The 228,411-nt window shown below is 68.2% G+C and carries 195 protein-coding genes, 11 tRNA genes and 1 other RNA gene (2 of these 207 only partly in view); 74 read left to right on the forward strand and 133 right to left on the reverse strand.

Translation table 11 applies throughout. The features are described 5' to 3' along the window. The 6 genes from O9Y01_RS00235 to O9Y01_RS00260 all read right to left on the reverse strand — a co-directional run. On the reverse strand, positions 1-186 hold the 5' portion of the coding sequence (locus O9Y01_RS00235; RefSeq protein WP_269629491.1) for a hypothetical protein. 81 nt of this gene lie to the left of the window's left edge; 186 of the gene's 267 nt are visible here — the first part of the coding sequence; it begins with the start codon at positions 184-186; its stop codon lies beyond the left edge, outside the window. A 121-nt stretch (positions 187-307) separates the two neighbouring features. Further along, positions 308-1,246 carry a hypothetical protein gene (locus tag O9Y01_RS00240; RefSeq protein WP_269629492.1) on the reverse strand — a complete coding sequence of 313 codons (939 nt, stop codon included), beginning with the start codon at positions 1,244-1,246 and terminating at the stop codon, positions 308-310. A gap of 317 nt (positions 1,247-1,563) precedes the next feature. Continuing rightward, positions 1,564-1,654 (reverse strand) — tRNA-Ser (locus O9Y01_RS00245). A 97-nt stretch (positions 1,655-1,751) separates the two neighbouring features. After that, a complete protein-coding gene (serS, locus tag O9Y01_RS00250) occupies positions 1,752-3,047 on the reverse strand; it encodes a serine--tRNA ligase (protein ID WP_269629494.1) in 1,296 nt (431 codons plus the stop codon). A 102-nt stretch (positions 3,048-3,149) separates the two neighbouring features. Continuing rightward, complete coding sequence (ispH, locus tag O9Y01_RS00255) at positions 3,150-4,133, reverse strand: 4-hydroxy-3-methylbut-2-enyl diphosphate reductase (protein ID WP_269629495.1); 984 nt, start codon at positions 4,131-4,133, stop codon at positions 3,150-3,152. Continuing rightward, positions 4,133-4,576, reverse strand: coding sequence for an FKBP-type peptidyl-prolyl cis-trans isomerase (locus tag O9Y01_RS00260; RefSeq protein ID WP_269629496.1), 444 nt, complete (start codon positions 4,574-4,576; stop codon positions 4,133-4,135). Before O9Y01_RS00260 ends, ispH begins: the two co-directional genes overlap by 1 nt. A 150-nt stretch (positions 4,577-4,726) precedes the next feature. Between O9Y01_RS00260 and radC the strand changes: the two genes are divergently transcribed. The 4 genes from radC (at position 4,727) to O9Y01_RS00280 (ending at position 7,869) form a co-directional block, all read left to right on the forward strand. Then, complete coding sequence (gene radC, locus O9Y01_RS00265; protein WP_269629497.1) at positions 4,727-5,398, forward strand: RadC family protein; 672 nt, start codon at positions 4,727-4,729, stop codon at positions 5,396-5,398. A 1-nt stretch (position 5,399) separates the two neighbouring features. Beyond that, the gene (locus O9Y01_RS00270) at positions 5,400-6,056 is read left to right on the forward strand and encodes a Smr/MutS family protein (protein ID WP_269629498.1); all 657 of its coding nucleotides are present in this window, start codon (positions 5,400-5,402) and stop codon (positions 6,054-6,056) included. Between the two features lie 254 nt (positions 6,057-6,310). Continuing rightward, positions 6,311-6,958, forward strand: a complete 648-nt coding sequence (locus O9Y01_RS00275; RefSeq protein ID WP_269629499.1) for a hypothetical protein — start codon at positions 6,311-6,313, stop codon at positions 6,956-6,958. Positions 6,959-7,233: 275 nt separating this feature from the next. Then, on the forward strand, positions 7,234-7,869 hold the full coding sequence (locus tag O9Y01_RS00280; RefSeq protein ID WP_269629500.1) for a hypothetical protein: 636 nt from the start codon (positions 7,234-7,236) through the stop codon (positions 7,867-7,869). Positions 7,870-8,180: 311 nt separating this feature from the next. Here O9Y01_RS00280 and O9Y01_RS00285 read toward each other — a convergent pair whose 3' ends face one another. The 6 genes from O9Y01_RS00285 to O9Y01_RS00310 all read right to left on the reverse strand — a co-directional run bounded on the left by O9Y01_RS00285 (position 8,181) and on the right by O9Y01_RS00310 (position 12,298). After that, the gene (locus O9Y01_RS00285; protein ID WP_269629501.1) at positions 8,181-8,387 is read right to left on the reverse strand and encodes a hypothetical protein; all 207 of its coding nucleotides are present in this window, start codon (positions 8,385-8,387) and stop codon (positions 8,181-8,183) included. A 99-nt stretch (positions 8,388-8,486) separates the two neighbouring features. After that, positions 8,487-9,902 carry a carbohydrate porin gene (locus O9Y01_RS00290; protein ID WP_269629502.1) on the reverse strand — a complete coding sequence of 472 codons (1,416 nt, stop codon included), beginning with the start codon at positions 9,900-9,902 and terminating at the stop codon, positions 8,487-8,489. A 1-nt stretch (position 9,903) separates the two neighbouring features. Then, positions 9,904-10,098 carry an iron transporter gene (locus O9Y01_RS00295; RefSeq protein WP_269629503.1) on the reverse strand — a complete coding sequence of 65 codons (195 nt, stop codon included), beginning with the start codon at positions 10,096-10,098 and terminating at the stop codon, positions 9,904-9,906. A 235-nt stretch (positions 10,099-10,333) separates the two neighbouring features. Continuing rightward, positions 10,334-10,744 carry a group II truncated hemoglobin gene (locus O9Y01_RS00300; protein ID WP_269629505.1) on the reverse strand — a complete coding sequence of 137 codons (411 nt, stop codon included), beginning with the start codon at positions 10,742-10,744 and terminating at the stop codon, positions 10,334-10,336. Between the two features lie 31 nt (positions 10,745-10,775). Then, positions 10,776-11,579, reverse strand: a complete 804-nt coding sequence (locus O9Y01_RS00305) for a MinD/ParA family protein (protein WP_269629506.1) — start codon at positions 11,577-11,579, stop codon at positions 10,776-10,778. Continuing rightward, complete coding sequence (locus O9Y01_RS00310) at positions 11,576-12,298, reverse strand: GGDEF domain-containing protein (RefSeq protein WP_442952686.1); 723 nt, start codon at positions 12,296-12,298, stop codon at positions 11,576-11,578. Before O9Y01_RS00310 ends, O9Y01_RS00305 begins: the two co-directional genes overlap by 4 nt. 194 nt (positions 12,299-12,492) lie before the next feature. Here O9Y01_RS00310 and O9Y01_RS00315 point away from each other — a divergent pair, with 194 nt between their 5' ends. The 4 genes from O9Y01_RS00315 (at position 12,493) to O9Y01_RS00330 (ending at position 17,112) form a co-directional block, all read left to right on the forward strand. Further along, positions 12,493-13,347 carry a CheR family methyltransferase gene (locus O9Y01_RS00315; protein WP_269629507.1) on the forward strand — a complete coding sequence of 285 codons (855 nt, stop codon included), beginning with the start codon at positions 12,493-12,495 and terminating at the stop codon, positions 13,345-13,347. 55 nt (positions 13,348-13,402) lie between these two features. Further along, complete coding sequence (cheD, locus tag O9Y01_RS00320) at positions 13,403-14,071, forward strand: chemoreceptor glutamine deamidase CheD (protein WP_269629508.1); 669 nt, start codon at positions 13,403-13,405, stop codon at positions 14,069-14,071. Positions 14,072-14,092: 21 nt separating this feature from the next. Further along, positions 14,093-15,187, forward strand: coding sequence for a protein-glutamate methylesterase/protein-glutamine glutaminase (locus tag O9Y01_RS00325; RefSeq protein ID WP_269629509.1), 1,095 nt, complete (start codon positions 14,093-14,095; stop codon positions 15,185-15,187). A gap of 137 nt (positions 15,188-15,324) precedes the next feature. After that, entirely contained in the window at positions 15,325-17,112 is a 1,788-nt protein-coding gene (locus O9Y01_RS00330) for a GGDEF domain-containing protein (RefSeq protein ID WP_269629510.1), read from the forward strand. 11 nt (positions 17,113-17,123) lie between these two features. Here O9Y01_RS00330 and hemW read toward each other — a convergent pair whose 3' ends face one another. The 5 genes from hemW to O9Y01_RS00355 are packed head-to-tail and all read right to left on the reverse strand — an operon-like array spanning position 17,124 to position 21,644. Then, a complete protein-coding gene (gene hemW / locus O9Y01_RS00335) occupies positions 17,124-18,344 on the reverse strand; it encodes a radical SAM family heme chaperone HemW (protein WP_269629511.1) in 1,221 nt (406 codons plus the stop codon). 43 nt (positions 18,345-18,387) lie between these two features. Further along, positions 18,388-19,002: an RdgB/HAM1 family non-canonical purine NTP pyrophosphatase gene (gene rdgB / locus O9Y01_RS00340; RefSeq protein WP_269629512.1), complete on the reverse strand. Its 615-nt coding sequence runs from the start codon at positions 19,000-19,002 to the stop codon at positions 18,388-18,390. A 22-nt stretch (positions 19,003-19,024) separates the two neighbouring features. Beyond that, positions 19,025-19,759: a ribonuclease PH gene (gene rph, locus O9Y01_RS00345; protein ID WP_269629513.1), complete on the reverse strand. Its 735-nt coding sequence runs from the start codon at positions 19,757-19,759 to the stop codon at positions 19,025-19,027. Positions 19,760-19,770: 11 nt separating this feature from the next. Then, complete coding sequence (locus tag O9Y01_RS00350; RefSeq protein WP_183102785.1) at positions 19,771-20,679, reverse strand: PP2C family protein-serine/threonine phosphatase; 909 nt, start codon at positions 20,677-20,679, stop codon at positions 19,771-19,773. Further along, positions 20,676-21,644 (reverse strand): serine/threonine protein kinase, encoded by a 969-nt coding sequence (locus O9Y01_RS00355; RefSeq protein WP_183102784.1) that lies wholly within the window; start codon positions 21,642-21,644, stop codon positions 20,676-20,678. Before O9Y01_RS00355 ends, O9Y01_RS00350 begins: the two co-directional genes overlap by 4 nt. A gap of 31 nt (positions 21,645-21,675) precedes the next feature. Between O9Y01_RS00355 and O9Y01_RS00360 the strand changes: the two genes are divergently transcribed. From O9Y01_RS00360 to O9Y01_RS00425, 14 genes are all read left to right on the forward strand, one after another. After that, on the forward strand, positions 21,676-22,587 hold the full coding sequence (locus O9Y01_RS00360; RefSeq protein WP_269629514.1) for a YicC/YloC family endoribonuclease: 912 nt from the start codon (positions 21,676-21,678) through the stop codon (positions 22,585-22,587). A gap of 279 nt (positions 22,588-22,866) precedes the next feature. Then, positions 22,867-23,130, forward strand: a complete 264-nt coding sequence (locus tag O9Y01_RS00365; protein ID WP_269629515.1) for an acyl carrier protein — start codon at positions 22,867-22,869, stop codon at positions 23,128-23,130. Next, positions 23,123-24,178, forward strand: coding sequence for a 3-oxoacyl-[acyl-carrier-protein] synthase III C-terminal domain-containing protein (locus tag O9Y01_RS00370; RefSeq protein ID WP_269629517.1), 1,056 nt, complete (start codon positions 23,123-23,125; stop codon positions 24,176-24,178). The genes O9Y01_RS00365 and O9Y01_RS00370 overlap by 8 nt, the downstream gene beginning before the upstream one ends. After that, positions 24,165-25,109: a 3-oxoacyl-ACP synthase III family protein gene (locus O9Y01_RS00375; protein ID WP_269629518.1), complete on the forward strand. Its 945-nt coding sequence runs from the start codon at positions 24,165-24,167 to the stop codon at positions 25,107-25,109. Before O9Y01_RS00370 ends, O9Y01_RS00375 begins: the two co-directional genes overlap by 14 nt. 19 nt (positions 25,110-25,128) lie before the next feature. Then, positions 25,129-26,547, forward strand: coding sequence for an MATE family efflux transporter (locus O9Y01_RS00380; RefSeq protein WP_269629519.1), 1,419 nt, complete (start codon positions 25,129-25,131; stop codon positions 26,545-26,547). Next, positions 26,531-28,120, forward strand: a complete 1,590-nt coding sequence (locus O9Y01_RS00385) for an acyl-CoA ligase (AMP-forming), exosortase A system-associated (protein ID WP_269629520.1) — start codon at positions 26,531-26,533, stop codon at positions 28,118-28,120. The genes O9Y01_RS00380 and O9Y01_RS00385 overlap by 17 nt, the downstream gene beginning before the upstream one ends. Beyond that, entirely contained in the window at positions 28,117-29,331 is a 1,215-nt protein-coding gene (locus O9Y01_RS00390; protein WP_269629521.1) for a pyridoxal-dependent decarboxylase, exosortase A system-associated, read from the forward strand. Before O9Y01_RS00385 ends, O9Y01_RS00390 begins: the two co-directional genes overlap by 4 nt. Before the next feature lie 19 nt (positions 29,332-29,350). Next, on the forward strand, positions 29,351-30,490 hold the full coding sequence (locus tag O9Y01_RS00395) for an acyl-CoA dehydrogenase family protein (protein WP_269629522.1): 1,140 nt from the start codon (positions 29,351-29,353) through the stop codon (positions 30,488-30,490). Beyond that, complete coding sequence (locus O9Y01_RS00400) at positions 30,487-31,014, forward strand: GNAT family N-acetyltransferase (protein ID WP_269629523.1); 528 nt, start codon at positions 30,487-30,489, stop codon at positions 31,012-31,014. Before O9Y01_RS00395 ends, O9Y01_RS00400 begins: the two co-directional genes overlap by 4 nt. Positions 31,015-31,057: 43 nt before the next feature. Beyond that, positions 31,058-32,098, forward strand: coding sequence for a hypothetical protein (locus tag O9Y01_RS00405; RefSeq protein ID WP_269629524.1), 1,041 nt, complete (start codon positions 31,058-31,060; stop codon positions 32,096-32,098). Further along, positions 32,095-33,078 carry a hypothetical protein gene (locus tag O9Y01_RS00410; RefSeq protein ID WP_269629525.1) on the forward strand — a complete coding sequence of 328 codons (984 nt, stop codon included), beginning with the start codon at positions 32,095-32,097 and terminating at the stop codon, positions 33,076-33,078. The genes O9Y01_RS00405 and O9Y01_RS00410 overlap by 4 nt, the downstream gene beginning before the upstream one ends. A gap of 185 nt (positions 33,079-33,263) precedes the next feature. Beyond that, positions 33,264-33,992, forward strand: a complete 729-nt coding sequence (locus O9Y01_RS00415; RefSeq protein ID WP_269629526.1) for a LuxR family transcriptional regulator — start codon at positions 33,264-33,266, stop codon at positions 33,990-33,992. A 613-nt stretch (positions 33,993-34,605) separates the two neighbouring features. Beyond that, positions 34,606-35,244, forward strand: a complete 639-nt coding sequence (locus O9Y01_RS00420) for an acyl-homoserine-lactone synthase (RefSeq protein ID WP_269629528.1) — start codon at positions 34,606-34,608, stop codon at positions 35,242-35,244. Between the two features lie 15 nt (positions 35,245-35,259). After that, on the forward strand, positions 35,260-36,462 hold the full coding sequence (locus O9Y01_RS00425; RefSeq protein WP_269629529.1) for an acyl-CoA dehydrogenase family protein: 1,203 nt from the start codon (positions 35,260-35,262) through the stop codon (positions 36,460-36,462). Between the two features lie 370 nt (positions 36,463-36,832). Here O9Y01_RS00425 and O9Y01_RS00430 read toward each other — a convergent pair whose 3' ends face one another. From O9Y01_RS00430 to O9Y01_RS00465, 8 genes are all read right to left on the reverse strand, one after another. Further along, positions 36,833-37,621 (reverse strand): FadR/GntR family transcriptional regulator, encoded by a 789-nt coding sequence (locus tag O9Y01_RS00430; protein ID WP_269629530.1) that lies wholly within the window; start codon positions 37,619-37,621, stop codon positions 36,833-36,835. Positions 37,622-37,746: 125 nt separating this feature from the next. After that, a complete protein-coding gene (locus O9Y01_RS00435) occupies positions 37,747-38,292 on the reverse strand; it encodes an amino acid synthesis family protein (protein WP_269629531.1) in 546 nt (181 codons plus the stop codon). Beyond that, positions 38,289-39,701 (reverse strand): amidase family protein, encoded by a 1,413-nt coding sequence (locus tag O9Y01_RS00440; protein ID WP_269629532.1) that lies wholly within the window; start codon positions 39,699-39,701, stop codon positions 38,289-38,291. Before O9Y01_RS00440 ends, O9Y01_RS00435 begins: the two co-directional genes overlap by 4 nt. Continuing rightward, complete coding sequence (locus tag O9Y01_RS00445) at positions 39,701-40,885, reverse strand: ABC transporter substrate-binding protein (protein ID WP_269629533.1); 1,185 nt, start codon at positions 40,883-40,885, stop codon at positions 39,701-39,703. The genes O9Y01_RS00440 and O9Y01_RS00445 overlap by 1 nt, the downstream gene beginning before the upstream one ends. A 49-nt stretch (positions 40,886-40,934) precedes the next feature. Continuing rightward, on the reverse strand, positions 40,935-41,621 hold the full coding sequence (locus O9Y01_RS00450; protein ID WP_269629534.1) for an ABC transporter ATP-binding protein: 687 nt from the start codon (positions 41,619-41,621) through the stop codon (positions 40,935-40,937). Next, entirely contained in the window at positions 41,614-42,351 is a 738-nt protein-coding gene (locus tag O9Y01_RS00455) for an ATP-binding cassette domain-containing protein (RefSeq protein ID WP_269629535.1), read from the reverse strand. Before O9Y01_RS00455 ends, O9Y01_RS00450 begins: the two co-directional genes overlap by 8 nt. Continuing rightward, positions 42,348-43,478 carry a branched-chain amino acid ABC transporter permease gene (locus tag O9Y01_RS00460; protein ID WP_269629536.1) on the reverse strand — a complete coding sequence of 377 codons (1,131 nt, stop codon included), beginning with the start codon at positions 43,476-43,478 and terminating at the stop codon, positions 42,348-42,350. Before O9Y01_RS00460 ends, O9Y01_RS00455 begins: the two co-directional genes overlap by 4 nt. 26 nt (positions 43,479-43,504) lie before the next feature. Continuing rightward, entirely contained in the window at positions 43,505-44,380 is an 876-nt protein-coding gene (locus O9Y01_RS00465; RefSeq protein WP_269630512.1) for a branched-chain amino acid ABC transporter permease, read from the reverse strand. 370 nt (positions 44,381-44,750) lie between these two features. On the opposite strand from O9Y01_RS00465, the gene O9Y01_RS00470 reads away from it, so the two are divergent. From O9Y01_RS00470 to O9Y01_RS00490, 5 genes are all read left to right on the forward strand, one after another. Continuing rightward, positions 44,751-46,187, forward strand: a complete 1,437-nt coding sequence (locus O9Y01_RS00470; protein WP_269629537.1) for an amidase family protein — start codon at positions 44,751-44,753, stop codon at positions 46,185-46,187. 153 nt (positions 46,188-46,340) lie between these two features. Then, positions 46,341-47,387 carry a porin gene (locus tag O9Y01_RS00475; protein WP_269629538.1) on the forward strand — a complete coding sequence of 349 codons (1,047 nt, stop codon included), beginning with the start codon at positions 46,341-46,343 and terminating at the stop codon, positions 47,385-47,387. 298 nt (positions 47,388-47,685) lie between these two features. Next, complete coding sequence (gene gmk / locus O9Y01_RS00480; protein ID WP_269629540.1) at positions 47,686-48,306, forward strand: guanylate kinase; 621 nt, start codon at positions 47,686-47,688, stop codon at positions 48,304-48,306. A gap of 64 nt (positions 48,307-48,370) precedes the next feature. Then, positions 48,371-48,574, forward strand: a complete 204-nt coding sequence (rpoZ, locus tag O9Y01_RS00485) for a DNA-directed RNA polymerase subunit omega (RefSeq protein ID WP_183102758.1) — start codon at positions 48,371-48,373, stop codon at positions 48,572-48,574. Positions 48,575-48,718: 144 nt separating this feature from the next. After that, complete coding sequence (locus tag O9Y01_RS00490) at positions 48,719-50,986, forward strand: RelA/SpoT family protein (protein WP_269629541.1); 2,268 nt, start codon at positions 48,719-48,721, stop codon at positions 50,984-50,986. A 23-nt stretch (positions 50,987-51,009) separates the two neighbouring features. Here the strand turns inward: O9Y01_RS00490 and greB are convergent, their stop codons facing one another. Then, a complete protein-coding gene (greB, locus tag O9Y01_RS00495; RefSeq protein ID WP_269629542.1) occupies positions 51,010-51,573 on the reverse strand; it encodes a transcription elongation factor GreB in 564 nt (187 codons plus the stop codon). Positions 51,574-51,698: 125 nt separating this feature from the next. Between greB and O9Y01_RS00500 the strand changes: the two genes are divergently transcribed. Continuing rightward, positions 51,699-52,844, forward strand: a complete 1,146-nt coding sequence (locus O9Y01_RS00500; RefSeq protein ID WP_269629543.1) for a CaiB/BaiF CoA transferase family protein — start codon at positions 51,699-51,701, stop codon at positions 52,842-52,844. 245 nt (positions 52,845-53,089) lie between these two features. Here the strand turns inward: O9Y01_RS00500 and O9Y01_RS00505 are convergent. From O9Y01_RS00505 to hemC, 6 genes are all read right to left on the reverse strand, one after another. Further along, a tRNA-Arg gene (locus tag O9Y01_RS00505) sits at positions 53,090-53,166 on the reverse strand. Between the two features lie 229 nt (positions 53,167-53,395). Then, positions 53,396-53,472 (reverse strand) — tRNA-Arg (locus O9Y01_RS00510). Positions 53,473-53,601: 129 nt separating this feature from the next. Further along, complete coding sequence (locus O9Y01_RS00515; protein WP_269629544.1) at positions 53,602-54,849, reverse strand: heme biosynthesis HemY N-terminal domain-containing protein; 1,248 nt, start codon at positions 54,847-54,849, stop codon at positions 53,602-53,604. 13 nt (positions 54,850-54,862) lie between these two features. After that, positions 54,863-56,035: a uroporphyrinogen-III C-methyltransferase gene (locus O9Y01_RS00520; protein WP_269629545.1), complete on the reverse strand. Its 1,173-nt coding sequence runs from the start codon at positions 56,033-56,035 to the stop codon at positions 54,863-54,865. Positions 56,036-56,055: 20 nt separating this feature from the next. Continuing rightward, positions 56,056-56,865 (reverse strand): uroporphyrinogen-III synthase, encoded by an 810-nt coding sequence (locus O9Y01_RS00525; protein ID WP_269629546.1) that lies wholly within the window; start codon positions 56,863-56,865, stop codon positions 56,056-56,058. After that, positions 56,858-57,787, reverse strand: a complete 930-nt coding sequence (gene hemC, locus O9Y01_RS00530; protein ID WP_442952687.1) for a hydroxymethylbilane synthase — start codon at positions 57,785-57,787, stop codon at positions 56,858-56,860. Before hemC ends, O9Y01_RS00525 begins: the two co-directional genes overlap by 8 nt. Before the next feature lie 195 nt (positions 57,788-57,982). Between hemC and ppc the strand changes: the two genes are divergently transcribed. Beyond that, positions 57,983-60,871 (forward strand): phosphoenolpyruvate carboxylase, encoded by a 2,889-nt coding sequence (gene ppc, locus O9Y01_RS00535; RefSeq protein WP_442952688.1) that lies wholly within the window; start codon positions 57,983-57,985, stop codon positions 60,869-60,871. A gap of 30 nt (positions 60,872-60,901) precedes the next feature. On the opposite strand, the gene O9Y01_RS00540 is transcribed toward ppc, so the two are convergent. Both O9Y01_RS00540 and O9Y01_RS00545 read right to left on the reverse strand, forming a co-directional pair. Next, positions 60,902-61,747, reverse strand: coding sequence for a LytR/AlgR family response regulator transcription factor (locus O9Y01_RS00540; RefSeq protein WP_269629547.1), 846 nt, complete (start codon positions 61,745-61,747; stop codon positions 60,902-60,904). Positions 61,748-61,758: 11 nt separating this feature from the next. Beyond that, positions 61,759-62,841: a sensor histidine kinase gene (locus O9Y01_RS00545; RefSeq protein WP_269629550.1), complete on the reverse strand. Its 1,083-nt coding sequence runs from the start codon at positions 62,839-62,841 to the stop codon at positions 61,759-61,761. Between the two features lie 127 nt (positions 62,842-62,968). On the opposite strand from O9Y01_RS00545, the gene argH reads away from it, so the two are divergent. After that, complete coding sequence (gene argH, locus O9Y01_RS00550) at positions 62,969-64,366, forward strand: argininosuccinate lyase (protein WP_269629551.1); 1,398 nt, start codon at positions 62,969-62,971, stop codon at positions 64,364-64,366. Between the two features lie 9 nt (positions 64,367-64,375). On the opposite strand, the gene O9Y01_RS00555 is transcribed toward argH, so the two are convergent. Further along, positions 64,376-65,092 (reverse strand): hypothetical protein, encoded by a 717-nt coding sequence (locus tag O9Y01_RS00555; protein ID WP_269629552.1) that lies wholly within the window; start codon positions 65,090-65,092, stop codon positions 64,376-64,378. 222 nt (positions 65,093-65,314) lie between these two features. Here O9Y01_RS00555 and O9Y01_RS00560 point away from each other — a divergent pair, with 222 nt between their 5' ends. The 3 genes from O9Y01_RS00560 to O9Y01_RS00570 all read left to right on the forward strand — a co-directional run bounded on the left by O9Y01_RS00560 (position 65,315) and on the right by O9Y01_RS00570 (position 69,592). Further along, positions 65,315-65,824: a hemerythrin domain-containing protein gene (locus O9Y01_RS00560; protein WP_269629553.1), complete on the forward strand. Its 510-nt coding sequence runs from the start codon at positions 65,315-65,317 to the stop codon at positions 65,822-65,824. Positions 65,825-65,889: 65 nt separating this feature from the next. After that, positions 65,890-67,128: a DNA polymerase IV gene (gene dinB, locus O9Y01_RS00565; protein WP_269629554.1), complete on the forward strand. Its 1,239-nt coding sequence runs from the start codon at positions 65,890-65,892 to the stop codon at positions 67,126-67,128. A gap of 112 nt (positions 67,129-67,240) precedes the next feature. Further along, positions 67,241-69,592: an ATP-binding protein gene (locus O9Y01_RS00570; protein WP_269629555.1), complete on the forward strand. Its 2,352-nt coding sequence runs from the start codon at positions 67,241-67,243 to the stop codon at positions 69,590-69,592. A 12-nt stretch (positions 69,593-69,604) separates the two neighbouring features. On the opposite strand, the gene O9Y01_RS00575 is transcribed toward O9Y01_RS00570, so the two are convergent. Continuing rightward, a complete protein-coding gene (locus O9Y01_RS00575) occupies positions 69,605-70,021 on the reverse strand; it encodes a YbaN family protein (RefSeq protein ID WP_269629556.1) in 417 nt (138 codons plus the stop codon). On the opposite strand from O9Y01_RS00575, the gene O9Y01_RS00580 reads away from it, so the two are divergent. Then, entirely contained in the window at positions 70,020-70,934 is a 915-nt protein-coding gene (locus O9Y01_RS00580; RefSeq protein WP_269629557.1) for a LysR substrate-binding domain-containing protein, read from the forward strand. The two genes, O9Y01_RS00575 and O9Y01_RS00580, sit on opposite strands and share 2 nt — an antisense overlap. Positions 70,935-71,074: 140 nt before the next feature. Then, positions 71,075-72,211 carry an alpha-hydroxy acid oxidase gene (locus tag O9Y01_RS00585; protein ID WP_269629558.1) on the forward strand — a complete coding sequence of 379 codons (1,137 nt, stop codon included), beginning with the start codon at positions 71,075-71,077 and terminating at the stop codon, positions 72,209-72,211. Positions 72,212-72,538: 327 nt separating this feature from the next. Here the strand turns inward: O9Y01_RS00585 and O9Y01_RS00590 are convergent, their stop codons facing one another. Further along, entirely contained in the window at positions 72,539-74,707 is a 2,169-nt protein-coding gene (locus tag O9Y01_RS00590; protein WP_269629559.1) for a S46 family peptidase, read from the reverse strand. 211 nt (positions 74,708-74,918) lie between these two features. Here O9Y01_RS00590 and O9Y01_RS00595 point away from each other — a divergent pair, with 211 nt between their 5' ends. Next, positions 74,919-75,182, forward strand: a complete 264-nt coding sequence (locus tag O9Y01_RS00595; RefSeq protein WP_269629560.1) for a hypothetical protein — start codon at positions 74,919-74,921, stop codon at positions 75,180-75,182. 63 nt (positions 75,183-75,245) lie between these two features. Here O9Y01_RS00595 and O9Y01_RS00600 read toward each other — a convergent pair whose 3' ends face one another. Further along, complete coding sequence (locus O9Y01_RS00600) at positions 75,246-75,575, reverse strand: hypothetical protein (RefSeq protein WP_269629561.1); 330 nt, start codon at positions 75,573-75,575, stop codon at positions 75,246-75,248. Positions 75,576-75,704: 129 nt separating this feature from the next. Beyond that, complete coding sequence (gene dcd / locus O9Y01_RS00605; protein WP_183102741.1) at positions 75,705-76,271, reverse strand: dCTP deaminase; 567 nt, start codon at positions 76,269-76,271, stop codon at positions 75,705-75,707. Between the two features lie 182 nt (positions 76,272-76,453). On the opposite strand from dcd, the gene O9Y01_RS00610 reads away from it, so the two are divergent. Beyond that, on the forward strand, positions 76,454-77,131 hold the full coding sequence (locus O9Y01_RS00610) for a Crp/Fnr family transcriptional regulator (protein WP_269629562.1): 678 nt from the start codon (positions 76,454-76,456) through the stop codon (positions 77,129-77,131). On the opposite strand, the gene O9Y01_RS00615 is transcribed toward O9Y01_RS00610, so the two are convergent. From O9Y01_RS00615 to O9Y01_RS00630, 4 genes are all read right to left on the reverse strand, one after another. After that, on the reverse strand, positions 77,132-80,191 hold the full coding sequence (locus tag O9Y01_RS00615; RefSeq protein WP_269629563.1) for an efflux RND transporter permease subunit: 3,060 nt from the start codon (positions 80,189-80,191) through the stop codon (positions 77,132-77,134). It abuts the gene before it with no gap. A gap of 22 nt (positions 80,192-80,213) precedes the next feature. Beyond that, the gene (locus O9Y01_RS00620) at positions 80,214-81,401 is read right to left on the reverse strand and encodes an efflux RND transporter periplasmic adaptor subunit (RefSeq protein WP_269629564.1); all 1,188 of its coding nucleotides are present in this window, start codon (positions 81,399-81,401) and stop codon (positions 80,214-80,216) included. Positions 81,402-81,542: 141 nt separating this feature from the next. After that, complete coding sequence (gene rnhA, locus O9Y01_RS00625; RefSeq protein ID WP_269629565.1) at positions 81,543-82,022, reverse strand: ribonuclease HI; 480 nt, start codon at positions 82,020-82,022, stop codon at positions 81,543-81,545. Then, on the reverse strand, positions 82,019-82,870 hold the full coding sequence (locus O9Y01_RS00630; RefSeq protein ID WP_269629566.1) for a class I SAM-dependent methyltransferase: 852 nt from the start codon (positions 82,868-82,870) through the stop codon (positions 82,019-82,021). The genes rnhA and O9Y01_RS00630 overlap by 4 nt, the downstream gene beginning before the upstream one ends. Before the next feature lie 44 nt (positions 82,871-82,914). Between O9Y01_RS00630 and gloB the strand changes: the two genes are divergently transcribed. Further along, the gene (gene gloB / locus O9Y01_RS00635) at positions 82,915-83,721 is read left to right on the forward strand and encodes a hydroxyacylglutathione hydrolase (RefSeq protein ID WP_269629567.1); all 807 of its coding nucleotides are present in this window, start codon (positions 82,915-82,917) and stop codon (positions 83,719-83,721) included. Beyond that, positions 83,721-85,334, forward strand: coding sequence for a transglycosylase SLT domain-containing protein (locus O9Y01_RS00640; RefSeq protein WP_442952711.1), 1,614 nt, complete (start codon positions 83,721-83,723; stop codon positions 85,332-85,334). The genes gloB and O9Y01_RS00640 overlap by 1 nt, the downstream gene beginning before the upstream one ends. A gap of 21 nt (positions 85,335-85,355) precedes the next feature. Here O9Y01_RS00640 and O9Y01_RS00645 read toward each other — a convergent pair whose 3' ends face one another. The 5 genes from O9Y01_RS00645 to dnaX form a co-directional block, all read right to left on the reverse strand. Beyond that, positions 85,356-86,219 (reverse strand): alpha/beta hydrolase, encoded by an 864-nt coding sequence (locus O9Y01_RS00645; RefSeq protein ID WP_269629569.1) that lies wholly within the window; start codon positions 86,217-86,219, stop codon positions 85,356-85,358. Positions 86,220-86,348: 129 nt separating this feature from the next. Then, positions 86,349-86,741 (reverse strand): MAPEG family protein, encoded by a 393-nt coding sequence (locus tag O9Y01_RS00650; RefSeq protein WP_269629570.1) that lies wholly within the window; start codon positions 86,739-86,741, stop codon positions 86,349-86,351. Between the two features lie 96 nt (positions 86,742-86,837). Then, positions 86,838-87,419, reverse strand: coding sequence for a recombination mediator RecR (gene recR, locus O9Y01_RS00655; protein ID WP_269629571.1), 582 nt, complete (start codon positions 87,417-87,419; stop codon positions 86,838-86,840). Positions 87,420-87,667: 248 nt separating this feature from the next. Beyond that, positions 87,668-87,997, reverse strand: a complete 330-nt coding sequence (locus tag O9Y01_RS00660; RefSeq protein ID WP_269630515.1) for a YbaB/EbfC family nucleoid-associated protein — start codon at positions 87,995-87,997, stop codon at positions 87,668-87,670. A gap of 70 nt (positions 87,998-88,067) precedes the next feature. Continuing rightward, positions 88,068-90,236: a DNA polymerase III subunit gamma/tau gene (gene dnaX, locus O9Y01_RS00665; protein ID WP_269629572.1), complete on the reverse strand. Its 2,169-nt coding sequence runs from the start codon at positions 90,234-90,236 to the stop codon at positions 88,068-88,070. Positions 90,237-90,315: 79 nt separating this feature from the next. Here dnaX and O9Y01_RS00670 point away from each other — a divergent pair, with 79 nt between their 5' ends. Continuing rightward, positions 90,316-91,440, forward strand: a complete 1,125-nt coding sequence (locus O9Y01_RS00670) for an AIR synthase-related protein (protein ID WP_269629574.1) — start codon at positions 90,316-90,318, stop codon at positions 91,438-91,440. A 135-nt stretch (positions 91,441-91,575) separates the two neighbouring features. Continuing rightward, entirely contained in the window at positions 91,576-91,956 is a 381-nt protein-coding gene (locus O9Y01_RS00675) for a SirB2 family protein (RefSeq protein ID WP_269629575.1), read from the forward strand. A gap of 18 nt (positions 91,957-91,974) precedes the next feature. Here O9Y01_RS00675 and O9Y01_RS00680 read toward each other — a convergent pair whose 3' ends face one another. After that, positions 91,975-92,412 carry a hypothetical protein gene (locus O9Y01_RS00680; RefSeq protein WP_269629576.1) on the reverse strand — a complete coding sequence of 146 codons (438 nt, stop codon included), beginning with the start codon at positions 92,410-92,412 and terminating at the stop codon, positions 91,975-91,977. 279 nt (positions 92,413-92,691) lie between these two features. On the opposite strand from O9Y01_RS00680, the gene ffs reads away from it, so the two are divergent. After that, an RNA gene (ffs, locus tag O9Y01_RS00685) (signal recognition particle sRNA small type) lies at positions 92,692-92,789 on the forward strand. Positions 92,790-92,880: 91 nt separating this feature from the next. On the opposite strand, the gene O9Y01_RS00690 is transcribed toward ffs, so the two are convergent. The 4 genes from O9Y01_RS00690 to O9Y01_RS00705 all read right to left on the reverse strand — a co-directional run bounded on the left by O9Y01_RS00690 (position 92,881) and on the right by O9Y01_RS00705 (position 102,047). Beyond that, entirely contained in the window at positions 92,881-95,295 is a 2,415-nt protein-coding gene (locus O9Y01_RS00690) for a serine/threonine protein kinase (protein WP_269629577.1), read from the reverse strand. A 39-nt stretch (positions 95,296-95,334) separates the two neighbouring features. Continuing rightward, positions 95,335-97,236 (reverse strand): serine/threonine protein kinase, encoded by a 1,902-nt coding sequence (locus O9Y01_RS00695; RefSeq protein WP_269629578.1) that lies wholly within the window; start codon positions 97,234-97,236, stop codon positions 95,335-95,337. Between the two features lie 183 nt (positions 97,237-97,419). Then, complete coding sequence (hrpA, locus tag O9Y01_RS00700) at positions 97,420-101,424, reverse strand: ATP-dependent RNA helicase HrpA (protein ID WP_269629579.1); 4,005 nt, start codon at positions 101,422-101,424, stop codon at positions 97,420-97,422. A 233-nt stretch (positions 101,425-101,657) separates the two neighbouring features. Continuing rightward, positions 101,658-102,047, reverse strand: coding sequence for a VOC family protein (locus O9Y01_RS00705; RefSeq protein WP_269629580.1), 390 nt, complete (start codon positions 102,045-102,047; stop codon positions 101,658-101,660). 127 nt (positions 102,048-102,174) lie between these two features. Here O9Y01_RS00705 and argA point away from each other — a divergent pair, with 127 nt between their 5' ends. The 14 genes from argA (at position 102,175) to O9Y01_RS00775 (ending at position 122,685) form a co-directional block, all read left to right on the forward strand. Beyond that, positions 102,175-103,512 carry an amino-acid N-acetyltransferase gene (gene argA, locus O9Y01_RS00710; RefSeq protein WP_269629582.1) on the forward strand — a complete coding sequence of 446 codons (1,338 nt, stop codon included), beginning with the start codon at positions 102,175-102,177 and terminating at the stop codon, positions 103,510-103,512. Positions 103,513-103,618: 106 nt separating this feature from the next. Continuing rightward, a complete protein-coding gene (locus tag O9Y01_RS00715; RefSeq protein WP_183102724.1) occupies positions 103,619-103,891 on the forward strand; it encodes an oxidative damage protection protein in 273 nt (90 codons plus the stop codon). A gap of 230 nt (positions 103,892-104,121) precedes the next feature. Next, positions 104,122-104,424 (forward strand): H-NS histone family protein, encoded by a 303-nt coding sequence (locus tag O9Y01_RS00720; protein ID WP_183102723.1) that lies wholly within the window; start codon positions 104,122-104,124, stop codon positions 104,422-104,424. Positions 104,425-104,733: 309 nt separating this feature from the next. Then, on the forward strand, positions 104,734-107,700 hold the full coding sequence (locus O9Y01_RS00725; RefSeq protein WP_269629583.1) for a putative bifunctional diguanylate cyclase/phosphodiesterase: 2,967 nt from the start codon (positions 104,734-104,736) through the stop codon (positions 107,698-107,700). Between the two features lie 40 nt (positions 107,701-107,740). Beyond that, positions 107,741-109,738 carry a DNA primase gene (dnaG, locus tag O9Y01_RS00730; RefSeq protein ID WP_269629585.1) on the forward strand — a complete coding sequence of 666 codons (1,998 nt, stop codon included), beginning with the start codon at positions 107,741-107,743 and terminating at the stop codon, positions 109,736-109,738. A 385-nt stretch (positions 109,739-110,123) separates the two neighbouring features. Next, complete coding sequence (gene rpoD, locus O9Y01_RS00735) at positions 110,124-112,358, forward strand: RNA polymerase sigma factor RpoD (RefSeq protein WP_269629586.1); 2,235 nt, start codon at positions 110,124-110,126, stop codon at positions 112,356-112,358. A 272-nt stretch (positions 112,359-112,630) separates the two neighbouring features. Then, positions 112,631-113,602, forward strand: coding sequence for an adenylate/guanylate cyclase domain-containing protein (locus O9Y01_RS00740; protein WP_269629587.1), 972 nt, complete (start codon positions 112,631-112,633; stop codon positions 113,600-113,602). 27 nt (positions 113,603-113,629) lie between these two features. Continuing rightward, a complete protein-coding gene (gene hemH / locus O9Y01_RS00745) occupies positions 113,630-114,721 on the forward strand; it encodes a ferrochelatase (protein ID WP_269629588.1) in 1,092 nt (363 codons plus the stop codon). Further along, positions 114,718-115,137 (forward strand): RNA-binding S4 domain-containing protein, encoded by a 420-nt coding sequence (locus O9Y01_RS00750; protein ID WP_269629589.1) that lies wholly within the window; start codon positions 114,718-114,720, stop codon positions 115,135-115,137. The genes hemH and O9Y01_RS00750 overlap by 4 nt, the downstream gene beginning before the upstream one ends. 155 nt (positions 115,138-115,292) lie before the next feature. Next, positions 115,293-115,811 carry a nucleotide exchange factor GrpE gene (grpE, locus tag O9Y01_RS00755; protein ID WP_269629590.1) on the forward strand — a complete coding sequence of 173 codons (519 nt, stop codon included), beginning with the start codon at positions 115,293-115,295 and terminating at the stop codon, positions 115,809-115,811. Positions 115,812-115,897: 86 nt separating this feature from the next. Beyond that, positions 115,898-117,841: a molecular chaperone DnaK gene (gene dnaK / locus O9Y01_RS00760; protein WP_269629591.1), complete on the forward strand. Its 1,944-nt coding sequence runs from the start codon at positions 115,898-115,900 to the stop codon at positions 117,839-117,841. Positions 117,842-117,963: 122 nt separating this feature from the next. Beyond that, complete coding sequence (gene dnaJ, locus O9Y01_RS00765; protein ID WP_269629592.1) at positions 117,964-119,103, forward strand: molecular chaperone DnaJ; 1,140 nt, start codon at positions 117,964-117,966, stop codon at positions 119,101-119,103. Between the two features lie 179 nt (positions 119,104-119,282). Beyond that, positions 119,283-120,908 (forward strand): response regulator, encoded by a 1,626-nt coding sequence (locus O9Y01_RS00770; RefSeq protein ID WP_269629593.1) that lies wholly within the window; start codon positions 119,283-119,285, stop codon positions 120,906-120,908. A gap of 109 nt (positions 120,909-121,017) precedes the next feature. Continuing rightward, on the forward strand, positions 121,018-122,685 hold the full coding sequence (locus O9Y01_RS00775; protein ID WP_269629594.1) for a phosphoethanolamine transferase: 1,668 nt from the start codon (positions 121,018-121,020) through the stop codon (positions 122,683-122,685). Between the two features lie 43 nt (positions 122,686-122,728). Here O9Y01_RS00775 and O9Y01_RS00780 read toward each other — a convergent pair whose 3' ends face one another. The 8 genes from O9Y01_RS00780 to ppsA form a co-directional block, all read right to left on the reverse strand. After that, positions 122,729-123,901 (reverse strand): PA0069 family radical SAM protein, encoded by a 1,173-nt coding sequence (locus tag O9Y01_RS00780; protein WP_269629595.1) that lies wholly within the window; start codon positions 123,899-123,901, stop codon positions 122,729-122,731. Between the two features lie 61 nt (positions 123,902-123,962). After that, complete coding sequence (gene dnaB, locus O9Y01_RS00785; RefSeq protein ID WP_183102709.1) at positions 123,963-125,384, reverse strand: replicative DNA helicase; 1,422 nt, start codon at positions 125,382-125,384, stop codon at positions 123,963-123,965. A gap of 196 nt (positions 125,385-125,580) precedes the next feature. Next, entirely contained in the window at positions 125,581-126,033 is a 453-nt protein-coding gene (rplI, locus tag O9Y01_RS00790) for a 50S ribosomal protein L9 (protein ID WP_269629596.1), read from the reverse strand. Positions 126,034-126,047: 14 nt separating this feature from the next. Next, positions 126,048-126,338: a 30S ribosomal protein S18 gene (gene rpsR / locus O9Y01_RS00795; RefSeq protein WP_183102707.1), complete on the reverse strand. Its 291-nt coding sequence runs from the start codon at positions 126,336-126,338 to the stop codon at positions 126,048-126,050. A 36-nt stretch (positions 126,339-126,374) separates the two neighbouring features. Beyond that, positions 126,375-126,671, reverse strand: a complete 297-nt coding sequence (priB, locus tag O9Y01_RS00800; RefSeq protein WP_269629597.1) for a primosomal replication protein N — start codon at positions 126,669-126,671, stop codon at positions 126,375-126,377. A gap of 42 nt (positions 126,672-126,713) precedes the next feature. Next, the gene (rpsF, locus tag O9Y01_RS00805; protein ID WP_269629598.1) at positions 126,714-127,070 is read right to left on the reverse strand and encodes a 30S ribosomal protein S6; all 357 of its coding nucleotides are present in this window, start codon (positions 127,068-127,070) and stop codon (positions 126,714-126,716) included. Between the two features lie 366 nt (positions 127,071-127,436). Next, on the reverse strand, positions 127,437-129,506 hold the full coding sequence (locus O9Y01_RS00810; protein ID WP_269629599.1) for a VC_2705 family sodium/solute symporter: 2,070 nt from the start codon (positions 129,504-129,506) through the stop codon (positions 127,437-127,439). Positions 129,507-129,629: 123 nt separating this feature from the next. Continuing rightward, complete coding sequence (gene ppsA / locus O9Y01_RS00815) at positions 129,630-132,038, reverse strand: phosphoenolpyruvate synthase (RefSeq protein WP_269629600.1); 2,409 nt, start codon at positions 132,036-132,038, stop codon at positions 129,630-129,632. A 274-nt stretch (positions 132,039-132,312) separates the two neighbouring features. On the opposite strand from ppsA, the gene ppsR reads away from it, so the two are divergent. Continuing rightward, positions 132,313-133,134, forward strand: a complete 822-nt coding sequence (ppsR, locus tag O9Y01_RS00820) for a posphoenolpyruvate synthetase regulatory kinase/phosphorylase PpsR (RefSeq protein ID WP_183102702.1) — start codon at positions 132,313-132,315, stop codon at positions 133,132-133,134. Between the two features lie 294 nt (positions 133,135-133,428). Here the strand turns inward: ppsR and O9Y01_RS00825 are convergent, their stop codons facing one another. The 16 genes from O9Y01_RS00825 to rpsB all read right to left on the reverse strand — a co-directional run bounded on the left by O9Y01_RS00825 (position 133,429) and on the right by rpsB (position 148,560). Continuing rightward, positions 133,429-134,211, reverse strand: coding sequence for a TrmH family RNA methyltransferase (locus O9Y01_RS00825; RefSeq protein ID WP_269629601.1), 783 nt, complete (start codon positions 134,209-134,211; stop codon positions 133,429-133,431). Continuing rightward, positions 134,208-134,834 carry a ribonuclease HII gene (gene rnhB / locus O9Y01_RS00830; RefSeq protein WP_269629602.1) on the reverse strand — a complete coding sequence of 209 codons (627 nt, stop codon included), beginning with the start codon at positions 134,832-134,834 and terminating at the stop codon, positions 134,208-134,210. Before rnhB ends, O9Y01_RS00825 begins: the two co-directional genes overlap by 4 nt. Continuing rightward, positions 134,806-135,951 (reverse strand): lipid-A-disaccharide synthase, encoded by a 1,146-nt coding sequence (gene lpxB, locus O9Y01_RS00835; protein WP_269629603.1) that lies wholly within the window; start codon positions 135,949-135,951, stop codon positions 134,806-134,808. Before lpxB ends, rnhB begins: the two co-directional genes overlap by 29 nt. Before the next feature lie 2 nt (positions 135,952-135,953). Further along, positions 135,954-136,742, reverse strand: a complete 789-nt coding sequence (lpxA, locus tag O9Y01_RS00840) for an acyl-ACP--UDP-N-acetylglucosamine O-acyltransferase (protein ID WP_269629604.1) — start codon at positions 136,740-136,742, stop codon at positions 135,954-135,956. A gap of 50 nt (positions 136,743-136,792) precedes the next feature. Further along, positions 136,793-137,257: a 3-hydroxyacyl-ACP dehydratase FabZ gene (gene fabZ / locus O9Y01_RS00845; protein WP_269629605.1), complete on the reverse strand. Its 465-nt coding sequence runs from the start codon at positions 137,255-137,257 to the stop codon at positions 136,793-136,795. Beyond that, positions 137,254-138,291 carry a UDP-3-O-(3-hydroxymyristoyl)glucosamine N-acyltransferase gene (gene lpxD, locus O9Y01_RS00850; RefSeq protein WP_269629606.1) on the reverse strand — a complete coding sequence of 346 codons (1,038 nt, stop codon included), beginning with the start codon at positions 138,289-138,291 and terminating at the stop codon, positions 137,254-137,256. The genes fabZ and lpxD overlap by 4 nt, the downstream gene beginning before the upstream one ends. After that, positions 138,292-138,801 (reverse strand): OmpH family outer membrane protein, encoded by a 510-nt coding sequence (locus O9Y01_RS00855; protein WP_269629607.1) that lies wholly within the window; start codon positions 138,799-138,801, stop codon positions 138,292-138,294. Continuing rightward, the gene (bamA, locus tag O9Y01_RS00860) at positions 138,801-141,116 is read right to left on the reverse strand and encodes an outer membrane protein assembly factor BamA (protein ID WP_269629608.1); all 2,316 of its coding nucleotides are present in this window, start codon (positions 141,114-141,116) and stop codon (positions 138,801-138,803) included. The genes O9Y01_RS00855 and bamA overlap by 1 nt, the downstream gene beginning before the upstream one ends. Before the next feature lie 12 nt (positions 141,117-141,128). Further along, a complete protein-coding gene (rseP, locus tag O9Y01_RS00865) occupies positions 141,129-142,499 on the reverse strand; it encodes an RIP metalloprotease RseP (protein ID WP_269629609.1) in 1,371 nt (456 codons plus the stop codon). After that, a complete protein-coding gene (gene ispC, locus O9Y01_RS00870) occupies positions 142,499-143,695 on the reverse strand; it encodes a 1-deoxy-D-xylulose-5-phosphate reductoisomerase (protein ID WP_269629610.1) in 1,197 nt (398 codons plus the stop codon). Before ispC ends, rseP begins: the two co-directional genes overlap by 1 nt. Next, positions 143,692-144,537: a phosphatidate cytidylyltransferase gene (locus O9Y01_RS00875; RefSeq protein WP_269629611.1), complete on the reverse strand. Its 846-nt coding sequence runs from the start codon at positions 144,535-144,537 to the stop codon at positions 143,692-143,694. Before O9Y01_RS00875 ends, ispC begins: the two co-directional genes overlap by 4 nt. Beyond that, the gene (gene uppS / locus O9Y01_RS00880; protein WP_269629612.1) at positions 144,538-145,263 is read right to left on the reverse strand and encodes a polyprenyl diphosphate synthase; all 726 of its coding nucleotides are present in this window, start codon (positions 145,261-145,263) and stop codon (positions 144,538-144,540) included. Positions 145,264-145,276: 13 nt separating this feature from the next. Continuing rightward, complete coding sequence (gene frr / locus O9Y01_RS00885; RefSeq protein ID WP_269629613.1) at positions 145,277-145,837, reverse strand: ribosome recycling factor; 561 nt, start codon at positions 145,835-145,837, stop codon at positions 145,277-145,279. A gap of 50 nt (positions 145,838-145,887) precedes the next feature. Then, a complete protein-coding gene (pyrH, locus tag O9Y01_RS00890; RefSeq protein WP_183102689.1) occupies positions 145,888-146,598 on the reverse strand; it encodes a UMP kinase in 711 nt (236 codons plus the stop codon). Between the two features lie 198 nt (positions 146,599-146,796). Beyond that, positions 146,797-147,708: a translation elongation factor Ts gene (gene tsf / locus O9Y01_RS00895; RefSeq protein WP_269629614.1), complete on the reverse strand. Its 912-nt coding sequence runs from the start codon at positions 147,706-147,708 to the stop codon at positions 146,797-146,799. Positions 147,709-147,813: 105 nt separating this feature from the next. Then, a complete protein-coding gene (gene rpsB / locus O9Y01_RS00900) occupies positions 147,814-148,560 on the reverse strand; it encodes a 30S ribosomal protein S2 (RefSeq protein WP_183102687.1) in 747 nt (248 codons plus the stop codon). A gap of 434 nt (positions 148,561-148,994) precedes the next feature. Between rpsB and O9Y01_RS00905 the strand changes: the two genes are divergently transcribed. Together O9Y01_RS00905 and O9Y01_RS00910 are read left to right on the forward strand one after the other, a co-directional pair. Then, positions 148,995-150,296 (forward strand): NAD(P)/FAD-dependent oxidoreductase, encoded by a 1,302-nt coding sequence (locus O9Y01_RS00905; protein ID WP_269629615.1) that lies wholly within the window; start codon positions 148,995-148,997, stop codon positions 150,294-150,296. A gap of 14 nt (positions 150,297-150,310) precedes the next feature. Further along, entirely contained in the window at positions 150,311-151,846 is a 1,536-nt protein-coding gene (locus O9Y01_RS00910; protein ID WP_269629616.1) for an NAD(P)H-hydrate dehydratase, read from the forward strand. A gap of 42 nt (positions 151,847-151,888) precedes the next feature. On the opposite strand, the gene rnr is transcribed toward O9Y01_RS00910, so the two are convergent. After that, a complete protein-coding gene (gene rnr, locus O9Y01_RS00915) occupies positions 151,889-154,141 on the reverse strand; it encodes a ribonuclease R (protein WP_269630516.1) in 2,253 nt (750 codons plus the stop codon). Positions 154,142-154,282: 141 nt separating this feature from the next. Here rnr and O9Y01_RS00920 point away from each other — a divergent pair. After that, a tRNA-Leu gene (locus O9Y01_RS00920) sits at positions 154,283-154,367 on the forward strand. 285 nt (positions 154,368-154,652) lie between these two features. Here the strand turns inward: O9Y01_RS00920 and O9Y01_RS00925 are convergent. The 20 genes from O9Y01_RS00925 to O9Y01_RS01020 form a co-directional block, all read right to left on the reverse strand. Next, positions 154,653-155,174 (reverse strand): phosphoribosyltransferase, encoded by a 522-nt coding sequence (locus O9Y01_RS00925; RefSeq protein ID WP_183102684.1) that lies wholly within the window; start codon positions 155,172-155,174, stop codon positions 154,653-154,655. 40 nt (positions 155,175-155,214) lie between these two features. Further along, the gene (locus tag O9Y01_RS00930; RefSeq protein WP_430765617.1) at positions 155,215-156,558 is read right to left on the reverse strand and encodes an adenylosuccinate synthase; all 1,344 of its coding nucleotides are present in this window, start codon (positions 156,556-156,558) and stop codon (positions 155,215-155,217) included. A 32-nt stretch (positions 156,559-156,590) separates the two neighbouring features. Further along, positions 156,591-157,754, reverse strand: coding sequence for an ATP phosphoribosyltransferase regulatory subunit (locus O9Y01_RS00935; RefSeq protein WP_269629618.1), 1,164 nt, complete (start codon positions 157,752-157,754; stop codon positions 156,591-156,593). 132 nt (positions 157,755-157,886) lie between these two features. Beyond that, on the reverse strand, positions 157,887-158,075 hold the full coding sequence (locus O9Y01_RS00940) for a DUF2065 domain-containing protein (RefSeq protein ID WP_269629619.1): 189 nt from the start codon (positions 158,073-158,075) through the stop codon (positions 157,887-157,889). Between the two features lie 37 nt (positions 158,076-158,112). Beyond that, positions 158,113-159,009, reverse strand: a complete 897-nt coding sequence (hflC, locus tag O9Y01_RS00945; RefSeq protein ID WP_269629620.1) for a protease modulator HflC — start codon at positions 159,007-159,009, stop codon at positions 158,113-158,115. Positions 159,010-159,021: 12 nt separating this feature from the next. Further along, on the reverse strand, positions 159,022-160,299 hold the full coding sequence (hflK, locus tag O9Y01_RS00950) for an FtsH protease activity modulator HflK (RefSeq protein WP_442952689.1): 1,278 nt from the start codon (positions 160,297-160,299) through the stop codon (positions 159,022-159,024). Continuing rightward, on the reverse strand, positions 160,296-161,594 hold the full coding sequence (gene hflX, locus O9Y01_RS00955) for a GTPase HflX (protein WP_269629621.1): 1,299 nt from the start codon (positions 161,592-161,594) through the stop codon (positions 160,296-160,298). The genes hflK and hflX overlap by 4 nt, the downstream gene beginning before the upstream one ends. 45 nt (positions 161,595-161,639) lie before the next feature. Next, positions 161,640-161,888: an RNA chaperone Hfq gene (hfq, locus tag O9Y01_RS00960; protein WP_269629622.1), complete on the reverse strand. Its 249-nt coding sequence runs from the start codon at positions 161,886-161,888 to the stop codon at positions 161,640-161,642. A gap of 78 nt (positions 161,889-161,966) precedes the next feature. Beyond that, a complete protein-coding gene (gene der / locus O9Y01_RS00965; RefSeq protein WP_269630518.1) occupies positions 161,967-163,304 on the reverse strand; it encodes a ribosome biogenesis GTPase Der in 1,338 nt (445 codons plus the stop codon). A gap of 50 nt (positions 163,305-163,354) precedes the next feature. Further along, complete coding sequence (gene bamB, locus O9Y01_RS00970) at positions 163,355-164,491, reverse strand: outer membrane protein assembly factor BamB (protein ID WP_269629623.1); 1,137 nt, start codon at positions 164,489-164,491, stop codon at positions 163,355-163,357. Between the two features lie 2 nt (positions 164,492-164,493). Then, positions 164,494-165,189, reverse strand: a complete 696-nt coding sequence (locus O9Y01_RS00975) for a YfgM family protein (protein WP_269629624.1) — start codon at positions 165,187-165,189, stop codon at positions 164,494-164,496. Between the two features lie 39 nt (positions 165,190-165,228). Next, positions 165,229-166,524 carry a histidine--tRNA ligase gene (hisS, locus tag O9Y01_RS00980; protein WP_269629625.1) on the reverse strand — a complete coding sequence of 432 codons (1,296 nt, stop codon included), beginning with the start codon at positions 166,522-166,524 and terminating at the stop codon, positions 165,229-165,231. Between the two features lie 19 nt (positions 166,525-166,543). After that, positions 166,544-167,839 (reverse strand): flavodoxin-dependent (E)-4-hydroxy-3-methylbut-2-enyl-diphosphate synthase, encoded by a 1,296-nt coding sequence (ispG, locus tag O9Y01_RS00985; RefSeq protein WP_269629626.1) that lies wholly within the window; start codon positions 167,837-167,839, stop codon positions 166,544-166,546. 46 nt (positions 167,840-167,885) lie between these two features. Continuing rightward, positions 167,886-168,890, reverse strand: a complete 1,005-nt coding sequence (locus O9Y01_RS00990) for a helix-turn-helix domain-containing protein (protein WP_269629627.1) — start codon at positions 168,888-168,890, stop codon at positions 167,886-167,888. Beyond that, positions 168,883-169,665 (reverse strand): type IV pilus biogenesis/stability protein PilW, encoded by a 783-nt coding sequence (gene pilW, locus O9Y01_RS00995; RefSeq protein ID WP_269629628.1) that lies wholly within the window; start codon positions 169,663-169,665, stop codon positions 168,883-168,885. Before pilW ends, O9Y01_RS00990 begins: the two co-directional genes overlap by 8 nt. Positions 169,666-169,739: 74 nt before the next feature. Beyond that, a complete protein-coding gene (gene rlmN / locus O9Y01_RS01000) occupies positions 169,740-170,918 on the reverse strand; it encodes a 23S rRNA (adenine(2503)-C(2))-methyltransferase RlmN (protein ID WP_269629629.1) in 1,179 nt (392 codons plus the stop codon). Positions 170,919-171,128: 210 nt separating this feature from the next. Further along, positions 171,129-171,554, reverse strand: a complete 426-nt coding sequence (ndk, locus tag O9Y01_RS01005) for a nucleoside-diphosphate kinase (RefSeq protein ID WP_183104816.1) — start codon at positions 171,552-171,554, stop codon at positions 171,129-171,131. A 153-nt stretch (positions 171,555-171,707) separates the two neighbouring features. After that, entirely contained in the window at positions 171,708-173,747 is a 2,040-nt protein-coding gene (rluB, locus tag O9Y01_RS01010; RefSeq protein WP_269629630.1) for a 23S rRNA pseudouridine(2605) synthase RluB, read from the reverse strand. Next, positions 173,744-174,670 (reverse strand): SMC-Scp complex subunit ScpB, encoded by a 927-nt coding sequence (gene scpB, locus O9Y01_RS01015; RefSeq protein ID WP_269629631.1) that lies wholly within the window; start codon positions 174,668-174,670, stop codon positions 173,744-173,746. Before scpB ends, rluB begins: the two co-directional genes overlap by 4 nt. Positions 174,671-175,045: 375 nt before the next feature. Beyond that, positions 175,046-176,086 carry an RluA family pseudouridine synthase gene (locus tag O9Y01_RS01020; RefSeq protein ID WP_269629632.1) on the reverse strand — a complete coding sequence of 347 codons (1,041 nt, stop codon included), beginning with the start codon at positions 176,084-176,086 and terminating at the stop codon, positions 175,046-175,048. Between the two features lie 101 nt (positions 176,087-176,187). Here O9Y01_RS01020 and O9Y01_RS01025 point away from each other — a divergent pair, with 101 nt between their 5' ends. Continuing rightward, on the forward strand, positions 176,188-177,021 hold the full coding sequence (locus tag O9Y01_RS01025) for an outer membrane protein assembly factor BamD (protein WP_442952690.1): 834 nt from the start codon (positions 176,188-176,190) through the stop codon (positions 177,019-177,021). Between the two features lie 133 nt (positions 177,022-177,154). On the opposite strand, the gene O9Y01_RS01030 is transcribed toward O9Y01_RS01025, so the two are convergent. Both O9Y01_RS01030 and O9Y01_RS01035 read right to left on the reverse strand, forming a co-directional pair. Beyond that, positions 177,155-179,137 (reverse strand): ATP-dependent DNA helicase, encoded by a 1,983-nt coding sequence (locus O9Y01_RS01030; protein ID WP_269630520.1) that lies wholly within the window; start codon positions 179,135-179,137, stop codon positions 177,155-177,157. A gap of 184 nt (positions 179,138-179,321) precedes the next feature. After that, positions 179,322-179,525, reverse strand: a complete 204-nt coding sequence (locus tag O9Y01_RS01035) for a YdcH family protein (RefSeq protein WP_269629633.1) — start codon at positions 179,523-179,525, stop codon at positions 179,322-179,324. Between the two features lie 100 nt (positions 179,526-179,625). Here O9Y01_RS01035 and O9Y01_RS01040 point away from each other — a divergent pair, with 100 nt between their 5' ends. Next, a complete protein-coding gene (locus O9Y01_RS01040) occupies positions 179,626-180,390 on the forward strand; it encodes a PP2C family protein-serine/threonine phosphatase (protein WP_269629634.1) in 765 nt (254 codons plus the stop codon). Between the two features lie 6 nt (positions 180,391-180,396). Here the strand turns inward: O9Y01_RS01040 and O9Y01_RS01045 are convergent, their stop codons facing one another. The 5 genes from O9Y01_RS01045 to O9Y01_RS01065 form a co-directional block, all read right to left on the reverse strand. Continuing rightward, positions 180,397-181,020: a hypothetical protein gene (locus O9Y01_RS01045; RefSeq protein ID WP_269629635.1), complete on the reverse strand. Its 624-nt coding sequence runs from the start codon at positions 181,018-181,020 to the stop codon at positions 180,397-180,399. Beyond that, on the reverse strand, positions 181,017-182,117 hold the full coding sequence (gene zapE / locus O9Y01_RS01050; protein ID WP_269629636.1) for a cell division protein ZapE: 1,101 nt from the start codon (positions 182,115-182,117) through the stop codon (positions 181,017-181,019). The genes O9Y01_RS01045 and zapE overlap by 4 nt, the downstream gene beginning before the upstream one ends. Before the next feature lie 81 nt (positions 182,118-182,198). Further along, on the reverse strand, positions 182,199-183,629 hold the full coding sequence (gene lpdA / locus O9Y01_RS01055) for a dihydrolipoyl dehydrogenase (RefSeq protein ID WP_269629637.1): 1,431 nt from the start codon (positions 183,627-183,629) through the stop codon (positions 182,199-182,201). Between the two features lie 119 nt (positions 183,630-183,748). Next, positions 183,749-184,990, reverse strand: coding sequence for a 2-oxoglutarate dehydrogenase complex dihydrolipoyllysine-residue succinyltransferase (odhB, locus tag O9Y01_RS01060; protein ID WP_269629638.1), 1,242 nt, complete (start codon positions 184,988-184,990; stop codon positions 183,749-183,751). Between the two features lie 112 nt (positions 184,991-185,102). After that, positions 185,103-187,958, reverse strand: a complete 2,856-nt coding sequence (locus tag O9Y01_RS01065; protein ID WP_269629639.1) for a 2-oxoglutarate dehydrogenase E1 component — start codon at positions 187,956-187,958, stop codon at positions 185,103-185,105. Between the two features lie 407 nt (positions 187,959-188,365). Here O9Y01_RS01065 and O9Y01_RS01070 point away from each other — a divergent pair, with 407 nt between their 5' ends. Further along, entirely contained in the window at positions 188,366-189,208 is an 843-nt protein-coding gene (locus O9Y01_RS01070; protein WP_269629640.1) for a 2OG-Fe(II) oxygenase family protein, read from the forward strand. Positions 189,209-189,262: 54 nt separating this feature from the next. On the opposite strand, the gene O9Y01_RS01075 is transcribed toward O9Y01_RS01070, so the two are convergent. The 3 genes from O9Y01_RS01075 to O9Y01_RS01085 all read right to left on the reverse strand — a co-directional run bounded on the left by O9Y01_RS01075 (position 189,263) and on the right by O9Y01_RS01085 (position 193,307). Beyond that, a complete protein-coding gene (locus O9Y01_RS01075; protein ID WP_269629641.1) occupies positions 189,263-189,454 on the reverse strand; it encodes a hypothetical protein in 192 nt (63 codons plus the stop codon). 45 nt (positions 189,455-189,499) lie between these two features. Further along, complete coding sequence (locus O9Y01_RS01080) at positions 189,500-190,636, reverse strand: cupin domain-containing protein (protein ID WP_269629642.1); 1,137 nt, start codon at positions 190,634-190,636, stop codon at positions 189,500-189,502. A 70-nt stretch (positions 190,637-190,706) separates the two neighbouring features. Next, positions 190,707-193,307, reverse strand: a complete 2,601-nt coding sequence (locus O9Y01_RS01085) for an insulinase family protein (protein WP_269629643.1) — start codon at positions 193,305-193,307, stop codon at positions 190,707-190,709. A gap of 317 nt (positions 193,308-193,624) precedes the next feature. Between O9Y01_RS01085 and O9Y01_RS01090 the strand changes: the two genes are divergently transcribed. Continuing rightward, on the forward strand, positions 193,625-193,918 hold the full coding sequence (locus O9Y01_RS01090; protein WP_269629644.1) for a hypothetical protein: 294 nt from the start codon (positions 193,625-193,627) through the stop codon (positions 193,916-193,918). Here the strand turns inward: O9Y01_RS01090 and O9Y01_RS01095 are convergent, their stop codons facing one another. From O9Y01_RS01095 to O9Y01_RS01110, 4 genes are all read right to left on the reverse strand, one after another. Continuing rightward, a complete protein-coding gene (locus O9Y01_RS01095; protein WP_269629645.1) occupies positions 193,919-194,872 on the reverse strand; it encodes an NAD(P)H-dependent flavin oxidoreductase in 954 nt (317 codons plus the stop codon). A gap of 104 nt (positions 194,873-194,976) precedes the next feature. Further along, the gene (locus O9Y01_RS01100) at positions 194,977-196,770 is read right to left on the reverse strand and encodes an acyl-CoA dehydrogenase (RefSeq protein ID WP_269629646.1); all 1,794 of its coding nucleotides are present in this window, start codon (positions 196,768-196,770) and stop codon (positions 194,977-194,979) included. A 164-nt stretch (positions 196,771-196,934) separates the two neighbouring features. Then, positions 196,935-197,867 (reverse strand): electron transfer flavoprotein subunit alpha/FixB family protein, encoded by a 933-nt coding sequence (locus O9Y01_RS01105; protein ID WP_269629647.1) that lies wholly within the window; start codon positions 197,865-197,867, stop codon positions 196,935-196,937. A 153-nt stretch (positions 197,868-198,020) separates the two neighbouring features. Then, positions 198,021-198,770: an electron transfer flavoprotein subunit beta/FixA family protein gene (locus O9Y01_RS01110; protein WP_269629648.1), complete on the reverse strand. Its 750-nt coding sequence runs from the start codon at positions 198,768-198,770 to the stop codon at positions 198,021-198,023. A 181-nt stretch (positions 198,771-198,951) separates the two neighbouring features. Between O9Y01_RS01110 and murI the strand changes: the two genes are divergently transcribed. Then, positions 198,952-199,773, forward strand: coding sequence for a glutamate racemase (gene murI, locus O9Y01_RS01115; protein WP_269629649.1), 822 nt, complete (start codon positions 198,952-198,954; stop codon positions 199,771-199,773). Between the two features lie 106 nt (positions 199,774-199,879). On the opposite strand, the gene O9Y01_RS01120 is transcribed toward murI, so the two are convergent. The 13 genes from O9Y01_RS01120 to O9Y01_RS01180 form a co-directional block, all read right to left on the reverse strand. After that, a tRNA-Leu gene (locus tag O9Y01_RS01120) sits at positions 199,880-199,968 on the reverse strand. Positions 199,969-200,093: 125 nt separating this feature from the next. Then, a tRNA-Gly gene (locus O9Y01_RS01125) sits at positions 200,094-200,169 on the reverse strand. A 35-nt stretch (positions 200,170-200,204) separates the two neighbouring features. After that, a tRNA-Gly gene (locus tag O9Y01_RS01130) sits at positions 200,205-200,280 on the reverse strand. A 45-nt stretch (positions 200,281-200,325) separates the two neighbouring features. Then, positions 200,326-200,401, reverse strand: a tRNA-Gly gene (locus O9Y01_RS01135). A gap of 9 nt (positions 200,402-200,410) precedes the next feature. After that, a tRNA-Cys gene (locus tag O9Y01_RS01140) sits at positions 200,411-200,484 on the reverse strand. Positions 200,485-200,569: 85 nt separating this feature from the next. Further along, a tRNA-Gly gene (locus O9Y01_RS01145) sits at positions 200,570-200,645 on the reverse strand. Between the two features lie 152 nt (positions 200,646-200,797). Beyond that, a complete protein-coding gene (gene lon / locus O9Y01_RS01150) occupies positions 200,798-203,221 on the reverse strand; it encodes an endopeptidase La (RefSeq protein WP_269629650.1) in 2,424 nt (807 codons plus the stop codon). Positions 203,222-203,367: 146 nt separating this feature from the next. Continuing rightward, entirely contained in the window at positions 203,368-204,636 is a 1,269-nt protein-coding gene (clpX, locus tag O9Y01_RS01155) for an ATP-dependent Clp protease ATP-binding subunit ClpX (protein ID WP_183104799.1), read from the reverse strand. A 164-nt stretch (positions 204,637-204,800) separates the two neighbouring features. Then, entirely contained in the window at positions 204,801-205,409 is a 609-nt protein-coding gene (gene clpP, locus O9Y01_RS01160; RefSeq protein ID WP_269629651.1) for an ATP-dependent Clp endopeptidase proteolytic subunit ClpP, read from the reverse strand. 248 nt (positions 205,410-205,657) lie between these two features. Next, the gene (tig, locus tag O9Y01_RS01165; protein ID WP_269629652.1) at positions 205,658-206,968 is read right to left on the reverse strand and encodes a trigger factor; all 1,311 of its coding nucleotides are present in this window, start codon (positions 206,966-206,968) and stop codon (positions 205,658-205,660) included. Positions 206,969-206,994: 26 nt separating this feature from the next. Then, a tRNA-Leu gene (locus O9Y01_RS01170) sits at positions 206,995-207,081 on the reverse strand. 221 nt (positions 207,082-207,302) lie between these two features. Next, positions 207,303-210,458, reverse strand: coding sequence for an efflux RND transporter permease subunit (locus O9Y01_RS01175; protein ID WP_269629653.1), 3,156 nt, complete (start codon positions 210,456-210,458; stop codon positions 207,303-207,305). A 17-nt stretch (positions 210,459-210,475) separates the two neighbouring features. After that, positions 210,476-211,579, reverse strand: a complete 1,104-nt coding sequence (locus tag O9Y01_RS01180) for an efflux RND transporter periplasmic adaptor subunit (RefSeq protein WP_269629654.1) — start codon at positions 211,577-211,579, stop codon at positions 210,476-210,478. A gap of 238 nt (positions 211,580-211,817) precedes the next feature. Between O9Y01_RS01180 and hpnC the strand changes: the two genes are divergently transcribed. The 4 genes from hpnC to O9Y01_RS01200 are packed head-to-tail and all read left to right on the forward strand — an operon-like array spanning position 211,818 to position 215,666. After that, positions 211,818-212,675: a squalene synthase HpnC gene (hpnC, locus tag O9Y01_RS01185; RefSeq protein ID WP_269629655.1), complete on the forward strand. Its 858-nt coding sequence runs from the start codon at positions 211,818-211,820 to the stop codon at positions 212,673-212,675. Then, on the forward strand, positions 212,672-213,520 hold the full coding sequence (hpnD, locus tag O9Y01_RS01190) for a presqualene diphosphate synthase HpnD (protein WP_269629656.1): 849 nt from the start codon (positions 212,672-212,674) through the stop codon (positions 213,518-213,520). Before hpnC ends, hpnD begins: the two co-directional genes overlap by 4 nt. Before the next feature lie 4 nt (positions 213,521-213,524). Next, the gene (hpnE, locus tag O9Y01_RS01195; protein ID WP_269629657.1) at positions 213,525-214,841 is read left to right on the forward strand and encodes a hydroxysqualene dehydroxylase HpnE; all 1,317 of its coding nucleotides are present in this window, start codon (positions 213,525-213,527) and stop codon (positions 214,839-214,841) included. Positions 214,842-214,898: 57 nt separating this feature from the next. Next, positions 214,899-215,666, forward strand: coding sequence for an IclR family transcriptional regulator (locus tag O9Y01_RS01200; protein WP_269629658.1), 768 nt, complete (start codon positions 214,899-214,901; stop codon positions 215,664-215,666). Positions 215,667-215,768: 102 nt separating this feature from the next. Here the strand turns inward: O9Y01_RS01200 and pbpG are convergent, their stop codons facing one another. From pbpG to O9Y01_RS01230, 6 genes are all read right to left on the reverse strand, one after another. Next, positions 215,769-216,821, reverse strand: a complete 1,053-nt coding sequence (gene pbpG / locus O9Y01_RS01205) for a D-alanyl-D-alanine endopeptidase (protein WP_269629659.1) — start codon at positions 216,819-216,821, stop codon at positions 215,769-215,771. A gap of 163 nt (positions 216,822-216,984) precedes the next feature. Continuing rightward, on the reverse strand, positions 216,985-218,526 hold the full coding sequence (locus O9Y01_RS01210) for a 2-isopropylmalate synthase (RefSeq protein WP_269629660.1): 1,542 nt from the start codon (positions 218,524-218,526) through the stop codon (positions 216,985-216,987). 236 nt (positions 218,527-218,762) lie between these two features. Then, entirely contained in the window at positions 218,763-219,608 is an 846-nt protein-coding gene (gene pssA / locus O9Y01_RS01215; RefSeq protein ID WP_269629661.1) for a CDP-diacylglycerol--serine O-phosphatidyltransferase, read from the reverse strand. Positions 219,609-219,711: 103 nt separating this feature from the next. Further along, entirely contained in the window at positions 219,712-220,728 is a 1,017-nt protein-coding gene (ilvC, locus tag O9Y01_RS01220) for a ketol-acid reductoisomerase (protein ID WP_269629662.1), read from the reverse strand. Positions 220,729-220,881: 153 nt separating this feature from the next. Further along, positions 220,882-221,373, reverse strand: a complete 492-nt coding sequence (ilvN, locus tag O9Y01_RS01225) for an acetolactate synthase small subunit (RefSeq protein ID WP_183104787.1) — start codon at positions 221,371-221,373, stop codon at positions 220,882-220,884. 169 nt (positions 221,374-221,542) lie between these two features. Beyond that, a complete protein-coding gene (locus O9Y01_RS01230; RefSeq protein WP_269629663.1) occupies positions 221,543-223,333 on the reverse strand; it encodes an acetolactate synthase 3 catalytic subunit in 1,791 nt (596 codons plus the stop codon). Between the two features lie 264 nt (positions 223,334-223,597). Here O9Y01_RS01230 and O9Y01_RS01235 point away from each other — a divergent pair, with 264 nt between their 5' ends. The 5 genes from O9Y01_RS01235 to O9Y01_RS01255 are packed head-to-tail and all read left to right on the forward strand — an operon-like array spanning position 223,598 to position 226,362. After that, the gene (locus O9Y01_RS01235; RefSeq protein WP_269629664.1) at positions 223,598-224,164 is read left to right on the forward strand and encodes an RNA polymerase sigma factor; all 567 of its coding nucleotides are present in this window, start codon (positions 223,598-223,600) and stop codon (positions 224,162-224,164) included. Further along, positions 224,161-224,631, forward strand: coding sequence for a DUF3619 family protein (locus O9Y01_RS01240; protein WP_269629665.1), 471 nt, complete (start codon positions 224,161-224,163; stop codon positions 224,629-224,631). Before O9Y01_RS01235 ends, O9Y01_RS01240 begins: the two co-directional genes overlap by 4 nt. Continuing rightward, entirely contained in the window at positions 224,591-225,469 is an 879-nt protein-coding gene (locus O9Y01_RS01245) for a DUF3106 domain-containing protein (RefSeq protein WP_269629666.1), read from the forward strand. Before O9Y01_RS01240 ends, O9Y01_RS01245 begins: the two co-directional genes overlap by 41 nt. 3 nt (positions 225,470-225,472) lie before the next feature. Continuing rightward, entirely contained in the window at positions 225,473-225,988 is a 516-nt protein-coding gene (locus O9Y01_RS01250; protein WP_269629667.1) for an RDD family protein, read from the forward strand. Then, the gene (locus O9Y01_RS01255) at positions 225,985-226,362 is read left to right on the forward strand and encodes a diacylglycerol kinase (protein ID WP_269629668.1); all 378 of its coding nucleotides are present in this window, start codon (positions 225,985-225,987) and stop codon (positions 226,360-226,362) included. Before O9Y01_RS01250 ends, O9Y01_RS01255 begins: the two co-directional genes overlap by 4 nt. A gap of 75 nt (positions 226,363-226,437) precedes the next feature. On the opposite strand, the gene O9Y01_RS01260 is transcribed toward O9Y01_RS01255, so the two are convergent. Beyond that, entirely contained in the window at positions 226,438-226,776 is a 339-nt protein-coding gene (locus O9Y01_RS01260; RefSeq protein ID WP_183104780.1) for a P-II family nitrogen regulator, read from the reverse strand. Between the two features lie 54 nt (positions 226,777-226,830). Continuing rightward, a protein-coding gene (locus O9Y01_RS01265; protein ID WP_269629669.1) for an NAD(+) synthase crosses the window boundary here: on the reverse strand, positions 226,831-228,411 show its 3' portion. 453 nt of this gene lie beyond the right edge of the window; 1,581 of the gene's 2,034 nt are visible here — the last part of the coding sequence; the start codon falls outside the window, past its right edge; the stop codon is at positions 226,831-226,833.

The raw sequence follows: 228,411 nt of genomic DNA on the forward strand, positions 1-228,411 counted from the left end.
GGCTTCCGCCGGGGAGGGCCAGCCGTAGCCACCCGCCATGTTCTCGTCCCTGAACACTTCGTGCTGCGGCCGCCCCTGCTCCAGGCGCATCACTACCACGGCGGCCACATAGCCGTAGGCTCGCGTGCGCTCGATGGCGCCAGCGAAGATCCGGTAGTTCCCGCAGTCGACTTCCTTGAAATGCATGACCAGCTCCATCGCGACCCAGGCTTCAGGCCGCAGTCCCCACTGTCCTCCCGGGCAGGGTTGAGCAGGGGGACTCTTTAGGGGGCCCCCAAAGGAGGGATAAGCCGGACCTGCCCCTCCCTCAGTCCCGCGGATCCCGCCAGAACAGCGGCCCCATGCGCAGGCGCAACTCCTTGAGGCGCCTTCGGCTGCCCTCGTCCAGCCATTGCTCATAGAGGGCCTGCAGCCGTTCGCGCACGCCGGGCTGCGCCAGCAGGCGATCGATGGCCAGCACGGCGCGCCGCCCGGCCGGGCTGACGGAGCAGGCGATGTAGGACAGCTGGGATTCGTCCAGCTCCTCCAGCGGCCACCAGGCCAGCTGCTTGCCGAGCTCGGGCTGCAGGGCCACGAAGTAGCTGAGCTCGAACTCGTAGACCAGGGTGGCATCCACGGCATGCGCGCGGGCCAGCATGGCCAGCACGGACTGGTTGGAGGTGTTCAGCACGAAGCGCTGCACCTGGGCCGCATGGGCACCCAGCATGAGGTCCACCATCCCGCCATGGGCTCGATAGCCCACGAGACCCAGGCGCACCCCGCGGTCCAGCAGTGCCTGCAGGGACAGTGCCTGCAGGGACAGCGGCTGCGGGTCAAGGCGCGGCGCCGGCGCCAGCGCATGGTCTCTGCGCATGACCACGCCCACGGGCAGGAAGCGGAAGATGGCCGAGGTGAAGGCATAGCGCGTCATGCGCGAGGCCGTGCGGCTGAAGGCCGGGCTGCAGACCGCCTGGTCCGATTCCCGCAGCTCACGGTCCAGGCGTGTAGGCGACACATGCAGGGTCTCGTGGCGGTATTGCGGCAGGCCGGGCTGCAGCACCTCGGCCAGCATGCGATCCACATAGCCGCGCCCGCGCAGCGATCCTTCCCGGATGACCATGGGAGCATAGGGCGCCCCCGCCCAGACCAGCCGCTCCAGCGTTCCGTTCGAGGCCCTGACCGCCACCGGCGCAGCAGGAGGCTCGGCCGCCTGGCACAGCAGCCCAGGCCACGCCAGGGCGATCAGCAGCAACAACTTCAAGGCCATCGGGCGCGCCTGGCAGGGGAATTCAAGCGCGGACGATAGAGGATGACAGTCCCTCGCACTACGGGGCCAGCCCGCGCAAACGCCCGCCGGGACCCAAGTTTTGCACGCCAGACGCGCAGAAGACCGCTGCCATGATTGCCGCAAGCCCAGTGCGCCAGGGCATGCGCTTTCCGCCGCTTCCGCCGTTCTTGCCCTGCCCGCGGCCGCAGGGCAGCGAGGGCCATCATCACTGACGGAACCGGATTTCGGAAATGCGGGCCACAAAGCAAAGAAGCCGGCGCTGGGCCGGCTTCTAGGTCCTTGATTCACAAGGCATCTGGCGGAGAGGGGGGGATTCGAACCCCCGGTACGGGGATACCGTACGCCTGATTTCGAGTCAGGTACATTCAACCACTCTGCCACCTCTCCTGATTCGGTGCTCGCGTGGTTGTTTGCGAGTAAGCCCGCTAGTATAGCGACATTTTTCGACCCACCAAGCAATTTCAGCCAGGCAGGCGAAAAAAGTTCAAGCCTTCAGCAGGGCCAGGCCGCCCAGATAGGGGCGCAGCGCTTCCGGCACCGTGATGCTGCCGTCGGCGTTCTGGTAGTTCTCCAGCACGGCCACCAGGGTGCGGCCGACGGCCAGACCGGAGCCGTTGAGCGTGTGCACCAGCTCGTTCTTGCCCTGGGCATTCTTGAAGCGGGCCTGCATGCGGCGCGCCTGGAAGGCCTCGCAGTTCGAGCAGGAGCTGATCTCGCGGTACACGCCCTGCGCCGGCACCCAGACTTCCAGGTCGAAGGTCTTGGCAGCGCCAAAGCCCATGTCGCCCGTGCACAGGCTCATCACGCGGTAAGGCAGGCCCAGCTTCTGCAGGATGGCCTCGGCATGGCCCACCATCTCGTCCAGGGCCTCGTAGCTCTTCTCGGGATGGACGATCTGCACCATCTCGACCTTGTCGAACTGATGCTGGCGGATCAGGCCGCGGGTGTCGCGCCCTGCACTGCCCGCCTCCGAGCGGAAGCAGGGGCTGTGGGCCGTCAGCTTGATGGGCAGCTGGGCCGCATCCAGCACCTGCTCGCGCACGGTGTTGGTCAGCGAGATCTCCGAGGTGGAGATCAGGTACTGCTCCGCCGCTTCGTCGTCACCGCCGCGCAGCACCCAGAACATGTCTTCCTTGAACTTGGGCAGCTGGCCGGTGCCCTCCAGCACCTCGCGGTTGACGATGTAGGGCGTGTAGCACTCGGTGTAGCCGTGCTCTGCGGTCTGCACGTCCAGCATGAACTGCGCCAGCGCGCGGTGCAGGCGGGCCGCCGGGCCCTTCAGGAAGGTGAAGCGCGAGCCGCTGAGCTTGGCGCCGGTCTCGAAGTCCAGGCCCAGGGGAGCGCCCAGGTCCACGTGGTCCTTCAGCTCGAAGTCGAAGGTCTTGGGCGTGCCCCAGCGGCGCACCTCGACATTGCCCGATTCATCGGCACCCGCGGGCACCGACTCATGCGGCAGGTTGGGCACGCTCATCAGCATGGCGAGCAGCTCCTGCTGGATGGCATCCAGGCGCTCGGCGCCGGCCTTCTGCTCGTCGCCGATGCCGCCCACCTCCGCCATCTCGGCCGAGGCGTCCTCGCCCTTGCCCTTCTTCATGCCGATCTGCTTGGACAGCGCATTGCGGCGTGCCTGCAGCTCTTCGGTGCGGGTCTGCACGGCCTTGCGCTCGGCCTCCAGGGCCTTGAAGCGTTCGACGTCCAGGAAGGTCTGGGGATTCTTGCGGGTCTGCAGACGCGCGATCACGGCGTCCAGGTCCTTGCGCAACAGGGTCAGGTCAAGCATGGGGGTCCTCGTCTCAGGGAGGGAATTCTAGGCAGCGGGCCGGCCGACTCAGGCGCGCCCGGGCGAAAAAGGGGCCGTGTGGCCGTCAGGGAGCGGCCAGCGTCAAGATCGGGACGCGGCGTGCTCGGCCATGGACTTGTCGCCCAGGCCCAGGGGCAGCGGGAAGCGCACATGCTCCTCCACGCCCGGCAGGCTGCGCACGGTGGTGGCACCCAGCGCGCGCAGGCGGGCGATGACGGCCTGCACCAGCACATCTGGGGCCGAGGCGCCCGCCGTGAGGCCCACGCACTGACGGCCTTCGAACCAGGCGGCCTGCAGGTCCTCGGCGCCATCGACCATATAGGCCGGCGTGCCCAGGCGCTCGGCGAGTTCGCGCAGGCGGTTGCTGTTGGAACTGGTGGGGCTGCCCACCACGATCACCACGTCCACCTGCGGCGCCAGCAGCTTGACGGCATCCTGGCGGTTCTGGGTGGCATAGCAGATGTCCTGCTTCTTGGGCTCGCGCACCAGCGGGAAATGCTGCTTCACGGCGGCCAGGATCTCGGCGGCGTCGTCCACGCTGAGCGTGGTCTGGGTGACCACGGCCAGGCGGGCGGGGTCCTTCACGCGCACATGGGGCACGTCCGCCGCTTCTTCCACGAGGTAGATGCCATCGCTGAGCTGGCCCATGGTGCCTTCGACCTCGGGGTGCCCCTTGTGGCCGATCATGATGAACTCATAGCCCTCGCGATGCAGCTTGGCCACTTCCACATGCACCTTGGTGACCAGCGGGCAGGTGGCGTCATAGACCTGGAAGCCGCGCTGGGCCGCCTCCTGGCGCACCGCCTGGCTCACGCCATGGGCGCTGAAGATCAGGGTGGCGCCCGGCGGCACGTCCGCCAGGTCCTCGATGAAGATCGCGCCCTTGGCCTTGAGGTCGTTGACCACGAAGGTGTTGTGCACGATCTCATGGCGCACATAGATAGGAGCGCCAAACTTCTGCAGGGCGCGCTCGACGATCTCGATCGCGCGGTCCACGCCGGCACAGAAGCCGCGGGGCTCGGCCAGCAGGACTTCTCCCAGGGATTGCAGGGCCTGCTCACTCATCACAGCACCCCGATGATCTGGACTTCGAAGCTCACCGGCTGGCCGGCCAGCGGGTGGTTGAAGTCGAACAGCAGCCAGTCCTCGCCGAGCTCGCGCACCAGGCCGGCGTAGCTGCCCTTGCCGTCCGGCGTCGGGAACTCGATCACATCGCCCACCGAATAGGTCTGGTCGGGATCGCCCAGCTCGTCCAGGAGGGCGCGCTTCACGCGCTGCAGCATCTCCGGGTTGCGTTCGCCAAAGGCCTCGCCGGCAGCCAGCTCGAAACGGGTGTGCGTGCCCTCGGCCAGGCCGATCAGCCGGGCCTCGATGGCCGGCGCCAACTGGCCGGCGCCCAGGGACAGGGTGGCAGGCTTGTCGTCAAAGGTATTGACAATGTCGGCACCGTCAGGACCGGCCAGACGGTAGTGCAGGGTTAAAAAGGACCCTTGTTGGATGAGGTTCATGCTGTCCCGGCGCCCAGGCCGGTCTCTTTGTCGCTGTGGCGGATTTTAGGCTGGACGACAATGCGAGCCCGGCCGAACCCACATTCCTTTCAATTCCTTGGTCCAGCGCAAGCTCGCCGCGCCTGGTGCCACGCTGCTTCTTCTGCTCCCATGCTGCATGAACTCCCCGCCGCCGCCCGGCCCCGCGAGAAGCTGCTGGCCCGCGGCGCCTCGGCCCTCGCCGATGCCGAACTGCTGGCCCTGCTGCTGGGCACCGGGCTCAAGGGCAAGCCCGTGCTGAGCCTGTCCCAGGAGCTGCTGGACCGCTTCGGCGGCCTGGCCGGGCTCATGCACGCCGACGCGCAGGCCCTGAAGTCCGTCAAGGGCCTCGGGCCGGCCCGGCGCGCCGAACTGGCCGCCGTCCTCGAGATCGCGGACCGCACCCTTCAATCCCGGCTGCAGCGCAGCTCCAGCTTCGAGGCCCCCCACGCGGTGCGCTCCTATCTGCAGCTGCAGCTGGCCCACCTCGACCACGAAGCCTTTGCCGTGCTGTTCCTTGATGCCCAGCACCGCCTCATCCGCATGGAAGTCCTCTTTCACGGCACCCTCACCCAGGCCAACGTCTACCCCCGCGAGGTCGCCAAGCGTGCCCTGGCCCTGGGCGCGGCGGCGCTGATCCTGGCGCACAACCATCCTTCGGGCGTGGCGGAGCCGTCCAAGTCCGACGCACTGCTGACCCAGCAGCTCATCAAGGCCCTGGCCCTGGTGGACGTGCGGGTGCTGGACCACTTCGTCGTGGCGCCCGGGCAGTCGGTCTCCATGGCCGAACGGGGCCTGATCTGACATGAGCCGCAAGCCCGCCACCCCCGCGCTGCAAAGCCTCCAGGACCTGGGCCAGCTGCACAAGGAGCTGCAGCGCCGTCAGCGCGAGGAAGAAGTCCGCCTGGAGCGCGAGGCCGCACAGCGGCGCCTGATGGAGCGCGAGGCACGGCTGTTCGAGCTGAGCGTCGGCCCCGTCACCCAGCTGCCCGACACCGGCCGCGTGCTCCTGAGTGCCGCCCCACCCCTCCCCGAGCCGCGCCAGCGCGAGCTCGACGAACAGGCCGTGCTGCGCCAGGCCCTGTCGGACGACTTCGACGTCGAGTCCCTGCTGGAAACCGACGAGACCCTGTCCTTCCGCCGCCCCGAAGTCAGCCTGGAGGTGGTGCGCAAACTGCGTCGAGGCCACTGGGCCCTGCAGGCGCAGATTGACCTCCATGGCCTGCGGCGAGACCAGGCGCGCGAGGCCCTGGGCGGCTTCATCCATGACAGCGCGCGCCGCGGCATGCGTTGCGTGCGGGTGGTGCATGGCAAAGGCAATGGATCGCCCGGCCGGGAGCCGGTGCTCAAGACCCGGGTGAGGCGCTGGCTGGTGCAGAAGCAGGAGGTGCTGGCCTTCGTCCAGGCCCGCCCCAGCGACGGCGGCGCGGGTGCCCTGATGGTGCTGCTCAACGGCTGCTGAGGGCCAAACCCGCCCAGCATCCCGGCCCATGCTGAACGCCAGCTTGCAAGGCTGGCCGATTGTCGATGCCGGACCACAGTCGAACGCCAGGAAGTTCATCCACAACACCGCCCATTGACGTCCACTCAGCGCCCTCGTTAGTCTGGCCCTGCGGCATGCACCGACGGGAGGTTTTCCCGGCGGCCCGCCAGGCGAGCGCCCGGGACGGTGCCACCGTGTAGTTCTCATTGACCCCATTCCTGAGAGGACCGCACATGAGCGACTTGCACACCCTGCAACTCCCGAAGAGGAGTGTCAAAGGCATCGGCCTGGTCGTCCTGACCCATGCCTTGATCATCTGGGGGCTGGCCTCCGGCCTGAGCACCCATTTCACGAAGAAGGAACAGCCGCCCGCGGTGTTCATCGACAAGCCTGAGAAGACCGTCAAGCTGGAGCCCCCACCCCTGGAGCCTCCCAAGCCAGTCTTCGATGCCGTCAAGCCTGACCTGATCCCGCTGCGGGACATCCCCATCGAGCAGACCCAGCCCACCATCACGGGCGTCACCGAGACCCCGTCCACGCCCAGCGACATCCGGCCGGGCAGCGGCAGCAGACCCGTGGAGAACGGCCAGCCCCAGCTCGCCACCCCGCCCACGAGCGGTCCGATGCGCGCTGAGGCCGTGTGCGATGTGATGGCCATGCCCGAGTTGCCGGCCGTGAACTGGAGCGGACGCGCCTCGCTGACGGTCCAGGCCCGCCTGGTAGGCGGCCGCGTGGCCGAGGTGCAGTTCCTGAGCCTGGCCGGCGGCATGGACGCGCGCACCCGCCGTGCGCTGCAGAGCGCGGTGCAGGCGGCCCTGAGCGCCTACCAGTGCCGCGGCAACCAGGCCTTCGAGCAGGAGTTCGTCTTCAACATCCAATGAGTTAGAGGCGCTGCCTCGGGACGGCAGGGGCGTGGCTGCGCCCCTGCTTCCCAGTGAGCAGACGTATCCATCTGAACCAAGCTGTCACTCCCTTGGCCGTTTCTCCTGGGGCAAGCCCCTGACGCCGCCATTGAGCCGCATTGACAGGCCCGCCGCCGCCTCACTAGTCTGGACTGGCGTCGTGCACCGAGGGAGTCGTCCCGGCACAGGCTGGCGATTCTCGAGACGGTGTCACCCCGTGGTGCCCAAGCCGCATTCACAGAGGAGGCCTGCCCATGAACAGCACCCCTGCCCTGCAGCTGCCCCGTCGAGGGCTGCGAAGCCTGGTCCTGGTGATCCTGATCCACGTCCTCATCATCTGGGGACTGTCCTCGGGCCTGGCCCGTGACATCGTCAAGAAGGTCGTCCCCCCCGCGGTATGGATCGAGGAGGTGGTGGAGCCCGAGAAGCTCGTGCAGCCCAAGCTCGAGATCGCCAAGCCTGAGTTCACGCCGCCGGAAACACCGGTCATCCCCGCGCCGGAGATCCAGATCGACAAGTCGCTCCCCTCGCCCATCACGGTGGCGGTCGAGGCCGATGCCAGCCCGGCGCTCACGCAGGGAAGCCACCCGACCATGCCTGCTGAGGACGGCGCCCCGACGTCCGAGGCCGCCCGACCTGAGGCACTGTGCAGCGTGATGGCCCCGCCGGCCGTGCCGGCCGTGAACTGGGAAGGCCAGGCCATGTTCCGCATTCACGCCCGGCTGCAGGCCGGCCACGTGGCGGACGTGAAGGTGCTCAGCAGCAGCGGCGGCATGGACGCCCGCACGCGCCGCGCCTTGCTGGACTCGGTGCAGTCCGCGCTGGGCGCCTACCAGTGCCGGGGCAATCAGGGCTTCGAGCAGGAGTTCGTCTTCAAGATCGTCCGTTGACCCGCGGGCAGCCCCTGTCCCGGTGCGCCAGGCTAGCTGGCAGTGGTGCCACCAGAGGCCGTCCATCAGCAGCAGGCAGACCAGCAGCTGGTAGGCCAGCAACGACAGCCCCGCCGGCCAGCGCCCCTCCACGCGGCGAGGCCGAAGGGATGCCGCAGCCGCGTGGCCTTGAGCTGCTCGGCCACCCTGGCCAGGCGAATGGCCAGCACCAGGAGGGCCTCCCGGCTTCCTGCTAGGAGTTGAAGGAGACAGCACGCGGGACACCTCTGCGGATCACGGGCTCAATGGCCTCGGTCCCGGGGCGGAACTCGTCAATGAATCGATAGCGGCCGGGCAGCAGCAGAGCCAGCGTCACGAAGGACTCGCCCCTCGGCGAGCCCGTGCCCGATGCGCAGGTCCAGGTTCTCGAACTCGATGGGGCCGGGCTCCTTGTTCTGCAAGCGACGCTTGTGACGCGGGCCCGTCGGCAGCCCGATCAGGTCAGGGCTGATGCGCCCCTTGTGCAGCACCAGCAACACGGCGCGCAGTTCGGCAGGGCCGTACGGCCGGGCAGACGACCATGGGTGCCATGAGCAGCCCCCCCGGCCGCCGCAGAGTGCGAGGAGGCGGCCGGGGCATCACAGCCCCACCCGAGCCCGCACGCCCCAGACGCGGATGGACGGGCTGCCGGCCTGGGCCAGCGGCTGGCGTATCCATTGCAGGTCCGGTGTGATCTGCACCTTGTCGTTGAGTTGGTAGCGGTAGAACAGCTCACAGACCTGTTCCCGTGCGCCAGAAGCCTGTGCCTGACGCCAGGACTGCGCGGCATGCAGCCAGGCTGTGGCCAGCCCCAGGCCGTCGGCACTGCGCCCCCAGCGCCGGCCGTCGAGTTCCAGGCCCAGGGTCAGTGCCCGGTCCACGCGCGGCGAGCCCTTCAGCTGGTGGCCGTAGCGCAGGAAGCCGGTCCAGTCATCACCCAGGCGCTGGTCCAGCGAGGCGCCCCAGCCCCCATGCGCGGCGGGGCGACCCTCGTGATCCCTGGCCTGGCCGTTGCGCCAGGCGTAGACCCGATAGTTGCCCGGCAGGCCGGCCCACAGGCGCCGGCTGGTGTCCAGCTGGGCCAGCAGCAGCGGCCGGCCCAGGCCCCGGCCGAAGCCCGCCGCCTCGCCCGCGGCGAACACGCCCAGGGAGGCGCTCCAGCCCGTCACCCGGTCGGGCGAGGCGCCATAGGCAAGGCGCAGGCCCGGCGCGAAGCCGTAGGCGTCGCCGCCCATGTCTCCCCCCGCGTCCAGCAGAGGGTTGTGCACGAAGACCTTGTTCTGGAAGCGCGCTGTCTCGTCGTCTGCGATGGCGTTCTGATCGAAGAACTGGAAGGGGTCCATCTTGCCCACGGTGATCTCCAGCTGCTCACGGTCCTGGGCCTGCCCTTGCTCACGCGGCAGGGGCACGGTCAGCTGGTACCAGGCCTGGGCCAGGATGGCAAAGGCGTCCGAGGCGCCGGCCTGCGTCTGGAAGGCGATGGCATTCGTGCCGCCCGCCAGGCTGTCGCGCAGCGTGAGCCCCGCCCCCTGCCCCAGCCGCACATGGAGGAACAGGCGGCCCTGGATGTCGTTGAGCCGGCCGGCCGGCACGCCCACAGAGACATCGCCCCGGTAGTTCAGCCGCGACTGAGCGCCGCTACCGTCCCGGGACCCCGCCGACGCCCGCTGCAGCACGCCCGTCAGCGAGGCCGCCACGCTGACGCCTTCCAGCGCCTCGATCTGCCGTTCCACCGCCTTGAGCCCTGTGACGAGCTCGGGCTGCGGCTCGCTCAGGCATTCGGTGGACGGGGCCTTGTCGGTCTGCTGGCGGGCGTCCTCCAGGGCATGGAGCCGCGGATCCGGCGGCGACAGGGCATCCAGCCGCGCGCGCAGCTGCTGGTTCTCCGTCTCCAGGCGCTCCAGGCGCTGCAGCAGGTGCCGGAGCTCGGGCGGCAAGGGCAAGGCGCCCTGGGCGCTCGCCAGCACCGGGCTCAGCAAGGCCGCGCCCAGCAGCGAACGCAGGGACCGGCGCATCTCAGTACCCGCCCTTCTTGCCGGGGGCGCGGAGCTTGACGCTGTCGCCGTGGTGCGGGCCGTCGCTGACAGGCCCTTCGGGCTCCATGTCCACCGGCTGCAGGTAGACGGCAGCGATGTCCATGTCCGCCGGGTTCTGCGGCACGCCGATGGGCGTTTCCGCGGCCTGGGTCTGCCAGCGGCGATTGAACGTCATGCATGCCTCCGAGAGAAAGTGGGAGGCAATGTAAATGCGAACCACTCGCATTCTGTTGAACGAGATCAAGCTTGCTGCGCAGGCGTGCCGACCGCCCCAGCTGGCACGCCGCGCACGTCGCGCACGGTGACTCACGGCAAGCAGAACTGGCGTGCCGAGGCGCCCGGCAGCGGCTGCGCCGTGCAGACAGGCGTGCAGACAGGCGTCAAGCAGGCGTCAGTGCGCCGGTGCCCGCTCAGCCGCCAATATTGCGCATCCAGTCCGCCGTGCCCATGAAGGCCTCGTCCAGGCGGGACTGCAGGGCCGGGTCCAGGGCCAGCTCGGCCATGGCCTGGCGCATGCAGGCCACCCATTGGTCGCGCTCGCGGATGCCGATGCGAAACGGCAGGTGCCGGGCCCGCAGGCGCGGGTGGCCGAAGCGCTCGACGAAATGGTCCGGCCCGCCCAGCCAGCCGCAGAGGAACCAGAAGAGCTTGTCCCGCGAGCCGGACATGTCGGTGGGATGCACGGCCCGCAACTCGGCATAGGCCGGTTCCAGGTCCATGAGGTCGTAGAAGCGGTCGACCAGGGCACGTACGGCATCTTCGCCGCCCACCCACTCATAGGCGCTGCGGGGCGCCTCCTTGCTCGAAGCGGAATAAGTCATGCCGTCAGCTTAGCAGCGCGGCCCGGTGGCCTCAGCTCAGCAGGCGGGTCGCCAGGGCCTTGATGGACTGCGCGGCATCGCTGCCGGGGAAGTGCTCCAGCAGCAGCTGGCGCTTGAGCACGGCCTGCCGCACGGCCAGGTCCGCCTTGACCTCGCCCAGCAGCTCCAGCTTGAAGCCCTGGCCCGGCAGGGAGCCCACGAAGCGCTGCAGCACCTGCTGCAGCTGCCCGCAGATCAGCTTGCCCTCGCCGGGTCGCGAGGCCTGGTTGAGCACCATCCCCACATGGCGGCGATCCTGCTGCGTGACCAGCACCTTGATGGTGGCATAGGCGTCCGTCAGGGAAGTCGGCTCGGGAGTGGCGACGACCAGTACATCGGTCGCCAGGGACACGGCATAGAGCACGACGTCGGAGATGCCTGCACCGGTGTCCAGCAGCACCCAGTCGAAGCGCGGCTTGACCAGTTCGATGATATGCAGGAGCTTCTCGCGGACCTCGGGCGTCAGGCGCGAGTACTCGACCATGCCCGACCCCGCCAGCAGCACGTGAAAGCCGCCGGGCGCCGGCAGGATGGCCTGTTCCAGCGTGGCCTTCTCCGTGAAGACGTCGTGCAGGGTGATCTTGGGATGCAGGTTCAGCACCACGTCGAGGTTGGCCAGGCCCAGGTCAGCGTCAAGGACCAGCACACGCAGGCCGCGGGCCGCGAGGGCGGCCGCGAGGTTGGCAGTCACGAAGGTCTTGCCGACGCCCCCCTTGCCGCTGGTGACGGCCAGGGTCCGGGCGCCGCCTCGGCTGGGCCGGGTGGGAGATGCAGCAGGCGCTGGGGTGGTACTCATTCGCTTTCCTGTTGCGTTAGTGCAAACAACATGCTTTTTTCGTCAGCGCTGACCAGGGAGTCCGGCTGGGCCTCCAGACAGGCACGGTTGCGGCCTTCGGCCTTGGCGCGGTAGAGCTGGCGGTCGGCGCGTTCCATCCACAGCAGGGCCGAGGAACGCACCCATTGCGGCGCAAAGGCGCCGCCCAGGCTGACGGTGATCTTGAGGGACTGCATCGGCGTGACCTGGATGGGCAGGGCCTCCACGGTCTCGCGGATGCGCTCCGCCACGGTGGCGCCAAAGGTGGCCGGGCAGTTCGGCAGGATGATGGCGAACTCTTCGCCGCCCACGCGGGCCACGGTGTCCATGGGGCGCACGGTCTGCATGAGGGCCTTGGCCACCGCCTGGATCACCAGGTCGCCAGCTGCATGGCCGTAGGTGTCATTGACCGACTTGAAATGGTCGATGTCCAGCACCAGCAGCAGGGCCGGCTCGCCGGAGCGGGCCACCCGGTCCACCTCGCGCGACAGCGCCATCTCGAAGCTGCGGCGGTTGTCCAGATGGGTCAGGGCGTCCTTGCTGGAGAGATCGCACAGGGCATCCAGCACGGCCTGCAGCCAAGCCCTGCTGTGGGGTTCAGTGTCGGGCAGCATGGCGCCGGCCTGCTGCAGCAGCTGCAGCGCGGGCTCCAGGCGGAGGTCCTGGATGTCGATGTGAGGGCGGGTTGGACTGGATGGCAAGAGCGTCCCCTGAGGATGCCAGGGCAGTCTAGCAGCGCCCAAGTGCGCAAACTGGCACGAATTGGCCCGTTCTCCCCTCCCAGTTTTTACATTCTTGCCACGGCAGGCTCACAGACACTGGAAAAGACCCGAGAATCGACTCGACAGGGCCATAGAAGCCCTTGCCGACCAACCAGGAGCAGCGAGCAATATCCATGCGGCCCACCCTGCCAGCGTCCCCCGTTGCCGAGTCCGTGGACCACGAGTTCAGTTTCAGCCGCAGCGACTTCGACCGCGTGCGCCAGCTGATCTACCAGCATGCCGGCATCAGCCTGCATGACGGCAAGCACGCCATGGTCTACAGCCGCCTGTCCCGCCGCCTGCGGGACACCGGCTACAACTCCTTCGCCAGCTACCTGCAGTGGCTGGAATCCTCCACCGGCCCCCAGGGCGAGCAGGAGTGGCAGGAGTTCGTCAATTGCCTGACGACCAACCTGACCTCCTTCTTCCGCGAGGAACACCACTTCCATGCGCTGGCCGACGACCTGAAGCCGTTGGCGGGCAAGCCCGTGCGCATCTGGTGCTGCGCGGCCTCCACCGGCGAGGAGCCCTACTCCATCGCGATGACCTGCTCAGAGGCCCTGGGCAGCAGCGCGCAGGTGCAGATCGTCGCCAGCGACATCGACACCAACGTGCTCAACACGGCCCGGCGCGGCGTCTACAACGCGGACTCCCGCGGCCTGTCGCCGGCCCGCCTCAAGAGCTTCTTCATGCGGGGCACGGGGGCCAACGAAGGGCGCATCCGCGTCAAGCCGGAGTTGCAGCGCTGGATCGACTTCAAGACGCTCAACCTGATGAACAACCAGTGGCAGCTGGGCGAGCCCTTCCACATCGTCTTCTGCCGCAACGTGATGATCTATTTCGACGCCCCGACGCAGCGCAAGGTGCTGGAGCGCATCCACAAGGTGATGCGCCCCAACGGCCTGCTCTTCGTCGGCCACTCCGAGAACTTCACCGAATCCAAGGATCTGTTCCGACTGCGCGGCAAGACCATCTACGAGCGCGTCTGAGCCGGGCCTCGGCCCGCCCCTCCATTTTCCCGAGCCCTCAGGCCGATACACCATCATGAGCACGCCTTCCCCCTCATCAGCCGTCAGCGCCTTGCAGGCCAGCGGCGTCGGCGCCGCGCGTGTGGCCCAGTTGAAGGCACAGCCCCGCAAGCAGGGTGAAGCCTCCTTCTTCTTCTACGACGCCCACTTCAAGAACGCCGCGGTCAAGGTCCTGCCCGGTGAATACTTTGTCGACAGCGAAGACCTGCTGGTCATGACCACCCTGGGTTCCTGCATCGCGGCTTGCCTGTGGGACCGTCATGCGCAGGTCGGCGGCATGAACCACTTCATGCTGCCCGAGGGCGCCGGCGATTCGGGCCGCTACGGCTCCTTCGCCATGGAACTGCTGATCAACGAGATGATGAAGCGCGGCGCCTCCAAGGGCCGCATGGAAGCCAAGATCTTCGGCGGTGGCGCCGTGATCAGCGGCATGAACACCATCAACGTCGGCGAGCGCAACACCAACTTCGTGCTGGACTACCTCAAGCTGGAACGCATCCCCGTGGTCTCCAAGGACGTCATGGACGTCTACCCCAGAAAAGTCTGCTTCCTGCCGCACAGCGGCAAGGCCATGGTGAAGCGACTGGCCACCACCAACACCGACGCCCTGCTGCAACAGGATCGCGCCGCCGCCCAGAAGGCTCAGCCCGTGGTGGCGACCGGCGGCTCCATCGATCTGTTCTGAGGCGCAACGAGGGAAAGAGAAATGGCCAAGACCAAAGTCGTGGTGGTCGATGACTCCGCACTGGTGCGCAGCATCCTGACCGAAATCATCAACCGTCAACCGGACATGGAATGCATCGGCGCGGCCGCCGACCCGCTGGCCGCCCGCGAGATGATCCGCAACCTCAATCCGGACGTGATCACCCTGGACGTCGAGATGCCCAAGATGGACGGGCTGGACTTCCTCTCCCGCCTGATGCGCCTGCGGCCCATGCCCGTGGTGATGGTGTCCACGCTGACCGAGCGCGGCGCCGAGGTGACGCTCAAGGCCCTGGAGCTGGGTGCCATCGACTTCGTGGCCAAGCCCAAGATCGGCGTGGCCGACGGCATCCGCCAGCTGGCCCAGGACATCACCGACAAGATCCGCGTGGCCTCCAAGGCCCACATCCGCCGCCATCACGCACCCGCGCCTGCCGCAGCGCCGGGCGAGGCCCCCGTGGCGCCCAAGCCGGTCACCGTGGCCAATATCGGCCGCCTGTCGACGGAAAAGATCATCTTCATCGGCGCCTCCACCGGCGGCACCGAGGCCACCAAGGACGTGCTGGTCAACCTGCCCCCGGACAGCCCGGCCGTGGTCATCACCCAGCACATGCCGCCTGGCTTCACCAAGAGCTATGCGGCGCGCCTGGACGGCCTGTGCAAGATCCGCGTCAAGGAAGCACAGGACGGCGAGCGCATCCTGCCCGGCCACGGCTACATCGCCCCGGGCGGCATGCACCTCAGCGTCGAGCGTTCCGGTGCCAACTACATCGCCCGCGTGCAGGACGGCGAGCCCGTCAACCGCCACAAGCCCTCCGTCGAGGTGCTGTTCAACTCGGCGGCGCGCGTGGTGGGCCCCAATGCCCTGGGCATCATGCTGACCGGCATGGGAGCAGACGGCGCGCGGGCCATGAAGGTCATGAAGGACGCCGGCGCCTACAACTTCGTGCAGGACGAGGCCACCTGCGTGGTCTTCGGCATGCCGCGCGAGGCCATCAACGCGGGTGCCGCGGACGAGATCCTGCCCCTGGGCCAGATCGCGCCGCGCCTGATCGAACGCCTGCGCAGCACGGCGGGTTTCTCGACCAACCGCGTCTGAGGGTCAGGTCTTGCCTGCCGCCGCCTGCCCGCGGCGGTGGCGTCTCGACTGCGGACTTGTTCACGGTCTGAGGCGATTCGTATCAGCTGGGGATCAGGGTCGTCACGCTGTCATCGAGGGCGTCCACAGTGGCGTCCATGTCCCTGGCCTTCTCCGTTCCCGATACCCTTTGCGCCCCGGTCAGCGTTCGCGCCCTGATCGACACCGAGCAGCTGCGCACCGTCTTCCAGCCCATCGCCGCCCTGGACTGCAGCAGCATCCATGGCCACGAGGCACTGGTCCGCGGACCGGCGGGCAGCCCGCTTGAGTTTCCTGACGCCCTCTTCGAAGCCGGTCGCCGCGAAGGCCTCAGCGTCGAGCTGGAGGTCCGCTGCGCCATGCTGGCCATGCGCGACTGGGCGCAGGCCCGGCTACCCGGCAAGCTCTTCATCAACATCTCTGCCTCGGCCCTGTGCATGGCGCTCAGCGAGCAGAACTGGCAGCGCGGCCTGGGGCTGTGCGAGCGCTACGGCATCACGCCCTCGGACGTGGTCGTGGAGCTGACCGAGCACGAGCGCGTGAGCGACATCGACAGCCTGCGCCGCGGCCTGGTGCGCCTGCGGCGCCTGGGCGTGGGCATCGCGCTGGATGATTTCGGCGACGGGCGCTCCAGCCTGCGGCTGTGGTCGGAGATCCAGCCCAATCTCGTCAAGATCGACAAGTACTTCACCCAGCACCTGCCGGCGCACGCCGAGAAGCTGCAGACCTTCCGCGCCCTGCTGCAGCTGGCCGAGACCTTCGGCGCGCAGCTGGTGGCGGAAGGCATCGAGCAGCCCGAGGAGCTTCGCGTGCTGCGCGACCTGGGCGTCTCCTATGGCCAGGGCTGGTTGCTGGGACGACCCAGCGACGGCGGTGCGCGCGAGCTGCTGCCCGCCGCCCGTGCGGTGCTGGCCAGCGCCGACATCGCCGTGCTGCCCGAGCTGCGCCGCGCTGGCGGACCGGGCATCACGGCGGAGAGCCTGGCCCAGCAGGCGCCCGCGCTGCCACAGTCGACCACGCATGAGCAGCTCTACCGCTTCTTCAACGAGCAGGAAGGCCTGCAGGCCGTGGCCGTGCTGGATGCGCAGGAGCAGCCGGTGGCCCTGGTGGACCGCAGCCAGTTCCTGAACCGCTGGGCCAAGCCCTTCTTCAACGACCTCTACGGCCGCCACGCCTGCACGCTCTTCGCCAACACCTCGCCGCTAGTCGTCGACGCACAGACCGGCCTGGATGCCCTCACACGCGTGCTGACCTCGGCCGACCAGCGCTACCTGCGCGAGGGCTTCATCATCACCCGCGAGGGCCGCTACCTCGGCCTGGGCACGGGCGAGCAGCTGGTGCGCTCGGTGACCGAGGCCCGCATCGAGGCCGCGCGTCATGCCAATCCGCTGACCTTCCTGCCTGGCAATATCCCCATCAGCCAGCACATCGGCCGCCTGCTGGCCAGCGGCCGCAGCTTCGTCGCGGCCTATGCCGACCTCAACCACTTCAAGCCCTACAACGACCTCTACGGCTACTGGCGCGGCGACGAGATGATCCGCCTGGCGGCCCGCGTCATGAGCAGCCACTGCGACAGCCAGCGAGACTTCCTGGGCCACGTGGGTGGGGACGACTTCGTCATCCTGTTCCAGAGCGACGACTGGGAGGCGCGCTGCGAGCAGATCTGCTCCCGCTTCAACGAGCTGGCCCGCGGCCTCTTCGACGCCGAGGCCCTGGCGGCCGGCGGCATCATGGCCGAGGACCGCCATGGCAATCTGCGCTTCCATCCCTGCACCACGCTGAGCCTGGGCGTGGTGTGCATCAGCCCCGGCCTCCTGCACCGGGCGGAGGACGTTGCCAGCGCCGCCGCCAACGCCAAGAGGCATGCCAAGCATGCGCAGCAGAGCGTCTACGTGATGGCCGCCTGAGCGAGCCGCAGTCAGGCGGCCAGGAACAGTTCCTGGAGATCGCTAAGGAAGTCGAAGCCCCGCGGCGTGGCGCAGATGCGGGCGGGATCGGCCAGCAGCAGACCCTTCTCGCGGCCCGCCGCCATGGCGCGCGCAATGCTCGAGGGCGGCAGGCCGGTGCGCTCCAGGTACTGCTGCAGGCCCACGCCGTCCTTCAGGCGCAGGGCGTTGAGCATGAACTCGAAGGGCAGCTCAGTCCGCTTGACCTCATGTTCGTTGGAGACGGCCTTGCCGGCCAGTGCCTCGCGCTGATAGGCCGCCGGCTCGCGCCAGCGCACCTGGCGCAGCACCCGGTGCGGGAAAGACAGCTTGCTGTGCGCCCCGGCGCCGATGCCGAGATAGTCACCGAACTGCCAGTAGTTGAGGTTGTGGGCGCAGCGATGCCCCTCGCGCGCATAGGCCGAGACTTCGTAGCGCTCCAGGCCCTGGATGCCGGTGCGGGCGGTGATCAGGTCCAGCATGTCGCTGGCCAGGTCGGCATCGGGCACGGGCGGCGGCTCGACGGCGAAGCGCGTGTTGGGCTCGATGGTCAGGTGGTAGACCGAGAGGTGCGGCGGCCGGAAGGCCAGGGCCTGGCTCAGGTCCTGATCCAGCTCGGCCAGGGTCTGGTCCGGCAGCGCGTACATCAGGTCGATGTTGAAGGTCTCGAAGACCTCGGCGGCCTCGGCCACCGCGGTGCGGGACTGTGCCCCATCATGCACGCGGCCCAGGCGCTTGAGCTTGGCGTCGTCGAAGCTCTGCACGCCGATGGACAGGCGCGTCACCCCGGCCTCGCGGAAACCGCGGAAGCGGTCCTTCTCGAAGGTGCCGGGATTGGCCTCCAGCGTGATCTCGCAGCCGGGCTCGAGCGGCAGACGGGCGCGGATGTCCGACAGCAGCTCGGCGATCTGCTCGGGTGCGAAGAGGCTGGGCGTGCCGCCGCCGATGAAGAGGCTCACCACCGGCCGGCCCCAGATCAGGGGCAGCGCGGCTTCAAGGTCGGCCCGCAGCGCGGCCAGGTAGGCGCGCGCGGTGTCCACCGGCAGGGTGGCGCTGCCACCGGCTTCGGCGCGCCATTCGTGCGAGTTGAAATCGCAGTAGGGGCACTTGCGCAGGCACCAGGGCAGGTGGACGTACAGCGAGAGCGGCGGCAGGGCCGGCAGGTTCAAGGTGCCGGGGCGCATCAGCTCGGCCAGCCGATCGGGATGGGACATGGTCAGACTCCTGGCGCCGCCCAGCGGCCGGCGTCCATCACATTCAAGACAGCTGCCAGACCTCGCGGAACTGCTGCAGCAGGCTGGCGGAGGCCAGCGCGCGGTGGCTCAGGCGGTTCTTGGTGTCGGCGTCCAGCTGGGCCACGGACTGGCCCAGTGCCGGGATGAACATCAGGGGATCGTAGCCAAAACCGCCCTCGCCCGCGGCCTCGCGGCGGATCTCGCCGTTCCAGCGGCCCATGGCGACCAGGGGCTCTGGGTCATCGGCGCTGCGCACGGCCACGAGGGCACAGACGAAGCGCGCGCTGAAGGGCGCGGCATGCCCGCCCAGGGCCAGCTGCTCCAGCAGGACGCGGTTGTTGTCAGCATCGCTCTTGGGCTGACCGAAGAGCGTGGCATAGCGGGCCGACAGCACGCCGGGCGCGCCGCCCAGGGCGTCGACGCTGAGGCCGGAATCGTCCGCCAGGGCCGGCAGACCGCTGGCCGCCGCGGCATGGCGAGCCTTGGCCAGGGCGTTCTCGACGAAGGTGTGATGCGGCTCCTCCGCCTCGGGAATGCCCAGCTCGCCCTGCGTGACGAGGGTCAGGCCAAGGGGCTGGAACAGCGCCTGCAGTTCCTTCAGCTTCTTGGCGTTGTTGGAGGCCAGCACCAGCTTCATGATCGATTCCTCGCGAGCGGGCTCACGCCAGGCCCAGTGCCTGGCGCTGGGCGGCGAGCAGATCGCGGATGCCCTTGTCGGCCAGGTCCATCAGCGCATTCATCTCGGCGCGGCTGAAGGCGGCGCCCTCGGCCGTGCCCTGCAGTTCGACGAAGCCGCCGCTGCCGGTCATGACCACGTTCATGTCGGTGTCGCAGGCCGAATCCTCGGTGTACTCGAGGTCCAGCAGGGGCGTGCCCTCGACGATGCCCACCGAGATGGCCGCCACGGCGTCCTTGATGGGCGAGCGCGAGATCTTGCTCTGGGCCAGCAGCCAGCTGACGGCATCATGCGCGGCCACGTAGGCGCCAGTGATGGCGGCGGTGCGGGTACCACCGTCGGCCTGGATCACGTCGCAGTCCAGGTGGATGGTGCGCTCGCCCAGGGCGGCCAGGTCAAAGACGCAACGCAGCGAGCGGCCGATCAGGCGCTGGATCTCCTGCGTGCGACCACTCTGCTTGCCGCGGGCCGCCTCACGGTCGCCACGGGTGTGGGTGGCGCGGGGCAGCATGCCGTATTCGGCAGTGACCCAGCCTTCGCCCGAGCCCTTCTTGTGCGGGGGCACGCGCTCCTCGACGGAGGCGGTGCACAGCACCTTGGTGTTGCCGAACTCGATCAGCACGGCACCTTCGGCGTAGCGGGTGTAGTGGCGGGTGATGCGCACAGGGCGCAGGGCATCCGCGGCGCGCTCTTCGGCGCGTCGGAACGTCGCAGTCATGGGGAAACCTTTCAGGCTTGTTTCTTGCCGGCGCGGCGGATCGCTTCCTGGATCTCGCGCACGCTGTTCTCGATCTCGGCTTCGCTCAGCTCGGCACCAGCCTCGCCGCGTGCCTGGATGGTGGAGGCGAAGGAGTCTTCGTCCAGCCCTTCGGTGGAGATGGAATCCAGGGCTTCCTGTTCCTCGTCACCTTCCCATTCGACGGCCAGCGCGGTGACGTTGTCACAGCGGGCGCCGCCATTGCGCAGGGCCTGCTCGACCAGCTCCGGCACGGCATCGGAAATGATGCGGGCAGAGAGGCACTGGGCGATGCTGGTGTCGGCCACGGTGCTCCACAAGCCGTCGGAGCACAGCAGGATGCGGTCGCCCGCTTCCAGGGGGATGGGGCCGCAGATGTCCACCATGGGCTTGCCGGGGCTGCCCAGGCAGGTGAAGAGCACGTTGCGGTTGAAGCGCTCCGAGCCTTGCGCCGCATGGCGGCCCAGGGCCTCCTGGAGCTCGCTGTAGGAATGGTCGCGGGTGCGGGCCATCAGCTCGCCGTTGCGCAGCATGTAGAGGCGCGAATCGCCGCAATGGGCCCAGTAGGCCACGCCACGCTGCATGGCACAGACCACGATGGTGGTGCGCGGCGTGTCCGGCAGGCCCTTTTCCTGGCTGTAGCGCAGCAGCTGCTGGTGGGCGATCTGCACCGCGTCGTCCAGGAACTGGGTGGGATTCTTCAGCACGGGCTGGGCCTCGCGCTGGAACATGCTGGCCACGGTGACCAGGGCCATCTGTGCCGCCACCTCGCCCTCGGGGTGCCCGCCCATGCCGTCTGCCAGCACGAAAAGGCCCGCGTCGCGGGTGTAGCAATAGCCCATGCGGTCTTCGTTCTTCTCGCGACCGCCGCGGCGACTCACCTGGTAGACGCCGAACTTCACGCCTTGGCTCCGGTCTTCAGGTTCTCCAGTTGAAGCTTGAGGCGCTCGCTGAAGCTCAGCTTCGTGTAGCGCCGCTCGGTTTCACGAGCCAACTCCTTCTGCAACGCAAAGACGCTTTGCGGGCGGGACAGGGGGTCCAGAGACATGCACCATTCGGTGACTTCGATGAGATTGTCCGAATACACGTTGCGCAGGCGCGAGAGGCTGAGGCTGAGTCGGTCTTTTTCCAGACGCTGGGGGGCGTCGTTGGGCGGATAGCCCTGCATGCAGGCGTAGATGCAGGCGCCGATGGCGTAGATGTCGGTCCAGGGACCCAGGGAACCGTCCCGGCGGTACATCTCCGGCGCAGCAAAGCCCGGGGTGTACATGGGCCGGATGAAGTTGCCTTCCTTGGACAGCACTTCGCGGGCCGCGCCGAAATCCAGCAGCACGGCCTTGTTGTCATTGGTGATGAAGATGTTCGCCGGCTTGATGTCCAGGTGCAGCATCTTGTGCTGGTGCACGATGCGCAGGCCCTTGAGGATCTCGTCGAACAGCGAGCGGATGGTGGATTCCCGGAAGACCTTGTCCCGCTTCAGGTCCCGGGCGGTCACGATGAAGTCCTGCAGGGTGTCCCCCTGCAGGTAGTTCATGACCATGTAGACGGTCTCGTTCTCGCGCAGGAAGTTCAGCACCGAAACCACGCTCGGATGCGAAATCTGCGCCAGCGAGCGCCCTTCCTCGAAGAAGCTGCGCAGGCCAAGGCGGTACAGGGGCTGCTTCTCAGGCTTGACGCGCGGCGTCAACTCGCCGGGCGAACGCTCGGCCAGAGAGGCAGGCAGGTACTCCTTGACGGCAACGAGGTGGTGGTCAGGATCTTCAGCGAGATAGACCACGCCGAAGCCGCCTGCTGCCAGTTTCTTGACGATCTGGTAGCCCCCGACCACGGTTCCCGCAGGCAAAGGGGCCGGTTTCGGCTTTGACATAATCGAGTTTTGCTTGCTCCACCGATAGCTCATGCCAGTTTACAGCATGACGGGTTACGCCAGCGCCTGTGCGCAACCCGTCCCACACCCCGAAACCGGCGTCCAATCCGCTGCCAGCGTGAGCGTGGAGGCCCGATCCGTCAATGGGCGTTTCCTCGATCTCAGCTTCCGCATGCCAGAAGACCTGCGCGGTCTTGAACCCGCATTGCGTGACATCGTCGGGCAACACATCAAGCGCGGCAAGATCGAGATTCGTATCAACACGCAACGAGATGCTGACAGTGGCTGGCCCCAACCGCAGCCCGAGCAGCTCAACCGCCTGTCCCGGCTGGAGGGCACGGTGCAGGCCTGGCTGCCCAAGGCCCAGGGCCTGACGGTGCATGAAGCCCTGCAATGGTGCCGCGGCGGCACGCCCAGCGAGAAGCTGGACGAAGCCACCATCGACGCCGCCCGCCGCTGCCTGCTGGGCCTGGTGGAGGCCCGGGAGCGCGAGGGCGAGAAGCTGGTCGCCATCCTGATGGAGCGCATCGGCGCCCTGCGCCAGCTGGCCGACCAGGCCGAGCCCCTGGTACCGGCCGTGGTGCAACGCCAGCAGCAGCGATTCCTGGAACGCTGGCAGGAAGCCCTGGCCAGCACCGGCGCAGCCCAGACCATTCCGGAAGAGGCTCTGCGCGAGCGGGCCCTCAACGAGGCCGCGGCCTACGCCATCCGCATCGACGTGGCCGAGGAGCTGGCCCGCCTGCGCGCTCACCTGGACGAAATCAGCCGCCTGTTGAAGAAGGGCGGCGAGCTGGGCAAGCGTCTGGACTTCCTGATCCAGGAGCTGCACCGCGAGGCCAACACGCTGGGCTCGAAGTCCGCCGCACTGGAACTGACCAATGTGTCGGTGGAAATGAAGGTCGCCATCGAGCAGATGCGCGAGCAAGTGCAGAACATCGAGTAAGGCCGGGCCCGCCGCCACGCGGGCCGTCCATTGCCATCCTGGGAAGGACGGCAATGGACGCTGACTTTTAACGTTAGCAAACCACCCCCCCTCTCGCACGCCCTGTCCGGACGAGCGCCCGCAGATGGCGCGCAAGACCTGACCCTGTGACATCCGTTCACACCGTCGCCCCTCTCAGCTTGGAGAGGTTACGCACCACCAGACGCATTCCTAGACTGGCCCTGCCATATGCAGCAATGAGCGCATGGCGTCAACAGTCATCCATAGGAGAAACGTCTGATGAGCACGACCACCACTGAAATCAGCCAAACCTTGAAGGCATGCCTGAGCGGCCTGGCACAGGGCGGCTCCGAAGTCGATCTGGTGAACGAGGACACCAATCTGTTCGACGTGGGCATCGACTCGATGAACATGACCGAGCTGGTGCTGCGCATCGAGGAACGCTTCGGTCTGATGCTGATGCCCGAGGAGCTGTCGGCGGACCTCTTCACGCGCTACAGCCGCCTGGTGGACTTCGTCCAGCGGAAGCTGACCCATGAATGAGATCGGCATCGTCGCCTCCTCGGCCTACGTGCCGGCGGCCAGCCGCGGTCTCGTGCAGTTGCTGGCTGAAAGGCAGCCGCACGCCGAAGGCCGGACGGCTCGCTTCCTGCAGGCCTGCTTCGAGGAGAACCTGCGCATGCATGGCATCGCAAGAACGGCGCTGGACGCCGCGCAGGCCGGGCATGACGCGCCGACCCTGCAGGAAGTGACCGGCATGGTGGCCGTGGCCAGCGAGCCGGCCCTCGAGGCCTCCGAGCTGCTGCTGCGGGTGACGCGGGACCTGCTGCAGCCTGCCGGGGAGGCGACGGTGCCACCTGTGTCGACCTTTCTGGTCTGCCACACCTGTCTGGAGAACGACGTCACGATCTCGGCCGCCTGCCGGCTGCAGTCCGAGCTGCAACAGGGTCACGTGCCCTTTGCCATCGGGCAGCTGCAGGGGGCGACCTTCCTGATGGCCCTGTCCCTGGCCGCCGACCTGATGGCCACGAGCACGGACGACAGGATCGTCGTCGCCGCAGCCGAGCGCTGGTCCTGGCCCTACACGCGAGTGATCGGGCACACCACGCTGCTGGGCGACGGCGCCGGCGCGGTGCTGCTGGAACGCGGCTGCACACGGGGATGGATGCTGCGCGCCGTCCGCGTGCAGACGCCACCGCCCACGGCCGAGGTCTACCGCCACATCGTCCAGGGCCAGCCGCTGCCACTGAACCTGGACGGCCTGTGCGCCCTGATCCTGGACACCCTGCGCGAAGCGGGCTGCAGCCCCCGGGACATCGCCATCCTCGTGCCTCACCAGCTCAGCCGCCACCTCGCCGACTGCGTGCGCCGCCGCTGCGGACTGCACAAGGCCTGGTGCGGACCGGCCGACATCCTGGACGGCGGCTATCTCTGCGCGGCAGAGGTGCCGGTGCGCATGCACAGGCTGCTGCAGCAAGCCGTCGCCCATCCAGGCGATCGCATGCTGCTGTGGGGACTGGGTTTCGAAGGTGCGCTGGCCTGCGCGGTTCTCGAGTATGTGGATCAAGGAGTGAGCCATGGGAATCACTGAGACCTTGCCCGCCATCGGCATCCCCGACATTGCCTGCTACCTCCCGGAGCGCAGGGTGTCGGTCGAGGAATGGGGGCAGCGCACCGGGCAGTCCGAGCAGCGCATCCAGGCCATGCTGGCCAATGGCGTCCGCTGCTTCCATGACGCGATGTCGCAGTCACCCGTGGGCATGGGCATCAAGGCAGTGCGACTGCTGATGACCAAGGCCCACATCGCGCCGCGCAGCGTGGACCTGCTGATCTACACCCACACGGTGCAGAGCAGCATCGCGCCGCCGCCCACCAGCACCGCGGGGCACATCCAGGCCTCCTGCGGGCTGCAGAACGCACTGAGCTTCTCCATCGCGCAGCAGAACTGCGTGTCGCCCATGCTGGCGGTGCGCATCGCACGCCAGATGATGGCGCGGCACGAACACATCCAGCGCGCCATCATCGTGTCCGTGGACCTGATGGGCACGACTGCGGACACCATCCGCGGCATCCTGGACCTCTCGCTGCACAGCGATGGCGCCAGTGCCTTCCTGGTCGAGCGCGAGGCGCCCCGCAACCAGGTGCTGGGCTACCACTTCTTCACCGACGGCCGCTTCTTCCGCGGCACCGACGAGAACCACAACCTGGTGCCGGACGAGAAGTACCACTGGTCCTGCTTCGCCACCATGCGCTCGGCGCTGCAGCAGGCCGGCCTGCGGCCCGCCGACCTCACACGCATCCTGCCCAACCACGTGAACATGGAGGGCTGGCGACTGGTCCTGTCCATGCTGCGCCTGCCGCCCGAGCGGCTCTTCACCGACAACTTCGCTCGCATCGGCCACGTGTTCGGCTGCGATCCCTTCATCAACTTCCTGCACGAGCGCAAGACGTCGGGCGGTCACTACCTGCTGTTCAGCAGTGGGCTGGCCGGCTGCTTCGGCGCCCTCGTCCTGAAGCACTGAACCTGAGGCAGGACACCCCATGCAACGATTTTCCTGGAAGGCCCAGGCGGGCCACATGCCCTGGTTTGACGAGGCGCGGACGGCCCTCTCCCTGAGCGCCCACCTGCTGCTCGGGCAGGTCGCCCTGATGCTGATGCCCTTGATGGACCTCTTCACGGTGGCGCCGCTGGGCTCGTCCGCACTCGCGGCGGTGGGCCTGCTCAACAGCTTCACCGCCCTGCTGCTGCTGTTCTGCTTCGGCGTGATGCAGGCCATTGCCCCGCTGACGGGCGCTGCACTGGCACGGACCGATGGCCGGCAGGGGGCGCGGCAGATCCTGTCCCAGGGGCTGCTGCTCGCCTCCGTCATGGGCCTGGCGGCCGCCATGGCCACCCAGCTCTTCGCCTTTGCCGTGCCGTGGCTCGGGCAGGCCCCTGCGGTCGTGCAGGCCTTGCGCAGCTATGCGGACACACTGGCCCCGGCCCTGCTCCCTGCCGCCTGGCTCACCGCCTGGCGGGTGGCCTATCCGCTGCTGGGACAGGCGCGGCTCCTGGCCCTCACCCTGATCGCCTGCTCTTTGCTGCATGGCCTCGCCAACCGCCTGCTGGTCCACGGTCTGGGCGAGCTGGACGGCTTGGGGCTCGCGGGCCTGGGATGGAGCTACCTGCTGAGCTACGGCCTCGCCGCCCTCTGTTTCGCCTGGCAGGACGGACGGACGGCGCGGGCCGCACCGGCCCCGCCGCCCCCCCCGCCGGACACGGCCGCACCGGCCTGGATTCCCCGGCTGCTGGCCATCGGCCTGCCCATCGGCGCGGTCATGGCCATCGAGTACACGCTATTCACCGGCGCCACCCTGCTGATGGGCCGTCACGGCGGACAGGCACTGGCCGCCCATGCCATCGCACTGCAGTGGGTGACCCTGGCCTTCATCGTCCCGCTGGCCATGTCCAACACGGTGCTCACCCGCCTGTCCCTGGCCCTGGGCCGCACGGACGCCGACGAGGTGCGGCGCGTGGTCGGCGTGTCCTGCGGCATCGCGCTGGCCTTCCATGTGGCCATCGCCCTGGTCTATGTGCTGATGCCGACGCCGCTGGCCGGCTGGCTGCTGCCGGCGGGCCACCAGGACCGCGAGGCCCTGCTCGACATCGCAACGCCCCTGCTGCAGCTGGCCGCCCTGCTGCAGGCCTTCAACGGCATGGCCGTCGTCTTCGCCGCCGTGCTGCGGGCCTGCCGGGACACCCGTGCCCCACTGCTGCAGGTCTTCGCCGGCTACTGGATCGCCGGACTCGGCAGCGCCTGGCTGCTGGGCGAGGTGCTGGGCCCGGTCGGCATCTGGCTGGGCATGTGCCTGGGCTTCGGCCTGACCATCGTTCTCCTGCTGCGTCGCGTGCGCCAGCGACTGCTCAACCTGTCTGACATCTTCCCCCAACCGGAGGTAGCTCATGCGCAATCTCGTTGAACTCATCTGCAATAGTGCCGCGCGCACACCGACGGCGGAGGCGCTGGTCGACGGCGAACGCCGGACCGACTACGCCACGCTGCGCAACCGGGTCCTGGCTGGCGCTGCCGGGCTCCGCGCCCGCGGCCTGGCACGCGGCGAACGCGTCGGCCTGCTCCTGGACAAGCGCCAGGAGACCGTCGAGGCCTTCTTCGCGATCACCGCGGCCGGCGGTGTCTGCGTGCCCATCAATCCCCTGCTGAAGGCGGACCAGGTCGCGCACATCCTGAGGGACAGCGGCGCGCGTGGCCTCGTCAGCTCGGCCACGCGGGTGTCCCTGCTGGCCGCCGACAGGCCCGCGCTGCCCGAGCTGCGCGAGGTCTTCCTCGTCGACCAGGTCCGCAGCACGCCCGTGACCCTGGGGCAGGCCGCCACGGTGCGCTGGTCCGTTCTGCTGGACCATGCCCCCTGCGATCCGGGCGACAGCGGCACCATCGACAGCGACCTCGCCGCCATTCTCTACACCTCGGGTTCCACCGGCATGCCCAAGGGCGTCATGCTGACCCACCACAACCTCCTGGAGGGTGCCTGGAGCGTGGCCCACTACCTGGGCAACGGCCCGACGGACCGCATCCTGTCGGTGCTGCCGCTGAGTTTCGACGCCGGCCTGAGCCAGCTCACCACGGCCTTCCATGCGGGTGCCGCCGTGGTGCTGCTCAACTACATCGCGCCAGGTGACGTGGTCCAGCTGTGCGAGCGTGAGCGCATCACCGGCATCACGGCGGTGCCGCCGCTGTGGATCCAGCTCTGCGGCGCCTCCTGGCCCGCGGCAGCAACACGCCACCTGCGCTACTTCGCCAACACCGGCGGGCGCATGCCCCGCCCCGTGCTGGAGCGCCTCCGCGCCCTCTTCCCGCAAGCCAGCCCGTTCCTGATGTACGGGCTGACCGAGGCCTTCCGCTCGACCTACCTGGACCCCGCGGAAGCCGCACGGCGCCCGGATTCCATCGGCAAGGCCGTGCCCAATGCGCGCATCCTGGTCGTCAGGCCCGACGGCAGCCCCTGCGCTGCCAACGAGGTCGGCGAGCTGGTCCACGTGGGCGCCTTCGTGACCAAGGGCTACTGGCGCGACCCGGAGCGAACGGCCCTGCGCTTTCGCCCGTCTCCCGAGCCGCGCCCCTACCCGGAGCTGCCGCCCGAAACGGCGGTGTGGTCGGGTGACCTGGTGCGCCGCGATGCCGAGGGCTTTCTCTACTTCGTCGGACGCAACGACGGCCTGATCAAGACCTCCGGCTACCGCGTCAGTCCCGAAGAGGTCGAGGAGGCCGTGCTGGCCAGCGGCCTGGTGGGCGAGGTGGTGGCCCTGGGCCTGCCCGACGAGCGCCTGGGCCAGGTCATCGCGCTGGTCGTGGCGCCGGTGCCCGGCCTGGCGGCCGATCCCGAGGCCATCCTCGCGCACTGCAAGCAGCGCCTCCCGCCCTACATGGTGCCGCACGCGGTGCATGTGCGAGAGGCCATCGCCCGCAACCCCAATGGCAAGTTTGATCGCACAGGCCTGCTGCACGAGTACAGCAGCGGCAAGGAGTCGGCATGAGCATCTTTGAAAGTTACAAGGCCCCCCAGGGCGTCCTCGAGATCGGGGGCCTGCCCCTGCCACGACTGGCCGAACGGGCCGGTCAGACGCCCTTCTTCGTCTACGACCGCAGCAAGCTTGGCGAGCGCGTGGCCCTGCTGCGCCAGATGCTGGCGCCGGAGCTGCGCATCCACTACTCGATCAAGGCCAACCCCATGCCGGCCCTGGTCCAGCACATGGCCTCGCTGGTCGACGGCTTCGACGTGGCCTCGGCCGGCGAGATGCGCATGGCCCTGGACGCCGGCATGCCGGCCCGGCATGTCTCGATGGCGGGGCCGGGCAAGTCCTCGCAGGACCTGCGCGGTGCCGTGGGCGCGGGGGTGACCGTCACGCTCGAATCGGCCCACCAGCTGGAGGCCGTGGAGCGCATCGGCCGGGAGCTGGGCGTGCGGCCGCGCGTGGGCCTGCGCATCAATCCGGACTTCCAGCCGCGCAGCAGCGGCATGCGCATGGGCGGCGGGCCCCGCCAGTTCGGGGTCGATGTCGAGCAGGCGCCCGCGCTGTTGAAGGTCATCGCCGAGCGTGACCTCGACTTCGTCGGCTTCCACGTCTTCTGGGGCTCGCAGTGCCTGGACCCCGGCACGGTGATCGCCGCCCAGCGCCACGTCGCCGAGCTGGTCATGCGCCTGGCCGACCTGGCCGGCGACAGCCTGGAGTTCGTCAACATGGGCGGCGGCTTCGGCATCCCCTACTTCGACAACGAGCGCCCGCTGGACATCGGCGCCGTGGGCGCGGCCATGCAGGAATGGCTGACGCCCCTGCGCCGGCGCCTGGCCGGCACGCGGCTGATCCTGGAGTTCGGGCGCTACCTGGTGGGCGAGGCCGGCCTCTATGTGTGCCGGGTGCTGGACAAGAAAGTCTCGCGCGGCGAGACCTTCCTGATCACCGACGGCGGCCTGCACCACCAGCTGGCGGCGTCTGGCAACTTCGGCCAGGTCCTGCGCCGCAACTACCCGGTGGCCATCGGCAACCGCATGGACAGCGGGCAGACCGAGACCTGCCATGTGGTGGGCTGCCTGTGCACCCCGCTGGACCGGCTGGCCGACAACGTGGAGCTGCCGGCCGCCGAGATCGGCGACCTGTTCGTGGTGGCCCAGTCCGGCGCCTACGGCCGCAGCGCCAGCCCGAGCGCCTTCCTGAGCCATCCCCTGCCTGTCGAGATCCTGGTGTAGCGCCAGACAAGGAGCTGACATGTCGATTCACACCGAACCCCAGACGGCGTCCCAGTCTGCCGGGCCCTTCTCCCTCAGCATCAGCGAGGACCAGCGCCAGATGCTGGAACCGGTGCGGCGCTTCGCCCGCGAACGCCTGCAGCCGCTGCTCAACGAGGCGGCCACCGAGGTGCGTCGTCAGGAGGCCCGGCAGACCGCGCAGCAGCTGGGCCTGGCCAGCGCGATGTTGTCCGAACGCCAGGGCGGCCTGGGCATCCAGCCCTTCGAGCTGTGCCTGCTGCTCGAGGAGCTCGCCAGCGGCCCCCTGGGGCTGGCGGCCGAGCTGACCATCTCACTGCCTGCCCTGGCCCTCAGCCGCGACCATGAATGGCTATGCCGCCTGCTGCCCCAGGACAGCGAAGCCCTGCTCGCCGGCCAGCGGGCCCTGCCGCTGGCCGTGGCGGCCCCATCGCCCAAGCCCACCTTTGCTCTGTTGCCGCGACAAGCCGCGGGCCTGCTGGTGCTGGCGCCGGATGGGGACGGGCGCTGGCGCCTTCGTTGGCTGGACGAAGTGGCCCTGCACGATCTGGTGCCGCCCAGCGCCGAGGCGCAGGTGAGCGAGGGGCTGCGCCTGGTCCGCCTGCCGCCGGCCGGCGAGATCCACGGCACCGGCTTCAGCGCCACGCTGCCGGCCGGCGCCTGCCAGTCCATCCTGGTCTGGCAGGGGCTGTGGCTGGCGGGGCTCCTGGCCGGCGCCGCCCGCGCCGCCACCGCCTTCGCCTTCAGCTACGCCCAGACGCGGGTCGCCTTCCAGCGCCCCATCATCCACCACCAGGCTGTGGCCCTGAAGCTGGCGGACATGGCCATCGCCACGGACGCCCTGCGCCTGCAGGTCTGGGACGTCGCGACCCGCCTCGCCCGGCCCGACCGCCTGCCAGCGGGGCACTTTGCCGCGATGGCCCGGCAGGTGATGGGCGCCAGCCTGGAGATCCACCGGCATGCCGTGCAGGTCTGTGGCGGCCATGGCTATGTCGAGGGCTTCCCGCCGGCGCGCCGCTTCCAGAATGCGCGGGTGCTGGGTCTCATGCTGATGGAACTGGCACAGGCCAGCGCCCAGGAAGAGGCGGCATTCGAGGAGGCCCGCGGCGATGCGGGCGTCAACCGCAGGGTCCTTGTGTGAACGCCCCCGCGCGCTTCTTCATGCGCAGCCCCGGGCCGGAGGACCTGGACCGGGTGCATGGCTGGATGGCGGACCCGGACGTCCACGGCTGGTTCGACTTCGGCCTGGGCCGCCAGCAGGTCAGCACGGTCGCGCTGACCATGATGGCCCGCAGCCCCCAGTACTGCATGAGGGTCTTCGGTGAACAGGGGACCGACGCCCCCCTGGGCATCGTGGTGCTCAGCGAGGTGCAGCACCCCTTCGGTACCGCCCATTTCTGGGTGGTCCGGGACCGCCGGCGCTCCGCCTACCCGGGCATCACGGCGGACGCCAGCCGGGCTCTGCTGCATGAGGGCTTCGATCAGCTCGGCCGATGCGCCATCAATGCCTGGGTCGTGGAAAGCAATGAACGCTCCCTGCGTCTCCTGCAAGCCGTGGGCTTCCAGATCTATGGCGTGCAGCAGGCATGCCACCGGCTGGGCGGGCGTCTCCTGGGCCGCGTGCACCTGGAGCTGCTGCCCCAATGGTTTTACCGACAGTCCTAGAGATTCGCCAGCGTGGGTTTCTCGTGCATTCGAAGGAGTTGTGATGAGTGAGTTGTGGCGATGCACCGTGACAGGCAGCAGCCTCTGCCTGCCCCATACCCGATCCTGGTTCCACGGCCTGCGGGCGCAGCAGCGGACCCCCAGCAGCCTGTACCTGACGGAACCGGGCAGCGAGTACAACCTGCCCTTCGGTCGCTGGGGCGACCCGCCCTTCCCCCAGGTGGAAGCGATGTACACCCCGGCCCCCGTGCTGCTGCACATGGCCGAGCCCGGCGTCAGCGCCTCGGACCTGGCCCTGGTCGCCGCACGCGCCGTGGTCGCGGAGCAGGGCAAGACCTGGCACGGCAAGAACAGGACCATCGACATCCTCATCTACTGCCACAGCACCTCCAACGAGGACATCGCCGATGCCATCGGCGGACGCCTGCAGTACGAGCTGGGCCTCACGACGCCGCTGGTGTTCTGCCTCTCGCAGAACCTGTGCAGTGCGCTGATGGCCCTGCGCCTGGCCACGGCCCTGCTGCAGGAGGAGCCCGGCCTGCAGCGCGCCCTCATCGTGGCCTCGGAGAAGTGGATCCACCCCTTCGTGCGCAGCTTCGGGCAGGCAGCGGTCTTCGAGGACGGCGCGGCGGCCGTGCTGATTGAGCGGGCCGGCGGCCAGGGCTGGCAGCTCGGCGAGATCCATCACGTCAATGCGCCCGATGCCCCCTCGCCCTTCGACAGCACCGTGCCGGCCATGCTGCGCCTGATGAGCGAGCAGGCACCGCGAGCCATCCGCAGCCTGCTGGAGGCCGAGGGCGTGGCCCCGGCCGATCTCGCCTTCGTCGCCCAGCCCACCCTGGACGCCACCCTGTGCGCCCAGGTGCTGAGGGATGCCGGGCTGGAGCATCTGCGCCTGCGCCCGCACGGGGAGCGCCGCGGCCACCTGGCCTCGGCCGAGGCCCTGGCCAATCTGCATGAGCTGCGGCATGCCGGGACGGCGCAGCGGGGGCAGATGGGCCTGCTATGGGGCGTGGGGCTGCAGGGTGAAGCCGCGTGCTGCCTGCTCAGGCCGGCGCAGGCCGAGATGGAGGAGCAACGATGAGCGCGCCGCGTACCCCCTTCGGCATCGAGGCCGCCAGCCACTATCTGCCATCACGTGTCTCGGTGGAAGACTGGGCACGGGCTCATGGTGTCCCCGACGAGACGCTGCAGGTCCTGCATGACAACGGCATGCGCTACTTCCACCATGCCGGCGAGGCCACGGTAGAGCAGCTGGCCTCCCGGGCCCTGGACACGCTCTTCGAGCAGCACGCGATCGACCCGGCCTCGGTGGACCTGCTGGTCTATGTGCACTCGCTGCCCAGCAGCATGCCTGCCCCGCCCTCGAGCCTGCCGGCCCGGCTGGCCACCACCTTCGGCCTGCGGCAGGCCCGCAGCTTCGCCCTGACCGGCCAGAACTGCGCCAGCCTCCTGGCCGCCCTGCGCGTCATGCGCAGCCTCTTCCTGGCCGAGCCGCAGCTCAACCGGGTGCTGCTGGTCAGTGCCGATCGGGCCTGCGGCGAGCGCTACCGCGAAGTCGGCGCCTTCTCCTTCGAAAGCGACGGCGCCTGCGCCCTGCTGCTGTCCCGCCACCATCCCTTCAACAGGCCGCTGGCCTTTGCGGGGCATGTGGACGGCCGGCATCACGGCGGCTTCCGGCGGCCGCAGGCCCGCACCCACGAGTACCGGGCGCTCTACGGCCTGGTCGCCCATCGCCTGATCAGCCGCACGGCACAGGCCAGCCAGCTGGCCCTGGAGGACTTCCGCCACCTGCTGCCCGTCAACCTGGACCGGCATGTGTTCGAGCGGCTGGCGGCCAGCCTGCATATGCCGGTGGACTGGGTATTCACGGCGAATATTGCCGAGCATGGCCACGTCATGTGCTGCGACGTGGTCATCAATCTGCTGGACCTGTGGGACCGGCATGCCTTGGACGCCCGGGAGAACCTGCTCTTCTTCATGTCAGGCAACAACGGTTCATTTGCCACCATGGCGCTTGGCAACTGTCAATCCTTTCACGAGGGTCGACCCATGAACAAGTGACATGAAGTGCTAGCCTCACGGCCGTGAGCTTGCACGCTGCACGAAGCGTTTGATTCTCGATGTGTAGGCGCGGCCAGACTGCGCCCCGAAGACCATCGATGCGCTACTCACCGGAGGGCTTGCGAGCGCGTACGGGAATCGTCGGAAGAACGACCCGCCCGCTCGAGGTGTTGTGGGAGTTTCTGATGCGCGAATTCATCGAGGACGCCGGCCAGGCTGACAGCCTTCCCGTGCTCCTGGCATCGTTCGAACGGGCGGTCCGCCGCCTCGACTTCGAGCACTATTCCTTCTCCTGTTGGGAGGCCAAGGGTGGCTCCGGCGCCTCGCCGGCGGGCGAGCATCGCATCCTGGCGCAGAACTATCCGTCCCCCTGGGTGGACCGCTACCGGGATCGCGACTATTTCAGCAAGGACCCCGTCATCCGCCATGCGCGCGGCACGGTCAAGCCCTTCCAGTGGAGCGACCTGACCGTGCAGGGCAGCCGCGAAGAGGCGGTGCTGCAGGAAGCCCTCGCCGCCGGGCTGCGCGAGGGCATGGCCGTGCCCATCCATGAACCCTGGGGACGGATCTACCTGACGACCCTGGCCACCCGGCGGGCCGCGTCCTCGGCCAGGATCGACGCGGAGCAGCTGAGGACCCAGGCCCACATGCTGGCCGTCATCTTCCATGCCCGCTATGCGGCGCTGGGCGGGCTGCAGTCCCGGGACCGGCTCGTCGGCCTGACACCGCGGGAAAGCGAGTGCCTGACCTGGGTGGCCCAGGGCAAGTCGTCCTGGGACATCGGGCAGCTGATGGCGGTGTCCGAGCACACGGTCAACTTCCATCTGAAGAATGCCATGCGCAAGTTCGATACCGCCAGCCGGGTGACGGCAGCGGTCCGCGCGGCCAGCCTGGGCCTGATCCACCTGCCCTGAGCCCATCACCGGCGCTGTGCAGCGCGCAGCGCCGGACAACCGTGCGGCAACGCGGGCCCTCGTGCCAGGCGCAGACGCCTCACGCCCTGCCCGCTCGCACCGATCACCGGCCGCCTGGCTGCAGGGCCCCGACTGCGTCCACAGCCACCGAGGCAGGCTTGCGCCCCCCGGCATGGAGCCTGGGGTCAGGTCTTGCCAGCCATGCCTTCGACCCCAGCACTGGCCGGGGCGTCGAACCCCCTGTCGATGACAGCAGCCCCGCACCGCCAAGGCCCTGAGGGCTCGCTGACGTGACGCTGCGCCCTGCCTCGCAGGGGCGCGCCGAGCGAAGCGGGCGCCTCTGCCGCGCCTGCTGCCCTCCGTCATCGTCGATGGCCTCGATGCCTCACCCGATGCGTTACCCGATGCCTAGCCGCCGGCCCTTGCAATCGCCTTGCAATCGCCTTGCAAGTCCCTGCTCTCAGACAGCTTCGTGCATGCGTCGCCATGCCTGTTTCACGCTGGAGCCCAGGCGCGCCGGGCATCGCCTGCGTTCAAGCTCTCTGACTGGGTAGGTGCCTGGCCAGGCTCGATGTTCCTAGCATCCCACGCATGCCAACGGGAGGAGCCCTCCATGATCGAAGTCCATCCATCCCTGCCCGCCGATTCGCCCGTGGCGCAGGAGCTCTACCACTTCCGCTACCGTGTCTTCGTCCAGCATGCCGGCTGGGAATTGCCCTGCCAAAAGCAACAGGAGCGCGACCAGTTCGACACGCCAGGCGCCGTCCATCTGGTCAGCCGTGCGGCCAATGGCCGCATCGCGGGGCTGCTGCGCCTGCTGCCCACGACGGCGCCCTACATGATCGAGAAGCTCTGGCCCGATCTGCTGGCGCCCTATCCGGCGCCGCGCTCCCCACAGATCTGGGAGGTCACGCGACTGGGCACGGACCCCGAGCTGGGCCTGCTCGAGCGCGGCCAGACTGTCGCCGAGCTGGTCACCGCCTGCCTCGAGTACGGCCTGGACCATGGCATCCAGCAGATGCTGGCCGTGATGAGCGAGGACCACGCACGCCGTGTCGTCATGGGCATGGGATGGCGCTACGAGCGCTGCGGTCCCACGCGCCTGCTGGGCGGCTCGCCCGTCATCGCCCTGCGCCTCAGGCTCAGCGAGGACGCGCTGGCCCGCGTACGCCAGCGCACCCGCCTGACGGCTCGACTGTGCCCCCAAGCCCATTCGTCGCGGGCCCTGCCCGCCCTTGCCCTGCCTGCCTGAGAAAGGACCCTCTCCATGAACCTGAGTACCGACTTGCAACTCGAACAGCTGCAGCAGCGGCTGCATGACATGGGCCTGTCCACGCAGGACCTCTGCAGCGCCATGCGGCAGCACGCCGCCGCCGTCGATGAAACGGGCGACATCCCATCCGGATTCTGGAAGCAGGTCTCCGTGCGGGCCTTGAACCTCAACCTCGTGCCCCCCGAGCACGGCGGCGACGAGGGGCTGTGGCCCCTCATGCAGCGCGTGCTGCTGATGGAGCAGCTGGGCCACGCTGACCCGGCGCTGGCACTGGCCCTGCCCGGGCCCGGCCTGTCCACGCCGCCCTTGCTGGCGCTGGCCTCGCAGGAGCAGCAGCGCGAGCTGTTCAGCCGATTCCAGAGCGACGTGCCCGTCTGGGGAGGCTTCGCCATCACGGAGCCGGACATCGGTTCCGACGCCACGGCCCTGCGCACCAGCGCCCGGGCCTGCAGCGAGGGCTATGTGCTGAACGGCACCAAGTGCTTCATCACCAATGGGGCGCGAGCCGACTTTGTGGTCACCTTCGCCACCCTGGACAAGGGTCGGGGTCGCTTCGGCGTGCGGGCCTTTGCCGTCGACCGCCGGACGCCCGGCTTCCAGGTCGTACGCCTGGAGAAGATGCTGGGGCTGCGGGGCAGCCAGCTGGCCGTGCTGTCCTACGCCGACTGCCTGGTGCCGCACGAGAGCCTGCTGCAGCGCGGGGACGAAAGCCGGCTGCATGACGCCTTCTCCGGCGCGCAGAGCTCCTGGGACTATTTCCGGCCGGTGCTGTCCTCGGTGATCGTCGGCAGCTGCGCCCGGGTGCGCGACGAGCTCGTGAGCTATCTGGAAGCCGCCAGACCGCAGTCCGCCCACTGGGGGCAGCAGCAGGTGGCCGCCATGCTCAGCAACATCAGCGGCAAGATCAGCGCGGCGCGCCTCCTGTGCCACAAGGCGGCATGGCGCCATGAGCAGGGCCTGCCGGTGTCCAAGGATTCGTCCATGGCCAAGGCCTATGCCTCGCGCATCGCCATGGAGATCGCGGAGACCGTGCTGCAGACCGTGGGGCTCGAAGGCCTGCACGAGCACCCCGTGTTCGAGCGCTTCTACCGCGACGCCAAGGCCTACGACATCCTGGAGGGCACCGGCGACATGCAGCGCCTGATGGTCGCGCGACTGCAGCAGCGTCAGAGCGTCGAGAACGGCATGCTGGCCTGAGCATGAGGCGCCCTGCCTGAGCGTCCAGACGGGGCGTCAAGCCGCGCGATCAAGCCCTACGCGAAGGCCGCAGCGGCAAGCGGACCGGACGGCTGCATGAAGGGATCTCACAAGCAGCCCGGATGAGAGGCCTGCCCGCGCAGGCCGCTTAGGTAGGCCGCTTAGGTAGGCCGCTTAGGTAGGCCGCTTAGGTAGGCCGCTTAAGCACACCGCTTAAGCAGACCGCTCAAGCGAGGCGAATCATCCAGGCGCGTCCAGTCGCGGCAGCCAAGTGTCGAGCGAGGCCCCGGGGCATGCCCTTCGAGACCCTTGGCCACGCCAAGGCTGCCATCAAGGCCGGAAGTGCGGCCGGCCCTCGGCCTGGACCAACTCAGCTCTTGGCCTGCCGGCGCAGCAGCAGCGAGGTATCCGCCGCCGTCGGCAAGCCGGCCCCCAGGCGCAGTTCCGAATCGAGCACCAGGCGGCTGCGCAGGCCGGCCTGCAGCAGGTCCAGATGCCGCTGGTTCTCGACGATATGCGCCAGCATCAGCTTGCGGACCTGGTCGGCATCCGCCTTGCGCACGGCGGCGAGGATCTTGCGGTGAGCCCGCCAGGCCGCCTCGCCCAGGCGCTGGTGTTCATCCTGCGTGGCGTGCAGAGAGGACACCACCATGGTCTCCAGCATGCGATTGATCAGCCTGCACTGGAAGCGCAGGAAGGGATTGGGGCAGGCCTCGGCCAGGATGTCGTGGAAGTGCAGGTCCTCGACGCGCTGCATGGCCGCCGGATGGGTGTTGTCCTGGCTCGGGTTGGAGATCTCGATGCTGCGCTCCAGGGCTTCGAGATCGGCGTCGCTGAGATGCGGCACGGCCAGCGCAGCCATCTCGGGCTCGAGCATGCGGCGCAGGGCGTAGATGTCCCCGATGGTGATGTCCTGGAAGAAGAGGTAGTTCTGCAGGAACTGGAAGGTCCGATCCAGGGTGACGCGCTCGATGGTAGCGCCACCGGCCGGCCCCGTGCTGAGCCGGATCAGGCCCTGGACCTCCAGCGCCTTCAGGGCTTCACGCATGGTGCCCCGGCTCACGCCGAACATCTCCTGCAGCTCGGCTTCCTTGGGAAGCTTCTCGCCCGGGTTCAGGTTCCGGCCGGTGATCCAGCGCTTGATTTCCTCAACGACCAAGTCCCCTCTTTTGAGGCCGCGCTGCGCAACCTGTTTCTTCGTCACCGCCGCTCCCGGCTGTTCTGGCTGCGAGCGATGATACCGTAGGCCCACCGGGCACCAGGGCGTGGCACAGCCTGCGTCCGCTAGGTCTGCGGTTGGATGCGGGCCAGCGGCCGCCCACCCTCCGACAGCACCAGGGCGACCACGATTTCCCGTGGCAGAGGGGCGTCCGCGATGGAGAAGCTGACGGCGTCGAAGTGGTCAAAGCTCCAGGGGTCCAGGATGTTGTGGACGGGCACGTCGAGGACGCAACCCGCTGCTGCGCGCTTCACGGTCGAGGGCATCACGGACAGGGCCTGCATCAGCCGCGCCCGCACGGCCTTGCCGAACAGCGGATGCAGCAGCGCTGCAGCGTGCTCCACTTCACCGGACGTTCCCACAATGGCCCCCTTGCCATAGGCCTCCACCATGGCGCGCTCCCCGCCCAGCAGCTGCAGCGCGGAGGCTGTCAACTGCTGGCCGAGGTCGCGGCCCAGCCCGTAGAGTGCCGACAGGTCCTCCTGCCAGCGACCGGCGTATTCGTTCTCCAGCACGGCAGCCGTGACTACGCGTCGCACCGGCCGGCCGACGCGATGCCCCTGCTCCTCCTGGATCTCTTCCACCTGGCTGAAGAATTTGCGAATCCTCATGTCGACGCCTCCTCGGCCAGCACCATGGGGGGTGCCGGAAATGCACCGCGGGCCTGTTCATAGCCCCGGCATACACGCAAGACCAGTCCATCGTGGAAGCGCGGCCCAATGACCTGCAGGCCGATGGGCAGCCCCTCCCGGCTCAGTCCGCAGGGCACGCTGGCCGCCGGCTGCTGGGTCTGGTTGCACCAGGAGGTCAGGGGCGGCGCCGTGCGCATGTCCGGCGGCAGGCCTGGCGTGGGCGGGGGCAGGCGATGGAAGCTGGGGCAGACCAGCACGTCGTAGCGTGCAAAGAAGGCATGCATGGCACTGGCCAGCTCCATGCGCGCCTGCAGGGCATCCATAAGCCGGACGGCACTCAGACGCCTTCCGCAGTCCGCCAGCTCCAGGATCTCGGGATCCATCAGCTGGCGCAGCGGCTCCGGTGTGTGACGCACCAACTGTTCTGAGCGCGCCATCCACAGGATCGTGTGCATCTCGCTCTTCATATAGCCCTGCAGGGGCTCCACCGCCTCCAGCCAGCTCACGCGGGCACCGAGTTGCTCCAGGAGGCGCGCCGCGCTGCAGGCGGCCGTGGTGATCTGGGGATCGACGTCGGCGATGCCCAGGGTCGCGCTGAAGGCCACGCGAAGCCCCTCCACGCCCCGATGGAGCCCGCGGCAGAAGTCCTCGACCGGACCGCCGAAGGACTGCCAGTCGGCCGGCCAGGGCCGGGCCATGGCCGTGAGCATGAGGGCCAGGTCTTGCACGCTGCGCGCCATGGGACCGACATTGGACAACTCACCGACGTTGTGGGGTTCCATGGTCGGCACCCTCTTGAAGGAGGGCTTGAGGCCGCAGACTCCGTTCCAGGCAGCGGGCACGCGGATGGAGCCCCCGCCGTCGGTGCCCACGGCCAGCGGACCCATGCGCGCGGCCAGCGCCGCCCCGGCCCCGCTGCTGCTGCCCCCGGCGCTCAGCGCCGGGTTCCAGGGATTGCGCGTCACACCGGTCAGGGGGCTGTCGCTGACGATCTTGTTGCCGAACTCGGTGGTGGTGGTCTTGCCGAAGATCACCGCTCCCGCCCGGCGCAGCAACTCGACGCAGGGCGCGTCGTGCTCGGCCAGATGCCCCGGAGGCAAGGTGCAGGAGCCGAACAGGGTGGACATGCCGCGGGTGGCCACCATGTCCTTGACCGAGACGGGCACGCCGTCCAGCGGTCCGCAGGGCGTGCCTTGCAGCCAGCGCCGTTCGGACGCCGCGGCGTCCTGCAGGGCGCCATCCTCGTCGATGACCCGGAAGGCATTGATGTGCGGATCCAGGCTGCGCACCTGCTCCAGCACGGCGCGCATCAGCTCCACGGGCGACAGCGCCTTGCCGCGATAGGCCAGGACCAGCTCGCTGGCCGACATTTCAAGGAGTTCGTTCATCATCCCGCCAGGCAGTGAACAGGAACCGTGGGGGTGGTATCCAGAAGCTGGAAGGTGCCATCCGCCCTCGCACGCGCGACCAGGGCCACGCCATTGAGATGCGAGCCGCCCGGGCCCAGCACCACGCGCCCGCGCGGTGCGTTGATCACGACACCGCTCACCGCCGCCTTGACCGACGAGGCATCCGCACGCCCCGTCTTGGCAACGGCCGCGGCGAACAGCTTGGCCCCCGTGTAGGTGCTCTCGCCGTGCGGCAGCATCACGACATGCCCGCCGACCCGCAGCGGCGTGGAGTCCGCGAACTGCCGCGTGTAGGCGTCCAGGAAGTGCTGGTTCTCGGGCGTGGGGACGCCCATGAAATAGGGCGACACCCCGACCGTACCGGCGGACGCCCCCTCGGTAGCCATGGCCAGCGACTCATGGGTGATGTCCGTGATCAGTTGCGGCTTCATGCCGAAGCTGTGGTACTGCTTGACAAAGCTGATGGGATCGTCCCCGATGCTGTGCCAGACCACATCGGGCGCCAGGCTCTGGATCTGCTGGAGAACCGGCCCGTAGTCCCGGGTGCCAAAGGGGAAGTAGCGGGTGCCGATCAGCTTGCCGCCGCTGGCCTCCACCGCGGCCTGGATCTGCGGCATCAGCACGCTGCGGTTGCTGCCGATGTCGGACACCAGGGCGAAGAAGGTCTTGCTGCCCTCCTTGGCCGCCCAGTCGATCAGGGGGTCGACGCGCTGGTTGCTGGCCAGCCCCGTGGTCAGGAGCAGCGGATGGCAGCGGCCTTCGTCGAAGTTGGGAAAGATCACCAGGCGCTGGACCCTCCCGGCCACCTGCAGGGCCGCCTCGCGCTCGAAGGGCAGGACCATGCCGGTGATCATGGCCACACCATCGCCGATCAGCAGCTTGCGTGCCTTGTCCAGGGCGACCTTGGCGGACATCTGGGTGTCCTCGGCGATGATCTTCAGCGGCTGCCCCATCAGGCCGCCGGCCGCGTTGATCTCGTCGACCGCCAGCTTCAGGCAGTTCCGGTTGGTCTCCGCGACACGCGCCAGAGGTCCGCTGAACGGGGCCAGCAGACCGATGCGCAGGGGCTCGGCCGCTCTGACGATGGCCGGAGCCCCGCCGCAAGCCAGGCCCGCAAGTGCGCCGCGCAGCAGGGTGCGGCGATGGATGTCTGCATTGATCATGAGGGGATCCTTTCCTTGCATGAGATGAGTGGGATTGCTCTGGCGTGACCTAGACACCCAGGAGCTTCTCGAGCGTCTCGAGCTCGCCGAGACTGTTGAGCCGGCCTTCGTGGACGATGCGGCCGCGCTCCAGCACCAGCCAGCGCTGTGCCGCGTTCATGACCAGGTCCAGGTTCTGCTCGACCAGCACGGCCGAGATCTCCAGTTCCTTGCACAGGCTGGGGATGAGCTCGCCCAGCATCTGGACGATATTGGGCTGGACCCCATCGGAGGGCTCATCCAGCAGCAGCACCTTGGGCCTGGCGCACATGGCCCGCGCGATGGCCAGCATCTGCTGCTCGCCCCCGGACATGGTGCCGCCCATTTGCCGCAGCCGCTGCTTCAGCACGGGGAAGTAGCTGAAGATGATGTCGGGCGGTTCCGTCCCCACGGGGCAGGCGGCTTGCAGGTTCTGCAGAACGCTCAGACGGGGGAAGATCCAGCGCCCTTGCGGCACCAGGCTGACGCCTGCGCGCCCGATGCGATAGGTGGGCAGTCCCAGCAACTGCTGGCTGCGGAACTCGATGCTGCCGCTGGTCTGGGGCAGCATGCCCATGACGGCCTTGACCAGGGTCGATTTGCCGGCACCGTTGCGGCCGAGAATGCCGAGCACCTCGCCCTTGAGAAGATGGAACTGGACCCGGTCCAGCACCTGCGCCCCGCCGTAGCCGGCGCACAGATCACGCAACTCAAGCATGGTGGTCCTCCTTGCCTCGACCCAGGTAGATGCGGCGGATCTGCTCGTCCTGCTCGATGTCTGCGAAGCTCCCTTCGCGGATGACCTCGCCCTGATGCATGACCAGGGTGCGGCAGTTGAGCTGGCGTACGAAGCCCATGTCGTGCTCGATCACCACCACCGCAATCTCCCGCGCCATGCGCCGCAGCATGTCCGACATGCGGCGGGTTCCCTCGACGCTCATGCCGGCCGCAGGCTCGTCCAGCAACAGGAGACGGGGTTGGCACATGAGCGCCATGCCGATCTCCAGCCACTGGCGCTCGCCATGGGGCAGGCATTCGGCCAGCTCATCGGCACGGTGGCGCAGGCCGGTCAGGAAGAGGATGTCCTGGAGCTCGGGGGCCGACGCCGTGCGATCGGCAGCCACCCCCTGGCCTGCCACGACGAGGTTGTCTCGCACGCTGAGCCACTGGAAGACATTGGTTCCCTGGAACTTCCGAATCACGCCGCGCCTCGCGAACTCGTGAGGCGGCCGGCGGGTCAGGTCCTTGCCATCGACCAGGAGACGCCCCGAGTTGGGCCTCAGGGTGCCGGACAGCAGCCCCAGCAAGGTGCTCTTCCCGGCGCCGTTCGGGCCGATCACGCACAGAAGCTCCGCCGGTGCGATGTCCAGCGCGACCTCCTTGACCGCGTGGATGCCACCAAAGGCCACGTTGACGCTCTGCGCCTGCATGAGGGGGGCGGCACTCATCGTTCGACTCCTGCGCTGGCGACCTTGTCCTGGACGGCTGCGTCCGGCGGCGCGGCTGGCTGGGAGGCCGCCGGGAGGGAAGCCTCAGCTTGGGCTGCTTGTTGGACTGTCTGGTGGGCTGTCTGCTGGTGCCCCTTCTGGGCCCTGGCATTGCGCCGCGCCTTCAGCAGGCCGACAAGGCCTTGCGGCAACGCCAGCACGGACACCAGGAACAGCACGCCCAGGATCAGCGGCCATAGATCGGTACTGAAGCTGCTGACCTCCTGCTGGACCCGCGTGAAGAAGACCGCGGCGATGACGGGTCCGATCAAGGTCCCCCGGCCACCGACGGCGACCCACAGAATGACTTCGGTGGACATCAGGATGGAGAACAGATCGGGCGCCACCACCCCCGCGGTCCCGGCATACAGCGCCCCGCTGAAGGCAGCCAGGGCTGCCGACAGCGTGAACACGAACACCAGATGCCAGGAGGTATCGAAGCCACAGTGCTTGGCCCTGAATTCGTTCATGCCGATGGCCGCCAGCACCAGGCCATAGCGGGTCCGGACCAGGCTCCACACAAGCAGCAGGACGAGCGCCAGGCAGACCAGCGCCAGCAGATAGGACGCACGCTCGTCCGACAGCTCCAGCGTCCAGCCGGGAAGCTCGATCCGGATCCCGGGGATGCCCAGGATGCCGACATCGCCGCCAGTCACCGACTGCCAGCTGGTCGCCAGCTGTCGGGTGATCAGCAGCACCGCCATGGTGATGATGGCGAAGAAGTGCAGCCGCACCCCGGCATACAGCAGCAGGTAGCCCACCGAGGCCGCCAGCAGCACGGCAGCGCCCATGCCCAGGCCGACGCCCTGCAGCCAGCTCCACTCCAGCTGTGTCGTGGCAATGGCGACCCCATAGGCCCCGATGCCGAAGAAGACGGCATGCCCGAGGGTGAGGACCATGGCCTTGCCCCACAGCAGGTCATAGCTCACCGCGAAGATGGCCAGGATGAGCGCGTCCCGCAGGGCAGTGGTCGCATAGGGGGAGAAAAGCCAGGGAATGCCGGCCAGAGCCAGCGCCAGCAGCGCGCCCACCAGCAGGATGCGCTTCTCCGCAGGGGTGACCCGGGGCTGGCGAAGGAGCGTGGTCATTGCATGGAAACGATGACGCATGGCGCTCACCCCTTGCCCAGCAGTTGATGTGCCGCACTGAAGCCCGGCACCAAGCCTTGAGGCCGGATGCGGATCAGCGCGATGGCCATGATCAGCACCAGCGCCGAAGCCAGCGAGGGATCGACGCGGTAGTTCAGCAGCGTCTCGACGCTGCCGATCAGGGCACTGCCCGTCACCGCCCCCAGCACGGAGCCGATGCCCCCGACCACGATCACGAAGAAGGCCTTGCTGAGGTAGCTGAGCCCCAGGTGACTCTCCACGGACACGAGTGGCGCCACCAGCACGCCTGCAAACGCTGCCAGCGCAGCGCCCAGCGCGAAGGCGGAGCGATTCATCTTTCGGGTGTTGATGCCCAGGCCTTCAGCCATGGCGGGGTTCTGGATCACCGCACGCAGGCGGATGCCGTAGCGGGTGCCCGTGAAGACCAGGGCACTCAAGGCAATCACCACGAGGCTCGTGGCGATGACAAAGATGCGGTAGGCCGGGTACTCCGCCCCCAGCAGGGTGAGGGAGCCACCGATGGGCGTCTGGACCAGCTGGGGATGCTTGCCGAAGCCCAGCTCCAGCAGCTTCTGGACGATCAGGCTGACCGCGTAGGTGGCCAGCAGGGTGTCCAGGGTTCGGTGATACAGGAGGCGGATGACCGTGGCTTCCAGCAGCCAGCCGGCGGCCGCGCCCACCAGCGGCGCCACCACGAGGGCCAGCCAGTAGGCCTCGGCGCCCCCTGCGTGCTGCAGGGCCGCGAGCGTGAAGGCCCCGAGGGTGACGAAGTCACCGTGAGCCAGATTGACGATGTCCATCATGCCGAAAACGATGGCCAGCCCCAGTGCAACAAGGGCCAGCACGCAGACCTGGCTCAGGACATTGAGCAGCAGCACCACACCCTCACTCATCACACACCTCCCCGTGGGTCCTCGAGGGCACTGCGTGCGCCAGACACCGGTCACCCGGGGCTGACATAGGGCTGCGCACTGCGTCATGGCCGATTCCGCCAGCGTCAACGCGGCTTCCCGCCCCCTTCTCCGGCACTCTTTTCATCTTGGCTCCTTTGATAATTTATGATCATAATAGACAGGACGGCTTCAGAAGGCCGATAGGTGCTTACCCTTTATGACACCTGTCATACCGCTGGAAATCCCCTAGAACAGAGGCCCTACGCAGAGGCCACCAAGAATAGAGGGCAGAAGCCGCATCGAGGCATGTCGCCCTCATCAATCCTATTTATTACCATGATTCATCAAAGGAATGACCATGTCACCGTTGCACCACCTGAGCGCCACCGAGCTGGTCGGCCACTTCGCCACCCGGACGCTGTCGCCCGTCGAGGTCGTCCAGGCCCTGCTCGCCCGGCATGAGGCACTGGCGGAGGAACTCAACGCCTTCTGCTTCATGAACCGGGAAAGCGCGCTGCTGCAGGCCCGCGCTTCAGAGGCGCGATGGCGCGCAGGCAAGGCCCTCAGCACACTGGACGGCATTCCCGTGTCCATCAAGGACAACCTCGGCACGGATGACATGCCGACCCGCTTCGGCTCCCTTGCCGTCAGCCCCGAGCGCATGCAACTGCCGGACAGCCCGGCCGTACGACGCCTGCGCGATGCCGGCGCCGTGATCTTCGGCAAGACGACCCTGCCGGACTTCGCCCACAAGATCACCACCGACAGCCCGCTCAGCGGCACCACCCGCAACCCGTGGAACCTGGCGCACACGCCGGGCGGATCCAGCGGCGGCGCAGCGGCAGCGGTGGCGGCCGGCCTGGGCCCATTGGCCCTGGGCACCGATGGCGGCGGATCCATCCGCATCCCCGCAGCCTTCAGCGGCATCTATGGCTTCAAGCCGAGCTTCGGGCGTGTGCCACACCATCCGCGGGGCGCCTTTGCCCTGCTGAGCCATGTCGGCCCGATGGCCAGGACCGTCGAGGATGCAGCCTCCATGATGAACATCATCTCGCGCCCCGACCCGCGCGACTGGTACGCGCTGCCCTACGACCCCACCGACTACCGAGCCGCCCTGCGGACCCCGCTGCACCGCCTGCGCGTAGCCCTGAGCCCCTCGCTGGGACTGGACAGGCAGGCCGCCCCCGAGATCCAGGCCGCGCTCAAGCGCAGCGCCCGCATCCTCGAGTCGATGGGGGCCCATGTGGAGCTGGCGGATCCGCCCGCCGTGCTGCAATGCCTGCAGATCCACGGCGTGCTGTGGAGCGCCTTCGCGGCCCGGCTGGCGGACTCCCTGGGGGATGCGGCCCACACCCTGGACGCCTCCTTGAAGGCGCTGGTCGAGGCCGGCCGCCAGCTGCCGCCGCACTGCATCCTGGACGCGCTGGCGCGCCGCGGAGACGCCGGCCGCGAAGTCAACGAGTTCTTCACGCGCTACGACCTGGTGATGTGCCCGGTCCACCCCACGCTGCCCCCCGCGCTTGGCGAGGACCTCCAGCTGAACCCTCCCTACCCGGTCTACACCCCCTGGTGCAACCAGCTCGGGCTGCCAGCCGCCAGCCTTTACGCCGGCCCGGCGGACAACGGCCTGCCCATCGGCCTGCAACTGGTGGGCCGGCAATACGACGACAGCACGGTACTGAAGGCCAGTCACGCCTTCCAGCAGGCCACGGGCCAGGCAGGCGTGGCCGAGCACCCCTTCAGCGCGAAGACCAGGCAGCCGGACAGCACCCAGCGACATCGGGACACCGCCTGAGCCGCGTGGAGCGCCAGGTCCCGCTGTGCTCTTTTCGCATCATGCTCGGGTTTTCCCCATGATGGTATTTGTGATCATAAATATCATCCACAAGCACCCACTGGCGCAGTCGAACGGGTGGGGGATCTCGGCACATCAACCAAGGAAATCATCATGAAATGGACCCATGGCCTCCTGGCCGCATCAGTTTCATTTGTCAGCATAAATTCGGCATTCGCACAGAACACGGTCAAGCTGTATGGCGTGCTCAATGCGGGCGCGGGCGCCTACCAGTTGGCGGGCGCAAACCGGATCAAGGCGGTCAGTTCGGGGGACATGAGCACCAGCTTCTGGGGGCTCAGCGGCACGGAAGACCTGGGCGGCGGCCTCAAGGCACAGTTCGCCCTGGAGAGCTTCGTTGGCATGGACACCGGTGCGGCCGGGCGCTTTGCGGGCGACGCGATGTTTGCCAAGAACGCCTATGCCGGCCTGAGCGGCAGCTTCGGGCAGCTGCGCGTGGGTCGCAACACCAGCCAGATGTTCGTGTCCCTGCTGCTGTTCAACAGCTTCGGGGACTCCTTCGGCTTTTCGCCCACGTTGCTGCACTATTTCCTCGACGGTCGCGACATCCCCATCAGCAAGACCGCCCGCCTGCAGAACGACACCTCCTGGCGCAACGCGGTCAGCTACATCAGCCCCGTGATGTCCGGCTTTCGCGTGAACCTGCAGGGCGCGTTGGGTGAAGGCGTCGGCAAGGCCAGCTATGCCGCCACGCTGCAGTACTTCGGCGATCCCTTCAGCGCCACCGTGGCCTACCAGGCCGTGGGGACGGACGCCGCCGCCCCGACCAACGGCCAGCGCGAGAAGACCTTCAACCTGGGCGCCTCCTACGATTTCAGGGCGGTCAAGCTCTATGCCCAGTACGGGCAGATCGACGACGAGTCCTACGGCAGCAAGCTGCGCCTCTATGACATCAGCGCTGAGGTGCCCGTCAATGGCAGCGGGAAGATCCTGGCCGCCTGGGGCCACTCCAAGGTCCGTACGGGCACCTTCGCCGGCATCATTCCGCTGTGGACGGGCAACACGCACAAGACCCTGAGCCTGGGCTACGACCATTCCTTGTCCAAGCGGACGGATGTCTACGCCGTCTACATGAACGACAAGATTGACGGCCTGCACGACGGCAACAGCGTCGCCGTCGGCATGCGGCACAGCTTCTGAGGCGGAGGAGGCCCCCGGCCGCTCGGTACGCCGCAGCTAGCGGGGGCTGCCGGAACCTGCTTCAGGGCAGGCTGCTGTCGCCCCTCCCCGTGCGAGGCCGGGGTCCGCGCCGCTTGTCCGGCGGCTCGCCCTTGGCCCCGGCGCATCGCCCAACGGCCGGTGCCCGCCTGAGTACCGGCGGGCAGGCCTCAGGCTCCGGGGAGGCGCGCAGGCGCCGGCAAGGCCCTGCGGCGGCGCCGTCGCCAGCGCAGGCAGGGTCGAGTTCGGCCAGGGGCAGCGGCTGAGCGACAATCCGCGGATGGAATACCCTGGCAATCTCTTCGTGGTCGCCGCGCCGAGCGGCGCCGGCAAGTCCAGCCTCGTCAAGGCCCTGCTGGAACTGGACGCCAAACTGGCGGTCTCGATCTCCCACACCTCGCGGGGCCCTCGCGGCCAGGAACAGCATGGCCGCGAGTACTGGTTCATCAGCCCGGACGAGTTCCGGGCCAAAGCCGAGCGCGGCGAGTTCTTCGAGTGGGCCGAGGTGCACGGCAACCTCTACGGCACCTCGCGCGCCGCCATCGAGGAACGGATGAAGCAGGGCGAGGACGTGGTCCTGGAGATCGATTTCCAGGGCGCCCTGCAGATCAAGCAGCTCTTTCCCTATGCCGTGCTGGTCTTCATCCTGCCGCCCAGCTGGGAGGAACTGCGCCAGCGCCTGACCCGCCGGGGCGACACCGCAGAGGAGGTCATCGAACGGCGCATGGCCAATGCACGCGTCGAGGTGGCGCAGGCCCACAAGTTCGATTTTGTCGTGGTGAATGCCGTCTTCGAGACCGCACTTTTCGACTTGAAGGCCATCGTGCACGCGCAGCGGTTAAAATACGCCTCTCAGCGTCGCAGCAAGTCCGCCGTCTTCAAGGCACTGGACCTGCCCTGAGCCCTGGTTTCATCCCGACACCACGGCTCGAGACCTCCCTGAACAACAGTACTGGAAACCGCCCATGGCCCGCATCACCGTCGAAGATTGCCTGACCAAGATCCCCAACCGCTTCCAGCTGGTGCTTGCGGCCACCTACCGCGCTCGCATGCTGAGCCAGGGCCACAGCGCCAAGATCGAGAGCAAGAACAAGCCGGGCGTGACCGCCCTGCGCGAGATCGCCGCTGGCGAAGTGGGCATCGAGATGCTGCGCAAGGTGCCGGTCTGAGACCTGGCCCCGCCGAATGAAGGCGCCCCGACGGGCGCCTTTTTTCATGGTTTGCCCGGATGCCAGCAGCGCACCGGCGCCCTTCCCCGTCGCAATTTGTCCCGGCGCCTGCGGGCGGCCCTGGCCTTGTGTTAATTTCGCTCCATGGGTCTTCGCTCCTTTGCCGCCTCTTTGCCCGCTGCCCTGATGCCGGGCCTGCACAAGACCGCCCCCGAGCCCACGCAGGCCGAGGCGGCGTCCTTTGACGCCCTGCTGCACCGGCTGAGCTACCTGCCCAAGTCCGACATCAAGCGCATCCGCGAGGCCTACAAGTTCGCGGACGAAGCCCACCTGGGCCAGTTCCGCGCCAGCGGCGAGCCCTACATCACGCACCCGATCGCCGTGGCCGGCATCTGCGCGGAATGGCGCCTGGATGCCCAGGCCATCATGGCCGCGCTGATGCACGATGCCATGGAGGACTGCGGCGTCACCAAGACCGAGCTGATCGAGCGCTTCGAGGCCCCGACCGCCGAGCTGGTGGACGGCCTCACCAAGCTGGACAAGCTGCAGTTCTCGACCAAGGAGGAGTCGCAGGCCGAGTCCTTCCGCAAGATGCTGCTGGCCATGGCGCGCGATGTGCGCGTCATCCTCATCAAGCTGGCCGACCGTCTGCACAATATGCGGACGATGGGCCACATGGCCTTCGAGAAGCGCCGCCGCATCGCACGCGAGACCCTGGACATCTACGCCCCCATCGCCCACCGCCTGGGTCTCAACGAGATCTACCGGGAGCTGCAGGAGCTGTCCTTCCAGTACATCCACCCCTGGCGGCACGGCGCGCTGTCCAAGGCCATTGCCAAGGCGCGCGGCAATCGGCGCGACCTGGTCTCGCGCATCGAGCGCGACGTGGTCAAGGCCTTTGCGGATGCCGGCCTGAAGGTCGAGATCCAGGGTCGCGAGAAGACGCTGTTCTCCATCTACAAGAAGATGCGCGAGAAGCACCTCAGCTTTGCCCAGGTGAGCGACATCTTCGGCTTTCGCGTGGTGGTGGACGAGCTGCCCCAGTGCTACCTGGCCCTGGGCGTGCTGCACCAGCTCTACAAGCCCCAGCCGGGCCGCTTCAAGGACTACATCGCCATCCCCAAGCCCAATGGCTACCAGAGCCTGCACACGACCCTGGTGAGCCCCCTGGGCACGCCGGTGGAATTCCAGATGCGCACCGAGACCATGCACATGGTGGCCGAGAAGGGCGTGGCGGCACACTGGCTCTACAAGGCCAAGGGCAATGCCCAGGCCGTGCAGCAGCTGGGCTCGCGCTGGCTGCAGTCCCTGATCGACATCCAGGACGAGACCCGCGACGCCAGCGAGTTCCTGGAGCACGTGAAGATCGATCTCTTCCCCGATGCGGTCTACGTCTTCACACCCAAGAGCAAGATCATGGCCCTGCCCCGCGGGGCGACGCCGGTGGACTACGCCTATGCCATCCACTCCGACGTCGGCGACCACTGCGTGGCGGCCAAGGTCAATGGCGAGCCCGTGCCCCTGCGCGCCGAGCTGCGCAGCGGAGATGTGGTCGAGATCATCACCGCCACCGGCGCCCGCCCCAATCCGGCCTGGCTCAGCTTCGTTCGAACGGGCCGCGCGCGGTCCAAGATTCGCCATTTCCTGAAGAACCTGGAGCAGGAGGAGTCCCGCGAGCTGGGCCAGAAGATGCTGGCCCAGGCCTTGCGCGCCGAAGGCCTGGCTCTGCCCAGCCTGGACATCGAAGACCAGGAGGCCCATGGCCTGTGGCAGGACCTGGCGAAATGGGCCGGCAACCGCAATGTGCATGAGCTGCTGGTGGAGGTGGGCCTGGGGCGCAAGATCGCGACCATCGTGGCCAAGAAGATGGCCCGCATGCTGGCCGCCCAGGGCCAGCGGCCGGACGCCGTCACCCTCACCCTCGGCCGCTTCGGCGCCACTGACGACCAGACCACGCAGGGCCAGATCACCCTGGATGGCAGCGAGGGCGCCTCGGTGCGCCTGGCCAGCTGCTGCCGGCCGGTGCCGGGTGATGACATCAAGGGCTATCTGGGCCGCGGCGAAGGCCTCATCGTGCACACCGCCGAATGCCAGGTCGGCCGCCGGCTCTTCCAGCGCGACAGCGAGCACTGGATCGCCGTGGCCTGGGCCGACGAGATGACGCGCAGCTTCGAGGCCGCCATCGGCGTGCTGATGCGCAATGGCAAGGGCGTGCTGGCGCAGATCGCCACCGCCGTCAGCACGGCAGAGGCCGACATCACGCACATCTCGATGAGCGACGAATCACAGGCCCGCGAGACCGCCGAGATGCAGCTGCTGATCTCCGTACGCGACCGCCTGCACGTGGCCGAGGTGCTGCGCATGCTCAAGCGCTCGCCCGCCGTGATGCGGGTGTGGCGCATCAAGCCCTGAGCCCCGGCTGAGCGGGGGTGGGGTCAGGTCTTGCCTGGCTCCGGGTAGCGCACTTCCAGCACCTCCAGCTGCTCCAGCCCGCCCGGCGTCATCAGCTGGACTTCGTCGCCCTCGCGGGCCTTCAGCAGGGCGCGGGCGATGGGCGAGACCCAGCTGACCTCGCCCTTGAGGCTGTCCGCCTCGTCGATGCCCATGATGGTGATCGTGCGCTCCTCGCCTTTGCTGTTGGCATAGGTGACGCAGGCGCCGAAGAAGATCTGGTCGCTGCCATGGTGAACGGCCGGGTCCGCGACCTCGGCGATGTCCAGGCGCTTGGTCAGGAAACGCAGCCGGCGGTCGATCTCCCGCAGGCGCTTCTTGCCGTAGAGATAGTCGCCGTTCTCGGAGCGGTCGCCGTTCTTGGCGGCCCAGGACACCGTCTCGACGATCTTGGGGCGCTCGACATCCAGCAGCTCCATGAACTCGGCGCGCAGCCGCGCATAGCCCTGCGGAGTGATGTAGTTGCGGGTGCCGGCGGGCAGCGGCGGCAGGCCGGGGACATCATCGTCATCGTCCCCGTCGCTTTCCTTGGTGAAGGCCTTGCTCATGGCCGTATTGTCTCGCCAACTGTCAGCGTAGCGCCGGTCCTGAGCGGCTACCCTGGGCGCTGGCAAGCCCCGGGGCGCCAGGAACGGCACCGGGCGATCTTCATGAGCAGTCGGGAAGGAACGGCATGGCAACGGGACCCTTGGCAGGCGTGCGCATCATCGAGCTGGCAGGCATCGGCCCCTGCCCCTTCGCCGGCATGCTGCTGGCCGACATGGGGGCGGAGGTGATCGTCGTCGAGCGCCCTGCCGCGCAGCGCAGCCTGGGCGGCGGCGGGGCCATGAACCGCGGCAAGCGGTCCCTCGTGCTGGACCTGAAGAAGCCGGAGGCGCGCCAGGCGCTGCAGCAGCTGGTCCTGGGCGCGGACGGACTGCTCGAGGGCTACCGGCCCGGGGTCATGGAGCGCCTGGGCCTGGGGCCTGAGCCCTTGGCGGACGCGCATCCGCGCCTGGTCTACGGTCGTGTCACCGGCTGGGGCCAGACGGGCCCTCTGGCCCACGCGGCGGGCCATGACATCAACTACGTGGCCCTGAGCGGCCTGCTGAGCCTCAGCCAGCGCCCCGGCCAGGCACCCACCCTGCCGGCCACCGTGGTCGGTGACATGGCCAGCGGCGGCCTGCTGATGGCCTTCGGCATGGTCTGCGCCCTCCTGGAAGCCAGAAGCTCCGGCCGCGGCCAGGTCGTGGACGCCGCCATGCTGGACGGCGCCAACCTGCTGGGCAGCCTGGTGCGCAGCCTGGCCAGCCAGGGTCACTGGCCCGAGGCGCCGCAGCAGAACTTCTTCCTGCACAGCAGCCCGTTCTATGACAGCTTCGAATGCGCCGACGGCCGCTTCCTCAGCCTGGGCGCCATCGAGCCGGCTTTCTACCGGGACCTGCTGCAGCGCCTGGAGATTGCCGACGAGGAGCCGGCCCGGCAGATGGACAGCGCCCGCTGGCCCGCATTGCGCGAATTGGTCGCCCGCCGCCTGAAGGAGAAGCCCCGCGACGCCTGGGTGGCACTGCTCGAGGGCACGGAGGCCTGCGTGGCCGGGGTACTGAGCCTGGACGAAGCGCCCCTGCACCCACATCAGCAGGCGCGGCAGGCCTTCATGAGGGTGGACGGGCACTGGCAGGCCCAGCCTGCACCCCGCTTCTCCCGCAGCGGGACGCGGACTCCCGGCCCTGCGCCGCAGCCAGGCGCCCAGGGCGCTGAGATCCTGGCCGGACTGGACCTGTCCGACGACGTCAGGGCACTTCTGCTGAAGGACAGCGCGGCAACACCGGGCGGCTGAGCCGCGGGCAAACGGCTCGCACCCAAGGCGCGGCGGCACAGGCGGCATGGACGCTACCGCCCTCCCCTGCCTGCCACCGCCCCGCCGCCTGCAGAATCAGCGACCCCTGCCTCTGCGCCTGCAAGTGCCGGTCAGCCACTGAAGGCAAAACTCGAAGGCAGGACACAAAGCCAAGACACAAAGGCCAGGCGGAAAACAAAAAAGGTCTGTGATTTCTCACAGACCTTTTCATTTCTTCTTGTTGTTGGCGCGGCTGGCAGGATTCGAACCCACGACCCCTTGGTTCGTAGCCAAGTACTCTATCCAACTGAGCTACAGCCGCTTGTATTTAGTTGAGCCTTAGATTGTAGCGCGATTTTCGATTGAATCGCAAGCCAAAGCTCATATTTTTTCATTCCGGATTGTCTAGATACTTTTCAGTATCTCGACTCACACCGCAAATTCAAACCCCGTTGAAGTGCTGCAGGACTGCAGCCATTTCTCCGTCGCTTTCCAGAAATTCTCAGAACAGTATTCCGAAGATTTTCCAGTGAGCTTCAAATCTGAAATCTTGGCGCGGCTGGCAGGATTCGAACCCACGACCCCTTGGTTCGTAGCCAAGTACTCTATCCAACTGAGCTACAGCCGCCGAAGCCTTGAACTATAGCATGGGTTTTTCCAACCATGCAAGTATTCGGCTGAATTTTCCTCTGGAGCGGGTCTCGGGCAGGCGGGTGCTCACCGCCCGGCAGCCGCCCCGCCGCGGAGCAAGGCCGGCTCAGCCCAGCAGGGCCGCCGCCTCGAAACAGCGGGCGCGGCGTTCGGCGTCGCCGTCGTTCTCGGCCAGGTCGGCCAGCTTGAGCCAGCTGCGGCGGCGAGCGCTGATGCTCAGCTGGCGGTCCTCGGCGGCCTGTTCCAGCATGAGACGGGCCTTGCCCCACAGCTGTCGCTCGGCCAGGGCGTGGCCCAGGGCATAGGACAGGCCCGGATCCCGCGCATGACGCTGCATGAGGCCTTCCAGACGCTGCAGCCATTCCGGTCCCAGGCCAGGCATGCACTGGACCAGGGCCTCGGCCAGCGCGGCGCGCTCCTCGGCCTGCAGGTCGCCGTAGTCGTCCCAGGAGGGGCGCAGCCAGCCGCGGCCATCGTCCGGCGCGCCGAGACCGGCGGCACATTGGGCAGCCCGGGCGGCGACGAAGACATCACGCCGGTCGGCGGCATCCAGCTGCTGCCAGCTGCTGCGGAGCTGGTCGATGTCCCGGGAGGACTCCAGGGCCTCCACCGCCAGGGAGCGCAACAGCCCCTGGGCGGCCGATTTGGAGAAGCCCTGGTGCTTGGCCAGCAGGCGCGCGGTGCGCAGCGCCTCCAGCGGCTGCCGGGCCAGGCGGGACGCCTGCAGCTTGAGGCGCAGGGCCTGGGTGCGGCGGGCCACGCCGGGGGTCAGCTCGGCCAGGATCTGGCTGGCGCGATGGGCATCGCGGTCATCCAGGGCCCATTCGGCGGCCAGCAGCCGGGCGCCCTCCTCCTGGGCCTTGGCCTGGGAAGAGGCCTGCGCAAACTGCAGCGCCAGCTGCAGCTGCTCGTCGCGGCGGCGCTTGTCCTGGAGCCGGTGGGCGCTCTGGGCCGCCAGCAAGTGGCTCAGGGCCATGAAGGCCTGGTCCTGGGCGAGGTCCGGCGTCTGGGACTGGATGTTGAGGGCACGCTGCACGGCCTTCTGCGCCCGGCCGTAGCGGGCACCGAAATACTCGGCCAGGGCTTCGCGCAAGGCCAGCTGCGCGCTGCGCTCGCGCTGCGACAGCCGCCATTCGCGGGCCCTGCGCGGCAGGGAGACCAGCGAATTGACGGTCTGGATCAGCGTCACCAGCGCAAAGCAGCCCGCCACCAGGGCCAGCAGGAAGAGGTTGAGCGACACATCGAGGCGCCAGCCATTCCAGTAGAAACTCGCCAGACCGTCATTGCTGCCCAGGGTCAGTGCGGCCACCACGGCCGCGGCAAAGAGCAGCACCAGCCAGATCACAGTACGCATGGACCGGCCTCCCTCAGCGCCCGGCCGCGGCCAGGGCCGCGAGGCTGTCGTCAGGACGCGGCACGGCCACCTGGCGCGCCTGCCCCTGCACCTGGCGCAGCAGCTCGGCAGCGGTCTGGGCCTTGCGCGAGCGCATGTCGACGTAGCGGTCCAGCAGGGCCAGGGCCTCGCGCAGGTCCGACTGTGCGGTGTCGTACTGGCGGCTCAGCAGGGCCAGCCGCGCATTGAGCAGGCGCAGCTTGAGGTTCTCGCGGAGAAAGTAGCCCTGCTCGGGCGTGATCAGCGCCGCTTCGGGATGGTTGATCCGCGTGACGCGCACCAGGGACTTGGTCTCCTGCCAGACCTGGCTGCTGAGCTCCTGCCAGCGGCTCTGGGCCACGTCCCACCAGGCCTCCCAGCCCTCCGGGGCCGGCGCCGGCTTGGACGCCGCGCCGGCGGCCCTGCGGGCCTTGGGGTCCGTGCGGGCGTCGGTCTTCGATTCCAGCCGGGCCGCGCTGCGGGCCTCGCCCTCGGCCTGGGCCACGCGCTCGGCCACCGACAGCAGCGGGAGCTCGTCGGCCAGGCGGGCGACTTCATCGAGCTTGATGCCCAGCGTGGCCACATCGACCACGCTGACCGCCTTGACGCGGTCCAGGTCGCGGATCACGGCACGGCGCACGCCCTCCAGCCGGGGCTGCTTGTAGCGCTGCAGGCGCTCGTCCGCCTGCTTGAGCGCCGACACCAGGGGCTCGGCGCTGCCGGTGATGCTGGTCTGCTGGAGGGCCACGCGCAGCGAGGCCTCGATGTCACCCAGCACGTTCTCGTCCCGCGAGCGGGACATGGACTGGATCAGTTCCTCCAGCTGCCCGCGCTGCAGGGACACCTCGGCGAGGCGGGCATCCAGCAGGGCCAGCTTGGCCGAGGTCTCCTGAGCCACCTCCTGGGCGCGGCTGGCCATGCCGCGGGCGTCTGAGGCCTGGGTCTGGCTCTGTTCCTGGCGGCGCACCAGCTCCTGCTCCAGCTGCCTGACACGGCTGTGCCCCTGCCAGGCCATGGCGAGGGCGCCCAGGGACAGCACGCCCAGGGCCATCAGGATCAGGGTCAGCGAACCCGGCGTGCTAGCGCGGGCCGGCACTTTCTCGGGCAGCACGGAGGCGCTCTCGGGCTCGGAAGCCGGGGCGCTGCGGGGGATGTCTTGCTCGCTCACAGTGCCGCGGATTGTAGGGTTCAGTCCCAGGGGCCTTGCAGGGCGGTGGCGACGGCGGCGGCGTCCGGTCGCGTCAAAACCACATGGCCCAGGCCCAGGCGGCGCGCTCGCTGCGCAATGCGCTCATGCGTGGCGATGGCCCGGCTGCGGGACCAGTCGGCGGTGGTGCCCGCCAGTGCGGGCAAATGATCGATGGCTTCCGCGCTGCTGAAGAGCCACACATGCGCCTGCGGCTGGGCCAGCGCGCGATCCAGCACCGCCTGCTCCGCGGGCGCCAGCCGGGGCGCCTGGCGGCGGTAGACACTGACGGCCCCCACCTGGGCACCCGCCTCGCGCAGGCGGTCCGCCAGCCACTCACGGCCGCCGTCCCCGCGCACCATCAGCACCTCGCGCCCCTGCCAGGCCTCGCCGGACAGCACGGGCCACAGGTGCTCCGAATCCAGGCTGGGCGAATCGGGGGGCGGCTGGCGCAGCAGGGCCGGTGGCACGCCCTGGCGCAGCAGGGCCTGGGCACTGCCCGGCCCGACCGTGGCCGCCAGGGTGTGCGCCGGCCAGCTCATGCCGGGTGGACGGGCCGCGAAGAAATGCTCGACGGCGTTGGGGCTGACAAACATCAGCAAGGCCTGCGAGGCCAGGCGCTCCCAGGCCTGGCGGGCCGGCGCGGGATCCAGCGGGGCGATGTCCAGCAGCGGAACGCAGTCGCAGGCCACGCCCAGCCGCGCCATGCGCTGCACCCAGTCCTGCGCCTGGGCACGGGGGCGCGTGAGGATCAGGCGCGGCAGGGCATCAGGCGATCCGCCCTCGGCACCGGGCCGGGCGGAATCAGGCACAGCGCAGGTAGTCCTCGGCACCTTGGGTGCGCAGGGCCTCGGCGGCCTGCAGGCCCAGGGCGCGGGCCGTGGCCTCATCGGTCGGCTGGCCCTGCACCCGCGCCTTCAGCAGCGGACGCTCGGGATGCTCCGGATGGCCCAAGGCCACCTCCAGCAGCAGCTGCCCGTCCACCCAGCGTGCATGGGCGGCCAGCGGCATGGAGCAGCTGCCGCCGAGGCTGCGCGAGACCGCGCGTTCGGCCTGCGTGGCCAGCCAGGTGGGCTGGTCCGTCAGGGTGCCCAGCGCCTGGGTCAGCGCGGCGGCATCGGCCCGCACTTCCAGGCCCAGGGCGCCCTGCCCGGCGCAGGGAATCATCTGATCGAGGGCGAAACAGCTGCGGATGCGCTGCCCCAGGCCCAGACGCTTGAGGCCGGCTGCCGCGAGCACGATGGCGTCGTAACCGCCTTCGTCCAGCTTGCGCAGGCGGGTGTCGAGGTTGCCGCGCAGGGGCTCGATGCGCAGGTCGGGCCGCAGGTTCTTCAGCTGCACCACGCGGCGCAGGCTGGAGGTGCCCACCAGCGCGCCCTGGGGCAGCTCGTCCAGGCTGGCGAACTTGTTGGAGACGAAGGCATCGCGCGGGTCCTCGCGCTCCAGGATGGCCACCAGGGCGAAGCCCTCGGGCAGGTCCATGGGCACGTCCTTGAGCGAATGCACGGCCAGCTGGGCGCGGTCTTCCTCCAGGGCCGTCTCCAGCTCCTTCACGAAGAGGCCCTTCCCTCCCACCTTGGAGAGGCTGCGATCCAGGATCTGGTCGCCCCGGGTGGTCATGCCCAGGAGTTCCACGGTGGCACCCAGGCGCTGTTCCAGCAGGGCCTTCACGTGTTCGGCCTGCCAGAGGGCGAGCCTGCTTTCGCGCGTGGCGATCACTATCTTTTCCATCATGGTGGGATGCTAGCGCAGCGTCGTGGCCACCCAGCCACGCTCCTGTCAAAGAAACTGATAAAGTCAAACGAAGGTAACTTGGTTACATTGCTGAATCCAGGCTGAAAAGCCTGGGCAGCGCAACCGCGCTACCCTCCCACGAACCCCAGCACCCGCGCCCCGGAGCCCTCCTCCGGACGCCAACCCCGAGCCGCCATGCCTGCCCGTCCTGACGCTTCCGCCCCCGATCGAGCCCCCCGCGCCCCTGCCGCCCGCAAGACCGGCAGCAAGACGGGCACCCGCACAGCCGGCAAGACCGCCCCGGCACGCAAGGCCGAGGAGGACAAGAACCAGCCGCTGATGGAGGACATCCGCCTGCTGGGCCGCATCCTGGGCGAAGTGATCCGCGAGCAGGAGGGCCGCGAGGCCTACGAGCTGGTCGAGCGCGTGCGCAAGCTCTCGGTGGCCTTTCGCCACAAGCAGGACACGCAGGCCGGCAAGACTTTCGACAAGCTGCTCAAGAGCCTGTCCGGCGAGCAGACCGTCAGCGTGATCCGCGCCTTCAGCTATTTCTCGCACCTGGCCAATATCGCCGAGGACCGCCACCATGTGCGCCGCCGCGAGATCCATGAGCGCGCCGGCAGCCTGCAGGCCGGCTCGCTGGCCTACTGCATGGAGCGCCTGCACGAGGCCGGCGTGCGCCCGGCCGAGGTGGCCCGCACCCTGCAGCATGGCTTCATCTCGCCGGTGCTGACCGCCCACCCGACCGAGGTGCAGCGCAAGAGCATCCTTGACGCCGAGCGTGCCATCGCCGAGCTGGTCGAGCAGCGCGACCGCCTGCAGACCGAGCGCGAGAAGCGTGACAACGAGAACCTGATCCGCGCCCGCATCACCCAGCTGTGGCAGACGCGCATGCTGCGCTACTCCAAGCTGACGGTGGCCGACGAGATCGAGAACGCCCTCTCCTACTACCACGCCACCTTCCTGCGCCAGATCCCCAAGCTCTACGGCGAACTCGAGGAGGCCCTGCCGGGCCATGAGCTCAACAGCTTCCTGCGCATGGGCCACTGGATCGGCGGGGACCGCGATGGCAACCCCAACGTCACCGCCACCACGCTGCGCCATGCGCTGCGGCGCCAGAGCGAGGTGGCCCTGCGCCACTACCTGACCGAGCTGCACGAGCTGGGCGCCGAGCTGTCCATCTCCGCCCGCCTGGCCCAGGTCAGCCCGGCGATGCAGGAGCTCGCCGAGCGCAGCCCCGACCGCAACGAGCACCGCATGGACGAGCCCTACCGGCGCGCCCTCACCGGCATGTACGCGCGCATGGCCGCCACCCTGCACGCGCTGACCGGCACCGAGGCCCTGCGGCACGCCGTCGCGCCGCAGGACCCCTACCTTTCGCCCGAAGAGCTGCTGGCCGACCTGCGCGTGATCGCTGACTCGCTCAAGACCCACCATGCCGAGGCCCTGATCGCCCCGCGCCTCAAGCCCCTGATCCGCGCCGTGCAGGTCTTTGGCTTCCACCTGGCCACGCTGGACCTGCGGCAGAGTTCGGACCAGCACGAGCTGGTGATCGCCGAGCTGCTGGCCACCGCACGCGTCTGCCCCGACTACGCCGCGCTGGACGAGGCCGCGCGCCGCCAGCTGCTGCTGGGCCTGCTCAACGATGCCCGCCCGCTGCGCGTGGTCGGCGCCGAGTACAGCGAGCGCTGCCAGGGCGAGCTGGCCATCTTCGAGGCGGCGCGCGAGTCCCTGCAGCGCTTCGGCCGCGAGTCCATCCGTCACTACATCATCAGCCACACCGAGACCGTCAGCGATCTGCTGGAAGTCCAGCTCCTGTTCAAGGAGGTGGGCCTGCTGCGCGGCCTGCTGGACGGCGAGGCCGTCAGCGACCTCATCGTCGTGCCCCTGTTCGAAACCATCGGCGACCTGCGCGAGGCGCCGCTGATCATGGGCGAGTTCTACGCCCTGCCCGGCGTGGCCGCCCTGGTGAAGCGCTCCGGCGCCGAGCAGGACGTGATGCTGGGCTACTCCGACTCCAACAAGGACGGTGGCGTCTTCACCAGCAACTGGGAGCTCTACCGCGCCGAGATCGCGCTGGTGGGCCTCTTCGACCAGCTCAAGGCCCGCCACGGCATCACCCTGCGCCTCTTCCACGGCCGCGGCGGCACGGTGGGCCGGGGCGGCGGCCCCAGCTATCAGGCCATCCTGGCTCAACCCCCGGGCACGGTGAACGGGCAGATCCGCCTGACCGAGCAGGGCGAGGTGATCGCCTCCAAGTACGCCAACCCCGACATCGGCCGGCGCAACCTCGAGACGCTCGTGGCCGCCACGCTGGAGGCCACGCTGCTGCATCCGACCAAGAGCGCGCCCAAGTCCTTCCTGGACGCGGCCCAGCAGCTCTCGGACGCCAGCTTCGCTGCCTACCGCGGCCTGGTCTACGAGACCAAAGGCTTCGCGGACTACTTCTTCTCGTCCACGCCCATCCGCGAGATCGCCGAGCTGAACATCGGCTCCCGCCCGGCCTCGCGCAAGGCCACCCGTGCCATCGAGGACCTGCGCGCCATCCCCTGGGGCTTCAGCTGGGGCCAGTCCCGCGTGGCCCTGCCCGGCTGGTGCGGCTTCGGTGCGGGCGTGGCGGCCTTCCTGGACGCCGACCCGGCCCTGCGCGAGCAACACCTGACCCTGCTGCGCCGCATGTACAAGCAGTGGCCCTTCTTCCGCACCCTGCTGTCCAACCTGGACATGGTGCTGGCCAAGACCGACCTGGGCCTGGCCCAGCGCTATGTGGACCTGGTCGAGGACAGGAAGCTGGGCAAGCGCATCTTCGCAGCCATCGAGGCCGAGTTCCGTCGCACCCAGCAGGCCGTCGCCCTGATCAGCGGCGAGAAGCACAACCTGGCCAGCAACCCGGCCCTGGCGCGCTCGATCGCGCACCGCTTCCCCTACATCGACCCGTTGCACCACCTGCAGGTCGAGCTGATGCGCCGCTATCGCGCCATTCCCGTGGAGAAGCGCGCCGAGGACCCGAGCATGGAGCGCGTGCAGCGCGGCATCCACCTGTCCATCAACGGGATCGCCGCCGGCCTGCGCAACACCGGCTGAAGACCGGGCCGCCAGGCGCGGCGGCGCGGCTCAGCGCCCGCCGCCCGCCGGGCCGCCCGCCAGCGCCTCGCGCACCGCGGCCACCTGGCGGCGCGAGACCGACAGCCATTCATCCACCGGCGCCACGCGCACGGCCCAGCCCTCGCCCGATTCGCCGCCCGATTCGGCGTCCGCTTCGCCGGCAGGCGGCTGGGCGAGGTGCCGGCCCAGCTCGCGCAGGGCCTTGCGCGCCACCAGGGCATTGCGGTGGATGCGCAGGAAGCGCTCGCCCAGGCGCTGCTCCAGCTCGGTCAGCGAGCCTTCCATGATGTAGCTCTGCGTCGCGGTGCGCACGGTCAGGTACTTGAGTTCGGCCTTGAAGAACAGCACCTCGACCAGGGGCACGCGGATCAGGCGCCCACGCTCGGTGATGGTCAGGAACTCGCCCTCGGGCAGGGCCTCGGTCTCGGCCTGCGAGCTCTGCCAGGTCGCGGCCGCCAGGCGCTCGTGGAGCCGGGCACGGGCCCGCTCCACCGCCGAGGCCAGGCGCTCGCGGCGCACCGGCTTGGTCAGGTAGTCCAGGGCCTCGATCTCGAAGGCCCGCAGCGCATGGCCGGCATGGGCCGTCACGAAGATCACGATGGGGCGCTGGGGCAAGGCCTCCAGGGACTGCGCCAGCTGCAGGCCGTCCTGCCCGGGCATCTGGATGTCCAGGAAGACGAGGTCGCAGGCATGCTCCTTCAGCCAGACCAGGGCCTGGGCCGAGGACCCCGCCTCGCCCAGCACGCGCACGGGCAGTCCGGCCAGGCCCTCGAGCAGGCCGCGCAGGCGCAGGCGGGCCAGGGGCTCGTCGTCGACGATCAGCGTGCGCAGCGGGGTCTCACCGGTCTGGGTCATCGCGGCGCTCATCAGGATTGAAGGGGCAGCAGGATCTTCACCACGTAGCGCCCGGGTGCGGCGTGGAGCTCGAACTGGGCGGCCACATCATGCATCAGCAGCAGGCGCTCGCGCACGTTGTCCAGGGCCAGGCCGTGCCCCGGCCGCGAAGGCCCCTGGCCCACCGTGTTGCTGACACGGACCTCCACCTGCCCGCCGCGGCGCCGGGTCAGCACTTCGATCTCGCCGCCTTCGTCATTGGGCTCGACGCCATGGCGCACGGCGTTCTCCACCAGGGGCTGCAGCATCAGCGGCGGCACCCTCACCGCACCGGCCGTGGGGTCCAGGCGCCACTGCACGCGCAGGCGGTCGCCGAAGCGGATCTGCTCGATCTCCAGGTAGCGGCGCGCCAGCTCGATCTCCTCGTCCAGGCTGACCGCCGCGCCGTTCTCGCTGAGCGCCACACGGAAGAGCTCGCTGAGGTCTTCCAGCACCTTCTCGGCCCGCTGCGGGTCCAGCTGCACCAGCACGATGGCGGAGTTGAGCGTGTTGAAGAGGAAGTGCGGGCGGATGCGCGACTGCAGCTCCACCAGCTGCGCCATCGCCGCCGCCGGGCGCTGCCAGCGCTGGCGGCTGCGCAGCCACAGCCACAGCGAGGACGCCACCGCCGCGCCGCTGAGCGCCACCGCCACGAAGCGGAACAGGGAGCCCACCTCGCCGGCGGCCGCGTTGAGCAGGCGCCAGGCGAGGCTGGCGCACAGGGCGCCCAGGGCGGCCAGGACCAGCCATTGCCCGGCGCTGCCCAGGCGCGCCAGCAGATGCTTGCCCGCGCACACCAGGACCAGCCAGGCCAGCACCGCCGTCATGGAGACGAAGCTGGCGCTGGCCAGCTGCCACAGCCATTGCTGCAGGTCCGAGGCCTGCAGCGCGATGCCCAGGGACAGCAGGATCTGCACCCCCAGCACCGCGCGCAGGGCCAGCCCCATGTGGCAGACGTCGAAGAGCTGGGCCCGCAGCGCGGCGTCACCCGTGTGTTCCGGGCGGGCCGCCGCGGAGATCACGGGCGGCAGCAGGGTGGTGCTGGCATCAGTCTGGGACGAAGGCGGCTGCTTCATGAGCTTCGAAGGCTGGACGGCGCGCGCTCAGGTCCAGGCAAGGTGGCAGTCTTTAGAATCGGTGGCCATTCTCCCCCAGCCCTGGGCCTGCGCCACCCGGCAGCGGCCCGCCGCCTTGCAACAAACCATGTCCGACAACCAACTCGCCAACAAGTCCCAAGCCTGGTCCGCGCTGTTTTCCGAACCGATGAGCGAGCTGGTCAAGCGCTACACCGCCAGCGTCTTCTTCGACAAGCGACTCTGGAAGGCGGACATCGAAGGCAGCCTCGCCCACGCCGAGATGCTGGCCGCGCAGGGCATCCTGGCGGCCGAGGACCACGCCGCCATCCAGCGCGGCATGGCCCAGATCCGCGAGGAGATCGAGGCGGGGCGCTTCGAATGGAAGCTGGACCTGGAGGACGTGCACCTCAACATCGAGGCCCGTCTGACCGAGATCGTGGGCCTGGCCGGCAAGCGTCTGCACACCGGCCGCAGCCGCAATGACCAGGTCGCCACCGACGTGCGGCTGTGGCTGCGCGGCGAGATCGACGAGATCGCCCAGCTGCTGACCGCGCTGCAGCTCGCCCTGGTCGACGTGGCCGAGCAGAACGCCGAGACCATCCTCCCCGGCTTCACGCACCTGCAGGTGGCCCAGCCCGTGGCCTTCGGTCACCACCTGCTGGCCTATGTGGAGATGTTCGCCCGCGACGCCGAGCGCATGGCCGACGTGCGCCGCCGCGTGAACCGCCTGCCCCTGGGCGCCGCCGCCCTGGCCGGCACCAGCTACCCGCTGGACCGCGAGCGCGTGGCCCGCACCCTGGGCATGGAGGCCGTGTGCCAGAACAGCCTGGATGCCGTCTCCGACCGCGACTTCGCCATCGAGTTCAGCGCCGCGGCCGCGCTGGTGATGGTGCATGTCTCGCGCCTGTCGGAGGAGCTGATCCTGTGGATGAGCCAGAGCTTTGGTTTCATCGACCTGGCCGACCGCTTCTGCACCGGCTCGTCCATCATGCCGCAGAAGAAGAACCCCGACGTGCCCGAGCTGGCCCGCGGCAAGAGCGGCCGCGTGGTGGGCCACCTGATGGGCCTGATCACGCTGATGAAGGGCCAGCCCCTGGCCTACAACAAGGACAACCAGGAAGACAAGGAGCCGCTGTTCGACACCGTCGACACGCTCAAGGACACCCTGCGCATCTTTGCCGAGATGGCCGCCGGCATCACCGTCAAGCCCGAGGCCATGGAGCGTGCCGCCATGCGCGGCTATGCCACCGCCACCGATCTGGCGGACTATCTCGTCAAGAAGGGCCTGCCCTTCCGCGACGCCCATGAGGTCGTGGCCCATGCGGTCAAGACCGCCATCGCCGAAGGCCGCGACCTCTCGGCCCTGAGCCTGGACGCGCTGAAGGCCTTCGATGCCCGCATCGAGGCCGACGTGTTCGACGTGCTCTCGCTGCGCGGCTCGCTCAATGCCCGCAACATCCTGGGCGGCACGGCACCGGACCAGGTGCGTGCCCAGGTGGCTCGCCACCGGGCACGCCTGGCCTGAAGCCGGCTTTCAGCGGCGGCGGCGGCGCAGGGGCAGCAGGCTCAGCGCCAGCCCCGCCAGCGCCAGGCTGCCCGGCTCCGGCACCTTGCTCACTGTGGGCGCGAAGGTGCTGAAGAGACCGGAGATGTGGGTGTGGTTCATGTCGGCCACATCCATGAGGCCCGAGAAGTCGTAGGCCGTGGCGTCGGTGTCCAGGAACATGAAGTAGGACGACAGGCCCGCACCCAGGCCCGTCATCCCGCCGGTGGGGCCCATGCGCTGGAAGTTGAAGTTGAAGTCGCTGGCCATGGTGCCGCTGAAGCGGTGGGCGTTGACGGGCGACACATCTCCCATGCCGTCATTGCGCCAGTTCACCCGGTACTCGCTGGTGAAGAGCTGGCCCAGGCGGAAGCTGCCGAGGTCGTCGGCCGAGCCCGCATCGCTGGTGACGCGCCAGTAGAAGTCCACGGTGCCGTCGATGGAGCGCACCACCCGCGACTGGATGCTGCCGGACACCGTCCCGTTGGTGCTGCTGAAGCTGAAGGCATCACTGCGGTCCTCGATGATGGTGCCGGCCAGCTGGGGCTCGGCGGCCGAGCTGGTGCCCGTCAGCAGGGCGACGGTGGCCCCTTCCAGCAGCACGTCGGCCCGTGCCAGAGAGGGCGCGGCCGCGGCCGCGACCAGGGCCAGGGCGCCGGCAAGGTGCTTGAACAGGGGCTTATGAGCCTTGAGGGCTTGATCGGTCATGGAAACCTCCTGGGGTGATGAACGTGAGTGGGCTGAACCTTAGGACCGATCGGCCGGCGAGCGTCCCCCTAGCTTCTCAGGAGGCCCCGCAATCAGGGGGCGCGGGCGTCGCCGGCCGGCGACGGCCCGCGGGCGCAGCCGGACCTTGATCACGCGCAAGATTCCCGCCGGCGGCAGGCGCCCGGCCGGGCGTTGTCAGGCAGCTCAGGTATCGTTCGGCCCATGAGCCTGATCACCTGGACCCCCGAGCTCGCGCTGCAGCACACCGAGCTGGACGACACCCACGAGGAATTCGTGGGCCTGCTGAATGACTTCGCCACGGCCCTGGCCGGCGGTGGCGACCCCATGCCCGCCTTCGAGACCCTGCTGGCCCACACCGAGGCGCATTTCGCGATGGAAGAGCGCTGGATGGCCGCCACCGGCTTCGCGCCCGAGAACTGCCACAGCAAGCAGCACGAGATGGTGCTGGACACCCTGCGCGAGGTGCGCCGCTACGCCCTGGAGCTGAAGGACCTGGAGCCCATGCGCATCATCGGCCCCGAACTCGCCCAGTGGTTCCCGGCGCATGCCGAGATGATGGACGCCGCCCTGGTCTTCCACATGCAGCAGGTCGGCTACGACAGCGCCACCGGCGTGCTGCTCAAGCCCGAGGCCAGCGAGGCCACCGCCACGCTGGCCACCCAGGGCGAGAAGGCCATCACCTCCTGCGGCAGCAGCAGCTGCGGCCACTGAGCGCCCGCCACGGCGCAGGGCGCTGCTGACAGCGCCTGTCAGGGCGGCAGCGCGACAATGCCACCATGACTGAGCTCGAGCGCCCTTCCGATGCGGCTGCGCCCCCCCGGCGCTGGATCGCCCATCTGGACATGGACGCCTTCTATGCCTCCGTGGAGCTGCTGCGCTACCCGGAACTCAAGGGCCAGCCGGTGGTGATCGGCGGCCGGCGCATGCATGCGCCGCGCACCCTGGAAGACGGCAGCCGGCAGTACGCGCGCCTGCGGGACTACACCGGCCGCGGCGTCGTCACCACCTCCACCTACGCCGCCCGCGCCCTGGGCGTGTATTCGGCCATGGGCCTGATGAAGGCCGGCCTGCTGGCGCCTGACGCCATCCTGCTGCCCACCGACTTCGACTCCTACCGCCACTACTCCCGCCTCTTCAAGGCCGCGGTGGCCGAGATCGCGCCTGTCATCGAGGACCGCGGCATCGATGAGATCTACATCGACCTCAGCGCCGTGCCCGGCGTCCATGAATCCGTGGGCCACGACCCCCTGGGCGGCGTGCGCGCCGTGGCCCGCGAGATCAAGAACAGCGTCAGCCGGGCGACCGGCCTGAGCTGCTCCATCGGCATCACGCCCAACAAGCTGCTGTCCAAGATCGCCTCCGACCTGGACAAGCCCGACGGCCTGACCGTGCTGACCGAGGAGGACATCCCCACCCGCATCTGGCCCCTGCCCGTCCGCCGCATCAACGGCATCGGGCCCAAGGCGGCGGCCAAGCTGGAGACCCTGGGCATCCAGACCATCGCCGAGCTCGCGGCGGCCGCGCCGGCGATGCTCATCGAACGCTTCGGCCGCAGCTACGGCGCCTGGCTGCACGAGGCGGCGCACGGGCGGGACGAGCGCCCGGTGGTGACGCACAGCGAGCCCGTCTCCATCAGCCGCGAGACCACCTTCGAGCGCGATCTGCACGCCAGGCATGACCGCGAGCTGCTGGGCCGCATCTTCACCGAGCTCTGCGAGCAGCTCGCGGCCGACCTCCAGCGCAAGGGCTATCTGGGCCGCACTGTGGGCATCAAGCTGCGATTCGAGGGCTTCCGCACGGTCACCCGGGACCAGACCCTGGCCCTGCCCATCCAGGACGCCGCCGCCATCCGCCAGGCGGCCGGCCAGTGCCTCAAGCGGGTGGACCTGAGCCAGCGCCTGCGCCTGCTGGGTGTGCGCATGGCCTCACTGAGCCGGCCGGGAGATGCGCCGCCCCCGCCGGCCCGGATCGCGCGGCCCGCGCAGGCGCGGATCGAGAACCTGTCGCTGTTCTGAGCGGCACGCAGCCCCCGGGCTTGTAGGCTGGTCGGCACTGCCGACCCTGGGTATCCTGGATGCCGAACCACTCGGAGCACGGCCTGCCAGGGGCCCGACACCAAGGAGCGGCATGCAGCAGAACCAGCCCTCGCCACCTGCCGAGCAGCAAGCCGGCGCCCCCGCCTGCGACGACGCCGAGGCGGCGCGCCTCATCCACGCCCTGGCCTATGCCGGCATGCGGCATCCCCGCTGCGCCCTGCCCCTTTACGAGCATGCGCTGCAGCGCGCGCAAGACCTGACCCTTCTGAGGCGCCTGCAGCTGCTGCAGGGCCTGTTCTTCTCCAGCGAGCGCCTGGGCCGCGCCGCGCCCTTGCGGCCGGCCCTGCAGCAGGCCCTGGTCGAGGCCCAGGACGCCGGGCTCATCCGCCAGGTGACGCGGCTGCACGAGAACCTGGGGCGGCTGTGCTACCAGGCCGCCGAGTACCAGGAGGCCAGCGCGCACTGGTCCGAGGCCCTGGACCTCGCCGCGCTGCAGCCCGGCAGCCTCGAAGGGGTGGGGCCCTGCATCGGCCTGGCCCAGCTGCACTTCGCGCTCGGCGACTGGCAGACCGGCCAGCACCTGCTGCTGGATGCGCAGAGCCAGCTGCGCAGCGGCGCGCCGCGGCTGGCCGCCCGCTATCTGCAGGCCAAGCTGCTGCTGAACCTGGGCGTGGCCCAGTACAACCGGGCCGAGTACGCCCAGGCCCGCGCCAGCTTCGAGCAGGGCCAGCAATGGGCCCGCAGCATCGGGCACCGGGACTATGTGGCCGAGAGCCAGTGGCACCTGGCCCGCTGCGCCCAGGCCAGCGGCGAGGAATCGGCGGCACGCCGGCTCTGCGAGCAGGCCCTGCAGTCGGCGCACCGCTGCGGCTATCTGTGGCTGGAGGCGATGGCCAGCGCCACCCTCACCGAGCTGGCCATGGAGGACCAGGACTGGGCCCAGGCCATCCGCAGCGGCGAGCAGGCCCTGGCTTTGGCACGCAGCCTGGGGGCGCGCCGCCAGCAGAGCAGCGCCCACAAGGCCCTCGCCCAGCTCTACCAGCACGCCGGCCGCCTCGGCGAAGCCCTGGACCAGCTTTGGCAGCACCAGGCCCTGGAGGCCGAGCTCTACCGCCTCAGCCTGCCCGAGCGCCTGAGCGCCCTGGTGCGCTTCGACCACCTGCGCCAGGGGCCGGAGGAGCGCATGCTGGCCCTCTCCAACCAGCATTTCAGCGTGGAGACCCCCGAGGACCTGCGCCTGGCGCTGCTGCAGATGCGCGAGCAGGTCCTGGCCATCATGAGCCTGGACGACTGGACGGTCTGGTGGGACGAAGGCAGCCAGCAGCAGTTCCTCAGCATCGCCCAGGCCGGCAAGCCCGATGACGAGGGCCTGGACCCCGAGCACTGCGGCGCCTACCTCCAGCTGCTGGCCGACACCCACGAGCCGCTGGTGATCCGCGACATGCGCCTGCACCCCTACGGCGCCGCCCTGCTGCAGCGGCCTCGGGCGCAGCGCCAGGGCGGCCGCATCGAGGTGCCGCTGCGCCTGCAGCAGCAGCTGCGCGGCATCCTGTGGCTGCAGCGCGAGGGCATCGAGCGCGCCTGGACCCGCGAGGACCTGCTCAGTGCCAGCCATCTGGCCAAGATCTGCGAGCGCCTGCTGCTGTCCCTGGACCTCACCCGGGCCAAGGCCGCGCGCCAGGAACTGGAGCAGGAGAAGTTCGCCTCGCTGGGCCGCATGGTCGCCAGCATCGCGCACGACGTGAACACGCCGATCGGCGTGGCCATCACCGCGGCCTCGGGCGTGGCCGACCACGCGCGGCGCCTGGGCCGCGTCGCCGATGGCAGCGAGAAGCTGACCCGCAGCGAACTCCAGGCCCTGGCCGCCCAGCTCGCCAATGCGGCAGACCTGGTCGACCGCAACCTGCAGCGCGCCGCCACGCTGATGGGCGACTTCAAGCGCATTGCCGTGGACCAGAACGCCGAGGCGCCCCAGCGCCTGGCGCTGAAGGACTATCTGCAGAGCGTGCTGTCTGTGCACAGCCCCGCCCTGCGACGTGCCAGGGTCGAGTGCCGGCTGGAGGTCGATGACAGCCTGCAGATCGAGACCGTGCCGGGCCTGCTGAGCCAGATCCTCTCCAACCTCATCATGAACAGCCTCACCCATGCCTTCCCGGAGGGCCAGGGCGGGACGCTGAGCCTGCGCGCGCAGGCCTGCGGGACGCTGCTGCGCATCGACTATGCCGACGACGGCGTGGGCCTCAGCGAGGCGGCCCGCGCCCATGTGTTCGAGCCCTTCTTCACCACGCGCCGGGGCCAGGGCGGCTCGGGCCTGGGCATGTACATCGTGGACAACCTGGCCAGGCGCCTGGGCGGCCAGGCCCAGCTGCTGCGGCCGGAGCGGGGCTTTGCGCTGCGGCTGGAGCTGCCGCTGCAGGGGGCCGCAGCGGCCGAGGCGCGTTGAGCCAGCCGGCGCCTAGCCGGCCTTCAGGCGCTCGCGCGTGGGCAGCGACCACATCCAGAGCCCCACGGCCAGGCAGCAGGCGGCGGGCACCCAGCACCAGGCCAGGGGCAGGCGCCAGGCGGCCAGGGCCGAGCCCAGGGCCATCATCACCCAGGCCAGCTGCTTGGCCCGCCAGGGGATGGCACGGTGGGCGCGCCAGTCGTGGATCATGGGACCGAAGCGGGGATGGCCCAGCAGCCAGGCCTCGCAGCGGCGGCTGCTGCGGGAAAAGCAGAAGGCCGCCAGCAGCACGAAGGGCGTGGTGGGCAGCAGGGGCAGGAAAATGCCGAGAATGCCCAGGCCCAGGCTCACGAGCCCGGCCATGCCCCACAGCAGGCGGCGCCACAGGGGCCGCGGTGCCATCGCTTGATCGTCGAAAGCCTTGTCCATGAATCCATCTTCGCACGCCCCGTCACTGGCGCCGGACCTGCGCCTGCCCTCCATCGAGGGGCTGCGCGCCTTCCAGGCCGTGGCGGCGCTGGGCATGCTGGACCCGGCCGCCGAGGCCCTGCACATCAGCGCCAGCGCGGTGGGCAAGCGAATCAGCGCGCTGGAGGAGCTGCTGGGCCTGGCCCTGTTCCAGCGCCAGGGCGGGCAGTGGAGCCTCACGGCCGCGGGGCGCGAGTACCTGGAGCAGGTGCGCGCCGCCCTGGACCTGCTCGCCGCCGCGCCCCAGCACCGCCGCCCGCAGCAGCGCCGCGAGCGCCTGCGCCTGTGCGCCCCGCCCACCTTCGCCCGCCAGATCCTGGTGCCCGCCCTGCCCGCCTTCAGCCAGGCCTTTCCGCACCTGGAGCTGGAGCTCGTGCTGAGCGTGCCCTATCTGGGCGATGGCGCGCCGGAGGCCGAGCTGCAGGTCTATCATGCCCCCCAGCCGCCCGTGGCCGAGCTGCTGCTGCGGGACACCGTGACGCCCCTGCTCGCGCCCGCGCTGGCCGTGCGCCTGCCCGAGCGGCCCGCGCCGTCGGACCTGCTGCCCCTGCCCCTGCTGCGAACGCCGCTGCAATCCTGGCTGCCCTGGCTGCAGGCGGCCGGCCTGCCCGCCATCGAGCCGGACGAGGGCCCGCGCTTCATCGACCTCGGCCTGGTGCTGCAGGCGGCCGAGTGCGGCCAGGGCGTGGCCCTGGTCGGGCGCTCGCTGGCCCGCCGCCTGCTGGATCAGGGCCTGTTGCTGCGCCCCTGGGCCCTGGAGGTACCGGCGGCCCAGGCCTATGCCCTGCGCCCGCTGCCGGCCCAGGCCTCGCCCGGACTGCAGGCGCTGGCCGACTGGCTGCGCCAGCACTGCCGTTCGCTGACGCCGGCCTGATCCGCCCTCCTCCGAAGTGGCTCGGCAAGGGCTCGGAAAAGCCTTCCGCGCCACTCGGCGGCAGATTCCGCAGCGGACCCACCGGCTGCCACTAGGATCGCGCCTGGACCTGATTTTCAAGGCAAGCAAGCGGAGGCCCCATGCCCGTCATCACCTGCATCGAAGACCTGCGACAGCTGGCCCAGCGGCGCGTGCCCCGCATGTTCTACGACTACGCCGATTCCGGCAGCTGGACCGAGAGCACCTACCGCGCCAACGAGAGCGATTTCCGCGGCATCAAGCTGCGCCAGCGCGTGGCGGTGAACATGGAGAACCGCAGCACCGCCACCACCATGGTGGGCCAGGCGGTGTCCATGCCCGTGGCCCTGGCGCCCACCGGACTGACCGGCATGCAGCATGCGGACGGCGAGATCCTCGCCGCCCAGGCCGCCGAGGCCTTCGGCGTGCCCTTCACGCTCTCGACCATGAGCATCTGCTCCATCGAGGACGTCGCGGCGCGCACCAGCAAGCCCTTCTGGTTCCAGCTCTATGTGATGAAGGACCGCGGCTTCATCGAGCGCCTGATCGACCGCGCGCGCGCCGCACGCTGCAGCGCCCTGGTGCTCACCCTGGACCTGCAGATCCTCGGCCAGCGCCACAAGGACCTCAAGAACGGCCTCTCCGCGCCGCCCAAGCCCACCCTCGCCAACCTGCTCAATCTGGCCACCAAGCCGCGCTGGTGCCTGGGCATGCTGGGCACGCCACGCCGGCAGTTCGGCAACATCGTGGGCCATGTGAAGGGGGTGGACGACATGAGCTCGCTGTCGGACTGGGCGGCCAAGCAGTTCGACCCGGCGCTCTCCTGGGACGACGTGGCCTGGATCAAGCAGCGCTGGGGCGGCAAGCTCATCCTCAAGGGCATCCAGGACGTGGAGGATGCGCGCCTGGCCGTGCAGAGCGGCGCCGATGCGCTGGTCGTCAGCAACCACGGCGGCCGCCAGCTGGATGGCGCGGAGTCCAGCATCCGCGCCCTGCCCGCCATCGTGGACGCCGTGGGGTCTGAGATCGAGGTGCACATGGACGGCGGCATCCGCAGCGGCCAGGACGTGCTCAAGGCCTGGGCCCTGGGCGCCCGCGGCTGCTACATCGGCCGTGCCTTCCTCTACGGCCTCGGCGCCATGGGCGGCCCCGGCGTCACCAAGGTCCTGGAGATCATCCACAAGGAGCTGGACCTCAGCATGGCCTTCTGCGGCCGCACCCGCATCACCGATGTCGACCAGAGCATTCTGCTCAAGTAGTCCCGCCTGAAACACCACGCGCGAAATGCACAAAGCCCTCCGAGGAGGGCTTTTTCCTTGGCCAGGTGCTTGAACCTGAACGCCACCTGAGCTCCGCGACGCACAGTGCCCGCAGCAGGCCACGCGCCCAAAATACAAAACGGGACCCGACGCAGGTCCCGTTTTGTCCTCAGCGGAGCGTGGGGATCCGGCTCTGCCGGGCCCTCACGCTCGCCCCCCTGGGGGGCTGAGGTCGGACACAAACGCCTTGGCGTTTGTGCCTGCCGAAGGGCCGGGCCTCTGGCCTGGCGCGGCCTGCAGGGCCGGCGAAGCCGGTAGGGGGTGGAATTACAGTGCGTTCATTTCCTTGAGCAGGCGATCGGCACGGTCCACGTACTTCATCTGCCACTGCATGTAGCGGGCGTCCAGGCAGATGCTGCGGGTGGTCTTCTCGTTGAAGTCCCAGTCCGAGATCACGGCGTCCAGGGTGCCGTCGAACAGCAGGCCCACCAGCTCGGCGTTCTTGTTCAGCACGGGCGAACCGGAGTTGCCGCCGGTGGTGTCCAGCGTGGCCAGGAAGTTCACCGGCACCGAGTTCAGGGACTTCATGCCGTACTTGCCGAACTCGCCGGCCTTGATGGCGGCCAGTTGCTCGGCGGGGGCGTCGAAGTCACCCTTGCCCTGGTGCTTGGCGGGGATGCCGCGCAGGGTGGTGAAGGCGGTCCAGGTGGTGCCGTCGGCGCCATCGCGGCCGGCGACCTTGCCGAAGCTCACGCGCAGGGTACCGTTGGCGTCCGGGTAGACGGCCTGGCCCTTGCTGCCCTTGAAGGCGATCAGGGCCTTCATCACGTCGGCATAGGCCTGCTGGATGTGGCCGCCGATTTCCTTGGCGCGGTTCTCGCGGGCCTCGGTGTCGGCGTGCAGGGCCACGGCGGCGGCGATGAAGCTGTCGCTGCTCTTCTCGAAGTCCTCGGTGCCACGCTCGAACCAGGCCAGGCGCTCGGCCTTGTCAGCCAGCTTGCTGCCGGCGTACAGGGCGTCCACGCGGGCCTTGAGGGCGTCGGCGGGCATGTTGGCCGTCAGGCCCAGGCCCTTGAGCACGGCCGGGTTGAGCATCTCGGCCGGCTGGGCGAGGTACTGGCCCAGGAAGTGCACGGTCTTGGCCTTGTCGGTCTGCTCGTCATAGCGGCGGTCCAGGGCTTCCAGGCCCTGGCGGCGGCGCAGGGCATCACGCTCCTGGAAGCCCAGCTTGCGCTCGGCATCCGGCAGCTTGCGCTGCACGGCGCCTTCGTACAGGCCGGCGGCCGAGTTCAGCAGCGTGGGCAGGCTCAGGCCCAGCAGCACCTCACGCTTGGCCAGGGCATTGCGCTCGGCCAGCAGGCGGTCGACGTTGTCCAGGCTGGCGCCGTACTGCTCGCGGCGCTTGGCGTCGCCATTCACCCAGGCCTTCAGCTCGGCATAGGCGGCCGACTTGCGGGCGAGGATGTCGCTGCCGTCATAGCTGGCCTGCTGACCCTGCCAGTTCTTGTAGGCATTGCCCAGGCCGGCCACGGTGCCGGCCATCTTGATCTCGCCGTCGCGGCGGCCTTCGGTCTCGCGCTTGATCAGGTCCAGGTACTCGCCGAAGGCCTTGATGCTGGTCGGGCGCTCCCAGCCGAAGGTGAAGTCCACCTCGGTGGGCAGGCGGTAGCGGCTGGTGCGGCCGGGGTAGCCGGTGACCATCACGAAATCGCCTTCCTTCAGCGGGCTGCTGGCCAGCTTCAGGAAGTGCTTGGGCTGGTAGGGCTTGTTGTCCTTGCTGTAGTCGGCCGGCTTGCCGTCCGGGCCCACGTAGGCGCGGTAGAAGCTGTAGTCGCCGGTGTGGCGGGGCCAGATCCAGTTGTCGGTGTCACCGCCGAAGCGGCCGACCATGTCTGCCGGCGCATGCACCAGACGCACGTCGCGGATCTCCATCTGCTTGATCAGCTGGTAGACCAGGCTGCCGTAGAAGGCGCTGACGGTGCAGCGGTGGCCCTTGTCCTGCTCGCAGGCGGCGATCAGGGACTTCTGCTTGGCCTCGATGGCGTCCGTGCGGGCCTTGCCCTTCAGCGCCTGGACCTTGGCGTCCAGCACCTCGGCGCTGACGTCCTTGACGTCCACCGTCACGAAGACGCGGCTGCCCGGCGCGGCCGGCAGCTCTTCCTCGAAGCTGTTGGCCAGGAAGCCCTTCTTGATCAGGTCACGCTGGGGCGTGGAGTTGTACTGGATGCTGCCGTAGGCGCAGTGGTGGTTGGTCACCACCAGGCCCTGCGGCGAGACGAAGGAGGCCGTGCAGCCGCCCAGGCTGATCACCGCGCCCATGGGGAACTCGGTCAGCTTGTTCAGTTTGGCCGGGTCCATGGCCAGGCCGGCGGCCTTCAGGTCCTTGGCGATCTGGGGCAGCTGCTGAGGCATCCACATGCCTTCGTTGGCGTGCGCCAGGCCGGCGGCCAGCGCGAGAGGGGCCAGCGCGAAGCGGGCCAGGGTGACTGCGTTCATGGGTTGGGTCATGAAGAGAGAAGAAGCCGCGACCATACACGCATTCAGGGCCTCGGCGATGTGCCGTCCGGCATTGGGTCATTCCCCAAATGGCAGCCGACCCGGCCGATGGCAAGACCTGTTCAGGGGACAGCGCCAGGGCCCGCCTTCCTGGCGGATTCCCGGGTCATCGCCGATAAATAAACTGACGCGAAACTGACGGAGGCAAGCCATGACCCTCAGCCAGCTGGCCAGCATCAAGCGCTGGCTGATCCTGCATCCGTCGGCCCATGGCGTGGAGCTCTTCACCTGGAACCTGGTGCTCACCAGCTGGCTGATGGGCTGGGTGGGCCTGCCCGGCACGCTGCTGTCGGGCGAATGGGCCGCCCTGCCGCTGTGCTTCGTGGCCTCGATCAGCCCGCGCTGCTATGTGCTGGCGCGGCGCCGGCTGCACCGCAGCGGGCGGCTGCGCTGCGACTGGCTGACGGCGCTTTGAAGCTGCGTCAGAAACAACGAAGCCCTCGCGCGGAGGGCTCGGGCTGACGGGCGGCCGGGTCGCTCAGTGCATGAGCCCGATCCACTCGCCGCGTGCCTGGTAGGCGTCGAAGATGTGCAGGGCCATGCGCTGCAGGGCCTCGCTGCCGCTGCCATGGGCCAGGGCCAGGCAGTCGAAGGCGTAGAGGCGGTCGTAGATCATGCGGGTGGCCTGCAGGGGCAGGCCTTGCGCCTCCATCAGGCGGCTGAAGGCCTGCAGCTCGGCCATGTCGATGCTGGTGCTGAGGGTCAGGCCCAGGCCCAGTTCGGGCAGCTCCTCGAAGGCGCCATGGACGTGCAGCTCGGGCGCCGCGGGGGCGCTTGCCTTGGGAACCAGGTGCAGAGGGAAGCTCATGGTGGACCTCGAATGGTGGTACTGCCTGGGTCCATCATGCCGGCCGGCGCCGGAACTTGAGCGCGAAAAAGCCGGGGAATGCCCGGCTTTTTCGATTCAAGTGCCGCGCTGGGCGGCCGGGGGCGCCCCTCAGGCCTTGGGCAGCGTCACGCCGACCTGGCCCTGGTACTTGCCGCCGCGGTCGCGGTAGGAGGTCTCGCAGACCTCGTCGCTTTCAAAGAACAGGACCTGCGCGCAGCCCTCGCCCGCATAGATCTTGGCCGGCAGCGGCGTGGTGTTGGAGAACTCCAGGGTCACATAGCCTTCCCACTCGGGCTCGAAGGGGGTGACGTTGACGATGATGCCGCAGCGCGCATAGGTGCTCTTGCCCAGGCAGATCGTCAGCACATTGCGCGGGATGCGGAAGTACTCGACGGTGCGGGCCAGCGCGAAGCTGTTGGGCGGGATGATGCAGACGTCCCCGTGGAAGTCCACGAAGCTCTTCTCGTCGAAGTTCTTGGGATCGACCACGGTGCTGTGCACATTGGTGAAGATCTTGAACTCGGGCGCGCAGCGGATGTCATAGCCATAGCTGGAGGTGCCGTAGCTGACGATCTTGCGGCCGTCGGCCTCCCGCACCTGGCCGGGCTCGAACGGCTCGATCATGCCGTGCTGCTCGGCCATGCGGCGGATCCATTTGTCGCTCTTGATGCTCATCTCTCGTCCCCAAGGGCTTCATGGCCCATGTCCGGCGCCCATGAGGGGCGTCCCACCGTTGTTGAACTGTCGCGCGGATTCTAGGCGCAGCTGCGGCTGCGTCCTTGCGGCAGCGCAGCGTCCCTAGAATCCCCGGCTGACGCAGGATCCTGGGAGCGGATGTGGGCACGAGCCTGGCAGAGATGGTGAGGAAGTCGGTCTGGGGCCGGGGCCTGAGCGCCCAGGTGCTGGAGGCCGTGATCGCGCAATGCCACCAGACCGAGGTCGCGGCCGGACAGGCCATCGTACGTGCGGGCGAGCCGGCCCTGCACTGGCTGGGCCTGATCAGCGGCGTGGCCTGCATGAGCGTCAGCATGCCCGACGGCAAGGAGACCAGCCTCACCAGCCTGGCCGCAGGCGGCTGGTTCGGCGAGGGCACGCTGATCAAGCGCGGCCACTGGCAGTACGACGGCCGGGCCCTGAGCGACTGCCAGGTCGCCCTTATGCCCCTGGACTGCTTCGAGCAGCTGCGCCAGACCAGCCTGCCCTTCAATCACTACCTGCAGCAGCTGATGGGCGCGCGCATGGGCGGCTTCATCGCCAAGCTCTGCGTGGACCGCATGCTGGACTCGACCGCGCGCATCGCCCAGTCCCTGGCCGGGCTCTACCAGCCCGAGGTCTATCCGGACCCAGGCCCCCTGCTCCACCTGAGCCAGGCCGAGCTGGGCCAGCTGGCCGGCGTCTCGCGCCAGCGCACCAACATCTCGCTGCAGGCACTGGAGCGCGCCGGGCTGATCAGCGTCAGCCGGCGCGGCATCAGGGTGCTGGACCTGGCGGGGCTGCGGGCCTACCGCAGCGGCGCGCCGGCGGCGGAGGCCTGATCAGTACTCCATCGCCGGGGTGGCGATCTCACCCGGCACGCTGCGGCGCGCCAGCAGCACGTACATGGTGGGCACCACGAAGATGGTCAGCAGCGTGCCCAGGCTCATGCCGCCCACGATGACCCAGCCGATCTGCTGGCGGCTCTCGGCCCCGGCGCCCGAAGCCAGGGCCAGGGGCAAGGCGCCCAGCACCATGGCGCCAGTGGTCATCAGGATGGGGCGCAGGCGCAGGGCCGAGGCCTCGACCACGGCCGCCATCGTGTCCCGCCCCTGCTGGCGCAGCTGGTTGCTGAACTCGACGATCAGGATGCCGTGCTTGGTGATCAGCCCCACCAGGGTGATCAGGCCGATCTGCGAATAGACGTTGAGCGTGCCGCCGCTCCACTGCAGCGCGGCCAGCGCCCCCACCATGGACAGCGGCACCGACAGCATGATGATGAAGGGGTCGACAAAGCTCTCGAACTGCGCCGACAGCACCAGGAAGATGAACAGCAGGGCCAGCACGAACACCAGGCCCAGCGCGCCGCTGGAGGCCTTGAATTCGCGGGTCACGCCGTTGAGCTCGGTCGCGTAGCCCAGGGGCAGCACGCGCTCGGCGATGCGGTCCATGTCCTGCAGGGCCTCGCCCAGGGCATAGCCCGGAGCCAGGCCGGCGCTGATGGTCACGGCGCGGCGCTGGTTGAAGTGGTTGAGCTCCTTGGGGCTGACCGCCTCGCGCACCTTGACCACGGCCGACAGCGGCACCAGCGCGTCCGTGCGGCTGCGCACGTAGAGCTGCTCGATCTGCTGCGGCGTGCTGCGCGCCTGGGCCTCGGTCTGCACCAGCACGTCGTACTGCTCAGCGTCGCGCTTGTAGCGGGTCACCACGCGGCTGCCCAGCATGGTCTCCACCGTGCGGGCGACCTGGTCCACCTGCACGCCGAGGTCCGCCGCGCGCTCGCGGTCCACCTCCATGAAGATCTCGGGCTTGTTCAGGCGCAGGTCGTTGTCCACCTGCACGAAGCCGGGGTTCTTGGCCATCTCGGCCTGGAACTGCTGCACGACCTTGTTGAGGTTCTCGTAGCTGTCCCCGCTGACCACCACATAGCTGATGGGCCGCGAATTGAAGCCCTGGCCCAGGCTGGGCGGCGTGATGGGGAAGGCGTTGACGCCCGGCAGCTGGCTCACCTGCGGGATCAGCGAACGTGCCAGGTCTTGCGTGCTGCGCTTGCGATCGTCCCAGTCCACGGTGCGCAGGATGGACATGCCCTGGGACACCGTCGAGCCACCCGCAAAGAAGAAGCGGCGCTCGAACTCCGGGTACTGCGAGGCGATGCGCTCGACGGCATCAAGGTAGCGGGCCGTGAACTCCAGCGTCGCGCCGTCGGGCGCGGTGATGGGCATCACCACCACGCCGCGGTCCTCCATCGGCGCAAGCTCGCTCTTGGCATGCGAGAACAGCCACCAGCTGCCGCCCGCCGCACTGGCCATCACCAGCAGCACCAGCCAGCGCTGACCCAGGGCGAAGCGCAGGGCCGCGGCGTAGCGATCGCTGATCCAGACGAGGATGCGCTCCATGCCGGCGTCGAAGCGCGTGGGCTGCTCCACATGGCGCAGCAGCTTGGAGCACATCATGGGCGTGAGCGTCAGTGCCACGAAGCCCGAGACCAGCACCGCGCCGGCCAGGGTCAGGGCGAACTCGACGAAGAGCCGGCCGGTGCGGCCCGGCGTGAAGGCCAGGGGCGCGAAGACTGCGGCCAGCGTCAGCGTCATGGCCACCACGGCGAAGCCGATCTCGCGCGCACCGCGCAGCGCGGCCTGGAAGGGGCTCAGCCCCTCTTCGATGTGGCGGAAGATGTTCTCCAGCACCACGATGGCATCGTCCACCACCAGACCGATGGCCAGCACCAGGGCCAGCAGGGTCATGGTGTTGACGGTGAAGCCCGCCGCGGCCATCAGGGCGAAGGAGCCGATCAGGCTCACGGGAATCGTGACCAGCGGAATGACGGAGGCGCGCACCGTACGCAGGAACAGGAACACCACCAGGGCCACCAGCACCACGGCCTCGGCGATGGTGTGGTAGACGGACTTGATGGAGCGGTCGATGAAGACGGCGTTGTCGCTGGCCGGCCGCACGGTGATGCCGGGGGGCAGGTCTTGCTGCAGGCGCGGCATCATGGCCGTCACCGCCTCGGAGACCTCCAGCGGATTGGCCGTGGCCTGCTTGATCACGCCCAGCGAGACCGAGGGAATGCCGTTGAGCCGCACCCGCGAGCGCTCGCTGGCCGCGGCCTCCTCGATGCGGGCCACGTCGGAGAGCTTGACCGTGTAGCCATTGAACTGGCGCAGCGCGATGTCGCGGAACTGGGCCACGGTGTTGAGGTCGGTGCGCGCGGTGACGTTGAACTCGCGCTGCTGGCTTTCCACGCGACCGGCGGGCACCTCCAGGTTCTGCTTGCGCAGCGCGTCCTCCACGTCCTGCACGCTGAGGCGATAGGCGGCCAGGCGGTCAGCGTCCAGCCAGATGCGCATGGCGTAGCGGCGGTCGCCGCCGATCTCGACGTCGGCCACGCCGGGGATGGTCTGCAGGCGCGGCTTGACCACGCGGTTGACGAGGTCGGTGACCTCCAGCGGGTCCATGCTCTCGCTGGTGAAGGCCATGCGCAGCGTGGGCTGGGCATCGGCCTCGACCTTGGCGATCACCGGCTCATCCACGGCGGTGGGCAGGCGGCCGCGCACGCGGGCCACGCGGTCCCGCACATCGGCGGCGGCGTTGTCGGGGTTCTTCTCGAGCTTGAAGCGCACCGTGATCTGGCTCTGCTCGGAGCGCGAGATCGAGGTGACGGTGTCCACGCCCTCGATGCCGGCGATGGAGTCCTCCAGCGGCTTGGTGACCTGGCTTTCGATCACCTCGGACGAGGCGCCGGTGAGCCGGGTGTTGACGGTGACCACCGGCTCGTCGATGCGCGGATATTCACGCAGCGAGAGCTTGGAGAAGGACACCAGCCCCACCAGCAGCAGCATCAGGGACATGACGGTCGCGAAGACCGGGCGGCGGATGGAAATTTCGGACAGACGCATGGGAACTCCTCGCTCTGCCGCTTCAGCCCTTGGCCGGCGCGCTGGCGGCGCCGGGCCTGGCGCCCTGCTGGTCCACGTCGACCCGCTTGACCGGCTGGCCGTCGCCGCGCATCAGCTTGGCCTGCCCGGCGGTGACGACCCAGTCGCCCGGCTTCAGGCCTTCGGTGATCTCGACAAGACCTGGCACCCGCAGGCCCAGCTTCGCCTCGAAACGCTGGGCCACCTGGCCCTGGCCCTCGAGGGCCGGCACCAGCTTGATCAGGTACTGCTTGCCGCCCATCGGCACCAGGGCTTCCTCAGGCACGACCACGGCCTGCTGGCGCTCGCCCAGGCTCAGGCGCACACGTGCAAAGAGGCCCGAGCGCAGCTCAGGGCCGGGTTTGAGCACCTGGGCCCGCACCAGCAGGGAGCGGCCGTTGGCGTCCAGCTGGGCGTCCAGGGCCTGCACGCGGGCGTCGAACTGCTTGCCCGGCAGGGCGTCCAGGCTCAGCTGCAGGGCCTGGCCGGGGCGCACGCGGGGCGCCTCGCGCTCGGGCAGGCGGAAGTCCACCCAGACGGTGGAGCTGTCTTCCAGAGAGACCAGCTCGGCGCCGTCCTTCACGTAGTCGCCCAGGCTCACCGTACGGATGCCGGCCACGCCATCGAAGGGCGCCAGCACCCGCATGCGGGCCAGTTGCGCCTTGGCCAGTGCGACCTGGGCTTCGGCGACGTCGAGCGTGGCCTGCGCCTGGTCCAGGGTGCTGGGGGTCACGAAGCCCTGGGCCAGCAGCTCCTTGTTGCGCTGCAGCTGGGTGCGGGCGATGTGGGCCTGGGCCTCGGCCTGCTGCAGCTGGGCGGCCTGCAGGCTGTCGTCCAGCTGGATCAAGACCTGACCCTTGCGCACCCGCTGGCCGTCCTGGAAACCCAGCTTGACGATGCGGCCGGCGGACTCGGGCTTGAGCACCACGGACTGGTGGGCGCGCAGGCTGCCCACGGCCTGGGTGTCATCGCTGAGGGTGCGCAGCTGCACCTGGCGGGCCTCGACGGGCACGGGGCCGGCGGGCTTGGCATCCTTGCCGTCCTTACCGTCCTTGGCGCCCGGGGCGGGCTTGTCAGTGGTCTTGCCGGCGGCCGGGGGCGGCAGCGAACCCGGTCGCTGCCAGACATAGGCCACGCCCACGGCGGCCAGCAGGCCGACCACCACCAAACCCTTGTGCAAGCTCTTCTTCATGCGCGAAATCCCGGAACGATCGCGCAATGTAGCGGCGCTGTGCCCGGGCTGCGCTGACATGTCCCTTGAAATGCGCCAGGGCACGCAACAGGTGGTGTGAATGGCGGTGTGACTGGCGGTTGCCCCACCCGGGGGCCGGGCTCAGCGGCGACCGGCTTGCGCGACGCCCTTGTTGGCCAGCGCATCGGCGCGCTCGTTGCCCGGGTCGCCCGCATGGCCCTTGACCCAGCGCCAGTCCACCTCGTGCAGCTTGCGCAGCGCGTCCAGGCGCTGCCACAGCTCGACGTTCTTGACCGGCTTGCCGTCGGCCGTCTTCCAGCCACGGCGCTGCCAGCCCTGGATCCACTCGGTCATGCCCTTGCGGACGTACTCGCTGTCCGTGTAGAGCACGATCTTGCAGCTGCGCTTGAGCGAGGCCAGGGCCTCGATCACGGCCGTGAGTTCCATGCGGTTGTTGGTGGTGCCCAGCTCGCCGCCGAAGAGCTCCTTCTCATGGCCGCCCGAGCGCAGCCACGCGCCCCAGCCGCCGGGGCCGGGATTGCCCTTGCAGGCGCCGTCGGTGTAGATGAGGACCTCGGGCTTGGCAATGGCAGGGGCGGGCTTCTTGTCGGTGTCGCTCATGGATCAGGGGATTGGATATCGCGGGGATGGGGATGCATGGCCACGGCCGGCGCGGCCTTGGCGGCGAGTTTCTTGTTGCGGGCCAGGCCCACCAGGCGCATGCCGTGCACGCGCTTGACGGCCACCATGAAGTAGACGGCGCCCAGCACCGTCCACCAGCGCATGCCGGCACCTTCCATCCATTGCCAGCGCTTGAGCCAGGGCTCGGTGCGCAGGGGCGGACGGTAGCAGCCGAACTGCGCGCGCTCGACCTCGAAGTTGAGCAGGCGCAGCCAGTCGCGCAGGCGCCAGTAGCCGATGAACTCGCCGGCACGCGGCAGGAACAGGCTCTCGGGGCTGCCCGGCCACACGTGTCGGCGCAGGCGGCCCAGATTCTGCCTCAGGCCCCAGAGGCTGGCCGGATTCAGGCCCAGGACCACCAGCCGCCCTTCCGGCCGCAGCACCCGCTCCACTTCGCGCAGGGTCTGGTGCGGATCGTCGGCCAGCTCCAGGGCATGGGGCAGCACGATGAGGTCCAGGCTGTTGGCCTCGAAAGGCAGGGCATCGAAGGCGCAGCGCAGGGTGGGCGCGGCCTCCATCAGCAGGCTGCTGCTGTCGAACTGGCTGAAGCAGGCCTGCGGGGCGGGCTCCGTGCCCTCCTCTGGCGGCGGGGCCGGCAGGGCGAACTGCTCGGCGCTGTCCAGGGCCAGCCAGCGGTGGCGCATGCGGTTGGCGCGCAGGCCCTGAAGCTCGGGCAGGCCCAGCTGCAGGGCGTTGAAGCCGAAGAGGTCCACCACGGCCTCGTCGACCTGGCGCTGCTCCCAGTCCAGCAGGTAGCGGCCGGGCGGCGTCTGCAGCCAGCGGGCCAACTCTACAATCTGCGCTTCCCGACTGCTCACCCCCGCACCTCCGCATGCCCGCCGCCCTTGAGTGGATCGCCCTCCCGGCCTTCACTGACAACTACATCTGGATGCTGCACGATGGTGTTCAAGCCTTGGTCGTCGATCCGGGCGAGGCCGCGCCGGTGCTGGATGCGCTGCAGGCCCGGGGCCTGCGGCTCGCCGCCATTCTAGTGACGCACCACCACGGCGATCACATCGGCGGCGTGGCCGGCCTGCGCGGCGTGCTGGAGGGTCAGGTCTTCGCCCCGCCCCATGCGCTCAATCCCCAGCCCTGCGTGCCCGTGCAAGACGGCCAGAGCCTGGAACTGCTGGGCCAGCACTTCGACGTGCTGGGCACGCCCGGGCACACCGCGGATCACGTGAGTTACCTGCTGCAACAGGCCGGCCAGCCGCCCCTGCTGTTCTGCGGGGACACGCTGTTCTCGGCCGGCTGCGGCCGTGTCTTCGATGGCAGCCTGGCCCAGCTGCATGCCTCGCTGCAGCGCCTGGCCGCCCTGCCAGATCAGACGCGGATCTGCTGCGCCCATGAATACACCTTGTCGAATCTGCGATTTGCGAGGACCATTGAGCCCGCCAACGAAGCCCTGGCCCGATATGAGGCCTGGTGCGAGGCCCGGCGGGCGGCGCAAGACCCGACCCTGCCGGCCCTGCTGGCGACCGAGTTGTTGATCAATCCATTCCTGCGCTGCCGGGAGCCTGCCGTGAAGTCTGCGGTCAGTGCCCGGCGCGCCTCCGAGCCTTGCGCCGTCACCGGCGATGCGGACGAGCCCCTGGCCGTCTTCAGCGCCCTGCGCCTGTGGAAGAACGAATTCAGATGATGAAGTTGCCCGCCCTGCCCCTGCTGTCCCAGCCGCGAAGCGTTCTTGGCCTGTGCGCCCTGCTCCTGCTCGGTGCCTGCGCCCACGCCCCCCGTGCCGCGGACGCCCCGGCGGCCGGCACCCTGGCTCCTACCGGCGCCGGCCCGGCCGGCAATGCCGCCGAGCTGCCGCCCATCGTCCAGCACGCCCCCGCGGCCCTGGACTACGGCTTGCTCGAGGACACCCTCAACCCCGGCGAGAAGATCGACCTGGCCGACGCCAACGCCCGCGCCGACCTCTGGGCCCGCGTGCGCAAGGGCTTTGCCATGCCCGAGCTCAGCAACGAGGGCGTGCGCAAGGCCGAGGCCTGGTATGCCGCCCGCCCCGACTACGTCCAGCGCATGACCGAGCGCGGCAGCCGCTACCTCTACCATGTGGTGGAAGAGGTCGAGAAGCGCGGCATGCCCACCGAGCTGGCCCTGCTGCCGTTCGTGGAGAGCGCCTTCCGCACCGACGCCCAGTCCACCGCCAAGGCCGTGGGCATGTGGCAGTTCATGCCCGCCACGGGCCGCGATTTCGCTCTCAAGCAGAACATCTTCCGCGACGACCGCCGCGACGTGCTGGCCTCCACCCGCGCCGCGCTCGACTACCTGGGCCGCCTGAACAAGATGTTCGACGGTGACTGGCAGCTGGCCCTGGCCGCCTACAACTGGGGCCCGGGCAATGTGCAGAAGGCCGTCAAGCGCAACCTGGCCGCCGGCCTGCCCATCGACTACGACAGCCTGCGCATCCCCGACGAGACCCGCTACTACCTGCCCAAGCTGCAGGCCGTGAAGAACATCGTGCTGCGCCCCGAGGCCTACGGCCTGGCCCTGCCCGACGTCGCCAACCACCCCTACTTCCTGACCGTGCGCATCGAGCGCGACATGGATGTGGACGTGGCCGCCCGCCTGGCCGGCATGGAGGTCGAGGCCTTCAAGGCCTTCAACCCCCAGATGAACAAGCCGGTGATCCTGGCGGCCAGCACGCCCCAGATCCTGCTGCCCTATGACAACGCCGGCGCCTTCGTCGCCAACCTGGCGGCCCATGAAGGCCCGCTGGCCACCTGGACGGCCTGGGTCGTGCCCAAGACCATGAGCCCGGCAGACGCCGCGAAACACGTGGGCATGAACGAAGGCCAGCTGCGCGAGGTCAATACCATCCCGCCGCGCATGCTGGTCAAGCAGGGCTCGACGCTGCTGGTGCCACGCACCGCGCACCGGGACCAGGATGTCTCCGAGCACCTGGCAGAGAACGCCAGCATGGCCCTGACGCCCGACACCCCGCCCCTGCGACGCCTGCAGTTCAAGGCCGCCCGCGGCGACACCGTGGCCAGCCTGGCCACCCGCTACCGCGTCAGCGTGGACCAGTTCGCACAGTGGAACAAGCTGAGCAGCAAGGCCACGCTGAAGGCGGGCCAGACCCTGGTGGTCTACAGCCCCAATGCCGCACCGGTACGCGTGGCCTCCAGCAGCGCGGGCAGCAAGAAGGCCACCAAGGCCACGAACGCCCGCGCCACCAAGGTCGGCAGCAAGCCCAGCGGCACCCGCCTGGCGCTCAACGGGCGCAACAGCCCCAACCTGGCCCAGCGCTGAGCCTGGGCTGCGCCTCCCCGGTCAGGAATTCGCCGGCTTGAGCAGCCGGCGCATCGCCAGCAGAGCCGCCGGGTGATACACGGTGGCATGGCCCTCGCCGGCCATGGGCTGGTAATGCCAGTCCAGGCCCTGAGGGCGCAGGCGCCGCAGGCCGGCCACGAAACGGCGGATGGGCGCGGTGTTGCCGTCCTTGTCGGCACTGGCGATGAAGAGGCGGTGCCCCGCCAGGCCTGCGGCCTGGGCCGGCAGGTCCTTCAGCAGCTGCTCGTGGTTCCACCACAGGCTGGGGTCGATCGCGATGCCGGTGCCGAACAGCTGCGGTGCCTGCAGCATCGTCTCCAGCACAAAGAGCCCGGCCAGCGACTCGCCGATGATGGCGCGCTCGGCCGTGCAGCGGTAGCGCGTGTGCAGCAGCGGCAGCAACTCCTCGGCCAGAAAGCGCCGGAAGGCCGCCGAGCCGCCAATCTGCGGCGCGATGACGCGGTCCCGCGCATCCGCGCTGGGCGGCGTGAGATCGCGGCGGCGCTGGGTGTTCTCGATGCCCACCAGGATGTGCGGCCGCACCGTGCCGTTGGCAACGCCCACCTGCAGCAGGCCTGCCACATGCGGGAAGTCCTCGGCCATGCCGCCATCGGGCATCAGCAGCAGGGGCAGGCGCAGGCCCTCCTGCTGCAGGTAGGGCTCGGGCAGGTAGACGTTGATGCGGCGCGTTTCGCCCAGCACCACCGAGGGCAGCAGCAGGCTTTCGCCGCCCAGCCGAAGGGGCTCGACCGCGCTCGGCTCCAGGGAGGGGTCCGCCGCGGCTAGGCTCCGTCCGGAGAGAAGCGGCGTGCCGGTGGCCAGGGCCAGGGCCCGGAGCAGATGCAGGCGTCGTTGCGTGTTCATGGCGGGCAACTTTAAGCGTGATGGGGCCCGCGGTCGTGCGGGCGCCAGCGGGTCCGCGCGTGGCCGGCGCGCCAGGCGCACACGGGCTCGCTCCCGGGGTCAGGTCTTGCCGGGGTCAGGTCTTGCGGTTCAGCGCAGGAAGAACAGCCCGATCGAGCAGGCCAGGCCCAGGGCCCAGATGAGGGAGCGCAGCGTGGCCAGGTCGGCCAGGTAGACGCCGATATAGACCAGGCGCACACCGATGAAGGCGGCGGCCAGGAGGTCGATGCGGTCCTGCGGCGCTTGCATCTGCTGCGCCGCCAGCACGCCGGCGATGAACAGCGGCAAGGCCTCGAAGCTGTTGGCCTGCGCTGCGTTGGCGCGGGCCTGCCAGCCCTGCAGGCCGGCCATCCAGCTGCGCGGATCGTGGTTGTCATAGCCGCCGTCGCGACGGCGCTTGCCGAAGCCCCTGGACTTCGCCAGGCCGGCGCAGACGATGGGCAGCAGCGCTGCGACGATGATGCAGGTGTTGGCGAGGGTCATGTCTTGCCTTTCTCGGCAGAGTTCGGGGCTGGACTGTGCCGCCGGGTCGGGGGCAGGCGCGGGGCCTGATGCGCGCCCTGAAGCGGGCACCGACGCTCAGCGCCGGTCCACCAGGGCGTGCGCGATGGTACCCAGATCCACGTATTCCAGCTCGCTGCCCACCGGCACGCCGCGTGCCAGGCGCGTGGCCTTGATCCCGCGCGAGCGCAGGGCCTGGGCCAGCACGTGGGACGTGGCTTCACCCTCGGCGGTGAAGCTGGTGGCCAGGATGACCTCCTCGAGCGCGCCGTCCTGGGCCCGCTCCAGCAGCTGGCTCACGCCGATCTCCCGACCGCCGATGCCATCCAGCGGGCTCACCCGCCCTTGCAGCACGAAGTAGTAGCCGCGGTAGGAGCCCGTGCGTTCCAGCGCCGCCTGGTCCGCGGGCGTTTCAACGACGGCCAGCAGCCGCGCATCCCGCCCCTCGTCCTGGCAGATCTCGCACAGGCCGGCCTCGCTGAAGGTGTAGCAGCGCTCGCAGTGCCCCACCCGCTCCCCTGCCGCCCGCAGTGCCTCCGACAGACGCACCGCGCCCGCCCGGTCATGCTGCAACAGGTGATAGGCCATCCGCTGCGCCGACTTCTGCCCCACACCCGGCAGGCAGCGCAGCGCATCGATCAATTGCTCAAGTGCGTTCAATGAGGTGACTTCCGTGGACGGGCCCTAGCGGCTCCAACGTGCTCCGCAGCGCCCCATCTCCGCACCGCAGCCCAACCGAGCGACAGCCGAGAATCCAGCTTCGCCGGGCGTAGAGCGTTGGCTACTCAAGGGACAAAGCAGCCCGAAGGGCGCCCCGTGCCTTATCCAGCGACATCCGGGGATCCGGCTTTGCAGGGCCCTCGGATGTGCCCCCTGAGGGGGCGCGCGCAGCGCGTAGGGGGGGAGCCTTAGAAAGGAAACTTCATGCCAGGAGGCAGGGGCATCCCGGCCGTGAGCTTGCCCATCTTCTCAGTGCTGACCTGCTCGGCGCGGCGCACGGCGTCGTTGAAGGCGGCTGCGACGAGGTCTTCCAGCATGTCCTTGTCATCGGCCAGCAGGCTGGGGTCGATGGTGACGCGCTTGACGTCGTGCTTGCAGGTCATCAGGACCTTGACCAGACCGGCGCCGGACTGGCCTTCCACCTCGACCAGGGCCAGTTCGTCCTGGGCCTTCTTGAGGTTGTCCTGCATGGCCTGCGCCTGTTTCATCAGGCCGGCAAGTTGACCCTTCATCATGATTCACACTCCTGGTTTCGTTGTCAGTGTCAAAGGCTGAGCGCCTGGCTCGGAGCAGCCTACGCTCCGGCGCTCAGTGAGGCTTGATGGACCCGGGCACGATGCGTGCCGTCTTGAACTGCGCCAGCAGTTCCTTGACCAGCGGGTCCTCGAGGATGATCTGTTCGGCGCGGCGCTGCCGGGCCTGGGCCTCGGTGGCCTCGCGCAGCGCCGGGGAATCGGTGGCGACGCCGGCCTCGAGCTCGATGCGCACCTCCGCCTGCAGATGGGCGGCCAGCGCGGCCTGCAGCTTGTCCTTCAGTGCCGGTTGGCGCAGCGAATCGCGCTCCACCCGGAAGCGCCACTGCTGCGGCTGCACGCTCTCGTCGATGGCCAGGCACTCCGCCTGCATGCCCAGTTCACGCGGCAGCGCGGTCAGGCCCAGCTGCTTCATGACGCCGGCCCAGCGCTCGCCCAGGGCCGTGGCCTGCAGGGCAATCGTTCCGCCGGCGGTGGAGGCATAGCCACCTTCGCCGCGCGGGCTGGGCTCGGGCAGGTCCAGGCCCGCGTCGGAGGACATGACCGCGCCGTCCTCGTCCGCGGGAGGCGCGTCCAGCCAGGGCGGGGGTTCGTCCCCCTCCGCCTCAGGCGCGTCGGCATGGACCACCGGGCGCGGGCGCAGGCGGGCACTCGGGGAGACGGCCTCGCCAGAACGCGTACGGGCCAGGATGCCTTGCGCCGGCGCCGGGGCCTGGGCCTGGGCCTGGGCCGCTGCCGGCTTCTGAGGTTCTTCGGCCTTGGACAGGACCTGCTGCGGCTCCAGCGGAGGCTCGCCAGCCGGCTCCACGGGCCCCTGCGCCGCTGCAGCGGGCTCGGCCGGCACTGCGTCGGCGGCGGCCTCGCCCGGAGAAACTGGGGCTGGCGCGGTATGGGGCATTGCCAGGGCCGCGGGGGCAGACGCGGCCTCGGTGACAGCCGCCGCGGGCGCAGCAGCCATGGGCGCCGCAGCAGGCGCCGCAGCAGGCTCGGCGGCCGGCATGCGCGCCGGCACCGCCATGGCGGCGGCAGCGGCAGGCCGCAGCAGGGGCGCCGCGGCTGCGGAAGACGAGGTCGATGCCACAGGCGCGGCAGCAGGCGTGCTGCCGGCGCTCAGGCCCGCCCCGCCCCGGGGACGAAAGGCCAGCATGCGCAGCAGCACCATCACCAGGCCGGCATATTCGTCCGGCGCCAGCGGCAGTTCCTGGCGGCCGTGCAGGGCCATGCTGTACATCAGCTGGATCTCGTCGGACGGCAGGGCAGCGGCCAGGCGCTGGGCCTCGGCGCTGTCCGGGTCCTGCGGGTCGAGGGCGCCAGGCGCCGCCTGGGCGATGGCCATCTGCTGCAGGGCCGTGGCCAGGTCTTCCAGCGTGCCGGCCGCGGAGAGGCCCAGGTCACGCAGACGGTCCGCCGCGGCCACGACGGCCGGGCCGTCCGCCGCGATCAGGGCGTCGAGGATGGCGATCACATGGCTGCGGTCCACCGTGCCCAGCATCTGGCGCACGCCGTCCTCGCTGAGCGTGCCCGAACCGAAGGCGATGGCCTGATCGGTCAGCGAGAGCGCATCGCGCATGGAACCGCGCGCTGCACGGGCCAGCAGGCGCAGCGAGCCGGCATCCACCGGCACCTGCTCCGCCTCCAGCACGCGGCCCAGGTGCATCTGCACGTTCTGCGGCGCCATGGGGCGCAGGTTGAACTGCAGGCAGCGCGACAGCACGGTCACCGGCACCTTCTGCGGGTCGGTGGTGGCGAGCACGAACTTGAGGTACTCGGGCGGCTCCTCCAGCGTCTTGAGCATCGCGTTGAAGGCGGTGTTCGAGAGCATGTGGACTTCGTCGATCATGTAGACCTTGAAGCGCCCCACCACCGGCTTGTAGACCGCCTGGTCCAGCAGCTGTGAGATTTCCTCGACGCCGCGGTTGGAGGCGGCATCCAGCTCCACGTAGTCCACGAATCGGCCGGCGTCGATGTCCCGGCAGGCGGGGCAGACGCCACAGGGCTGGGCCGTGATGCCGCCGTTGCCGTCGGTGCCGGTGCAGTTGAGGCTCTTGGCCAGGATGCGCGAGACCGTGGTCTTGCCCACGCCGCGGGTCCCCGTGAAGAGGTAGGCGTGGTGCAGCCGCTGCTGCGTCAGCGCATTGGCCAGCGCCTGCACGACGTGCTCTTGGCCCACCAGTTCCTCGAAACGGTGGGGTCGGTACTTGCGGGCGAGAACCTGGTAGCTCATGGCGGCGGATTCTACGGGCCGGCGGACCCGGCGCCGGGCGCTTCGGGGAAGTCCCGGCCATGACCGATAATCGCGCCCCATGAGCACGCACGCCCCCTCCTCTCCCGACACGCTGAGCTACGAACAGGCCGGCGTCAACTACGACCTCATCGACCCCCTGAAGATCAGCGCCCAGCGCGCCGCCGCGGCCACCGCGGCCCATCTGGGCGGCCATGGTTTCACCGAGGTGAAGGCCTCGCGTGGCGAGTCGGCCTATGTGGTGGACGTGGGCCCCTTCTACCTGGCCTCCATCGTCGAATGCCTGGGCACCAAGACCCTGGTGGCCGATGAGATGTCCAAGCTGACGGGCAAGAGCTTCTACGCCGGCATCGCCCAGGACACCATCGCCATGGCCATCAACGACCTGATCACCGTGGGCGCCACGCCCCTGGTGGTGCAGGCCTACTGGGCCGCCGGCGGCTCGGACTGGTTCGGCGACAAGCTGCGCGCCCAGGCCCTGGTCGAGGGCTGGAAGAAGGCCTGTGACACCTGCCAGGTCGCCTGGGGTGGCGGCGAGACGCCCGCCCTGGCCGGCATCGTCGAGGAAGGCCGCATCGACCTGGCCGCCTCCTGCACCGGCCTGATCAATCCCAAGGAGCGCCTCTCGGTGGGCGACAAGCTCGGCGCCGGCGATGCCATCGTGCTGCTGGCCTCCAGCGGCATCCATGCCAACGGCCTGTCCCTGGCCCGCAAGCTGGTCGAGCGCCTGCCCCAGGGCTACCTCACCGAAATCAGCCCCGGCCTGAGCTATGGCGAGGCCCTGCTGGCGCCCACGGTGCTGTACTCGCCCGTCACCGAGGCCCTGTACAAGGCCGGGATCATCCCGCACTACTGCGCCAACATCACCGGCCACGGCTGGCGCAAGCTGCTGCGCCACCCCGGCCAGTTCACCTACCGCATCCACACGGTGCCGCCGGTCACGCCGGTGCTCAAGTTCATGCAGGAGCATGCCAAGCAGGACGACCGCGAGGCCTACTCCACGCTGAACATGGGGGCAGGTTTTGCCATCTTCGTGCCAGCAGACCAGGCCGCGAAGGTGGTCGAGATCTCCAAGGCCTGCGGCATCGACGCCTGGGTGGCGGGTCAGCTCGAAGAGGGCGAGAAGCAGTTGCTGATCGAGCCGCTCAACATCCGCTTCAGCGACGACGACCTCCAGCTGCGCTGAGCGCCCCGCTCCTCAGCCAAGACCTGCCCCGGCGCTGCGCCTCGGCAGGTTTTTTCATGCCTGCATCCAGGCCAGCCCGGCTTGACAGCCCCGCGCCGGCCGGCACAAGCTCCCCCTCAGAGGAGACCCAAGAAGATGGACTGGTTCTACAGCCAGATGGTGTTCATCCACAGCCTGCTGGCCTGGTGCAGCGTGGGGCTGTTCCTGATCCGCGGCCTGGCCTTCCAGTTCGGGGCCGAATGGTCCATGGACGTCCGGCTGCGCTCGGTGGTCTTCGGCGTGGACACCATGCTCACCGTCTGCGGCCTCAGCCTCTGGGGCTCCATCGGCTACTCCCTCACCCGCGACACCTGGCTCACCGCCAAGCTGATCGCCCTGGTGGGCTACACGGTCTGCGCGCACTGGGCCATGGGGCGCGGCGAGTTCCGCCTGCTGGGCTATCTGCTGGCCCTGCTGCTGCTGGCCTACATGATGGGCGCGTCCATCAGCCGCTCACCGTGGCTGGGCCTGGCCTGAGGCGGGGCGAAGCGCTGGTCAGGCCGACAGGCGCCAGCCCTGGGCCCACAGGGCCTGCACGGCGGCACGGCGCAGGGACTGCAGCAGCGCGGCGGGGCGCTCACCGGCGCAGGCCTTCAGGGCGGGGCTGATCCACAGCGGGCCGGTGTCGCGGCCCAGGCGGGGCTGGCCATGGCGATCGGCGCGGAAGAGCGCGAGACGCCAGGCGGGGTTCAGCGAGCCCTGCGTGCCCTCCTCGGCCAGCACGCCGCACCAGTCGCCAGCCTGCAGACGATGGGCCGCGGCGAGGATGTCCGCCAGGCTGGGCTGGCCCTGCCATTCGGCCACGACATGCCCTTGCGGATCGCGGAGCAGGCGGCTCTGGGTGCGGGCGATGGAGGGAGTGCTGCGCAGCCAGTGGCGCGAGGCGGCGGCGTGGCCGCTGAGGAGGCGATCGAAATCGGCGAGACCGTGCATGAAAAAACTCCGAGTGCCCTCATCACCGGCGTTTGCCGGCCCGGGGCATCATCGGAGCCGCAACGCTTTAGCCGTACTTGTTGACCGCCCGCAAGTAGTTGGTAAATCGGCGGTGTGCCGGACAGATGTCGCAGCACGGGTCGAATTCTACAGGCCTCGCGCCCGGCAATGGAAGGCCTCGGCGCGGCAGCGCTCGTGCACTCCTGCGCGAAGCGAGGCATAGGACGGTATCGACCGGCTTTCCCGGGAGTGCCTCGCTGATCGCATACAATGCGCGCTGACGGGCCTCCTCGCATGGAAGCGCGGCCAACCGGGTCAGGTGGGGAACCAAGCAGCCCTAACCGTTGTGACCAGTGCCGGGGGTAAGGCTCGTCAACCCCAACACCAGTGCACGCTGCCTCGCAGCGGCACGCAGAGAACCCGGCCCAGGCCGGGTTTTTTCTTGCCCGGACCGCCCTGGGCCCGGGCTCAGCTCGCCTGCTTGAAGGCCATCACGGCCTGGTTGCGCAGGGTGCGCAGCAGGGAGAGCTCCTTCTCGTCGAGGTTCAGGCTGCCGGCCTCGGCGCGATCGGCGTAGATCATCGCGAAGCTGCTGCCCTTCATCACCAGGGGCAGGATCAGGAAGCTGGCGCCATGCACGCTGCCCTGGAACCAGGCCGGCAGGCGTTCCGCGATGCGGGGCTGGGAGGCGTCGGCGATGAGGGTGTCCGCCCCTTTCTGGCAGACGGCGCTGAACAGGTCGGCCTGCTGGCCCTCGGCCACCTGCAAGGGCACGCGGAACAGGGGCACCACCTGCTCCACCTGCTCGCCCAGGCCGAAGCGGCCGGTCAGGGCGTTGCTGCGCGGATCCCGCAGGCAGAACACCACGCGCCGGAAGCCCAGGCCGCGGTAGATGGTCTCCAGGATCATGCGCAGCACTTCATTGAGCTTGAAGTTCTCCACCATGACGTTGGTGACGTCATGGATGCCGGCGGCCAGCACCTCGGCCGCGGGCTGGCGAGGCGCGGTGGCCGGCGTCATCACCTGCGTGGGTTCGTACAGGGCCGTCGCATGCAGTTCCAGCGGAGACAGGCTGTCATCGTCAGGCGAAGCCGACAGCGGCGCCAGCAGGCGCTGGGCCTGCGAGCTCTTGGGCAGGCGTATCTCCATGGCCTCGGCCAGCTGGGACAGGCGCTGGCGGGCCTGGTCTGCCGCCTGGTCGATGCGCTCGGCGCTGAGGCCCAGGGCACGCGCATAGCGCTGCCCCATGTGGCGGACCTTGGCATGGGCCTCGTTGGGCTCGCTGTGCAGGATCACGTCGGTCACGTCATTGGCCGCCCTCGCCAGCCAGCGCAGGCGCTCGGTGCCCTGCTCCAGCAGACGCGGCGGAGCTTCGCCCTCCGGCCGGCTCATGCCGCGCTGCAGGGCATCCGGCAGCCCCCACTGGCGGGCCACGCCCAGGCCCAGCTGCTCGAAGCTGAGCCCCAGCACCTGCTGCGAAGCCGCACCCTCGCTGATGGGCGCCGCGGCTGCCGCGCCCTGCCCCCGCTCGGGCCGCACGAAACGGCGGATCTGCTGCGCCTCCTCGGGGAAGTAGAACTCGGTCAGCAGGCGCCCCAGGTTCTGCAGCATGCCCACGAGGAAGGCCTCCTCGCTCTCGCGCTCCGCGGGGCACAGCTCGCGCGCCAGCGAAGCCGCCATCAGCGAGCGCAGGAACTCTTCCCTCAGCACGCGCGCATGGGCCTTGTTCTCCATGCGCTCGAGCAGGATCAGGGACAGGGCCAGGTTGCGGATGCCCGCAAAGCCGATCAGCGCCGCCGCGCGCGACACCGTGCTGATGCTGCCTCCGCCGGCATGCGTGTACTGCACCGTGTTGACCAGGCGCAGCAGCTTGTGGGTCAGGGCCACGTCCTTGAGGATCTCGTTGGACAGGCTGTTGAGGCTCTCGTTCTCCGACGAGGTGATGCGCTGGATGCGCGTCATGGATTCCGACATCGCCGGAAAGTCCGAGCGGTGGCGCATGCGCCGCATGAGGAAGTCCAGCGTGCCGTTGTCGGCCGCGCTGCTGGTGCTCATCACCGGCGGATGCAGCCATTCAGCCAGCGCATCGTGCAGGGCCCGTGCCGTGGGCCAGCGCAGTGCCGGGTCGCGGGCCAGGCCGCGCTGGACGATGGCCCGCAGCGCGTCGTCAACGTCCGGGTCCAGGCCGTCAGGCAGCTGCAGGTCCTCGTCGACCACCCGGCGCACGGCCTTCCAGGGGTCGGGATCGTAGTTGAGGCGCCGGCCGCTGAGCATCTCGGACAGCATCACCGCCACGGCGAAGACGTCCATGACAGGCGACGGCGCCAGGCCCTGCGCCGCCTCCGGCGAGAGATAGCCCGGCGTCCCCACCACCCGGCGGCGATGGCTGGGGTCGCTGGTCCAGTCGGCGATGCCGAAATCCAGGATGCGGGCCCGGCCCTTGGCGTCGATGAGGATGTTGCTGGGCTTGAGGTCCCGGTGCACCACCCCGGTCTCGTGCGCGGCCATCAGGCCATCCAGCACGCCCAGCATCAGCTCCACCGCCTCGCGCGCCTTCATCACGGGGTTGCGCTGCAGCTTCTCCGTCAGCGTGAGGCCCGCCACGTACTCGAAGACCATGTAGGCCTGGCCATCCTGCTGGTCGGCCTCGAAGACCGGCACGATGTGCGGGTGCATCAGGCGGGCCACCGCGCGGGCCTCGTGCAGGCCGGCGTCGATGAGGGCCGGGTCCGCCGCGGGGGCCAGCACCTTCAGGGCGACGTCCCGGTCCAGCCGCGGGTCATGGGCCAGCCACACGGTGGCCTGGGCGCCGTGCCCGAGTTCACGCAACACCCGGAAACGCCCGATCTGCGGTGGTCTGCTGGGGCTGTCGGGTGCGTGCATGGAGGATTGCTGAGGCGAGGTGATCAGGCGGGCGGGATGTCAGCGCTGCTCGGGAAGCGTGTCCGGGGCGGCGTCCTCGCCGGCCAGGCGCCGGCGCAGGGCGGAGGCCTGCGGCCCCTCGGGCGGCACCGAGGGCACGATGGGCGGGATGTCCAGGTTGGCGGTCAGGGTGAGGTTGGCCGAGCCGATCTCGCGCGCGGCCTCGGGGCCATGGCTCGCCACTGCCTCCTTGCGCGCCGTCTCGGGCTTCAGGGCTTCCATCACCTCGCGCAGGCCCAGGCCCAGCACGCGGGCGTAGCGGCGCGTGGCCAGCTCCAGCGCCTGCTTGCGGCGGCCCTCGGGCTGCACCATGGCGTCCACCAGTTCATTGGCGAAGCTGCAGGTGAGCCGGATGATGTCGGTGTCATGGCCGGCGTGGCGCACCGGCGCATCGGGCGAGGCCCGGTGCATCATGTGCTGCACGTCCTCGTCCAGGCCCCAGTAGCGGGCCACGGCACTGCCCAGGGCGTCCAGGTCACAGCCCAGCACCGCGTAGGCGGCGGCCTGCTCGCTCATGCCCGGAGGATGCGGCGCTTCCTCCGTGGGTTCCGGGGGCAGCATCAGCTGGCGGATCTGCTGGGCGTCGTCGGGGAAATGGTATTGCAGCAGCAGGCGCCCCAGGTTCTGCAGCAGGCAGACGAGGTAGATCACTTCGGGGTCGTAGCCCGCCGGTCGCAGGTTCTGCGCGATGAGGCCGGCGCGGTGCACCCGCTTCATCAGGCTGCGCATCACCGTGGCCTGCAACTCGGACATGGGCCCCGGCCAGGGCTTGAGCGAACGCACCGCCGCCTGCAGGCCGTTGAGCCCGATCATCGCGACGGCGCGCTGCATGTTCAGCATGGTGCCGCTGTTGGCGGCGCCGCTCTGCTTGAGCGCGTTGTTGACCCGGCGCAGCAGCTCCAGGGTCAGGGCCATGTCGTCCAGCACCAGGCTGGACAGGGCCGCGGCATGCTGTCCCTCCAGGCCTGCCGCACCCAGGATGCGCGACAGCCGGGCCGAGCTCGCGGGCAGGTGGCCGAAGCGCTGGAGCTTGTCCATCAGCAGGGCGATGGGGCCGCCCTCGTCCTGCTCAGCGGCCGTGCGCCAGCCGTCGAGGGCCCGCAGGAAAGTGCGGGCCTGGTGGTAGCGCTGGCGCGCCTGGCGGTCGGTCGAGCGGTTGGCGATGGCGCGCAGGGCCTCCGGGATGGGGTGCGGGGTCTCCCAGCCCAGGCGCACCAGTTCGCGCCCCTGGGGCTGCATGAGGTCCAGCACCTGGCGCAGGTCGGCCTGGTCCAGCACCGGCTTGCCGCTCAGCAGGCGGTGCAGCAGCAGGCCCGCGCACAGCACGTCCTGCTCGGCCGCCTCACGGACGGCGCTGCGGCTCTGCGTGTTGAAGTCCTGGGCCGTGCCCGTCAGGTCCTGCGCCACCTCCAGGCCGACCAGGCGGATCTGGTCCGTGGCATTGATCAGCACATGGGCCAGCTGCAGATCGCGGTGCACATGGCCGGCCTCGTGGGCATAGGCCAGACCTTCCAGCAGCTGGCTGACCCAGGCAGCAACATCCAGGGGCAGCGGCGCGGGCTGGCGACGCAGGCGCTCCTCCAGCGTTTCGCCCAGCGCGCGGTCGTAGGCCAGGTAGGGCCACAGCTCCACCTCGCCCTGCTCGACGACATGGGCCAGGTTCGGGTGATTGACGCGGGCCCCGGCGTCGGCGGTGCGCTTCCACTGCGCGAGCGCCTCCGCGCTGCCGGGCTTCTCGCGGGGCATGGACAGCAGCAGTTCCTGGCCATTGCGGGGATCGAACACCAGCCACAGCAGGCTGCGCGGCGTCTTGCTGAGCAGGGCACGCAGCTCGAAGCGGCCGAAACGGCGCAAGGGCGCGGCCGGCGCGGCTGTGGCGGTGGTGGCGGGCGTAGAGGACACGGAGACGTTCTGGACCTGGTTAATGTGGGCGGGGCCTGAACGGCCCGCCCCCCAACTTGCTCTATTTGAGCGCGAAGCGCCAGCCGGGCATAGCCTGAACTGGCGCGGGCATGACAGCTTTTTCAGCTTCTCGGCCCGGGCGTGGCGAATTCACGCCGCCGACCTGGGGGGGCTGAGCCCTCTTCAGTGGCTCAGCTGGGTCCAGACCTTCTCCAGACGCTTGACGCTGACGGGCTGGGGTGTGCGCAGCTCCTGCGCGAACAGGCTGACGCGCAACTCCTCCAGCTGCCAGCGGAAATCATCCATCCGCGCGTCCGAGCTGCCTTTGAGCTCGCTCAGCCGGCGCTGCCAGCGCTGCTCCAGCGGCCGGTACTCGGCCATCCACTTGGCATCGCGGGCGGCGTCGGCACGGAGCTTGTCCAGGCGCAGGGTGATGCCCTTGAGGTAGCGCGGGTAGTGCTGCAGCTGGGCCCAGGGCGTCTGCAGCACGAAGCGCTTGCCGCACAGGCGCTGCAGCTGGGCCTGGATGTCCTCGGCCACCTCCTTGGGTGCCCGGCTGTCCTTGAGCTTGCGCAGCGCAGCCTGGTACTCGACAAGCACCGTGCCCGCCAGCCGTGCCACCTCCTGGGCGATCAGGTTGAGCCGCGTGCGGCCCTCCTCGATGCGGGCCTTGAAGCTGAACTCGTCCGTGGGCAGCGGGTCGACCAGGAAGGCGCGGTCCAGGGCCACGTCGATGATCTGGTCCCGCAGTTCCTCGGCCGTGCCCAGGCTCATGAAGGCCACGGCCATCTTCTGCAGGTCGGGGATGTTCTTCTCCAGGTACTTCAGCGGCTCGCGGATCTGCAGTGCGACGAGGCGACGCAGGCCGGCACGGTGCCGGGCGGCGGCCACCTCGGGCTCGTCGAAGACCTCGATCTCCACCTGCGCTCCCTTGTCGATCAGCGCCGGGAAACCGATCAGCGTCTGCCCGCCCTTCTGGATCTCCATCAGCTCGGGCAGCTCGCCGAAGGTCCAGGCGGTGTAGGCCTGGGACGCCTGCTGCGGCTTGGGCGCGGGCATGCGCACCTCCGCGCGCAAGGCCTTGCCGCCACCGGGCGCGGTGATGGGCGCGGGCGCCGGGGCCGCCTCGGGCACGGCCTGGCTCTGCAGCTTCAGCGCGGCCAGGGCCTGGAAGGCCGAGCGCGCCTGGGCGCCCAGCTCGGCCTTCAGGGCCGCCAGGCTGCGCCCCTGGCCCAGCTGGCGGCCGTGCTCGTCCACCACGCGGAAGTTCATGAACAGGTGGGGCGGCACCTGCTCCAGCTTGAAGTCATTGCGCTGCACGGCAATCTGGCTGCGCTCGCGCACGGCCTTGACCAGCACGTCCATGAGGCTGCCCTGGGCGAAGGGGTTCAGCTCGATGAACTCCGCCACGAAGTCCGGCAGCGGCGTGAGCCGCGCGCGGGGCTTCTGGTAGAGGCTCTTGAGCAGGGCCAGGACCTTGGCCTCCAGCATGCCCGGCACCAGCCACTCGCACTGGTCCTCGTTGACCTGGTTGAGCGCGAAGATGGGCACGGTGACGGTGACGCCGTCGCGCGCGTCACCCGGCTGGTGCAGGTACTCGGTCTTGCAGTCCACGCCACCCAGGCGGAGCATCTTGGGGAAGGCGTTGCTGGTGATGCCCGCCGCCTCGTGGCGCATCAGCTCGTCGCGGCTGAGGTGCAGCAGGCGCGGATTGCCTCGGCTGGCCTCGCGGTACCACTTCTCGAACGTCGCCCCGGAGCACACCTCGGCCGGCAACTGATGGTCGTAGTAGGCGTAGATCAGGCCCTCGTCCACCAGCACGTCCTGCCGGCGCGACTTGTGCTCCAGCTCCTCGACCTTGGCGATCTGCTTCTGGTTGTGGGCCAGGAAGGGCAGCTTGGTGTCCCACTCGCCATTGACCAGGGCCTCGCGGATGAAGATGTCGCGGGCGGCCACCGGGTCCACGCGACCGAAGTTCACGCGGCGGTTGTTGTAGATGACGATGCCATACAGCGTGGCGCGCTCCAAGGCCACCACCTCGGCCGCCTTCTTCTCCCAGTGCGGCTCCAGCAGCTGGGTCTTGAGCAGGTGACCGGCCATCGGCGCGATCCAGTTCACGTCGATGTTGGCCAGGCCGCGGCCATAGAGGCGCGTGGTGTCCACCAGCTCGGCCGCCACGATCCAGCGCCCCGGCTTCTTGGACAGATGCGCCCCCGGATGCCGCCAGAACTTGATGCCGCGTGCGCCGAGGTACCACTCGTCGTCGTCGCTCTTGCAGCCGATATTGCCCAGGAAGCCCGCCAGCATCGAGAGATGCACCTGGTCGTAGGTGGCCGGGCTGCCGTTGAGGCGCCAGCCATGCTCGGCCACCACGGTGTGCAGCTGCGAGTGGATGTCCCGCCACTCGCGCACGCGGCGCGGGCTGACGAAGTTGTCCCGCAGCAGCTGCTCGTAGCGGCGGTTGGAGAGCTTGTGTTCGCCCTGCCCGCCCCGGCCTTCCTCGATCCATTTCCAGAGCTTGAGGTAGCCCATGAACTCCGACTTCTCGTCGTCGAACTTCTTGTGCTTCTCGTCGGCCTGCTGCTGCTGTTCCATGGGCCGGTCGCGCACGTCCTGGCCGCTCAGCGCGCTGGCGATGATCAGCACCTCGGTGAGGGCATCACGGCGCTTGGCCTCCAGGATCATGCGGCCCACGCGCGGGTCCAGCGGCAGCTTCGAAAGCTCCTTGCCGATGTCGGTCAGCTCATTGCGGTCGTCCACCGCGCCCAGCTCGGCCAGCAGCTGGTAGCCGTCGGCGATGGCCTTGCGCGGGGGCGGCTCGATGAAGGGGAAGTCCTCGACCGTGCCCAGGTGCAGCGCCTTCATGCGCAGGATCACGCCGGCCAGCGAGGAGCGCAGGATCTCCGGGTCGGTGAAGCGCGGGCGGCCGAGGAAGTCCTTCTCGTCGTAGAGCCGGATGCAGATGCCATTGGCCACGCGTCCGCAGCGGCCGGCGCGCTGGTTGGCCGCCGCCTGGCTCACCGGCTCGATCTGCAGCTGCTCGACCTTGTTGCGATAGCTGTAGCGCTTGACGCGGGCCGTGCCGGCGTCGATGACGTAACGGATGCCCGGCACCGTCAGCGACGTCTCGGCCACATTGGTGGCCAGCACGATGCGCGGCGCGCCGCCGGTCTCGAAGACGCGGTCCTGCTCCTGCTGCGAGAGCCGGGCGAACAGGGGCAGCACCTCCACGCCAGGCGGATGGTGCTTGCGCAGCGCCTCGGCGGCCTCGCGGATCTCGCGCTCGCCGGGCAGGAACACGAGCACATCACCCGAGCCCTCGCGCCACAGTTCGTCCACGCCGTCGCAGATGGCGTTGTTGAGGTCGTATTCGCGGCTTTCCTCGAAAGGCCGGTAGCGCTGCTCGACGGGGAAGGTGCGGCCCGAGACCATCACCACCGGCGCCGGCCCCTTGGCCGAGGCGAAATGCGCGGCGAAGCGCTCGGCATCGATGGTGGCCGAGGTGACGACCACCTTCAGCTCGGGCCGCCGGGCCAGGATCTCGCGCAGATAGCCCAGCAGGAAATCGATGTTGAGGCTGCGCTCGTGCGCCTCGTCGATGATGAGGGTGTCGTAGGCCTTCAGCAGCGGATCGGTCTGCGTCTCGGCCAGCAGGATGCCGTCGGTCATCAGCTTGACGCTGGCGCCCGGCTGCAGGCGGTCCTGGAAGCGGACCTTGTAGCCCACCACCTCGCCCAGCGGTGTCTTGAGCTCCTCGGCGATGCGCTTGGCCACGCTGGAGGCCGCGATGCGCCGCGGCTGGGTATGGCCGATCAGCCCGCCGCCGTTGGCCCGGCCGCGGCCCAGGGCCAGGGCGATCTTGGGCAGCTGGGTGGTCTTGCCCGAGCCTGTTTCGCCGCAGACGATGATCACCTGGTGCTCGCTCATCAGGCGAGCGATCTCCTCCCGACGCGCCGAGACCGGCAGGCTCTCGGGGAAGGTGATGGGAGGCAGCGGATTGGCCGGCGCCTCGCGCTGCGGGCGGCGTTCGCGCGGCCTGGCCGGCGCACCGCCCGCCGGCTCAGCCGCCGGACTGCCGCGCTGCGCGGGCCTGTCCCCGCCGGGGCGGCGCTCACCGGCGCCCGCGGCACGCTCATCGCCCTCCGCCGCAGGCCGCCGGGGCCGGCGTTCCCCTCGGTCAGGACCCATCGCTGCCTGGGCGGGCCGCTCTTGCCGGCGCGGGCGGGAGGGCTGCGCAGACGGCAAGGCAGGCTGGGAGCGTTCAGGCGCCGGCGGCCCGCCGGCTGGATCGGACGGGCGTGCAGAGGCGGCCTCGGCAAAGGCCGCTGCAAGGGCGGAGGGAGGGTTCTTCTTGGAATTCACGGCGCGCGGATTATCCGTGCCCCGCGATGCAATGCCGCAAAGGCAGCGCCGGCCGCCCTTCAGCCCTCACGCGGGAAGTAACTGATGACGTTCACGGTGGCCCCCTGCGGGTCCTGGATGCAGGCCATGCGCCCGACCGTGGGCACGTCCATGGCCGGCATCAGCACCTTGCCGCCCAGGGCTTCGCAGTGACGGATGGTGTCGTCCACGTTGGCAACGGTCACGTAGCAGCCCCAGGCCGGCGGCATGGCCGGTGCGCCCTCGGGGCAGCTGGCCATGCCGCCCACGGCCACCTCGCCGACCTTGGCCACGTAGTACTTGCCCATGGGCATGTCCATGGCCTCGATGGTCCAGCCGAAGAGGCTGCCGTAGAACTCGGCCGCACGGGCGGGATCCTGGGTCATCAATTCGGACCAGCTGAAGGCGCCCGGGGTGGTGAAGACATCCATGATCGATCTCCTGGCAAGGTGAAGTCGGGGGAGGACCATCCTCCCGCCGGCCCTGGACTTGCGCAAGTGCCGGGCCATGGCCCGCCCCCCCCGGGAAAGCCCTGCAGCTGCGGCACAATCGGGGCCCATGAGTCTGGTCTTTCCCCACACCTTCGTGCCCTGGTTCCGCGCCGTGGCGCCCTACATCCACGCCTACCGCGGCGAGACTTTCGTGGTCGGCATGACCGGAGAGCTGGTGGCGGCAGGCAAGCTCAATGCCTTCGTGCAGGACCTGTCCATCATGCACGCCATGGGCATCAACATCGTGCTGGTGCATGGCTTTCGGCCGCAGGTGAACGAGCAGCTCGCCGCCAAGGGCCAGACCTCGCGCTACAGCCATGGCATGCGCGTGACCGACGCCATCGCCCTGGACTGCGCCCAGGAGGCGGCCGGCCAGCTGCGTTTCGAAATCGAGGCGGCATTTTCCCAGGGCCTGCCCAATACCCCCATGGCAAATGCCGCCGTGCGGGTGGTGTCGGGCAATTTCCTGACTGCGCGGCCCGTGGGTATCGTCGACGGCGTGGATTTCCAGCACAGCGGCCTTGTCCGCAAGGTGGACGCCACCGCCATCCAGCGCGCCCTGGATACCGGCGCCGTGGTGCTGCTGTCGCCCTTTGGTTTCTCCCCCACCGGCGAGGCCTTCAATCTCAGCATGGAAGACGTGGCCACGAGCACGGCCATTGCCCTGCAGGCGGACAAACTGCTGTTCGTCTGTGAAGTGGCCGGCGTGCCGGAAAATCCGGGCGATCCCGACAGCGCCATCGATACCGAATTGGCCCTGGCCGACGCCGAGCGCATGCTGGCCGGCAAACCCGCGCCCACGGATCCCCTGGACGTGAATTTCTACCTGCAGCATTGCGTTAAGGCCTGCCAGGCCGGCGTGGAGCGTTCCCACATATTGCCGCTGGCGGTGGACGGAGCCCTGCTGCAGGAGGTTTACACCCACGACGGCATCGGCACCATGGTGGTGGACGAGAAACTCGAAAGCCTGCGCGAGGCCAATGCCGACGACATCGGCGGCATCATCGCCCTGATCGAGCCCTTCGAACGCGACGGCACGCTGGTCAAGCGCGATCGCACGGAAATCGAGCGGGATATCGAGCTCTATTCCGTGATCGAGCACGATGGCGTGATATTCGGTTGCGCGGCCCTCTATCCCTACGTGGAGGCCAAGACTGCCGAAATGGCGGCTCTCACCGTCTCGCCTGCCGTGCAAGGTCAGGGTGACGGCGACCGCATCCTCAAGCGCGTGGAACAGCGCGCCAAGGCCATGGGCCTTAACAGCATCTTCGTGCTGACCACCCGCACCATGCACTGGTTCATCAAGCGCGGTTTCGCGCAAGTGGACCCGGACTGGCTGCCCGAGGAACGCAAGCGCAAATACAACTGGGACCGCCGCTCCCAGGTGCTGGTCAAGAAGCTCTGAGCCCTTCCCGGACCTCGCCTTCCCGACCCCAGTTTCCCCAGGTTTTTCAGCCGCGCGCTACAGTGCGGCATTGCATTCAACCCCACCGATTTCGACGAGGAATACCATGGCCCGCACCGTGCAATGCACCTATCTGAACAAGGAAGGCGAAGGCCTGGACTTTGCGCCCTATCCGGGCGAGCTGGGCAAGCGCATCTACGAGAACGTCAGCAAGGAAGCCTGGCAGCTCTGGATGAAGCACCAGACCATGCTGGTGAATGAAAACCGCCTCAATCTTGCAGACCAGCGCGCTCGCCAGTATCTGGCCCGCCAGATGGAACAGTTCTTCTTTGGCGGCGGCGCCGAACAGCCCGCCGGATACGTGCCCCCTTCCGCCTGAGGCCGGATAACCCGGCACCAGCCGCCAGAGTGCAGGCCAGGAACTTCCTGGCCTTTTTTTCGCCCCTGCACCGGGAAAATGCGGGGAGAGAAACCCGCAGAACGCCCCCGCTTCGTTGCAAAAAAATCAAATCCTGCAGGGACATAATCCCGCCTGCACACGATCAGGAATATTTATCTACAATTCCGGGCAGAGACAATTCGTTCTCGTTACCGCGCGAGGGTTGCAAAATGGCTTCATCACTGAAGGAATTGCTGGCTCAACGAGCCGCACTGGATCAGCAAATTGCTGAAACCAAGGACAAGGAACGCAGCGAGGCCATCGCCAAGGTCCGCTCGCTGATGGCTGATTACGGCCTGACCGCGGCCGATCTCGGCTCGCGCCCGCCCAAGGCCGCCAAGGCGGCCAGCAAGGTGGCGGCCAAGTACCGCAACCAGGCCACCGGCGAAAGCTGGAGCGGCCGTGGCCTGCAGCCCAAGTGGCTGAAGGCGGCCATTGCCGCCGGTGCCAAGCTGGAAGACTTCCACGTCTGAAGACCGGCCCCAGACCGAGGCAAAAAGCGGCTGCGGCCGCTTTTTTCTTGCCCGGCGCCTGCCCCGGCACCACGCCGCCGGCCGGGTCTGCAGCACGCCATCCGGGCAATCCCGCCCCCTCGCCTGAGTGGCCGGGCCGACGGCGCCTCCCGAGACCCGGCTGCTAGCATGGCCTGATCCACCCCGTGTGCCCGCGCCCTCGAAGGGCGCCTCACCCTTCCGAGTCAGCCTCGCTTGACTGTCCGCAATGCCAGGCCGGCGCGCCACGCCAGCAGCCCCTACGCCCAAAGCCTTGCCGTCGCGGCAGGGGTGTCCGTCCTTCTTTACCTGCTGATCCGCCTCTCGCAGCGCCTGCATCTGCCGGTGGACCATGCCTGGACCCAGGCCGGACTGGTGAGCCTGGTGCTGATCGGCCTGCTGCGCGGGCGCTGGGCCACGCTCCCCCTGCTCGGCCTTGGCACCTTCGGGATGCTGCAGCTGCAGGCCTCCAGCGGCCTGGCAGCCCTGTCCCAGACGCTGAACGCACTGCTCGCGGGCGCGGCCGCCCACGCCTTTCTTCTCAGGCAGGACTTCAAGCAATCCCTGGACGACAGCCGGGACCACGAGCTGGGCCTCGTGGCCTGCCTGCTGATCGCCGCACCGCTGGCCGGCCTGCTGCCGCTGATGCCAGGCATCGAGGGCTTTGAACACCGCTGGACGGCATGGCGCAGCGAACCCGCCGCCGCCGGCCTGACCCTCTTGTTCCGCTGGGCCGCCAGCAGCACGGCGCTCACCCTGACGCTGCCGCTGGTGCTGAGCCTGCACCCGCGGCCCGGCAGCACGCGTGAGCCCGCCTCCACCGGCGCCATCGCGGCCGCATTGGCCTTGACCCTCTGCCTGGCCTCGAGCTGGCTGCTGCACTGGCCGCCCCTGCCCGCGCTGTGGCTGGTGCTGCTGACCCTGCTGGCCTGGCAGTCGCCCCCCTGGATCAGCAGCCTCGCCGCCCTGGCCGTGGCCACCAGCCTGGGACTGCACCACGGCGCCGAGGGCCTGGCCGAGGCCATGGAACACGGCGACGAGCCACCGCTGGAGATGGCCTGCGAGCTCCTGGCCGCCGCCATGCTGCCGATGATCGTGCAGCTGATGCGGGCGCGGCAGCGCCAGCAGCTGCAGCAATGGCAGACGCTGTTCGATGCCGGCGGGCTGGGCCTCATGGTCTGGCGCGCCAGCGAGCAGTTGCCGCGACTCAGCCTGCGCTGGCAGGCCTTGAGCGGCCATCGCGGCGGCAAGGACCTCGAGCAGTGGCTGGAGCATGCCCACCCCCTGGATCGCCCCCGCGTGGCCCAGGCCCAGGAGCGCCTGCTCCAGAGCGAGGACGGTGACGCCCAGAGCGCCAACGTGGAACTGCGCGTGCGGCCCGCAGGCGAATGGCGCTGGCTGCACTGGCATGCCCAGGTCATGGAGCGCGACACCTACGGCCATCCGGCCCTGATGGTGGCCAGCCTGCGCGACATCACCAGCCTCAAGGTCGCCCGCGAGCGCGAGCAGCTCAGCGCCCACCTGTTCCAGACCGTGCACGAGGGCATCCTCGTGAGCGACCCGCAGCACCGGGTCGTGGACATGAACCCCAGCAGCTGCGCCATCCTCGGCCGCGACCGCGAGTCCCTGATCGGCACGCCCTGCCTGCTGGTGGATCCCGAGCTGCTGCAGCACAACGGCATCCAGCCGGATGCCCTGACAGAAGCACTGTCCCACCAGGGCCAGTGGGAAGGGCCGCTTCGCCTGCGCAATGCCAAGGGGCAGACCAAGGTGCTGCAGGTCCGGCTGACCCTGCTCCATGACGATGACGGCCTGCTTCGCTACCACGTCTTCGCCCTGCAGGACCGCACGCAGGAGGAGTGGCAGCAGAACCAGCTGCTGCGCCAGAACCAGTTCGACGCCCTCACCGGCCTGCCCAACCAGGCCAGCTTCGTGGTGCAGCTGGGCCAGGCGCTGGAGCTGGCGCGCAGCGAGGGCTTCATGCTGTGCGTCTGCAATCTGGACCTGGACCATTTCAGCGCCATCAACGAACGCCAGGGCCGCCCCGCCGGGGACCAGACCCTGGTGGAGATGGCCCGGCGCCTGCGCAGCAGCCTGCGCCGCACCGAGCGCTGGACCGACCAGCTGGCGCGCATCGGTGGTGACGGCTTCGCGCTGATCCTGCGCTGCCGCAACGCGGAAGAGGCGCGGCTGGCGCTGGCCCGGCTGCTGGACGTGGTGCGTGCGCCGCTCTACGACATCGCCCCCGGCAGCCCGCTGCACCTCACCGCCAGCCTGGGCGCCACCCTGTTCCCGCAGGATGCCTCGGACACCGAGACCCTGATGCGCCATGCCGCCCATGCCCTGTACCGCGTGAAGCGCTCGGGCCGCGACGGCTTCGAGCTCTTCGACACCGACAAGCGCCAGCGCAGCGAAGCCAAGGTGCTGGCCCTGGGTCGCATGCAGGAAGCCCTGGACCTGGGCGAGCTGCAGCTGCATTTCCAGCCCAAGGTGGACCTGCGCCGCGGCAAGGTGCTGGGCATGGAGGCCCTGCTGCGCTGGCATGACCCCGAGCGCGGCCTGCTGCTGCCGGGGCACTTCCTGCCCCTGGTCGAGCACACGGGCCTGGGCGTGCGGATCGGCGACTGGGTCATCGAGCAGGCGCTGAAGCAGGCCGAGCAATGGGCGGCCGACGGGCGCCCGCTGCGGATCGCAGTCAACGTCACCGCGCGGCACCTGCAGTCACCCGACTTCGCTCAGCGCCTGGACGAGCTGCTGGCACGCCACCGCCCAGGCCTGGCCCGGCTGCTGATGCTGGAGGTGCTGGAATCGGCCGCCCTGGCGGACGTGGCCGCGACCCAGCGGCTGATCGAGCACTGCCGCGGCCTGGGCGTGCAGTTCGCCCTCGACGACTTTGGCACCGGCTACTCCAACCTCAGCTACCTCAAGCAGCTGCCGGTGGATTTGCTCAAGATCGACCGCTCCTTCGTCCAGCAGATGCTCAGCGATGCCCACGACCGCGCCCTGGTGGAGGGCGTGATCAGCCTGGCCCGCACCTTCGGCTGCGACGTGATCGCCGAGGGCGTGGAATCGTCCGCCCATGCCCAGGCCCTGCTGGCGCTGGGCTGCGAACAGGGGCAGGGCCATGGCATCGCCAGCGCGATGCCGGCCGAGCTGGTGCCGATCTGGGTACAGGCCTTCGAGCGTTCGCCCGACTACGACGGCCGCATCAGCGTCCCCGCGCCAATGAGCGAGTTCGCCCCCGCCGGCCAGGCCTAGGGACAGCCGGCGAGCGCCGGCTTTCCGATAGACTGCCGCGGTGATTCCACCCGGCTTTATCCAGGACCTGCTCGCCCGCGTCGACATCGTCGACATCGTGGGCCGCCACGTCGAACTCAAGAAGGCAGGCATCAACCACAAGGGTCTGTGCCCCTTCCACGGCGAGAAGTCCCCCAGCTTCATCGTCAGCCCCAGCCGCCAGACCTACCACTGCTTCGGCTGCGGCGTGCACGGCAATGCCATCGGCTTCCTGATGGAACATACCGGCGCGGGCTTCATCGAGGCCGTGGAGGACCTCGCCCAGCAGGTGGGCATGCAGGTGCCACAGGACGAGCGCAGCCCGGCCGAGATCCAGCGGGCCCAGGCGCAGAAGGCTCATCAGCTGAGCCTCACCGACATTTTGGCCAAGGCCACGGAGCACTACCGCAAGCAGCTCAAGGGCAATGCCCGAGCCATCGACTACCTCAAGCGCCGCGGACTGACAGGCACCATCGCCGCCCAGTTCGGCCTGGGCTACGCGCCCGAGGGCTGGCGCGCGCTGGCCAGCGCCTTCGCGTCCTATGACGACCCGCTGCTGGTCGAGGCCGGCCTGGTGATCCTCCAGGACGACCCGGGCAAGAGCGCGGAGGAGCAGCGCCGATACGACCGTTTCAGGGACCGGATCATGTTCCCCATCCGCAATGTCCAGGGCGAGGTGATCGGCTTTGGCGGGCGGGTGCTGGACAAGGGCGAGCCCAAGTACCTCAACTCGCCCGAGACCCCGGTATTCAGCAAGGGTCGCGAACTCTATGGCCTCTACGAAGGCCGCACCGGGTTGCGCCAGCGCGGCTATGCCCTGGTCGTCGAGGGCTATATGGACGTGGTGGCCCTGGCCCAGCACGGCTTCAACAACGCCGTGGCCACGCTGGGCACGGCGTGCACGGCGGACCATGTCCACAAGCTCTTTCGCTTCACCGAGTCCGTGATCTTCAGCTTCGACGGCGACGCCGCCGGACGCCGCGCCGCCGGGCGCGCACTGGAAGCCGCCCTGCCCCACGCGACTGACACGCGCAGCATCAAGTTCCTCTTCCTGCCCAGCGAGCACGACCCCGATTCCTATGTGCGCGAGCTGGGCAGCGAGGCCTTCGAGCGCTGCGTGGAGCGCGCACTTCCGCTGTCACGCCAGCTGATCGACCACTGCGGCGAAGGCCTGGACCTGGGCAGCGCCGAAGGGCGCGCTCGCCTCCTGGCCAATGCCAAGCCGCTGTGGCAGCAGCTGCCCCAGGGCCTGCTCAAGCGCCAGCTGCTGGGCGAGCTGGCCCGCATGGCCCAGCTGCCGGACCAGGAGCTGATGGACCTGTGGCAGGCCGGCGAGCCCCGGCGCCCCGCCGCCCGCCAGGAGCGACGCAGCCCCTCGCACAGTGCTGACGACGCCCCCTGGGACGGCCCGCCGCCAGACCTGGACGAACTCGCCTATGCCCAGTCCGGCCAGCCGGACATGCCCGATGCAGGCCCCTCCCCCGCCGGCCAGGCCCCCGCCCGCAAGCCTGGCGGCGAGAAGAAGCCCTGGAGCAAGGATCGCAAGGACTGGAAGGAATGGAAGAAGCGCGAGCAGGACGAGACCTACGGCCTGCCCCGCCACCAGCCGGCCTCCCCGCGCGACCACGCCCTGCGCATGCTGCTGCTGCACTGCGCGTGGTGGGAGCTGCTGAGCGACCAGGACCACCAGCTGCTGCACGAGCTGCCGGGCGAGCACGGCGAGGTGGTGGCCTGGCTGGAGCGCTACCTGGTCAATCACGGGCCGGGCCCCTGGTCCGTGCTGCAGGCCGCCCTGGAGGAGGAAGGCCTGCTGGAGCTGGCCCAGCGCGCCAGCGGCGGGCGCCTGCATGCCAGTGACGACGAGCTGCAGCTGGAAGACTTCCAGCGCCTGCTGCGCAAGCTGTGGATCTCCCGGCTCGAGGAGGAGTCCCGCCAGCTGAGCGCCGGCCCGGTCACGCCCGCCGTGCTGGATCAGCTGCGCGGCCTGCGCCAGCGCATCCAGGAGCTCAAGGCGAACTGAGCGCCACGGCCCGCGATACCCGAGCCGGGCAGCCCCACGGGCAAGCCCTGAGGCCGGCCTCTTTTGAAAAGCGCCCGTTCTTGATGGATAATTAAGGGTTTTCGCGCGTCAAGAGTGACGGCAGCGCCTCCCGGACCCGGCCACCCACTGACCCTGGGCACCAAGATTAGGTATCAAGGCCACCTATATCCGCTTGAGGGCTGCACTCTCCAACGTACACGCTAGCCTTGTACGCGCAAAGCCCTGGCATTCGCCTTGATTGGTCGGCTCGCGCCACCATCTTGGAAGAGCCGGGGCCCATGTTTGTGCCGCCTGGGCGGCGCCTGACAGCAGGCGCCCGCAGGTGGCCGCTTGCATTGCGCACCCACTCCACTCGAGGAACTGCATGACCGCCAAGAAGACCGCGTCCAAGGCAACCGCCCCCAAGGCCGAGGAACTGGCCGAAGACACCAAGAAGCCTGCGCGCAAGAGCGCCAAGGCCGCGGCCGCGCCTGCGGCCGCCAGCGCGGGTGACGAAGCCAAGCCCAAGCGGGGTCGCAAGCCCAAGGCAGCCACCGAGACCAAGAAGAGTGCCAAGGCCAAGCCCGAGGCCGAGGAAGAGGACTTCTCCGACATCGAAGCCGAGCTTGAAGGCGAGCCCGAAGCCGAAGTCGGCGCCGAAGTCGAGGTGGAGGACAGCGTCGAAGACAAGCCCAAGGCCAAGCCCCTGCGCATGAAGGTCAGCCGCGCCAAGGAGCGCGCCCTGATGCGTGAATTCGGCCTGGACGAGACGGCGCTGACCGAAGAGGAAGTCGCCAAGCGCCGCCAGGAGCTGAAGACCCTGATCAAGATGGGCAAGACCCGCGGTTTCCTGACCCATCAGGAAATCAACGATCACCTGCCCGAGAAGCTGATCAACGAGGAAATTCTCGAGGCCATCGTGTCCATGTTGAACGACATGGGCATCGCCGTGTACGAGCAGGCCCCCGACGCCGCCACCCTGCTGATCCAGGGCAGCACCTCGCCCACGGCCACCGAGGAAGAGGCCGAGGAAGCCGCCGAAGCCGCGCTGTCCACCGTGGACTCCGAATTCGGCCGCACGACCGACCCTGTGCGCATGTACATGCGCGAGATGGGCACCGTCGAGCTGCTGACGCGTGAAGGCGAAATCGAGATCGCCAAGCGCATCGAAGGCGGCCTGCAGGCCATGATGCTGGCCATCTCCGCCTCGCCGACGACCATCGCCGAGATCCTCTCCATGGCCGCCAAGATCCGCGCCGGCGAGCAGCAGATCTCCGAGGTGGTTGACGGCTTCGTGGCCGAGGACGAGGCCGACGACTACGTGGCCGAGGAAGACTTCGACGAGTTCGACGAAGACGATGACGACGACGGCAACGGTGGCTCCAAGGCCCTGACCAAGAAGCTGGAAGAGCTGAAGAACGCCGCGCTGGTCAAGTTCGACGCCCTGGACAGCAACTTCGAGAAGATGCGCAAGGCCTTCGAGAAGGACGGCTACCGCTCCGCGGCCTATGACAAGGCCCAGCACGCCATCAGCGCCGAGCTGATGACCATCCGCTTCACCGTCAAGACCATCGAGCGCCTGTGCGACATCCTTCGCTCGCAGGTGGATGACGTGCGCCGTTACGAGCGTGAGCTGCGCAAGATCGTGGTGGACAAGTGCGGCATGTCGCAGGAGCACTTCATCAAGACCTTCCCGCCCAACGCCCTGAACCTGACCTGGGCCGAGAAGGAAGTCGCCGCCGCCAAGCCCTACTCCGCCGTGCTGGGCCGCAACCTGCCCGCCGTGCAGGAGCTGCAGCAGAAGCTCATCGACATCCAGGCCAAGGCCGTCGTGCCGCTGGACGATCTCAAGGAGATCAACAAGCGCATGAACGAGGGCGAGAAGGCCTCGCGCGATGCCAAGAAGGAGATGATCGAGGCCAACCTGCGCCTGGTGATCTCGATCGCGAAGAAGTACACCAACCGCGGCCTGCAGTTCCTGGACCTGATCCAGGAAGGCAATATCGGCCTGATGAAGGCGGTGGACAAGTTCGAATACCGCCGCGGCTACAAGTTCTCGACCTACGCGACGTGGTGGATCCGCCAGGCCATCACCCGCTCGATCGCCGACCAGGCCCGCACCATCCGCATCCCGGTTCACATGATCGAGACGATCAACAAGATGAACCGCATCTCGCGCCAGCATCTGCAGGAGTTCGGCTACGAGCCGGACGCCCCGACCCTGGCCGAGAAGATGGAGATCCCCGAGGACAAGATCCGCAAGATCATGAAGATCGCCAAGGAGCCGATCTCCATGGAAACGCCGATCGGGGACGACGACGACAGCCACCTGGGCGACTTCATCGAGGACACCAACAACACCGCGCCCATCGAGGCCGCCATGCAGGCCGGTCTGCGCGACGTGGTGAAGGACATCCTCGACAGCCTGACCCCGCGCGAGGCCAAGGTGCTGCGCATGCGCTTCGGCATCGAGATGAGCACGGACCACACGCTGGAGGAAGTCGGCAAGCAGTTCGACGTCACCCGCGAGCGCATCCGCCAGATCGAGGCCAAGGCCATCCGCAAGCTCAAGCATCCGAGCCGGTCTGACAAACTGCGCACGTACTTGGACAACCTGTAAAGGTTGGACAAGTACGTGTCCTGAGGCGCCAAGGCGCCTCAGGATGCCGCGCAGCGGCTACGCAGTTTGCGCCCTGGCTTGCGCCAGCAAGACATGACCCCCAAAGAAGCCGATGCCTGCCGCATCGGCTTTTCTTTTTGCAACAAGCCGCGACCCTCAGCAGGGCCGTCGGAGGCGCTGGGTGGTTCAAACTGGCGTTATCGCCAAGTCGAGGCCCTTCGCCACCCCGCTACACTGCGACTTCTGTCACGCAGTATCGACATCTTTCACCCATGACCCAGATCAGCGAACGCATCGTCCTGTTTGCCGACTTGCGCGGCAGCACGGCCTTGTTCGAGACCCTGGGCAATGCCGAGGCCACCTCGGTGGTCACGCACGCGGTCAACCTCGTCGGCCGTGCCGTGGGAGACAGCAACGGCAAGCTGATCAAGACCCTGGGCGATGGCCTCATGGCGGTGTTCAGCGACGCCGGGGACGGCATCCGGGCCGCCGTGCAGATGCATGAATCCTTGCAGCGCATCGTCTCGCGCGGCCAGCAGCATGGCGCCTCGCCCGGTCTGCGCGGCCTGAAGCTGCAGGTGGCCCTGGCCGGCGGCGAGGTGGTCGAGATGAACGGCGACTGCTTCGGCGACGCCGTCAACGTGGCCGCCCGCCTGCTGGACCACGCCGGCGACAACGAGACCCTGATCACCAAGGAAGTGCTTCAGGGCCTCCCCGTCACGCAGCGTCTGCGTTTCCGCAGCCTCGACCTGATCGCCATCCGCGGCCGGGCCGAGCCCGTTCACGTCTACGTGCTGGACAACTACGCCTACAGCAGCGAACCGGCCGCGGCCACCCAGTTCGGCGACCCCATGCCCACGGCGGACCCGGACGGCATCCGCCTGGTCTGGCTGGACCTGGACCGCATCTTCGACATCGGCAGCATGCCCGTGATCCTGGGCCGCAGCACCCAGGCCACCTATTGCATCACCGACGTCCGGGTTTCGCGCTCCCATGCCCGCATCGACTGGCACGGCGGCAGCTTCTCGCTGACGGACCTCAGCTACAACGGCACCTTCGTGCGCTTCGGCCGCGATGGCGAGATCGTCTCCCTCCGCCGCGGCGCCTGCACCCTGCATGGCAGCGGCGTGATCGGCCTGGGCGGCACGCCGTCAGACCTCTCTGCACCGACAGTGCGCTTCGAGGTCCTGCACTTCGCCGACACCGAGCCGCGCGCCATCGGGCAACCCCACAGCCGCGGCTGAGCCCGGCCTGCGGGACAATCGCCCCCCATGAGCTTCAAGAAAGAACCGGGCTACCGCCATGGCAGCCCCCTGAGAACGGGCGTGCTGCTGTGCAATCTGGGCACGCCGGAGGCCCCCACCGCCCCGGCCCTGCGCCGCTACCTGGCCGAGTTCCTGAGCGACCCGCGCGTGGTGGAGATCCCCCGCCTGCTGTGGCTGGTGATCCTGCACGGCATCATCCTGCGCGTGCGCCCGGCCAAGTCGGCGGCCAAGTACGCCACGGTCTGGATGAAGGAAGGCTCGCCGCTGAAGGTCTGGACCGAGCGCCAGGCCAAGCTGCTGCAGGGCCTGCTGGGCGAGCGCGGCCATCAGCTGCAGGTGCGCCACGCCATGCGCTACGGCCAACCCTCCATCGCCAGCCAGCTCGATGCGTTCAAGGCCGAGGGCGTGACGCGCATCCTGGTCCTGCCCGCCTATCCGCAGTACTCCGGCGCCACCACGGGCAGCGTGATCGATGCCGTGGCCCGCTGGGCCCTGCAGACCCGCCATGTGCCCGAGCTGCGCTTCATCAACCGATACCACGACGACCCCGCCCACATCCGGGCGCTGGCCGACAGCGTGCGCCGTCACTGGACCACCCACGGCCAGGGCGACAAGCTGGTGATGAGCTTCCACGGCATGCCCGAGCGCACCCTGCACCTGGGCGATCCCTACCACTGCGAATGCCTCAAGACAGGCCGCCTGCTGGCCCAGGCCCTCGGGCTGCGGGAAGACCAGTACCTGGTGAGCTTCCAGAGCCGCTTCGGCAAGGCCAAATGGCTGGAGCCCTATACCGAGCCCACCCTGCGCCAGTTGGCCGCGAACGGGCTGAAGTCGGTGGACCTGGTCTGCCCGGGCTTCAGCGCCGACTGCCTGGAGACGCTGGAGGAGATCGCCCAGGAGGCCAAGGAGGCTTTCGAGACCTCCGGCGGCCAGCGCTTCAGCTACATCCCCTGCCTCAACGACGACCTGCAGGGCATGCGCGCCCTGGCGGAGCTGGCGGAGCGCCATCTGCAGGGCTGGCCCACGAAGGACATTCCGGATGCCGCCGGGCTGCAGGCCCAGGCGGACCGCGCCCGCCGGCTGGGAGCCTCGGCATGAAGGCCCTGCCCCTGGCCGAGGAGGTGCGCCTGGACAAATGGCTCTGGGCCGCCCGCTTCTACAAGACGCGCGCCCTGGCCGTCGAGGAGATCGGCAAGGGCCGGGTGAGCGTCAACGGCCAGCCAGCCAAGCCCTCGCGTGAGCTCAAGCCCGGCGACGTGCTGCAGCTGCGCCAGGGCGTGGTGGAGCGCGAGGTCGTGGTGCGGGCCCTGTCCCACGTGCGCGGCCCGGCGCCCCAGGCCCAGGCGCTCTACGAGGAAACGGCTGAAAGCCTGCTCAAGCGCGAGCAGGCCGCCGAAAGCCGCCGCCTGGCCCCCGAGCCCGCCTCCACCATCGTCCAGGGCCGCCCCACCAAACAGGACCGCCGCCGCCTGGCCGACTGGAACCGCTGGAGCGCCGAGGCGGAGCCCGACTGAGCCAGGCCCGGCCGGCTGTCGAAATCAAGGGTTTTCCCTTGAAAAATCTGAAGCAATCCCCTCTTGAACTCCAGGGCTTCGCCCCCAGCTAGCCCGCGTCGCCCCGTTTCATGGCTGGACCATGAGTTGCCGGGGCTCTTCTACGCCCACCATCCATGAGCAACGAGAACCACACCCCCGACACCGCCGCCGATGCCGCCCCTGCCGCCAGCGAGCTGAGCCCGGAGCAGAAGCTGGCCGATCTGGAGGCCCGCCTGGCCGAGATGTCCGACGCCTACCTGCGCGCCAAGGCCGAGGTGGAGAACATCCGCCGCCGCTCGGACGAAGAGATGTCCAAGGCCCGCAAGTTCGCCGTGGAAGGCTTCGCCGAGGCCATGCTGCCCGTGATGGACAGCATGGAAGCCGCCATCGCCCGCCCGGACGCCCGCGTCGAGCAGGTGCTGGAAGGCGTGCACGCCACCCGCCGCCAGCTGGCCGCCGCGCTGGAGCGCAACAAGGTGCTGGAGATCAATCCGGCCACCGGCACCAAGTTCGATCCGCATCAGCACCAGGCCATCTCCATGGTGCCGGCGGACCAGGAGGCCAACACCGTCGTCGCGGTCCTGCAAAAGGGCTATTCCATCGCCGAGCGTGTGCTGCGCCCGGCCCTGGTGACGGTCGCCGCCCCCAAGTAATTCACGGTACGCGGCCCTTGAAACGCCGCGACCCAACCGCATTTCGTCCTTAACGAAACCAGATTCAGGATCAGGAGCAAAAAATCATGGGAAAGATCATCGGTATTGACCTGGGCACCACGAACTCGTGCGTGGCCGTCATGGAAGGCAACACGACGCGCGTGATCGAGAACGCCGAGGGCGCCCGCACCACCCCGTCCATCATTGCCTACCAGGAAGACGGCGAGATCCTCGTCGGCGCTTCCGCCAAGCGCCAGTCGGTCACCAACCCCAAGAACACCCTGTACGCGGTGAAGCGCCTGATCGGCCGCAAGTTCACCGAGAAGGAAGTGCAGAAGGACATCGACCTGATGCCCTACACCATCGCGCCCGCCGACAACGGCGACGCCTGGGTGGAAGTGCGCGGCAAGAAGTTCGCGCCCCCGCAGGTCAGCGCTGAAGTGCTGCGCAAGATGAAGAAGACGGCCGAGGACTACCTGGGCGAGGAAGTGACGGAAGCCGTGATCACGGTGCCCGCCTACTTCAACGACGCCCAGCGCCAGGCCACCAAGGACGCCGGCCGCATTGCGGGCCTGGACGTCAAGCGCATCATCAACGAGCCCACCGCCGCGGCCCTGGCCTTCGGCCTGGACAAGCACGGCAAGGGCGACCGCAAGATCGCCGTCTATGACCTGGGCGGTGGCACCTTCGACATCTCCATCATCGAGATTGCTGATGTCGACGGCGAGATGCAGTTCGAAGTGCTGTCGACCAACGGCGACACCTTCCTGGGCGGCGAAGACTTCGACCAGCGCATCATCGACTACATCATTGCCGAGTTCAGGAAAGAGCAAGGCGTCGACCTGACCAAGGACGTGCTGGCCCTGCAGCGCCTGAAGGAAGCGGCCGAGAAGGCCAAGATCGAGCTGTCGAACTCCTCGCAGACCGACGTCAACCTGCCCTACATCACCGCTGACGCCACCGGCCCGAAGCACCTGAACATCAAGCTGACCCGCGCCAAGCTGGAGTCGCTGGTGGAAGAGCTGATCGAGCGCACCATCGCCCCCTGCCGTACCGCCATCAAGGACGCCGGCGTGGCCGTGGGTGAAATCGACGACGTGATCCTGGTCGGCGGCATGACCCGCATGCCCAAGGTGCAGGACAAGGTCAAGGAGTTCTTCGGCAAGGACCCGCGCAAGGACGTGAACCCCGATGAGGCTGTGGCCGTCGGTGCTGCCATCCAGGGCCAGGTCCTGGGCGGCGAGCGCAAGGACGTGCTGCTGCTGGACGTCACCCCGCTGTCCCTGGGCATCGAGACCCTGGGCGGCGTGATGACGAAGATGATCAAGAAGAACACGACCATCCCGACCAAGTTCAGCCAGACCTTCTCGACCGCTGAAGACAACCAGCCGGCCGTGACCATCAAGGTCTACCAGGGCGAGCGCGAGATGGCGCAGGCCAACAAGAGCCTGGGCGAGTTCAACCTGGAAGGCATCCCGCCGGCCATGCGCGGCACGCCCCAGATCGAAGTGACCTTCGACATCGACGCCAACGGCATCCTGCACGTCAGCGCCAAGGACAAGGGCACGGGCAAGGAAAACAAGATCACCATCAAGGCGAACTCGGGCCTGTCCGAGGCCGAGATCGAAAAGATGGTGAAGGACGCCGAGGCCAATGCCGCCGAGGACAAGAAGAAGGTCGAGCTGGTCCAGGCCAAGAACCAGGGCGATGGCCTGGTGCACTCGGTCCGCAAGTCCCTGGGCGAGCACGGCGACAAGCTGGAAGCTGGCGAGAAGGACAAGATCGAAGCCGCCATCAAGGAGCTGGAAGAGGCCCTGAAGGGCGAGGACAAGGCCGACATCGACGCCAAGTCCGAAGCCCTGATGACCGCCAGCCAGAAGCTGGGCGAGAAGATGTACGCCGACGCCCAGGCCCAGCAGGCCGCGGGTGCGGCCGAGGCCGGTGCCCAGGCTCAGCAGCAGGCTTCCGCCAAGCCGGCCGATGACAACGTCGTCGACGCCGAGTTCAAGGAAGTCAAGGACAGCAAGTAATCCGACGGCCCCACCCCGCAGGCTTCGCGGCCCGCGGGGCGTGCTGACCCGCCGCGCCCCCGCCTGGGATCACCCCTCGGCCCCCGGCGCGGCGCAATTGTTTGAGAAGCCAGGATCCGCCCATGGCAAAGCGTGACTATTACGAAGTCCTCGGCGTCGCCAAGAACGCCAGCGACGAGGACATCAAGAAGGCCTACCGCAAGCTGGCCATGAAGTACCACCCGGACCGCAACCAGGGTGATGGCGCCGCTGCGGCCGAGGAGAAGTTCAAGGAGGCCAAGGAGGCCTACGAGATGCTCTCCGACGGACAGAAGCGCGCCGCCTACGACCAGTACGGCCATGCCGGCGTCGACCCGAACATGGGGGGCCGCGGTGGCCCGGGCGCGGAGGGCTTCGGCGGCTTCGCCGAGGCCTTCGGCGACATCTTCGGCGACATCTTCGGCGGTGCCGGCGGGCGTCGCGGCGGCGGCCAGCAGGTCTACCGCGGCAGCGACCTCTCCTACGCCATGGAGATCACGCTGGAGGAGGCGGCCCGCGGCAAGGAAACGCAGATCCGCATCCCTGCCTGGGAATCCTGCGAGACCTGCAACGGCAGCGGGGCAAAACCTGGCACCTCGGCCAAGACCTGCGGCTCCTGCGGCGGCTCGGGCACGGTGCACATGCGCCAGGGCTTCTTCAGCGTGCAGCAGACCTGCCCGCACTGCCATGGCAGCGGCAAGATCATCCCGGACCCCTGCACCACCTGCAGCGGCCAGGGCAAGATCAAGAAGACCAAGACGCTGGAGGTCAAGATTCCGGCCGGCATCAACGAAGGCATGCGCATCCGCTCGGCGGGCAACGGCGAGCCTGGCGTGAATGGCGGCCCGGCGGGCGACCTCTACATCGAGATCCGGATCAAGCAGCACGACATCTTCGAGCGCGACGGCGACGACCTGCACTGCACCATGCCCGTGGGCATGACCACCGCGGCGCTGGGCGGCACCATCGAGGTCCCCACCCTGGGCGGCAAGGCCGAGATCGACCTGCCCGAGGGCACGCAGCACGGCAAGACCTTCCGCCTGCGCGGCAAGGGCATCAAGGGCGTGCGCTCCAGCTATCCGGGCGATCTGTACTGCCACATCAGCGTGGAGACGCCGGTCAAGCTCACCGAGTACCAGCGCAAGCTGCTCAAGGACCTGGACAAGAGCTTCAGGGATGGCGGCGAGCGCCACTCGCCCAATGCCAAGAGCTGGACGGACCGCGTCAAGGACCTGTTCAAGTAAGCGCCGGGCCCACCGCCCCGCGCCTCCGATGAGCCCCCAGCGGGCTCATTTTCATTGGAGAGTGGTAATTTGGCCGCAGCTTTGCGGTTATTGCGGGTCAAGTCGCGCATGATCTGGCCGAAGATCGTCTGGACAGTTCAGGATTGAATCACCCCATGGCGGGAGGCCGCCATTGACCCATGCAGATGCTCGACAAGGACATCCAGGAGGCCTGCGCCCTGGTCATCGACAGCAACGCCACCTCGCGCAGCCTGATGGCGGCGCAGCTGCGCGAGCTGGGCGTGGGCACGGTGCGCCAGGCCACGCGGGTCAAGGACGCCCGCATCATCCTGGAGCACAAGGCCTACGACATCGTCCTGTGCGACTACCACTTTGACGGCTCCGACATGTCCGGCCAGGACCTGCTGGACGAGCTGCGCCGCGAGAACCTGCTGCCCTACTCCACCGTCTTCGTGATGGTGACCGGCGAGGCCACCTACGCCAAGGTGGCGGAAGCCGCCGAGGCCGCGCTGGACGCCTACCTGATCAAGCCCTACACCAGCGCCTCGCTGTCCGACCGGCTGAGCAGTGCGCGCCATCGCAAGCGGGTGCTCAAGGACATCTTCGAGGCCATCGAGCAGCAGAACTTCGAGCTGGCGGCCCAGCTGTGCCTGAAGCGTTTCGAGGAGCGCGCCCAGTTCTGGCTTTATGCCGCCCGCATCGGCGCCGAACTGCTGCTGCGCCTCAACCGCCTGGAGGACGCGCGCAAGCTCTACGACGCCATCATCGAGGCCAAGACCGTGCCCTGGGCCCGCCTGGGCGTGGCCCGCACCGAGCTGGCCTCGGGCAACCTCGTGGCGGCCAAGCGCACCCTGGAGGCCCTGATCGGTGACATGCCCGACCATGCCGACTCCTACGACGTCATGGGCCGCGTGCAGATGGAACAGGGCGAGATCACCGACGCGCTGCGCACCTACCGCACCGCCGCCAACCTCACCCCCGGCTGCCTGCTGCGCCAGCAGCGGGCGGGCACCCTGGCCTTCTATGCCGGCGAACGTGACGAGGCCCTGAAGCAGCTTGAGCGCGCCATGATCAATGGCCTGCGCTCCAAGCTCTTCGACATGTTCACCCTGGTCCTGATCGCCCTGATGCGCTTCGACCAGCGCGACGGCAAGAACCTCAAGCTGGTGCACGAGGCCATGCTGCGCGAGATCGAGCGCGCCCCCAAGGCCACGCGCCTGCTGCGCTTCGGCACGATGATCCAGGGCCTGCGCCTGCTCTACGAGCGCCGGGTGGCCGACGCCCTGCAGCTGGCTCGCGAGATGAGCCAGGAGCTCGACAGGGAAGCCTTCGACCTCGAAGCCGCCAGCCTGCTGCTGGCCTTCTGGATCCGCTTCTCGGGCCAGGAGATCCAGCTCGAGGAGATCAAGGACCTGATCACCCGCATCGGCCTGCGCTACTGCACCTCCAAGGCCAGTACCGAGGTGCTGATCGCCATGTGCGAGAAGCAGGAGATGGCCATGACCGAGCTGCGCGAGTGCCATGCCCGCATCTTCGGCATCGCCGAGACGGCCATGCGCCACACCATGCGCGGCAGCGCCCGGGTGGGCGTGGAGCTGCTGATCCAGCAGGGCGAGGAAACGCGCAATGCCAAGCTGATCGACATGGCGCAGGCCGTGCTGAAGCGGCATGCCGAGAAGATCGAGGACGCCGAGCAACTCAACGTCCAGATCGAGGCCCTGCAGAAGCGCTTCGTCCTGCCCCTGGGCGTGACCATCTCACGCCGCAACGTCCGGCAGGCCGGCGGCCTGGCCCTGCGCAGCTGACAAGACCCGACGCCCGCCGCGGGACGCGCAGCCGGGCCCTCCCTGACAGCGCCCGGCCCGTCACCGGCCTGGGCCACAATGCCGGGCGTCCCCTGCCCAGGTCTCCTGCATGAAGCGATCCGAATTCCAAGCCGCCCCCGTCAAGCACTGGTCTGCGCTCACCCTGAGCTGGCTCGCCGCCCTGTGGATGGGCCTGCTGGCCAACTGGCCCCTGTGGCAGCGCATGCTGACCCTGCCCGAACTGGCGGGCGCCAAGGGCTGGGGTTTCATCGCCTTGTTCGCGGGCATGGTCATCGCCCTGCATGGCGCCCTGCTGAGCCTGCTGGCCTGGCCGCGGCTCTTCAAGCCCGTGCTGCTGCTGTGCCTGCTCAGCGCCGCCGCAGCAGCCCACTTCATGGGCGCCTACGGCACGGTGATGGACCCGACCATGATGGTCAATGTCCTGCAGACCGATGCCAAGGAAACCCGCGACCTGCTGAGCCTGCGCCTGCTGGCCAGCCTGCTGCTGCTGGGTCTGCTGCCTGCCCTGTGGCTGTGGCGCAGGCCCGTGGCGCCGCAGTCCTGGGCCAGGCGCCTGGGCCTGAACCTCGCTGGCTTCGTGGGCGGCCTGGCGCTGATGGTGGGCCTGGCGATGAGCAGCTATGCCGACCTGGCCTCGACCATGCGCAACTACCCGGCGCTGCGCTACATGATCAACCCGCTGGCCTCGTTCTGGTCCCTGGGCGTGGTGGCCGTCGAGTCGCACAAGGCGCCTGCGGGCCCGCCCGCGGTGGTCGCGGCCGACGCGCACTGGCAGCCCGCCGACCCGAAGGCCCGCCCTCGCCTGCTGGTGCTGATGGTCGGCGAGACGGCACGCGCCGCCAACTTCTCCCTGAACGGCTATGCGCGCCCCACCAACCCGCGTCTGGCGGGGCTGGACGTGCTGAGCTTCCGCCAGGTCAGCGCCTGCGGCACCAGCACGGCGGCCTCCCTGCCCTGCATGTTCTCGCACCTCGGACGCAGCGCCTACCTGGACCGCGGCGCCGACCAGGAGAACCTGCTCGACGCCCTGCATCGCGCCGGCCTGGCCGTGCTGTGGCTGGACAACCAGAGCGGCTGCAAGGGCCTGTGCGATCGCGTGCCGCATGCGCACGCCACGCAGGCCGCCGGTGCGACGCCCCTTCCCTCGGGGCTCTGCGAAGGCGGCGAATGCCTGGACATGGCCCTGCTCCACGACCTGGACACCCGCCTGCAGTCCCTCGATGCCCAGCGCCGCCAGCGCGGCGTGGTGCTGGTCATGCACCCCATGGGCAGCCACGGGCCGGCCTACTTCAAGCGCTCGCCCGAAGGCCAGAAGCCCTTCCAGCCCGAGTGCCGCAGCAATGCCCTGCAGCAATGCCCCCGCGAGCAGGTCGTCAATGCCTACGACAACAGCATCGTCTATGCCGACCGCGTGCTGGCAGAGACCATCGGCTGGCTGGAGCGCCAGAAGGGTTTCGACGTGAGCCTGCTGTATGTGTCGGACCACGGCGAGTCGCTGGGTGAGAACAATCTCTACCTGCACGGCGTGCCGTATGCCGTCGCCCCGAAGGAGCAGACCCAGGTGCCCTGGATCGTCTGGCTGCCCGAGACCAGCGCGCAACGCTTTGGCGTGGACAGCGCCTGCCTTCGCGGGCAGCTGGACAGGCCCATCTCCCACGACTGGCTGAGCCACACCGTGCTGGGCCTGGCCGAGGTGCGCAGCGCCATCTATCGGCCCGAGTGGGACCTGATGCGTTCCTGCCGGAAGACCCCTTGAGACGGCCACCGTACGGGGGCCACGAGCGCTCAGCAGCCCCCTGCTAGAACAGCTCGCCCTGGGTCGCCGACGGCCCTGGCACCGACGGCCCGGGGCGCATGAAGCGCGTCAGGTCCATGGGCGTCCGCTCCCGGTTCAGGCCCAGGCGCGCGCAGGCCTTGCGCATGCGCTGCTGCAGCAGCTCGGCCCACAGCCCCTCCCCCTGCATGCGACTGCCGAAGCGAGGGTCGTTGTCACGGCCGCCGCGCAGATCGCGCAGGCGGGCCATCACGCGGGCCGCACGGTCCGGGAAGTGCTGCTGGAGCCAGTCCTGGAACAGCGGATTCACCTCCCAGGGCAGTCGCAGCGGAATGCTGAAGGCCGAGCAGGCCCCCGCCTCGGCCGCCTGCTCCAGGATGCGTTCGAGCTCGGGCTCGTTGATGAAGGGAATCAGGGGCGAGACGCTGACTCCCACCGGCACGCCCGCCTCCGCCAGGGTGCGCAGGGTGCGCAGGCGCCGGTGCGGCGCGGCCGCCCGTGGCTCCAGGATGCGCGCCAGCTGCGGGTCCAGCGTGGTGATCGAGACATAGACCGCAGCCAGGCCCTGGGCGGCCATGGGCGCGATCAGGTCCAGGTCCCGCTCCACGCCCGAGGACTTGGTGACCAGGGAGAAGGGATGGCGGTACTCGGCCAGCACCTCGATCACCTGGCGCGTGATGCCCAGCCGGCGCTCGATGGGCTGGTAGGCGTCCGTGGCGGTGCCGATGCACAGCAGCCGCGGCTGGTAGCGCGGCCGCGAGAGCTCGGCGCGCAGGCGTTCGGCCGCATTGACCTTGGCCACCAGGCGGGTCTCGAAATCCAGACCCGGCGACAGGTTCAGGTAGCTGTGGGTGGGCCTCGCGAAGCAGTAGATGCAGCCGTGCTCGCAGCCCCGATAGGGATTGATGGACAGGTCAAAGACGATGTCCGGCGACTGGTTGCTGCTGAGGATGCTGCGCGCCTGCTCCTCGATCACCTGGGTCTCGGGGGTCAGGTCTTGCGCCTGCACCTGCTGGTCGAGGCTGCCCCAGCCGTCGTCGAAGACCTCCCGCTGGTCCCGCTCGAAACGGTGGGCGATGGCCCAGGCACTGCCGCGCCCCTTGATGGCCTGGGGCCAGGGCAGGACCTGCACGCCCTCGGCGCCTTCGGGGTCGGCGAACAGGGCATCGTCAGCAGGATCAGGGGGCGCGTGGAGCATACTGTATTTTCATACAGTATTTCGCCATTTCAAACCCCGGACCCTGCCCCGTGTGGGGCGATCAGTACTCGTCGCCCGCCGGGCCCACATAGCCCGGCGCCAGGTTCTCGAACTTGGTATGCATGCGCTGGAAGGCCAGCTTCACCGTGCCCACGGGGCCGTTACGCTGCTTGGCGATGATGATCTCGGCCACGCCCGGTTCCTTGCACTCTTCCTTGGTGTAGTACTCGTCGCGGTAGATGAACATGATGATGTCGGCATCCTGTTCGATGGCGCCTGATTCGCGAAGGTCGGACATCATGGGCCGCTTGTCCGGCCGCGTTTCCACGCTTCGGTTCAGCTGCGAGAGCGCGATCACCGGGCAGCGCAGCTCCTTGGCCAGGGCCTTCAGGCCCCGCGAGATCTCGCCCACCACGGTGGCACGGTTTTCCTCGCTGGCACCGCCGTTGCCGCTCATCAGCTGGAGGTAGTCGATGATGATCAGGCCCAGCTGGCCACACATGCGGGCCTGGCGGCGCGCGCGGGCCCGCACTTCGCTGGGCGAGAGACCGGGGCTCTCGTCGATGAAGATGGAGGCCTTGCCGAGCTTGTCCACGGCCTCGGAGAGGCGGCTCCATTCGTCGTCCGCCAGGCGGCCGGTGCGCAGATGGCCCTGGTCGATGCGGCCGATGGAACCCACCATCCGCAAGGCCAGCTGCGCCGCGCCCATTTCCATGGAGTAGATGACGACGGGCAGGCCTTCGTTGATGGCCACGTTCTCGCCAATATTGATGGCGAAGGCCGTCTTGCCCATGGAGGGGCGCGCGGCCAGGATGATGAGGTCGCCGGGCTGCAGGCCGGCGGTCATGCGGTCGAGGTCGTAGAAACCGGTACGCACGCCGGTGACGTCCTCGGCGCCCTGCTCGGCCAGCTCGTTGACGCGGTCGATCAGCTGCACGACCAGCTGGTCCATGGACTGGAAGCCCTGCTTGCTGCGCGAGCCTTCCTCGCCGATGCGGAAGATCTTGCCTTCGGCCTCGTCCAGGATCTCGGTCACGGCCCGGCCTTGCGGTGCCAGAGCGGCAGTGGCGATCTCGTCGCTGGTGGTGACCAGCTTGCGCAGGATGGCGCGCTCACGAACGATTTCGGCGTAGCGCCGCAGATTGGCCGCGCTGGGCACGCTCTGCGCCAGGTCGTTGAGGTACTTCAGGCCACCGCAGTCGGCCGCCTTGCCCAGGGAGGTCAACTCCTCGAAGACCGTCACCACGTCGGCCGGCTTGCCAGCGTTGATCAGCTTGCCCAGGGCGGCAAAGATCTGCTTGTGCTCGAAGCGGTAGAAGTCCGTCTCGGTGAGCAGGTCGCCCGCACGGTCCCAGGCCGAGTTGTCGATCAGCAGGCCGCCCAGCACGCTCTGTTCCGCCTCGACGGAATGCGGCGGCACTCGCAGGCGGGCCACCTCTTCGTCGCGCGGGGTACCGGGGGTCGGGGAAACGATGGCGTTCATGAAACTGCGCGGTCCTTGTCCAGACCCGTCTGCCGCCCGAACGTCGCCGAGCTGTGGACAAGTCTGTGGATGACATGGGGGCAGTCCTGTATAACTGCCAGCCCCAAAAGACAAAAGCCGACGGCCCGTAAGGCTGTCGGCTTTGCTGATTGTGCGCAGGAGCGGGGCCCCTGCGCAATCAGGATTTGGCGAAGGCTTATTCGGCCTCGGCCACCACCTGGACGCTGATCTCGACGACCACGTCGGTGTGGGCAGCGACGTTCACGGGGAACTCGCCGATGGCCTTCAGGGGGCCATGGGGCATGCGCACTTGAGCCTTGACGACAGAGAAGCCGTTCTTGTTCAGGGCTTCAGCGATGTCGGCGTTGGTCACCGAACCGAACAGACGGCCGTCCACGCCAGCCTTCTGGGCGATGCGGATGGTCTTGCCGGTCAGGCTTTCGCCCAGGGCCTGGGCAGCGGCCAGCTTCTCAGCGGCGGCCTTTTCCAGTTCAGCGCGCTTGGCTTCGAATTCCTTGATCGCGGCCTCGGTGGCACGACGTGCCTGGCGGGTCGGGATCAGGAAGTTGCGGGCGTAGCCGTCCTTGACCTTGACGATGTCACCCAGGTTGCCGAGGTTGGCCACCTTTTCAAGCAGGATCACTTGCATGGTGTCTTAACTCCTCAAACCTTGTGCTGGTCGCTGTAGGGCAGCAGAGCCAGGAAACGGGCGCGCTTGATGGCGACGGTCAGCTGACGCTGGAAGAAGGCGCGCGTGCCGGTCAGGCGAGCGGGCGTGATCTTGCCGTTTTCAGCGATGAAATCACGCAGCGTGTCCACGTCCTTGTAGTCGATCTGCTCGACACCGGCGACGGTGAAGCGGCAGAAACGCTTGCGGCGGAACAGCAGCGATTGTTGGTTGCGCTTGGGCTTGCGGTCCTTGGAGAACCGACCCTTACCACGTGCTGGGGGCATAGTGTGACCTCTTAACTTTTCAATCCGGATAACGAATCAGGCGCTGCGAGCCTCATCCAGGGCGGTGACATGGAACAGCGTTCCACGGCCGTTGCGCTGGGCGCTGAGGAAGCCGCTGAAGCGGGCTTGACCTCCGATGCCGAGCGTCTGGATGCGCTTGACGATCTCTCCGATCACCACGGCCCGGATCTCCAGGGAGACCTTGCGGGGCCTTCCGGCTTCCTGGACCTCGGATTCGGCCTTGAGGCTGAAATCCAGGGCCGGCATGCCGGCGGGGGTGTAGCGGATCAGACCGACTTCCTGTACCTGCGCGGTGAGAATCAGTTGATTCACTGTCACTGCAAACGCGGTACGGCTCGCGTCAGAACCTGGGGCTTAGGCTTCCTGAGGAGCCTTGCGGGCTTCCTCGCGCTCGACCGCCTTCATCATGACGGAGGGAGCGGTGTCGGCCTTGCTCTTGACCACGGTCATGTGGCGCAGCACGGCGTCGTTGAAGCGGAAGCCGGTCTCGAGCTCAGCCAGGGTTTCCTTGCTGCATTCGATGTTCAGGCACAGGTAGTGCGCCTTGGCCAGCTTCTGGATCAGGTAAGCCAGTTGACGGCGGCCCCAATCTTCGACGCGGTGAACCACACCACCACCGGTGGTGATCAGGCCCTTGTAACGTTCCAGCATGGCCGGAACCTGTTCGCTTTGATCCGGATGGATCAGCAGAACGATCTCGTAGTGACGCATAAACACTCCTTGTGGATTCCAGCCGAGCTCTCGGAAATGACAGCCTGGCTGAGGAAGCCGAACCCCAGCGTCTTCTCTGGGTCCGGCAAGGGAAAGCCCGCGATTGTAGCCGCAAAACGCGGCACTTGCCAAATCGAGCCCCGCCCGGCCAGATCCGGCAGCCCGGGCAGCCTGCGTGACGAGGCCAGCAGCCTGTGCAGCGCCACCGGCCCCACCCTCCCCTTGGGGCCGGATACGGGGGCCGGATCCAGAGGCCGTTGCCCGGCGGGCCGGGCTCAGGGCTCAGGGCTCAGGGCTCAGGGCTCAGGGCTCAGGGCTCAGGGCTCAGGGCTCAGGGCTCAGGGCTCAGGGCTCAGGGCTCAGGGCTCAGGGCTGCGGCGGCCGGTGCAGCAGCGCGATGCGCTCGCGCACCTCCTGGCTGGGGGCGGGCGTGAGCCAGCTCACCAGCATCATCGCCAGCACGCCCGCCGGGATGCCGAACAGGCCCGCGGAGATGGGCTGGATGCCCCACCAGGTCTGGGCCGGCCCGGGCACGCCCAGGCTCAGGCGCAGCATGGCACTGGCATGGACCATGTAGTAGACGGTCACGCACAGCCCCGTCAGCATGCCGGCCAGCGCGCCGTGCTTGTTCGCCCGGCCCCAGAAGATGCCCAGCACCAGGGGCGGCACGAGGGTGGCACCGGCCAGGGAGAAGGCGGCGGCGACCATGAAGAGGATGTCCGCCGGCTTCTGCGAGGCGATGGCCGCTGCGCTCAGTGCCGTGGCCAGCAGCAGGGCCTTGGAGAGGGTCACACGCCGGGTCGCCGAGGCGCGCGGGTTCACGCCGCGGTAGTAGACATCGTGGGTCAGCGCGCTGGAGATGGTCAGCAGCAGGCCGTCCGCCGTCGAGAGCGCCGCCGCCAGGCCGCCCGCCGCCACCATGCCCGAGATCACATAGGGCAGCCCGGCCAGCTCGGGCGTGGCCAGCATGATGATGTCCCCGCCGATGCGCAGCTCGGCCAGCTGCAGGATGCCGTCGCCGTTGACGTCGGTGATGGACAGCAGGCCGGGATCCACCCGCATCCACTGCCCGATCCAGCCCGGCAGCTCGGCGATGGGTGTGCCGATCAGCCCGTTGAAGATCTCGTACTTGACCATCACCGCCAGGGCTGGCGCCGTGAAGTAGAGCAAGGCGATGAAGAACAGAGACCAGGCCACCGAGTAGCGTGCCTCGCGCACCGTGGCCGTGGTGTGGTAGCGGATCAGAATGTGCGGCAGCCCCGCCGTGCCCACGGCCAGGCAGAAGACCAGGGCCAGGAAGTTGCGGCGGGAGCGGTCGAAGTCCTCGCGCTCGTCCAGCGTGCCATCGGGCTTGCCCGCGAAGGGCTGGGCGTGGGGCGGCATGCCGGCCAGGGGCTGGGCCAGGTGCTCGTCCTGCAGCTTGGCGCGGGTCCAGCGCTCCTCGGCCTCGGCAGGCGTCTTGGGCAGGGCTGCGCGCTGCTTTTCGGCCTGCTGGATCTGGGCCAGCGTGGCCTCGCGGGCCTTGAGCTCCGCAATGCGCCGCGAGGCCTCGGCGCGCTCTCGCGCCAGGGCCTGCTCGGGGTCCTGGAGCTTGCGCTCGTAGTCGCGGGCGCGGCTGGCGAAGAACTCGCGCACCGAGGTCTCGCCCGGGTCGCGCACCAGCTCCTGCTCGCGCTCGGTGATGCGCTGCACCTGATAGCCGTAGACCGCCTGCGGGATGGGCACGCCGGTCTGCTTGACCGAGAGCCAGACCACAGGCACGAGGTAGGCCAGGATCAGCACGATGTACTGCGCCACCTGCGTCCAGGTCACGGCGCGCATGCCGCCCAGGAAGGAGCACACCAGCACGCCCCCTAGACCCACGAAGACGCCGATCTCGAAGGTCAGCCCCGTCAGCCGCGTGGTGATCAGCCCTACGCCGTAGATCTGCGCCACGACGTAGATGAAGGAAATGACGATGGCCGCGGCGGCGCCGAAAAGGCGCACCCATTGGCTGTCGTAGCGCTGGCCCAGGAAGTCGGGGATGGTGAACTGCCCCAGGCGGCGCAGGTAAGGCGCCAGCAGCAGGGCCACCAGGCAGAAGCCGCCCGTCCAGCCCAGCACGAAGGCCAGCCCGCCGTAGCCGCTGAGGTACAGCGTGCCGGCCATGCCGATGAAGGAGGCGGCGCTCATCCAGTCCGCGCCGGCCGCCATGCCGTTGTAGAAGGCCGGCACGCGGCGCCCGGCCACGAAGTACTCCTCCGGGTCCGTGGTGCGGGAGATGATGCCGATGCCCGCATAGACCAGCACGGTCACCGCCAGGAAGCTGAAGCCGATCCAGCTCTTGGGCATGCCCCACTGCTCCAGCAGGGCCAGCAGGGCCACGAAGAGCACGAAGCCCAGCGTGAAGCCCGCGTAAATGCGGTTCAGGCGCGGCAGCAAGGGGCGGGAGGGCATGGCGGCAATGATGCGGGAGAGCGGCCGGCGGCCGCATCAAGATCAACCCGGCCGAGTGTCGACGAGCCGGGCCCCACAAGACAGAGGGCCCCGCGGGGCCCTCTGATTCAGCTCAAGCAGCGATCAACGCTTGGCAAGGCGCTGCCAGGTGTCGATGACGCTGTCCGGGTTCAGGGACATCGACACGATGCCCTCCTGCGCCAGCCAGTCCGCGAAGTCCGGGTGGTCGCTGGGGCCCTGGCCGCAGATGCCGATGTACTTGCCCGTGGCGCGGCAGGCCGTGATGGCGCGGGAGATCAGGGCCTTCACGGCGGAGTCGCGTTCGTCGAAGTCGCCGGCCAGCAGTTCCAGGCCGGAGTCGCGGTCCAGGCCCAGGGTCAGCTGGGTCAGGTCGTTCGAGCCGATGGACATGCCGTCGAAGTGCTCCAGGAACTGCTCGGCCAGGATGGCGTTGCTGGGCACCTCGCACATCATGATCAGGCGCAGGCCGTCGGTGCCGCCGGCGGCGGCGCGCTTGAGGCCGCGCTCGGCCAGCATGGCGACCACACGCTCCGCCTGGCGCACGGTACGCACGAAGGGCACCATGATCTCGACGTTGGTGAGGCCCATGTCATTGCGCACGCGCTTCAGGGCTTCGCACTCCATGGCGAAGGCGTCGGAGAACTCGCCGCTGATGTAGCGCGAGGCGCCACGGAAGCCCAGCATGGGGTTCTCTTCATCCGGCTCATAGCGTGAGCCACCGATCAGCTTGCGGTACTCGTTGCTCTTGAAGTCGGAGAGGCGAACGATCACCGGACGCGGGAAGAAGGCGGCGGCGATGGTGGCGATGCCCTCGGCCAGCTTGTCCACGTAGAAGGCGCGCGGCGAGGCGTGGCCGCGGGCCACGGACTCGACGGCCTTCTTCAGGTCGGCATCGATGTTCGGATAGTCCAGGATGGCCTTGGGGTGGACGCCGATGTTGTTGTTGATGATGAACTCGAGGCGGGCCAGGCCCACGCCGCTGGAGGGCATCTGGGCGAAGTTGAAGGCCAGCTGCGGGTTGCCCACGTTCATCATGATCTTGACGGGGCAGTACGGCATCTCGCCGCGGTGCACCTCGGTGATCTCGGTCTCGAGCAGGCCGTCGTAGATGTGGCCGGTGTCGCCTTCCGAGCAGGCCACGGTGACCAGCTGGCCGTCCTTGAGCTTTTCGGTGGCGTCACCGCAGCCCACCACGGCCGGGATGCCCAGCTCGCGGGCGATGATGGCCGCGTGGCAGGTGCGGCCGCCGCGGTTGGTGACGATGGCGCTGGCGCGCTTCATCACCGGCTCCCAGTTGGGATCGGTCATGTCGGTGACCAGCACGTCGCCGGGCTGCACGCGCTCCATCTCGGAGATGTTGTGGACCAGACGGACCGGGCCGGTGCCGATCTTCTGGCCGATGGCGCGGCCCTCGGCCAGCACCACGCTGTGGCCCTTGAGCTTGTAGCGGTGCTCGACCTGGCCCTCGGCCTGGCTCTTCACCGTCTCGGGGCGGGCTTGCAGGATGTAGAGCTTGCCGTCGATGCCGTCGCGGCCCCACTCGATGTCCATCGGGCGGCCGTAGTGCTGCTCGATGATCAGCGCGTACTTCGCCAGCTCGGTGACCTCGTCATCGTTGAGCGAGTAGCGGTTGCGCTGCTCGGGCGCGGTGTCCACGGTCTTGACAAGCTTCTTGGTCGCGGCCTTTTCCTCGGGCGTGCTGAACTCCATGCGGATCAGCTTGGAGCCCAGGTTGCGGCGGATCACGGCGAACTTGCCCTTGGCCAGCGCCGGCTTGTGCACGTAGAACTCGTCGGGGTTGACGGCGCCCTGCACCACGGTCTCACCGAGGCCGTAGCTGGAGGTGATGAAGACCACGTCCTTGAAGCCGGACTCGGTGTCGATGGTGAACATCACGCCGGCCGAGCCGAGGTCGGAGCGCACCATGCGCTGAACGCCGGCGGAGAGGGCCACCTCGCTGTGCTCGAAGCCCTTGTGCACGCGGTAGCTGATGGCGCGGTCGTTGTAGAGGGAGGCGAAGACCTCCTTCATCTTGTGCAGCACTTCCTCGATGCCATGCACGTTCAGGAAGGTCTCCTGCTGGCCGGCAAAGGAGGCGTCCGGCAGGTCCTCGGCGGTGGCGGAGGAGCGCACGGCGAAGGTCGCCTCGAGGTTGTCGGCCGTCAGCGCGGCAAAGGACGTGCGGATGGCCGCTTCCAGGTCCGCCGGGAAGGGCTGGGCCTCGACCCAGCCGCGGATCTCGGCACCGGCCTCGGCCAGGGCACGGACGTCGTCGGTGTTGAGGTCGGCCAGGCGCTTCTGGATGCGCGCATCCAGACCCTGGAACTTCAGGAACTCGCGGAAGGCATGGGCCGTGGTGGCAAAGCCGCCGGGCACGCGCACGCCGGAGGCGGCGAGCTGCGAGATCATTTCGCCGAGGCTGGCGTTCTTGCCGCCAACGACCTCGACGTCGCTCATTCTCAGATTCTCAAACGGGACGACCAGGGCGGCCGCATCGAAGCGAGAGGACATGGGAAAACTCCGTGATGTTGTGAAACCGGGGCTCCCACGCCGGGCGCAGCGGGCTCGCGGGTGGCGAGCGGCGCGTCCTTCGGCGCAGCACTGGCAGCGAACTTCACCCAGGGAAAGGCATGCGCGGCTCCACCATTTCTGAATTCTGCTTGGAGGAGGAACGGCGGCATGGCGCTAGGGTGTGGCATTTCCAGCGATCGAATGCGGCCGATTCTACGGGCATCAGCTTCTATGATGGAACACCACGAAACCAGGTTCGCCGGAGAAACAGGACATGCCCAATCGCACCGTGTATTTCGTCTCGGACGGCACCGGGATCACCGCAGAAACCTTCGGGAACTCGATCCTGGCGCAGTTCGGCGGCAAACCGCGCCATGTGCGGCGCCCCTTCATCGACACGGCCGACAAGGCCAGACAGGTGGTCCGCGAGATCAATGACTTGTGCGATAGCGAAGGCCAGCGGGTCATCGTCTTCGCCACCCTGGTCAACACCGAGGTGCTGGAGGTGGTCCGCGCGCAGTGCAAGGGCCTGCTGCTGGACATGTTCGGCACCTTCATCGCGCCGCTGGAGGAGGAACTGCAGGTCAAGTCCAACCACCGCGTGGGCCGCTTCTCGGACGTGGCCAAGAGCCAGGAATATCACGACCGCATCGAGGCCATCAATTTCTCCCTGGCCCATGACGACGGGCAGTCCGCCAAGAACCTGGACACCGCCGACGTCATCCTCGTGGGCGTGAGCCGCTGCGGCAAGACGCCCACCTCGCTGTACCTGGCCATGCAGCACGGCATCAAGGCCGCCAACTACCCGCTGATCCCCGAGGACTTCGAGCGCGGCAAGCTGCCCTCCACGCTGAGCCCGCACAAGCGCAAGTGCTTCGGCCTGACCATCGACCCGGAGCGCCTCTCGCAGATCCGCAACGAGCGCCGCCCAGGCAGCAAGTACGCCGACATCCTCAACTGCCGCTACGAGGTCAACGAGGCCGAGACCATGATGAAGCGCGAGGGCATCTCGTGGCTGTCCTCGACGCACAAGTCCATCGAGGAGATCGCGACGACCATCCTCCGCGACATTCGCCCCGACAGATTGATCTATTGATTCCCCCCTACTCGCTTCGCGCCCTTGCAGGGCGCACCGGACCAGAGGCCCGGTCCTTCGGCAGGCACAAACGCCACGGCGTTTGTGTCCGGCCTCAGCCCCCCAGGGGGCGCACCCGCAGGCCCGGCTTACTGACCACCCCTTGCTCGCTTCGCGAGCCCCCGTCAAGGGGGCACGCACGGCGGCCCGGCAAAGCCGGATCCGCGTGCGTCGCCCTGAGCGGAAAGGCCCGGCTGCTGCGCAGCGGGCCTTTCCTTTTTTAAGCGCAGCGCTGTTGTGATCGGCGACTGAGAGTCAGGCCAACAGCTTTTGGCGGGCGCTTTCGTAGAGGCAGATGCTCGCGGCGCTGCCGACGTTGAGCGATTCCTCGCCGCCGGGCTGGGGAATGCCCACGGTCAGGGTGCAGCGCTGCATCAGCTCGGGCTGCACGCCCTGCCCTTCGTGGCCCATCACCCAGGCGCAGGGGCTGGGGAGCTGCACGCGGTGCAGTTCATCCTTGGCATGCGAGCTGGTGGCGATCAGGGGGAGTTGGAGGTGGTCGAGGTCGGCGGGCTGCAGGCCCTCGACCAGGCGCAGGCCGAAGTGCGCGCCCATGCCGGCGCGCAGCACTTTCTGCGACCACAGCGCAGCCGTGCCCTTCAGCGCGGCAATCTGGCGGAAGCCCATGGCGGCGGCGCTGCGCAGGATGGTGCCCACATTGCCCGCGTCCTGCAGGCGGTCCAGCACCACGGTGTCCATGCCCGGCTGCAGGGCGGCGTCCGACGGCAGGGCCATCTCGAAGCCCATGCGGGCCGGGCTTTCCAGGCCGCTCAAGCCCTGGAACAGGCCCTCGTTGACGACCAGCACCAGCGGTGCCTCCTCGGCCAGGGCCATCAAGGCCGGATCCTGGCAGGCGGTCTCGGTGATCACCGCCATCGACGGCCGGCAGCCGCGCTGCAGGGCCGCCCGGGCCAGGTGGTCGCCTTCCAGCCAGACGCTGCCGAGCCTGCGGTAGGCCGAGGCCTCCTGGGCCAGCTTGCGCAGGCGCTGCAGCTTGGGGTTGTCGCGGGCGCTGATGTGCTGGAGCTGGGGCTTCATTCGAGGAGTGCTTTCACGGGGCCGAAGCTGCGGCGGTGCCAGGGGGTCAGGCCATGCTCGCGCAGGGCCTGCAGGTGTTCGGCCGTGGGATAGCCCTTGTGGCCGGCGAAGCCGTATTCGGGATGGCTGGCATGCCATTGCTGGCACAGGCGGTCGCGGTGGACCTTGGCCAGGATGGACGCAGCCGAGATGGCCTTCACCTTGGCATCGCCCTTGACGATGGCCTCGGCCGGGATCTTGAGCGTGGGCAGGCGGTTGCCGTCCACCAGCACCTTGGCAGGCTTCAGGCGCAGGCCCTCGACGGCGCGGCGCATGGCCAGCATCGTGGCCTGCAGGATGTTGAGTTCATCGATTTCCTCGACGCTGGCCTCGGCAATGCAGCAGCACAGGGCCTTGGCGCGGATCTCGTCGAAGAGCTGCTCGCGGCGCTTCTCGCTGAGCACCTTGGAATCGGCCAGCCCGGCGATGGGATGCTCGTCGTCCAGGATGACGGCCGCCGCCACCACCGGGCCGGCCAGGGGCCCGCGGCCCGCCTCGTCCACGCCGGCCATCAGGCCCGGGGCGTCCCACAGCAGGCCCAGCTGGTGCGGGGGCTCAGGACGCGAGGACTTGCGCGATGGCATCGGCAGCGCGCTGCGCGGTGTTGCAGCGCAGGGTCAGGTGTTGCTCATGGAAGGTGGCGATGGCTGCGTCGCGGCGCGCCGGATCGTCCAGCCAGGCCAGGCCTTCGCGGGCCAGGGCCTCGGGGGTGCAGTCGTCCTGCAGCAGCTCGGGCACGACGAAGCGGCCGGCGAGCGCATTGGGCAGGCCCACCCAGGGCTGCAGGCGCTTGCCCTTGATGCGCCACCAGTTCAGCGCATGCAGCCGATAGGCAATCACCATGGGCCGCTTGAACAGCGCAGCCTCCAGCGTGGCGGTGCCACTGGCCACCAGCGTGAGGTCGCAGGCGGCCAGGGCCTCGTGGGACTGGCCGTCCAGCAGCGCCAGGTCCAGCCCCGGCGCATGCTTGCGGACCAGCGGGTCAACGAGGCTGCGCAGGCCCGGCACCACCGGCATCACGAAGCGAAGCTGGGGGCGGACCCGGCTCATCAGCACGGCAGCCTGCAGCAGGGGCTCGGCAATGTAGCGGATCTCGCTCTTGCGGCTGCCGGGCAGCAGGGCCACGACGGTGTCGCCCTCCCCCAGTCCGAGCTTGCCACGGGCGGCGGCCCTGGGCGGCTCCAGGGGGATGACGTCAGCCAGCGGATGGCCCACATAGCTCGCCGAGATGCCGGCCTCGGCCAGCAGCGCGGGCTCGAAGGGAAAGAGGCACAGCACATGGTCCGTCGAAGCGCGGATCTTGTTCACGCGCTCGGCGCGCCAGGCCCAGATCGAAGGGCAGACGAAATGGATGCTCTTGATGCCCGCGGCCTTGAGCTTCGCTTCCAGCGCGAAGTTGAAGTCGGGGGCATCGATGCCGATGAAGGCGCGCGGCGGATCCGCCAGCAGGCGCTCGCCCAGGGCCTTGCGGATCCCGAGGATCTCGCGCAGGTGCAGCAAGGCATCGACATAGCCGAAGACGGAGAGCTTGTGGTGCGGCCACCAGGCCTCGAAGCCCTGAGCCGCCATGCGCGGCCCCCCGATGCCGGCGGCCTGCAGGCCCGGCCAGCGCTCACGCAGGCCTGCCAGCAGCAGGCCGCCGAGGAGGTCGCCGGAGGCCTCGCCGGCCACCAGGCTGAGGCGGGGCGCGGCCTCAGGCATGGTCAGCGGATGATGCCGCGCGTGGCGGTGTTGAGGAAGTCCAGCATCAGCTGGATGGTGTCATGCGCGTCCGCGTGCTCGCCCTGCAGCGCCATCATCTCCATCTTGGCCTGGTCGACCGTGAGGCCGCGGCGGTAGAGGATGCGGTACATCTGCTTGACCGCATTGAGCTGCTCGGGCGTGAAGCCGCGGCGCTTGAGGCCTTCGAGGTTGAAGCTGCGGGCCTCGGCCGTGTTGCCGGCGGCCATGATGAAGGGCGGCAGGTCCTGGAAGAGGATGGAGCCCATGCCCGTCATGCTGTGGGCGCCGATGTGCACGAACTGGTGCACCACCGTGAAGCCGCCCAGGATGGCCCAGTCGCCCACATGCACGTGGCCGGCCAGCTGCGCGTTGTTGGCGAAGATGGTCCGGCTGCCCACCACGCAGTCATGGGCCAGGTGGACGTAGGCCATGATCCAGTTGTCATCGCCCACGCGGGTGATGCCGGCGTCCTGCGAGGTGCCCCGGTTGAAGGTGCAGAACTCGCGCACCACATTGCGGTCCCCCACGATCAGCTGCGTGGGCTCGCCGGCGTACTTCTTGTCCTGCGGCGCGGCGCCGATGGAGCTGAACTGGAAGAACTGGTTGTCGCGGCCGATGGTGGTCGGACCTTCGAGCACGCAGTGGGGGCCGATGCGGGTCCCGGCATCGATCTTCACGCCGGCCCCGATGAGGGTGTAGGCACCGACCTCGACCGAGCTGTCCAGCTCGGCCTTGGGGTCCACGATGGCTGTGGGATGGATCTTGCTCATCGACTGCGTTCCAGAGTCCGGGGGGCGGTTGAAGGGCGGGCGCGCAGGCCTCAGGCCTCGATGCGGCGCATGGTGCACATCAGCTCGGCCTCGCAGGCGATGTCATCGCCCACATAGACCTTGCCGGTGTACTTGAAGATGGAAGCCTTGGCGCGGTCCAGGGTCACGTCCAGCACCAGCTGGTCACCGGGCTCCACGGGGCGCTTGAAGCGGGCGCCGTCGATGCCAGCGAAGTAGCAGACGGTCTTGTCGTCCAGCTCGGTGTCCAGGCTCACCAGGGTCAGCACGGTGGCGGCCTGGGCCATGGCTTCCAGCATCAGCACGCCGGGCATCACCGGGCGGTGCGGGAAGTGGCCCATGAAATAGGGCTCGTTGATGGACACATTCTTCAGCGCACGGATGCGCTTGCCCTTCTCGATCTCCAGCACGCGGTCCACCAGCAGGATGGGGTAGCGGTGGGGGATCTTGGCCAGGATCTGGTGGATGTCCATCTTGGTGTCGGTCGCGGTCGTCATTCTTTTCTCTCTAGGGCGCGCAAACGGTCGCGCATGGCATGCAACTGTCTCAGGGTTGCTGCATTCTTTTCCCAGCTGGCATTGTCGTCGAAGGGGAAGACGCCGCTGTACTGGCCGGGTTTGGTGATGGTGCGGGTGACCACGGTGGCGGCGGACACATGGACGTGATCCGCCAGGCTCAGATGCCCCAGCACGATGGCCCCGCCGCCCACGGTGCAGTGGGCGCCGATGCGCGCGCTGCCCGCCACGCCGGCGCAACCGGCCATGGCCGTGTGGGTGCCCACGTGCACGTTGTGGCCGATCTGGACGAGGTTGTCGAGCTTGACGCCCTCCTCCAGGATGGTGTCACCCAGGGCGCCGCGATCGATGCAGCTGTTGGCGCCGATCTCGACGTGGTCCCCGATGCGCACGGCACCGAGCTGCTCGATCTTCTCCCAGCGGCCCTGGCTCAGTGCGAAGCCGAAGCCGTCCGCGCCGATCACCACGCCGCTGTGCAGGATGCAATGCGCGCCGATATGGCAGTCAAAGCCCACGGTGACGTGCGGCGCCAGGCGGCTGCCAGCGCCGATGCGGGCGCGGGCCTCGATCACGCAATGGGCGCCGATGCGGGCGCCCTCACCGATCACGGCGCCGGACTCGATCACGGCCAGGGGGCCGATGTCCACGCCCTGCCCCAGCTGCGCGTCATCAGCGATCACGGCGGAGGGGTGGATGCGGGCCGGCGGCAGCGGGCGCACCTGGCGGGCCCACCACTGGGTGAGGCGGGCGAAGTAGAGGTAGGGATCCGGCGTGACGATCACCGCGGCACCGGGCTGGCGCTGGGCCGCTGCCTCGGCCAGGGCGGGCGCCACGATCACGCAGGCGGCCTGCGTGGTCTTGAGCTGAGACTGGTAACGCACATTCGCCAGGAAGGCGATGGACTGGGCATCCGCCGATTCCAGCGCGGCGATGCGCCGGATGGGGGTTTCGGGCGCACCAAGAAGATCGCCGCCCAAGGCGGCGATCAGGTCAGCCAGGGTGACGGCGGTATCCAATCACTTCTGAGCGTTGAGCTGGTCGATCACCTTCTTGGTGATGTCCACGCGGTTGCTGACGAAGCTGGCGTCCTGGAGGATCAGGTCGTACTTCTCGCTGTCGAAGATCTGCTTGACGATGCGGTTGGTGCGCTCGATCAGGGTCTGCAGCTCTTCGCCACGGCGCTGCTGCAGGTCCTCGGAGTACTCGCGCTTCTTGCGCTGCAGATCGCGCTCCTGCTCGGCCAGGTCGCGCTGGCGGCGGCTGCGGTCGGCTTCGGCGAGCAGGGTGGAGTCCTTGTCGAACTTCTCGGCCGCCTGGCGCAGCTTCTGCTCGGCGTCCTTGATGTCCTTCTCGCGACGGCTGAATTCCGTTTCCAGCTTGGTCTGTGCGGCCTTGGCGAAATTGCTCTCACGCGTGACGCGCTCGAGGTTCACGTAGCCGATCTTGAGTTCCTGGGCTTGCAAGGTCATCACCGGCGCGGCCACGAGGACCAGGGCGCACAGCGATTTCATCAAGGTGCTCTTCATCAGAATGCAGTCCCGACTTGGAATTGGAATTTCTCGATTCTATCTTTCGAGTCCTTGCGGATGGGCTTGCCCATGCTCAGCTTCAGCGGACCCATGGGGGACAGCCAGCTGATGCCGATGCCGGCCGCGACCCGGACGGAGTCCAGCGACACCTTGTAGTACGGGTTCTTGGTGTCCCACACATTGCCGGCATCCAGGAAGGTGAACAGGCGGAAGGACTTGTCATTGCCTGCACCGGGAACGGGCAGGTAGAGCTCGGCGTTGACATTGGCGCGCAGATTGCCGCCGATATTGGAGCCGGTCAGGTCCACGGGACCCAGCGAGTTGGACTCGAACACCCGCACCGAGCCCAGGCCGCCGGCGTAGTAGTTCTTGAAGATGGGGTACTTGCGCCCACCCAGGCCCACGCCGTAGTCCAGCTGGGCGTTGATCATCCAGCTGAACTTGTTGGTGATGGGGAAGAACTGCTGCCACTGCAGGCTGGCACGCGCATAGCGGGCATCGCCCACCGCACTCATCTCGAGGTTCACGCGCTGGTACTTGCCGGCGGTGGGCGAGATGATGCTGTCGCGCTGCTCGTTCTGCCAGCCGATGGTGAGGGGGACTGCCAGGCTGTTGTTGCCCTGCTCCAGCACCTGCAGCTTGTACATCAGCGGGATGCCGGCATCGGTCGAGATCTTGGTCTTCTCGACGCCCAGGCCGAAGAAGACGGTGTCCAGCTCCGAGAAGGGCACGCCGAAGCGCAGCGAGCCGCCGTAGGTGGCGAACTCGTAGACATCGCCGAAGCTGTTGTAGGGCTTGCTGGTGCGGTAGAAGACGTCCACGCCGCGGGACACGCCGTCCACGGTGAAGTAGGGATCGACGGTGGAGACCGACAGCGCACGGCCGGTCTTGGCGGTGTTCACCTCCAGGCCCAGGTAGTTGCCGGAACCGAAGACGTTGTCCTGGCGGATGGAGCCGGTGAACGAGACACCCTGCTGGCTGCTGTAGCCGGCGCCCACCATGATGTTGCCGGTGGGCCGCTCGGTCACGGCCAGGGTGACGTCGACCTGATCGGGCGCGCCCGGCACCTCGCTGGTGTCGATGGTGACGTCCTTGAAGTAGCCCAGGCGCTCCACGCGGTCGCGCGAGAACTTGATGCGTGCGCCGTCGTACCAGGCGCCTTCGAACTGGCGGAACTCACGGCGGATCACTTCGTCTCGGGTGCGCGTGTTGCCGGACACCAGCATGCGGCGCACGTAGACGCGGCGGCCGGGATCGACCACCAGGGCCACCACCACCTGGCCGGTGGTCTTGTCGATCTCGGGGCGGCTTTCCACGCGGGCGAAGGCGTAGCCGAAGGTACCGAGGTAGTCGGTGAAGGCACGCTTGGTCGCGGTGACGGACTCGTCCTTGTAGGCCTGGCCCGGCTTGATGCCCACCAGGCGCTTGAACTCCTCGTCGCGGCCCAGCAGCTCACCTTCCAGCTTCACCGCTGTCACGGTGTAGGGCTGGCCTTCCTTGACGGTGATGGCGATGTTGATGCTCTGCTTGTCCGGCGAGATGGTGACCTGGGTGGACTCGATCGAGAACTCCAGATAGCCACGGTTCAGGTAGTAGGAGCGCAGGGTTTCCAGGTCGGCGTTGAGCTTGGTACGCGAGTAGCGGTCGCTCTTCGTGTACCAGGTCAGCCAGCCGGTGGTGGTCTGTTCCAGCAGGCCCAGCAGGGTGCTCTCGGAGAAGACCTTGGAGCCCAGGATGCGGATGTCACCGATCTTGGCCGGATCGCCTTCCGTCACCGTGAAGGCCACGTTGACGCGGTTGCGCTCCAGCGGGGTGATGGTCGTGGTGACCTCGGCGCCGTAGAGGCTTCGGGTCAGGTACTGGCGCTTGAGCTCCTGCTCGGCGCGGTCGGCCAGGGCCTTGTCGAAGGGCTTGCCTTCGCCGATGCCGATGTCCTTCAGCGACTTGGTCAGGGCTTCGGTGTCGAATTCCTTGAGGCCAACGAAGCTGACGGCGGCAATCACCGGGCGCTCGTCGATCACCACCACCAGCACGTCGCCGTCGATGTTGATGCGCACGTCCTTGAACAGGCCGGTGGCGAACAGCGCGCGCAGTGCGGCCGCGCCCTTTTCATCGTTGTAGGTGTCGCCCACGCGGAAGGGCAGGCTCGCGAAGACGGTGCCGGGGTCGGTACGCTGCACGCCCTCGACCCGGATGTCCTTGAGCACGAAGGGGTCGACCGCCCAGGCGTTGCCCGCCTGCAATGCGGCAGCGAGCGCGAGGGACAGGACGGAGGGGCGAATGCGCGCGCGCTGGGTCAGGTGTGGAGACATGCAGGTGAGAGATCAGTGCAGACCCAGCTTGCGGGTCACGTCGTTGGAAAGGGCCAGAGCCATCATCAGCAGCATCAGGAAGAAACCGGCGCGCTGCAGCCGCTCCAGCCACCACTCGGACACGGGGCGGCCGCTCAGACCCTCGAAAAGATAATACATCAGGTGCCCCCCATCGAGCATGGGCAGCGGCAGCAGGTTCAGGACGCCTAAGCCGACGCTAAGCATGGCCAGCAGGCTCAGGTACTGGTACAGGCCCACGCGAGCGGCCTGCCCGGCGGCATCGGCAATGGTGATGGGGCCGCTGAGGTTCTTCAGCGAAGCCTGGCCGATCAGCATGCGACCGAAGATCTTGAGCGTCATCCAGGACTGCTCCCAGGTCTTGCGCAGGCCGATCAGCAGGGCGTCATCCAGGGCGTGGCGCACCAGCACCGTCTGGGGCGCCGCGCCCACGAGGGCCTGGATGCGGCCGATGCGGGATTCGCCCTCCACCACCACGGCAGGCGTGACCTCCAGAGACAAGACCTGACCCCGGCGCTCGATCCGCCACTGCTGCGCCTGCGCGGCGGGCGTCTGGGCATGGGCGCGGATGCCGGCGATCAGCTGCGCGGCATCGGTCACCATGCGGCCATCCACCTCGAGCACGCGGTCGCCCGCCTGCAGGCCGGCCTGCTCGGCCGGGCCGCCTGGCGCGACCTCGCCGATCACCGGCTCGCGCAGCGGGCCTCCCAGGCCCAGACGGGTCATGGCAGCCAGGTCCGGCTCACGGGTGCCCAGCTCGGCCATGTCCAGGCGGACCTCGCGCCGGCCGTGGCCGTTGGCATCGGCCAGCTGCAGGCTCAGTACCGACTGCTCGGTGATGGCCTCGATCACCGGCCATTGCAGCTCCGCCGCGGAGGCGATGTCCTGCCAGGCGCGGCCGTCCAGGGCGATGGCCATCACCCGGTCGCCGGCGCGCATGCCGGCGCGTTCGGCCAGCCCACCGGGCTTGGGCGAGCCCAGCAGGGCCAGCGGCTCCTGCTGCCCCATCCAGGCCAGGCTGGCGAAGAGCACGATGGCCAGCAGGAAGTTGGCCACCGGCCCGGCTGCGACGATGGCTGCCCGCTGCCGCAGGGGTTTGAGGTTGAAGGCCTGGTCGCGCTGGTCGGCGGGCACGGGCCCTTCGCGTTCGTCCAGCATGCGCACATAGCCGCCCAGAGGCAGCGCAGACAGCGTGAATTCGGTCGAGTCAGCCGTACGCTGGCGGCGCCAGATGACGCGGCCGAAGCCCAGAGAGAAGCGCAGCACCTTGACGCCGCAGGCCCGCGCGACGCTGAAGTGGCCGTACTCGTGCACGAGGATCAGCACCCCCAGCGCCAGGACAAAGGCCACCACTTCCAGCACCATCAGGCCCTCAGCTTTTCAATGCGCTCGCGCGCGGCCTGCCGCGCCTGGGCGTCCAGGGCCAGCAGCCCTTCCAGCGACTGGCACTGGCCGGCCTGCGGATGCACCGTCGCCAGCACCTCGGCATTGAGCGCATGAATCTGGTCGAAGCGCAGGTGCCGGTCCAGGAAGGCGGCCACCGCCTCTTCGTTGGCGGCGTTGAGCACGGCCGTCGCCCCCTCCTCGGCCTTCAGGGCCTGCCAGGACAGGTACAGGCCGGGGAAGCGACGCTCGTCGGCCTCCTCGAAGCTGAGATCCTTGCCGGCCAGCAGGTCCAGGCGCGAAGCGCCGGACTCGATGCGCGCCGGGAAGGACAGTGCATACGCAATGGGCACGCGCATGTCCGGCGTGCCCAGCTGGGCCAGCACGGAGTTGTCGCGGCAGACCACCATGGAGTGGATGATGCTCTGCGGGTGGATCAGCACGCGGATCTGCTCGGGCTTGAGATTGAAGAGCCAGCGCGCCTCGATGACCTCCAGCGCCTTGTTCATCATGGTCGCGGAGTCCACCGAGATCTTGCGACCCATCACCCAGTTCGGGTGAGCACAGGCCTGCTCGGGCGTGACCTCGGCCAGCGTCGCCGGATCACGCTGGCGGAAGGGGCCTCCGGAGGCCGTCAGCACGATGTGGTCGATGCGCTGAGCCCAGGTCGAGCGGTCCTCGGGCAGGCACTGGAAGATGGCCGAGTGTTCGGAATCCACCGGCAGCAGCGTGGCCCCGCCCTGCTCCACCGCCTGCATGAACAGCGCACCGCCGACGACGATGGCTTCCTTGTTCGCCAGCATCAGGCGCTTGCCCGCGCGCGCGGCGGCCAGGCAGGGCGCAAGGCCCGCGGCGCCCACGATGGCCGCCATCACCGCATCCACCTCGGGATGGGCGGCGACCTCGCTGAGCGCCTGCACGCCACTGAGCACCTCGGTGCGGCTGCCCTGCTCGCGCAGCAGGCGGCGCAGTTCCAGGGCTGCGGTCTCCTCGGGCATCACGGCGAAGCGGGGCTTCCACTGCAGGCACTGGGCCAGCAGTGCGTCCACGCGGCTCATGGCACTGAGGGCGAAGACCTCGTACTGCTCGGGGTGGCGCGCCAGCACGTCCAGCGTGTTGGTGCCGATGGAGCCGGTCGAGCCCAGCACGCAGACGCGCTGACGGCGGGAAGTGTTCATGCGACGAGGGAGTTCAGGGCCAGCGCCAGCGGGAACACCGGCAGCAAGGCATCAACACGGTCCAGCACGCCGCCATGGCCTGGCAGCAGCTGGCTGCTGTCCTTGGCGCCCACGGCACGCTTGATGAGGGATTCGAAGAGATCGCCGACCACGCTCATGGCCGACAGGAAGACCAGGGCCAGCAGGCCCAGCGGCAGGCCCAGGCCCTTCAGCAGGCGGGCGTAGAGGCTGGGGCCGTCTGCCGCGATGCGCGGCTCCAGGGCGAAGGTCCAGGCCAGGCCCAGCAGCAGCACGGCCGCCATGCCGGTCCAGACGCCCTCCCAGCTCTTGCCCGGGCTGATGGCCGGGGCCAGCTTGCGCCGGCCCAGGGTGCGGCCGCCGAAGTAGGCGAAGACGTCGGCCACCCACACCAGGCAGAAGACCGAGAGGATGAAGTTCAGGCCCAGTCCGCGCGCCGAGGCGATGGCCGCCCACGCGGCCCACAGCAGCACGAAGCCCAGCACCACGCGGCCCGCCAGCGGCAGGCGCGGCCAGCCCGCAGGCCCCAGGCGCAGGGCCTGGGACGAGCCCAGCACCCAGGCAGCGCCCACCACCCACCACAGGGCGGCAGGCAGGGAGGCAAGACCTGGCCCCAGCAGGGTGAACAGGCACAGGCCGGCCAGCGCCCCACCCATCAGCAGCGAGGCAGGCTGGGCCAGGCCGTTGAGCCGCCCCCATTCCCAGCCGCCCGCGGCGATCAGGACCAGGGTCACGGCCGCGAAGGGCCAGGGCGAGCCAGCGAACAGTGCCGGCAGCAGGATGGCCAGCAGCACGATGGCCGTGATGATGCGGGTTCCGAGCACTCAGGCCTCCAGGGCGGCTTCCGCCTTCACGCCGCCGAAGCGGCGGTCGCGCTCGCGGAAGGCGGCGATGGCCGCATCCAGCTGCGCTTCACCGAAGTCGGGCCACAGGCAGTCCGAGAAGACGAGCTCGCTGTACGCCGCCTGCCACAGCAGGAAGTTGCTGATGCGGACCTCGCCGCCCGTGCGGATGAAGAGGTCCGGATCCGGCGCATAGCTCATGGCCATGAACTCGGACAGCTTGGCTTCGCTGAGCTCCTCGGGCTTCACGCCGGCCTGCATGGCTGCACGTGCCGCCTGCACGATGTCCCAGCGGCCGCCATAGTTGAAGGCCACGTTGAGCGTGAGCTTGCTGTTGTGCCGCGTGGAGGACTCCGCCTCGTTCCAGGCATTGCGCAGCTTCTCGGAGACCGCGTCGCGGTCGCCCACGATGCGGATGCGCACGCCCATGGCACCCATGCGGGCCAGGTAGCGCGACACCGCCGCGAGCACCAGGCCCATCAGGCCGGAGACCTCATCGGAGGGGCGCTTCCAGTTCTCGCTGGAGAAGGCGAACACCGTGAGGTGCTCGATGTTGCGATCGATGCAGGCCTGGACGATGCGTACCAGCGCGTCCACGCCCTGCTTGTGGCCGAAGAAGCGCGGGAGGAAGCGCTTCTTCGCCCAGCGGCCGTTGCCATCCATGACGATGGCCACATGGCGGGGAACCGCCTTGTTCTGATCCGTCACGACGCGTGCGGGCTCAGACGGCCAGGATCTCGGCTTCCTTGGCCGCGATCAGCTTGTCGATGTCGCCGATCACGCGATCGGTCAGCTTCTGCACTTCGTCCTGCGAGCGGCGCTCGTCGTCCTCGGTGATGGCCTTGTCCTTCTGCAGCTTCTTGGCCTGCTCGTTGGCGTCGCGGCGCAGGTTGCGCACGGCCACCTTGGCGTCCTCGCCGGCGCTCTTGACGACCTTGGTCAGGTCGCGGCGGCGCTCTTCAGTCAGCGGGGGCATCGGCACGCGGATCAGGTCGCCCTGGGCCGAGGGGTTCAGGCCCAGGTCCGACTCGCGGATGGCCTTCTCGATCTTGGGACCCATGCCCTTTTCCCAGGGCTGGACGCTGATGGTGCGGGCGTCCAGCAGACTCACGTTGGCGACCTGCGAGATGGGCACGGGCGAACCGTAGTAATCCACATGGACCTGGTCCAGGATGCCCGGGTGAGCCCGGCCGGTGCGGATCTTCTGCAGTTCGGTCTTGAAGGACTCGACCGTCTTGGCCATCTTGGCCTCGGCGTTCTTCTTGATGTCAGCAATGCTCATGATGCTCAACCTTGTTCAGGAATGGACCCGGGCTCAACGCGCCAGGACGCTCAAACGTGGACCAGGGTGCCCTCGTCTTCGCCCATGACCACGCGCTTGAGCGCGCCGGCCTTGAAGATACTGAAGACCTTGATGGGCAGCTTCTGGTCGCGGCACAGGGCGAACGCGGTGGCGTCCAGCACCTGCAGATTCTTGGTGATCGCCTCGTCGAAGCTGATGCGGGCGTAGCGGGTGGCCGTGGGGTCCTTCTTCGGGTCGGCGGTGTAGACGCCATCGACCTTGGTGGCCTTCAGCATGATCTCGGCACCGATCTCGGCGCCGCGCAGCGCGGCGGCGGTGTCGGTGGTGAAGAAGGGATTGCCGGTGCCGGCCGCGAAGACGACGACCTTGCCCTCTTCCAGGTACTGCAGCGCCTTGGGGCGCACATAGGGCTCGACCACCTGCTCGATGCTGATGGCGGACATCACGCGGGCCGTCATGCCTTCCTGGCGCATGGTGTCGGCCAGGGCCAGGGAGTTCATCACCGTGGCCAGCATGCCCATGTAGTCGGCGGTGGCGCGGTCCATGCCGACCGAGCCGCCGGCCACGCCGCGGAAGATGTTGCCGCCGCCGATCACGACGGCCACTTCCACACCCAGCTGCGTCACCTCCTGGATCTCGCGCACCATGCGCACGATGGTGGCGCGGTTGATGCCGTAGGCGTCATCGCCCATCAGGGCTTCACCGGAAAGTTTGAGCAGGATGCGTTTGTGCGCGGGCATTGTGTCCTCGTCGTGGGTGGTGGGGTTGCCGCGATGCCGGGGAGAGCTCCTCCCCGACCGCAGGCGCAAGTGTAAAGGGCGCCAGAGGCGCCCTTTGTTTCCAGCCGTCGCAGTGAATCAAGGAATTTGGGGGCTCCCCCCTCATTCCCAGGTCACGCCGAGCGGCAGGCCAGGCTCGTCAGCCCGGCCAGAAGACGCTCAGGCGTTCTTGGCAGCGGCAGCCGCTTCGGCAGCAGCCTTCTGGGCGGCCACTTCGGCGGCGAAGTCGTCGACCTTCTTCTCGATGCCTTCGCCGACCACGTACAGGGTGAAGCTCTTCACCGCGGTGGCCTTTTCCTTCAGCATGGCGGCGACGGTCTGCTTGCCGTCGGCGGCCTTCACGAAGACCTGATCCAGCAGCGAGACTTCCTTCAGGAACTTCTGCACCGAGCCTTCGACCATCTTGGCGACGATGTCGGCGGGCTTGCCGGACTCGGCAGCCTTCTCTTCGGCGATCTTGCGCTCCTTGGCGACCAGCTCGGCCGGCACTTCGGCGGAGGACAGGGCGGCCGGCTTCATGGCGGCCACGTGCATGGCGACGTCCTTGGCGGCGACGTCATCGCCGTCGAACTCGACCATCACGCCGATGCGAGTGCCGTGCAGGTAGGAGACCAGCTTGCCACCCTCGTAGCGCTTGAAGCGGCGGATGGTCATGTTCTCGCCGATCTTGCCGATCAGGCCCTTGCGCACGTCTTCCACGGTCGGGCCGAAGCCTTCCTGGGACAGGGGCAGTGCCGACAGGGCGTCGACGTCAGCGGGGTTCTTCTCGGCAACCAGGCCGGCCAGGGCGTTCACGAAGGCCAGGAAGGCGTCGTTCTTGGAGACGAAGTCGGTCTCGCAGTTGACTTCGATCAGGGCGCCGGCGCCACCGACGACGGCAGCCGCCACCACGCCTTCGGCGGTGATGCGGGAAGCAGCCTTGCCAGCCTTGTTGCCCAGCTTGACGCGCAGGATTTCCTCAGCGCGGGTCAGGTCGCCGTCGGCTTCGGTCAGGGCCTTCTTGCACTCCATCATGGGAGCGTCGGTACGGGCGCGCAGCTCGGCGACCATGCTTGCGGTAATAGCAGCCATTTCAATCTCCGTTGGACTGGGAGCCGACGCAGCGGCTCCTCAAATACAGATTCAGCGTGGAAAAAAGGGGCTGAATCAGCCCCTGGTGAGCAAGTGCCGAAGGGCTCAGGCGCCTTCGTTCACTTCCACGAACTCGTCGCCGTCGGCGGCAACAGCCTGCACCAGCTCGGCGGTGCTGTTGGCACGGCCTTCCAGCACGGCGTCAGCCACGGCCTTGGCGTACAGGGCGACAGCCTTGGCGGAGTCGTCGTTGCCGGGGATGACGTAGTCAATGCCTTCGGGCGAGTGGTTGGTGTCAACCACGCCGATCACGGGAATGCCCAGCTTCTTGGCTTCGGCGATGGCGATCTTGTGGTAGCCAACGTCGATCACGAACATGGCGTCCGGCAGGGCAGCCATGTCCTGGATGCCGCCGATGTTCTTTTCCAGCTTGGCCAGCTCGCGCTGGAACATCAGGGCTTCCTTCTTGATGGCGGGCTGGGTGCCGTTCTCGACTTGAGCCTGCATGTCCTTCAGGTTCTTCAGCGAGCCCTTGACCGTCTTGAAGTTGGTCAGCATGCCGCCCAGCCAGCGCTGGTCGACGAAGGGAACGCCGGCGCGCTGGGCTTCAGCGGCCACGATCTCGCGGGCTTGACGCTTGGTACCGATCATCAGGATCGTGCCGCGCTTGGCCGACAGCTGGCGCACGAACTTCAGAGCTTCCTCGAACTTGGGCAGCGTCTTTTCGAGGTTGATGATGTGGATCTTGTTGCGATGGCCGTAAATGAACGGGGCCATCTTGGGGTTCCAGAAGCGGGTTTGGTGACCGAAGTGGACACCGGCTTCCAGCATTTCGCGCATCGTGACGGACATGAAGTAACTCCGAAGGTTGGTTCTAAAATCCAGCTCGAATCGCGTCGCAGCACAGGGCAAGAAAAAAGCCCGCTCCTTGAGCCGCCACGACACGACACCTTTCGATTGCCGGGTTTGCGATTTGTCTGCCGAGATCGCCCCACCGGACCACCGCAACGCAAGCCAAGCCAAGGAAAGCCAAGGCGGGGCTAGCACACAGGATCCGGATTGAGTTGCTGAAGTCGCTCACACAGCTGCTAACGCAGTTGCCAACGCAGTCTTCAGCATGCAGTACCCGGCAAAACCCAAAGAGTATAGCACGACTGATGTCCCTCCCTTTCGCCCGCCGCACGCGCCGTGCGGCACCCCTGCCCTGCGCCCGTCTGCCGCGCGCCCCTGAATCCCTCCTCCCCAGCGCAGACGCGCAGCGGCAGGCACTGACGGCGAGGTCCTGAATGGAAGTCGCCATCGTCGGCGCCGGCCTCACCGGCGTCCATGCGGCCCTGGAACTGGCCGCCCAGGGCCATGCCGTGGTCGTGTTCGAGCGCAGTGGCAGCGTGGCCGCCGAATCCAGCTTTGCCCAGGGCGGGCTCTGCGCCCCGGCCCTCAGTCCCGTCTGGGGCGCCCTGTGCGGCACCCAGGCCCTGGCGCTGCAGTCCAGCGGGCTCTCGGACGCCGGCTGGCGCTGGGCCGCCCGCCAGGCCCGCGGCAAGGGCTGGACCGAGGCCCGGCAGACCGCCCTCCTCACCCTCGCTCGCCAGAGCCTCGCCCGCTCGGCCCTGCTGCGCAAGCAGCTGCAGCTGGAGCATGAGCGCAGCGAAGGCCTGCTGCTGCTGATGCGCGACGAGGCCCAGGCCCGCAAGGCCCAGCCCCTCGTGGAGCGCTGGCAGGGCGCGGGGCTGGCCCACCAGTGGCTGGATGCCGAGGCCTGCCGCCGCCTGGAGCCCGGGCTCAGCCCGGACACGCCTCTGCACGGCGGCTGGCAGCTGAACGAGGCCGAAGCCTGCAACGGCCGCGAGCTGTGCCTGCTGCTCAAGCAGGCCGCCCAGCGCCTGGGCGCGCATTTCATGTTCCATACCGAAGTCCGGGCCCTGCAAGCCGGCCGGCGCCCTGCCCTCACCCATGGCCCGGCCGCACAGACCGGGATCGCCGCCGCCGCGCAACGCCAGGAGGCGCTGGCCGCCAGCGGCCCCAGCACCCTGCCCAGCCCACGCGAGGTACAGACACACAGCTTCGATGCCATCGTGCTGTGCGGCGCGCAGCCCGCTGACCCGCTCCTGGCCCAGCTGGGCCTGAAGCCGGCCCTGCGCCGGGTCTGGGGCCGCACGCTAACGGCCCCGCTTCGACAGCTCGAGGCCTTCCCCGACCTCGGACCGCGCGCCAACCTGGTCGACGACCGCCACCAGCTGAGCCTCAGCCGTCTGGGCCAGCGGGTGCGCGTCAGCGGCGGCGCCAGCCTGCAGGCACCCAGTCGCGGCGACAAGGGCTTCGAGCAGCTGCACGAGGTGCTGCACGACTGGTTCCCCGGCGCCATCCAGCCTCAGCAGGCCCAGCACTGGCAGGGCAGCCGGCTGATGGTGGCCGACGGCCTGCCCCTGCTGGGCGCCAGCGGCGCCGAGGGCATCTGGCTGAACCTGGCCCAGGGCGGCCAGGGCGCGGCGCTGGCGGCAGGCGCGGCCCAGCTGATGGCCGCGCTGATCGGCGGCCGCGACCCCGGCTGGGACCTCAGCCCCTTCTCCGCGGAACGCCTGCGCTGAGCTAGAGTGGCCGCATGATCGAGGTGCTCCATCAGGCCGGCCGCTTCCCCCTCTTCAGCAGCGAGGGCTGCCGGGCGCTGGAAGCCGCAGCCCTCGCCCGCTCCCCGGCCCGGGCGCTGATGGCCCGCGCCGGCCTGGCCGTGGCACGCCTGGCCCTGGCCGTGGCGCCCCATGCGCGATGCATCTGGATCGTCTGCGGCCCCGGCAACAACGGCGGAGACGGCCTCGTGGCCGCACGCCATCTGGCGGGCCTGGGACTGGAGGTCCACGTCAGCCATCTGCACGGCAGCAAGCCCCTGCCCGACGACGCGCAATGGGCCTGGCAGACGGCAACGGACGCCGGCCTGCAGATCGACCACACACTGCAGGCGCCCGACGGCTGCGAGCTGGTCATCGACGCCCTGCTGGGCCTGGGCCTGCAGCGGGCACCCGAGGGCAGCTTGGCGCAGGCCATCCAGGCCATCAATGCCAGCGGCGTGCCCGTGCTGAGCGTCGACCTCCCCAGCGGCCTGCATGCCGACACCGGCTGCCCCTGCCCTGATGCGCAGGCCCGGCCCGGCGCCGTCGTGAATGCGCAGCACACCCTGTGCCTGCTGAGCCTCAAGCCCGGGCTGTTCACCGGCCAGGGGCGAGACCATGCCGGCCGCATCTGGTTCGACGACCTCGGCGTCCCGGCCATGGACAGCAACAGCGGCCGCCTGATCGCCCGGGGAGAGCGGGAGCGCTGGCAGGCGCTGGCCCGCCGCGCGCATGTCAGCCACAAGGGCAGCTACGGGCAGGTGCTGGTCATCGGCGGCGCCGCGCACATGGAAGGCGCCGCGCTGCTGGCGGCCAGCAGCGCGCTGGCAGCCGGCGCAGGCAAGGTCCACCTGAAAGCCTTGTCGGGCGCCCTGCAGGCCACCGGCATGGGCCGCCTCGAGCTCATGCGCTGGCCCGAAGGCCCTCTTGACGGCCAGACGCCCTGGCAAGACCTGACCCTCGTCGTGGGCTGTGGCGCCGGGCACGGGCTGGACGTGACGCCCGGCCTGGGGTCGCCCCTGCCTGAGATCCTGCGTCAGGCCCCCCGCCTGGTGCTGGATGCCGACGGGCTCAACACCGTGTCACGCAGCACCATGGCCCAGGAACTGCTGCACGCACGCCGGAGCGCCGGACTGCAGACCCTTCTGACGCCCCATCCCCTGGAAGCCGCGCGCCTGCTGGCATGGCCGGTGGCGCAGGTGCAGGCCGACCGGCTGGCGGCGGCCCGTGCGCTCAGCAGCACCCTGGACTGCAGCGTGGTGTTGAAAGGCTCGGGCAGCGTGATCGCCAGCCCTGGCGAGCCCGTGCATGTGAATGGCAGCGGCAACGCCGCTTTGGCCGGTGCCGGCACGGGCGACGTGCTGGCCGGCTGGCTGGCCGGGCTGTGGGCGCAAGCCCCGGCAATGCCCGTGCACGAGCTCGCCACCCTGGGCGTGGCCTGGCACGGCGAAGCCGCGCACGGCGCACAGGTGCCGCTGCGGGCCGCCGATCTGATCGAGCGCATGCACACGCTGCAGGCCAGCCTGCCCTGAAGGCAAGTGGCGGCGGCGCCTCGATGGCGCCTGTGCCCGGGCTCAGCGCCGCTTGCGACCCTTGCCGGCTTCGCCGGACTTGCGGGCTGCCGTCTTGCGGGCCGCCACCGGCGACTGCGGCGCCGCCGCCGAGCGGCCGGAGCCGCCCGCCTTGGCCCGCTTGCCGCTGGCCTTCACCTCACGGTCCTGGCGCTGCACCTCGGCCAGCTGGTCCGTGGGCTTGCGCGGCGCGGCCTGCCCCGTCTTGTCGCGCAGAGGCCTGGAGGCCGGGCGGAGCTCCTCGCCATCACGCACCAGGCGGAAGTCGATCTTGCGACCGTCCAGGTCCACACGGCTGACCTGCACCTGCACCCGCGCGCCGGTGGCGTAGCGGATGCCCGTGCGCTCGCCGCGCAGCTCCTGGCGCACTTCGTCGAAGCGGTAGTACTCGCCACCCAGCTCGGTGATGTGGACCAGGCCCTCGACGAAGAGCGCATCCAGCTGCACGAACAGGCCGAAGGTCGTCACCGCGCTGACCGTGCCGCTGAACTCCTCGCCCAGGTGCTCACGCATGTAGCGGCACTTGAGCCAGGCCTCGACGTCGCGCGAGGCTTCGTCGGCGCGGCGCTCGTTGGCGCTGCAATGCGCACCCACCACCTCCCAGCGTTCGACCTCGGTGCTGGCAGAGGCCGGGTTGATGGGCTTGGCCTTGCCGGGCCGCTTGGCCGGCATGGGCACATCCATCTTGGCGGCATCCAGCTGGTAACGCTTGTTGCCCAGCATGGCCTTGATCACGCGGTGCACCAGCAGGTCCGGATAGCGGCGGATGGGGCTGGTGAAGTGCGTATAGGCCTGGTAGGCCAGGCCGAAGTGGCCGGCGTTGGCGCCCGTGTAGATCGCCTGCTGCATGGAGCGCAGCAGCATGGTGTGGATCTGGGTGGCGTCGGGCCGGTCCTTGGTGGCACTGGCGATGGCCTGGTACTCGCCGGGCGAGGGATCGTCCGACAGGCCCATGCCGATGCCCAGCGCCCGCAGATAGGCCTGCAGCGCCGTGCGCTTCTCGGGCGTGGGACCCTCGTGCACGCGGTACAGCGAATGGTGCTTGCCACCCGCGATGAAGTCCGCCGCGCAGACGTTGGCGGCCAGCATGGCCTCCTCGATCAGGCGGTGGGCATCGTTGCGCGTGCGGGGAATGATCTTCTCGATGCGGCCGTTGTCGTCACAGACGATCTGGGTCTCGACGGTGTCGAAGTCCACGGCGCCGCGACGCTGGCGCTGGCTCAGCAGCGCACGGTAGACCTCATGCAGGTGCAGCAGGTGCGGCACCAGGTCCTTGCGGCGCGCCGCCTCCGGGCCGTGGGTGTTGGCCAGCACGGCCGCCACCTCGTTGTAGGTCAGCCGCGCATGCGAGCAGATCACCGCCGGGTAGAACTGGTAGGCGTAGGTCTCGCCCTCTTCCGTGATCAGCATGTCGCAGACCATGGAGAGGCGGTCCTGCTCGGGGTTGAGCGAGCACAGGCCGTTGGAGAGCTTCTCCGGCAGCATGGGAATCACGCGGCGCGGGAAGTAGACCGAGGTCGCGCGCTCGTAGGCATCGAGGTCCAGGGGCTCGCCGGGCTTCACGTAGTGACTCACATCGGCGATGGCCACCAGCAGGCGCCAGCCCTTGAAGGCGGTCTTGCCGCGACCCTGCTTGTGCGGTGTGCAGAAGACGGCGTCGTCGAAGTCGCGGGCGTCCTCGCCGTCGATGGTGACCAGGGCCACATCGCGCAGGTCCACGCGGTTCTTCATGTCCACCGCGCGCACGCGGTCGGGCAGCTTGGCAGCCTGCGAGAGGGTCTCGGCGCTGAAGCGGTGCGGCACCTCGTACTTGCGCACCGCGATCTCGATCTCCATGCCGGGATCGTCGATTTCGCCCAGCACCTCGGTCACGCGCCCCACAGGTTGCGAATACAGCGAGGGCGGCTCGGTCAGCTCGACGGCAACCACCTGGCCAGCCGTGGCATTGGCGATGGCGTTCTTGGGCACCAGGATGTCCTGCCCATAACGCTTGTCTTCAGGGGCCACGAGCCACACGCCGGACTCCAGCAGCAGGCGCCCGATGATGGGTCGCTTCTTGCGGTCCAGGATCTCCAGCACCCGGCCTTCCGGACGGCCGCGCTTGTCGTAGCGCACGATGCGGGCGCGCAGGCGGTCGCCGTGCATCACGGCATGCATTTCCTGGGCGGAGAGGTAGAGGTCGGGCTGCCCGTCATCGGGGATGAGGAAGCCGTGACCGTCGCGGTGGCCCTGGACCACCCCCTCGACTTCACTCAGCAGGGCAGCCTGCGAACCGGCATTGTTGCCGGGACCACTTGTGTTCTTAAAATTTTTGATGATAGAATCTCAGCTTTCCTGAAACGGCCAGGCACTTTGTTTAAACGAATCATACGTTTAAACGGATGGCTTGGAAACCTTGCCCAGGTGGCGGAATTGGTAGACGCACTAGTTTCAGGTACTAGCGGGTAACTCCGTGGAGGTTCGAGTCCTCTCCTGGGCACCAGATACTCTCAAAAGCCAGCTTATGATTTCAGAGCTGGCTTTTGTTTTTATGCTTGCACTTCCCTGTGCTTCGCATTGCACTCCATGGCTGCAGATCGAAAGACCTGCGGCCATTTTGCTTTGGGGCCTGCCGCCTGCACAAGATCCCGTCGCGCAAGCGGGGCAATGGCAACACCTGACCCCGCCCTCCCCGTTCCGCCATGAAAAAAGCGCGGGGCCTCGATGACGAGGCGCCGCGCTGCTTCGCGAGCGGATGATGGCAGGTGTCGCGATCAGGGAGGCTCCGTCAGACCGAGAACTTCTTCGCCAGCGCGTCGGGGCGCATGTCGTCGTAGATCTCGAAAGGCTGGTGAATCCAGGGGCTGGTCTCCAGCATCTCGACGTAGTAATCCGGCGTGTAGGTCGAGACCGACTTGGTCCAGATCACTGCCGAGCGCAGCTCCTTCACGGCAGGCATGCCGCGCAGGCGCTCCACCACAGCCTTCAGCGTGACGCCGGAATCGGCCAGATCGTCCACCAGCAGCACACGGCCGGCCAGTTCGCCCTTGGGCATGGTGATGTACTTGGCGATGTCCAGGCGGCCCTGGATGGTGCCGGCTTCCGCACGGTAGGAGCTGGTGGACATGATGCCCAGCGGCTTGTCGAAGACGCGGGACAGCACGTCACCCGGACGCACGCCGCCGCGGGCCAGGCACAGGATCTGGTCGAACTCCCAGCCCGAGGCATGCACCTTGAGCGCCAGGCGCTCAGTCAGCAGATGGTATTCGTCCCAGGACACGTACAGGTGCTTGCCGTCGTCGGTCAACATAGATGCATACTCCAAATTCGATGTGATCGTTGAGAGGGACTCAGCCCTGGTAGGGGTGGCGCAGCAGGATGGTGTGCTCGCGGTCCGGGCCCGTGGACACCATGTCGATGGGCGCGCCAATGACCTCCTGCACGCGCTCCAGGTAGCGGCGGGCATTCAGCGGCAGCGCATCCCAGTTCGTGACGCCGAAGGTGCTCTCGGTCCAGCCGGGGAACGTCTCGTAGATGGGCTTGCAGGCCACGATCTCGTCGGCGTCCAGGGGCAGGATGTCGACCTGCTGGCCGTTGAGCTCATAGCCCACGCACATCTGGATTTCCTTGAGACCGTCCAGCACGTCCAGCTTGGTCAGGCACAGGCCCGTGATGCCGTTGATGATGATGGAGCGCTTCAGCGCGGCGGCGTCCAGCCAGCCGCAGCGGCGGGCGCGGCCCGTCACGGTGCCACGCTCCTGGCCCACGGTCGACAGGTGATAGCCGACGGTACCTTCCTTCTCCCACTCCAGCTCGGTCGGGAACGGGCCCGAGCCGACGCGCGTGGTGTAGGCCTTGGTGATGCCCAGCATGTAGTGCAGCATCTGCGGGCCCACCCCGGCACCGGCGGCGGCATTGCCGGCCACGCAGTTGCTGGAGGTGACGTAGGGATAGGTGCCGTGGTCGATGTCCAGCAGCGTGCCCTGTGCGCCTTCGAACAGGATGTTCTGGCCGGCCTTGTGGGCCTTGTGCAGCATGTAGCCGACGTCAGCCAGCATGGGCTTGACCTGCTCGGCAAGCGCCATGGCCTTGTCGAAGATGGGCTGGAATTCCAGGGCGCTGGCGTTGAGGTAGCCGGTCAGCGCGTGGTTGTGCAGGTCCAGCAGCTCGCGCAGCTTCTTGGCGAAGCGCTCGGGGTGCTTCAGGTCCTGCAGGCGCAGGGCGCGGCGCGCCACCTTGTCCTCGTAGGCCGGGCCGATGCCCTTGCCCGTGGTGCCGATCTTGCCGCTGCCGCTGCTTTCGCGCAGGGCCTCGCGGGCCTTGTCCACTTCCACGTGGAAAGGCAGGATCATCGGGCAGGATTCGCTGATGTAGAGGCGCGAGCGCACGTCCACGCCGGCCTTCTCCAGGCGCTCGATCTCGGACACCAGATGGGCCGGATCCACCACCACGCCGTTGCCGATGTAGCAGGCCACGCCGTCGCGCATGATGCCCGAGGGGATCAGCTGCAGGGCCGTCTTCACGCCCTTGATCACCAGCGTGTGGCCGGCGTTGTGGCCGCCCTGGAAGCGCACCACGCCTTGCGCGTGGTCGGTCATCCAGTCGACGACCTTGCCCTTGCCTTCGTCACCCCACTGGGTGCCCACAACGACCACATTACGGCCGCGCGCGATCTCACTGTGCATGATGCTCATCCAATGAAAAGTATTCAGATTGGCGGGCCGCGTCAACGCGCGCGCACCACCCATTGCCCGCCAACGCTGACCAGCTCGCGGTCGCAGTCGAATTCGTCGTTCTCGTGTTCATGCCCGGGCAGGACGCAGACCACGGTTTCCCCCTGCTCACGCAAGGCGCGCACGGCGGCGCGAAGAGAGGCATCCTCGCCCCAGGGAGCGCGCACGGCCGCACGCAGGGGCGTGACCGGGCACAGCGCCACCAGGGCCTTGAGGTCCAGGCTGAAGCCCACGGCCGGGCGGCGGCGGCCGAAGACGGCCCCCACCTCGTCGTAGCGGCCACCGCGCAGGATGGCGTCGCTGCAACCGGCCGCATACAGCGCGAAGCGCATGCCGCTGTAGTAGGCGTAGCCGCGCAGATCGGCCAGATCGAAGCCCAGGCGAAGGTCCGGATGGCACTGGCGCAGATGGCTGGAGAGCCAGCGCAGATCGTCCAGGGCCGCACGGATCAGCGGATGGTCGGGCAGCTGCTCGCGGGCGAGGTCCAGCACTTCCATACCGCCATAGAGGCCGATGAGGCTCTGCAGGCCGCGAGACACCGCCTCGGGCATGCCGGCCGTGGCCTGGGCCAGGCTGGCCGCATCCTTGGCGGCCAGGGCGGCAACGATGGCCTCCAGCGTGTCCGCCGGCGGCTTCAGCTCGCCCAGCACGCCCTGCACCAGGCGGGCATCGCCCAGGTCCAGGGTGATGTCCGTCAGGCCGGCCTTGTGCAGGGTGGCGATGGCCAGCTCCTGCACTTCCAGATCGGCTTCCAGGCCGGCATGGCCGTAGATCTCGACCCCGAACTGCAGCGGCTCGCGGCTGCCATGCAGGCCTTCGGGGCGCGTGTGCACCACGGGACCGCAGTAGCACAGGCGGGTCACGCCGGCGCGGTTCAGCAGGTGGGCGTCGATGCGGGCGACCTGAGGGGTGGTGTCCGCGCGCAGGCCAAGGCTGCGGCCGGACAACTGGTCGACGAGCTTGAAGGTCTTGAGGTCCAGTTCACGACCCGTACCGGTGAGCAGCGACTCCAGGTGCTCCAGCATGGGAGGCATCACCAGTTCGCAGCCGTAGGTCCGCGCCAGATCCAGGAGATCACGCCGGAGTTCTTCGATACGGCGAGCCTGGGAGGGCAAGACGTCAGCAATGTGCTCGGGCAGCAGCCAAGCAGAGGCCATGGACGTTTTCTGGGGGGGTTAAAAACGGCATTGTACCGGGAAGTCCCCGCGCGGCGAACAGGCGGAGCCTACGTGAGGCGCAAACGCGGCTCACGTGTGGAGGGCAGCACGGGCCGGGCCCGGCCGTCGAGCTCAGCGCATCAGCGCCAGCCCCAGCAGCCCGCCGGCCACGCAGGCCAGGCCGACAAAGCGGATCTGGCCGTCGCTCAGCACCAGCATGCGCTGGAAGAGTGCCCGCCAGCGCCCGGGGCTCAGCAGCGGCATGAGCCCCTCGAAGACCAGCATCAGCGCCAGGGCCGTCCAGAGGACGTCCAGGCTCATGCCAGCGGCCCCGGCGTGGCGCGAGGAAGGTGCCCGATCACTTGCGTGCCGGCGCCGCGGGCGCGCCGGTGGGGGCGCCGCGCATGGCCTTGAAGAAGTCGGTGTTGGGGTCCAGGACCATCACGCCGTTCTTGTTCTTCCAGACCGCGCGATAGGCCTCCAGCGAGCGGTAGAACTGCGCAAATTGCGGATCGCGGCCGAAGGCCTCTGCATAGATGGCCGAGGCCTTGGCGTCGCCCTCGCCCATGATCAGCTGGGCATCGCGGTAGGCTTCCGCCAGGATGACTTCGCGCTGGCGATCGGCGTCGGCGCGGATCTTCTCGGCTTCGGCATTGCCGGTGGCGCGCCATTCATTGGCCACGCGCTTGCGCTCGGATTCCATGCGGCGGTAGACGGCGTCCGTGATGTTGGCGGCGAAGTCCACACGCTTGATGCGCACGTCCATGATCTCGATGCCGAACTGCTTGGCCTCCTCGACCAGGCGGCGGCGCACGTCCTGCATGACCTTGTCGCGCTCGGTGGCCAGCACGGCACGGACGTCACGCTTGGTGACCTCCTCGTTCAGGGCCGCCTGCACGATGGGGCTCAGGCGGGCATCCACGCTGCGCATGTTGTTGCCGCTGTTGCGGATGAACTGGCGCGGGTCGGTCACGCGCCATTTGACCAGCCAGTCGATGACCAGGCTCTTCTTCTCTGCAGTGAAGATGGGGCGCGGATCCGGGTTGTCCAGGGTCTGCACACGGCGATCCAGGAAGACCACATTCTGGAAGGGCGGCGGCAGCTTGAACTTCAGGCCGGGCTCGTTGACGACTTCCTTGATCTCGCCCAGGGCGTAGACCACGGCGAACTGGCGCTGGTCAACGACGTACATGGTCGAGCTCAGGACCATGAAGGCGACCAGGGCGCCCAGCACGATGCTAGTGATTCGATTCATCTGTGCGCTCCCTCAACGGCCTTCGCGATTGCGCAGGGCATCGCGGTTGCGGTCCACCGGCGCCACGGTCGCGGGCGCGGGCTCGACGGTCACCGGCACGGGCGAGCTGCTCGTGACGTTGGAACCGTTCTGCTGGATCAGCTTGTCCAGGGGCAGGTACAGCAGGTTGGAGCCACTGCGGCTGTCCACCATCACCTTGGTGACGTCGCCGTAGATCTGCTGCATGGTGTCGATGTAGATGCGGTCGCGGGTCACGGCCGGCGCCTTCTGGTACTCGACCAGCACCGACTTGAAGCGCTGCGCATCACCCTCGGCACGAGCAATCACGCGGGAACGGTAGCCCTCGGCCTCCTGGCGCAGGCGCGCGGCCTTGCCCTGGGCTTCGGGGATTACGTTGTTGGCGTAGGCCTCGCCCTCGTTCTTGAGCTGTTCCTTGTTCTGACCGGCCTTGAAGGCGTCGTCAAAGGCCGCCTGCACCTGCTCGGGCGCCTGCACGCTGCCGACGTTGACGTTCTTGATCACGATGCCGGCCTTGAGCCGGTCCAGCTGGGCCTGCACCGACTTGCCCAGTTCGGCAGCGATGGCGTCGCGCTGCTCGTACAGCACAGAGTCCATATTGGACTTGCCCACGATCTCGCGCACGGCGGACTCGGCGGCCTGGCGCACGGCGTCGTCGGGCTCGCGGTTCTCGAAGAGGTAGTCGCGGGCGTCCTTGAGCAGGTACTGCACCGTGAAGCGGATGTCCACGATGTTCTCGTCCTGCGTCAGCATGGAGGAGTCGCGCAGGCCCGTGCCCGTCACGGTGGTCTGGCGGCCCACCTCGACCGAGCGCAGCTGCGTCACGGCCACGGTCTCATGCGCCTGGAAGGGATACGGGAGGCGCCACTGGAAGCCGGCGTCGACCGTCTTGCTGTATTTGCCGAAGGTGGTGATGACCGCCTGCTCGCCTTCCTGCACGGTGAAGAAGCCGCTGCCCAGCCAGGCCAGGACCACCACGCCGCCGATCAGGCCCATGCCTACGCCGGCACTGCGCATGTCGGGGCCGGAGCCGCCACCGCCGCCCTGCGGCTCGGGGCCGCCGCGGCCGCCGAAGAAGCCGGAGAGCTTGCGGTTGAAGTCGCGCCAGAGCTCGTCGAGGTCCGGCGGGCCGTCATTGCGGCCGTTGTTGAGCAGCGCGGCGTCGCGGCGTGCGCGCGGCAGCATCAGGGCACGCAGCAAGGCAGCTGCGGCAACAGCGGTCTCTCGCAGCGTGGGGGCGCCAGGGGCGCGCTCAGCGTGATTCATGCTCATGCCTGTTCGTTGGAATGGGGCGCCGGGCCATTGTCCACGGCTTTGCCCTCGTTGTTCGAAGCCGGACCGGACTCCGACCAGGACCCTTCGTCTTCATGTGGCGGCTTGGCCAGGGAAATCAAGCGCGGGTCATGCGCGGGCTCCGGGGTCAGGCCTTGCTCGCGCATGGCGGTGACGATCTGGGCCCGCAGCAGGTCCAGGCCCTCGCCGCTGATGGCGCTGACGAAGATGCGCGGCACGCGCTGGCCATTGGGCCGCTCCATCCAGTCCACGGGCTGGCGCGGGCGCTGGGTGTCCTCGAGCTTGTCCAGCTTGTTGTAGACCAGCAGCTGCGGAATGCCGGCGGCGTCGATTTCCTCGAGCACGCGCTCGACCTCCACCATCTGCTCATCCAGCACCGGCGAGGCGGCATCGACCACATGCAGCAGCAGGTCCGCATCGGCCGCTTCCTGCAGCGTGGCCTGGAAGGCCTCCACCAGCTTGTGCGGCAGGTCGCGGATGAAGCCCACGGTGTCGGACAGCGACACGCTGGCCGCCGCTTCCTCCAGGTACAGCGAGCGCGTGGTGGTGTCCAGGGTCGCAAAGAGCTGGTCGGCCGCGTAGGTGCGGGCCTTCACCAGCGCATTGAAGAGCGTGGACTTGCCGGCATTGGTATAGCCGACCAGGGAGACGCGGAACACGCCGTTGCGCGCACGGGCGCGGCGCTGGGTGCTGCGCTGGCGCTGCACCTTCTTGAGCCGCTCCTTGATGCTCTTGATGCGGTCATCGATCATGCGGCGATCCAGCTCGATCTGGGCCTCGCCAGGGCCGCCGCGCATGCCGATGCCGCCGCTCTGGCGCTCCAGGTGGCTCCAGCGGCGCACCAGGCGTGAAGCCAGGTACTGCAGCCGGGCCAGCTCGACCTGCAGCTTGCCCTCGTGGCTCTTGGCCCGGGCCGCGAAGATCTCCAGGATCAGGGCTGTGCGATCTGCGACCGGCACGCCGAGCACCCGCTCGAGATTGCGTTGCTGCGCCGGCGAAATGGCCTGGTCGAAGAGCACCGTGTGGGCGCCGTGGGCCTGCACCAGCAGCTTGATCTCGTCGGCCTTGCCGGAGCCCACGAAGAGCGCGGCGTCTGGCGCCTGGCGCTTGGCGGTCACCCGGGCCACGGGCGTGTCACCGGCGGACTCGGCCAGCAGCGCGAGCTCGTCCAGGGAGGGATCGAAGGGGGCGCCGCGTCCGAAATCGACACCCACAAGAATGGCGCGCGCCGCCTCTGAGGGCGGCGTCGCGGCGGAATGGCTTGAAGAACTCAAGGTTGGTGGAGGCCGTCACGGGCGGAGCCGCGACGGCGAGTCCTCTCAGGCAGCGTTGTTGTCAGCGCTGTCGTTGGCGTGGAAGTTCACGGCGCGGCCGGGAACCACCGTGGAAATGGCGTGCTTGTAGACCATCTGAGTGACCGTATTGCGCAGCAGCACGACGTACTGGTCAAAGGACTCGATATGGCCCTGCAGCTTGATGCCGTTGACCAGGTAGATGGACACCGGCACATGCTCCTTGCGCAGGAGGTTCAGGAAGGGGTCTTGCAGGAGTTGTCCTTTGTTGCTCACGATATGCTCCGTGTTGTGAGAGGGGGGGAAGAGAGAACTGCACCTTAACACAGCCGCGGGTTTCCCCGCGCCTGGCATTCAGTCATCCTTGTCCAGGAATGGATTCTTGGATGAGCGCATCTCGATGCGCAGGGGCGTACCCGTGAGCTTGTAATGGGCGCGGATGCGGCCTTCCAGATAGCGCTTGTAGGCATCGGAGACGCTGTCCAGCGCATTGCCGTGGATCACCACGATGGGCGGGTTCATGCCGCCCTGGTGCGCGTAGCGCAGCTTGGGCCGCGAGACACCCGAGCGCTGCGGCTGCTGGTGCTGCACGGCCTCCTGGATCAGGCGGGTGAGCACCGGCGTGGTCATCTTCTTGTAGGCCGAGGAGTAGGCATCGGCCAGCGCGTTCCACAGCGGGCCCAGGCCCTGGCGCTTCAGCGCCGAGATCTTCAGCGTGGGCGCGAACTTGAGGAAGGAGAGGCGCGACTCGATGGAGCGCTCCAGCATCTCGCGCTGGTAGCTGTCCACGGCATCCCACTTGTTGATCGCGACGACCACGGCGCGTCCACTGTCCAGGATGTAGCCCGCGATGTGGGCGTCCTGGTCGGTCACGCCCTGCGTGGCGTCGATCAGCAGCAGCACGACGTTGGCGTCGGCGATGGCCTGCAGGGTCTTGACCACCGAGAACTTCTCGATGGCCTCGAAGACCTTGCCCTTGCGGCGCAGCCCGGCGGTGTCGATCAGCTTGAACTTCTGGCCTTGGCGTTCGAAGTCCACCGAGATGGCATCGCGCGTGGTGCCCGGCATGTCGAAGGCCACGAGGCGCTCCTCGCCCAGCCAGGTGTTGATCAGCGTGCTCTTGCCGACATTGGGACGCCCGGCGACGGCCAGGCGAATGACCTGTTCTTCCTCGGCGCCCTGCTCTTCCTCGTCGCCGTAGTCGAAGCCCTCGAGCACGGCTTCCAGCATGCTGCGGATGCCCTGGCCGTGAGCCGCGGAGATGGGATGGGGCTCCCCCATGCCCAGCTCGTGGAACTCGCCCAGCAGGGGCGACTCGCTCATGCCCTCGGCCTTGTTGACGGCCAGGAACACGCGCTTGTTGCAGCTGCGCAGGTAGCGGGCGATGTCCTGATCCTGGGCGGACAGGCCCAGGCGGATGTCGACGACGAAGACGACCGCATCCGCCTCGGCCACGGCCTGGCGGGTCTGCTTGGCCATTTCCTTGACGATGCCGGTGGAGCTGTCGGGCTCGAAGCCGCCGGTGTCGATGACGATGAAGTCGCGGTCACCGAGACGGCCATCGCCATAGTGCCGGTCGCGCGTCAGGCCGGCGAAGTCGGCCACGATGGCGTCACGGCTCTTGGTCAGCCGGTTGAACAGCGTGGACTTGCCCACATTGGGGCGGCCCACCAGGGCGATCACGGGTTTCATCATGTTCTTGTTCTTCTTTCAAAGACGGGAGGCGCCACAGGCGCGCGGCCTCATTGGGGCCGCAGCGCGAAGAGGCCTCCGTTGCGGGTCACGACCAGGACGGTATTGCCGGCCGCCACCGGCGCGGCCACGATGGCCGAGCCGTCGGTGGGCAGGCGCAACTGGGTCTTGCCGGTGTCGCGGTTGAGGAAATGGACCTGGCCTTCGAAGTCGCCCACCACCACGCTCTGGCCCAGGACCAGGGGGGCGGACAGCTTGCGGTTCAGGAACTGCTCGGCATTCCAGAGCACGTCGCCATTGCTGGTGCGCCAGGCCGTCAGGCGGTCGGAGGCGTCGGCGCCCACGATGGCCTGGGCATCGCCGCCCACGCCCATCACGCCACCGACGTTGCGGGTCCAGGTGGTGGAACCACGCTCGGCGTTGATGCAGCTGACGGCCGACTGGAAGCCGCGGGCGCACAGCAGCTCGCCGGTGCGCACCAGGGGGCCGACCACATCCGCCAGGCGCTCGACTTCGTTGGTGCCGCGCGGGTTGGCCACGCTGGCCTCCCATCGCACGGTGCCGCGCAGCGGGTCGACGCCGGCCAGGCGCGAGCCCTGCCCGACCACCAGGGTGTCCTTGTAGCTGCCGATGGCACCGGGCTGCAGCAGCGTCAGGGGATCACCAGGACGACGCAGCTCGAAGAGCTTGCGGCCGTCAAGGGCGTCGAAGGCCAGCACGGCACGGTCGACCGTGAGCACGAAGATGCGCTCGCCAGCCACCAGAGGTGCCGTCAGGATGGGCACGGACAGGGGCTTGCGCCACAGGGTCTTGCCCTCGTCCAGCGAGATCAGCTCGTTGTCGCGGGTGACGACGGCGGCATAGCGGCCATCGCTGCCCACGCCCGCGGCCAGCTTCTCCTTGAGATTGGCACGCCAGACCGCACTGCCGTCGGCCGCCTTGAGGCGCTGCACGGTGCCATTGCCGTCGGCGATGACAAAGCTGTCAGACAGCGCGACGACGTTCAGCCCGAAGCGGACGCTGTCCATGCGCTGCTGCCACACCACCTTGCCGGCGATGCTGGGCGTCACGGCTTCCAGCGGGGCCGGCTTGGCGTCCTTGGAATTGGAGAACAGCGAGCAGGCCGACAGCAGGGCCGGCAGGGTCGCCAGCAGCAGGCCGCGACGGAGGACTTGCAGGGACTTCATGCTCACTTGCCGGACTCCTTGCCCGATTCCTTGCCGGCCTCCGCTGCCGTTTCTTCCGGCACGGCGGCGCCCAGGCTGGCGAGCTTGGCCTCGACCAGCTGGCGGTAGTCCAGGGTCTTGTCCATGGCCTGATAGGCCTTCAGGTATTCGGCCTTGGCCACCTCGGGCTTGGACTGCAGCACGGCGATATCACCGCGGCGGTCGGCCACCAGGGCGGAGAAGTCGGGGGTCTTCACCGCGTCCAGGGTCTTGCCGGCTTCATCGAGCTGCTTGGCGTCGATCTGCAGTCCGGCCAGGCGCAGGCGTGCCAGGTCTTGATAGAGCGCGTCTCCGGCATTCTGGGCCGCCCAGGCCAGGGTGGCGCGGGCACCGTCGTCGTTCTGCTTGTCGTGCTGCAGGCGGGCCTGCAGCAGCGCGCCCTGCGCGGCAGCCACGGTCGAAGGGAAACGCTCCTTCAGCACGGCGAAGGCGGCCGTGGCCTTGTCCACGTCACCGGCTTCCACCTGGTTGGACAGCTGCTCGTACAGGGCCGAGGCCTTGGCGCCCTGATCCCGCTGCCACCAGTTCCAGCCCACCCAGGAGGCATAGGCCAGCAGCACGGCCGTCAGGCCCCAGCTGATGAGGTTGCCCCATTGCTTCCAGAAGGCCTTGAGCGCTTCCAGTTGTTCCTGTTCTTCCAGATCGAGATGCGACGCCATTGCTTTTGTTCGGTAGGGAATGGGGTGAGTGAGCCGCGATTATGCGTTGCGGAGTTCGTGGGCCCAGGAAGCCACCTCGGCCAGCTTGCGGCTGGACTGGGCCTGGCCTTCCTCGCGCAGGGGCTTGAGGCCCACTTCGCCGCGAGCCAGTTCGTCCTCGCCGAAGATCAGCGCCAGGCGGGCGCCGCTGGCATCGGCCTTCTTGAACTGGGACTTCATGCTGCCCTGCCCCGGGTGCAGCACCACCGAGACTCCGGCCGCGCGCAGCGCCTCGAGCGCCTGCATGACCTGGCCCAGCCCCTGGGCGGAGGGGACGATGGCATAGGCATCGGGCGTGGGCAGGTCCATCTCGGTGCCCAGGGTTTCCAGCAGCAGCAGCAGGCGCTCCAGGCCCAGGCCGAAGCCCACGGCCGGCGTGGCCTTGCCGCCGAGCTGCTCGATCAGGCCGTCGTAGCGGCCGCCCGCACAGATGGTGCCCTGGGCGCCCAGCTTGTCGGTGACCCACTCGAAGACGGTGAGGTTGTAGTAGTCCAGGCCGCGCACCAGGCGCGGGTTGATGCGGTACTGCAGGCCCACGGCATCCAGCAGCGCCTTCACGCCGTTGAAGTGGGCCAGCGAAGCTTCACCCAGGAAATCCAGCAGCTTGGGCGCGGCCTCGGCCATGGCCTGCATGGCGGGGTTCTTGGTGTCCAGCACACGCAGCGGGTTGCTGTACATGCGGCGCTTCGCTTCCTCGTCCAGCACGTCCTGGTGCTGTTCCAGGTAGGCGATCAGGGCCTCGCGGTGGGCCTTGCGCTCCTCGGACTGGCCCAGGCAGTTGATCTCCAGCACCACGTCACGGCCCTCGACCAGCCCCAGCTCGCGCCACAGGGTGCGGGCCAGCAGGATGACCTCGGCGTCCACATCGGGGCCGGCGAAGCCCAGGGCCTCGACACCCATCTGGTGGAACTGGCGGTAGCGCCCCTTCTGCGGGCGCTCGTGGCGGAACATCTGGCCGAAGTAGTAGAGGCGCTTGCCACCCTCGCGCAGGAAGCTGTGCTCGACCATGGCCCGCACCACGCCGGCCGTGCCCTCGGGGCGCAGGGCGAGCTGGTCGCCGTTCATCTTGTCCTCGAAGGCGTACATCTCCTTCTCGACGATGTCGGTCACCTCGCCGATGCCGCGCACGAACAGGGCCGTGGGCTCCACGACGGGCGTGCGCACGTTCTGGTAGCCGTAGCGCTGCAGCACGCTGCGCATCTTGGCCTCCAGCCACTCCCAGCGCGCCGACTCCGGCGGCAGGATGTCGTTCATGCCCTTCACGGCCTGGAGGGGCTGCTTCTTCTGATCACTCATGGACTCTCTCGCGGCAGGCTCAGGCGTTCTGAGCGCCGAAACGTTTTTCGATGTAGTTCTCGACCAGGGTCTGGAACTCGGTGGCGATGCCCTCCCCGCGCAGGGTCAGGGCCTTCTCGCCATCGATGAACACGGGCGCCGCAGGTGCCTCGCCGGTGCCGGGCAGGCTGATGCCGATGTCGGCATGCTTGCTCTCGCCGGGGCCGTTGACGATGCAGCCCATCACGGCCACCTTCATGTTCTCCACGCCGGGGTACTTGGCGCGCCAGATGGGCATCTGGGCGCGCAGGTAGTCGTCGATCTGCTTGGCCAGCTCCTGGAAGGTCGTGCTGGTGGTGCGGCCGCAGCCCGGGCAGGCCGTGACGCTGGGATTGAAGGCACGCAGGCCCAGGGACTGCAGGATCTCCAGCGCCACCACCACCTCCTGGGTGCGGGACTCGCCGGGCTGGGGCGTCAGCGAGACACGGATGGTGTCGCCGATGCCCTCCTGCAGCAGGATGGACAGGGCCGTGGCCGATGCCACCGTGCCCTTGGTGCCCATGCCGGCCTCGGTCAGGCCCAGGTGCAGGGCGTAGTCGCAGCGCTGGCTGAGTGCGCGGTAGACCGAGATGAGGTCCTGCACACCGCTGACCTTGCAGCTGATGATGATGTTGTCCGGGTTCATGCCCAGCTCGCGGGCATAGCCGGCGGAGCTCAGGGCCGACTGGATCAGCGCCTGGTACATCACCTGCTGACCGTCCCAGGGGGCGGCGCGGCGGGCGTTGTCGTCCATCATCTGGGCGAGCAGCTCCTGGTCCAGGCTGCCCCAGTTGACGCCGATGCGCACGACCTTGTCGTACTTCATCGCGGCCTCGATCATCTGGGCGAACTGGCGGTCCTTCTTGTCGCCCTTGCCCACGTTGCCGGGGTTGATGCGGTACTTGGACAGGGCCTGGGCCATGGCCGGATGCTCGGTCAGCAGGCGATGGCCGTTGTAGTGGAAGTCTCCGACCAGCGGCACGTCGATGCCCATGCGGTCCAGCTGCTCGCGGATGTGCGGCACGGCCTCGGCGGCTTCCGGCGTGTTGACGGTGATGCGCACCAGCTCCGAGCCGGCCACGGCCAGCTCCTTGACCTGGATGGCGGTTTCGATGACGTCCACGGTGTCCGTGTTGGTCATGGACTGCACACGCACCGGCGCATCGCCGCCGATGGTCACGACGCGGTCGCCCCAGCGCACGCGGGCCTGGCGGCTGCGGCGTGCAGCCGGCCTGGCGGCCGCGATGGCGTCGAGGCTGTCAGGCGTTTCGGACGGGGTCGTCGGGGTCACACTCATCACTTCTTTCAGCTGGTTCTATTCGGCCGGCATCTGGCGCGCCCGCTCAGGGCAGCTCCAGGCGTGCCACGTTGTCACGGGAGCGGGCCTGCAGGTCCACGGCCGCGCCACGCAGGCTCAGGTGGGTGCCGGACACATTGCCCACGCGCAGCTTGACGGGCGTCTGCACCTGCAGATCGGCCACCTCGCCGGCGCGCATCAGGCGGGAATACTGGACCTGGCCCCGGGCGTCGACCACCTCGACCCAGCTGTCGGCGCTGGCACGCAGCACCAGCGGCGCAAGGCCGGCCGTGGCCACGGCGGGCGTCGGGGCCGCGGACGCGGCGGCCGGCCGGGCTTGCTCGACGGGCGCAGCGGCGGGCGAGGATGCAGGAGCAGGAGCAGGAACGACCTGGGCAGGCGCTACCGCCACCGCAGGCGCCATCGGGACGGACGCTGCCGAGGCCGGGGCGCTTTCGAGCGGGGCTGAGGCCAGGGGCGCGGGCGTCAGGGTGGGCAGCATCACCGTCGAGGCGGCATCGGCAACCTGCGAAGGCGGCGGCCCGAAGGCGGGCTCGCTCGCCGCCGGAGCCGCGGCCGTGCGCCAGCGCGAGGCCAGGTCGGCCGGCATCAGGTACACCGCCGCCGCCGCCGCGAGCAGCCCCAGGGGGGCCAGCACCACCGGCTTGCGCAGCACGGCCAGGCTCACGCCTTCACCGCCCAGGGCCTGGGGCCTGAAGGGCTGGTTCAGGCCCTTGCTGACCCGTTCCAGGCCGGGCTCCGTGCTTGCCGGCAGCAGCTTGAGGACCTCGGCGGGATCGACCTTCAGCACGCGGCAGACGGCCTTGGCCAGGGCGCGGGCGAAGGTGGCATCGGGCAGTTCGTCGAGCCGATCGGCCTCCAGCGCCTCCAGGCGCGCCTGAGGCACCTTGAGCGTGGCGGCAAGAAAGCCGATGTGCATGCCGGCGGCCTCGCGCAAGGCCTTGAGTCGGGCGCCTGCCGTCGTCGGCTCGGCTCGCCTGAGGCCCAGGCCCGCGGCATCCTGCTCGGGGAACACCTGACCGTCAGTCATCGAAGCGCCCTTCCCGCAGACGCTGGGTCTCCGCCGCATCGGTGAAGCGGCGACGCAGCTGCTGCCCGAGGTCTTCCACGGCCACGCCGTTGTTGAGCTTGCGCTCGATGCGCAGCTCCAGCCACAGGCTCTGCGCATTGACCAGCTCGGCCTGCGCATTGATGCGACGTGCGTAGAAGCGGGCGCGCTCGTACTGCTGCTGGTGGTAGAGCACCTCGGCCAGGTTCAGGGACACGGCGGGATTGGCCGGGTCCAGCTCGAAGGCCTTGGACAGGCTGTGCTCGGCGGCCGGCCACTCACCGTTGCGGGCCTCGCAGACACCACGCGCCAGCAGGGAGCGGCTCGCGCCGCGGTAGTTGGGCAAGGCCAGGGCCTGCTCGAAGAGGGCGCGCGAGGCCACCCAGCGGCCTTGCTGGCAGAGGAACCAGGCGTAGTTGTGCATGGCATCGCCGTCGCCGGAGGCCGTGGCGATGGCGCGCTTGAAGCCCTCCTCCGCCATGGACGTCTCGCCCATCGCGGCATAGACCAGATTGCGCAGGTTGATGGCCTCGCGCTGCTCCGGCTTCAGGGCCAGGGCCAGCTTGATCTCGTCCAGGGCCGTGGAGTACTGACCGCGAGCGAAGTAGCCCGTCGCCAGCTCCACGCGCACCGCGGCCCGGCGGTCCAGATCGGTGCGGTCGCTTTCCGTCTTGGGTTCGGCCGAGCTGCCCGAGCCCGTGCTGGCGCACCCAGGCAACAGCAGCGCCGCCGAAAGCGCCAGGAGCCCTTGCAGCATCAGGGGGCGCAGAAGGGGGCGGGGTTTCTGAAACACGATCGCTGGCGTCATCATGGAGGGAGCGTAGCTCGGGATCAGGAAGTGGGCTGCCCCGGCGCGGAGCTCGCGCCATCGGCAGGACGGTCGGCCGCATTCTTCACCACAACCACTGGCCGCACCATGCGTAGATGCGCGCGGGTGCGATCTTGCACCTCTCCGGCCAGCTGGCCGCAGGCGGCGTCGATGTCATCGCCGCGGGTCTTGCGCACGGTGGTGACGATGCCCGCCCGGATCAGCACCTCGGCAAAGGCCTGCACGCGCTCCTTGGGACTGCGCTTGAGGCCGGACGCCGGGAAGGGATTGAAGGGGATCAGGTTGAGCTTGCACGGCACCTTGCCCTTGAGCAGGCGCACCAGCTCCTCGGCCTGCTCGGGCGTGTCATTCACGTGGTCGAGCATGCAGTACTCGAAGGTGATGAAGTCGCGCGGCGCGGCGTCCAGGTAGCGATTGCAGGCCGCCAGCAGCTCGGCGATGGGGTACTTCTTGTTCAGCGGCACCAGCTGGTCGCGCAGCGGGTCGCTGGGCGCGTGCAGGGACACGGCCATGGCGACGGGGCAGTCCTCGCGCAGACGGTCCATCATGGGCACGACGCCGGAGGTGGAGACAGTGACCCGGCGGCGCGAAAGCCCGTAGCCGTGGTCGTCCAGCATGACCTTGAGCGCCGGCACCAGCGCAGCGTAGTTCTGCAGCGGCTCGCCCATGCCCATCATCACCACATTGCTGATGACGCGGTCCGGCGTGTTGAGGCGCACGCGCAGGTGATGCTCGGCAAACCACAGCTGGGCCAGGATCTCCCAGGTCTCGAGATTGCGGCTGAAGCCCTGGTGGCCCGTGGAGCAGAAACGGCAGCCCACGGCGCAGCCGGCCTGGCTGGACACGCACAGCGTGCCGCGGTCGTCCTCGGGGATGAACACCGCCTCGACGGCATTGCCCTGCCCCACATCGAACAGCCACTTGATCGTGCCATCGGCGGAGGCCTGCTCGGAAATTACCGGCAGCGCCTGGATGTGGGCGCGGGTGGCCAGCTTGTCCCGCAGGGACTTGGCCAGGTCGGACATCTGCGCGAAGTCAGACGCCCCTTTTTGATGGATCCAGCGGAAGAGCTGGGTCGCGCGAAAGCGCTTCTCCCCCAGCTGCTCGCAGTACGCGGCCAAGCCTTCGAGATCGAACCCGAGCAGGTTCGTGAGTCCGGGTGGATTGACCGCGTCGTTCATGGTCTTGCCTCTCAAGGAGTCGCCAGGGCCGCCCGGCATGACCTGACCCCGAGGGACAGGACCGCCGGCGGCAGGCCCGTGGGCGTTCTTCATTCAAATGCCGACCGCCCCAGGCACTGCACAAGGCAGCACGGCCGCGTTGACGGCCTCCTGAGGCGGCTTTGTTGCGACTCGCCCCTTGAGGCTCGCTGCAAGAGGCTTTGGCGCGATTTAGCGGCTGTAGACGTTCATGCCGGGGAAGAAGAAGGCAATTTCCACAGCGGCGGTTTCGGGGGCGTCAGAGCCGTGCACGGCGTTGGCGTCGATGCTGTCGGCGAAGTCGGCGCGGATGGTGCCCTTCTCGGCCTTCTTCGGGTCGGTGGCGCCCATCAGGTCGCGGTTCTTCAGGATGGCGCCTTCGCCTTCCAGAGCCTGGATCATCACCGGGCCGGAGATCATGAAGTTCACCAGGTCGTTGAAGAAGGGACGGGCCTTGTGCACGGCGTAGAAGGCTTCGGCTTCGCCGCGCGACAGGTGGACCATCTTGGCGGCGATGACCTTCAGGCCGGCGCCTTCAAAGCGCGAGTAGATCTGGCCGATGACGTTCTTGGCCACGGCATCGGGCTTGATGATGGAAAGGGTGCGTTCGATGGCCATTTTTTTCTCCTGGAATCTGAGGCTTGGCAAAGCCGATGATTGTACTGCGTGAACGTGATGGGGCGGTGTCCGCCCCTATTGACTCTTGTGACCGTTTGCCTGGGCGCCCCTGCGCTGGGTCAAGCGCGCCCGGCAACCGGTCTCGCGAGGAGCTCAGCGGCGACCGCGGCCACCGCCGCCACCGCCACCTCCGCGACCACCCCGGCCGCCGCCGCCGCCGCCGCGGCGATGGAAGGCATCGGCGCCGATGTAGCCGACCGAGGTCTGCATGGGATCCGGCTCGCGGGGACCGCCGCCACCCTTCTTGCCTCCGCGCGGACCGTGATCCACGGGATCGGGCGCGCTGCCGCCACGGCCGAAGCCTTGCGGGATGCCGCGGGACTTCCCGCTGGCAAAGCGACGGTCGAAGGTCTGCTCCAGCGGGTTGATGTTGCGCGGGATGAAGTCGTCATCTTCGTCATCGCCGCGGTCGCGGGAACGCTCCTGGGCACGCGGCTGCTCGACGAAGCGCTCCTTGCGCTCCGGACGCGGCTGCTGCGCCTCCTGCGGGCGGCTGGGACGCGGCCCCGTGCCCTGGGCGCGATCGCCACGGCGCTTGCCGTTCTTGCGATCACGTTGCTGCGGCGGCTGATTGCGATCTCCGCCACGCTCGGCGCGCTCCTCGCGCGGGCCGCCGGCCAGGCGGCGGATCACCCGCACGTCGCCATCTTCCAGCTCGACCCACACGCCGCGCTTGAGGCCGCGCGGCAGCACCACGGTGCCGTAGCGGATGCGGATCAGGCGGCTGACGGTCAGGCCCACGGCATCGAAGAGCTTGCGCACTTCGCGGTTGCGGCCTTCGGTGATGATGACGCGGTACCAGTGGTTCACGCCCTCGCCGCCGCCGTCCTCGATGCTCTTGAAGCTGGCCGATTGGCCTTCGATGTCGACACCGGACAGCAGCTTGGCGCGCTGTTCCTCGTTGAGAGTGCCCAGCACGCGCACGGCGTACTCGCGCTCCACGCCGAAGCGCGGGTGCATCAGCTGGTTGGCCAGCTCACCGGAGTTGGTGAACAGCAGCAGGCCTTCGGTGTTGAGGTCCAGGCGACCGACCGACTGCCACTTGCCCTGGTGCAGCTTGGGCAGGCGGCGGAAGACGGTCGGGCGGCCTTCCGGGTCGTTGTGGGTGACGACCTCGCCCGCGGGCTTGTGATAGGCAATGATGCGAGGCGCCGGCGGCTGGATGCGCACCTTGATGGGCTTGCCGTTGACGGCCACGCGGTCCCCGAAGGAGATGCGCTGGCCGATGTGGGCCACCTCGCCGTTCACGGAGATCTTGCCCTCGGCGATCATGTCCTCGATGTCGCGGCGCGAGCCGATGCCGGCCTGGGCCAGCACCTTCTGCAGCTTGGGCGCATCCAGCTCGGGAGCCAGCACGCGCTTGGTCTCCTGGCTGGCGACTTCCTCGACAGGCACCACTTCCTCGCCGTCATAGGCGCCGGACAGCAGCTCGGCAAAGCGCTCGCCAGCCTGGGCCATCAGCTCTTCGGCCACGGGCTCGCCACGGCCGGCTTCGGCGTCGGTGCCCTCACCTTCGGCACCCAGGGTGAACACGGCTTCGACAGGGCGCGCCGGGCGCTCGGCACCGCGATCACCACGCTCGGCACCACGCTCACCATCGCGCTCACGGCGACCCCGGCGGCGGTTGCGACGACCACGGCCTTCCTCGCCGGCATCGCCTGCATCACCCTCGTCGGCGGCCGAAGCCTGTGCCGCGGATTCACCCTCGGCGGGGGCCGCGGGCGCTGCCTCGGCCTGCTCGCGGGCGGCGGGCTCGGCAGCCTGGGCCGGCACAGCGTCAGCGGCATCCACGACCGCCTCTGCAGCGTCGGCCTTGGCGGCCTTGGTCGACTTGCGGGGCGCGCGCGCCTTGACCGGCTTGGCCTCTTCGGCTGCGGGCTCGGCAGCGGGGGCTTCCGGCGCGGCCATCACCTCAGCGGCCTGGTCAGCCACCACGGCCTTCTTGGCGGCCGTCTTGCGCGGCGCTCGCGGCTTGGGCGCCGGAGCCTCGCCTGCGGGCTCGGCCACTTCCGGCGCGGCCACCTCGGCGGCGGCCTTGCTGCGTGCGGGAGCTCGGCGGCGCTTGGGCGCCTCGGCTTCGGGATTCATCGCGCCCGCGCCTTCGGCGGCCGGATCGGTGTCATGGGCATTCATGCGTCAGCTTGCACCTTGTCATTCACATCGGGATGCTGAGCTTGCTGCGGCACCAGGGCCTCGGGCTCAGCGGGGAAGGCGGCGACTTCGGTCACCACCTCGGCGGCGTCACCGGGGACGCCTTCTTCTGCTTGCACTGCTTGTTCGTCTGATTCAATCGCTTCGGCCAGGACCTCGGGCCCGTCGGCAGACTCGGGCAGCGGCCGTTCGGCCGCGGCCTGCGCCTCGTCCGCCGGCACGCCTGCCCCAGCCTCGGACGGAGCCTCTTCCAGGGCATCCGAGGCTCCAGCCTCGGACGGCATCGGTGCCAGGCCAGCCTCCGGATCGGCCCCCGCCCCCTGCGGGGCCGGCTCCGACTCCAGCAGCGAACCCTGCCCTTCCAGCGCCTCCGCCAGGGCCGCGCCGGGCTCGCCGGCCGCCTCCAGGGCGGGCAGCTGGGACAGGCTTTCCAGCCCCAGGTCGTCCAGGAACTGCTGCGTGGTGGCATACAGCGCTGGTCGGCCCGGCGCCTCACGGTGGCCCACCACCTCGATCCAGTTGCGGTCTTCCAGCTGCTTGACGATCTGCGTGGACACCACGACGCCGCGGATGTCCTCGATGTCGCCGCGCGTCACCGGTTGACGATAGGCAATGATGGCCAGGGTCTCCATCACCGCCCGCGAATAACGCTGCGGCTTCTCCGGATGCATGCGATCCAGGAACTCGCGCATCTCGGGCCTGCTCTGGAAGCGCCAGCCGCTGGCAATGGCCACCAGCTCGACGCCGCGGCCCTCCCAATCGCGGGCCAGCTCGTCCAGCAGCATGCGCAGGCTGTCCGCGCCGATCTCGTCGGCGAAGAGGCTGCGCAGATCCTTGATCGTGAGGGGCTGCTGCGCACAGATGAGCGCGGTCTCCAGGACTCGCTTGGCTTCCTGCGTGTTCATCGCGTGTGTCGGCAGCACCTGCTCATCGAGCCGGCCATGGTGTTCAACAGTGTTCTAACGGAGGGCCTGGGGCCCGGGGGCAAACATCAGCTCATGCCGCTGTAGCAGGTCCCGGATGTGCGGCAGGCGGTGCGCGGCGGCGAAGGCCGCCTCCACATCTGGCGCATTCAGGAACATGGTCAGTCCAGCAACTCGGACGGCGAAACTCTCTCTCGCCCTCAGGCGCCGATCGCCCCTCACGGACGATCACCAGCCACCTGCTCGAAATGGGTCAGACCCTACCGGATCCCGCGCATTGCCCTGCAAGGCGCCGGACCGAGGGCTGTTCACCCAAGCTCTGCGCGCACATTGTACCCTGCCCGCCGCACCTGCCCCTCAGAGAGCCGGCGCAGGGAATCCCGCACGCTGCCAGGCCTGGGCAAGATCCGCAGGCAGCGGCGCCAGGAGGACCATCGCCGCCCCCGTCATGGGATGCTCGAAACTCAGCTTGGCCGCGTGCAGCGCCTGGCGCTCCAGGCCCAGGGCGGGCGCGCCGCCGTACAAGGCATCGGCCACCAGGGCATAGCCCTTCCAGGACAGGTGGACGCGGATCTGATGGGTGCGGCCGGTATGCAGCACGCAGTGCACCGCGCTCATCCAGGGCGAGTCTGGCGTGTGGGCCAGCGGGAAGACATCGGTCTGCGCCGGCTTGCCGCCGGGCACCACCGCCATCTTGACGCGCGATGCCGGGTCTCGCCGCATCGGCGCATCGACGTGCAGCGGCGCGGTCAGGCGACCGTGGCACAGGGCCAGGTACTCGCGATGCACCTGGCGGTCGGCGATCATGCGGGACAGCGCGACAGTCGCCTCCAGCGTCTTGCCCACGACCATCAGGCCCGAGGTGTCCTTGTCGAGCCGGTGGACGATGCCCGCGCGCGGCAGCTGCGCCGCCTGGGCGTGGTGTGCCAGCAGGCCGTTCATCAGCGTGCCGGACCAGTTGCCCGGCGCCGGGTGCACGACCAGGCCCACCGGCTTGTTGACGACCATCAGGTGCGCATCCTCGTACAGGATGTCCAGCGCCATGGGCTCGGCGCGGAAGGCCTGGCTTTCCTCGGTGGGCTGAAGCTCCACACGCACCCGCTGGCCCGCCAGCACCTTGCGCGAGGCCGTGTTCTGCACCTGGCCCTGCACACTCACCAGCCCGCGCTCGATCAGGCCCTGCAGATGGCTGCGCGAGAACTCCGGCGCCATGCCGACGACGAATTTGTCCAGCCGCTGCCCCTGAGCCTCGCGCTCCACGCGCGACTCACGGACCTCCACCTCCGAGGCGCCCGCATCCTCCGGCGCATCGCCCTCAGGATCGAGGGCATCGATACCGGGTTCGATGCCGGGTTCGATACCGGGCGTGGCTTTCAGGTCCACCAAAGCCTGAACCATATAATCGGCGCTCCTTTTTCAGATGGGCTGGCGCCTGAGCGCCTGGCCAATGGACCATGATGGATTTCCTGGGGAAGCGTCACCCGACGCAGAGCGGTTCCGTGCCTGTGCTGTCCGCGGACAGGCCCGCCCGTCGGCTCAACGCCGTGCCCGCCCGAGTGCTGGCGGGCAGCCTGGTGCTGGCCCTGGCCGCCTGCTCGTCCCCCTTCAAGGAGGATCCCAATTCACAGGCCAGCCTGGACAAATTGTACTCAGAGGCCAAGGACGACCTGGCCAACGGCGGCTACGACCGGGCCATCAAGGGCCTGGAAAAGATCGAGGGCCGTGCGGCCGGTACGGTACTCGCCCAGCAGGCGCAGCTGGACATCGCCTGGGCCTACTACAAGAGCGGCGAGCGGGCCCAGGCCATCAGTGCCCTGGACCGCTTCATCAAGCTCAATCCCTCCAGCCCGGCCATGGACTACGCCCTCTACATGAAGGGCACCGTCAACTTCAACGAGGACATGGGCCTCTTCGGCCGTCTGGCCAGCCAGGACGTGGCCGAGCGTGACCAGCAAGCCTCGCGTGATGCGCTGCTGGCCTTCCGCCAGCTGGTCGAGCAGTTCCCGGACTCGAAGTACGCCGAGGACGCGGCCGTCCGCGTCGACTTCATCACCAACACCCTGGCAGCCTACGAGGTCCACGTTGCGCGCTACTACTTCAACCGCGGCGCCTATGTGGCCGCGGCCAACCGCGCCCAATCCGCGGTCAAGGAGTTCGAGACGGCCCCCGCCGCCGAGGAGGCGCTGTCCATCATGGTCCGCAGCTACGAGCAGCTGGGCCTGCCCAAGCTGCGTGACGACGCCGAGCGCGTGCTGCGCAAGAGCTTCCCGCAGAGCCAGTACCTGGCCGGCAACGAGCGCGCGGCCAAGAAGCCCTGGTGGAAGCTCTGGTAACCCCCTGGACGCCCGCCCGCAAGGCGCATGCAGCGAAAGCCGCATGCGCTTTTTTCATGGCCGGAAGGCACGCTGGCTCAGCGCATGAGCCAGGGCTGACGCGGGCGCGGTGCGAGGCGCTACGCCGGCGGCTTCAGGACCCCGTCCAGGCCGCGACCAGCGCGGCAGGTCCACGCTCGGCGGCCAGGCCGCGCAGCCAGCTCAGCGCCTCGCCCTCGTTGGCCACCGGCGTCATGGGCGGCAGGGCTGCGCGCAGCCGCCGGCCGTAGTTCATGCCGGCCATGCGTGGGTCGCAGACGACCAGCAGCCCCTTGTCCGTCTCCGTGCGGATCAGCCGTCCTCCGCCCTGCTTGAGCGCGATCGCGGCCTCGGCGATGAAGTAGTCGGCAAAGGCATTGCGGCCCTCGCGCTCCAGGCGCTGCACCCGTGCCTCCACCAGCGGATCGTTGGGCGGCGGGAAGGGCAGTTTGTCGATCAGCACGCACTGCAGCGCATCGCCCGGCACGTCGATGCCCTCCCAGAAGCTGGCCGAGCCCACGAGCACCGCGCGGGGGTCTTCCATGAACTGCTGCAGCAGCATGCGCTTCGGGATGGCGCCCTGCACCAGCACCTTCAGCGGCGCCCCCAGGGCCTCCAGCTCGGTCTTCAGCGCATCGCCGATCACCTGCAGGGCGCGCAGCGTGGTGGTCAGCACGAAGCAGCGGCCTCCCAGCGCCTGCGCGCAGCGCGCGGCCAGCACGGCCACGCTGGCCGAGTGATGCGGCTCGGACGGCTTGGGGAAACCGCGCGGCACATAGAGCCGCGCGTGATTGGGGTAGTCGAAGGGGCTGCCCACGCGCAGCACCCGCGCGTCCGTCAGCCCCGAGGACTCGGTGAACCAGCTCAGGCGCTCGTCGTCCCCCAGGGTGGCGGAGGTGAAGATCCAGGCCTTGGGCGAGTCCTTCAGCTGCTCCTGCATGGCCTCGCGGATGTCCAGGGGCGACTCCACCAGCCTTGCCTGGTGCGGGCTGATGTCGATCCAGCGCACCGCCCCCGGCGCCGGCTCCAGCGAGAAGGCATGGGCGCGCTCAGAAAGCTGCCGGGCGCGCTCGATCAGACGCAGGAAGTCCGGCGAGCCGTTCTCCACGGCGGCCAGCGCCTCGGCGGCCTCGTCGGCCGCGCAGGCAACCTCGGCCAGCGCGGCGGCGAAGCCCCCCTGCCCCGCCCGTTCGTTCCAGCGCAGCTTGATCAGGCCGCGCAGGTCCTTGAGCGGCCCGGCGCAGACCAGGCGCAACTCGCGTGCCGCCTTCTCCAGTTGGCCATGCAGGGACTGCCAGTCCATCGTGCCGCGCGCTTCGGTGAGCCCCAGGGCCAGCATGTCACGCGCAAAGTCGATCAGCTGCGAGGTGCCCAGGTTCTGGCCGAGGAACTGCACGCCGGCCTCGGTCAGCTGATGGGCTTCGTCGAACACGGCGACGTCGACGCTGGGCAGCAGCTCGGCCACGCCGCTGTCGCGCAAGGCCATGTCGGCGAAGAAGAGGTGGTGGTTGACGACGGCGATGTCGGCCTCCATGGCCTCACGCCTTGCCTTGACGACGAAGCACGAGCTCCACTGCGGGCATTCGCTGCCCAGGCAGTTCTCCCGCGTCGAACTGACGATGGGGATGACGGGCGAGCGCTCGTCCAGACCGTCCAGCTCGGCGAAGTCACCGGTGCGCGTCTGCTGCGCCCAGCGCTCCACGCGTGCCAGGGCCAGCACGGAGCGGCGGTCGGGCAGCTCGGCGCCATGCCGCGCGTACTCGAGGCGATGCAGGCACAGATAGCTGCCGCGCCCCTTCAGCAGGGCGATGCGGGCCGGCACGGACAGCGCCGCGCACAGCCGCGGCAGGTCGCGCAGAAAGAGCTGGTCCTGCAGGCTCTTGGTCGCGGTGCTGATCAGGGCCCGCCCGCCGCTGAGCAAGGCGGGCACGAGGTAAGCGAAGGTCTTGCCCACGCCCGTGCCCGCCTCGACCACCAGGCTCTCCCGCCGCGCGATGGCACGGGCCACGGCCTGCGTCATGGCCAGCTGGGGCTCGCGGGGGCTGTAGCCGGCGTCGGCGCGCGACAGCGGACCGCCCTGGTCGAAGGCGGCCTGCACCCATTGCTCCAGCTCGCTGGGCGGGGTGGTGTCGGTGGCGGGGGTGTCCGGGTCCGGGGAGCTCAAGAGCGTGGCGTCGTCTGGGTCAGGCGCGGGGCCCGGGGCATGGGGAAGTGGTGAGGAGCGATGCTAACGAGACGGCAACTTCAGGTCCGCCTGGCATGACAGCAGGCCCGCGTGTCGCTCATGCCGGCTCGTCGGGCTCGCTGGCCTGTTCCAGGCGGGCAATCCGATCCTTCAGGGCCAGGCGGCGCTTCTTCAGGCGCTGCAGCTGCAGTTCATCCAGCGGCAGCATGCCCGAGGCGCGATCGATGAGACCGTCAAGATCCGCATGCTCCATCCGCAACTCGATCAATTGGCGTGACAGGGAGTGAAGATCTGCGTCCATTTGTGGGGAACCCGGGGGGATGGGCCCGCGAATCGCTTCCGAGGCGCCGGTCCGGCCTTCATTCCCGATTATAGTTTTGGGCAAACTCGCCTGAGACCGCATGAGCCGCAACCCTGGATTTCGACTGAACGCCGCCACCGGCATCCACCGGGGTGACCGCACGTACCAGCAGGACCAGGTCCAGGTCATCAGCCACCCGCGCATTGCGGGCTGCGTGCTGGCCGTGCTGGCGGACGGCATGGGCGGCAAGAGCGGCGGGCGCAAGGCCGCCGACCAGGTCGTGCTGACGGCCCAGCAGCTCTTCGAGCGCTTCTCCCCGGAAGACGAGAACCCGGCCGACCTGCTGCGCCAGATCGCCGACGAGGCCCACCTGATGATCAAGCTGACGGCCATCTCCGCCGAGGAGGAGCCGCACAGCACCATCGCCGCCTACCTGATCACGCCGGACCGCCGCTGCCACTGGCTGCATACCGGCGATTCGCGCATCTACTTTTTCCGTGGCCCCAACATGCTCAAGCGCACGCTGGACCACTCCTATGTCCAGCGCCTGGTCGACGAAGGCAAGATCAGCGAGAGCGAGGCCTCGACCCATCCGCAGTCCAATCTGTTGACCGGCTGCCTGGGCACCGTGCAGGACCCCACGCCCACGGGCGACGTCATCGGCCCGCTGGAGCCCGGCGACTGCCTGATGGCCTGCAGCGACGGCCTGTGGCACTACTTCAATCCGCGCGAACTGGGCACCGTGCTGCACAGCCTGCCTCCGCGCGAGGCCGCCGAGCTGCTGCTCAACAAGGCCCGGCAGCGGGCCCATGGCAGCGGGGACAACCTCTCCCTGGCCGTGGTCCGGATCGAACCCCTGGGCTGAGGCCGTTCAGCGAGGCGCGGACGCCGCGCTCGGGGGCGGCAAGGGCGGCGCCAGCGGCTTGTGCAGGGCACGGTCCTGCAGGCGCTCCAGGGCCTCGCGGCGATGCGCCTCGGCCTTGCGGATGCGGCTCTGCTGGTCACGCGCCCGCTGCGCTGCGGCGGCTTCATCCTGGCGCCGCAGCTTCTCCACATCGGGCACCGGGCGTGCCGGGCGCGAGGCCGCGGAGGCCGGCTGCGCCGCCTCGGCGCGAGGCAGCGGAGGCGCCGCCATCAGGGCTTCGCTGCGGCGCCTGGCCTCCAGCTGCGCCTGCTCCTGCGCCTTCTCGCGCAGGCGCTGGCGGCTCTCCGAGGCCCGCTGCTCGCGCTGGGCCAGGGACTCTGCCAGTTCCTCGTCCAGCAAGGGCTGCAGGGCCTGCTGGCGCGCGAGCCTGGCCTCCTGCTGGCAGGCGTTGACGGCGAAGCGGGCCAGGCAGTCCTGGACGGCCTGCTGGTAGCGCTGCTCGATCGCACTGCGGGCTGCACGGCGCTCATCCTCGCCACGCTCACCGGCACTGGCGGCCACGCCGCAGCAGGCCAGCCAGAGGGCCAGGGCCAGGCGGGTGAAGCGGCGTTGTCGGGCGGCGGGGCTCATGTCAGCGAAGTATCCACTTCCCGGCGCTCCAGCTCCAGGTACTCGCGCGATTGCATTTCCTGCAAGCGGGACACCGTGCGCGGGAACTCATGCGCCAGCGGGCCTTCGGTGTAGAGCTGCTCGGGCGGCACCGCGGCCGAGATGACCAGCTTGCAGCGGCGGTCATAGAGCACGTCCACCAGCCAGGTGAAGCGCCGCGCCTCGCTGGCCAGGCGCACCGGCATTTCGGGCACGCCGGACAGGATCAGGGTGTGGAAACGCGAGGCCAGCTCGAGGTAGTCGTTCTGCGAGCGCGGGCCGCCGCAGAGGGTCTGGAAGTCAAACCACACCACGCCGCCCGCACGGCGCCGTGAACGCAGCTCGCGGTGCTCGATGTGCAGCAGCGGGTCTTCGTCCTTGGCCTCGGCAAGGCTCTCGAAGGCATGCGTCAGCGCGGCATCGGCCTTGTCGTCCAGCGGGCAGTGGTAAAGCTCCACATGCTCCAGCGAGCGCTGGCGGTAGTCGGTGCCATGGTCGACGTTGATGACCTCCATCTTCTCCTTCAGCAGCTCGATGGCCGGCAGGATGCGGTCGCGGTGCAGGCCATTGGGATAGAGGCCGTCCGGATGGAAATTGGAGGTCGTGACGATGGACACGCGGTACTTGAACAGCGCGTCCAGCAGCCGGTGCAGGATCATCGCGTCCGTCACGTCGGCCACGTGGAATTCGTCGAAGCAGATCAGCCGGAAGCGTTTGGCGATGCGCTTGCCCAGCTCGTCCAGGGGATCGGCGATGCCCTTGAGGTCCTGCAGCTCGCGGTGCACCTCGCGCATGAATTCATGGAAGTGCAGGCGGGTCTTGCGCGTGAGCGGCACGGCCTGGAAGAAGCAGTCCATGAGGAAGCTCTTGCCACGCCCCACGCCGCCGTACATGTAGACGCCACGCGGAATGGGCGGGCGCACCAGCAGCTTGGTGACGGCATTGCTGCGGCGGGCCTTGTAGTCCGCCCATTCATCCTGGCAGCGCTGCAGGGCCGCGATGGCGCGCAACTGCGCGGGATCGGCCGTGAAGCCGCGTTCTGCCAGGGTCTGGTGGTAGAGCTCGGTGACGCTGCTCATGGGGCCTCAGGCTGTTCCTCGTGACATCGTGAAAAGGGGCGACCGAGGCCGCCCCTTTGAACCCGTGACTTCCGATCGGGATCAGAAATTCAGGGTGCGCTTGTCCACGGCCAGGGCCGCTTCCTTGGTGGCTTCGCTCAAGCTCGGGTGGGCGTGGCAGATGCGGGCAATGTCCTCGGCCGAGGCCTTGAACTCCATCGCCACCACGGCTTCGGCAACCAGCTCGGAAGCGAAGGGGCCGATGATGTGCACGCCCAGGATCTCGTCGGTCTTGGCGTCTGCCAGCATCTTCACGAAGCCGGTGGTGTCGCCCAGCGCGCGAGCGCGGCCATTGGCCATGAAGGGGAACTGGCCGGCCTTGTACGCGACACCCTCGGCCTTGAGCTGCTGCTCGGTCTTGCCGACCCAGGCGATCTCGGGACTGGTGTAGATGACCCAGGGAATGGTGCCGAAGTTCACATGGCCGTGCTGGCCTGCGATGCGCTCGGCCACGGCCACGCCCTCTTCCTCGGCCTTGTGGGCCAGCATGGGGCCGCGCACGACGTCACCCACGGCCCAGACATTGGGCAGGTTGGTCTTGCACTCGTCGTCCACGACGATGGCGCCGCGCTCGTCCAGCTTCAGGCCCACGGCTTCGGCATTCAGGCCGATGGTGTTGGGCACGCGGCCGATGGAGACGATCAGCTTGTCCACCACCAGGCTCTGCTCGGCGCCCTTGGCGTCGGCGTAGGCGATGGTGACGCTGTCCTTGCCCTTGGTCACCGAGGCGATCTTCACGCCGAGCTGGATGTCCAGGCCCTGCTTCTTGAAGACCTTGGCGGCTTCCTTGGCCACGGCTTCGTCGGCAGCGCCCAGGAAGGCCGGCATGGCTTCGAGGATGGTGACTTCGGCACCCAGGCGGCGCCACACCGAGCCCATCTCCAGGCCGATCACGCCAGAGCCGATCACGCCCAGCTTCTTGGGCGTGGCGGGGATGCGCAGCGCGCCGTCGTTGGAGAGGATCAGCTCTTCGTCGAACTCGGCGCCGGGCAGCTGGCGGGCATTGGAGCCGGTGGCGATGATGACGTGCTTGGCACTCAGCGTCTCTTCAGCAGCGCCAGCCACCTTGATCTCGTAGCCGCCGTCCTTGGCAGCGACGAAGGAGCCGCGGCCGTGGAAGAAGCTGACCTTGTTCTTCTTGAACAGGTAGAGGATGCCGTCGTTGTTCTGCTTCACGACGGTGGCCTTGCGGCCGATCATCTTGGCGACGTCGATCTGGACGTTGTCCGCCGTGATGCCGTGCTCGGCGAAGTGGTGGTTGGCGTGCTCGAAATGCTCCGAGGACTGCAGCAGGGCCTTGGAGGGGATGCAGCCGACGTTGGTGCAGGTGCCGCCCGGTGCGGGGCCGCCCTTCTCGTTCTTCCACTCGTCGATGCAGGCCGCGTTGAAGCCCAGCTGGGCGGCACGGATGGCGGCGATGTAGCCGCCGGGGCCGCCGCCGATCACGACGACGTCAAAGTTCTTGGTGCTCATGTCTTGATTCCTTGTCGCAGCAGGCCCCGAGGGCTCGGGGCATGGCAAACGGCCTCAGGCTCGCGTACAGGTTCCGGGGATGGACCTGCCGCGCTGCCCTGAGGCCGCGCAGTCACCATTTAGATGTCAAACAGCAGGCGGGCCGGGTCTTCCAGCGCTTCCTTCATCGTGACCAGGCCCAGCACGGCTTCGCGGCCGTCGATGATGCGGTGGTCGTAGGACATCGCGAGGTAGTTGATCGGGCGCACCACGACCTGGCCGTTCTCGACCACGGCGCGGTCCTTGGTGGCGTGCACGCCCAGGATGGCCGACTGCGGCGGGTTGATGATGGGGGTCGACAGCATGGAGCCGAAGGTGCCGCCATTGGAGATGGAGAAGGTGCCGCCGGTCAGGTCGTCGATGGAGATCTTGCCTTCCTTGGCCTTCTGGCCGAACTCGGCGATCTTCTTCTCGATGTCGGCAAAGCTCAGCTGGTCGGCATTGCGGATGATGGGCACGACCAGGCCACGGGGCGAGCCCACGGCGATGCCGATGTCGAAGTAGCCGTGGTAGACGATGTCATTGCCATCGACCGAGGCGTTCAGCACCGGGAACTTCTTGAGGGCAGCGACGGCGGCCTTCACGAAGAAGCTCATGAAGCCCAGCTTGACGCCGTGCTCCTTCTCGAACTTCTCCTGGAACTTCTTGCGCATCTCCATCAGCGGCGCCATGTTCACTTCGTTGAACGTGGTCAGGATGGCGTTGGTCGACTGCGACTGGATCAGACGCTCGGCCACGCGGGCGCGCAGGCGGCTCATCGGCACGCGCTGCTCGGGGCGGTCACCCAGGTTCTGTGCGACGGGCGCGGCGACGGCCGGCAGCGGCTTGGCGGCGGCCACGGGGGCGGCGACCGGCGCGGCCACGGCGGCAGGCTTGGCGCCGGCGGCCAGGGCGTCGCCCTTGGTCACGCGGCCGTCCTTGCCGGAGCCGGCGACGTCGGTGGCCTGCAGGCCCTTCTCGGCCAGGATCTTCGCGGCGGCGGGCATGGCCACGTCACCCTTGTTGGCGGCAGCAGCGGGGGCTGCGGCGGCCGGAGCGGCTGCAGGCGCTGCAGCCGGGGCGGCCACGGCACCGGCCTTGCCTTCGGTGTCGATGCGGGCGATGACTTCCTCGCTCACGACGGAGGCGCCGCCGTCCTTCAGGGTCTCGGCCAGCACGCCGGCGCTGGGCGCGGGCACTTCCAGCACGACCTTGTCGGTTTCGATCTCGATCAGGATCTCGTCCACCGCGACGGCTTCGCCGGGCTTCTTCTTCCAGGAGATCAGGGTGCCTTCGGACACCGATTCAGACAGTTGGGGAACCTTGACTTCAACGATTGCCATGATGATTCTTTCTGCTTGCTGCTGCGCTGGCCGCTCACTGCCCGCGGTCCGGCGTCACGAGGTGGACGCCTGAACCGGGCGGGTCAGGAGCGGCACCCAGGGCCGCTTTGACTTATTTGGTGAGAACGAAGCCCTTGAGCTTGGCGAAGGCCTGGTCCAGCAGCGCCTTCTGCTGCTCCTGGTGCAGGTGCGCATAGCCGCAAGCCGGCGAGGCGGACGCGGGGCGACCGGCGAAGCCCAGCTTCTGGCCGTCCAGCATGTTCTCGTGGATGTAGTGCTGCACGAAGAACCAGGCGCCCTGGTTCTGCGGCTCGTCCTGGCACCACACGATGTCCGCGGCGTTCGGGTACTTCTTGATCTCGGCGGCGAAGGCCTTGTGCGGGAAGGGGTAGAGCTGCTCGACGCGCAGGATCGCGACGTCGGTGGCCTTCTTCTCCTCGCGCTTCTTGACCAGGTCGTAGTAGACCTTGCCCGAGCAGGCGATCACGCGCTTGACCTTGGCGGCGTCGATGCTGGCGTCCAGCTCGCCGATCACGGTCTGGAACTCACCCTTGGTGAACTCGGACAGCGGCGAGGTGGCGTCCTTGGCACGCAGCAGGCTCTTGGGGGTCATGATGACCAGCGGCTTGCGGAACATGCGCAGCATCTGGCGGCGCAGCACATGGAAGATCTGCGAAGCCGTGGTGGGCTGCACGATCTGCATGTTGTTGTCCGCGGCCAGCTGCATGAAGCGCTCCAGGCGGGCCGAGCTGTGCTCGGGGCCCTGGCCTTCGTAGCCGTGCGGCAGCATCATGGTCAGGCCGTTGGCACGGCCCCACTTCACTTCGCCCGAGGCGATGAACTGGTCGATCACGACCTGCGCACCGTTGACGAAGTCGCCGAACTGGGCTTCCCAGATGGTCAGCGTGTTGGGCTCGGCAGCGGCATAGCCGTACTCGAAGCCCAGCACGGCCTCTTCCGACAGGATGGAGTCGATGACCACGAACGGGGCCTGGTTCTCGGCCACGTTCTGCAGCGGGATGAAGGTGCCTTCGTCCCAGTTGCTGCGGTTCTGGTCATGGATCACGGCATGGCGGTGCGTGAAGGTGCCGCGGCCGCAGTCCTCACCCGACAGACGCACGGGATAGCCCGAAGCGACCAGCGAGGCGAAGGCCATGTGCTCGCCCATGCCCCAGTCGACGTTGATCTCGCCACGGCCCATGGCGGCGCGGTCGGCGATCAGCTTCTGCACCAGGTTGTGCGGGACGAAGTCCTTGGGCAGCGTGGTGATGCGCTCGGCCAGACGCTTCCATTCGGACACGGGGATGGCGGTGTCGCAGTTGTCCGTCCACTTCTTGCCCAGGAAGGGCGTCCAGTCCGTGGCGTACTTGCCCTTGTAGTTGGTCAGCACCGGGTCCACGGTGTGACGGCCTTCGTCCATGGCGGCGCGGTAGGCCTTGACCATGTTGTCGGGTTCGTCGGCAGCCAGGGCGGTCTGGGCGACCAGCTTGTCGGCGTACAGCTTGCGGGTGCCGGGGTGGGCGGCGACCTTCTTGTACATCAGGGGCTGGGTCAGGGCCGGGGTGTCCTGCTCGTTGTGGCCCAGCTTGCGGAAGCAGACGATGTCGATGACCACGTCCTTCTTGAACGCGGTGCGGTAGTCCATCGCCAGCTGTGCGGCCCACACGACGGCTTCCGGGTCGTCGCCGTTCACGTGCAGCACCGGGGCCTCGATCATCTTGACGACGTCGGAGCAGTACTGCGTGGAACGCAGGTCGCGCGGGTCGCTGGTGGTGAAGCCGATCTGGTTGTTGATGACGATGTGCACCGTGCCGCCCGTGCGGTAGCCGCGGGTCTGGGCCATGCACAGCGTTTCCTGCACGACGCCCTGGCCGCCGAAGGCTGCGTCACCGTGCACCAGCACCGGCAGCACCTGGCTGCCGGCGGTGTCGCCGCGGCGGTCCTGGCGGGCGCGCACGCTGCCTTCGACCACCGGGTTCACGATTTCCAGGTGCGAGGGGTTGAAGGCCAGGCTCAGGTGGACAGGGCCGCCCTGCGTGGACACATCGCTGGAGAAGCCCTGGTGGTACTTCACGTCGCCTGCGGGCAGGTCGTGGGCACCCTTGTGCTCGAACTCGGCGAACAGGTCCTTGGGCATCTTGCCCAGGGTGTTCACCAGCACATTCAGGCGGCCGCGGTGGGCCATGCCGATCACGATTTCCTGCACGCCGTTCTCGCCGGCGCGCTGGATCAGCTCGTCCATCGCGGCGATGAAGCTCTCGCCACCTTCCAGAGAGAAGCGCTTCTGGCCGACGTACTTGGTGTGGAGGTAGCGCTCCAGGCCTTCGGCCGCGGTCAGGCGATCGAGGATGCGCTTCTTGTCTTCCGCATTGAAGGTGGGCTTGCCGCGCTGCTTCTCCAGGCGCTCCTGCCACCAGCGCTTCTCGGCGGGGTCGGAACCGTGCATGAACTCGGCGCCGATGGTGCCGCAGTAGGTCTCGCGCAGGGCCTGAACGATCTGGCGCAGGCTCATGGTCTCGCCACCGAAGTAGGTGTTGGCGGCGGAGAAGGCGATGTCCATGTCGGACTCGCTCAGGTCGTAGAAGGCCGGATCGAGTTCGGGAATCTTGGGACGCTCACCACGCTTGAGCGGGTCGAGCTCGGCCCAGCGGTTGCCCAGGAAGCGGTAGGCGGCGATCAGGGACTGGACGTGCACCTGCTTGCGGGCCACCGCCAGGTCGGCGCTGGATGCCTTGTTGCCGAAGGCATTGGCCTTGGCGCGCTGGGCGAAGGATTCGATGACGGGCGCATGGGCCACGTCGCGGGCGTCGCTGCCGTCCACGGCAGGGACGTGCTGGAGGGCGTCGAAGTAGGCGCGCCAGTTGTCCGGCACGGAACCAGGATTGTCGAGGTAAGCCTCGTACATCTCTTCGACATAGGGCGCATTGCCCCCGAACAGGTACGAATTCGACCTGTATTGCTGCATCATTTCGCTCACCTCTTGTTCCGGTTTCCAGAACTGTTGGCTGGTTGGACAACCTTCCGCGACACGGCTTGACCGGTTGGCGGATTGCGACCCGCCTTTGCTGTTGCCAGAAAAGGGGACGGGAAGGACCTGAGGATGCGCACCTGCCACCACTGGCTTCCGGTACGAATCCCCATCACAGGGAACCGGACTGTAACACCCTTGCCATCTGCCACCAATGCACCGGCCGCCTTGATCTTCGGCAACTTGAGGCCGCTTCTGAGGCTTTTGCACGGCCCGGCCCTGGCTTGCCATTGGAGTGCCGGCAGGCCAAACGTTTGCGAATTCACGGGCCATGGCCTAGACTTCCCGCGCGCGCCACGGCCCCGCGATTGAATGGCCGGGCGACGGGAAGAGAAAAGGACTCCCCCATGCAAGTCAGCGTCGTTGACTACCGCGCCCCGGATGCCGCCGAGCGCTTCACCCGTTCCCTGCATGAAACCGGCTTCGGTGTGCTGGTGAACCATCCCATCCCCCAGACGCTGGTCGAGAAGATCTATGCCGACTGGCTCGGCTTCTTCAACGGCGACGAGAAGACCGGCTACACGTTCTCCAAGGAGACGCAGGATGGCTGGTTCTCCACCGAGATCTCCGAGACGGCCAAGGGCTTCACGCAAAAGGACATCAAGGAGTACTTCCACATCTATCCCTGGGGCCGCATCCCACCGGCCCTCAAGGACGATGCGATGCAGTACTACGGCCTGGCCAACGGCCTCGCGGCCGAGCTGCTGTCCTGGGTGGAGCGGCACACCCCGCCGGACATCGCGAAGAACTACCGCGAGCCGCTCTCCCACATGATCAAGGACAGCCGCCAGACCCTGCTGCGCGTGCTGCGCTACCCGCCCCTCACCGGCCAGGAGCCCGCCGGCTCCCTGCGCGCTGCGCCGCACGGGGACATCAACCTGCTGACCATCCTCCCCGCTGCCAACGAGCCCGGCCTGCAGGTGCAGGCCAAGGACGGCAGCTGGGTCGACGTGCCCTGCGACTTCGGCATGCTGATCATCAACATCGGCGACATGCTCCAGGAAGCCTCGCAAGGCTACTACCCCTCCACCATCCACCGCGTGGTGAACCCCGTGGGCGACGGCGCGAAGAAGAGCCGCATCTCCCTGCCCCTCTTCCTGCACCCGCGCAACGAAGTAGTGCTGAGCGACCGCTACACGGCGCACAGCTATCTGGAGGAGCGGCTCCGCGAGTTGGGCGTCAAGGGCTGACGCAGAGGCCTTCTCAAGAACCAGAAAAAGGGTGCTCGCAAGCACCCTTTTCCTTTATGCAAGCATTCCGTCAGAGACGAGTTTGCTGCCATTCCTCTCATTGTTGTTGTTCTGGGTATTTCGCTCGTTGTTGGTGTCAGCTTGAAGCTGAACGCCACCGGCAACAGCCTGCAACAACTCGGAGCTCAACTCCTGGGCATCGTTCTTCTGCTGAGGAACTCGCTTACCTACAAGCCTGGATTTCATTCATTCTCCTTTTCCATTAATACACCCTCCTCATCCTCCGGGGCTTCAGCCCTCTTGAAACGAAACAAGCCCCTGCCCGATCAGCCAGCGACAGAATTCGAGCGCCTCATCAGGCTTGGCCAGATCTGCTAGGTCATCAGGAGAAAACGAACCGAGTTCGGCGACTCGATCGATCAATATCAGCATTTTTGACGCTGGCACGGTGATCCGGCGACCGGTCACGGTGAACCAGGATTGCTGAGAGGTGTCATTCCAATAAAGCTCCGCGCCCGGCTGAAGCCTAAGCCGCGTTCCGTTGTCAATCCTGGACATGTTATTGATGGTGCGAATGCGCTTCCCAGGAACCAGGGCACCTGAGCGTTCATACAGGAACCTCAGCGAAGTGGCTACCCGCCCCTTGCTGAGCGCCAGCTCCGCCATTTCCATGACCTTTTCCCTGGAAGCTGGATCGTCAAGGTTGCAGAGAATCTCGTGGGGCACGGTCTGGCGCAGTCGGCTGTCCTGCATGGTGCCATCCAGAACCGTCGAACGAATCAACTTGTACCAGGTGATCGGGTGCAGCCCGAATGTGATGTGCATCGAGCACTGCTCTTCGGCAACCCCGCTGTGCACGACACCACGCGGGATGTAGAGCGAAGCCCCTTTGTCCAGCATCACTTCCTGAATCTCGTCGCCGTCATAGTCCCGGTCAACCTCGATGAATTCGGTACGCAGCGCATCTTCGACCGCTGGCAAGTGGATGGCAGGATCCACGCGCAAGCGCCACCGCTTGCTGCCCTCCATTTGCAGGAGGAATACATCATGACTGTCGTAATGCGCCAGGAATCCCTGAGAGTTTGGCGGCGTCAGATAGATGTTCGCCTCTACCTGACAGAGCATTTCGCTTGATATCTTCGCGCACAACTCTGCGAGCTTGGGCCAGCGCTTCTGGGCTCGCGGGAGAATCAAGGTATTTCCCGCCGCATAAAGGGCCAGGGCCTCCTCGACCGAACTGATTTCCGCGCGACGCCCTCCCGTGGGCGCCTTGGCAGCCAGAAGACCGGATCCGCCCCAAGGTTCGACAATCGTCCATGGCATTGCCGAGAAAAGATAGCTTTCGACATCTTCAATGGAAAGAATATCTTCAGGGACTTTGCAGGCATCCGAAAAAAGCTTCCAGTGCTTCTCATAGACCTCGGCCATGAATCTCTCCTGACCAAAGGATCCAAGCAGATATTCAATTCCCTTATCCAGTGACATTGTCCTCGCCTTTTCATTCATTGATCTTAAGGGACGGAGTCCCCAGGTACACCCGCCAAGCCTGTGTGTCCGCCCATTCGCGCTGTAGCCAAGCCTCCATCGCTCCGGAAGCGTGCGTTCGTGCTTCAGCAGCTCTTGCTCCGAAGGGGCAGTCGGCGAGGGCCTCCGGCCAGCCAGTACTCCAGACCTGCTGCCAGCCCTCGACATCGCATTCGGGTTCAGGCAAATGCCAGCCGGGACGGCTCGGTGCTTCCTTTTGGCCGATCAGCGCAGTGCGCCGAGCAATCAAAGATCGGAGCGATTCGGCCAAGCCGCTGCCGGCATCCGGCGCCGCCTCAGCAAACACCCCCCAGCACCCCCCCCCGGGAACCGCAAAGGCAGGGACAGAGATGAAGGGAATGCCCAGACCTTGCTCCCGTGCCAGGGTCCGCAGCTGAAGGCGCAAGCTTGAGCGCCAGTGGCGAGATGCCCAGAATCGCCGGGCTTCCCACGGCTCACATCGAAGCAGCAGGGCACTGGCCTGAGCGTTCGGAGGCAGTGCCACCTCTTGCATGACAGGCCCCAACTCGCGCCAGGCTTCACCCTCTACGGCTGGCAGAGGCGTCTGACAGTCATCGGTCCGCTGTCCCTTGAACGCCCCGTCCGCAAGCCACAGGCGAATCGGCAAATGGCGCCGACGTGCGGCGGGGCTGGTCTTGTCCACACTGGCATTGCTCCGGCCAAATTCGCTCAGCCATGCACTGAGCTGTGAAGGCGTCCGCCCCGCATCGCGCATCATCCGGCCGACGAGGTTCTCGAACGACGGATCCCGCACTTCTTCGTTGGCCAGCCTGCGAAGGACCTCCAGCGCCGCCTCCTGGTCTTCCCGCGCATCGAAGTCACCCAGGACTCGAAGCCATGCGTGCATGGCCCTGACCTGCCAATCCCGACGCCCTCGCAGAGACAGCTCCACCACCGTACCCCTCAGGTGCCATTCCTTGGTCTGCCCAAACCCGTAGTGACTGGGCCCCAGCACGCCGTCGCGCGAACGCCCCCGTTCCAAGGCAATCAGCGCGCGAACTCGGTCCGCTTCATCTAGAGCCGACAGATCGACCTGGGCTCGCATCGTTGCAATGAACGGCTCCTTGGGATTCCCCGGATGCTCGCAAACTGGCCAGTTGAGGCGGCGCCACTCGGCAACGATGTGCCCGGGCGGCAGCCTCCCCCAGCCATCAAATACGAACGGAGCTGGCGCGGCATCAGAAGCCGACCGCTCGATGGGCGGGAGCTGCGGCAGGTCAGGCCAGACGCTGGGTTGTGGGACCCGCTGGCGCCATCGATCCAGCCAGGCCAGGCGCTGCGAGCGATCACCGGGAACCGTCCATGCCGTCATGTCAGTCCAACGAAGCCGGGGCAGCGTCCGCTCGTTCGCGAAGCGCGATGCATGAGATGCGCAATCCTGAAACAAGGCTCGGCCCGAGCAACTGGACAGTGCCGTGGCCATTTGGAAGCCCCATTGCGCTCGAGATGCGACGGGCGCCCACCGCCGGCTCTCCGCTGCCAGCCCCTCATATCGGATGGCGGCCTCGCCCGCCTTCAGGCCCCACTGCTGCCACCACGATTCGATGGCCTGCCGCATCGAGGACATCTGGCTCCGACCGGCGTCCGTGAGGTGCAGACGCAGCCACCAGCGGTCCGCCGCCTCGAAGTAGCGGCTCGCAAAGTTGACGGACAAATCCTTGATCCATCCCCTGGCCCGCAACAGCTGGCGCAGGCTGCCTGGATGGGCGCCTTCCATCTGCGACACCCAGAACTCGCCAACATCGCGCGATCGGAGCTCAGGTGTGGCCCAGACAAGCCACAACTCCTGCGCATGCTCGAATCCCTCCACCGCCGCGATGGCTCCGGAAAACTCCGGGCGCCACAAGGGCCGGGGATCCTGCGCACGCCGGCGGTCGCCGCCGCAGCGCACGCCCTGCCCAGGCGGAGCCTCGCGAACATGCCAGGCGGACTCCAGGATTCGCTGCATTTCGCGCAAAGGGAACGGCGACACAAACACCCATGACAGCGCGCAGGGCTTGTGCTGAACAGCGGACATCCGCTCGGCCTGATGCGCAATGGCCTCCGCACTTGCCAGCGGCAGGCTTGATTCGCTGCCAGAACGGAAACGCGCCGCAGGATGGTCGCGATCGACTGCCAAGCCCTCGATCTTCTCGAGGATCTGAGAATCCTGTCCTTGGAACTCTCGCCATTCCCGCTCCAGCTCCTGGATCTGTTGGCGAACGGTAACGACGGGATAGGCCCGCGGCTTCAGCGCGGCATCAAGACGCTGCAGCAGCTCGCGACTCCTTCCGGCCTCCACTGCGGCAAAGTAGACCGTGTCCGTGTCGCGAGTCTTGAACCAATAGTCCCCCAGATGCTGCCGCCTCACCCAGGGAATGACCGCCTCCGATTCCGGCGATGCCGCATAGCCCACCAAATGCTCGCGCAGGTGCGCCAGCCCGTCATATGCGCGAGGTTCGTCGAAGCTTCCGTAGGCGACGTGAGCCGTCACCTCTGCGCGCTCCACGGCGGCATCCTGCACCAGCAGAACCTTGGTTCCGCGAGCGTCTGTCCATTCCTTGAACGCCAGCACGCGCCCAGCAGATTCGGCCCGCGACGCCGCAGATGCGGTCGCGCACGCAGCCAAGACCGGCGTCAGCAAGCACCAGGCAAGCAGCCATGCCCTACAGAAACCCATCCTTTTCCATCTCTTTATTGTGTTATTCGCATGCCATAAAAATTCGGCGCGATACTACAAAAAAGAGAGGTAGCGTTGCACTGTCAAATCTGACAGGTCAATTCGACAGAATGGTTTCGCCCCAGCCGCAGGCAGCCACACCGGCTGGCGAAGCGGAGAATGCATGGATCCCTGAACAGGCCGCCGGCACAACGGGGACTACAGTCAGACGGATGAACGGCCTCCGCACCATTGAAATCCACGCTGAAGCCCCTGCCAAGCCCGTCGTGGGCCAGCCCTGCAACGGCTGCGGGGTGTGCTGCCTGGCCGAGCCCTGCCCGTTGGGCGTGCTGCTGAGCCGGAGGCTGCGCGGCGCTTGCGTGGCGTTGCGCTGGGAAGGTGAGCGCTATGTGTGCGGCGCCTTGGGCGCGAAGCCCGGTGGCCTGCGCGGCTGGCTGGTGCGCCGCTGGATTGCCGCGGGCCAGGGCTGCGACTGCTCGCTGGAGCCCCAGCCGCCTGAAGCCTGATCAGCCCAGCGCCAGGCGGGCGCGCGCGGCGAGGTACTCGCGCTCAAGGCGATCCACCAGCTGCGCGGCCGGCACGATCTCGCGGATGGCGCCGATGCCCTGGCCGCAGCCCCAGATGTCCTTCCAGGCCTTCTTGGAGTCGCCGCCGAAGTTCATCGCGCTCGGATCAGACTCCGGCAGGTTCTCCGGATCCATGCCCGCAGCGACGATGGAACCCTTCAGGTAGTTGCCATGCACGCCGGTGAAGAGGTTGCTGTAGACGATGTCGTCGCTGTTGCTGGCCACGATCATCTGCTTGTAGGCCTCGGCGGCGCGCGCCTCCTCGGTGGCGATGAAGGCCGAGCCCATGTAGGCGAAATCGGCGCCCATGGCCTGCGCGGCCAGCACGGCGTCGCCGGTGGCCATGGAGCCCGACAACGCCAGCGGGCCGTCGAACCACTCACGGATCTCCTGGATCAGCGCGAAAGGGCTCTTGGTGCCGGCATGCCCGCCCGCCCCCGCCGCCACGGCGATCAGGCCGTCGGCGCCCTTCTCGATGGCCTTGTGGGCGAACTTGTTGTTGATGATGTCGTGCATCACCAGGCCGCCCCAGGCGTGCACCGCCTGGTTGACGTCCTCGCGGGCCCCCAGGGAGGTGATGACCAGGGGCACCTTGTACTTGGCGCACACGGCCATGTCCTGCTCGAGGCGGTCATTGCTCTTGTGCACGATCTGGTTGATCGCGAAGGGCGCGGCGGGGCGGTCCGGATGCGCGCGGTCATGAGCCGCCAGGGCCTCGGTGATCTCGGCCAGCCAGTCGTCCAGCTGCGCTGCGGGCCGCGCGTTCAGCGAAGGCATGGAACCCACGATGCCCGCGGTGCACTGGGCGATCACGAGCTTGGGGTTGCTGATGATGAACAGCGGCGAGCCGATGACGGGCAGACGCAGGCGCTTCAACAGGGTGGGCACGGTCATTCCAAGTCCTTCCGGAAAGACGGATCAATGAGGCGGGAAAACAGGAGGCAAGACCTGGCACCGCACGGGCGGGGTCAGGTCTTGCCTGGGTGGCAGGCCTTCGATCAGAAGGCGTCCAGGGCCATCGCGGTGACGCTGTCGGCGCCGTCGACGATGGCATCACGGTGGGCCAGTGCGCGCGGCAGGATGTGCTCGGCATAGAAGCGCGCGGTGGCGATCTTGGCCTGCATGAAGGCCTGGTCCTCGCCTGCGGCCAGCTTGTCTTCTGCCACCATCAGCGCGCGGGCCAGCTGCCAGCCGGCCACCAGGTTGCCGGCCAGCATCAGGTAGGGCACCGAGCCCGCAAAGGCCGCATTCGGATTGCCCTTGCCGCTGCCGGCGATGAACTCGGCCGACTCCACGAAAGCCTTGCGGGCGGCGGCCAGCTGCTTGAGCATGGCCTTGGCCGCTGCGCTGTCGCGCTGGGCCAGCAGGGCTTCCGTGCCTTCGATCTGGGCCGCGACGGCCTTGGCCATCTGGGCACCGTCGCGCAGGGTCTTGCGGCCCACCAGGTCATTGGCCTGGATGGCGGTCGTGCCTTCGTAGATGGTCAGGATCTTGGCATCGCGGTAGTACTGCGCCGCGCCGGTCTCCTCGATGAAGCCCATGCCGCCATGCACCTGCACGCCCAGCGAGGTCACCTCCAGGCTCATCTCGGTGCTGTAGCCCTTCACCAGGGGCACCATGAACTCGTAGAAGGCCTGGTTCTGCTTGCGGGTGTCGGCGTCCGGATGATGGTGCGCGGCGTCATACGCAGCGGCAGCCACCAGGGACATGGCACGGCAGCCCTCGGTCAGTGAGCGCATGGTCATCAGCATGCGGCGCACGTCCGGGTGATGGATGATGGCAGCACTGCCGGCCACCGAGCCGTCCACCGGGCGCGACTGCACGCGGTCACGCGCATACTGCACGGCCTTCTGGTAGGCGCGGTCAGCAATGGCGATGCCCTGCACGCCCACGCCGAAGCGGGCGGCGTTCATCATGATGAACATGTACTCGAGGCCGCGGTTCTCCTGACCGATCAGGTAGCCGATGGCGCCGCCGTTGTCACCGAACTGCAGCACGGCGGTCGGGCTGGCCTTGATGCCCATCTTGTGCTCGATGGACACGCAGTGCGCGTCATTGCGCGCACCCAGCGATCCGTCGGCATTGACCATGAACTTGGGCACGAGGAAGAGGCTGATGCCCTTCACGCCTTCCGGCGCGCCGGCCACGCGGGCCAGCACCAGGTGCACGATGTTCTCGGCCATGTCGTGCTCGCCGTAGGTGATGAAGATCTTGGTGCCGAAGATCTTGTAGGTGCCGTCAGGCTGCGGCTCGGCGCGGGTGCGCACCAGGGCCAGGTCCGAACCGGCTTGCGGCTCGGTCAGGTTCATGGTGCCGGTCCAGCTGCCGTCGATCAGCTTGGGCAGGTAGACGGCTTTCTGCTCGTCGCTGCCCGCGGTCAGCAGGGCCTCGATGGCGCCGTCGGTCAGCAGCGGGCACAGCGCGAAGCTCATGTTGGCGCTGTTGATCATCTCGCCGCAGGCCGCGCCGATGGTCTTGGGCAGGCCCTGGCCGCCGAACTCGGTCGGGTGCTGCAGCCCCTGCCAGCCGCCCTCGGCGAACTGCCTGAAGGCCTCCTTGAAGCCGGGGGTCGTGAAGACCTGGCCGTCCTTCCAGTAGCTGGGGTTCTTGTCGCCTTCGAAGTTCAGCGGGGCGATCACGCCTTCGTTGAGCTTGGCGCACTCCTCCAGCACGGCCTGCGCGGTCTCGACGCCGTAGTCGGCGAATTCGGGGACCGCTTCGGTCAGCTGCTGCAGGCCGGCGAGCTCCTGCATGGTGAAGATCATGTCCTTGACGGGGGCGCGGTAAGTCATCGTCTTGTCTCCAGATGGACGAAGGGCGCCGCAACGGTGAAGTCCGGCGCCCTGCTGATGTCAGCCCCCGGGCCTGCCACCTCGTGCCAGGCTCCCCCGAAGGGGCAAGAAAGCTTGGGACGGCCCTGCGCTTTCTTGAGAGGCTGATTCCTAGTCGTAGCAGCTCAGAGGCTGTTGACCAGCTCGGGCACGGCAGTGAACAGGTCGGCTTCCAGGCCGTAGTCGGCCACGGAGAAGATCGGAGCTTCCGGGTCCTTGTTGATCGCGACGATCACCTTGGAGTCCTTCATGCCGGCCAGATGCTGGATGGCGCCGCTGATGCCGCAGGCGATGTACAGCTGCGGGGCGACGATCTTGCCGGTCTGGCCCACCTGCCAGTCGTTGGGCGCATAGCCGGCGTCGACGGCAGCGCGCGAAGCGCCCAGGGCGGCGCCCAGCTTGTCAGCCAGCGGGGTCAGGACTTCATTGAACTTGTCGCTGGAACCCAGGGCGCGGCCACCGGAGACGATGATCTTCGCGGCGGTCAGCTCGGGGCGGTCGCTCTTGGTGACCTCGCGGCCCACGAAGCTGCTCTTGCCGCTGTCGGCGGCGGCAGCCACGGTCTCGACGGCGGCGCTGCCACCGGTCGCGGCAGCGGCGTCAAAGCCGGTCGTGCGGACGGTGATCACCTTGACGGCGTCGGTCGACTGCACGGTGGCGATGGCGTTGCCAGCGTAGATGGGACGCTCGAAGGTGTCGGCGCTGAGGACCTTGGTGACGTCGCTGAGCTGGGCCACGTCCAGCAGGGCGGCGACGCGCGGGGCGACGTTCTTGCCGGAGGCGGTGGCGGGGAACAGCAGATGGCTGTAACCGGAAGCCAGGGCCAGGACTTGCGCAGCCAGGTTCTCGGCCAGGCCGTCGGCCAGGGCGGCGCTGTCGGCGTGCAGCACCTTGCTCACGCCAGCGATCTGGGCAGCAGCAGCGGCTGCGGCGCCGGCATTGTGGCCGGCCACCAGCACATGGACGTCACCACCAGCGGCCACAGCGGCCGTGACGGTGTTCAGCGTGGCGCCCTTGATGGACGCGTTGTCGTGTTCGGCAATGACGAGTGCGGTCATGTCTTCTATCTCCATCAGTGCGGCGAAGCTCGCCGCACCGCATCAATCTGTCTTGATTTTCCAAGTGGAGCCCGAGGATCCGGCTCTGCCGGTCCTACGGGCCCGCCCCTTGAGGGGCGCGCGAAGCGCGTAGGGGCGGTCTGTTCCCGGTGGTTAGATCACCTTCGCTTCGTTCCTGAGCTTGGACACCAGGGTGGCCACATCCGGCACCTTGATGCCAGCGCTGCGCTTGGGCGGCTCTTCGACCTTCAGGGTCTTGATGCGGGGCGCCACATCCACGCCCAGGTCGGCCGGCTTGACGACGTCCAGCTGCTTCTTCTTGGCCTTCATGATGTTGGGCAGGGTGACGTAGCGCGGCTCGTTCAGGCGCAGGTCGGTGGTGACCACGGCGGGCAGGCTCAGGGACACGGTCTCCAGGCCGCCGTCCACCTCACGGGTCACGGCCACCTTGCCGTCGGCCACTTCGACCTTGGAGGCGAAGGTGCCTTGCGGCAGGCCGGTCAGCGCGGCCAGCATCTGGCCGGTCTGGTTGCAGTCATCGTCGATGGCCTGCTTGCCCAGGATCACCAGCTGGGGCTGCTCCTTGTCGACCAGGGCCTTCAGGATCTTGGCCACGGCCAGGGGCTGCAGCTCGGCGTCGGTCTCGACCAGGATGGCGCGGTCGGCGCCGATGGCCATGGCGGTGCGCAGGGTTTCCTGGCACTGGGTCACGCCGCAGGACACGGCGATCACCTCGGTGACGACGCCCTTTTCCTTCAGGCGCACGGCCTCTTCGACGGCAATTTCGTCAAAGGGGTTCATGGACATCTTCACATTGGCGATGTCCACGCCCGTGCCGTCGCTCTTGACGCGCACCTTGACGTTGTAGTCGACGACTCGTTTGACGGGAACCAATACCTTCATCGAAGCACTCCAGGCGAATTGACGTAAACGTTAATCAGGATTCTACGGGGGTCTGGCGCCCATCCGCGAAGCCCTGCACGCCGCACGTCCATCAAGGTGAAAAATAAAACGAACGATCGTTCTATTTTAGGCATGAAGATCGGGGCCTTGGCAAGCAGCATTTAGACTCCGCTCCCTGATGATGGACAGCAATCCTTCCGCCAGCTCCCCAGGAGCAGAGGTCCCGCCGGGCATCGGCGTCTTCGACTCCGGCGTAGGCGGACTCACCGTCTTGCGAGCGCTGCGCAGCGCCCTGCCCGACACGCCGCTGCACTACGTAGCCGATTCCGGCCACGCCCCCTACGGCCCCAAGAGCACGGAGGCCATCGTGGCGCGCTGCCTGGCCATCGGCGAGCACCTGATCGCCCATGGTGCGGCGCTGATCGTGGTGGCCTGCAACACCGCCACGGCCCATGCGGTGGCCGCGCTGCGGGCGCGCTGGCCGGCGCTGCCCATCGTGGGCATCGAGCCGGGCATCAAGCCCGCCGTCCAGGCCACGCGCAATGGGCGCATCGCGGTGATGGCCACCCAGGCCACCGTCAACAGCGAGCGCTACCGGCAGCTGATCGCCACCCACGGCGGCACCGTGCATGTGCACAGCCAGGCCTGCCCGGGCCTGGTGGACCGCATCGAGACCGGTCATCTGGACGATGCGCGCCTGCAGGAACTGCTGAAGACCTACACCGATGCCGTGAAGGCCAGTGGCGCGGACACCGTGCTGCTGGGCTGCACCCACTACCCCTTCATCCAGGACCGCATCGAGGCCCTGCTGGGGCCGGAGGTCACGGTGCTGAACACGGAGGGTGCGGTCGCACGCCAGGCGCTCAAACGATGGACGGAGCTGGGGCTGAGTGCCCACGGCGCCTCGGTGCGGCTGGAAAGCACGGGCGATCCGGCGCCCCTCGAACGCCTGGCCACCCTGGCCCTGCAGGCCCCGCAGACGGCCCGCCAGATCGATCTCTGAGCCCATCCAGGCCCTGCCCCGCAACACGGATCCGCCGAGCGCCGGGGCCTGCCGGCGCGGGAAATGAAAAAGCCGACGCAAGGTCGGCATTGGCGAATCCTGAATCTGGTGCCCGGGACGGGACTCGAACCCGTACGCCCCGTTCAGGGCCGCGGATTTTAAGTCCGCTGCGTCTACCAATTTCACCACCCGGGCAAGGGTCGCTGACGGTGCGCATTATCTGCGGCGGCGGCCTTGGCGGCGCCGTGATCACCTGCGGGCGGGCACGAGGGCCAGCCCGGAAACGACAAAGGGGAAGCAGTGCTTCCCCTTTTCGGATCTGGAGCGGGAAACGAGGCTCGAACTCGCGACCTCAACCTTGGCAAGGTTGCGCTCTACCAACTGAGCTATTCCCGCATGGACCGGATGAAATTCATCCAGCGCATCAAAACTGGAGCGGGAAACGAGGCTCGAACTCGCGACCTCAACCTTGGCAAGGTTGCGCTCTACCAACTGAGCTATTCCCGCATGGTGCCGACTGCTTTGGTGACAGCCAGCGTTCGGATCGAATGATGGAGCGGGAAACGAGGCTCGAACTCGCGACCTCAACCTTGGCAAGGTTGCGCTCTACCAACTGAGCTATTCCCGCATGTCATTCTGGAGGCGCGGTCCGGAGTCGAACCGGACTAACCGGATTTGCAATCCGGGGCATAACCGCTTTGCTACCGCGCCATCACAACCGACGCCAAGGCCCTTGGTGCTGACCTTGACGAAAAAGGGAAGCCGGGGCTTCCCTCTGAAATTCCTTTTCAAATCCTGGAGCGGGAAACGAGGCTCGAACTCGCGACCTCAACCTTGGCAAGGTTGCGCTCTACCAACTGAGCTATTCCCGCATGGATCCGAATGGACTTCAACACACGTTTGAGAAAACTGCCTTCAAGACTTTCGTCTTGTTTTCAGTGTCTCGCCGTTTGCGCTGAAGCTCACATTATAGACCGGATTTCACACCCCGCGCAAGAGTTGCGCGGGGCATTTCATCAAAGTCTCAATGCTTGATGGCTTCGCCCGCGGCAGCGGCCGGCTTGGCAGCTTCCTCGGTGGCCTTGGCCGGCACGGCTTCCTCTTCCGGCAGGGCCTTGGGCATGGACTCCAGCGCCACTTCCAGCACGCGCTCGATCCAGCGCACCGGCACGATCTCCAGCTGGTTCTTGACGTTCTCGGGGATGTCCTGCAGGTCCTTGACGTTCTCTTCCGGGATCATCACGGTCTTGATGCCACCGCGGTGCGCGGCCAGCAGCTTCTCCTTCAAGCCACCGATGGCGGTCACCTCGCCGCGCAGCGTGATCTCGCCCGTCATGGCGACATCGGCACGCACCGGAATGCCCGTCAGCGCAGAGACGAAGGCCGTGGTCATGGCGGCGCCGGCGCTCGGGCCATCCTTGGGCGTGGCGCCATCCGGCACGTGCACGTGGACGTCGCGCTTCTCGAAGAGCTCGTCCTTGATGCCCAGGCGGCTGGCACGCGAGCGCACCACCGTGCGCGCGGCCTCGACGGACTCCTTCATCACATCGCCCAGCGAGCCGGTGCGGATGATGTTGCCCTTGCCCGGCATGGCCGTGGCTTCGATGGTGAGCAGGTCGCCGCCCACTTCCGTCCAGGCCAGACCGACCACCTGGCCGACCTGGTTGGTCTTCTCGGCGCGGCCGAAGTCGTACTTGCGCACGCCCAGGAAGTCGTGGAGGTTGTCCTCCGTGATGACCACCTTGCCCTCATAACTCTTCAGCTGGTGACCCTTGACCACCTTGCGGCAGATCTTGGAGACCTCGCGTTCCAGCGAACGCACGCCGGCTTCGCGGGTGTAGTAGCGGATCACGCCACGGATGGCGGACTCGGCGACCTCCAGCTCTTCTTCCTTCACACCATTGTTGGTGCGCTGCTTGGGCAGCAGGTAGCGCTGGGCAATGCTGACCTTCTCGTCTTCCGTGTAGCCGGACAGGCGGATCACCTCCATGCGGTCCAGCAGGGCCGGCGGGATGTTCAGCGAGTTGGACGTGGCCACGAACATGACGTCGGACAGGTCGAAGTCCACCTCGATGTAGTGATCGGCGAAGGTGTGGTTCTGCTCGGGGTCGAGCACTTCCAGCAGCGCCGAGGACGGATCGCCGCGGAAGTCCATGCCCAGCTTGTCGATTTCGTCCAGCAGGAACAGCGGATTGCGCGTGCCCACCTTGGAGAGCGACTGCAGCACCTTGCCCGGCATGGAGCCGATGTAGGTGCGGCGGTGGCCGCGGATCTCGGCCTCGTCACGCACACCCCCCAGGGCCATGCGCACGAACTTGCGGCCGGTGGCGCGGGCCACGGACTGGCCCAGCGAGGTCTTGCCCACGCCGGGAGGGCCGACCAGGCACAGGATGGGCGCCTTGACCTTGTCCACGCGCTGCTGCACCGCGAGGTATTCGAGGATGCGTTCCTTGACCTTGTCGAGGCCGTAGTGGTCCTCGTTCAGCACCGACTCGGCAAAGGCCAGGTCGTGCTTGATCTTGGTCTTCTTGCTCCAGGGCAGGTTGACCAGGGTGTCGATGTAGTTGCGCACCACGGTGGCCTCGGCCGACATGGGCGACATCAGCTTGAGCTTCTTCAGCTCGCCCTCGGCCTTCTTGCGGGCTTCCTTGGGCATGCGGGCGGCCTGGATGCGCTTCTCGAGCTCTTCCATGTCGGCGCCTTCTTCGCCGTCGCCCAGCTCCTTCTGGATGGCCTTGACCTGCTCGTTGAGGTAGTACTCGCGCTGGCTCTTCTCCATCTGGCGCTTGACGCGGCCACGGATGCGCTTTTCCACCTGCAGGATGTCGACCTCATGCTCCAGCAGGTCCAGCAGCTTCTCCAGACGCTTGGCCACGTCGGCCAGGTCCAGCACCGACTGCTTGGCATCGAGCTTCAGCGGCAGGTGGGCGGCGATGGTGTCGGCCAGGCGGCCGGCGTCGTCGATGCCGGCGATGGAGGTGAGGATCTCCGGAGGGATCTTCTTGTTCAGCTTGACGTACTGGTCGAACTGCTGGGTCACGGCGCGGCGCAGGGCCTCCACCTCAGGAGCCAGGGTGGCCTCGGGCGGGATGGGCGTGACCTCGGCGACGAAGTGCTCTTCCGTCTCGCTGATGGTGTTGGTGGTGGCCCGCTGCAGACCCTCGACCAGCACCTTCACGGTGCCGTCAGGCAGCTTGAGCATCTGCAGGATGCTGGAGACGCAGCCGACCTCGAACATGTCGTCGGCCTTGGGCTCGTCCTTGCCGGCGGCCTTCTGGGCCACGAGCATGATCTGGCGGCCGGCGTCCATGGCGGCTTCAAGCGCCTTGATGGACTTGGGACGCCCGACAAACAGGGGGATCACCATGTGCGGGAACACCACCACATCGCGCAGCGGCAGCAGCGGCAGGGTGATGGGTTCTGCGGGCAGGATGGGATGACCGGACATAGAAACCTCTCTTTCTCAAGCCCATCTGGGGCCCGAGGGACTGATTGCAAGGCCGGGACTGCGCCCTGTGCCTGTCATCAGGCCGGTTGTGACTGTGCTCTTTCGCACGGTCAGCCCGGCCGGGCTGCCGTACGGGGCCGGACCGGTCAGGCGCTGGCCTTGGCCTGCTCGCGATAGACGAGCAGCGGCTTGGCGTCTTCCTCGATGTTGTGCTCGTCCAGGACGACCTTGGCCACGCCATCGAGGGCGGGCAGCTCGAACATGGTGTCGATCAGCGAATGCTCCATGATGGAACGCAGGCCACGAGCCCCGGTCTTGCGGGCCAGTGCCTTGCGGGCGATGGCACCCAGGGCCGAGGAACGGATCTCCAGCTCCACGCCATCCATGGCGAACAGCTGCTGGTACTGCTTGACCAGTGCATTCTTAGGCTCGGTGAGGATCTGGATCAGCGCGTCCTCGGTGAGCTCGCCCAGGGTGGCGACCACCGGCAGGCGGCCCACCAGTTCGGGGATCAGGCCGAACTTGATCAGGTCCTCCGGCTCGACTTCACGGAAGAGCTCGGAGACCTTGCGCTCGGACTTGCTCTTCACCGAGGCACCGAAGCCGATGCCGGACTTCTCGGAGCGATTCTGGATGACCTTCTCCAGGCCATCGAAGGCGCCGCCGCAGATGAACAGGATGTTGGTCGTGTCGATCTGCAGGAAGTCCTGGTTGGGGTGCTTGCGGCCGCCCTGCGGTGGCACCGAGGCCATCGTGCCTTCGACGAGCTTCAGCAGGGCTTGCTGCACGCCTTCGCCCGACACGTCGCGGGTGATGGAGGGGTTGTCGGCCTTGCGGGAGATCTTGTCGATCTCGTCGATGTAGACGATGCCACGCTGCGCACGCTCGACGTCGTAATTGCAGTTCTGCAGCAGCTTCTGGATGATGTTCTCGACGTCCTCGCCCACGTAGCCGGCTTCGGTCAGCGTGGTGGCGTCGGCGATCACGAAGGGCACGTTGAGCAGGCGGGCCAGAGTCTGAGCCAGCAGCGTCTTGCCGGAGCCCGTGGGGCCGATCAGCAGGATGTTGCTCTTGGACAGCTCCACCTCGCCCTTGTTGTCCGCCATGTGGCGCAGGCGCTTGTAGTGGTTGTAGACCGCCACGGACAGCGTGCGCTTGGCGACGTCCTGGCCGATCACGTACTGGTCCAGGCTGCTCTTGATTTCACTCGGGACGGGCAGATCGGATTTGCTGGCACGCGGCTGCGCGCCTTCGGCCGGCACCTCATCGCGGATGATGTCGTTGCACAGCTCGATGCACTCATCGCAAATGAATACCGACGGGCCAGCGATCAGCTTCTTCACTTCATGCTGGCTCTTGCCGCAGAAGGAGCAGTAGAGGACTTTCTCGCTGGAGTTGCCTTTTTTCTCGGCCATGGATCTGCTTTACGGTTCAGGTGGGAGACCTGTGCTGATGATAGTTCATAAGAAGAAAGGGCCCTTGGGCGGATAAGGACCCTCATCCGGCACCAGTTGGCGGCGGTGCCGTGTGCGTCATGCGGACAAGGCCAGGTCCCTGCCCCAGCCCTGCCCGCCTGCACTCAGGGGCGCTTCTCGATCACCTGGTCGATCAGGCCATAAGCCTGCGCCTCTGCGGCCGACATGAAGTAGTCGCGCTCGGTGTCGTTCTGGATCTTCTCCAGGGGCTGACCGCTGCGCTCGGCCATGATGCGGTTGAGCTGCTCGCGGGTCTTGAGGATCTCGCGGGCGTGGATCTCGATGTCCGTGGCCTGGCCCTGGGCGCCGCCCAGGGGCTGGTGAATCATGATCTTAGAGTTGGGCAGCGCGAAGCGCTTGCCCTTGGCACCGGCGGTCAGCAGGAAGGCGCCCATGCTCGCGGCCATGCCCATGCACAGGGTCGAGACCTCGGGCTTGATGAACTGCATGGTGTCATAGATGGACATGCCGGCCGAGACGCTGCCGCCCGGGCTGTTGATGTACAGCGAGATCTCCTTGTCCGGGTTCTCGCTCTCCAGGAACAGCAGCTGGGCCACGACCAGGTTGGCGGTTGCGTCGTTGACGGGGCCGACCAGGAAGATGATGCGCTCGCGCAGCAGGCGGCTGTAGATGTCATAGGCACGCTCGCCGCGGCCCGATTGTTCGATGACGATGGGCACCATGCCCAGATTGCTCGTTTCCAGCGCGCTCATGAAGGGTCCTTGCGGTTGGTTCAGCGGGTGATAGCGGGTCATATGGGGTCGGATTATGTCCCGGCAAGCGCGGCTCTTCCGCGCAGGGGATTCATCCACACAACAGCGGCCAGGCCCGGCCCCGGAGGCCCGCTTCCGGGCCCTGTCGACCGCCCCTCATCCGCGCAAAGAAAAAGGCGCCGGCCTTGCGGCGCGGCGCCCTTGGCAGCCCCGGGGCGGACCCGGGGCGGACCCGGGACGTCGAGTCATCAGGCCTGGGCCATCAGCTCGTCGAAAGGCAGGGCCTTGTCGCTGACCTTGGCCTTGGCCAGGACGAAGTCGGTGACGTTGTTCTCGATCACGATGGCTTCGACTTCAGCCAGGCGCTGACGGTCGCTCAGGTACCAGCGCACGACCTCGGCCGGCTTCTCGTAGCTCTGCGACAGCTCTTCGATGTGAGCCTGCAGCTGCTCGGGCTTGGCCTGCAGGTTGTTGGCGCGGACCAGCTCCGACACCACCAGGCCCAGGCGCACGCGGCGCTCGGCTTGCGCGGTGAACATGTCAGCGGGGATATCGACCTTGTCGGCATCCTTCACGCCACGCTTCTTCAGGTCCTCGCGGGCACCCTCGACCAGGCGCTCGGCCTCGCCAGCCACCAGGGCCTTGGGGATGTCCAGCTCGGCGGCGCCGACCAGGGCGTCCATCACGGCAGCCTTGTTGCGAGCCAGCACGCGGAACTTCACTTCGCGCTCGAGGTTCTTCTTGATGTCGGCGCGCAGGGCTTCGACGGTGGCGTCCTTGATGCCCAGGGACTTGGCAAAGGCCTCGTTCACTTCGGGCAGGTGCTGGGCTTCGATCTTCTTGACCGTCACCAGGAAGTCGGCTTCCTTGCCGGCCACGTCCTTGCCGTGGTAGTCCTCGGGGAAGGCCAGGGGGAAGGTCTTGGACTCGCCTGCCTTCATGCCGCGCACGGCCTTCTCGAAGGCCTCGAGCATCTGGCCCTCGCCCAGCAGGAACTGGAAGCCTTCGGCCTTGCCGCCGGCGAAGGTTTCGCCGTCGATCTTGCCTTCGAAGTCGATGGTGACGCGGTCGCCGTCAGCGGCGGCTTCGGCAGCGGGACGCTGGGCGAAGGTGCGGCGCTGCTTGCGCAGGATCTCGACGGTCTTGTCGATGGCTTCCTCGGTCACTTCGCTGGAGACGCGCTCCACCTCAGCGGCAGCCAGATCACCGATCTTGACTTCCGGGTAGACCTCGAAGGTGGCGTCAAAGGCCATCTGACCTTCGGGCGCGTCGTCCTTCTGGGCGATGTTGGGCATGCCGGCGACGCGCAGCTGCGCTTCATTGGCGGCGGCATTGAAGGCCTGACCCAGCTTGTCATTCATGACTTCGTACTGGACGGAATAGCCATAGCGCTGGGCGACCACGCTCATCGGCACCTTGCCGGGGCGGAAGCCGTCAGCCTTGACCGTGCGGGCCAGCTTCTTCAGGCGGGTCTCGACTTCGCTGTTGATGTCAGCGGCCGCCAGCGTGAGCGTGATGCGGCGTTCGAGCTTTTCGAGGGTTTCGACGGTGACAGCCATAGTGGACTCTGTGAACAAAGTGATTCTGGTGCGCGGGGTCGGACTCGAACCGACACGCCCGTGAAGGCGTCAGGACCTAAACCTGGTGCGTCTACCAATTTCGCCACCCGCGCGAGTGGTTTCAAGGCTGCCGTGGCATCAGGATCCGAAAACCCCAAGCCACCTCAGCCTTGTGGCATTTCGGCAAACCGGTGATTGTAGCCGTGAATACCGGCATTTCCCGGACCTAGGGGTTAGCCGCAATCGCCTCCCCCAAAAGAGAAAGGCGCCCTGCCTGTTGCCAGGCGGGGCGCCTCTTGATCGGCTGCTCAGCTCAGCAGCCTGGTTCGGCGCTTCAGAATCGCGAAGGCGTCGGGAAGCGCGAGTTCGCTTCGGCCGGGCGCATCACCCGGAACCAGGCGGCGTACATGGCCGGCAGGGCCAGCAGGGTCAGCACGGTGGCGACGATCAGGCCGCCCATGATGGCCACGGCCATCGGGCCCCAGAACACGCTGCGCGACAGCGGGATCATCGCCAGCACCGCCGCCGCCGCGGTCAGCACGATGGGGCGGAAGCGCCGCACGGCCGACTCCACGATGGCTGACCAGGCCGGCACGCCGCGGGCGCGGTCCTGCTCGATCTGGTCGATCAGGATCACCGAGTTGCGCATGATCATGCCCATCAGCGCGATCACGCCCAGCAGCGCCACGAAACCGAAGGGGCGGTTCAGCAGCAACAGGGCCGCCGCCACGCCGGCAATCCCCAGCGGGCCGGTCAGGAAGACCAGCATGGCGCGCGAGAAGCTCTGCAGCTGCAGCATCAGCAGCGTGAAGATGATGAAGAGCATCACCGGCACGCCCGCGGCAATCGAGCCCTGGCCCTTGCTGCTTTCCTCCACGGCGCCGGCGACCTCGATGCGGTAGCCCGGCGGCATCTTGGCCGACAGCGCCTGCATCTGCGGCCAGACCTGGGCCGAGACGGTGGCGCCCTGCATGCCCTCTTCCACATCGCCCTGCACGGTGACCGCGTAGTTGCGGCCCTCGCGCCACATGACGCCCGGCTCCCATTCGAAGCCCACCTTGGCCACCTGCGTCAGGGGCACGGCGCGGCCGGTGCTCGTGGGCATGTAGGCGTTGCCCAGGTCGGTGATGGCGTTGCGTTCCTCCAGGGGCTGGCGAAGGACGATGTCGATCAGTTTGTCCGCCTCGCGGTACTGGCCGATGACGGTGCCCGACAGAATGGTGCGCGAGGCCTGGGCCAGGCTCTGGCTGCTGACACCCAGGGCGCGCGCCTTGTCCTGGTCCACGTCCAGCTTGAGGGCCTTGATGGACTCGTTCCAGTTGTCGTTGACGCCGCGCATGTGCGGATTGGCCTTGAGCAGCTCCTTGGCCTTGTCGGCCCACTGGCGCACGAGCTTGGGGTCCTCGCCCGTCACGCGGAACTGCACCGGATAGGGCACGGGCGGCCCGTTGGGCAGCAGCTTGACGCGGGAGCGGACCTCCGGGAACTCGGCGGCCATGAGCTCCGGCAGCCGCTTGCGCAGGGCCTCGCGCTGGGCGAGGTCCTTGGGCAGCACGATGGCCTGGCTGACGTTGGACTGCGGGAAGACTTGGTCGAGCGGCAGATAGAAGCGCGGCACGCCGCTGCCCACCCAGGTCGTGACGGTGGACACGCCCTCTTCCTTGAGCATGCGGGCCTCGAAGCGCTTGGCCATCTGCTCGCTCTGCTGGATGGTCGAGCCCTCGGGCAGCCACAGGTCGACGAGGATCTCGGGGCGGCTGGAGTCCGGGAAGAACTGCTGCTGCACGCGGGTCATGCCGAACAGGCCCGCCAGGAACAGCAGCACGGTGATGCCGATGGTCTTCCAGCGGTGCTCCACGCACCAGCGCACCAGCGCGCGGAAGCGGTTGTAGAAGGGCGTGTCGAAGAGCTCGTGGGCCTCGCCGCCGTGCCCCCCCTTGGTCTTGAGCAGGAAGGCGCCCAGGTAAGGCACGAAGTAGATCGACACCACCCACGAGATCAGCAGCGAGGCCGCCGTCACCGCGAAGATGGCGAAGGTGTACTCACCCACCGTGGATTGCGCCAGGCCGATGGGCAGGAAGCCCACGGCCGTGATCAGCGTGCCGGTGAGCATGGGCATGGCCGTGACGTCATAGGCGAAGGTCGCCGCATGCATCTTGTCATAGCCCTCTTCCAGCTTGCGGACCATCATCTCGACCGCAATGATGGCGTCATCCACCAGCAGGCCCAGCGCGATGATCAGCGAGCCCAGCGAGATCTTGTGCAGCCCCACGCCCCAATAGAACATGGTCACGAAGGTGATGGCCAGCACCAGAGGGATGGTGACGCCCACGACCAGGCCCGGCCAGATGTCGATGCGCAGCGGCCGCATGTGCAGACCCAGGCTGATGAAGCTGACGCCCAGCACGATCACCACGGCCTCGATCAGCACATGGACGAACTCGTTCACCGAACGCGAGACCGAGGACGGCTGGTCCTGGATCTGCGACAGCTCCATGCCCGCCGGCAGGCCCTTCTGGACCTCGGCCAGTTGGGCCTTGAGGGCCTGGCCCATGGCAATGATGTCCCCGCCCTTGGCCATGGACACGCCCAGGGCCAGCACCTGCTGCCCCTGGTGGCGCACCATGGTGCTGGGCGGGTCGACGTAGTCGCGCTTGATCTCGGCGATGTCGCCCAGGCGGAACTGGCTGGCCGCGCCGGTGAAGGGATTGACCGCGCGGATGGAGAAGTCGCGCAGGGCCTTCAAGTCGTCGAGCTGGCCCTGCACGCGGATCTGCAGATTGGTGCTGCCGGCATTGAGCACGCCGGCGCCCTCCACCGCGTTCTGGGCACCGATCTGGTTGATCACCTGCGTGAAGTCCAGGCCCAGCTCGGCCAGGCGCTTCTGGGAGACCTCGATGAAGATCTTCTCGGCCTGGACGCCGAAGATCTCCACCTTCGCGACGTCCTTCACCTTGAGCAGCTGGTGGCGCACGCGCTCGGCGTAGACGCGCGCCTCCTCGCGGCTGAAGCCATCGCTGCTGAGGGCGTAGATGGAGCCGTAGACGTCACCGAAGTCATCGTTGAAGACGGGACCCAGCACGCCTTGCGGCAGGGTGTAGCGCATGTCGTTGACGCGCTTGCGGACCTGGTACCAGACGTCCGCCACTTCCTTGGGCGGCGTGCTGTCCTTCAGCTGGAAGATCGTGAGGGACTCGCCCGGCTTGGTGTAGGAGCGGATCTTGTCGGAGTAAGGCACTTCCTGGAGCGTCTTCTCGATCTTGTCCGTCACCTGGTCAGCCATCTGCATCGCGGTGGCACCCGGCCAGAAGGCCTGGACCACCATCAGGCGGAAGGTGAAGGGCGGGTCTTCGTCCTGGCCGAGCTGGAAATAGGCGGCGAAGCCCATCACCATCAGCACGATCATCAGGTAGCGCGTCAGGGCTGGATGTTCCAGCGCCCAGCGCGACACATTGAAGCGGGAGCCTGCGTGGCCCGGTTTGCTGCTCATGGACACGGCGGACCTCCTCAGCGCGAAGCCGCGGGGGCCGCAACTGGCGCGGCATCACCCGCGTAGCGACGCACCTTCTGGCCGTCGTTCAGCACATGGACGCCCGCCGTCACCACCTCCTGGCCCGGCGTGAGGCCACCGGCGATGACCACGGTATTGCCGTCGGCCCCGCCGATCTGCACCGGCTGGGCCTTGACCGTCATGGAGGCCGGGTCCAGCACCCACACCTGGCTCTTGCCGCCCCGCTCCAGGATGGCGCTCAGGGGCAGCTTGACCACATTGCCCAGGCGCGGCAGTTCCAGCAGCACCGCGGCCGTCTGGCCGAGCTTGACGTCGGCCTTGCCCACGTCGGCCTTGACCTGGAAGGTGCGGGTGACCGGGTCGGCCGCGGCCGACACCTCGCGCAGGGTCAGCGGCACGACCTCCTGCTGGCCCCAAAGGCGCATGCGCAGCGCACCGGTCTGGCTGGCAGCGGCGCGCAGGCCGCCCACCTGGTCCTCGGGAACGGAGAACACCACGTCCCGGGGGCCGTCATGGGCCACGCTCAGCACGGGCATGCCCGCACCGACCACCATGCCCGGCTCGGCGCTCACGCCGGTCACGACCCCCGGCGCATCGGCCACCAGCGCCGAATAGGCGACCTGGTTGCCCTGCACGCCGGCCTGGGCACGCGCCTGGTCCAGCTGGGCCTGGGCGGCCTTGAAGTAGGCGTCCCGGCGCTCCAGCTCGGCCGCACTGATGAAGCCTTGCTGGTGGAGCTCGATGAAGCGGCGGTAGTCCGCCCCGGCCTGGTCGCGGTTGGTGCGGGCGGCGATCATCTGGGCCTGTGCCGCCTCGGAGCCCAGGCGCAGGTCCTGGGCATCCAGCTGGGCCAGCACCTGGCCGGCGCGGACCTTGTCACCCAGATTCACCAGGCGCTGCTGGATCTTGCCGCCCACGCGGAAGGAGAGACGGGATTCGGTGCGGGCGCGGATTTCGGCCGCGTATTCACGTGTCATGCCGGCGCTGCCCGCCTCGATCAGCTGGGTCCGGACGGCGCGCTCCGGTTCAGGCGCTACCGCCTGCTTGCCGCAAGCGCTGAGCAGCAGGGCCGCCATCACGGTCAGCAGGGCGGGCGACATGGCCGGCAACAAGGCGGGGAGTCGGGCATTCCGGATTTTGGGCATCGAAGACCTCTTCATGACGGATCGTGCGGCGTGGCACGGCAGCAGCCAGGGAGCCGCCGCCCAGCACGTTCATTCAACACGGCGAATCAGTAACTGACTGACCGGTCAGTAATGTATTGAGCACGTTCCGGCTTGTCAAACCCCGGAACGAGCGCGCCGGCACACCTCCAGGCCGGCGGACATTGCGGACACAATGCCGGCCGTGAGCATAGAGCACTACGAGAACTTTCCTGTCGCCTCCTGGCTGTGCCCCCCGCACTTGCGGCCCGCCGTGGTGGCGATCTACCACTTCGCCCGCACGGCCGACGATCTGGCGGACGAGGGCAGCGCCACGACCGCCGAGCGCCAGGCCGCGCTGCGCGCCTATCGCCAGGACCTGAGGGCCTGCTTCGCCGGTCAGCCTCCCTCGCCCCGCTGGGCGGACCGGGTCTTCCTGCCGCTGGCACCCCGGATTCACCAGCATCAGCTGCCCCAGCCCCTGCTCGAGGCCCTGCTGGATGCCTTCGAGCAGGACCTCGTCAAGACCCGCTACGCCAGCCGTGCCGAGCTGCTGCACTACTGCGAGCGCTCGGCCAATCCGGTGGGCCGGCTGCTCCTGCACCTGTATGGCGTCGGCAGTCCCCAGGCCCTGGCGCAGTCGGATGCCATCTGCAGCGCCCTTCAGCTGATCAATTTCTGGCAGGACTTCAGCCGGGACGGCCCCAACGGTCGCTGCTACGTGCCCCAGGAGGACCTGGATCGCCACGGCCTGCAGGCCGAGGCCTGGGTGCGCTGCGAGGACGGCCCGGTGGCCCGGCGCCTGATCGCCGAGCTCTGCGCCTGGGCCCGGCAGCTGATGATGTCAGGCGCTCCCCTGGTCCACACCCTGCCCGGGCGGGCGGGCTGGGAATTGAGGTTGGTCGTCCAGGGCGGGCTGCGCATTCTTGAGAGAATCGAGGCCATGGATCACGCCTCTCTCGTTCGCCGCCCCCGCCTGAGTGCCCTGGATGCCGCCCCCCTCCTGTGGCGAGTCCTGCGCATGCGCCCTGCCCCGCAAGGAGCCCGTGCGTGACGCCCGACCAGTACGCCCAGCAGCGCGCCGCGGCCAGCGGATCCAGCTTCTACTACGCCTTCCAGTTCCTCACGCCGCCCCGGCGCGCGGCCATCACGGCCTTCTATGCCTTCTGCCGCGAAGTGGACGACGTGGTGGACGAGATCCAGGACCCCGGCGTCGCCGGCGCCAAGCTGGCCTGGTGGCGCAAGGAGGTGCAGGCGGCCTTTGCCGGCCAGCCCAGCCATCCGGCCATGAAGGCGCTGATGCCTCATGTGCGCGACTACGACATCCGCGCCGAGCACCTGCTGGCCGTGATCGAGGGCTGCCAGATGGACCTGGACCAGAGCCGCTACCTCGACTTCGCCGGACTGCAGCGCTACTGCCACCTGGTGGCCGGCGTGGTGGGCGAAGTCGCCTCGGGCATCTTTGGCCGCACCGAGGCCCAGACCATCGCCTACGCCCACAAGCTGGGCCTGGCCCTGCAGCTGACCAACATCATCCGCGACGTGGGTGACGACGCCCGCCGCGGCCGCATCTACCTGCCGGTGAACGAGCTGCAGCAGTTCGGCGTCAAGGCCAACGAAATCCTGATGCGCCAGGCTCCCTGGGGCTACAGCGAGCGTTTCACCGCGCTGATGCAGTTCCAGGCCGAACGCGCCCACCGCTGCTATGACGAAGCCTTCGCCCTGCTGCCCGAGGCGGACCGCAAGGCCCAGAAGCCCGGCCTGATGATGGCCAACATCTACCGCGCCCTGCTGCGCGAGCTGGAGGCCGAGGAGTTCCGCGTGCTGCACCAGAAGATCTCGCTGACCCCGCTGCGCAAGGTGTGGATAGCGATGAAGACCAACTGGCGCGGCCGCTGAAGGCATGGCCCGCATCGCGGTCATCGGCGCCGGCTGGGCCGGTCTCAGCGCGGCCCTCGCGCTGCAGGCGCAGGGTCATGTGCTGAGCCTCTTCGAGCTGGCATCCCAGCCCGGTGGACGGGCCCGCAGCCTGGCCTCGGAGGGCAGCGGCCCGCCGCTGGACAACGGGCAGCACATCCTGATCGGGGCCTATGTCGAGACCCTGGACCTGATGCGTTCCCTGGGCCTGTCGCCAGAGGAGCTGCTGTGGCGCAGCCCCTTGCAGCTGACGGATGCCCAGGGTCGCGGGCTCCGCCTGCCCAAAGGCCCGCCCCTGCTTGCCTTCGGGCGGGCTGTGATGGCGGCCTCGCATTGGCCCTGGGCAGCACGCCTCAGCTTACTGACGCACAGCCTGCGCTGGGCATTGAGCGGCTTTCGATGTGCGGAGACGCTCACCGTGCGTGAGCTGTGCCGCACCCTGCACCGGCAGCCCTATGCAGAGCTGGTGGCCCCCCTGTGCGTGGCTGCACTCAATACCCCGGCGGAGCAGGCCAGCGCCCAGGTATTCCTCCGGGTGCTTCAGGATGCACTTTTTGCCGGCGACGGCTCAGCCGACCTGCTGCTCCCGCGGCGCCCCCTGGCCGAGCTCCTGCCCGAGCCCGCCCTGCAGGCCCTCGCCGCCGGCGCCCGAATCCATGCCGGCTGCCGGGCCCTGCTCTGTGCGCCAGACAGCGGCGGCTGGGCCGTCCGCGCCGGCGACAGCGTCCAGCCCTTCGACGCCGTGCTGCTGGCCTGCCCGGCCGCGGAAGCCGCGCGCCAGCTGCAGGCCATCGCGCCGGACTGGTCGACCCAGGCCGCAGCCTTGCGCTACGAGCCCATCGTCACCGTCTACCTGCGTGCCGAGGGCCGCCTGCCCTTCCCCATGGTGGCGTTGCAGGAGTCGGCCGAGGCACCGGCCCAGTACCTGTTCGACCATGGCCAGCTGGGCCTGCAGGCCGGGCGCTTCGCGGCCGTGGTGAGTGGTGCCGCACCCTGGCTGGAACGGGGACAAGGCGGCACCGCCGCCTGCGCGGAGGCGGCGCTGGCTCAGGTGATGAGCCAGGCCCCCCAGCTCAGCGGTCTGCGCCTGGAGCGAGCGGTCGCCGAGAAGCGTGCGACCTTTGCCTGCACGCCCGGGCTGCGCCGCCCCGCCGCCCGCATCGCCCCCGGGCTGTGGGCGGCCGGCGACTACATCGAGGGCCCCTACCCCGCCACGCTGGAGGGCGCCGTCCGCTCCGGCCGGCAGGCAGCCCGGTCGCTGCACGCCGAACTGGCGGCTGTCGCGCCCCGCGCCACACACTGAGACCGGCCTCCAATTTCGCCATGCAAAAAATTGCTGCTTTGCCGCACAATGGTCGGCATGAAGAGCACTGAGGCACAGACCCCTGCCATCCAGGTCCTGGAACGCAGCTTCGCCATCCTGGACGTGTTGGCCAGCCACCAGGATCCCGTCTCCTTGAAGCAGATCAGCGAGACCACCGGGCTGCACCCGTCCACCGCCCACCGCATCCTGAACGACCTGGCCATCGGCCGCTATGTCGACCGCCCCGAGGCCGGCGCCTACCGCCTGGGCATGCGCCTGCTGGAGCTGGGCAATCTGGTCAAGGCCCGGCTGGACGTGCGGGATGCCGCGCTGGAGCCCATGCGCGAGCTGCACAAGTTCACCCACCAGCCGGTCAATCTCTCGGTACGCCAGGGGGACGAGATCGTCTACATCGAGCGCACCTACTCTGAACGCTCGGGCATGCAGGTCGTCCGCGCCGTGGGCGGCCGGGCCCCGCTGCACCTCACCTCCGTGGGCAAGCTTTTCCTGGCCAGCGACGATCCCCAGCGCGTGCGCGCCTACGCCACGCGCACCGGCCTGGCCGGGCACACGCGCAACAGCCTGACCGATCTCGCCGCACTTGAGCGCGAGATGGCCATGGTGCGCCAGCGCGGCGTGGCCCGTGACGACGAGGAACTGGAGCTGGGCGTGCGCTGCATGGCCGCCGGCATCTACGACGACCAGGGCAAGCTGGTCGCCGGCCTGTCCATCTCGGCGCCGGCCGACCGCCTGGAGGAGGCCTGGCTGGGCCGGCTCAAGGACACCGCCGCCCAGATCTCCGCGGCCCTGGGCTACCGGGGCTGATCCCGCGGCGCCCGGCGCATCCGCCCGCCTCCCCGAAGCGGAAAAAGCAACGCCCGGCACCTTGCGGTCCGGGCGTTTGCCTTTATGAGGCGAGCCGCGGGATCAGCCGGCCTTGCCCAGCGTCATCTGGCCCTGCGGCTGGACGCTGCTGCTACTGCTGTTGCCCAACCCTGCGGGGGTCAGGCCGGTATTGGTCAGCCATTTGCGGATGCGTTCGGCGTCGCCGATCCGCGAGTACTTGCCGGTGGAGTCCAGCAGCACCATGATCAGCTTGCGACCGGCCAGGCTGGCCTGCATCACCAGGCAGCGGCCGGCCTCGTTGATGAAGCCGGTCTTCTGGATGCCGATGTCCCAGCTGCCCGATCGCACCAGACCGTTGGTGTTGTGGAAGGCGACCTGGCGGCGGCCCAGGGCCACGGTGGCATCGGGCGTGGTGGAGTACTCACGCAGCAAGGGCACTTCATGGGCCACCTTGACCAGGGCCGCCAGGTCCTTCGCGCTGGACTGGTTGCGGCTGGACAGGCCCGTGGGCTCGACGTAATGGGTGTCCGACATGCCCAGGGCCTGCGCCTTCTGGTTCATGGCAGCGACGAAGGCAGTCAGCCCGCCCGGGTAGTTGCGGCCCAGCGCGTTGGCGGCGCGGTTCTCGGAGGACATCAGCGCCAGATGCAGCATCTCCGAGCGGGTCAGCGTGGTGCCGGGCGCCAGGCGTGAGCCCGTGCCCTTCTCGGTGTCCCGGTCTTCGTCGGTGATGGTGATCTTCTCATCAAGCGACTGGCCACCCTCGACGATGACCAGGGCCGTCATCAGCTTGGTGATGGAGGCGATGGGCAGCACCGCCTGGGTGTTCTTGGACAGCAGGATCTCGTTGGTGTCCTGGTCCATGACCAGGGCCACGCTGCTTTTGAGATCCAGGGGGTCGTCGACCGAATGCAGGCCATACATCTGGCCGAAGGTCGGGCTGGCGGGCGTGGCCACCACGGCCGCCTTGCGCACCACCGAGGCCGGTTTGGCCTTGCGCGCGTTCTTGGCCACAGCCTTGGGCGGCGTCTTGCCGGCCGACTTGCCGCTGGCACTGCTGGTGGCCGCATGGGCTCCTTGCGAAGCCAGGGCCAGCATCACGGCGATCATGCTGCCCGCGGCAGCTCCCAACATGGTCTTTACAACAGCTTTCACGCCAGCCCCCAACAAGGTCTGCGCCAGTTTAGGTCAAGCGGAAAACACCGGCAAGATCAAAAACTTAGCTCAGGCTTTTAAAGTTCACGAACGGGGCGGCTCGTGGAGACCGGACCCGTCACCGGGTCCGGTTGCCGTGACTTCAACCTTGGGCCGCCACGCGCTCCGTCTTGCTCTGCAGCTTGTTCAATGCGGCCAAATATGCCTTGGCTGACGCGACCACGATATCGGGATCGGCACCAACGCCGTTGACCACCCGGCCCGCATGCTGCAGACGGACCGTCACCTCGCCCTGCGATTCTGTGCTGCCGCTGGTGATGGCATTGACCGAATAGAGGATCATTTCCGCGCCGCTTTGCACCTCGGACTCGATGGCCTGCAGGCAGGCGTCCACGGGGCCATTGCCGTCGCTTTCGGCCTTGAACTCCTTGTCACCCACGGCGAAGACCACGCGGGCATGCGGACGCTCGCCGGTCTCGCTGCGCTGGGCCAGGGACAGCAGGCGGTAGTGCTCGTTGTCCTGGATGACGGACTCGTCCATCACCAGGGCGATGATGTCTTCGTCGAAGATCTCGTTCTTGCGGTCGGCCAGGTCCTTGAAGCGCTGGAAGGCGGCATTGATCTCGGCCTCGGACTCCAGCTCGATGCCCAACTCCTGCAGGCGCTGCTTGAAAGCATTGCGGCCCGAGAGCTTGCCCAGCACGATCTTGTTGGCGCTCCAGCCCACGTCCTCGGCACGCATGATCTCGTAGGTGTCACGGGCCTTGAGCACGCCGTCCTGGTGGATGCCCGAGGCATGCGCGAAGGCGTTGGCCCCCACCACGGCCTTGTTGGGCTGCACCACAAAGCCGGTTGTCTGGGAGACCAGCTTGGAGGCCGGCACGATCTGCGAGGCGTCGATGCCCACGTCCAGGCCGAAGTAGTCGCGGCGGGTCTTGACCGCCATCACCACCTCTTCCAGCGAGCAGTTGCCGGCACGTTCGCCCAGGCCGTTGATGGTGCATTCGATCTGGCGCGCACCGCCGATCTTCACGCCCGCCAGGGAGTTGGCCACGGCCATGCCCAGGTCGTTGTGGCAGTGCACGGACCAGATGGCGAGGTCGGAGTTGGGCACCTTCTCGCGCAGGGTCTTGAGGAAGTTGCCGTAGAGCTCGGGGATGGCGTAGCCCACGGTGTCGGGGATGTTGATGGTGCGGGCCCCTTCGGCGATCACGGCCTCGCAGACGCGGGCGAGGAAATCCATGTCGGAGCGGTAGCCATCCTCGGGCGAGAACTCGATGTCGTCCGTGAGATTGCGGCCGAAACGCACCGCCAGGCGCGCCTGCTCCAGCACCTGATCGCGGGTCATGCGCAGCTTCTTCTCCATGTGGAGCTCGCTGGTGGCGATGAAGGTGTGGATGCGAGAGCGGGCCGCGCCCTTGAGCGCTTCGGCGGCGCGGGCGATGTCGCGGTCATTGGCGCGGGCCAGCGAACAGACGGTGCTCTCGCGGATGACGTCGGCGATGGCCTTGACCGCCTCGAAGTCGCCATTGCTGGCCGCAGCGAAGCCGGCCTCGATCACGTCCACGCGCATGCGCTCCAGCTGGCGGGCAATGCGCAGCTTCTCGTCCTTCGTCATCGAGGCGCCGGGCGACTGTTCGCCGTCGCGCAAGGTGGTGTCGAAGATGATGAGCTGGTCAGCCATGGGGTTCTCCGTGAAACGTGAAAGTGGGGGATCGGAAGGATGCGGCCGGAAAAACAAAAAGCCCGCGAAGCAGGTGCTCGGCGGGCTCTTGGTGCGAAAGTACGGTGGCGGTCAGACGTGCGACTGCCTCGTGCCCAAGGGCCCGATGGCTAGTAGCAGAGCGGCGATGACGTTCAGCGTCTTCATGGTGATTGAATGTAGCACGCGACCCGGCGGTGACACCAGGCCTGCCTACGTCAATGGTGAAGGCCCTTTTCATCGGGCTCATCGGTCGAGATGGCGATCACGCTGACTGGCTTGCCCTTCATGCGCTTGTAGGCGTAGACCACGTAGCCCGACAGGCCGTAGGCGCAGAACAGGCCGAAGAGCACACGGGGCGGATCGATGTTGATCAGCGCGATGCCCAGGGCGATCGCGACCACGCTGACGAAGGGCACCGAGCGCTTGAAGCTGATGTCCTTGAAGCTGTAGAAGGGCGCGTTGGTGACCATGGTCAGGCCCGCGTAGAGCGTGAAGCCGAAGGCCAGCCAGGCCAGCCCCGGCGACGAGGCCGGCGCGTGATAGCCCGCATCTTCCATGGCCCAGATCAGGCCCATCACCAGGGCAGCCGCGGCCGGGCTGGGCACGCCCTGGAAGAAGCGCTTGTCGACGACCGCAATATTGGTGTTGAAGCGGGCCAGGCGCAATGCGGCGCCGGCGCAGTAGACGAAGGCCGCGAACCAGCCCCACTTGCCCAGGCCCTGCAGGGCCCACTCGTACATGATCAGCGCAGGCGCGGCGCCGAAGGACACCATGTCGGAGAGGGAGTCCATCTGCTCGCCGAAGGTGCTCTGCGTGTTGGTCATGCGGGCCACGCGGCCGTCCAGGCTGTCCAGCACCATGGCGCAAAACACGCCGTACACCGACTGCTCGAAGCGGCCATGCATGGCCATCACGATGGCATAGAAACCGCCGAAGAGCGCTGCCAGCGTGAACAGATTGGGAAGGATGTAGATGCCCTTGCGGCGCGGGCGCACCGGGGTCAGGACTTCGGCGTCCTCATCGTCGTCGTGAGGCACCGTGGACTGCTTGGAATCGGTCATGGGCAGGGAGGATAGCGCAAGCCTCGCCATAAAAAAGCCGCGTCTGCCCGGAGGCGACGCGGCTCTCTAAAGGGATTCGCAAATCCCGTGACTCAGTGCTTGATCAGTTCTTCGACTGGTCGACCAGGCGGTTCTTCTTGATCCAGGGCATCATGGCCCGCAGCTTCTCGCCGACCTGCTCGATCGGGTGCTCGGCCGTCAGGCGGCGGCGCGACAGCAGGGTCGGGGCACCGGCCTTGTTCTCCAGGATGAAGCTCTTGGCGTATTCACCGGTCTGGATGTCCTTCAGGCACTGGCGCATGGCGTCCTTGGTGGCCTCGGTCACCACGCGCGGGCCGGTGACGTACTCACCGTACTCGGCGTTGTTGGAGATCGAGTAGTTCATGTTGGCGATACCGCCTTCATAGATCAGGTCCACGATCAGCTTCAGCTCGTGCAGGCACTCGAAGTAGGCCATCTCGGGGGCGTAGCCGGCTTCCGTCAGCGTCTCGAAGCCCGCCTTGATCAGCTCGACGGCACCGCCGCACAGCACGGCCTGCTCGCCGAAGAGGTCGGTCTCGGTCTCTTCGCGGAAGTTGGTCTCGATGATGCCGGCCTTGCCGCCGCCATTGGCCGAGGCATACGACAGCGCCAGGTCACGCGCCTTGCCGGTCTTGTCGGCATAGACGGCGATCAGGTGGGGCACGCCGCCGCCTTGCGTGTAAGTGCCGCGCACGGTGTGGCCGGGAGCCTTGGGGGCGACCATCCAGACGTCGAGGTCGGCACGGGGCGTCACCTGGCCGTAGTGCACATTGAAGCCGTGGGCGAAGGCCAGCGAGGCGCCCTGCTTGATGTTCGGCTCGACTTCGCGCTTGTAGACATCGGCGATCTGCTCGTCGGGCAGCAGGATCATGACCACGTCGGCGGCCTTCACGGCCTCGGCGATCTCGGCGACCTTCAGGCCGGCGTTCTCGGCCTTGGACCAGGACGCGCCACCGCGGCGCAGGCCGACCGTGACCTTCACGCCGCTGTCGTTCAGGTTCAGGGCGTGGGCATGGCCTTGTGAGCCATAGCCGATGATGGTGACGTTCTTGCCCTTGATGAGGCTGAGGTCGGCGTCCTTGTCGTAGTAAACGTTCATGTCGGTCTCCAGAAAAACTTTGCAATCAATGTTCGGGCCCCTTGGACTTGCGAACCTCGTGCCGGGGCCACACCGAGCCAGGCTCGCTGCCCCGCTGGCTCATGGCCTGCAGGGCGACGGCAGGCCATGGAGGCCCGCCGCCAGGGGGAAAGGTCAGACGCGCAGAATGCGCTCGCCACGGCCGATGCCGCTGGCGCCGGTGCGCACGGTCTCCAGGATGGCGGTGCGGTCGATGGCGTCGATGAAGGCGTCCAGCTTGCTGGCATCGCCAGTCAGCTCGACGGTGTAGGTCTTCTCGGTCACGTCGATGATGCGGCCGCGGAAGATGTCGGCGGTGCGCTTCATCTCTTCGCGTTCCTTGCCGACGGCCCGCACCTTGATGAGCATGAGCTCGCGCTCGGTGTAGTTGCCCTCGGTGAGGTCCACGACCTTGACGACCTCGATCAGCCGGTTCAGGTGCTTGGTGATCTGTTCGATGACGTCATCGGAGCCGGTGGTCACGATGGTCATGCGGGACAGCGACGGGTCTTCCGTCGGCGCCACGGTGAGGCTCTCGATGTTGTAGCCCCGGGCGGAGAACAGGGCCACGACGCGCGACAGCGCACCCGGCTCGTTCTCGATGAGCAAAGCAATGATGTGTCTCATGGGTCTCGTCCTTCGCGCTCTTCAGGCCGGCGGCGGTAACCGACGGCCCTTGGCCACGCTCTTCGATGGTGGAAAAAGAATGCAGCGGGATGCCGATGCGAGCCATCGTGGACCCTGGCGCCGGTCCGGGGCCGGTAAGCCGACGGACCGTGCAGGGCTCACGGGAGGCTCACAGGTCCTCGGACCCCAGCAGCATTTCCGAAATGCCCTTGCCCGCCTTGACCATGGGCCAGACGTTCTCGGTCGGATCGGTGCGCACATCCAGGAAGACGGTGCGGTCCTTCAGGCGCATGGCCTCGCGCAGCGCCGGCTCCACGTCGGCGGGATGCTCGACGAGGATGCCCACATGCCCATAGGCCTCCGCCAGCTTGACGAAGTTGGGCAGCGCATCCATGTAGCTGTGGGAGTAGCGGCCCTCGTAGTCGAGTTCCTGCCACTGCCGCACCATGCCCAGGTAGCGGTTGTTGAGGGAGACGATCTTGACCGGCGTCTTGTACTGCTGGCAGGTCGAGAGCTCCTGGATGCACATCTGGATCGAGCCTTCGCCGGTGATGCAGAACACATCCGACTCCGGCTTGGCCAGCTTGATGCCCATGGCGTAGGGCAGGCCCACGCCCATGGTGCCCAGGCCGCCGGAATTGATCCAGCGGCGGGGCTCGTCGAACTTGTAGAACTGCGCCGCCCACATCTGGTGCTGGCCCACATCGGAGGTGATGTAGGTGTCGCGATCGCGGGTGAGGTTCCACAGGGTCTCGACGACCATCTGCGGCTTGATGACGTCGCTGTCGCGCTTGTAGGACAGGCAGTCCTTGCGGCGCCATTCGTTGATCTGGCTCCACCAGGCATTGATGGCGTTGCTGTCCGGGCGGGCCTGCGCTTCCTTGATCTGGTGGATCAGCTCCTGCAGGACGTCCTTGACGTCGCCGACGATGGGGATGTCCACGCGCACGCGCTTGGAGATCGACGAGGGGTCGATGTCCACATGGATGATCTTGCGTTCGACCTGCGAGAAGTGCTTGGGGTTGCCGATCACGCGGTCATCGAAGCGGGCGCCCACGGCCAGCAGCACGTCGCAGTGCTGCATGGTCATGTTGGCCTCGTAGGTGCCGTGCATGCCCAGCATGCCCAGGAAGCGCGGGTCGGTGCCGGGCATGGAGCCCAGGCCCATCAGGGTGTTGGTGCAGGGGTAGCCCAGCAGGTTGACCAGCTCGCGCAACTCGGCCGTGGCCTCGCCCAGGATGACGCCGCCGCCCGTGTAGATGTAGGGGCGCTTGGCGCTCATCAGCAGCTGGACGGCCTTGCGGATCTGCCCCGAATGCCCCTTCTTGACGGGGTTGTAGGAGCGCATCTCGACCGTGGCCGGGTAGCTGAAATGGGTCTTGTTGAGGGAGACGTCCTTGGGGATGTCCACCACCACGGGACCGGGGCGGCCGGTGCGGGCGATGTGGAAGGCCTTCTTGAGCGTGCTGGCCAGGTCGCGCACGTCCTTCACCAGGAAGTTGTGCTTGACGATGGGGCGGGTGATGCCCACGGTGTCGCATTCCTGGAAGGCATCCAGGCCGATGGCGGGCGTGGGCACCTGGCCGGTCACGATCACCATGGGGATGGAGTCCATGTAGGCCGTCGCGATGCCGGTGATCGCGTTCGTGACGCCGGGACCGGAGGTCACCAGGGCCACGCCGACTTCGCCGGTGGCGCGGGCATAGCCGTCAGCGGCATGCACGGCGGCCTGCTCGTGGCGCACCAGAACGTGTTGGATGGAGTCCTGTTTGTACAGCGCGTCGTAGATGTAGAGGACGGCGCCGCCCGGATAGCCCCAGAGGTACTTGACACCCTCTGCTTGCAGGCTACGGACCAGGATCTCGGAGCCATTGAGCTCCGAAGCGGAATGGGAAGAAGAATGCGGTTGTGCACGACCATCGGTCGCTGCACGTTTGACGTCCGCGGCAGACATATCCATGTCGAACCTCTGTGAATTTCTCTGACGAAAAACCATCGGTGCTCCTCTTCACACCCTTGTGAGGCGGATTCGGAACGTGCGCGGTCAAAAAACTCGGCGCCCCGGTCGGGCACCAGCTTGAGACCTTGGGAACTCATTGTGCGAAGCAACATTATGCATGGAATTGGCGCTCTGACTGGGGTCTGGACTCCAATTCCGGCCGCAGTGCCATAATCCGCGACGTTTTTCCCGCCGGCGCCCCGGCCCGGGCGCACTGGATCCATCTTGGCGACAGACAAAGAACTCAACGATTTCCTGAAGAGCGTCGACCGGCGGGCTTTCAAGCGCACCGTCTACATGGTCCGCGACGACGATGCCGCCCTGGACATCGTCCAGGACTCCATGATCCGCCTGGCCGAGAAGTATTTCGACCGCCCGGCGGCGGAACTGCCTCTGCTCTTCCAGCGCATCCTGTCCAATGCCACCATGGACTGGTTCCGGCGCCAGAAGGTCCGCAACGCCGTCATGTTCAATATGTCGGACGTCGAGGGCGCCGACCCTGACGACGACTTCGACCTGCTGGAAACCCTCACCAGCAGCAACGGTGGCCTGGGCACCCTCAGTGCGGCGGACGAGGTCTCGCGCAGCCAGATCCTCCAGGCCATCGATGCTGAGGTGAGCCAGCTGCCGACGCGTCAACGGGAAGCCTTCCTGCTGCGTTACTGGGAGGAGTTGGACGTCGCCGAGACGGCCAGCGTCATGGGTTGCTCGGAGGGAAGTGTGAAGACGCACTGCTCCCGGGCCGTTCACGCACTGGCAAAGGCGCTCAAAGGCAAGGGAATCACACTATGAACAAGCACACGACGTCCACGCTGGACCCGGCTGTCGACGCCCGCGTTTCGGCCTATGGCAAGCGCCTGGCCGCCGGCCTGAGCCAGGCCAGCGACGAGCTGCCTGCCGACATCACCGAGCGCCTGCGCTTCGCGCGCGAGCAGGCCCTGCGCAAGGCCAAGGAAGCCCGCGCCGCCGAGCCGGTGACCGCCGAGCAGACCCTGCGCATGGGCAGCACCCTGGCCCTGCAGGGCGGTGATCGCCCGGCCCGCTGGTTCAAGCTGGCCTCCCTCACGCCCCTGCTCCTGCTGCTGGCCGGCCTGCTGCTGATCCAGCACAGCCAGTGGTACCAGCAGATCCTGGCCGCCGCCGAGGTGGACACCGCCATGCTGGCCAAGCCCCTGCCGCCCGCCGCCTACAGCGATCCGGGTTTCAAGGAATACCTGGATGAGAATCCGGACGAGCAACAAGAACGACACGAAGAGTGACCGCCCGCCCATGACGCCTGCGCTGAACGTCCGCCGCCCGCTCGCCCTACTGCTGATCCCGGCACTGCTGGGCACCGCCTACGCCCAGTCCAGCGATGCGCCCGCCGTGGCCGCCAGCGCCACGGCGCCCGCCTCGGCAGCCCTTCCCGTCCTGCCCCAGGCGCCCAAGCCCCTGCCCACCGCCAGCCTGGTGGGTGTGCAGCGCTGGGCCAGCCTCAGTCCCGCCCAGCAGGCGGTGCTGGCCCCCCTGGCGGATGAATGGGACGGCCTGGATACCGCCCGCAAGAGCAAGTGGCTGGAGATCGCCGCACGCTTCCACACCCTCACACCCGAGCAGCAGGCCCGCCTGCGCGAGCGCATGATCGCCTGGACGCGCATGACCCCTGCGGAGCGCCAGCAGGCGCGGGTGGGCTTCCAGTCCAACCCCCAGCTGCGCGACGAGAAGCTGCAGTCGGAAAAGCTCCAGTCCAAGTGGGAGGCCTACCAGGCCCTCACACCTGAAGAGCGCCAGGCCCTGGCCCAGAAGGGCGCCGAGAAGGCGGCCCAGAAGCGCGCCGACCCCAAGGCCGCGGCCCAGGCCCAGAGGCCGCTGAGCGGCGCCAAGACCGATTTCGTGCCCCCGAAGCAGGCGGCCGCGCCGGTGGCTGTCGCGCCGTCCGTGCTGCAGGCCCGCCCGGGTGTCAGCACGGTGCTGATCACGCAGGGCGTGCCGCAGGCGGGCCGCCAGCTGCCCGGCCGACGCAAGCTGATCGTGGACCCGGCCCTGGTCGACCCCAAGACCCTGCTGCCCCGCGTTCCTCAGGCACCCGCCTCCGCGGCTTCCACGCCCGCTCGCTGAGCCATGGAAGCGCAGTTCCCCGGGCAGGCGCCCAGCCTGTGGCGCCGCATGGCGTCGTTTCTGTATGAAGGCGTGCTGCTGTTCGGCGTAACCTTCATCTCGGGCTATCTCTATGCCGCACTGACCCAGCAGCGCAGCGCGCTGATCGGCAAGGCAGGCCTGCAGGCCTTCGAGTTCGTGGTGCTGGGCATCTATTTCATCTGGTTCTGGACCCATGGCGGGCAGACCGTCGCGATGAAGGCCTGGCATCTGCGCGTGGTCGACGAGCACGGCGCCCCGCTCAGCCAGGGGCGTGCCCTCGCCCGCTACCTGCTGTCCTGGCTGTGGTTCCTGCCGGCCCTGGCCTCGGTTCATTTCGCCGAGCTGCACGGCGGAGGCGCCATCGCCGGCGCGCTGCTGGCCGGCGTGCTGGGCTATGTGCTGCTGGCGCGGCTGCATCCCTCGCGCCAGTTCCTGCATGACCTGCTGTGCCGGACCCGCGTGGTCACGCAGCTACCGGCCGCGCGCAAGAAGCCATGAGCAATCCGCACAAGGGCCGCACCGGCCTGGACCGCCTCCTGCATGCGGCCGGCTATTCCTGGGCCGGCCTGAAAGCCGCCTACAGCGGCGAAAGCGCCTTCCGCCAGGAGGTGTGGCTCTGCGTGGTGGCCGTGCCCCTGGCCTTCTGGCTGGGGCAGGGCTGGGTGGAGCGCGCCCTGCTGCTGGGCTCGCTGCTGCTGGTGCTGATCGTCGAGCTGCTGAACTCCGGCATCGAGGCCGCCATCGACCGCGTGGGCTTCGAACTGCACGATCTTTCCAAGCGCGCCAAGGACCTGGCCAGCGCTGCCGTGCTGCTGTCCCTGCTGCTATGCGCCGGGGTCTGGGGCGCCGCGGCCTGGCACCGCCTCTTCTGACAGGCCTTTCGCAATGACAAAGGGCGCCTCGAGGGCGCCCTTAGCATTTGCACGTCGGCGTGGCAGGTCCGCCGGTCAGACGGCAGCTTCGTCTTCCTCGCCGGTGCGGATGCGGATGACCTGCTCGACCGGGGTCACGAAGATCTTGCCATCGCCGATCTTGCCGGTCTTGGCAGCCTTGAGGATGGCCTCGATGCAGCGCTCGACGTCATCGTCCTTGACCACCACCTCGACCTTCACCTTGGGCAGGAAGTCCACCACGTACTCGGCACCGCGGTAGAGCTCCGTGTGGCCCTTCTGGCGGCCGAAGCCCTTCACCTCGGTGACGGTCAGACCGGACGCGCCCACCTCGGCCAGGGCCTCGCGGACCTCGTCCAGCTTGAAGGGTTTGATGATGGCGGTGATCTGTTTCATCGGGGACTCCAAAGCGGATTGATAAAGGCTGTTGCCCCGATTTAAGCATGGATCTCAGCCCGGAATCCTCTGCAGATCGGCCAGCCAGACGCTCGCCTCGCCGTCGCTGGGCGCCCGCCAGTCACCCCGCGGCGACAGCGATCCGCCACTGCCCACCTTGGGAGCGTTGGGCACGCAGCTGCGCTTGAACTGACTGCCCTGGAAGAAGCGTTTGACGAAGATGCCAAGCACCCTTTTGATTTCGGCAAGCTCGTATTCGTTGCGCTTCACATGCTCGCCGTCGGGCCATTCGCCCCGTTCCCGGTCGCCCCAGGCCTGCAGGGCCAGGAAGGCGATCTTGGCCGGCGCGAAGCCATGGCGCAGGGTGTAGAAGAGGTTGAAGTCCTGCAGCTCGTAGGGCCCGATGTGGCTCTCGGTGCTCTGCAGCGCCTGGCCCGGGACCAGCTCGGGGCTGATCTCGGTGGCGAGGATGTCCAGCAGGACCTCACGACCACTGTCATGGCCCAGCTGGTCGGTCTCGGCCACCCAGCGCACGAGGTACTGGATCAGCGTCTTGGGCACGCTGGCGTTCACGTTGTAGTGCGACATGTGGTCGCCCACGCCATAGGTGCACCAGCCCAGGGCCAGCTCGCTGAGGTCGCCCGTGCCCAGCACCAGGGCGCCCAGGTGGTTGGCGAGGCGGAAGAGATGGCTGGTGCGCTCGCCGGCCTGCACGTTCTCGAAGGTGACGTCGTAGACCGCCTGGCCCTCGGCATAGGGATGGCCCAGGTCCTGCAGCATCTGCGTGCAGCTGGGACGGATGTCGATCTCACGCGCCTCGCAGCCGATGGCCTGCATGAGCCGCCAGGCCTGGTCCCGTGTGCGGGTGCTGGTGGCAAAGCCCGGCATGGTCACGCCGATGATGTGCTGGCGCGGCAGGCCCAGCTGATCCATGGCGCGGGCGGCCACGAGCAGCGCGTGCGTCGAGTCCAGCCCGCCCGAGACGCCCAGCACCAGCTTGCGGATGCCGCTGGACTCCAGGCGCTGCACCAGGGCCTGCACCTGGATGTTGAAGACTTCATGGCAGCGTTCGTCCCGGCGGCTCCGGTCGGCCGGCACATAGGGGAAGCGGTCCACGCGGCGGCGCAGCCCCAGGGCCTGCTCGCGCGGCGGGGCCAGCTCCAGGCCCACGCGGCGGAAGCCCTGCAGCTGCGCGGCGTGGCGGCGCACCGAAGTGCCGTAGCTGGTCTGGCGCATGCGCTCGCGGGCGAGGCGCTCCAGGTCCACGTCCGCGAAGATCAGCTGCGAGCCGCGGTGGTAGCGCTGCGACTCGGCCAGCAGGTCGCCGTTCTCGCTGATCAGGGCCTGGCCATCCCAGGCGAGATCGGTGCTGGACTCGCCTGCGCCCGCCGAGGTGTAGACATAGGCCGCCAGGCAGCGCGCCGCCTGCTGCGAAACCAGCTGGCGGCGATAGGCCGCCTTGCCCACGGTCACGTTGGAGGCCGAGAGGTTCACCAGCACCGTCGCACCGGCCAGGGCCGCATAGCTGGACGGCGGAATGGGCGTCCAGACGTCCTCGCAGATTTCGGCATGGATCACCAGGCCCGGCACGTCCTGCGCCTCGATCAGCACATCGCTGCCCACCGGTACGCGCTG

Source organism: Pelomonas sp. BJYL3, from assembly GCF_027257975.1.
Taxonomy (GTDB): Bacteria; Pseudomonadota; Gammaproteobacteria; order Burkholderiales; family Burkholderiaceae_C; genus Roseateles_B; species Roseateles_B flavus.

Bases quoted from the DNA above. Each gene is read 5' to 3' on its own strand.
- O9Y01_RS01035 (WP_269629633.1), bottom strand. From the start codon at position 179,525: ATGGACGCAGATCTTCACTCCCTGTCACGCCAATTGATCGAGTTGCGG.
- O9Y01_RS00290 (WP_269629502.1), bottom strand. From the start codon at position 9,902: ATGCGCCGGTCCCTGCGTTCGCTGCTGGGCGCGGCCTTGCTGAGCCCG.
- O9Y01_RS00705 (WP_269629580.1), bottom strand. From the start codon at position 102,047: ATGGATGTCTTCACCACCCCGGGCGCCTTCAGCTGGTCCGAATTGATG.
- O9Y01_RS00930 (WP_430765617.1), bottom strand. From the start codon at position 156,558: ATGAGCATCATGCACAGTGAGATCGCGCGCGGCCGTAATGTGGTCGTT.
- O9Y01_RS01250 (WP_269629667.1), top strand. From the start codon at position 225,473: ATGGAAGCGCAGTTCCCCGGGCAGGCGCCCAGCCTGTGGCGCCGCATG.
- O9Y01_RS00410 (WP_269629525.1), top strand. From the start codon at position 32,095: ATGAGCGCGCCGCGTACCCCCTTCGGCATCGAGGCCGCCAGCCACTAT.
- O9Y01_RS01100 (WP_269629646.1), bottom strand. From the start codon at position 196,770: ATGACTTACCGCGCCCCCGTCAAGGACATGATCTTCACCATGCAGGAG.
- O9Y01_RS00415 (WP_269629526.1), top strand. From the start codon at position 33,264: ATGCGCGAATTCATCGAGGACGCCGGCCAGGCTGACAGCCTTCCCGTG.
- rseP (WP_269629609.1), bottom strand. From the start codon at position 142,499: ATGGTGCTGGAAGTGGTGGCCTTTGTCCTGGCGCTGGGGGTGCTGATC.
- O9Y01_RS00780 (WP_269629595.1), bottom strand. From the start codon at position 123,901: ATGCTCCACGCGCCCCCTGATCCTGCTGACGATGCCCTGTTCGCCGAC.
- O9Y01_RS00925 (WP_183102684.1), bottom strand. From the start codon at position 155,174: ATGTTGACCGACGACGGCAAGCACCTGTACGTGTCCTGGGACGAATAC.
- dnaK (WP_269629591.1), top strand. From the start codon at position 115,898: ATGGGAAAGATCATCGGTATTGACCTGGGCACCACGAACTCGTGCGTG.
- O9Y01_RS00330 (WP_269629510.1), top strand. From the start codon at position 15,325: ATGTCCCTGGCCTTCTCCGTTCCCGATACCCTTTGCGCCCCGGTCAGC.
- hflK (WP_442952689.1), bottom strand. From the start codon at position 160,299: ATGAGCATGAATCACGCTGAGCGCGCCCCTGGCGCCCCCACGCTGCGA.
- O9Y01_RS00580 (WP_269629557.1), top strand. From the start codon at position 70,020: ATGAATCCATCTTCGCACGCCCCGTCACTGGCGCCGGACCTGCGCCTG.
- O9Y01_RS00460 (WP_269629536.1), bottom strand. From the start codon at position 43,478: ATGACCACGCTCCTTCGCCAGCCCCGGGTCACCCCTGCGGAGAAGCGC.
- O9Y01_RS00515 (WP_269629544.1), bottom strand. From the start codon at position 54,849: ATGCGTACTGTGATCTGGCTGGTGCTGCTCTTTGCCGCGGCCGTGGTG.
- O9Y01_RS00555 (WP_269629552.1), bottom strand. From the start codon at position 65,092: ATGACCGATCAAGCCCTCAAGGCTCATAAGCCCCTGTTCAAGCACCTT.
- clpP (WP_269629651.1), bottom strand. From the start codon at position 205,409: ATGAGCGCGCTGGAAACGAGCAATCTGGGCATGGTGCCCATCGTCATC.
- O9Y01_RS00270 (WP_269629498.1), top strand. From the start codon at position 5,400: ATGAGCCGCAAGCCCGCCACCCCCGCGCTGCAAAGCCTCCAGGACCTG.
- O9Y01_RS00640 (WP_442952711.1), top strand. From the start codon at position 83,721: ATGAAGTTGCCCGCCCTGCCCCTGCTGTCCCAGCCGCGAAGCGTTCTT.
- hpnC (WP_269629655.1), top strand. From the start codon at position 211,818: ATGCCGGCCGTGAGCATAGAGCACTACGAGAACTTTCCTGTCGCCTCC.
- dnaX (WP_269629572.1), bottom strand. From the start codon at position 90,236: ATGAGCTACCAGGTTCTCGCCCGCAAGTACCGACCCCACCGTTTCGAG.
- hemC (WP_442952687.1), bottom strand. From the start codon at position 57,787: ATGATGGAAAAGATAGTGATCGCCACGCGCGAAAGCAGGCTCGCCCTC.
- rdgB (WP_269629512.1), bottom strand. From the start codon at position 19,002: ATGAAGCTGGTGCTGGCCTCCAACAACGCCAAGAAGCTGAAGGAACTG.
- O9Y01_RS00940 (WP_269629619.1), bottom strand. From the start codon at position 158,075: ATGAGCCTGGACGTCCTCTGGACGGCCCTGGCGCTGATGCTGGTCTTC.
- O9Y01_RS00240 (WP_269629492.1), bottom strand. From the start codon at position 1,246: ATGGCCTTGAAGTTGTTGCTGCTGATCGCCCTGGCGTGGCCTGGGCTG.
- greB (WP_269629542.1), bottom strand. From the start codon at position 51,573: ATGAGCAAGGCCTTCACCAAGGAAAGCGACGGGGACGATGACGATGAT.
- O9Y01_RS00650 (WP_269629570.1), bottom strand. From the start codon at position 86,741: ATGACCCTCGCCAACACCTGCATCATCGTCGCAGCGCTGCTGCCCATC.
- O9Y01_RS00675 (WP_269629575.1), top strand. From the start codon at position 91,576: ATGGACTGGTTCTACAGCCAGATGGTGTTCATCCACAGCCTGCTGGCC.
- O9Y01_RS01095 (WP_269629645.1), bottom strand. From the start codon at position 194,872: ATGACCGTGCCCACCCTGTTGAAGCGCCTGCGTCTGCCCGTCATCGGC.
- O9Y01_RS00610 (WP_269629562.1), top strand. From the start codon at position 76,454: ATGGTGAGGAAGTCGGTCTGGGGCCGGGGCCTGAGCGCCCAGGTGCTG.
- O9Y01_RS00365 (WP_269629515.1), top strand. From the start codon at position 22,867: ATGAGCACGACCACCACTGAAATCAGCCAAACCTTGAAGGCATGCCTG.
- O9Y01_RS00600 (WP_269629561.1), bottom strand. From the start codon at position 75,575: ATGAGCTTCCCTCTGCACCTGGTTCCCAAGGCAAGCGCCCCCGCGGCG.
- O9Y01_RS00975 (WP_269629624.1), bottom strand. From the start codon at position 165,189: ATGGCGTCGCATCTCGATCTGGAAGAACAGGAACAACTGGAAGCGCTC.
- O9Y01_RS00560 (WP_269629553.1), top strand. From the start codon at position 65,315: ATGAGCCTGATCACCTGGACCCCCGAGCTCGCGCTGCAGCACACCGAG.
- O9Y01_RS00715 (WP_183102724.1), top strand. From the start codon at position 103,619: ATGGCCCGCACCGTGCAATGCACCTATCTGAACAAGGAAGGCGAAGGC.
- fabZ (WP_269629605.1), bottom strand. From the start codon at position 137,257: ATGACGACCGCGACCGACACCAAGATGGACATCCACCAGATCCTGGCC.
- O9Y01_RS01075 (WP_269629641.1), bottom strand. From the start codon at position 189,454: ATGAAATCCAGGCTTGTAGGTAAGCGAGTTCCTCAGCAGAAGAACGAT.
- rplI (WP_269629596.1), bottom strand. From the start codon at position 126,033: ATGCAAGTGATCCTGCTTGAAAAGGTGGCCAACCTCGGCAACCTGGGT.
- O9Y01_RS01065 (WP_269629639.1), bottom strand. From the start codon at position 187,958: ATGATGCAGCAATACAGGTCGAATTCGTACCTGTTCGGGGGCAATGCG.
- radC (WP_269629497.1), top strand. From the start codon at position 4,727: ATGCTGCATGAACTCCCCGCCGCCGCCCGGCCCCGCGAGAAGCTGCTG.
- O9Y01_RS01230 (WP_269629663.1), bottom strand. From the start codon at position 223,333: ATGGATATGTCTGCCGCGGACGTCAAACGTGCAGCGACCGATGGTCGT.
- pssA (WP_269629661.1), bottom strand. From the start codon at position 219,608: ATGACCGATTCCAAGCAGTCCACGGTGCCTCACGACGACGATGAGGAC.
- rnhA (WP_269629565.1), bottom strand. From the start codon at position 82,022: ATGAGCGACACCGACAAGAAGCCCGCCCCTGCCATTGCCAAGCCCGAG.
- O9Y01_RS00295 (WP_269629503.1), bottom strand. From the start codon at position 10,098: ATGACGTTCAATCGCCGCTGGCAGACCCAGGCCGCGGAAACGCCCATC.
- O9Y01_RS00325 (WP_269629509.1), top strand. From the start codon at position 14,093: ATGGCCAAGACCAAAGTCGTGGTGGTCGATGACTCCGCACTGGTGCGC.
- rpsR (WP_183102707.1), bottom strand. From the start codon at position 126,338: ATGCCCCCAGCACGTGGTAAGGGTCGGTTCTCCAAGGACCGCAAGCCC.
- O9Y01_RS01045 (WP_269629635.1), bottom strand. From the start codon at position 181,020: ATGAGCCCCGCCGCCCGACAACGCCGCTTCACCCGCCTGGCCCTGGCC.
- O9Y01_RS00910 (WP_269629616.1), top strand. From the start codon at position 150,311: ATGATCGAGGTGCTCCATCAGGCCGGCCGCTTCCCCCTCTTCAGCAGC.
- O9Y01_RS00375 (WP_269629518.1), top strand. From the start codon at position 24,165: ATGGGAATCACTGAGACCTTGCCCGCCATCGGCATCCCCGACATTGCC.
- O9Y01_RS00670 (WP_269629574.1), top strand. From the start codon at position 90,316: ATGAGCACGCACGCCCCCTCCTCTCCCGACACGCTGAGCTACGAACAG.
- O9Y01_RS00305 (WP_269629506.1), bottom strand. From the start codon at position 11,579: ATGAGTACCACCCCAGCGCCTGCTGCATCTCCCACCCGGCCCAGCCGA.
- O9Y01_RS00935 (WP_269629618.1), bottom strand. From the start codon at position 157,754: ATGGCCTCTGCTTGGCTGCTGCCCGAGCACATTGCTGACGTCTTGCCC.
- O9Y01_RS01200 (WP_269629658.1), top strand. From the start codon at position 214,899: ATGAAGAGCACTGAGGCACAGACCCCTGCCATCCAGGTCCTGGAACGC.
- O9Y01_RS00905 (WP_269629615.1), top strand. From the start codon at position 148,995: ATGGAAGTCGCCATCGTCGGCGCCGGCCTCACCGGCGTCCATGCGGCC.
- O9Y01_RS01020 (WP_269629632.1), bottom strand. From the start codon at position 176,086: ATGGTTCAGGCTTTGGTGGACCTGAAAGCCACGCCCGGTATCGAACCC.
- serS (WP_269629494.1), bottom strand. From the start codon at position 3,047: ATGCTTGACCTGACCCTGTTGCGCAAGGACCTGGACGCCGTGATCGCG.
- O9Y01_RS00750 (WP_269629589.1), top strand. From the start codon at position 114,718: ATGAAGGCCCTGCCCCTGGCCGAGGAGGTGCGCCTGGACAAATGGCTC.
- O9Y01_RS00450 (WP_269629534.1), bottom strand. From the start codon at position 41,621: ATGCTTGAGTTGCGTGATCTGTGCGCCGGCTACGGCGGGGCGCAGGTG.
- tig (WP_269629652.1), bottom strand. From the start codon at position 206,968: ATGGCTGTCACCGTCGAAACCCTCGAAAAGCTCGAACGCCGCATCACG.
- O9Y01_RS00440 (WP_269629532.1), bottom strand. From the start codon at position 39,701: ATGAACGAACTCCTTGAAATGTCGGCCAGCGAGCTGGTCCTGGCCTAT.
- bamB (WP_269629623.1), bottom strand. From the start codon at position 164,491: ATGAAGTCCCTGCAAGTCCTCCGTCGCGGCCTGCTGCTGGCGACCCTG.
- O9Y01_RS00370 (WP_269629517.1), top strand. From the start codon at position 23,123: ATGAATGAGATCGGCATCGTCGCCTCCTCGGCCTACGTGCCGGCGGCC.
- rpoD (WP_269629586.1), top strand. From the start codon at position 110,124: ATGACCGCCAAGAAGACCGCGTCCAAGGCAACCGCCCCCAAGGCCGAG.
- O9Y01_RS00500 (WP_269629543.1), top strand. From the start codon at position 51,699: ATGGCAACGGGACCCTTGGCAGGCGTGCGCATCATCGAGCTGGCAGGC.
- O9Y01_RS00620 (WP_269629564.1), bottom strand. From the start codon at position 81,401: ATGAAGAAGAGCTTGCACAAGGGTTTGGTGGTGGTCGGCCTGCTGGCC.
- O9Y01_RS01245 (WP_269629666.1), top strand. From the start codon at position 224,591: ATGAGAATCCGGACGAGCAACAAGAACGACACGAAGAGTGACCGCCCG.
- O9Y01_RS00300 (WP_269629505.1), bottom strand. From the start codon at position 10,744: ATGACTTATTCCGCTTCGAGCAAGGAGGCGCCCCGCAGCGCCTATGAG.
- zapE (WP_269629636.1), bottom strand. From the start codon at position 182,117: ATGAGCAGCGTCACCGAGCTCTACCACCAGACCCTGGCAGAACGCGGC.
- ppsR (WP_183102702.1), top strand. From the start codon at position 132,313: ATGCCCAATCGCACCGTGTATTTCGTCTCGGACGGCACCGGGATCACC.
- pbpG (WP_269629659.1), bottom strand. From the start codon at position 216,821: ATGTTGGGAGCTGCCGCGGGCAGCATGATCGCCGTGATGCTGGCCCTG.
- ispG (WP_269629626.1), bottom strand. From the start codon at position 167,839: ATGAGTGTGACCCCGACGACCCCGTCCGAAACGCCTGACAGCCTCGAC.
- O9Y01_RS01260 (WP_183104780.1), bottom strand. From the start codon at position 226,776: ATGAAACAGATCACCGCCATCATCAAACCCTTCAAGCTGGACGAGGTC.
- O9Y01_RS00425 (WP_269629529.1), top strand. From the start codon at position 35,260: ATGAACCTGAGTACCGACTTGCAACTCGAACAGCTGCAGCAGCGGCTG.
- O9Y01_RS00490 (WP_269629541.1), top strand. From the start codon at position 48,719: ATGGGTCTTCGCTCCTTTGCCGCCTCTTTGCCCGCTGCCCTGATGCCG.
- O9Y01_RS01210 (WP_269629660.1), bottom strand. From the start codon at position 218,526: ATGGCTGACCAGCTCATCATCTTCGACACCACCTTGCGCGACGGCGAA.
- O9Y01_RS01255 (WP_269629668.1), top strand. From the start codon at position 225,985: ATGAGCAATCCGCACAAGGGCCGCACCGGCCTGGACCGCCTCCTGCAT.
- lpdA (WP_269629637.1), bottom strand. From the start codon at position 183,629: ATGAGCACCAAGAACTTTGACGTCGTCGTGATCGGCGGCGGCCCCGGC.
- O9Y01_RS01040 (WP_269629634.1), top strand. From the start codon at position 179,626: ATGAGCCGCAACCCTGGATTTCGACTGAACGCCGCCACCGGCATCCAC.
- cheD (WP_269629508.1), top strand. From the start codon at position 13,403: ATGAGCACGCCTTCCCCCTCATCAGCCGTCAGCGCCTTGCAGGCCAGC.
- O9Y01_RS00420 (WP_269629528.1), top strand. From the start codon at position 34,606: ATGATCGAAGTCCATCCATCCCTGCCCGCCGATTCGCCCGTGGCGCAG.
- rph (WP_269629513.1), bottom strand. From the start codon at position 19,759: ATGACTGCGACGTTCCGACGCGCCGAAGAGCGCGCCGCGGATGCCCTG.
- dcd (WP_183102741.1), bottom strand. From the start codon at position 76,271: ATGAGCATCAAGAGCGACAAATGGATCCGCCGCATGGCCGAGCAGCAC.
- argA (WP_269629582.1), top strand. From the start codon at position 102,175: ATGAGTCTGGTCTTTCCCCACACCTTCGTGCCCTGGTTCCGCGCCGTG.
- ndk (WP_183104816.1), bottom strand. From the start codon at position 171,554: ATGGCCATCGAACGCACCCTTTCCATCATCAAGCCCGATGCCGTGGCC.
- O9Y01_RS01110 (WP_269629648.1), bottom strand. From the start codon at position 198,770: ATGAAGGTATTGGTTCCCGTCAAACGAGTCGTCGACTACAACGTCAAG.
- O9Y01_RS00585 (WP_269629558.1), top strand. From the start codon at position 71,075: ATGCCCGTCATCACCTGCATCGAAGACCTGCGACAGCTGGCCCAGCGG.
- O9Y01_RS00315 (WP_269629507.1), top strand. From the start codon at position 12,493: ATGCGGCCCACCCTGCCAGCGTCCCCCGTTGCCGAGTCCGTGGACCAC.
- lpxB (WP_269629603.1), bottom strand. From the start codon at position 135,951: ATGCCTGAGGCCGCGCCCCGCCTCAGCCTGGTGGCCGGCGAGGCCTCC.
- O9Y01_RS00740 (WP_269629587.1), top strand. From the start codon at position 112,631: ATGACCCAGATCAGCGAACGCATCGTCCTGTTTGCCGACTTGCGCGGC.
- frr (WP_269629613.1), bottom strand. From the start codon at position 145,837: ATGAGCATTGCTGACATCAAGAAGAACGCCGAGGCCAAGATGGCCAAG.
- ppc (WP_442952688.1), top strand. From the start codon at position 57,983: ATGCCTGCCCGTCCTGACGCTTCCGCCCCCGATCGAGCCCCCCGCGCC.
- O9Y01_RS00445 (WP_269629533.1), bottom strand. From the start codon at position 40,885: ATGATCAATGCAGACATCCATCGCCGCACCCTGCTGCGCGGCGCACTT.
- hemW (WP_269629511.1), bottom strand. From the start codon at position 18,344: ATGTCCCATCCCGATCGGCTGGCCGAGCTGATGCGCCCCGGCACCTTG.
- pilW (WP_269629628.1), bottom strand. From the start codon at position 169,665: ATGCTGCAAGGGCTCCTGGCGCTTTCGGCGGCGCTGCTGTTGCCTGGG.
- hemH (WP_269629588.1), top strand. From the start codon at position 113,630: ATGAGCTTCAAGAAAGAACCGGGCTACCGCCATGGCAGCCCCCTGAGA.
- O9Y01_RS01090 (WP_269629644.1), top strand. From the start codon at position 193,625: ATGAACGGCCTCCGCACCATTGAAATCCACGCTGAAGCCCCTGCCAAG.
- O9Y01_RS00615 (WP_269629563.1), bottom strand. From the start codon at position 80,191: ATGCGTCTGTCCGAAATTTCCATCCGCCGCCCGGTCTTCGCGACCGTC.
- tsf (WP_269629614.1), bottom strand. From the start codon at position 147,708: ATGGCTGCTATTACCGCAAGCATGGTCGCCGAGCTGCGCGCCCGTACC.
- rluB (WP_269629630.1), bottom strand. From the start codon at position 173,747: ATGAATGCCCATGACACCGATCCGGCCGCCGAAGGCGCGGGCGCGATG.
- O9Y01_RS00470 (WP_269629537.1), top strand. From the start codon at position 44,751: ATGTCACCGTTGCACCACCTGAGCGCCACCGAGCTGGTCGGCCACTTC.
- O9Y01_RS00380 (WP_269629519.1), top strand. From the start codon at position 25,129: ATGCAACGATTTTCCTGGAAGGCCCAGGCGGGCCACATGCCCTGGTTT.
- O9Y01_RS00775 (WP_269629594.1), top strand. From the start codon at position 121,018: ATGAAGCGATCCGAATTCCAAGCCGCCCCCGTCAAGCACTGGTCTGCG.
- ppsA (WP_269629600.1), bottom strand. From the start codon at position 132,038: ATGTCCTCTCGCTTCGATGCGGCCGCCCTGGTCGTCCCGTTTGAGAAT.
- O9Y01_RS01180 (WP_269629654.1), bottom strand. From the start codon at position 211,579: ATGTCGCCCGCCCTGCTGACCGTGATGGCGGCCCTGCTGCTCAGCGCT.
- gloB (WP_269629567.1), top strand. From the start codon at position 82,915: ATGCCCGCCGCCCTTGAGTGGATCGCCCTCCCGGCCTTCACTGACAAC.
- O9Y01_RS00260 (WP_269629496.1), bottom strand. From the start codon at position 4,576: ATGAACCTCATCCAACAAGGGTCCTTTTTAACCCTGCACTACCGTCTG.
- rlmN (WP_269629629.1), bottom strand. From the start codon at position 170,918: ATGAACGACGCGGTCAATCCACCCGGACTCACGAACCTGCTCGGGTTC.
- der (WP_269630518.1), bottom strand. From the start codon at position 163,304: ATGAAACCCGTGATCGCCCTGGTGGGCCGCCCCAATGTGGGCAAGTCC.
- O9Y01_RS00770 (WP_269629593.1), top strand. From the start codon at position 119,283: ATGCAGATGCTCGACAAGGACATCCAGGAGGCCTGCGCCCTGGTCATC.
- O9Y01_RS00545 (WP_269629550.1), bottom strand. From the start codon at position 62,841: ATGAAGCAGCCGCCTTCGTCCCAGACTGATGCCAGCACCACCCTGCTG.
- O9Y01_RS00855 (WP_269629607.1), bottom strand. From the start codon at position 138,801: ATGAAGAGCACCTTGATGAAATCGCTGTGCGCCCTGGTCCTCGTGGCC.
- ispH (WP_269629495.1), bottom strand. From the start codon at position 4,133: ATGAGTGAGCAGGCCCTGCAATCCCTGGGAGAAGTCCTGCTGGCCGAG.
- O9Y01_RS00720 (WP_183102723.1), top strand. From the start codon at position 104,122: ATGGCTTCATCACTGAAGGAATTGCTGGCTCAACGAGCCGCACTGGAT.
- O9Y01_RS00405 (WP_269629524.1), top strand. From the start codon at position 31,058: ATGAGTGAGTTGTGGCGATGCACCGTGACAGGCAGCAGCCTCTGCCTG.
- O9Y01_RS01070 (WP_269629640.1), top strand. From the start codon at position 188,366: ATGCAAGTCAGCGTCGTTGACTACCGCGCCCCGGATGCCGCCGAGCGC.
- clpX (WP_183104799.1), bottom strand. From the start codon at position 204,636: ATGGCCGAGAAAAAAGGCAACTCCAGCGAGAAAGTCCTCTACTGCTCC.
- dinB (WP_269629554.1), top strand. From the start codon at position 65,890: ATGACTGAGCTCGAGCGCCCTTCCGATGCGGCTGCGCCCCCCCGGCGC.
- odhB (WP_269629638.1), bottom strand. From the start codon at position 184,990: ATGGCAATCGTTGAAGTCAAGGTTCCCCAACTGTCTGAATCGGTGTCC.
- O9Y01_RS00690 (WP_269629577.1), bottom strand. From the start codon at position 95,295: ATGCACGCACCCGACAGCCCCAGCAGACCACCGCAGATCGGGCGTTTC.
- O9Y01_RS00275 (WP_269629499.1), top strand. From the start codon at position 6,311: ATGAGCGACTTGCACACCCTGCAACTCCCGAAGAGGAGTGTCAAAGGC.
- ilvN (WP_183104787.1), bottom strand. From the start codon at position 221,373: ATGAGACACATCATTGCTTTGCTCATCGAGAACGAGCCGGGTGCGCTG.
- bamA (WP_269629608.1), bottom strand. From the start codon at position 141,116: ATGTCTCCACACCTGACCCAGCGCGCGCGCATTCGCCCCTCCGTCCTG.
- rpsB (WP_183102687.1), bottom strand. From the start codon at position 148,560: ATGTCCGTCACGATGCGCGAAATGCTGGAAGCCGGTGTCCACTTCGGT.
- hrpA (WP_269629579.1), bottom strand. From the start codon at position 101,424: ATGGGTCCTGACCGAGGGGAACGCCGGCCCCGGCGGCCTGCGGCGGAG.
- O9Y01_RS00645 (WP_269629569.1), bottom strand. From the start codon at position 86,219: ATGAACACGCAACGACGCCTGCATCTGCTCCGGGCCCTGGCCCTGGCC.
- O9Y01_RS00395 (WP_269629522.1), top strand. From the start codon at position 29,351: ATGTCGATTCACACCGAACCCCAGACGGCGTCCCAGTCTGCCGGGCCC.
- O9Y01_RS01080 (WP_269629642.1), bottom strand. From the start codon at position 190,636: ATGGCCGAGGTCTATGAGAAGCACTGGAAGCTTTTTTCGGATGCCTGC.
- O9Y01_RS00575 (WP_269629556.1), bottom strand. From the start codon at position 70,021: ATGGACAAGGCTTTCGACGATCAAGCGATGGCACCGCGGCCCCTGTGG.
- O9Y01_RS00810 (WP_269629599.1), bottom strand. From the start codon at position 129,506: ATGCCCTCCCGCCCCTTGCTGCCGCGCCTGAACCGCATTTACGCGGGC.
- dnaJ (WP_269629592.1), top strand. From the start codon at position 117,964: ATGGCAAAGCGTGACTATTACGAAGTCCTCGGCGTCGCCAAGAACGCC.
- hisS (WP_269629625.1), bottom strand. From the start codon at position 166,524: ATGAGTGATCAGAAGAAGCAGCCCCTCCAGGCCGTGAAGGGCATGAAC.
- O9Y01_RS00390 (WP_269629521.1), top strand. From the start codon at position 28,117: ATGAGCATCTTTGAAAGTTACAAGGCCCCCCAGGGCGTCCTCGAGATC.
- lon (WP_269629650.1), bottom strand. From the start codon at position 203,221: ATGTCCGGTCATCCCATCCTGCCCGCAGAACCCATCACCCTGCCGCTG.
- O9Y01_RS01175 (WP_269629653.1), bottom strand. From the start codon at position 210,458: ATGAGCAGCAAACCGGGCCACGCAGGCTCCCGCTTCAATGTGTCGCGC.
- O9Y01_RS00435 (WP_269629531.1), bottom strand. From the start codon at position 38,292: ATGAGGATTCGCAAATTCTTCAGCCAGGTGGAAGAGATCCAGGAGGAG.
- ilvC (WP_269629662.1), bottom strand. From the start codon at position 220,728: ATGAACGTTTACTACGACAAGGACGCCGACCTCAGCCTCATCAAGGGC.
- murI (WP_269629649.1), top strand. From the start codon at position 198,952: ATGGACAGCAATCCTTCCGCCAGCTCCCCAGGAGCAGAGGTCCCGCCG.
- O9Y01_RS00540 (WP_269629547.1), bottom strand. From the start codon at position 61,747: ATGACCCAGACCGGTGAGACCCCGCTGCGCACGCTGATCGTCGACGAC.
- O9Y01_RS00990 (WP_269629627.1), bottom strand. From the start codon at position 168,890: ATGACTGACGGTCAGGTGTTCCCCGAGCAGGATGCCGCGGGCCTGGGC.
- O9Y01_RS00680 (WP_269629576.1), bottom strand. From the start codon at position 92,412: ATGCACGGTCTCGCCGATTTCGATCGCCTCCTCAGCGGCCACGCCGCC.
- pyrH (WP_183102689.1), bottom strand. From the start codon at position 146,598: ATGCCCGCGCACAAACGCATCCTGCTCAAACTTTCCGGTGAAGCCCTG.
- O9Y01_RS01240 (WP_269629665.1), top strand. From the start codon at position 224,161: ATGAACAAGCACACGACGTCCACGCTGGACCCGGCTGTCGACGCCCGC.
- O9Y01_RS00595 (WP_269629560.1), top strand. From the start codon at position 74,919: ATGACCCTCAGCCAGCTGGCCAGCATCAAGCGCTGGCTGATCCTGCAT.
- dnaB (WP_183102709.1), bottom strand. From the start codon at position 125,384: ATGAACGCCATCGTTTCCCCGACCCCCGGTACCCCGCGCGACGAAGAG.
- ispC (WP_269629610.1), bottom strand. From the start codon at position 143,695: ATGAACACTTCCCGCCGTCAGCGCGTCTGCGTGCTGGGCTCGACCGGC.
- O9Y01_RS00570 (WP_269629555.1), top strand. From the start codon at position 67,241: ATGCAGCAGAACCAGCCCTCGCCACCTGCCGAGCAGCAAGCCGGCGCC.
- hpnE (WP_269629657.1), top strand. From the start codon at position 213,525: ATGGCCCGCATCGCGGTCATCGGCGCCGGCTGGGCCGGTCTCAGCGCG.
- O9Y01_RS00385 (WP_269629520.1), top strand. From the start codon at position 26,531: ATGCGCAATCTCGTTGAACTCATCTGCAATAGTGCCGCGCGCACACCG.
- argH (WP_269629551.1), top strand. From the start codon at position 62,969: ATGTCCGACAACCAACTCGCCAACAAGTCCCAAGCCTGGTCCGCGCTG.
- O9Y01_RS00475 (WP_269629538.1), top strand. From the start codon at position 46,341: ATGAAATGGACCCATGGCCTCCTGGCCGCATCAGTTTCATTTGTCAGC.
- grpE (WP_269629590.1), top strand. From the start codon at position 115,293: ATGAGCAACGAGAACCACACCCCCGACACCGCCGCCGATGCCGCCCCT.
- scpB (WP_269629631.1), bottom strand. From the start codon at position 174,670: ATGAACACGCAGGAAGCCAAGCGAGTCCTGGAGACCGCGCTCATCTGT.
- O9Y01_RS00455 (WP_269629535.1), bottom strand. From the start codon at position 42,351: ATGAGTGCCGCCCCCCTCATGCAGGCGCAGAGCGTCAACGTGGCCTTT.
- O9Y01_RS00280 (WP_269629500.1), top strand. From the start codon at position 7,234: ATGAACAGCACCCCTGCCCTGCAGCTGCCCCGTCGAGGGCTGCGAAGC.
- rpsF (WP_269629598.1), bottom strand. From the start codon at position 127,070: ATGCGTCACTACGAGATCGTTCTGCTGATCCATCCGGATCAAAGCGAA.
- O9Y01_RS00355 (WP_183102784.1), bottom strand. From the start codon at position 21,644: ATGTCAAAGCCGAAACCGGCCCCTTTGCCTGCGGGAACCGTGGTCGGG.
- O9Y01_RS00825 (WP_269629601.1), bottom strand. From the start codon at position 134,211: ATGAAGCCCCAGCTCCAGCACATCAGCGCCCGCGACAACCCCAAGCTG.
- lpxA (WP_269629604.1), bottom strand. From the start codon at position 136,742: ATGAGCAAGATCCATCCCACAGCCATCGTGGACCCCAAGGCCGAGCTG.
- O9Y01_RS00590 (WP_269629559.1), bottom strand. From the start codon at position 74,707: ATGAACGCAGTCACCCTGGCCCGCTTCGCGCTGGCCCCTCTCGCGCTG.
- O9Y01_RS00360 (WP_269629514.1), top strand. From the start codon at position 21,676: ATGCCAGTTTACAGCATGACGGGTTACGCCAGCGCCTGTGCGCAACCC.
- rnhB (WP_269629602.1), bottom strand. From the start codon at position 134,834: ATGCCATCGCGCAAGTCCTCGCGTCCTGAGCCCCCGCACCAGCTGGGC.
- O9Y01_RS01105 (WP_269629647.1), bottom strand. From the start codon at position 197,867: ATGACCGCACTCGTCATTGCCGAACACGACAACGCGTCCATCAAGGGC.
- rpoZ (WP_183102758.1), top strand. From the start codon at position 48,371: ATGGCCCGCATCACCGTCGAAGATTGCCTGACCAAGATCCCCAACCGC.
- gmk (WP_269629540.1), top strand. From the start codon at position 47,686: ATGGAATACCCTGGCAATCTCTTCGTGGTCGCCGCGCCGAGCGGCGCC.
- hflC (WP_269629620.1), bottom strand. From the start codon at position 159,009: ATGAATCGAATCACTAGCATCGTGCTGGGCGCCCTGGTCGCCTTCATG.